Here is a 225,396-nt window from a genome sequence, read left to right on the forward strand (position 1 = left end):
ACACGTTCAACGAGGCGGTGGACTTCTACTTCACGAACGTGGACTTCGAGGGCGAGGACGCCGCCGACCAGAGCGTCGGCGACCAGCGACCCGACTTCGAGGCCGAAATCGAGAAACACCAGCGCATCATCGAACAGCAGGAGCAGGCCATCGAGGGGTTCGAGGAGCAGGCCGAGGCCGAGCGAGAGAAGGCCGAGCGCCTCTATGGCCACTACGGACTCGCCGACGAGATTCTCACCACCGTCCAGAACGCGCTGGACGAGGACACCTCGTGGGAGGAGATTGAGACCCGATTCGAGGAGGGGGCCGAACAGGGCATCGAGGCCGCCGAGGCCGTCCAGAGCGTGAACTCCGAGGAGGGGATGGTCACGGTCGAAATCGACGGGACGCCGGTCCCGCTCGACGCCTCGATGGGCGTCGAGAAGAACGCCGACCGGCTCTACACCGAGGCCAAGCGCATCGAGGAGAAGAAGGAGGGCGCGATGGCCGCCATCGAGAACACCCGCGAGGACCTCGAAGCGGCCAAACGCCGCAAGGAGGAGTGGGAGGCCGACACCGCCGAGTCAGACGACGACGAGGACGGCGAGGAGGACGCCGAGGACGTGGACTGGCTCTCCCGACCCTCGATTCCGATTCGCAAGCAGGAGCAGTGGTACGAGCGATTCCGGTGGTTCCGGACGAGCGACGACTTCCTCGTCATCGGCGGCCGCAACGCCGACCAGAACGAGGAGTTGGTCCAGAAGTACCTCGACGGCAACGACCTGTTCTTCCACGCGCAGGCCCACGGCGGTCCGGTGACGATTCTGAAGACCTCCGACCCCAGCGAACCCTCCCGCGACGTGGACGTTCCCGACCGGAGCAAGCAGGAGGCCGCCCAGTTCGCGGTGTCGTACTCGTCGGTCTGGAAGGACAGTCGGTTCACGGGAGACGCCTATGTGGTGACCCCCGACCAAGTGAGCAAGACGCCCGAGAGCGGCGAGTACCTCGAAAAAGGCGGGTTCGCAATCCGGGGCGACCGCACCTACTTCCGCGACGTGGCGGTGGGGGTCGCGGTCGGTATCGCCTGCGAACCCCACACCCGCGTCCTCGGCGGTCCGCCCTCCGCCATCGTCCCGCAGGTCGAGACCCACGTCGAGGTCGAACCCGGCCGGTACGCCCAGAACGACATCGCCAAGCGCATCTACCGGGAGTTCCGCGAGCGGTTCGCCGACACCTCGTTCGTCCGGAAGGTGGCGAGTCCCGACCTCATTCAGGAGTTCCTACCGCCGGGCGGAAGTCGGATGCAAGAGGAGTAGACGCGGCCGGAGACCGATTTCGGCGTCTACGTCCCGTCGTCGCCACCGAACGTGAATCGACCGGCGTTCTGCGTGCTACTGACTCCCCACGAGAACTCGCCGGAGTCGTACACGGTTCCGGATAAGAAGAATCCGTGTTCACGGTCGGGCGGCGCGGGATGGAACACGGTCTCGCCCGCGTGGTCCGACGGTTCGCGTCCGTCAACCGTGAACTCGACACCGTACCACACGGACTCCGTGAAGACGCTCTCGTAGGTCCGGCGCGAGTCGGGTTCCGCGGTCGCCGACGCGCTCAAGTTCCGTTGTTCAGGAGTAACGGCAACGTCTCCTTCGGGTGAATTACGTCCTCCGGGTCGCGCTCCCACGCCGGTCACCCGGACCGAAATCGAATGCGGGAGCGTATCGTCGTTTCGGAACCGGAGACTCCCCGCTGGCGGTTCGTCCGACCCGAGGACCGAACACCCCGCGAGTCCGCCCAATGCAACCGTCCCGAGAGAACCGAGAAAGATACGTCGCTCCGTGGAGGGCATAGCGATTGCTCGCACTTCGAACGAATAAGAGTTAATATATTGAGTGGTTCGGTCGAACTCCTCTCTGGTCCGGAATATCCGCCGCTGCGCTATGTCTCGTCACGCAACAATTAAGCCAGTAGCGCACCTCTCTGAGGTAAGCAAGTCGGCTTCTTCGTCGAAGCGCCTGCCCCGGAGACGACCGTGTTCGAAACAGCACTCAGATACCCCGTAGACGGCGACGATAGAATCGAGACGATAGTAATCGGTGGGCTACTCACCCTGTTCTCGTGGCTCCTGATTCCGGCGGTGTTCGTCGCTGGCTACCTCCAGCGCGTCCTCGCCCGGACGACAGCGGACGACCGCGCGCCGTCGTTCGACGACTGGGGTGACCTGTTCGGGGAGGGCCTGAAGGCCGTCGCCGTCACGCTGGCGTACTTCGCGGTTCCGGTGGTGTTGCTGACCGCGGTCCTCGGCAGCGTCATCTTCGCCTTCGAGACGACGACGGTCGTCGAGACGGGGACGACCGTGGCCGAACCGGCCGCGCCCGGCGGAGCGAACAACCTCGGCGTGGTGGTGGTTCTCGTCGGGTTCGCGCTCGCCGTCGTCGCGTCGCTGGCCGCTTCCTACGCCCTGCCCGCCGCACTCGCTCGACTCGCCGTCGAGGGCCGCCTCGGCGCGGCGTTCGAGTTCCGCAGACTCGCGGGCGTCCTCACCGACCGGTCGTACGCCATCGGCTGGCTGGTCGCGTTCGTCGTCCTCGCGGTCGGCGGTGCGCTCGTCGGCGGACTCGCGTCGATACCACTCGTCGGGTGGGCGCTGGTCCCGTTCGCGAGCTTCTACCTGAACGTCGTCGCGTTCGCGCTCTACGGGCAGGGCTACCGCGACGCGACCCGGACTGACCGCCGCGAAACCGCGGACGGCGACCGGCGCACGTCGGCGTGAACTCGGTCGCGACGCCGAGTAGCCAGACCTAACTTTTCGCGTCGACATTCTCCGCCATGTTCCGCGAGGCACTGACCTACCCGGTCCGCGGCGAGGACGTCGAGCGCCGACTCCTCGTCGGCGCGATTCTGGCCGTCGCCGCCGGACTGCTCGCTCGACTCGGCGTCCTCGCGGTGTTCGCGCTCCTCCCCGCCGTCGTGCTGGCCGGATACGCCCTGTCCGTCGTCCGGACCACCGCCGAGTCGCCCGGCGGGACGGCCGCCGCCGAGGACGCGCCGCCCGAATTTGGGGACTTCCGGGCGCTCGCGGCCGACGGCGCGCGGGCGCTCGCCGTCGGATTCGCCTATCTGCTCGTCCCCGCGGCCGCGCTCGCGGTCACGGTCGGGGGCGCTATCGGGGGTGCGAGCGCGGCCGGGCGACCCGAGTCGCTCGGACCGACGGTCTTCGTCTTCGGTGCCGGGACGGTCGTCCTCTTCTTGTCGCTCGCGTTCGCGTACCTCCTGCCCGCGGCGCTGACGGGCGTCGCTCGGACTCGGCGACTCTCGGGGGCGCTCGACCGCGGTCGCCTGCGCGCGAGCGCCGGGGACGCCGGGTACTTCGTCGTCTGGGTCGCGGCGCTGCTGGTCGGCGGTGCGGCGGTCGTCGTGCTCGCGTCGGTCGCGGCGCTCGGCCGTCTCGGCGAGGTGGTGGCGCTCGCGGGGAGTTTCTACGCGCTGGTCGCGGTCGCGCGCCTGTTCGGTCGGGCCATCTCGGGATAGCCCGACCGCAGGTCACTTATCGAACGGCCGACCACGTTGGAGTATGAGAGTGACGAACCGCCAGCGGGTCGAAGGAGGCCGTGAGCGCATCACGCTCGTCCCCGAGAGCCTCGACGACCTCTGGCACCTCACCTACGTCCTCGAACCCGGCGACTTCGTGGCCGCCGACACGACCCGGCGCATCCAGCGCAACGACGACCAGATGCGCGACACGGGCGGCGAGCGCGAACACATGCACGTCACGCTCGAAGTCGAGGACTCGGAGTTCCACAAGTTCGCCAACCGCCTGCGAGTCAGCGGCGTCATCGAGAGCGCCTCCCGCGAGGACCAACTCGGCCAGCACCACACCGTCAACGTCGAGGAGAACAAGGAGATAACCGTCGAGAAGGTCTGGAAGGCCGACCAACTCGAACGACTCGAAGAGGCCGAGGAGGCCACCGACAACCCCGACGTGGCCATCGTCACCGTCGAGGAGGGGAAGGCTCACATCCACACCGTCGCCCAGTACGGCACCGAGGAGCGCGCCGAGTTCACCGGCACCACGGGCAAGGGCGAGTACGCCCGCGGCCGGGACGAACTGTTCGCGGAACTGACGAGCGCGCTCTCCCGTCTCGACGTGGACGCCATCATCCTCGCCGGGCCGGGGTTCACCAAGCAGGACGCGCTCGACTACGTCGAGGAGGAGGCCCCCGACCTGACCGAGAAGATAACCACCGTGGACACCAGCGCGGTCGGCGACCGAGGCGTCCACGAGGTGCTGAAGCGCGGCGCGGTCGAGGAGGTCCAGAAGAACACCCGCATCGCCGAGGAGGCCGAACTCATCGACGAACTCACCAAGCGCATCGGCGAGGGCGCGAAGGTCGCCTACGGGGCCGAGCAGGTCCAGAAGGCCGCGGACTTCGGAGCCATCGAACACCTCCTGTTGCTGGACGAACGCCTGCGCGAAGAGCGGGGGCAGGAGGGCGAGTGGCCCTTCGACGTGAACGAACTCATCACGACCGTCGAGCGGAAGGGAGGCGACGTGACGGTGTTCTCCAACGAGTTCGCGCCCGGCGACCAACTCTCGGGATTCGGCGGCATCGCCGCGCTCCTGCGCTACCGACTGGAATAATTTCGTGGAACGGGAGTCGGGGGTCGGTTCGCTTCTCGGAGTTCGACGTAGCTCGGCGCGCTGGCGAGGTCGTCGTGAGGCCTGCGATTACCGTCCTCACAGGTATCGGCAGTAGCTAGCTACTACTTCACTTGAACAGAGCTAGCTATTACCGATACCGAGGAGAAACGCACAGCACCGCCTCGAACCTCCCCAACCTCCTCGCTCACTTCGTTCGCTCGTCCACCGTCAGAGCAAGCTCTGACGAGCCTTCGGTCGCTACGCTCCCGAAGACCTCGCGCGCGCTGCTCGCACGCGCCGGACAGCAAAAAGGAATATATCGACAGTTCTGAAACTCGTCTGACTCAGTCCTCGACCAAGTTCGAAACCATCCCGCGCACGTACTCCATCTCGTCCTCGTTGATGCCGTGGCCCATCCCTTCGTAGATGCGCTCCTCCACGTCACCGCCCAACTCCTCCAGCACGTCGCGGGTCTCGTGGACTCGTTCGAGCGGGATGTGAGGGTCGCTGTCGCTGCACCCGAGGAACGCCGGCGTCCCGTCCAGACTCCCGTCGTAGTCACGCGGGGTACCGTCCGGACCGATGACGCCGCCGCTGAGCGCGGCGAGTCCGCCGTACTCGCGGGCGTTGCGCGCGAGGAACTCGCTGGAGAGGCAAGCCCCCTGCGAGAAGCCGACGAACATCGTCTGGTCGGCCGCAATTCCGGCGTCGGCGACGCGCTCTCGCAGGTCGCCGAGCAGGTCGAGCGCCGACGAGAGGCTCGGTTCGTTTTGGTCGATGGGCGCGAGGAAGGAGTTGGGGTACCACGTCCGGCCCTTGGCCTGCGGCGCGAGGTACGCGACGCCCTCGGCGTCGAACTCCGAAGCCATCTCTATCATCCCCTGCGCGGTCGCGCCCCGTCCGTGGACGAACAGGACCGCGGCGTCGGCCGATTCGAGGGCCGCGCCGGCGGTCGCGACCGACTGTCCGGCGTGGGGGTCGGCGTCGCCCGCGTGGGGGTTTCGAGCCGCCATTATCTGCCCTCCGGCGGTTCGACGAACTCGCTTTCCGGAGTCTCCCCGTAGAACTCCCGGTTGCGGTCCGTGTCGGTGCAGACGTTCGTGGCGTGGTCGGCGTTCACCAGCGGTGGTGTGTCGGCGTCGGTCATGCTGTGTACTGGTAGCCGAGGCTCGGCCTTGAGCCTTGCCGGACGGAGAGGTAAGCAGGTGACACGGCTGTCACCGAGGGGTCGGGGACCGAGACTCCGGCGTCGCGGTCTGGCGGCGGAAGCGCCGACGTGCGGACTACAGCCCCAGAATGTCCCGGGCCTCGTCGGGCGTGGCCGGTTCGCGGCCGAGCGTCTCGGCGAGTCCGGCGGTCCGGGCGACCAACTGGGCGTTGCTCTCGGCGAGTTGGTCCGGCCCGTAGTAGACGTTGTCCTCGAGTCCGACCCGGACGTGGCCGCCGAGCAGGATTCCCATCGTCGTGAGCGGGAGCTGGTGGCGACCGAACCCGAGCGTGTTGAACAGCGCGCCCTCTGGCAGGTTTTCGGTCGCGTTCAGCAGGTTCCGGGGCGACGGCGGCGAGGTGGTACCGCCGCCGAAGATGAGCGTCGTATAGACGGGGTCCGCGAGGTCGCGCCGGTCCAGCAGGGCCGCGACCTCGTTGAGGTGGCCGTCGTTGAACACCTCCAGTTCGGGCTTGATGCCGCGTTCGACCATCTCGTCGTAGAGCGAGTCCACCATCCCGCGGGTGTTCTCGCTGGTGAGGTGGCGGTACCGATTCAGCGGTCCCATGTCGAGGCTGGCCATCTCCGGGGCGGGGTCGGTCCGGAGCGACTGGCGGCGCGCTTCGAGGGTCGCGCCCGTCCCGCCCGTCGAGTGCTGGATGACGAGGTTCGTGCGCGAGCGGACCGCCTCGGTGATGGCCTGAAACCGGTCGCGGTCGAACGAGCGCTCGCCGCTGTCTCGGCGGGCGTGGAGGTGGACCACGGCCGCGCCCGCCGCCTCGCACTCGGCGGCGGCCTCCCCTATCTCCTCGGGCGTCTCGGGCAGGTTCGGGTTGGCCTCCTTGCCGTGGACGCCGCCGGTGAGCGCGGCGGTGACGATGACCTTCTCGCCGTCGAGGTAGTCGTCGTACGCCATCCTCAGTCGCCTCCCCCGCCCTCGCTCTCGACTCCCTCGGGCAGGCCCTCGGCCTCGCGGTAGATTTCGCAGTCGGTCTCGTGGTCGAGACCGTACCGGCCGTTACAGATGTCGGCGCGCATCGCCTGCACGAACTCCTCGGCCGCGTTGCAGTAGGCTCTGGGCTGGGCGTCGGCCGCGTCCCCGCTTTCGGTCTCGGCTTCCAACTGCCGGTACTCCAGATACGGACAGACGTCGGGCATGCCCCAGCAGATGGGACGCCGTGGTAAAACAGTTCGGCGAGGGGTCGAACTCGCCGCGAGTCGGTCCGCCGAATCACCTACGTGCCCGTCTCGCGTAGGCGGTCCCGTGTCGCTGGGAATCGGGCACTTCGCGGCCGGGGCGGCGGGCGCGCTGGTACTCCTGCTGGTCACGGGACTCCACGAGAAGACCGCTCAGGACGGTGCTATCGCCATCGCGAGCGGGATATGGGCCATGATACCGGACATGGGACTGGTGCTGCCCGGTGTCGGCCGCACCGACGGGACGCCGCTGGCCAACCTGTTCTGGTTCCACTACTGGCTGGACACCCACCGGTTCACCGACAGCACGACCGGCAGCGCCGCGCTCGTCGGAGTGCTGATTCTCTCGGTGGTGTGGCTGGTCCTGAGCGAGGGCAACGAGGAGTAGAGTCGGGGAGAGTTCGGCCGCGGTTATTCGGCGAGTTTGCCGGGTTCGTAGACCAGCGGACTGCCCGTAATCTCGACCACCTCGCCGTCGACGAACGACGCGGCCGGACTCGCGAGGAAGCGCACGAGGTCGGCGACTTCGTCGGGCGTGCCCATGTGACGCGCCACGTTCGAACGGTCGATGTCGCGCTCGACGCCGAACATCTCTCGGACCTTGTCGGTGCCGATGAACCCGGGAGCGACCGCGTTGAGGCGGACGTCTTCGTCGGCCCACTCGGCGGCCAGCGCGCGCGTGAACGCCGAGACGCCCGACTTCGCCGCGCTGTACGGGGTCATGCCAGCCACGCCGTACTCACCCGCCATACTGCCGATGTTGACGACGGAACCGCTCGACTCCTTCAGGGCGTCGCCGAACACCTGCGTGCAGTTGTACGTGCCGGTGAGATTCACCTCGACGACCTGTCGCCACGCCTCGGGCGTCACCTCGTCGAGGGGTTCGCCGCCCGCGCCGCCCGCGTTGTTCACGAGCACGTCCACGCCGCCGAACGCGTCGTTCGTCGCCTCGGCGAGCGCTTCCACGTCCTCGCGGTCGGTCACGTCGCACTCGACCGGGTGGACCTCGCCGGAGCGGTCGCTCTCGGCGATTTCGTCGGCGACGGTCTCGACGTCTGTCAGCGTCCGGGAGCACGCCACCACGTCCGCCCCGTCGGCCGCGAACAGTTCGGTGATAGTTCGGCCGATTCCGCTGGACCCGCCGGTCACGACGGCGGTCTTTCCTTCGAGTGAAAATCGGTTCAACGCCTGCGGCGTCGTCGAGTTGTCGGTCACGTCCACTCGGTAACGCCCGTCCTCGTATCAGACCTGCGGCCCCCCGCGGACTTACCGCGAGTCGCTGAGTGCGTGAACGACTTCCCGATGGGAAGACGAGAGGTTTCGCGAGTCTCGGTCGGATGGTCCGACTGGAAACTCTGCAAACGTCGGTCCGAAGAGACGCCGAGAACCGAAAGAACGGAGTTTACGCGGTCTGCCGGACGTCGAGTTCTTCGAGCAGTGCCGCGGCCGCGGCGCGCGACGACGCCGGACCGCGGGCCGTGACGAGGTCGCCGTCCACGGTGACGCTGGCGTCGGCGTCGAGTTCCGCGTCCCAGTTGCCGCCCGCGGCCTTCACTTCGTCCTCGACCCAGTAGGGGAGTTTCCGACCGTCGGCCATCACGTCGTTGTCGTCCACGATGTCCTCCTCGAACGCATTGGGGAACCCGGTCACGTCGCGACCGTCCACGATGAACTCGCCGTCCGCGTTCCGAGCGAACCCGAGGATTCCGACCGCGTGACAGACGACCAGCGCCTTGCCGTCGTCTCCTTCGACCGCGTCGGACAGCAGTTCTCGCGCGTGGACGTCCTGATTCACGTCCCACATCGTTCCGTGTCCGCCGGGGAACACGACGACGTCGTGGTCGTCGGCGCTCGCCGCCGCCAGCGGAATCGGGTCGTTCAGTCGCTCGTCGTTCTCGTGGGCCTCTCGGACCCGCTCGGCCGTCTCCTCGGAGACGAGCGGGTTGTCGGTATCGACAGACGTCTCGTCGAGGACCGGCTTCGAACCGCTGGGCGTCGCGACGGTAACGTCGAAGCCCTCCTCGTCGAGCGTCCGAAGCGGTTCGACGCACTCTTCGCCCCAGTATCCTTCCTCAGTAACGACAAACAGTGCTGATGTCACGGTCGTTCGTTGGGTCGCCGCATCATTAAGTGGAGAGAAAGGCCGCGGTTTTGCCTATTCTAAGCAACATTCGCAGTGCGCTTCTAGCCAAGTACGGGACGTGAATCACCATAGCGGTGCTTTGTTAGTCAGAGTCAATCGGGCTGGTCGAATAGTGTTGCAAATAGGGCACAAAAGTGTTAACCGTGACCCGCCGCTACGGACGTATCCATGGAAAACGAATACGACGTTCTGTTCGACGCGTTCGACCTCGACGGTATCCACCTCGACAACCGGGTCGGGTTAGCGCCGATGACGCGAACGAGCGCGACCGCCGACGGCCGCGCCACCGAGCAGATGAAACGGTACTACGCGAAGTTCGCGCGCGGCGGTTTCTCGTTCCTCGTCACCGAGGGAACGTACCCCGACGAGACCTACAGCCAAGGGTACGACGACCAACCCGGACTCGCCAACGAGTCCCACGTCGAAGCGTGGCGGGAAGTCACCGACGCGGTTCACGACGAGGGCGCGCCCATCTTCGCGCAACTCATGCACGCCGGGGCGCTCTCGCAGGGCAACCGGTACGTCGAAGAGACGGTCGGTCCGTCCGCGGTCGAACCGAAGGGCGAACAGTTGGAACTCTACGGCGGGAGCGGCGAGTTCGCCACTCCGAAGGAGATGACGAAGGCCGAGATGGACGAGGCCCGAGAGGGGTTCGTCGAGGCCGCCCGGCGGGCCGACGAGGCCGGGTTCGACGGCGTCGAAATCCACGGCGCGAACGGTTATCTCCTCGACCAGTTCCTAACCGAGTACACGAACGAACGCGACGACGAGTACGGCGGTTCCGTCGAGAACCGAATCCGGTATCACACCGAGGTCGTCGAGGCGGTGCAGGACGCGGTCCCCGAGGAGTTCGTCGTCGGCGTCCGCATCTCCCAGAGCAAGGTCAACGACCCCGACTACCGGTGGTCCGGCGGCGAGGACGACGCCGAGGTCGTCTTCGGCGCGCTCGACGAGGCGGGCGCGGACTTCCTCCACGTCACCGAGGAGGACATCACCACGCCGGCGTTCGATTCGGGACCGACGCTCGCGGAGTTGGCCGACGAGTACGCGACCGTCCCCGTCATCGCCAACGGCGGTCTCGGCGACCCCGAGGCGGCGACGCGGGCCGTCGAGTCCCACGGGGCCGACCTCGTGGCGCAGGCGACGAGCGCACTGGCGAACCCGGACTGGCCCAACCGCGTCGCCGAGGGACGCGCGCCCGACGAGTTCGACTTCGGCGAGATACTCCAACCGGACGCGACCATCGGCGACGCCGAGGTACCGGCCGAGTCGGAGTGAGGAACTGAGTTTACAACTCGACAGTCCGCAAGTCGTCCGTCGCTGATGATTTGCGGATGCGTCTCGTTCTACAACTCGACAGTCCGCAAATCATCTGGACGCTAACTCCTCCGAACGATGTCGAGCATCAAAGCTCGACGGTTCGGAGGTCGTCAGCAATGTAGCTGATTTGCGGATGCGTCTCGTTCTACAACTCGACAGTCCGCAAATCATCTGGACGCTAACTCCTCCGAACGATGTCGAGCATCAAAGCTCGACGGTTCGGAGGTCGTCAGCGAACCGCACGTCGCCGTCGTACACCGCCTCGATGGACTTCAGCATCTCCTCGTGACGGCCCTCCGTGTGCGGGTAGAGGTGAGTCAGGAACACGCGGCCGATGTCGGTCTCCGAGGCCGCCAGCGCCTCGCCCAACTGGGTCGGCGTCGGGTGGTTGTCAACGTCCACGTCGTCCGGGAACGAGCAGTCGTGGGCCAGCACGTCGCAGCCGTCGGCGAAGTTGGCGAGACCGGTGAACGCCTCGCTGTCGCCGCTGTAGGTGAACGAATCGCCGAACCGGTACGCCAGACAGGGCAGCGAGTGGCGGGTCTCGTACCCCTCCACGTCGAACCCGGCCACCTCGAACTCGTGGGCACCGACCTCGCGCACCTGCAGGTCCACGCGACCCTTCAGGTAGTCGTGGACGTCGAGCAGGTCGTCCACCAGCGACTTCGTGCCCGAGGGACCGACGACTTCGAGGTGTTCCTCGCCCGCGAGCCACCGCGCTTTGAGCAGGGGGAGGAGGTCGGCGACGTGGTCGAGGTGGTGATGGGTGAGGAGGACCGTCGAGACGTTCTCGTAGCCCGCGCCCGACTGCTGGAGGCGGTGGAGGATGCCGCTCCCGCAGTCCACGAGGACGCGTCGGTCCGCCTCCTCGTCTTCCACGACGAGGCCGGTCTGATACCGCTCGCCGGTCGGCATCGCGCTTCCGGTGCCCAGAAACGTGACCTGCATGTTCGATTCGCGGGGCCGAACGCTGTTAATGGCTTTGGGTACTGGCTCCGCTCCGGGATTTCACCGGCCGGGACGCACCGAACCGATAGGTGCTGGTCGAACCGACGAGGACTGCACACCGACAGCTATACTATTTAAACACAACTCTTCTCGAAAGCAGAGCTAAACGTGCAGTAACAGTCGATTGACGGCCACTTATACTTTCATCGTGTGGAAAAGACTTAAATATAGATGTTGTCGAAATCTGTCCGGTAATTGTCCGCGAGGTGCCTCGGAGACGGCAGGCCGACCGATTCGACGAGTCTCGGAATATCTCGAGTCTCCTCGGACGCGCCGAAGGCGGTCGAATCGTGGAAGACCGCTCGTGGCGTCCAGTTTCACTTTCGCTCCGGCGGCCAAACCGTCTTAAGCACACGGTCCCAACGAACCGCCAAGATGGGAGCGCGCGACCTGTTGGCGCGCGGGGATTTCGACTTCGACGCCGATTCTGTCGAGGTGGACGACGCCGCCGTCCTCGAATCGCTGGAACCAGAGGTCAGGGAGTGGTGGGTCGAACAGTTCGGCGAGTACGTGCCCGACAACGGCGGCCTGTTCACGCCACCGCAGAAGGAGGCGATTCCGCTCATCAACGAGGGGACCAACGCGCTCGTCGCGTCGCCGACGGGGTCGGGCAAGACCCTCTCGGCGTTCACCGCGATTCTCAACGAGTTGTTCCGGAGAGAACGCGAGTGGGACGAGGGCTTGGACAACTCGGTTTACTGCCTCTACGTCTCGCCGCTCAAGTCGCTGGCCAACGACATCCACCGGAATCTGGAGGTGCCGCTGTCGGGCATCGCCGATAAGATGGACGGCGACCCCTCGGTCCGCCACGCTATCCGACACGGGGACACCGACGACGCGGCCCGCCGGAAGATGCTGGAGGAGACGCCTCACATCCTCAACACGACGCCCGAGACGCTGGCCATCCTGCTCAACTCCCCGAAGTTCAAGCAGAAGTTGGAGACCGTCGAGTACGTCGTCGTGGACGAGATTCACAGTCTCGCGGACGGCAAGCGGGGCACCCACCTCGCGCTGAGTCTGGAGCGACTGGAGAACATGGTCGAGTCCTCGCCGACGCGAATCGGATGCTCGGCGACGGTCGAACCGCTCTCGGACATCGCGGACTTCCTCGTCGGATGCGAGCGGTCGGCCGATGGAGCGGACGGAGACGCGCGGGAGGCGACCGTCCGAGACCGCGAAATCGTGGACACGCGGTTCGTCCGGGAGTTCGACATCGAGTTGCAGTGTCCGACCGACGACCTCATCGACACGCCCCGGGACGTGGTCAACGAACGGTTCTACGACCAACTCCACGACCTCATCTCGGACCACACCAACACCCTCGTCTTCACGAACACCCGGTCGGGGGCCGAGCGCGTCCTCCACAACCTCCGCGAGCGGTTCGCCGAGTACGACGAGGACAACTCCGGGTGCCACCACGGCAGTCTCTCGAAGGAGGCCCGCCAGTCCATCGAGGCGGACCTGAAGGACGGGAGCCTCGACGTGGTGACGACCTCCACGAGTCTGGAACTCGGCATCGACATGCCCCACATCGACCTCGTGGTGCAGGTCGGGTCCCCCAAATCGGTGGCCTCCCTGCTCCAGCGCGTCGGACGGGCGGGCCACCAGCTCGGCCAGACCGTCGCGGGCCGCGTCGTCGCGCTCGACCGCGACGAACTCGTGGAGTGCGCCGTGATGCTCAAGAAGGCCGAGGAGGGGTTCGTGGACCGGGTGTTCGTCCCCGAGGAGGCCTACGACGTGGCCGCACAGCACGTCTACGGGATGGCCATCAACGACGTGCGCCCGGAGCGGGAGGTCCGCGAGACGCTCCGGCGGGCCTACCCCTACCGGAACTTCTCGGACGACCAGTTCGAGACGCTGTTCCGCTACCTGACCTCGGACTACGAGGGACTGGAGGACAAGAACGTCTACGCCAAAATCTGGCGCGACGAGAACGACCCGCCCGACGGCGAGTACCACTACCCGGAGTTCGACGTGGGCGAACCCCTGATAGGCAAGCGCGGCAAGTTGGCGCGGGTCATCTACATGACCAACATCGGCACGATTCCGGACTCGTTCACCTGCGACGTGTTCACCCGCGGCGACAACGAGTGGGTCGGCGACCTCGACGAGTCGTATCTGGACACCCTCGAGAAGGGCGACGTGTTCGTCCTCGGGGGCCAGAACTTCGAGTTCCAGTACCGCCGGGGGTCGAAGGTGTACGCCGACCGGACGAGCGCCCGGCCGACCGTCCCCTCGTGGTTCTCCGAGCGCCTGCCGCTGTCGTACGACCTCGGCCGGTCGATTCTGGAGTTCCAAGGCGACCTGCTCGAACGCTTCGCGAAGCGCGGCAAGCCCGCGGTCCGGGTGTGGCTCAGGGAGTTCCCGCTGGACGAGAACAGCGTCCGGGCCATCGCCCGGATGTTCGACGAGCAGATTCGCTACGCCGGTCCCGAGAGCGTCAGCACCGACCGGCGACTCGCGGTCGAGGTCGAACTCGACCGCGACGAGTACGAGCGCCACTACTACGTCCACTCGAACTACGGCCGGAAGTTCAACGACGGTCTCTCGCGGGTCGTCGCCTACCGGTGCGCCAACGCCGCCAACACCAACGTCTCGGTCGCGGTCGCCGACCACGGGTTCACGATTTCGATGCCGCTGAACCGGAAGGTGGACGTGGCCGAGATTCTGCGCGACGTCGACCCCGGGGAGGTCCGCAGCGACCTCCGGGCCGCGCTCGAGGGGACCGAACTCCTCCAGCGGTACTTCCGCATCAACGCCACGCGGTCGCTGATGATTCTGAAGCGGTACAAGGGCTACGAGAAGTCCGCCAGCGAACAGCAGGTCTCCAGCGAGATGCTGCTGGGGTTCGCCGAGGGGCTGGAGGACTTCGCTGTCATCGAGGAGACCTACCGCGAGATAATCGAGGACAAACTCGCGGTCTCGGCCATCGAGGACGTGCTCGCCGACGTGCAGGCCGGAGACGTTGCCGTGGTCCAGAACCGCGTGGACACCCCGACGCCGAAGGCGTTCGGTCTCGCCACCCTGATGGCCAGCGACGTGGTGCTGGCCGAAGACGAGAGCGCGGTTCTGCAGGAGTTCCACGACCGCGTGCTGGAGGAAATCGGCGACGAGTACGGGAACGCGGGCGGGGCGTCGGCCGCGAAGTAGCCGCTCACTCTCGGAATCGGCGGACGGTCTCGATGCTGGTCGGGACGAGCAGCGACCCGCCGAGCAGACCGAACCCGCCGACGACCAGCAGACCGCCCGCTTCTCGAACCGGCAGAACCGTCGCGAGGACGACCAGCGCCTCCACCAGTCGTCCGGCGTCTACGAGACCGGACAGCAGTTCGAGCGTCCCGACCGCGACCAGCGCGATGCCGACACCGGACACGAACAGCGAGACCGCGACGCCGTCACGGACCGCCAGCGACGCGAGGTCGTCGTCGCACGGCACCGCCACGAACCGCGGGGAGACGTATCGCCACAGGACGCCCGCTGCGACGAACGCGACGCCCATCGCGGCCACGAACGCGACGATACGTAATAGCATGCTTCGCACGTCGAACGACGGCGATAAAAATCCTCTGTCACTCGACTTGTCACTTCGAGACGAGCAGCGTGTCCAGCGCGTCCGGGACCACCAGCACGTCGCTGCCCGGTTCTATCGCGTCTTCGACCGACTCGCGGGCGTGCATCAGGCAGTCCTCCACGACCGCGGGCGACTCGCTGTTCGTGACGAACACGTCGTACTCCCGGAGGACCCGCGCCACGACGAACGCGCGCTGTGCGCCGGGTTCGTAGCCCCGCCGCATCTCCTCGTACAGTTGCTCGGCGCTCTCCGCCCCGCTCAGTCGGTCGTAGAACCGACGCTCGCCCGTGCCCTCGCCCGCGCCCTCCTGCAGGCGCGCGGGCACGACGATGCGGCCGCTCGCGTTCGAGGCGCGGCGCGCCTCGCTACGCAACGGGTCGAAGTCGCCGAGCGCGATATACGTCGCGGCCCGCGTCGTCTGGTAGAGGTTGGCGTCTTTGGGCGCACCGACGCCCGCGACGACGGCGTCGTATCGCTCGGACAGCGGAACGGAGATGTTTCGCCGACAGAGTTCTGCGAGGTCGCGAACCACGGCGCGGTGGTCGCCAGCGCTCGCGCCCAGAATCCCCGCCGGGCCGTGCGTGACGTTCAGACAGAAGTCGAGACCGATGCGGTCGCCCGCCCGGTTCAGCGTCTCGCGGAAGGGGTTGCCCTCGGTGCGGCCCAACCGGACGCCCGACTCGGCGAGCATCGCCGGACCGTGGGTGTATCGGATGAGGGACTCGCCGCCAGCGCCGATTACCGGCGTCTTCGCGCCGCCGGAGAATCCGGCGTACTGGTGGGGTTCGACCATCCCGGTCGAGACCACCGCGTCGGCGTCGGCGACGGTCGGATTGAGTTCGACGGGGACGCGCTCGCCGTCCGGTCCCTCGACCTCGGCGACGACTTCGGCCGCCTCGGCGTCGTGATTCTCCGCGAGGTCGGCGTACTCCCCGAGCGCCGTCCGCAACTCGTCGTCGGTCATCGGCCGGTGGAGTCCGAGACCCACGACGACGGCGATTCGGTCACGCTCGACGCCCGCCTCCCGGAGGTCCGCGACCAGCAGGTCGAGGAGCACGTCGTCGGGCGTCGCGCGGGTCACGTCGGTCACGACGATGGCCACCTCATCGTCGGCGTCCACGCGTTCGCGGAGCGGCGGCCCGTGGGGGTCGGCCATCGCCGATTCGGCGGCGTCTCGGGGGTCCACCGGGTCGCCGCCCGGCGGTTCGGCGACCGTCACGTCGCAGTCTGGCAGCGACACCTCGACGGCGGTGTCGCCGTAGGGAACTCTCATACGGAGGGGTACGCGGGGTCGGAACGTAAATCGTCGCTCCGCGGTACCGCCTCTCGTCGGTCCGCCTCGTTCGGTTATCTGTCCGCTTCGGTCGGTCGTCGGTCCACTACACTGGGTCCTCGAATTACTGCATCGCGTCCCGAACTACTCCACCACGTCCTCGATGGACGCTTCGAGCGACTCGATGCTCTCGGCGATGTCCCGGACCATCGCGGTCTGCTCCTCGTTGGCGGCCGCGATGCCCTCGACGGCGTCGGACACGTCCCCGGCCTGCCCAACCACCGTGTCGGTCATGCTCGCTATCTCTTCGGCGCTCGCGGCCTGCTCCTCCGTGGTCTCGGCGATTTCGCTGACGCCGGTGTCGGTCTGCTGGACGGCCGCCACGATGTCCTGCTGGTTCTCGACCACCGACCTGATGTCGGCGGCGGCCTCGTCGAGTTGCTCGTCGTTCTCCGATATCTTCTCGACCGTGTCGTGGGTCGTCTCGCGCACGTCTTCGACCATCGACTCGATTTCGTCCACCCGGTCTTTCGACTGCTCGGCGAGTTCCTTTATCTCGTTCGCCACGACGGCGAACCCGTCGCCGCTCCCGTCCGACCGCGCCGCTTCGATGTTCGCGTTCAGCGCGAGGAGGTTGGTCTGCTCGGCGATGTCGTCGATGACCTCGACGACTTCGTCGATTTCGTCCACGCGGTCTTCGAGGCTCTCGGCGTCGGCGACGACCTCCTCGGACTTCTCGGCGACTGCGTCGACGGTTTCGAGCGTCCGCTCCGCGCTCTCGGCCGACTCCTCGGCGGACGCCTTCGCCTCGGCGCTCTGCCTGCTCACCTCGTCGGCGCTCGACGCTATCTCTTCGACCGTCGCGCTCAGCGAGGACACCTCCGACTGCACCTGCTGGAGGTTGGTCTCCTGCTCGCGCGCGAGGTCGCTGACCTCCCGTGAGTCCTCGGAGACGTCGGCGGTCGAGTCGCGGAGTTCGTCCACCGCGGTCTCGACCTCGTCGGTCATCCGCTCTTGGAGGTCCCGAATCGTCTCGCGCTGTTCGACGAGTTCGGTGACGCGGGTGAGCACCTCCACCGCGCCCACGACGTCGCCCGCGGAATCCGTAACTGGCACGCCGAGCGCCCGGGCGTGCGCCCGGTCGCCGTCGGCGGTCGCCGCCGAGCGAATCGTCTCCTCGCGGACGACCTCCCCGGTCCGAACCACCGTCTCGGCCAGCGTCTCGTCCTCCCCCTCGGTCCCGAAGACGTCGTAGGCGTGCTTCCCGACGACCTCCTCTGCCGGGTACCCCGTCATCTCCACGACGGCGGCGTTCCACCGCGTGATGTGTCCGGTCTCGTCCACGACGAACGCGGGTTCGGGCAACTGTTCCACGAGTTGCTCGAACGCGCCTCGCCAGAAGTCGCCCGCGTCGGTGTCGGTACTCGGTCCGAATCGTTCGGGGGTGTCGTTGACAGCCATCTGTGAGATTCCTCGTGAGACCAACGTTTCGAGAGGGGGTATATATCGTATTCGAAGCCAGAAACCCCAGATGCATCTGACAGATGTTAATTAAAATGATAAAATGCTAAAACGCTGGACCTATCGGAAGACGTCGGAGAACTGGTCAGATATCGACCGCGAAGGACTCGCGACCCGACGACTCCGCCGCGAACGCCGCCAGTAGGTCGGCCGCGGCGTCGAGGTCGTCGGTGTCGATGACTTCGACCGGCGTGTGCATGTAGCGGTTCGGGAGGCCGAGATTCAGCGACGGGATGCCGCCCTGCGAGGTGTAGAAGGCGTCGGCGTCGGTGCCGGTGGAGCGTCCCGACGCCTGCAACTGGACCGGGAGGTCGGCGTCCGCGGCCGCGTCGCGGACCGCTCGAACGACTTCCGGGTGGTTCGAGGACCCGCGGGCGACGACCGGTCCCTCGCCGAGTTCGACCTCGCCGTGCTGGTCCGACTCGTCGCTCACGTCCGGACTGTCCACCGCGTGAGTCACGTCCACCGCGACCGCGGCGTCCACCGGGAGGTCGAACCCGACCATCTTCGCGCCCTGCTTGCCGAGTTCCTCCTGTACGGTGCTGACCGCGTACACCGTCGCGTCCGTGTCGGACTCCGCGGCGCGGCGCGCCGCCTCCGCGGCGACCCAGATGCCGACGCGGTTGTCCATCCCGCGGGCCGCCATCCGAGTCCCCTGCAACTCCCGAACCGGGGTATCGAAGGTGATTGGGTCGCCAACGTCCACGAGTTCGCGGGCCTCGGTCTCGGTCTCCGCTCCGATATCCACGTGCTGTTCGGCGACGTCTTCGATTTCGTCGTCCTCGGCGTCGCGGAGGTGAATGGCGGTCTGGCCGACCACGCCCCGCACCACGCCGTCGTCGGTGTGAATCTCGACGTGCTGGCCCTTCGTGACGGTGCGGTCGGTGCCGCCGATTCGCGAGAGGTGGACGTACCCGTCCTCGTCCACGCTGTTGACCATCATGCCGATTTCGTCGGCGTGTCCGGTGAACGCGACCGCGGGGTCGTCCCCGTCTACGACGGCCACGGCGTTGCCGTACTCGTCGGTTCGTACCTCGTCGGCGAACGACGAGACGTACTCGACCCAGACTCGTTGCACGTCGGTCTCGAATCCGGCCGGACTCGGTGTCGTGAGCAAATCGTCAAGGAACTCGCGGTGTGATTGGTCCATACGCAGAAAAAACGACCGCGTCTAATGAAACTTCTACTTCCGGCAGGTCGGCGTGGGTCGCTCGTCGGTGAGACGACGTGCGAACCTCGCGTCTGCCGTCGGCGTCAGGGAACCGACAGAAACCGAGTGCGCGGAGTCGTCTCTTCTAATCGCCCCAACCGCTAAGTCCGTTCTCGGCGACTGTCCGGACATGGGTGTTCTCGAAATCCACTTCCACGACTCGGAGTTCCGCCTGTCGCTGAACCCCGGTACCGACCGCGAGCGGACGCTCTCGCTCGGGTCGCGCGGTGACTCCGGGTCGAGTACCCGCGGCGGTACGAGCGGGCGACCAGCCATCGCGTCGAAACTCCGGTCGTTCGGGGTCCTCGCGCTCGTCGTCGGCGCGGGCGTCGCGTACAACCGAATCCAGTCGCGGCGGGCGAGGGAGGCCGCCGCGGAACGCGACTCGGGTCGGCGCTTCCCGCGGATTCGGTCGCGGTGACGTTCTCCCGTTCGGCCGCGGAGTCCGAGCGCGGGGGCCGGTCGGCGTCGGCAATCGTCTCGGAGAGACCTGCCACCGGCGTCGGACGAGACCAGCCCACACACTTTTCGCCGGAAACGTCGAACTCCGTCCGTGATGTCCGAGCGCACGTACTCCGTCTACCTCATCGAACGCCACGGCGAACAGGGCGGCAAGCGAGAAGTCACGTCTCCGGTTCAGGGTCACGAACTGGAGTTCTACGACAGCGGCGTGTGGTTGAACCGCGAGACCGGACGGAACTTCTTCCCCTACCGGCAGATTCGGACCATCCGGGAGCATCCCGAGGGGACCCCGACCGAGAGCCAGAGTGAGACCTCCCAAGAGGGCGAGAGCGGTAGCGGTAACCGGACCGCCGAGGGAGGCGACGGCGGTGCGGAGGAAGAGATGCTGGAGTGAAATCGGCGACGACCCGCCGAGCGGTCAGGGCGTCAGGCCGACGACCCGCCGGTTCAGGATGTCGGCGTAGCCCGAGAACGACAGTTTCAGCGACGGCACGCCCGCGAACGCCAGCGTCTGGAGCGTGAGCATGGGCCGGTCGCCGTCCGCGCCGAGTCGCCTGAGCGCCGAGTCCACCGCGTCGTAGAGTTTCGCGGTCTCCTCGACTTCGAGGTCCGCGCAGACCCCCGCGACTCTGGTGGGAAGTTCCGCGACGACGTCGCCGTCCTCGACCACGGCCCACCCGCCGCCCGTCTCCGCGACGTGGCCGACCGCGGTCCGCATGTCGGCGTCGTTCGCCCCGACCGCGAGGACACCGGGGGTCTCCCAGACGACGCTGGTGGCGACCGCGCCGGCATCGAGACCGAACCCCGTCAGGAAGCCGGTGAACCCGCCCGCTCCTCCGGAGTCGGCCGACTCCGACGACCCGTCAGAGCGTCGCTCCGCCACGTCGCCCCTCGGATGCCTGTCGAGCAGGGTCGCCTTGAGGACGTCGGCGTCGGGGTCCGCGACCAGTTCGTCGCCCTCGACCGGCGGGGAGACCGTCGTCTCGCCGGAGAGCAGGCCGCGCTGGCACTCGATGGCCCGGACCTCGCCGCTCGCCCCCTCGTCTCCGCCGCTGGCCGCGTCGGCGGGCACACGGAACTGCTCGGGGTCGGGCGAGACGTTCACCGAGTCGTAGAACCGGTCGGGGTACTCGTGGTTCCGTGGGGCGACCGTGGACTCGCCCTTGTTGTAGACGACCTCCCCGCCGCTGACGACCGTGGTGACGTTCACCTCGTCGAGGTCGTCGATGAGGACGATGTCGGCGACGCTGCCGGGCGAGAGCGACCCGACGCCCTCGTCGTCGAGACCGAAGTGGCGGGCGGGGTTGAGCGTCGCCATCCGGATGGCGTCGGCGGGGTCGACGCCCTCCTCGATGGCCCGCCGGACCACGGCGTCCATGTACCCCTCGTCGATGAGTTCCCGGGGCCACATCCCGTCCGAGGAGAGCGAGAGTTCCGCGGTCGGCACCTCGGCGTAGGCGTCGCCTATCGCCGCCATGTCGTCGCGAATCGACCCGTAACGCCCGATGGCGTGGACGCCGTTCTCGACGCGCGTCACGACGTCCTCGCCCGAGATGGCCTCGTGGTCGTCGTCGATTATCGTTGCGAAGGCGGCGAACTTCTCGCCCGAGCAGCCGGCGGCGTGGCCCGAGACGGTCTTGCCCTCGGCGTCGGCGCGCTGGTAGAGCAGTTCCGCCGGCGTGTCCCGGCCCACGGCGTGAATCCAGTCGGTCTCGCCGACGCCCACGACGCGGTCGTCTGCCAGCAGGTCCGCGAGCGCCTCGGCGTCCTCGTCGTCGGCCCGCCGCGGTTCGAAGGTGTCGAGCAGGGGTTGAGGCGGCACGACCGCTCGCACGCGGACCGGGAGGTAAGACGTGGCGGCGAGGAACTGTTCGACGCCCTCCGCGCCGAACGCAGGACCGTACCCCGTGACCTCCGAGACGACCGTGGTCGTGCCGCCCTCGATGGCGTAGTGATACGCGTTCTCGAACGTCTGGTGGAGGTCGAGGTGGGTGTGGGCGTCCACGAACCCCGGCGCGACGACCCGATTCCCGGCGGTGACGACCCGCGTGTCCTCGCCGACGACAGGAGATGCGTCCTCGGGGAGCGCGGCGACTCTGTCGTCCACCACGACCACGTCTCGGGACTGGAACTCGCCCATCTCCGGCAGGCAGACTCGGCCGCCCGTGACGACGAGGTCGGCGTCCGCCTCGCCGAGCGCGACCGACTGGAGGTCGTTCACTCGGCCACCTCCCAGACGACGACGCCGCCCTGCTCGCGGGCGTCCACTTCGCCGCGCTCGTCCAGCACGTCGAGGTGGCCCACCGCCTCGCTCATCCCGGAGAAGTACTCGGTGGCGGGCAGGTCGGCGAACAGTTCGTTCATCACCTCGACCGCGGTGGTCGGGCCGCCCGCGACGATTTCCTTCACGTTCCGGGTGCGCTCCTCGTGGGACTCCAGCACCTCGCCGATGCGCTCGCTCGGACGGTCTATCTCCTCGCGGTGGCCCGGGAGGAAGCGGTCGAAGTCGCGCTCCCGGAGGTCGGCCAGCGAGCGGTTGAACGCCGGGAGGACGCGCGGACGCTCGCCGCCCTCTTCCAAGGGGGGTTGCAGGAGCGGGTTCGGCGTGATTTCGCTCAGTACGTGGTCGCCGACGACGGCGTGGTCCTCGCCGTCGTCGGTCTGGTAGGTGAAGATGGTCTCGCCGGGCGCGTGGCCCTGTACCGCCTCGGCAGTGACGTCGGTCCCGGCGACTTCCACGGTCTCGCCGTCACCGAGCGTCCGGTCGGTCTCGACGCCGGGCGCGACTCTGAGGAACGACTCGGGGAGGTCGGTCACGGTCTCGGCGGTCGAGCGGGCCATCCCGTGACGCTCGAAGAACGAAACGAAGTACGACTGCTCGTAGTCGAGTCTGGTCTCGAAGTCGGCGACGATTTCGGCGGTCGTGGGGCTGGCGACGACTCGCGCGCCCGCCTCGCGGAGGCGACTCGCCAGTCCGAAGTGGTCGGGGTGGGGGTGGGTAATCAACACTCGCTCGATGTCGGTCGGTCCCAACCCGCGCGCTTCGAGACCGTCGAGCAACGCGGCCCACGCCTCCTCGCTGCCCGGTCCGGGGTCGACGAGCGTCCGGCCGGCGAGGTAGGCGTTGACGGGGCCGACCTGAAACGGCGTCGGTATCGAAAGCCGCCTGAACATACGCCCACTGTTGCCCCCTGCCGATAAACAGTTTGTGACACGGCGAGCCAGTCGTTCGGAGTTGGGACCCGAGACGGAACCGACGAACCGCCCGCCTGTACCGGCACGACCGCTCGGTTCGACCCCGACGAGAGTAAGAGCTATATCTGTCCTCGTACTAGGAACAGAATGGTGTGCGAAAGATGAACAAGCACTTCGAAGACGCGTGGTACTACGCCCGACGCACCGGTAAGCACCTCGCACGCGGCGTACGCGAGGAACTCGACCCGGTCGAACGACGGTTGCGAGAGGCGACCGGCCGCGAGCGCGAAGAACTGACTCGCCTCGAACGGTGGCGCAGGGAACTGCGAAACACCGAAACCGAGACCGCTGACAGAGCGCGACACGTCGTGCGGAAAGCCCGTCGGCGGGTCTGAACCTGTCGGGGATTCGGCGAAGCCACAGTCGGCAGTCGATTTTCCGACCGTAAAGTAAGTCTTAAGTCCCGGAAGAGGAAAGCATGGAACGCGAGGGTCGGTAGTCTAGTCCGGTTATGACAGCTCCTTCACACGGAGCAGGCCGGCGGTTCGAATCCGCCCCGACCCACTAATCGAGTTCCGCTTTCTGAAGGACGAATAATCGCAAGACGGCTGCAAGGTGATAGTCCCGCGAGTCCTGTTTCTGGGTTTGAAGTCATCAGGTTGGCTGACGCGGGTCCAGTACGTCACGGGGTTATTCTGAAGGAGTGCGCGTTACCTTATGTATCTCAGTATCCGTTAGCGTTCGCAGCATCGAAAGCCAACGGTGTTAGTTTGTCAATGCTGTAGTAGATGTATCACTTCTATTGGTTCCATTTAACTCCATTTCGGTCTCTTCACTGGAGTTTCAACTATACTACACCAACGCACGAGCATATATGAAGGCGGTTGTGAGAGTGACCAATTGCGACCGAGTAGACAATTCCGTTTCAAACGGGTTGAGTCCGTATCTTGAATAGAAGAAATTGACTGGAACTCGGAGGATGATAGCTCCAAGTAGCACCACCGCAGTTGCTACACTCCCACTCACAACAACGGTGACTACCGCCCACAGTCCTACAAAAAATCCGGCCAACAGACCAAATGAGAGATAAAAAACCCAAGTAGAGGAGGTAGGTACTTCACCTGTAATCTCACCGTATCGAAGCCAGTTCAAGCTAGCTGGTAGGTTATCAGCTTGGGACATACTTATCGCTCGTTTTCCAAACTGAGCGAACCGTTTCCGGAAACTTGCAATATCGCTATCTTGGAAGCCATTATAACCAAGCACAGCCGCGTAAATAAGGAGGTCTTTGAACACCAGTTCTTGTACCGCAACAAAGGCAAATATAAACACGAAAAGTATCAGGCCGAGATAGAACGCAGATGGTAGTTGAAGAGGGAGTCGCAGAGTTAACCAGTCTGCAAGCAAATCAAAGAGATAGAGAAGAGAGACATAGGTGACGAACACGATATAGTGTGTTGTTTGGTTCAGTACCAGCGAAGAGTTTGCGTAACGGCCAAAAACAGCCATCCACCGGAAGAGGGTTACAGCGAGAAATCCGATGGCAAACACTTTCAAACCAGTATATGCGAGTCCTTGACTCGGGAAACTGAGAACTGCGGTTGCTAAGAGCGCACTAAATGCGATCTCGAAGGCGACCGAGGATTCCTCATCAAGGTGGAAGACTTCCGAGGGAGGAATCTTTTCCATGTGCTTACAGACAAATAGAGAGTTTGTATAAATCCACGCTATTTGGCCGTCTTATCAATAGTTTATCTCTGATATAGAGTAAGAAGGGGACACCGGTTCGCAAGTGTATCGCTTGATTTTCGCGGGTCTCACTGTTTGTATACGGGGAGATTCACTTGCGAGACGGTGTGTTACGGGAGGCAGTTTACACTTGCGACGTGGTGTGTGTCGGGGGTGGTTTACACTTGCAATCGAGGTTCGTAAGTCAGCGAAATGATAAGCGTGTTCTCGAAGGGTTCGAGGATTGAATTGCTGGTTTTCACTTGTAATCTGGAGGGTCTTTGTCTAGACCGTGTGGGAAGTGTTTGCACGATGAAACCCTTTTAAGCGTTGAACCATCCACCGGACTGTGAGTTCTGGATTGGTCTCCAGACCCGCGTACACGATTTATACCGCGTAAAGCGGCGTGTTCGTGTTTGAATCGACCAGCAACAGTTAATTCGGTGATTCAATAGAATGTCAAGCTACGATTTTGATGGAATCGACATCCCGCTTCTGGCGATTTTCGCCCTTCTGGGCGTCGTCACAACCGGGATCGGCAGTATCAGTCTGTTCGGTATCGACTTCTCAACCACTCTGTTCAGCGCGGTCGGGTTCGACATCTCGTATGCGTTCGCAGGTAGCGTTCTGAGCCTTGTCGGAATCGGCGCAACGAACGAAATCGACCCGACTGACCTTGAAGCCGAACAGCGAGCATTGCTCGGTGCTGCGCTGTTCGTGCTTATCATCCAGAGCGGTGTTCCGGAAGTCAACTCCGCGATTACTGGTAACGACTTCGTTGGTCTCGCAGTCTTCCTCCTTGAGGCGGCTGCGGCGGCCAGCATCTCCTACCTCGGATAACAATCCATGAGTGACGATGCACAGTCTGACAAACAATCTCCCCTCCGGTCGGTAGCGACGGTTGTCGCTGTCGTCCTCCTCATCTCCACCGCAACTCTCACACCCATTCTTGGGCCTGCCAGTCCTGTTATGCGGGCGTCAGCGACCCACGAATGCGACGGAGTGGATATGGTTGTCGCCGTGTTCTCCGCTGGACTCGTGAACGGGGATAAGTGCGGAGATAACCATACGAGTCACGTCATTGAGGAGATGCAGGAAACCGAGGCGAACGAGACAGAAGTTGATATTTACGAGGGTGGTCTGTCCCTGAAGTCTCAGAACCGTCCTGTCCTCACGTTCGCCGAGAACTACATTACGGACTCGGAGACGGTGGCATGGAGTAAAGCCCGTGCGACCGTCCTGAACGAGTACAAAGCCGGTGTCTCAGAATCGGTGGCGAAAAGCCGCGCTCGGGGCGCTGTTTCTGACTACTACGCGCAGAAACAGTTGAACCTGATTCGGGCGTGGAACTCGACCGTTCAGCAGTCTACGTATCTGCATAATCAGTCCGTGATGGAGGAGAAGGTTAACGACAACTTCATGTATGCTTCCGAAGGCGAAATCGGGTCTGAGTACACGAACGGGACTGTCAACGGTCTCGATACTCGGCAGGTTACGCTCGTGAACGGGTCCACCGTTACCGTCCAAACTATTGAGGTGACGACGGATTACTACGCGAACGGGTATCATCCGACGAATTACTCAGTAGGCCCCATTGAGGGAGCTATCGAGACTGGTGGTGACGGTGCGGCTAGTCCTCCTAAAGGAGTGTACGTCCATGCCCCGAACGATAACTACCAGACGAAGAACGTCGTCAACTTCACCCGGTGGATTCAGGCGAACAACCAGATTGAGTCCACACAAACCCGGTTGAACGACAACGTGGACAAGTTCGTGAACGGGACTTACGAGGAGTACCAAAGTGGGGAACTCAATGCGTCCGAGTACACGTCCTCGCTGACGCTCGCGCAGGAATACTCCACGAAGTACAACGAAACCGGGTACTGGGTGTACGCAGTCGCGTCACTGTCTCAGACCGGTCTTGAAACGCCTGATCTCGGGAATACGTCTGTGATGACTGTTGAGACGAACGGGCAGACGTACACCGGGATGGTGATGAGTCAGTCTGCGCCGAACGGTTCTACTTGGGAGGTGAACGAGACGTACAACCCGTCGAATATCGACGGTGTGCAGCTCCTCATCACAACTGATGGTGGGAAGCAAGAGTTGACGAGCAACTTCACGATCACGGAGATGCGGAACCCGGACGGTGAGAAGATTCAGCAGACTCACCTGAAGGAGTACAATTACAAGACGGCGAATGTCTCCGAGTTGAATCGGTTGCGTGAGGATTTGCAGGAGTTGAAGCAGGAGATTGAGGAGCGTGAGCCGACTGCCGGTGGGGGTGCGAGTGGTACAGGTCTGGGCAACGTGTCCATGGAACAAATCGCGGCGATTCTCGCTGTCTTGGCGGGTCTCGCCCTCATCTCAAGTCGAGATAAACAGTAATGAGTAACAACACAGATACAACGAAACGGTTTGCGGCACTCGTTGCCGCACTTGCGGTAGTAGCATCGGCATTCACAGGGGCAACTATTGCTGCCTCTGTGACTGGAAACGAAGGCGTCGTCTTCCCCGACCCTGCCGACAACAGTACAGACGACCGTACTGGGATTGCAGTAGGGGTTGACGCGATGAACGCCACAACTAACGTCACAATCGACTCTGTGACGCTGAACGGAACTACGGTCTCAACCAGTTACACGGTTGAGCAAGGAACTGTGGCGACGATTTCGACGTTCTCCGGGAATAACACGGAGGATATGCTGTATGTCGATATTGCTGATGTCCCACTTCAGGGGAGTGTTGACGTGACGTACACCGTCAACTCGACGCAGTACACGGACACCATCAATTACGACATCGACTCTGACGACGACGGTGTCTCCGACAGTCAGGACGAGTACCCTGACAACGCTCCGCAGACAGTGACTCATAACCGTAGTGCGGGCGAGTCTGTTGAGAGTGCTTACGTCGAAGCCACTAGTGATGGTAACGTGACTGTGAAGGTGTACGACGCGCAGAACGGTACTCTGCTGAACTCGTACACTACGTCCGTCAACATCTCGTCCAGTGAGAGTAGCGAACTTGTCACGGTAGATGTTGGCGACGGTAATCGGACGCTTGACCAGTACGAGATCACGTATGAAGCCAGTTCAAACGTGTCTGGGACTGGCCTCATCTACCAAGCGAACTCAGGTTCCGGTTCCTCATCCGGTTCGTCTAGTGGTCTCAGCGGGTTGAGTGACGCGCAACTCGGCGGTATCGTCGTGGTTGTCGCTGGTGCCGGTCTCGTGCTTCTGAAACGGGACTAACCACTGTCTAGACGCTTCTCTTTGGAGGTGACAACATATGTTCAACAACAATAACAATACGAATGGAGGTGAGACACGGAAGGGAGCGTTGAGCGTCCTGCTTGCTGTGTTTGTCGTCGCAAACGTAGTTACGGGGGTAACTCTCGCGGCGACAGGAACCACGTTCATCAGCGTCTACAGTTCCGAGTTCCAGTCAGAACCGACCCAGATGACTTCTAGTGGCGCTGCAACCTATGACGCCACAAACAACCGGATTGTCGTGTCCGCGTCCGGAAGTTCGAGTAATGGCCGGTGGGCGTATACTGAAGGTTTGAGCGGGGAGTTCCGGGCGGAATACAACATGACGATGAACGGTGGGAACATCAATATGCTGTACGGGGCGGACGATGCTGCTTCCCCGTCTACAGGGTACTATGTGACGATGAAATCTGGGGATAGCATCGTGTTGAACGATGCGTCCGGAACCTCTCTGAAATCGTCTTCGTTCACGTTCAACAACGGAGAATCGTATCACGTTGAAACGGTTCTTGAGAATAATACGTTGACTGTGATGATTGACGGTGCGACGGTGTTGACGCATGAGTTCTCGAATCCTGATGCGTCGGGGTCTGTTTGGGCTGTTCGAGGGTTCACATCATCGTCCGGGGATAACTACGTGAGTAGTTTGACGCTGTACGATACTGATAGCGACGGCGACGGTATTAGTGACGATGATGATGAGTACCCATTCAACGCCCCGAAGACGTTCACTCACTCATCCGTGGACAACGAGACGGTTGATAAGGCGTATCTGGAAGCCAGTAACGGCAGTCTCGACGTTTCGTTGTATGGTGTGAACTCGACTAGTGGGGAGCGTATCAAACTCTCCGAAACCCATGCGGACGTTGGTAGCGAGACGACGCTGGTGACACTAGATGCTGTCTCAGGATATGATGAGTACGATCTGGAAGTCCACGGCAATGCCTCGGTCGAGAGTCACGGCTTGCTGTACGAGTCGAACGCTTTCGGGGGCGGTGTTTCCTCGGAGACGTTCAACGATGGTATCTCGTCGGTTCTCGGCGGTATTTCGTCAGCATTTACTGGGCTTCGGACGGGACAGATGGCACTCGGCGGGTTGATACTCGTCGTTGGCGCGATCCTGTTCATCAGGGAGGGAGGTGACTAGACGTGTTCTTCCTCCTGTCGTTCGTGTTCAGCATCCTTGACGACTTCCTCAAACCAATCATCGCTATCGTCGCATTGGTGCTGATAGCGCAAATCCTCGGTATCGACGTAATCCACATGGCGGAACAGTTCATTCAAACACAGATTCAGAACGCGATCTCGCCGTTCTGACGCGGTTCTTTCAGTTATAACTATGAAGGCAAGCAAAATGAGTATAGCGGCGCTGCTGGTCATTCTCGTAGCCTCTAGTGCCGGTGCTGGTGTCGTGGGTGCGGACACGGGCAGTACCACGAGTACGCCCACGCACAACACTACGACTACGCAGACGCCCACAACAACGACCACAGACGTATCGACTACCAACCAGCAATCCTCGACGACAACCCAGACTACGACGACTACGACGACGGAGAGTATCGAAGAACAGGTTCGAGAAGGCGTTGAAGACGCCACAGGTGACAACTCACCGGAGACGAGTCAGTCAAAGACCGGGAACCGGGACTGTGTTGAAGTCGTCACTAAGAGTGGGAATACGACGACCAAGCAGTGCGTCTCGTCGTGGCACTACCAAATCGACAACTCAACCACCATCGTCGCAGCCGACTGGGAAGGCCCAGTCGTCACGCTCGTCATTGAGAGTGACCGTCCGCAACGAGTGAGCGTGGTGGACACTCATTCAATCAAAAGCACTGGTGCTGGCGACGTTCGATACGTCGAGAGGACGCTTCGGAGCGGGAAGAATGTCGTCAAAATCCGCGCTAACGAGAAGAGCGGGGATAAGACGTTGACGATTGGAACTAGTAACGATCTGGACTACATCAGCGACCCTGAAGCACCCTTCCTGAGTAACGGTATCAGAACAGAACTGCTCTACGTCACGGGTGCTGGTGGTGCGACGAGCGTGCTTCTAGTCGCATTCCTGTTCTGGAAGTACAAACGCCGGAAACTGAGCAAGGGCTGGACGAACGTGTTTGAGGATTACAGCCCATAACAAGGAGGTTTAGTTATGAGTATCAAAGAAACTGAGAACGATTCGACGGTAGCTGAACAGACTGTTGAACGACTCAAACTCGACAAGGCGAAGAAACGCCTGACGGCGGTGAAAATCCTGTCTGGAACAGGTCTCGCCGGTCTTGGACTAGTCGGTGTCGGTGCATGGATTCTGACGGGACACGACATCGGAACCCTGCTTACAGACGAGATAAAGACGTTCGCTGTATCCCTTGTCGGGTTCGGGATTGTATTCGCCCCGGCAACTATCTGGGGTGTCAAGAAGCTCTGGAACCCTGATTTAGTGTTTGTTGTGCGTGTGAACGGGACTTTGACTGATGTAGTGGACATTTACGTTGCCTCTCCTGAACGGTGGCAGGACGTGGACATCGTTTCCGGGGAGCCGTACTCGTTCACGGTCGGTGGCGCGGTTGTGTATCTCGTCACGGACTTTACCCACGTCTCCAAGGTTGCTGAGGACGACGAACTCGCTGACCACATCCCGGACGACACCTCTGGGTATGTGGCCGCAGGGAGTTGGTTGGGCGAAGCCTCGGATGCAGACATCGTGTCCGCTCGTCACGAAATCGAAGGCAACCGGCGAAGAAACAACGCATGGGCGCGTATTGGTGAGAAGCTATACAGTAAGTTCGAGACCGTCGCTCAATCCGTCGAGAGTCGGCATCACAAGATGATGACCGACAAGAGCATGGATATGAGCCTGTACGACAGCGAGACCGTCAAGCAGGAAGCGGCGGCAGCTGTCCCCGAGTTGGAGGAGTACGATGAGTCGAAGTCTATGCCTGAAATCATTGAGGATGAGGTTGAACAGCAACTCCGAGAAATCAATACCTCGGACAATGGGGGTGAGCGACGGTGACGAGTAGTGATGATCGTTGGGTTGCCGCCGAACTACGCGAATCCCTCTCGGCAGGGGATCTCCCTGCCCTAGCCGAAGCCGGGTTGCTGTCGGGTGACGACCTGCAATACTTGTTGTCGTACAAGCGGTCTGTTCCGGACGCTGAAGATACTGACAGGTATCAAGAACTGTTGATGCAGGCCGTGTCTGAGAAGATGAACGGTGCTATCGAAGCCGGGAATCTGTCTGTGATGAGTCACGCAACGGGTGTGAAGTCCAAGAGAGTCGACACATCGTCGTGGCAGGCAGTTACAGAACTTGTGGACCTATGGAACTCTGACGACCGTGACGACATGCTGAACATGATGGTGTACGCCCCACTCCCTCCGGAAGGGCCTACAGGCGTCGGTAAAACCGATTTTGCGTACACGGTGATTGAGGCGGGTATGCGGGCGTATCCGGGGTTGTCGGTGGCGTCGAACAATACGAGTGACGAGTTCGCTGATGTGCAGGCATGGAGTGAGTTGGAGGAGTGGTTAGAAGAGCAGGACGGGACCAAAGCCTTCCTGCTCGATGAAGCCGCGCAAGTGCTTCAATTCGCGGATATGCGGGCAGGGAAGGCGCTCAGTAAACTCATCAAGCTCCTCCGAAAATATCAGTGCCACCTCATCGTCATTTCGCATACCGGGAAGGACATCCCGAAAGACATCCGCAGAATGGTGTTGCTATGCCGGAAGGAGTCGAAGAAGAAGGCCACCATCGGGGTTGGTCTAGACGAGGTGAACGGTGATATGCAGATTGACCGGGAACTGCTGAAACTCGGCAATATCCCTCCGGCACGGTTGGAGTACGAGTCGATCGACGACAAGGGAGAGTTCGTGTTCGACATGAACGACGAAGACGAGGCCGGGGCGTCGGAAGACGACGGTGACGAGTCGCCTGACCGGGTGAAATGCCGGGGTGTGAACAAGGAAGGCGAGTCGTGTGGGACTCTTACTGACCACGAATCAGGGTTCTGTGAGTGGCATCGTGACCAGTGGGATGGTGACAACGATCCACGGTTCGAATAGCGTGAGCCGGTATTACGTGCGTGTGTGCGCGTGCGGCATTGGACAGGGGGTATCGGGGGAGGGGGCATCGGGACAGACCGCTCTCAGAATTGCGTTGGGATACTCTTAATTCAGTTTCCTGTTACCATGTCCGTATGGACATCGCCGGGGAAGCACAGACGTATGAACGCGAGTTACTACAACAGCGAGAAGAATACACGCCTGAACATCCGAATAGTGAACTCGCTCACCACTTGCTGACCGGAATCTCGCGTCTAGACGCTGTTGTCTCGGAAATGAATCAGCGGTACTCCTCGTATATTGATTCCCGTCACGAGTTTCAGGACATTTTCGTGATTAAGGGCGTGAATGCGTTAGAGTCGCTGTACCTGTCCGTCAAGCATCGGCGCTATGATTCGGCGTATCGGGATGTTCGGTACTTGATTGAGACGTATCTGTTGGTGAAGCACTTGAACGAACACAAAATCAAGGCGTCACGCATTCACTTTCGGCAAATGGCGGAAGTACAGGAAGAAGTTGAGAATTTATCGTTGTTGAGTCGGCATCGGGTCGCGTCTGTGGACGAGTTCTATGATATGATTAGGGAGGAGAAGCAGAATTATAAGGAGTTTGACGACGGGTTACAGACGTTCAACTTTCTCAGTAATCGGAGCGCACATCCGCACCGTATCGCAGGAGCGAGACTAGACGGTGATCATGTCGTGGACGAGGAGCAGCAGGCGTTTGAGTGGGCGTTAGATATGGTGATTGGATTGTGTATGGAGTATGCGAAACTGTACGCTGATACGCCTGCGTTCGAGGTTATACGTGAGTCGTTCAAGCCGTTGTTTGAGGCTATTGACGAGGTTCATGAGCCGCAGAGTTTTCTGGAGTTGTCGCTGTCTGACCCGATTTTCGCTGGTGAGTAGGTCGGTGTAACCCTTATCCCTTGAGAGTCCTCGACGGGGCTGTGTATGTCAACAGACATTGAGAAGATAGGTGAATCAAGTAGAGAACAAGAATCGGTGTCCGGAGACGACCTTACAGAAGCAACGTTAGAGCGCCTGCACGAACTAGAACAGGAGAACGAGCGTCTCAGGAAGGAGAAAGAGATTGCACGTCAAAATCTGCATACGGTCGAAGCTGAACGTCGAGACCTTGCCTGCGACGTTGAACTGCTTGAAGCAGAGAATCAAGCGTTGCGACGTGAGCAAGCTGAACTCGTTCGCCGGATAATTCTTGATGAGGGGTCTGTGATGGACTTCGTTAACCAGATTGTCGAAGGCAAGGTATGACAGGGCCAGATATTGCGTTTATCGTGTTCTCGTTTCTGTTGATGGTGTTGTCGATGTGGACGTTTAGCCGCCTTTTCTCAGCTTAATCCACGATTCTGGATTCTCGCACTCCCGTCAGCAAGTATACAGAGCTAAATGGGTGGCGAGGGGTTCCCTCGGGTAATGGACGACTATCCACAACCGAACAAAGACGAACTTCCAGACCTCTACGAGGACTTGGACGAACTCCTTGAAGACGCAGAAAACGCTATTAAGAAGCATTTCCGCGTAGCCGAGAACGACGAAGGCGACGAAATCGTGTACCTCGGAGACGCAGATTTACAGGCATATCTAGACACAATGTGGGAGGCGCCGAACCCAATGGTAGAACTCTTCCAAGACGTGACCGGACTTTCCGACCGCGAGTTTGAACGCCTCAACGGAATCTCAAACATCGGCGGGTTGAAAGGCCGGAAAACAGACTTCCGTGATGAAGAGAAGACGGAGGAGTTTGCGGAAGAGGTGGCGAAACTACTCCCGGACGAACTGAAACTCGAAACTCTGCTATACTCGTATCAGATTGTGTGGCAAGCCGATCATCGACGCCATTACCGGTCTGATTACGAGGAGACGATTCGGGAGCATCTTGATGAGGCCGGTTTCCCGGTTAAGAAAGATGAATCGTTACCCGGTCAACCAGACTTCGTGATTCCGGAGCAACGTCCATTCGACGTTGTCGGAGAGGTTCGGGTTATCCAGCCGCGTGACTACGACAAGCGTTTCAAAGAGTTCGGGTCGGAAGCGCGGAAGGCAGCGAAGGAGTTCCCGGACGCGAAGTTTGTTGCAGTGGCGAACTTGCCGCCATTCGATATTGAGGAGCGTCGGGAGGAGTTACGGGACATGATACACGATTTGAGCGAAGCTGAACTTCATCAAGTGGTGTTTCCGGACGAACTCGACGGGTTGGTTGAGCAGTTGAATGACTGGGGTGTCGAACGTCAATCGACGTTCTGACGAAGTGCTGCAATTCTCGAGTAGTATATAGTTTTAAGTACCCGGCGTTGGGTAGTAGACGGTATCCATGAAAGGCCATGTCCCAACGCCGGACGAGGTCGCTGACCATATCGTTGCAAAGTTGTTCGACGGACAGAAGCCAGAGCAAGGAGATCGAATCCTCTATCCCGGGTTGGGGACAGGCCCATTCGTTGCGGCAGTTGAACGGTACTGCGAAGCGAACGACTACCCGATTCCGGACGGGGTCGGTATCGACTCTGACCCGGAACTTATCGCGCAAGCACGGGACAACCATACTGACCGTAACGTCGAGGTTGTCGAACGGGACTTCCTCGACGATGTGTCCGATTTGGGTGAGTTCCAATTCATCGTCTCCAATCCGCCGTATGTCCCTATCGAAGGACTAGACGAGGACGAGAAACAACGGTACAAGGAGACATTCGATACGGCAGTTGGCCGGTTCGACCTTTACATCCTGTTCTTCGAGCAGTCGCTTGACCTACTGGACGATAACGGACGGCTTTCGTTCATCACGCCGGAGAAGTTCGAGTACGTTGATACCGGCGCTCCGCTTCGCCGTATCCTGACGAACCACCATATCGAGGAGATTGAACACGTTGCAGAGGACACGTTCAGTGGTCTCGTCACCTATCCTACGATTACTACTCTCAGTAACTCGGAGGCCGAGGAGACTCGTGTGGTTCATCGTGACGGGTCGACGGAGACTGTAACGCTTCCCGGCGACGGTGAGAGTTGGGCGAGTACCGTTCGCGCTGGTGAGATTGAACTAGACGAGACGGGTGTGACGCTTGGTGATGTGACCGTGCGTGTTTCCTGTGGATTGGCGACAGGGGCGGACTCGTTGTTCGTAATGGAGGAGGACGAAGTTCCGCCGCAGTTGGAGGAGTGGGCGTGGAAGACGACGTCGGGGCGGCAGCTCTCTACGAATGATGGTCCTGAGTCGGGGACACGAGTTATCTGTCCGTACAGGAAGAACGGGAATCTGATTCCGGAAGACGAACTTGGCGATCTTGGTGATTGGTTGGAGTTGAATGAGGAGCGGCTACGGGATCGGTCGTGTGTTGAGAAGGGGAAGGTGTGGTACAGTTGGCATGAGAATCCGCCGATGCAGGACGTTCTTCAGCCGAAAATCGTGTGTCCGGACATCATTGAGGAGCCGAAGTTCTGGTTGGAGACGGAGGGTGACGTAATTCCGCGTCACTCAGTGTACTATATCATTCCGGAGGATAGCGTTGACCTGCATGAACTGCATGACTATCTGAATACGCCGGAGGTGCAGGAGTGGATTGAGCAGCACGCTCAGAAGGCGCACAATGATTACTACCGGATGCAGAGCCGGGTGTTGAAGAAGCTCCCTGTTCCGAAGGACTGGGGAGAGACCGTCCAACAAACACTCGTCTAGACGGGGTTCTTTCCAGTGTTTTCACTTGGACCACTCAGAATTGGAGTCGGTGATTCTGTGTTGTAACGGTCAGTAGCTCGGTGAGTGTATTAGATCGTATTTGGTTACGGGAGTGGCAATTACTAACACAAGTCTTATATCCTGATTGTCTGACTTTGAGGATAAGATGTCGGACAATATCAGTCTCTCCGCACGCGAAAACACCGTTCGAGACATTCTAGAAAGCAGTTCCCAACTTCAAGTTCCAGACTACCAACGAGAATACGCATGGGATGAACGTCAATGGGATGACTTCTGGAATGACCTTACCTCCCTACTTAACGGACGCGACACCCACTTCTTCGGGTCTACTGTCGTTATTGAACACGCAGACACCGACCCCGCAATCCTTGAACTAGTCGACGGCCAACAACGCTTCACCACAATCTCAATTCTTCTCTGCGTCATCCGTGACCAATACAAGACCGACCGCGATTGGGAAGACCGGGCAGGACACGTTCAAGACAATCTCATCGTAAAGGATTCCGACTACAACGAACACCCAAAACTCCAACTTACACTTTATAACAACGACGAATATCAAGCTGTTCTAGAGGGATATGCGTCTGAGTTGGACGATTGCCAACTGAAAGCTGCTTACGATTACTTTACCGAACAGGTAGAAGACCGGGAGTTGGAGTGGGTTGACGATCTCCGGAAGGAACTCCTGAACTCAATGTCGTTAGTCACCATCGAATGTGACAGCGAGGTGTCCGCATTCCGGCTGTTTGAAAGTCTGAACAACAAAGGGTTGGACCTTTCGTCCGTGGACTTGATGAAGAATCACTTGTTCAAGATTGCGACAGAGGACCCTGAGATTAACGAGGGCGAGATTAAGGCGCTCTGGGAGGAAGGCATCCGGAATCTTCGGGAAGTTCTGCAGAAGCCTGAACGATTCTTCCGGCACTACCTCATGGCCACCGAATTGTTAAATGTGAGTAACTCTATTTCATCAACCCGTCTCTACGATGTATTCCAGCGAGTTGTCGATCAGGATATTTACGAGGCCGGATTGACGCTGGAAGATTTCGTAGAGGACATGCGTGAGAAGTCGGAGTTGTATATTGACATTGTGAACTGTGAAGTCGATTTTGAGTGGATGGATAGACGTGAGCGTCAACGTGTTAACGCGAAGCTGGATGACATCAAAGCGATTCGGAATACACAGATTCGGACGCTACTCCTTCGCCTGTTTGAAGAGTTCAATGAGTTTAGCGACGTGATGCAAGCCCTTCGGCTGATAGAGGTGTATCTAATCCGGATTGGAGTTGCGAACTACGGGACTGGGTCGTATCGTGACCGTGTGTTCGCAACCATCTGTACTGAGCTTTCTAATGAGTCGAATCCGCACCGCTTCATAGAGCGACGGTTCCGTGAACACAGTCCGTCTGATGCTCAGTTCAAGGCTGAGTTGAAGGATTACGACTTCAAGCAGAATGACCGAACGAAGTACATGCTGGACCAGTTCGAACAAGAGCATTTTGCTCACTCTGGCGTTGGGAAGCAGGTTGCAGACCGGGACTTAGTTGACATTGAGCATATCGCGCCTCGGAACAGTTTCTCTGCGAAAAAGTACAGTACATGGCAACAGTATCTAGACGTGAGTGAGGACGAGTTCGAACAGCATTATAACCGGCTTGGGAATTTGACGCTCTTGGAGAGTAGTATGAATGCGACTGCGTCTGACCATCCGTTTGAGCAGAAGAAACGTGAGTACGAGACCTCGGATTTCGAGATGACTCGCAAGCTCTGTTCATATGAAGATTGGTCTGTTGACTTGATAGAGGAGCGGTCGGAGAAACTGGCAGAGGTTGCTGCCGAGATCTGGAATTTCAACAACGTCTAACTTTCATCGGCACTAGTGGAGAACTGAAAATAAGGTTGACCCATTACGAGGGGATTAGGTAGAGTCGGTACTCTCTTGAGCTGCTTCCAGCATCTCCTCTTTCGACACAGTTTTCCCTTCAGCAATCTGTTTCGCGCCCTCTATCACTTCTTTAGGGATGTCAGGGGTTTCGTCTTCGTCGTCTCGGCAGGTCATGGGTTAATTGGGTTCATATCATCGTCAACCTCTCCAACATCTTCTTTCGACGCCAGATACTCTGTCAACTCCCATTCTGCGTCTGCGAACGCCTCCACAGCGTCACTGTCCTTGTTCGTCCGGATGTCGTCGTCCGAGCGATTGACGACGCCCCACGATTCCAATTCCGAGACGTGGACGTTCACTGTGTCAGCGTTGACGCCCGCATAGTCTGCGAGCCGTTCAGCGTCGAACTCGGTGTCTGGGTGGTCGATTAAGACTGTCAATATGCGTGTTCGGGGGGAGTCTCCAAGGACATCAAGGAGTACGTGGTCTGTGATTGGTTTAGTTGCGTCAGTCATATTAGGTGGTCGTGGTTCACAAGGAATAAACCCTGTCCCCAGACTGAAATTAAGGGTTAAGTGAGTGGCGCAACCCACCGGTTTCGTCGATAACCAACGGTGTAACCCTTTTCAACCGTGAACCCTCGACGTGGTTGTGTATGTCACGAGAGATAGAATTTGACAGCATCAAGTTCGGAGTTTTAGAGATAAAGCCAGAGAACCTCACAGGACTCGTTATGTTGGCTATGTTAGTCGGAACAGGACAAGGACTACTCGTAGGTACACTCCTTCCCTACGAAGAAATGTTCGGTGTGAACCCAGTCGTCCAAATTGGACTCCTCCTGATCGTAGGGTCTATACTCGCACCTCCTATCCTGATAGGTTCCAACTACCTTGTTACCTCAGTTACTAAGGACGTGATTGAGAAGTCATGATGAAAGGATTCCTCAAAATGGCTTGATGGGGAATGTTGGCCGGAGCAGTAATTGAGCCACTTGATATGGCAACTCGGGGCGTTATCATCGGGATGCTGGTTGGAGTTTATGTCCTTGCCGCATTAGTGTTGTAAGACAGAGACACCGGAAATTCCAATCTCGTGACGGTCGGCAAGCTCTGCTACGTCTAGAATGAACTCTTCAGTAATCTCGCTCCGCGAGATTCCTTCAAGAACAATGCTCGTACTCTCAGTCTGGGAACTATCGGTCACAATCTATCTCGTTGACTTTGTAGGGTTGAACCCTCGGAGAAGGTAGGAGTTGCAGCAGATCAGAAGCAGTAGTGCAACAGTCTATAATCGACTGTATCGTTCTGGCCGTCTAGACGCTTCGCTCTTTATCAAGAGAACAGAACGAGTGTTACAGTCCGCAACAGTAATTAGAACCGTGTTTCAGGACTAATCCGTCATCGCTTGGCACCGAAGCTGGTATTTGGTTTGTCAACCGTCTCAAACAGACCTGTAGGGGTGTTCTCAGCAACCCGTCTGTACTCCTCGGTGATTCTGGCGACTCTGATAGAGTAGAGAATCACCCATATCGCCCACCCAACGAGTACGCGCCAGAGTACGTCTCCAGCAAGTGCCTCGAGAAAGCTCAAAATCGTCAAGATGAGAATGAGGAATGCTCGTGGTTCCAACCAGACATCGAATCCGAGTACCTCGACGCCCATCAGTTCACGTTCATTAGTATCTGTTGTCATGTAATGTCCGGTGATGTCTCTCCCGGGATAAGGGTTTCATCAGTAGGAATGCTATGCAGTCATTCGGGTCACAGCTCGAAGACTGGAATTAACGGTTAAGTGAGTGGCGAAGAGATGCCAACCAATAGAATATATCTGCTAATGGTTATATTTAAACGGCTTCTGGACAATAACGAAGGTAATGGCTGAACTATTAGTTTTCACTCTTCTTGCAGCCGTTGCAGCGGCTTATCCTGTACTCCCGGAATATCGCCAATTGCGCGTTCGATTCAATCTCTGGACCATACCGCGTTTCGGATTCCTTGTGATCATGATTGGCCTGATTCTCGCAACATACTGGGGTTCAGTCTACCTTCAAAGCACTAACCATGATGTAATCAGGGTCGGGACATCGTATGGAACTGTAGAAATCACATCACTTCAGATTGAGTCGGCACAACTACTCGCAGTGCTTGGAATCGTGTCGCTGTTCGCTATTGTTTTTCTCAAACCAACTGTTCGAATCCGAAACGAGGAGAATCTACTGGAGATTCTCCGTGATTTGTATAACCGGGAAGAGTACAGCACGTTAGTCAATCTTCTTCAGGACAATTACCAACCCTTGGTGAATCATCCGACGAAACCGAAACATCCCGAGTCTGCGGCTGTTGCATTTCAACTCGCTTATGAAGACGAATATGACTCAGGAAATGGTTTGAGAGCAGAGATTCGACAAAAGAAGCGGTTGTTCAGGTACTACGTGAATCGACTCCGATACTGGACGAGTAATACGGCACCAGACGCAGCAGACTATACGGAAACGCTATTTCTTGATCCGGCCTTTGTAAAGTTGTATCCTAGTCTTGCTTCCGAGCTGGGTCTCAGAATAATACGTGACGACTCACTTGAACAGTTCCCTAAACAGAAAATCGTCCATCGGTATCTGCGGACACAACTGAAGACCGAAAACAGCCTCCTGCACCGCAACCTCGAACACAACACAGCAGGAGACGGCCTATACAGATACAAACTTGAAGAAGAGAATCGGCTTGTATATGCTCTATTTTCGGATTTCGATAAAGCGGAGAATCTGAATGTTTATAAACCGGTTGGCGATAAAACCCGAGAACTTATTCGCGAACAGCGGAGAGAGGAATTTGACAGGTATAACGACCAACGGCTCACAGATACTCGTATTTCGGATGACTTCATCTTCCGGGACTCCATATTCGTCGGAATCCAATTTTTCGACTTATTGGTAAAAGAAGCATTTCACCAGCAGGTTGAGTGGCATGTCTGGCTATCGTATTACGAATCGTTCACTCGTGAAATATGCCGTAACTACGAGATAACAGAGTATAGCGACCCGAGTGCAGAGTGGCCGAACGACTACTCCCGCCTCCTCTATGAAATGGTCAGCAATATGCGGGACTGGGTTGAAATGATGGAAGAAGAACTCAAATCTGACGTTGACCGTAGTGTGAGTGAACCACCTTACGTCACGGATCTTAGTCCGGGGAGTAATGAAAATGCAGATCTACCATCTGATGACGAGTCTGATGTCGAAGACGAGTCTAGTGGAGAAGACGAACAGGTCGATAGCTCAGGACATAGTGACCACGTTCAACTAGGTAGAATCAGCACAGGAAGGGACCAGAGAAATATCCCCGAGATGACTGTGATTATCCTGTTCTCGTGTCATAAGGAGATTCTTTCAACAAGTGAAATTCCGTTGCAATTCCAAGCATATATCACCGAGATGATTTTCTTGTGCTTGCTGGATCTTCGGAACTACGAAGAAGGTTCGCTTCAGTGGAGGTACAGCGATTTTATGTTACATTGCCTCGAAGAGAATCTTACTGGTAGAAGAGCAAGTGCTTCGTATCGGAAACATCTGAAGCAAGTGTATCATGGGAACTTCGGAGACCGTTATGATTACGGCGTCCGCCACGAGGTTTCTGCCAAAGACACTCAGATGACCGGTCTTGTTGACGACTTAGACGAGTTGATTGAGTCTTGACTGACATCCTATAGCTGTTACATCCGTGGATGTGCTACTGTTTCAGTCGAGTTTGGGATTCTCTTTACAGAATCCAAAACTGGAGAAGTCTTAAGGTCGGCCAACCTCCAGATTTCGACAGATACGACCTCCAAGGTGGAACAAATATGAGTACCTCAACAAATACCCAAACTCAGACAGAAGAGAAAGCAAAGGCATGGCTCAAACCAGAACAGGTAGACGAACTACGCACGGCCACAGTCGCAGAATCAGCCGACTACCTGTCGCTCCGGAATGACACCATCATTGCGGTGCTGTACGATACTGGTCTCCGGGTCGGTGAACTAGTCCAACTTGACGTTGATATGCTTGATCTCGATGAAGGTATCATCATGTTGCCTGCACACGTCCAGAAGGATTACCCGAACGCCAATTCCCCTACCTACACCGAGATTGAATTGGCCACGGATACCGTCCGAACGCTACGCAACTATATCAACAGCCGATGGAAAGACCCGGACGCACTCTTCCCGAGTCGGCAATCTGAACGAATGACGGAAGAGTCCGTCCGAAACGTCGTTGAAGACGCAGCAGAGGACGGTGATGTACGTCCGTTCACAGTAGGTGGTCGTGGCGAACCATCCGAGATCACGCCTCACACACTCCGCCATAGCGTCGCTTACCGGATGCTCAACCGCGAACAAGGAAACACGTTGTATGATGTGACGAAGAGGTTGCGACATGCAACCATCCAGACGACTGAGCGCGTGTACTCACACTTTGACCGCGTGTAGCTTCCAACCCTTCTTCTTGATATACCTCCGTAGGTCGCTTACACCGTGTATCTGAACAGACACCTGCTTACAACCCAACCGGTGAAACCCTTATCCCGAGTGAGCCGCCGCAGGACAGTACATGAAACAGAACTGCCCAAATTGTGAGGAAGACGCGGAAGTCGTGACACCAAGTCACGCACTCGATCTCGAAACCACCTTCGAAGAAGTATCAGTAACGGGTTCCGAACGTATCTGTATTCGATACGAAGGAACCCCATATTACGGGAAACCTATGAAAACAACCCTTTACATCCACAGCGAATAGTCTGTTATACCAGCTGCCCTACTCGGTGCTATACTCTTTTAAGCAGATGTCGTGGTTGGACAGTGGAGGCTTCCCTACCACCCAACCACCGATGAAACCCTTTTCCCTTGACAGACCGCGCTGCCGAATATGAGTGAAACAAACTCGAAACAAGAGATTGTAATTAACAAGAAACACGGCGGATTCGGCGTCAGCGAAGACGCAATTCTGTGGATGAGAGACAACGGATGTGACGAAGCCGAAGCCGTCGCCCTACCCGGAGAGCGATATGATGACGGGGAAGGACCTATCGCCGGAACCCGGTCGTCGTTTGGCCGAAACCTCAGCCGCGACAATCCGATTCTCGTTGAATGCGTCCGCAGGCTCGGATGTAGAGCGTTCGGAGACCATGCAGAACTGAAGGTTGTCGAGATCCCGGCAGACGTTAAGTGGGAGATTGAAGAATACGACGGGAAGGAGTGGGTTGCTGAGAAGCACCGAACGTGGGACTAACGTCTTTTTCTGATAACCCCGGTCACTGGGACACCAGCCGTCTAGACAAGCAGAAGCCGTTCGCAACTCCAAACTAAATGACACCGTTTGACTCAGAGAGTCTCCTCACCCTCCTCGATAGCATCAATAAGATCCCGGTCGGTGAAGGCCTTCTCAAATGAATCCAGAACCTCAAACGCAATATCCATCTTTTCAGGTATTTCATCCCGATACCAGTCCAATTGCTGGAAAGTACCGTGTGCCACCTTGTTCCGCAACCCTTTGAATCTGCTAATCTTACCACGGGTTTCGTTCGACAAGATATTACATTTCACAAGGAGTTCTTCCCTATGAGACTGGCTCATGCCGGAATAGATGTATTCAAATGCCCCCTCAGCAACTTCGTCTTTCACTACATATGCGAGAATCAAGTGCGTTGTAATGTCCTCAATAGCCGCGTGAGTAGAGATGATAAGCGGAAACAGGTCATCTTCGACTGATTGGATGTTCCCCCAGTCATCCCACTCTTCATTCATTTCCTGCCACTTTTCTTCTAAATCCCCTATCTTGAGTCGTAGTCTTGAGAGCTTCCGAGGCGACTCACTATAATGGTCCATACATCTTGTCAAAGCTCGACTGCAATAAAAATCACTCTCGGGTGTCTAGACGGATGAAACCCTTATCCCGGGACAGACCACGCTGCCGATATGAACTTTGAGACACACTGGAAGTTCATAGAAGCAATAACGATAATCTCCGTCCTCATTCTGTTTGCCTCAATGTTCGGTCTTGTACCTGTGACCGCTGTAACTGTTTATGCCCTCGTCATGATGCTGATTTACGGCTTACTCAACGTGGTTTCCATCTCGCATTAGCGTCCGGCTTCCGGTCACTCGGACACCGACTCAGAACTCATTCCTCACACCCGCCACGACAGATATGGAGCATGTCAAAAGCCTTGAGGTTGACTGTAGATCGGGTTTCGCCGCAATTGTCGCAAACCGCTTCCTCGATATACTCCCAGTTCTCGACACGGAGGTCTACATCCACCGACGAATAATCTGGATCTGGGCATTCGTCGGAATCGACTTGTGGTAGGTCAGGCCCATCTCGATCCGCTCGCGGTGCTTCTCTCCGGAGCGAACTATAAGCATACTTCCAGCCGCATTCCGGACACCTCAAAATCCGAGTAAGGTTCTCGAATCTTTCAACGACGGTTTCTGAACCACAGTCACGACATCCCCAACTACACTCGACCCATTCAGTCATACTCCCTCTTCTGTAAGCGAGATATATGGTTAGTTCGCTAAAGGATATAATCAGGACGGGAGAATTATCGGCAACGCCCCGGGGGAGCGTCTAGACGAAGATGAACAGGAAATGTTCATGACCCTCCAATAACGTCATGGATATATGTCCGACCTACTATCCTCGCTCCCAGACCAACCGCTTACACGAGATGCCGTCAAAGCAATTGACGGCGCAGAGGGAGTCCGTAGAGCAATCTCGGTGACGATGAAAAGCCCAGTCGGTGACATCGACGCCCCCGACGAAATGCACACCGACGATATAATCATCATTACCGAAGACCGCGTCCGATACCTCTCCCGAACCTCCGGGGAAGGCTGGACTATCGAACGCTCTGAGAAGTACGCTGACGATGAGGAGTTCGAGGATGTGATGGACGACGTGTACGATTATGCTGAAGAGTATTCTGAGGAGAAGATTCAGGGTCAAGTGGAAGGACTCACGGACTCATGACTGTCGAAGCCCCCGACTTCGATCCAGACCTTACCGGTCACTCAGCGGTTGACCTCAAACGGGAAGCTGGTCATGTCTGCCATGCGGTTGTCTCGACGTTTGACGATGATGGGGAACCGGTTCAGGAGACGGAGTGTGGCCAACGGTTACAGAATGAGATTCCGGAACCGCGAGAAGGGTTCGATTCATCCGAGTACGAGATGTGTTCAGAGTGCTGGCCGGAGTCAATTGTTGAAACCGGAGATTAGTCCCCTTTCCGAGGGTCGTCCGAAATCAGTTCACCCATGTAGTGACCAACGAACCGCGCAAACAACACTGCTGCGATAAGTTACTCAACTAAGCGTACTTACGTTACTAACCTCCACGTTGACCCACGATGGGAAGAATCAACATCGAAATCCCGGACGACCTTCACCAACAGCTACGACAGGAAAGCGCAGTCAAGTCAGTTCCGATAAAAATGATCGTCATCCAGTCAATACGAGACCACTGTAAGAACGAGGACTTAGGAGTGGAATTAGATGCATTGCAAGATTAAGTCCCGCACCGGAACTCTTCTGCGTCTAGACAGACTCTCGTTTTGAGCAGAACCCACTTCCAGACCGAACCTCATTCAGAAGTGTTCGAAAAGTGTTGATTTTCGCGTTGAATACCAAATATGGATTTCACGAAGTGAAATCCATCTCTTCCATTTCAACTTGCATATCAAATATGCATATCCACGAAAACCAACCAAAAACTCCGTCAAGTATACATACGCATTCCCCCCGGGTCCCCGCTCCCAGTAGAGGGTGGACACCGCGAGGTGTACCGTCTCTTCGAGATATGATGAACGAGTTAGGAATGCAGACTAGTCCTCTTTTTCAGCAGCAACCACCTCATCCACATCACGACGATTTTCAGCAAGCCTCTCATGCATCTCACGGTCACGAACAGAGATGTCACTCCGGTCAATGAGTTCGATCCGGAAAGGATACTCAACGTCCTCGTCTAAGGCCTTCCAGCCAGAATCAGGAAACCGATTCCTTACTGTACCTTTATACTTGTACTCCTCTTCTTCCCCGGAAGACACTTGATTAGTATCGCCCATACCTGTTCCCGGACACTCATACATCAAGAAACCCTGTATTAGGTGCTAAGTCCACCGAACTGGAATACAACGAACAACCTCAAAACCTGACTCAACCTATCTAGAATAGGAGAAACCCTTATAAACGGACAGCCACCACCCTCAACCGGTTAGGGCCTGTGCCTACTCCCTGACCATTCACGTTCACAACGGAAGTCGATTGTCGGAACCACGTTTCCCCTCTCTGTGGTCCCCGATCACTCTTTCAGAGGGAGAACGTCTCGTCTTGGACTTTCAACTCCCTGTTCTTCTCAAAACACTCTCCCCGTCTAGACACATCTCCCGGCCACGCATAATACACGCCCCGAAGAACAAGAATCGTCGAACCGGGGAATCCTTTACATCCACAGCACGCCCCCTACCCCCTCGTTGTAACTGTAAGTACCCGGTCTAGACCAATCTGGTACAACCCCGAACTCGTGAGCCGCCTGTTTTCGGACAATAGAAGCGAAATCGGTGTTCGGTGTGGTACTTCTCGAAAACATGTTTCCCCCTCCCCTCGGTCTCTGAAAGAGTAGGCGGGGAACCGAACCGGATGAGCGAGATGATTACTTGTCGCGTTGGGGAAGACCACCGTGTCCTAAGAGTCATGAGAGTCATAAGACGAATCTGGTACAACCCCGAACTCGTGAGCCGCCGTTTTTTCGACAGTAGCGCGGTTTCGAAGGTTCGGTCTGGTACTAATCGAAAACATGTCTTCCCCCTCCCCCTCGGTCTCTGAAAGAGTAGGCGGGGGTAGCTCGCTCAGTCAATCAACTGGGTCGCTGGTTTGATTGACGCTGAGTGTTGTTTGGACGATGGTCTTTCCACTGATACACTATTAACAAAGATTAATGTTAGTTTTGAATAGGAACAGGTTTATAAGGGTATAGTACAAACAATACCCGTAGAGGGTCCTAAACGAACGGTAGTAGTAGGAATACTACTACCGTGAGGTAGTAGCCGTCCTAACTCGACCGATTACGAGGGAAGCGGAGAACGAGAGATGCGGTGCGGGCGAGGACTCGTCACTCTGCTGTTTACTGCGACTCACTCCCCCTCCTACTCTTTCAGAGATCGAGGGGGAGGGGGAAACATACTTTCGATTTGTACCATTCCACGACCTGATTTTGCTTCTACTGCGTGATTCTCGGTGTTTCGCGGGTTGGGTGTTGTACCAGATCGGTCTACTTCGGGGTGATACAGTTACATCGAGGGTGGAGGGGGCGTGTTGTGAATGACTGGACGAGGGTTCGATTGACGTGACTCCCCCTGCCCCTTCTGTGAACGACCGGACAGGGGGGAGAAACATGTTTTCGATTAGTACCAGACGACAACCCGATTTCTGTTCTACCGCGTGATTTCTCGGGTTTGACGGGTTGGGTGTTGGACCAGATTCGTCTTATGACACTTAGGACACTTATGACATGGTGGTGTGTTCTTACGACACTCATGACTCTCGTGACAGGGTGGTGGGGCGTGCAATATCCCGAAAACATGGTTCTGATTTAGTACCACTTTCCCAACCGTGTTTCTTGTTTTCCGTGGTTAGAGGTGTTTTACTCTGTGTTTCCTGTTTCTCTGGTTGGTGTGTTATGGTCTACCACAATCTGGGGTTTATATACCTATGTTCTATACGGGAAAGTGTATGGCAACACTCAAGACAACGAGTGCAGATGAATCGGTTAAGAACCAAGTTGACGTTCAAGCAGATGAACTCGGCATTTCAATGGCCGAGTTCCTGAACCGTGCAGCAAAGCTGGCGGTCATGGCGGATAACGACATGCTTCGCATGGTCGCTGGCGAGAACGTCTCGATTGAAGGCGTTCAGCAACCAGACGACGATTCTTCTGACGAGTCGGACGAGTCGGAATACAACGAACTCTCATTGGGTCACGACCGACTCATCGACCCGGACGAGGCTGACTTCAGTGATAACGATGTTCTCAAGCAGTCGAATCGGCAGCGAGTCGTCGTGCTGGAGGGGATTCTCGCGTGGAAGCGCGAACACGAGGACGACTTCTCCCATCGAGTCACCCAGAGTCAGCTTGAGTCCATTATCCGAACTGCGTTCGGTGTGAGTCGGAGTGCGACTGTGGACAAGATCATCACGCTTGCAGAGGATCTCGACGTACTGTACGCACACGTCACGAACGACCGGCGGTTGCGTAACGCGGATGATGAGATGGTTGAAGACGTGGTTCGTGCTATGGAGTTGAAGGGGAGTGACGAGGATGCAAAGGGGTATCGTAACAACGTGAACAAGATTCGTGACTTGTCTGGGGAGTGGTCGACAGACGATGGACGGTTGGTTGAGAAGTGGTTCAAGCCTTCACAGACGTACTTCACGAAGGAGATTGTTGCTCGTCAGGCCAGTCTCACAAAGTTGAACACGATGCTTGAGGAGGCTCCTGACCGTTATTCAGCAAATCGTGTATTGACTCGGATGATGGGGATTGCTGTTGAGGAAGGTTGGTTGTCTGAAGATGAGGCGGCTGATTTGCATGAGTCGAAGTCTGTGTTCACGTCGTTTGCGGTGCAGACGGGGAGTGTTGAGTCGTTGTTGAGTGGTGATGGTGTGATTGAAGTGTTGGAGGAGAAGGCTGCTGAGAAGCGTCGTGAGGAGCGTTTGAGTGAGGATGAGGCGCGGGAAAAGTATGAGGAGTTGGTTGCGAAGGCTGAACGGAAGTTAGAGGCTATGGAGCCGGGTTCGTCTATTAATAGTTTTTATGACGGGCTTTTCTCGGAGGCGTATAATGAGGCGCGTGACCTTGCTGAGACGTATGACTTGGATATGAGTCGGCTTGTTGAGTTGGGTGAGGAGTATGAGGAATTGACTGGGGAGTGACCATGCGTTTCGGGGCGTGCTGACGGACGGGTTGGTTCTGTTTCTACGTGGTTGTTGGTGGCCAGCGTCTAGACGCTGGTATCGTTGGCCACCGGAAGTGGTGGTGTCACCGGAACCGCCGGTAGGGTTGGATTCCTAACTATACCTGATAGAACACTTAAGGGTGGTCTCTTGTGACCGGGCTTTGATGTCAGTTCAAGACGGGACATCGACCAAGGAAGTACAGCTTGCAAACAACCAGTGCCGGAACTGCGGAACTCACGTTTCAGACGATTTCCGTAGGGTTTACGGGGATAACGATGACCGTGTTTTCGCGTGTCGAACGTGCGTCAGTAAGACGATTCTTAATTCAGGGGGTTCGGCGTGTCCTGACCGCCGCGAAGCGTTGCTGGAAACGAGTGAGCGGGGGGATCGCCTATGAGTGTCTCCGAAACCCCCTCTGCCACGAACACGAAGCCGACCCTTCCGAACGAGGAGCATGATTACAAAGTCGTCTACCTCGACCGTGACGGGATTGAGAAGGCGCATACGTTGAGGCAGACGCGGAATGGATGCAAAACGGGAGATGGCCGGATTGATGATGACCAAGACTCGGACGTAACCCACTTGAAAGGCGCGTTGGGAGAAGTGGCGGCGTCGGACTACTATGACACGGAACTAGATGAGGAAGCGCATGTGTCCGGTGATAACGGGGTGGATTTCACGTTCAAGGGGAAGACGGTGGACGTGAAAACGACGAAGTATTACAAGACAGGGAAGCTGTTGATTGATGCTGAGGCGGTGGAGAAGGCGCGTAATCCGGATTCTGAGAAGGAGTTGCCGGACGTGTATTTGTTGGCGGTTCGTGTTGAGTCGGGTGATGGGTGGGAGAAGATGGGGTTAGTAGGGTGGATTGACCGTGAACGGGCATTGAATCGTGAGCCGCGTATTTATCCGGAGAATAGGGATAATCTGAATTACGTGGTTCGTCGTGGGGAGTTGCTGAGTGTTCCTTCAATTCCGTTCGGGGATGCGTTGCTTCAGGAGCCGGACGGCGGGATGGATGTTGAGGGGGCGTTTGAGTCGGCGGCGGGGTTGGCGGACTAGACAGTTATCAGTCTTCAACAAGGATATTGTATCAATGAGTGACGAATGCGACCTTCCAAAATACATTGACGGGGATGAGGATGATCCTGTCCGGTTGGCGTTCAGAGATGAAAGGGTCAGTTCCGAAGATGGGTTTGTGATGCCTAACTCCGGGAAGGACGTGGACGACGAAACGGGTTCCAGTTGAACAGCAGGGGTTTGTTCTCAAGTCGCTGTATTTGCTCGTGAGTCGATTCTTCACCGAGTCAGTTTCATTCCTTTTCCAACAGCGGTGGGCGTGCTGGTGGCTGGTTCTTCGCGTATATAATGCCCGCGTGTGAACACTCAATCCATACCGAATGCATCCCTCCGAAGCTCACGTTTCTCTGTCTTCGTCCTAACATCGTAGTGCTTGTCGAGAACCTTCGGTGAAACGTCACATCTGTCGCTAACAATCTCCTTTCTGTGTCCCCGCTTCAGCCACTCTGTGATTGAAGACCGACGTATATCGTGCGGGCTGATGGAGGATGGGCATCGGGCGGCGTACTCTCGGTCAGTCCACGCTTCGCATTCCATCTGGTCACGGTCATGAGGACATTCCCCTGTGTGGTGACAGGGGCGACTCAATGCTGTAATGTGCATTCTCAGCCCTGAGCGAGCCGGACGGCCATGTTTAGTGGTGAACAATGGTTTCCGTCCATAATCGTCGGTCACGTTGTGGCGGTTCATCTGGAGGTAGTCGTCCAGTACCTCACAAACCCATGCATGGAGGTTGACTTCACGTTCTCCTCCCTCCGCGTTTTTCAGAGGAGTGTCGGATTCGGGGCGGTGGTGGAGTTCAATGTATTTCTCCTCGGGATGGTAGTCGCCATGGTCTAGTGAACGGACAGACCCTAACCGCATTCCTGTATCCCACAGAATCGCAAATAGCGCGTGTCTCTTTGTTCCGTACTCGTATTTGTCGAGGTACTCCAGCATCTCGTGCGCTTGTTCTGCGCTGATTTTCCTGTCACGGGTTTCAGAGTCGATCTCGGGGAGAATCATGTTGTCCGCGAGTCCATCGTCTACGACATCCCACGACTCCATGTGCCGGATGAACGTCCGGAGCGTACACATATTTTTGTGAAGGGTGAGGTTGGAAATGTCGTCTGTGTCGCGTCTGAGGAGTTTGAAGTCGTGGATGGTGAATCCATCAATCTCGTTGATGTAGTCGATTCCTTGGGTGTTGCACCAGTCTGCGAACCGTTCGAGGAGGTAGGTGTAGTTGTAGAGGGTTGATTCGCTGACTTCGGGTTTGCGTTCGTTGAGGTATCGTTCGACTGCATCGTCTGGGGTAAGTTTTCGAGTCATGGTGTCGTGCTTACCCCGTGACGCCGATCTGGTGTCGCGCCCGGTCAAGTCCCGAACCCTACACACATTTTTGCGGGTCGTTCTGTCTAGACTCCCTTGACAGCTCGGTTGCAGGTCGGCGGTGAACGCCCGCGCAACGAAGTGAGCAGGCGTGAACGACGGAGAGGTTCTGAAATCTTTGATTTCAGGTTCTCTCCACGCGGTTCGAATCCGCCCCGACCCATAAATTTTGCGACGAGCAAGACTGCGAGCGACTGCCAAATCGCTCGCACATCCGCGAGTCGCAAATTCTGTTCGGCGGAAGGATTCGAACCAGACGAGTCGCATGCCCGGACCGTCTCGGCGAGGTTCGAATCCGCCCCGACCCATGTTTTCCTGCGAACTACACCGCGCGCGACTGCTCGAGTGCTAGCCCCACGAGTCGTATCTCCTCCACAGAACTACTCAGAGGTGAGGAAAACGAGCGATTTCGACAGAGAGACGGCAACTCACGGAACGACACCGGTCGCGGACTCGCGTGAGAACGTCGCCGCGCGATAGGGACGATACCGTTCGACGTGTCACTCCGCAGTCGTCTCCTCCTCGGTAGTCGTTTCTGTCGTCGTCGTGTCCGTCGGCGTTTCAGTGGTCGTCGTCTCGGTAGTAGTGGTCTCAGTTGTTGTCTCGGTAGTAGTGGTCTCAGTTGTTGTCTCGGTAGTAGTGGTCTCAGTTGTTGTCTCCGTAGTAGTGGTGTCGGTTGTCGTTTCGGTAGTCGTCTCCGTTTCAGTCGTCGTTGTGTCGGTCTCGGTAGTCGTCTCCGTCTCGGTGGTCGTCGGCGTCGAATCCTCACACGAATCGGTCTCGCGGAGACTGACCTGAAAGTTACCACAGAGACTTCTCTCCCCGGTCGAGCGAAACCGATAGGTGTCACCGACGGTCGGTCTGCCCGACCTACTGGGCACGAGAAGATAGAATACGGCGTCGTCACACGTGCGGCACGTGAAGGCGTCACCGTCGTTGCACAGACTCGAACCGTAGTGCCGGAAGGTCTCGACGGTGCCGTCCGCCCCGTCTATCTCGTCTTCGTTTCCTTTGGTGACCCATCCCGTGATACTCGAATCAGTCCCGGTCGAGAACCAATCCGTTACGAACAGTCCACCGACTAGGGTGCTACTTGCTTCGAGTACCCGTCGCCGCGATACGTCCTCCGTCATTACTAGTCCCTGCCTCTACGTATAGGTGTAATATGTTAATTATTATCTAACAAAATCTGGTAGTTCGTCTCACTCCGGTCGGTGGCTTCGCCGTCGGTTTTCCGAGAGCAGTAACGCACTGCGACTGCATTCGCACCCGACCGAGGACAGTAACCGCGCGTATCGGGCGTGGAATCCCACGCTTCTCTCGGTCGTTTAGCGAGTCCAATCGGCGGCGGTAGTGTCAATGGTCCAAAGTTACTTTAACGAGTACGTCATTATTCATCCCGGTTTGAGGACCTCCGACGACCCCGATGAAATGAGTAGACGAACAGAAAGGCAGAACGGGAGGGCGGCGGCCAGACGCTATCGAAATCTCGTCGAGGTGTTCGGACCACACCTTCGGGATGCGGCGTCGAGCGTGTGGCGTCGGACGGCCGAGCGATTACCTCCGGTCGTCCTCCGTTACCTGTTCGAGGTTCGTTCGGCCCTGTTCTCGGGCGTGAGCGACGCGAACCCCCTTCGTCTGATGTGGGTAGCCCCCGACAGAATCGAGTACTACGACCGCACGCACGTCGGCGGATTCGGACAGGTGGTGGAGGGGTCGTGGGACGAGCGCACCGACCGCTTCGAGGACGAACTGGTCTACCGGTCCATCGAACGGCGATACGCGGACGGCGTGCCGTGGGAGGAGACGGAACTGTACCGAGAGTACCGCGAACGACTGCGGAACGAGGGGAGTCCGCTGTACGCCCGGCGGTTCGACAGCGTCGCCGAACTGGACGCTTACGTCGAGGGGATAGACCGACTCTACGAGCGAATCACGACCGAGGGCTACTGGTCACAGCGCGACTTGCTCCGCGCGCGACCGGACCGAGCACGCGACCGGCCCGGGACAGCGACAACATCCACCTCAACGAGGTCGTCGTGAACGTGCATCGCAACGGACAACTGGCGAAATGCGGCAGCGGGAACCACCGACTCTCTATCGCCAAACTCACCGACGTGGACGAGATTCCGGTCCTCGTCCGGGTGCGACACGCCGATTGGCAGGCGATTCGGGACGAGATTCGGGAGACCGACTCTCCCGACGAGTTGAGCGACAGAGCGCGGAGAAACCTCTCTCACCCTGACCTCGCGGACGTCGTTCCGGACGATTGGCGTGCGACCGAGGAGCGTCGCGTCGACGCGGAACTGACACAGTCGAATCAGTGAGTAACGGGAGGCGGTCTGAGAAAATTGTGAACACGCTCGCTGTCACCGGTACCGACCAGACGACCGACTCGCCGTGACGAGTCGCAGAAAAACGGTCGGTAAACAACGGAGCGTCGGTTCTCCCGGATTAGCTTCGCCGCAGGCCGAGGAACGCGGCCCCGAGAAGCGCGACGACACCGGTAATCGGCGTGAAGCCGGGGATGCTACCGCTAGAGGCGTCTGTCGTCGTCTCCTCCGACGTCGATTCGGTCGTCGTCTCCGCAGTGGTGGTCTCCTGTCCGCGCGTCTGGAAGTAGACGTAGCTCACGTCAGCGACTTCCTTGCCGCGGTCGTTCTCGTAGGCGACTTTGTCAGCAGAAGCGTTGTAACTCTCGCTCCCGTTGTTGTGGACCAGCGCCACGACCAACACCTGCGGGTCTTCGACCGTCTCGTTGAGCGAGACGGTGACGTTCTGGTAGTCGCCCGCACTGAGGTACTCGGTGTGGCCGATGCGCGCCTTACTCTGGTTGTAGACGACTGCGAATCCGCCGTCGGGCAGGGTCGCGGATTCGATAGTCAGGTTCTCCCCGTCGAACTGCTGGTCGGGAGCAGAAACCGACGCCGTCTCGTTCGTCTGTGCGTCTGTCGTCGTAGTCGTAGTTGCGGGACTCGCGAGGGCGACTCCGGTGGACACCGCGAGCGCCAGCACTGCCGCAACGAGGACCGTTCGTGTCGTACCTGTCATCGTATCTCTCTGTTCCGGGAGGTATCGCTCGGCGACAGTTCTCGTCGGGCGAGCGCGCCGCGGCGCTCACGGCCGAGACGTCTCCGGAACGCGACCTGTCGGTTGACGCGGTACAAAAAACTACCTTACGGAAGCGGATGAGATGAGATACCGAAACAGGTGTGGGAAGAGAACGTATCACGTACAAACCGACGGAAACCAGCGAGACGGTCGTCGGACGGCTACCGACCGCTCTGTTCGCTCCCGACGAATATATACGTCTCATAGAAAACACTTAACCGCTCCTCGGTGTGGCCACACTTGCGGTCGGAGTAACATGAGTACGGACCCCGACACCCTCGACACACGGACCGACACGGACCGCCCCGACGATTTACAGACCGAACCGCGCGTGACCACTCCGTCGTCGAACTCTCCTCGGTCGTCGTCGATTACGAAGACCGGCCGGACCGTCGGACGGTGTACCCGGACGGACTCGATAGCATCGAGCGAATGTCGACGTGGTTGACGGCGGACGACACCGCTTTCGTGGACCTCGAATCCGCCCGCTGACAGTATCCGCCCACTCCTCGTTCTTTCGGGCCGCCGCTCGGTGTCTCTGTCCCTCGACGAGTTCAATCAATCGGTAGAACTAATAAGGAGTGTTCGGTGCCAGTCGCACATGAACCTCGCCCTCCGACTGCTGGTCGCCTGTTTGGTCATCACCGCGCCCACGGTCCTCTACCTCGGACTACTGCGCGGACTGGAGAAGATGCGCGACGACGCCCTGCTGCTGGCGCTGGCCGAACGCGACGACGCCCCCCGAGACGTGTCGAGCGCGGCCGCCGAGGCGCTCGACAAGCCGCCGATTCGGGCCGACGGACGCGGACCGAACGCGACCGACGACCCCGTGCCGACCGTCGACGCGTTCGTCTGCTCGGCCTGCGGCGAGTCGAACATGTCTGGCGCGAAGTACTGTCGAGAGTGTCTCGGCGAACTGAATCGGTAGCGCACCCGAGCGTTCTTGTCTTCCCGCCGAATAGTCGCGCTCGTGAAACTCACACAGGACGGACGGTTCGCCGGAATGGCTACAGAGGCGCTCGCGGAACTCCGTGCCGGGTTCGTGGACGCGGTTCCGAAGGTCGTCACGGCCCTGTTGTTCTTCGTCGTCGCCTACGCCGCTATCAGACTCGCGCTGTCGTTCGTCAGGTCGGCGTTCGGGCGCATCTACGCCGACGACCTCATCGCCGACCTCTTCACCGCCGTCGTCGGCATCTTTCTCTGGTTCGGCGCGGCGCTCGCGCTCCTGAAGATTCTCGGCATGGGCGAGGTGGCGGCGAGTCTCGGGACCGCCACGGGGTTCGTCGCGCTCGGCGTGAGTTACGCGCTCTCGGACATGATAGCCGACACCGTGTCGGGCGTCTACCTGCTGCGCGACGCCGACTTCAACCCCGGCGACAGGGTAGAGACCGCCGGCGTGACGGGCGTAGTTCGGGAGATAGACCTCCGGAAGTCCCGGATGGAGGTCGAGGGCGACGTGGTCGTTCTCGGCAACCGTTCGGTCGAGAAGCAGTGGCGGAAGAAGGCCGACCCGGCGTCGGGTCCGGCCGACGAGTCGGCGACTGACGTGGTGCACGAATCAGCAGCGAACGAGTCAGTAAAATAGCTCGCGCGAACCGTCGGCGACGACCGAACTACTCGGCGCTACTCCGTGATGACGAGCATGCCGTCGTTGGTGGTCACGTCGGTCGCCTCGTCCGGAATCTCGAACTCGAACTGGCGGTCTCCGGCGACGACGATGGCCGTGTTACCGACGATGTCGAGGTGTGCCTCCACGTCGCGGCCGAAATCGACCGTGATTACGTTCTCGTCCTCGTACTCGCGGCGAGCAATCGTGATGTCGTCCTGCTCGTCGGCGGCGGACTGAAGCGGGGCTGGTGCATCCATACGTCTGGTTGGGGCGTGACGTATCTAAGTGCTATGCCCGCGGCGGGTTCGAGGCAGAACGCAAGCCGCGAACGTGACGAGCGGCAGGACAGTGATGACGAGGGAGAGAGGCGAGGGCCGGGAAAGAGAGGAGAGAGAAACGAGAGACCGCAACTCAGCGTGGGAGACGGAAGACGGCGTTACAGGAAGTCTTCGATGTGGTCGGCGACTTCGTTCGGCGTGTCGCCGACGGGGACGCCCGCGTCGTTCAGCGCATTTATCTTGCTCTCGGCGGTGCCGGTGCCGCTACCGGAGACGATAGCGCCCGCGTGACCCATGCGCTTGCCCGGCGGGGCGGTCCGACCGGCGATGAAGCCGGCGACCGGCGTGTCCATGTTTTCGGCGATGTACTGGGCGGCCTCTTCCTCGTCTTCGCCGCCGATTTCGCCGCACATGACGACCGCCTTCGTGTCGGGGTCGTTCTCGAACAGTTCGAGCGCGTCGATGAAGTCGGTGCCGATGATGGGGTCGCCGCCGATGCCGATGGCGGTGGTCTGGCCGATACCCCGGGAGGTCAGGTTGTCCACGACTTGGTACGTGAGCGTCCCCGAGCGCGAGACGAGACCGACCTCGCCCGACTCGAAGATGTTGCCCGGCAGGATGCCGAGTTTCGACTCGCCGGGGGTGATGATGCCCGGACAGTTCGGACCGATGAGTCGGGTGTCAACTTCCGAGAGACGCTTGTTGACCTTCGCCATGTCCTGTGTGGGGATGCCCTCGGTGATGGCGACCACGAGGTCGAGGGGCGCGTCCAGCGCTTCGAAGACGGCGTCCGCGGCGAACGCGGGCGGGACGAAGACGACGGAGGCGTCGGCGTCCTCCTCGCGCGCGGCCTTGTGGACCGTGTCGTAGACCGGCACGCCGCTGACTTCCTGTCCGCCCTTGCCCGGCACGGCGCCCGCGACGACGTTGGTGCCGTACTCCATCATCTGTTCGGCGTGGAACTTGCCTTCCCCGCCGTGATTCCCTGCACGATAACTCGGGTGTCTTCGTCGACTAGAACACTCATGCTTCCACCTCCTCGGCGTACTCGACCGCACGCTGTACCGCGTCTTCGAGGGTCTCCTCGACCGTGACGAGTTCGTCGTTCAGAATCTCGCGGCCCTCCTCGGCGTTGGTGCCCGCGAGGCGGACGACGACCTTCTTCGGAATCTCGTCGAACTGTTCGAGCGCGTCGTTGATGCCCTTGGCCACCTCGTCGCCGCGGGTGATGCCGCCGAAGATGTTGAACACGACGGCATCGACGTTCTCGTCGGAGAACACCATGTCCAGCGCGTTGGCCACTCGCTCGGCCTTCGCGCCGCCCCCGATGTCGAGGAAGTTGGCGGGTTCGCCGCCGTAGTAGTCCACGAGGTCGAGCGTCGTCATCACGAGACCCGCGCCGTTGCCGATGATGCCCGTGTTGCCCGAGAGGCGGACGTAGTCGAAGCCGTACTCCCCGGCCTTGCGTTCGAGGTCGTCCTCGAAGGTCTCCTCCTCCATCTCGGCGAGGTCGGGCTGGCGGAACAGCGCGTCGTCGTCGATGTTCATCACCGCGTCGGCGGCGACGACCTCGTCGTCCTCGGTAATCATCACGGGGTTGATTTCGATGTCGCTGGCGTCGCTGTCGTCCCACAACTGGAACAGCGTGGTCAGAATCGACGCGACGTCGGAGGCGACCTCCTTCGGGACGCCCGCGTCGTAGACGACCTTCCGGGCCTGATAGGGGTGCATCCCGAATGCCGGGTCCACGTGTTCCCGAGCGATGGCTTCGGGGTCCTCCTCGGCGACTTCCTCGATGTTGACGCCGCCCTTGGTCGAGACCATGGCGACCGGTTTGCCCTCGCCGCGGTCCATCGTGACGCCCACGTAGAGTTCGTTCTTGAAGTTCACGGCCTCCTCGACGAGGACCCGCTCGACGGTGTACCCCTTGAGGTCCATCCCGAGGATGTCCTCGGCGGCCTGCTCGGCTTCCTCGCGGTCCTCCGCGAGTTTGATGCCGCCGGCCTTCCCGCGGCCCCCGACGTGTACCTGTGCCTTCACGGCGACCGGGTACCCGATGTCCTCGGCCGCTTCGACTACCTCGTCCACGGACGACGCCAGCGTCGCGTCCGGCGTCGGAATCCCTGCGTCGGCGAAGACGCTCTTCGCCTGATACTCGTGTAGTTTCATTTTGGGCTTACACGGTACTTTTCGCGTCCAAGAGTTAGTAGTATCGGAACGGGCTAACGCCGCCCCGTAACTGCCCGACCGTCCGTCGAGACGGGGACCCGACTCACCGCGACCGCTCGGCGACGCCGACAGCGGGTATCGGAGACCGATTAGTAGTCGGCGAACGAGACGAGGTCGGATTTCAGTTGGTCGTAGCTGTCGCGCTCCACGTGGTCCCGAACCACGCGGTCGGCGTCGAAGAACAGCAGCGAGAGCAGTCGCTCGAACCGCTCCTCCATCTCCGGCGACGAGAGGACAGTCTCGGAGAGTTCCCTGCACCGTCGCTCGTAGTACGGCGGGAACTCCCCCTCGTACGAGAAGACACCTCGGCAGAGCAAGTGGGCCAGTTCGTCGGGTTCCGACGGAACCGGAATCCCGTCGACGAAGCGACGGTACCGGAAGAGAGACTCCTCGACCGCCGGGTCCACGCGAATCATCTGCCGGACGCCGCTTTTCATCGGCGACTCGTAGACGACGTGGTTCGTCAGGTGCAACGCGACGTTCCCGTTCGACCCTTTCCACTCCTCGTACTCGGTCTGGACCGTCTCCGTGTCGGTGAGCGTCTCGAACGCGAACCGCAGCGCCTTCGCCCGGTCGGACGACAGCAACGCCATCGCTCGACCGGGATTCGACGCGACCTTCTCGACTAACCCCCGCACGCCCGTCGAGGAGTCGCTCGACCCGAACCCCAGACGCTCCGCGAGGCGGACGGTCTCCTCGAAGTCGTCGTCGGCCACGTAGACGTCGACGTCGCTTCCCGGGACCGAGTGGGGGAGGTCCCGATACCCGCGCGGAACGACGAACGTGACGTCCGAGTCCACGAGGTCGGCGAACAGGCGGTCGAGGAGTTCGGTCTCCGCTCGACTAAACTCCATCCTTGGTTTCGAGCAGGTCCGCTTTCCCCTCCGCGACCGCAGCGGCGAACCTGCCGAACTCCTCCGGAGAAAACGAGAGGCGGAACCGGCCGACGTGGAGGTGGATGCGGTCGCCTTCGTTGTACTCGACGGTCACGTCCGTCCCGTCGGAGAGCGTCGTCGTTCCGAGTTCCTCCTCAATGATTCCCACGTTCGACCCCCCGTTCGGCCGCCTCGATGCAATCGGCGAACGTCAGATAATCGTCGATGGAGAACTCGATGCGCGTGTTACCGACGTGGACGTGTATGGACTCTCCGACGTTGTCCTCGACGACGATTCTGTCCCCCGACAGGCGTAGCTCTCGGGGGGGTCTCGGCCCGACCGATTTCTCTCACGAACACGTTCATGGTCGTTTCCCCCCGGTCTCGGATGCTCCCGTGACCACCATGGTACGCGTTCAGAGTAAACGCAGAGAGACAAAAACGTTCTTGCGGTCCGCGGCCACACTGCCGCCGCCGTCCGACGGTTTAGGGCCACCGCCGGTGTTCGACCCGGGTAGACACGGAACGCGGCACCGCGAACGCACGGCCCGTCGCCGACGTTACTTCTCGGCGTAGAACCGGACCAGTCCGCACTCCGGACACCGCCGCGGCGTCACCTCCAGCGCCTTGGCGACCCCGACCGCGGCCAACACGTCGTCGGCCTCGGTCTCGGTCCGGACTCTGAACTCCCCTTGACCGGTGAAGAGGTCGGCTTCCTCTAGCGCAACGTCACAGTCCGGACAGCGCGCGTCGACAGCCATACGACGGGTTTCTCACGGTCTCAGGAAAAGCATGTCGAATTCAATTCAACGCGGCGACATCTACCGCGGTGTGTGGATAGCACAGACCCGCGGTCGTGGGACCGAACGCGGCGCTCGGTGGTCGAGTGTCGAAGGCTCGTGGACCGCTCAGAGCAGGACTTCCTCGTCGGGGAGCAACTCAGCCTCCGTGCGTCTCGCGGCCTCGCCCTCCCCGACGAGGGTCGATTCCTCGACCGGTTCCGAGAACCGGTCGGGGTCGGGTTCGACCGACTTCAGCATCGACGAGAAGACGGACCCTCGGCGTCCGCCCGCCGAGACGATTCCGCCGTACTTGCGCTCCTCGAACGACGACTCGTCGGGGTGGGGAAACTCCTCGCGGATTATCTGGGCGGTCTCCGCTATGTACTCCGCCGCGCACTTCTGCGTGTAGCGACTCTCCTCGTAGTAGGTCTGAGCGTGGTCGTCGTCCAGTTCCTCCGAGAGGTGTTGGGGCGACTCGTACACCACCGACTCGCTGGTGGCGTACCCGCTCGCGAACCGGACGTTCACGGTGAAACTGTCGGGGTACCGCAGGATTATCGGGAAGAACAGCATGTCCGTGATAGTGGTCCGCTGCTGCATCCGCCAGAGCGCCTCGAAGTAGTACGACGCGAGCGCCCCGACCCGGTCGTCTCGCTCGTCGCGGTTGTACGCTACCGCGACTTCTTCGTAGTCGTCGCCCGCGACGCGCCGGAGTCGCCGTTCGAAACTCTCGGTGAGGTGTTCGAACTCCGTCTCGTAGGCGTCCAGCAGCGACGCGTCGGGGTCGGCGAGCAGTTCTGCTTTCCGCTCGCAGGCGTCCGCCACGTTCATCATGTTCTCGTGGAACACTCGCTCGGCCTCCTCGTCGGGAAGCGGCGTCCTGACCGCGCGGCGATGCAGGACCTGGGCATCGCCGTTGAACCGATGCTGCTGCTCTCCCATGCGAACCTCTTCCGCGACGAGGAGACATTAATCGGTCGGGTCGCGGAACGATTTCGGCCGGACGAGTCAGTTCGTGGAGACGATGTCGATGACGTCGCGACCGTCGAGTCGCGTGTCCGCGCCGACCTGCCGGTTGCTCCGGCAGTCGATGCCGTGGAGGAACCCCTCGCCGAGGTCCGAGTGGATGTGGTGGGCGAAGTCCTCTGCGGTCGCGCCCTCGGGCAGGAGGAAGCAGTCGGGCAGGACCTCGCCGTTCTCGTTGCCAAGACCGTTCGCGCCGCCGGGGAACACCGGAATGACGCCCAGTTCCTCGAACAGCGCGTCTTCGAGCGCGCGCTGGACGCCGGTCCCGTCGAACTCGTGGACGAACGACTCGATGGCCTCCAGTCCCTCGCGCTGGTCGTTAGAGACGTCGCCGATAATCTCGAAGTCGCCGTCGCCGGGTCGGTACTCGACGACGCCCTGTTCGTCGGCCTGCTTGAGCGCCTTCTCGGCGTGGGCGCTGACCGGCACGAACGTCAGGTGGTCGTACTCGGGGTCGTCGGTAATCTCCTCGAAGTTGGCCTGGGCCTCGGGGGTGTCCATCTTGTTCGCGGCGACGACCATCGGTTTGGTCGTCTTGCGAATCTCGCGGGCGAGTTGCTCGCGGTCGTCCTCGTCCCACGTCGCGGGGTCGAGGTCGAGACCGAGCGAGAGGATTTCGCGCTTTATCTCGTCCTTGTTGGTCCGGAACGCGCTCATCTGCTCGGCCAGTTCCACTTCGATGTCGTCCTCGTTGCCGTCGTACCCGCTCTGGTAGCGCTCGATGCCCTTCTCCAGAATGCCGAGGTACCACATGTCGAGTTCGTCTTCGAGGAAGTCCACGTCGTCACGCGGGTCGTGGTCCTCTGTGGGTTCGCCCTCGATGTCGGTCCTGCCCGAGAAGTCCACGACGTGGACCAGCACGTCGGCCTCGTTGAGGTCGGTCAGGAACTGGTTGCCCAGTCCCGCGCCCTCGTGGGCACCGGGAATTAGTCCAGCCACGTCCACGAGTTTGGTCGGGACGAACCGGGTGCCGTCCTCGCAGAATCCGACGTTCGGCGTACAGCGCTCGTCGAACTCCGGGGCCGCGCAGTCCACCCGGACGTAGGCCTCGCCCACCGCCGGGTCGATGGTGGTGAATGGGTAGGCTCCTTCGGGCACGTCGTTCATCGTGGCGGCGTTGAAGAACGTGGACTTCCCGACGGAGGGCTTGCCCACGAGTCCGATTTTGTAAGTCATTGAGTCCGATTGGCGGGTCTGTAGATATAAGGCCTGCTACTGGCGGTATCGGCCGTTAGGGAGTCTCGCGGTGGTTGGTAACGAATCACTCGTGGCATCCCCTGACCCTCGAACGCCGACCTCCGCCGGACGGCTTTTTGTCGGCGGCGTCGTGCGTCGGACCGATGGTTCTCCGACCGCCGCCGAGTTCCCAGTCGCACCGATGGACCTGAACGCGTCAGTCTCCCGCGCGCTCGCGTCGCTCTCGGACTCCACGGGCACGCTCACGTCGCTCGCGGACGACGTTTCGTTTCTCGCGCAGTGGCGACTGTTCCGGGGCGTGAAGGCCCTCGACTCGCGCTGGGACCGGACGCCGGGTCTCGCCCGCGACGAGTCGCTGTGGGCGTTCGGCGCGCGCGGCGGGACGGCGTTCGCGGACAACGCCAAGTACCTCTACCTCCACGTCGCGGCCCGACATCCGGAGATACGTGCGGTCTGGCTCTCGAAGGACCCCGAGGTCGTGCGCGAACTGCAGGCCGAGGGCTTCGAGGCGTACCACTGCTACTCGCCCCGGGGCCTCCTGCTGACGCTCCGGGCGGGCGCCGTCTTCCTGACGCAGGGCCACCGCGACCTCGCCATGCCCTTCGTCGCGGGCGCGCTCACGGTCCTGCTCTGGCACGGTCTCCCCCTCAAGCGCATCTCGTGGGACGCGGAGTTCCGGCATCGTCCGGCACCCGTCCGTCGGACGCAGGCCCGACTCTCCGGGGAGTTCGACCTGCTCACGATTCCCGGCGAGGGGGCGGCCGACGTCTTCGCGTCCGGTCTCCGCATCGACCGCGAGCGGATGGTCGCCACGGGCTACCCCCGAAACGACGCGCTCTTCGCCGAGATTCCGGGCGAGCGCGTCGGGACCGACGCCGCGGCGCTCGACCGAGTCCGCGACCTCGCGGAGGGACGCGACGCCGAGAGTGCGGACTCCCCGTCGCTCGTTTGCTACCTGCCGACGTTCCGCGAGTGGACCGACGAGTCGGTCGCCGACCGCCTCGACTTCACGGCGCTCGACGCGTTCCTCGCCGAGCGAGACGCCACGCTCGTCGTCAAGACCCACCCGCGCGACTCGCTCGACCTCCCCGAGGGTCTCTCGCGGGTCGTCCAACTCCCCGAAGCGACCGACGTCTACCCGCTCCTCCGATACGCCGACGCGCTGGTCACCGACTACTCGTCGCTATACTTCGACTACCTCCTGCTCGACCGACCCGTGGTCTTCTACCCCTACGACCTCGACGAGTACCGCGCCCGCCGCGGGTTCTACTTCGACTACGAGTCGGTCACCCCCGGCACGGTCGCCCGGACGTTCGACGGCCTGCTCGCGGGTCTCGACCGCGCGCTCGACCCGGCCGACGACCGCGACGCGCCCCGCCGCGAGGCGGTCCGGACCCGACTCCTCGGCGCGACCCCGCCACGGAGGCGTCCGGCGACTCGACCAGTGGCGGAGCCGCCGCGACCGACGAGAGAGTCGGCGGGGACGACGGGGGTCCCGGACGCTCCCCCGACTGCGCGCCCCCGGCCCCCCGGTCGGCGGTGGTCGCCGACCTCGTCCGGCGTCGCCTCTCCCGGAATCGGCGCAAAACACGGTGGCGGCGGCCGAATACGTAGTTTCGAGTGCGCTCAATCGACTCGGTTCCGTTACGGAGCGATATTTATATTCAGAGAGAAAGTTTGAAGGCTACTACCCAGAAACCCCCGACCAAGGGTGCAGAGGCGCTTGCGCCGGTCCCCGAAGCGCCGCGACTCACTATGGTAGGAACGAGCGGAACGACCCGACAGGCGACGACCAGTCGAACCGACGTATCGCTCATCGCTCACCGCGGATTCGCGGGCGTCTACCCCGAGAACACCGTGGCGGCGATAGAACGGGCAACGACCGCAGCCTCCCCCGGCGGTCTTCCCGAGATGGTGGAAGTGGACGTGATGCCGACCGCCGACGGCGAAATCGTCACCTTCCACGACTACGACCTCGGTCGCTTGACGGACGCCCCCTCCGAACTCGCCGACCGGAAGGTGTGGGAGACGACCGCCGAGACCCTCGCGGACCTCGACGTCCTCGGCACGGGCGAGCGAATCCCCACGCTCTCGGCGGTCCTCGACGCCCTCCCGTCGTCGGTCGGCGTCAACGTGGAGTTCAAGAACCCCGGGTCGGCCGAGATTCGCCCCGGCGAGAACCTCCCCCCGGAGGCCCGCGCCGAGCAGACGGCCCTCTGGAAACCGTTCGCGGAGGACGTCCTCTCGACGCTCTCGGCGACCGACCACGACGTGTTGGTCTCGTCGTTCTCGGAGGGTGCGCTGGCGGCGGTCCGCGAGGTGGACTCCTCGGTCCCCCTCGCGGTCGTGTTCGCCGACTCCATCGCGGACGGGATGGAGGTCGCGCGCCGGTACGACTGCGAGGCGGTCCACCCGCCGTGGAACGCGATTGCGGGCACGCCGCTGTTCAACGCCGAGTACGGGTCGCTCGGCCCCTTCGAGGACATCGACCTCCTCGAACTCGCTCACGAGGAGGGCCGAGCGGTCAACGCATGGACCGTCGAGCGCTGGTACGAGGCCGACCAACTCCGGCAGGCGGGCGTGGACGGCGTCATCGCCGACTACCCCGGTGTCCTCCAGTTCGGCGACGCCGGGACGTGACGCCCTCGCTCGCGACTGTTTCTGCTACGGCGCGGAACTGCGGTTCCTGTGATGTATCGTATTTCAGTTAAAACTCGGATGAAAAGAGGCCGACAGGACTAAGGTCGCTTGCGTTGGGTTCTGGTGCGGTGACTTATTCGTGAAGGGAGTAATCTTAGCGGCTGGTATCGGGTCTCGACTCCGGCCGCTCACGCTGGAGAAGCCGAAATCGTGCGTCACAGTCGATGGAACCCCTATCCTCGCCCACCAACTCCGGGCCTACGCCGACGCGGGCGTGACCGACGTCGTGGTGGTCGCGGGGTATCTGGCCGACGACGTGCGAGCGCTCTGCGAGGAAGTCGCGGATTCGCGGCCGGACCTCGACGTCACCGTCCGCGAGAGCGAGGTGTTCGCCAACACCGACAACATGTACTCGCTCTATCTGGCCCGCGAGGCGGTGGCGGGCGAACCGTTCGTCCTGACCAACGGCGACGTGGTGTTCGAACCGGAACTGCTCGCCGACTTGCTCGCCGCCGACGCCGACAGCGCCATCGCGACCGATACTGCGACCTTCTCGGAGGAGGCGATGAAAGTGACCGTCGGCGACCGTGGACGCGCGACTCATATCGCCAAGAGCGTTCCGGCGGACGTGGCTCACGGCGTCTCGACCGACGCGTATCGATTCTCGGCGGCGTTCTCCGAGGCGCTGTTCGACGAGATAACACGGACCATCGAACGCGAGGGCGACTACGGCGACTGGACCGAGGCCGCCGTCGACCGACTCCTCAGGGGCGGGACCCACGACGTCGAACCTGTAGACGTCTCCCAACACCGGTGGGTCGAAATCGACGACTTCGACGACCTCCGGACCGCCGACCGCCGGTTCTCGTCGCTGTCGGACCTCGGCGAGAAGGAGGCGGTGTTCTTCGACCTCGACGGGACGATGTATCTGGACGACGACCTCGTGACCGGGGCGGACGGGGTCGTCGAGGCGCTCCGGAACCGCGGCGTGGAGGTCTACTTCCTGACGAACAACTCCTCGAAGTGGAAGGACGACTACGCCGAGCGGCTGACTGACCTCGGCGTTTCGGCCGCCGAGGAGGACGTCCTGCTCTCGACCGACGGGGTCCTCCAGCACCTCCGGCGCACCGACCCGGACGGGACGTTCGTCCTCGGAACCACCGAGATGCGCGACGCCCTCGCCGACCGCGGCGTCGAAGTCGTGGACGAACCGGACTCGGGCGAGGACGCGCCCGACGCGGTGGTCGTCGGGTTCGACACCGAACTCACGTACGAGAAGGCCCGGAAGGCGACCCTCGCCGTCCGAGACGGGGCGACGTTCCTGCTGGCCCATGCCGACGCAGTCTGCCCGACCGCGGAGGGGTTCGTCCCCGACTGCGGGGCCATCGGCGCGATGATAGAGCGCGCGACCGACCGGTCGCCCGACCGCGTCTTCGGCAAGCCGAACGTCGAGATGGTCGCCCCCGTCCTCGACGCCGAGGGGTACGCGCCCGAGGACGTGGCGGTGGTCGGCGACCGACTGGCGACCGACGTGCGACTCGCCGAGAACGTCGGGTGCGAGTCTGTCTGCGTGCTGACGGGCGACGCGACGCGCGCCGAGGTGGAGTCGAGCGACCGCTCGCCGACGCTGGTCGCGCCGACCGTGGCCGCCCTGACCGAGTTCGTCCGGGGCGACGCGACGCCCGACGAGACGACGCCCGACGAGGCGACGACCGACGGAGGGAGGACTGACGGGGCGACGGCCGAGGAGCGGACGGCCGACGACGGGACGACCGACACGAAGAACTCGGCGGCGTCCGCGGACGGAGGGTCCGAGCGGTGAGCGACGACGGCGTCCGACGGGGGTACGTCACTCAGACCCACACCGGCGCGGTGTCGTGGGAGACCGCGCTCCGGCAGGCGGCCGAGGTCGGGTTCGACTTCGCGGAACTCTACATGGACGGCGCGACCGAGCGCACTCGACTCGACCCGAACGCGGTCGGGTCGCTGGCCGCCGAGGAGGGTCTCGACCTGCTCGTCCACCTGCCGTTCGTGGACATCGAAATCGGGTCGCCGCGCGACCGGTCCGAGAGGGGTCGCTGTCCGAACAGCGCGCCGCCGTCGAAGCGGCCGCCGAGATGGGCGCGGAGAAGGCGGTCCTCCACGCCGGGACCAGCGCCCGGCCGCCCGAGTGGCAACTGGACGAAGTCGCGCCCCACCTGCTCGACTCCGTCCGGATACTCGACCGATTCGCCGCCGACCGGGACGTCGAAATCTGCGTCGAGAACCTGCCGGGCATCCCGCTCACGGTCCACGACTTCGACAGGGTGTTCGACGAGACGGAGGCGTCGATGACCTTCGACACCGGCCACGCCCGGGTGGACGGGATGGACGCCGACGAGATGGCCGACTTTCTGGCGGACCGCGGCGACCGGGTCTCGCACGTCCACGTCAACGACGCCCGCGAGGCCGCCGACGAACACGTCCCCACGGGGTCGGGGACGCTGGACTTCGAGACGGCGCTGGCACCGCTCCGCGGTGACTGGACGGGGACGGTCTCCGCGGAGGTGTACACCTTCGACTTCGACTATCTGGAACTCAGCGCCGAGAAACTGGACGGCTACCTCTGAGTCGGGCACCGGATAGTTCTCCGAGTCCGGACCGGGACGTTGCCGGAGCGTCCGAGTTTATCAGGGGCGGCCCTGTACCCGATACCATGCGCGCAGTTCGCTATCACGAATACGGCGGCCCGGACGTACTCAGAGTCGAAGACGCGGAGCGACCCGACCCCGGTCGCAGGGAGGTACGCGTCGAAGTTCGCGCCGCGGGCGTCAACCCGGTGGACACCTACTTCCGTGAAGGGAGCTACGAACCGCCCGAACTCCCGATGATACCGGGGTCGGACCTCGCCGGTGTCGTGGACGCCGTGGGCGAGGACGTGGACGAGTTCGCCGAGGGCGACCGAGTGTTCGGCACGGGACTGGGCAACGACCGACAGGGGACCTACGCCGAGTACGCGGTCGCGCCGACCGACCGCCTCGCGCACCTGCCCGAGAGCGTCGATTTCGAGGAGGGCGCGGCCGCCGCGCTCGTGGGCGTGACCGCGTGGCGCGCGCTGGTGGACCACGCGGGTCTCGAACCCGCCGAGACGTGCCTCGTCCACGGCGGGTCGGGCGGCGTCGGTCACGTCGCGGTCCAACTCGCCGACGCCGCGGGAGCGCACACTGTCACCACTGCGTCCGCGGAGTACCACGACCGACTCGAAGAACTGGGCGCGAACTCGCCCGTGGACTACGGCCGCGAGGACCTCGCCGACGCCGTGGTCGAGGCGGCAGGCCGTCCCGACGTGATTCTGGACCACCGACTCGACGACTACCTCGACTTCGACGCCGAAGTCGGGACGCAGGGCGTCCGCGTCGTCGGCATCGGGAACACCCGACCCGCGGCCGGGTTCGAGAACATCGCGGCCGCTCGCGCACAGGAGATGACCCTCCAGTTGATGAGCATGTACAACACGCCGGACATGTCGGCGGTCCTCCTGAAACTGGCGCGATTGCTGGAGTCGGGTGACCTCCGCCCGCACGTCTCGAAGCGCTACGACTTGGACGAGGCCGCCGCGGCCCAGAAGGCGGTCCTGCAGAACAGTTTCTTCGGGAAGTTGGTCGTCACGCCGTGACGGACGTCGCTGCCGCGACTGTCTCGGCAGAGAACGCCTGATTTCGTCCGTTCAACGTCCCATCCCGTTCTTAATGCTCGCGTTTCCGGCGCGAAATTCGCGTTCCGGCGGACGGATTCGCGTCCTCACCTTCTCCGCCGGTGTAAACTCGACTTAACCGCGGAACTGTTTCACGCCGATTGCAACGGACTCGACCCCTTTCCACTGGATAGCCCGTCGTCCGAGTCGCGGAACGACAACCATGACAGAGAACAATCGAGACGACGAGCGGCCGGAGGAGAGCATCGAAGCACTGACCGAGAATCTGGGCGGCGGGTCCGACTCGCGGCGCGGATTCCTGAAGAAGGGAGCCACGGCGTCGGCGGCGGGTCTCGGACTGTCCGCAGGCGCAGGGAACGTCGCGGCATCGGGAGACGGAGACGAGACGACGACGCAGGCCGAGGGGCAGGACGAGGTCAACCCGGTCGCGGTGCTGAACTACGCGCTGGTCCTCGAACGCCTCGAAGCGACGTTCTACACTCGCGGACTAGAGGAGTTCAGCGAGGACGAAATCGAGAGTTCCGACATCGCGGGCAACTTCGGCGAGACGGTCCAGTCGTCGCTCTACGACCAACTCACGACGATTCGCGACCACGAACAGTCTCACGTCGATTACCTCGTGAAGACCATCGAGAAGTTGGGCGGCGACCCGGTCTCGGCCGACCAAGTCAGCTTCGCGTTCCCGCTCGAAAGCCCGTCCGGGTTCATCAAGACGGGACAGACGCTCGAAACGACCGGCGTCTCGGCCTACGACGGCGCGATAAACCTGCTGAAGCAGGACAACCTGTTGACCGCCGCGGCCACGGTTGCCACGGTCGAGGGCCGCCACTCCGCGTATCTCAACGGTCTTACGGGGAAGTCGCCGTTCCCCCGAGCGTTCGACAACGCCAAACCGCCCGCGGAGATACTGCCGCTGGTCGCTCCGTTCGTGGAGGGCGACGTGAAGGAACTCCTCGAAATCGTGTAGGACGCGCTCGACGGTATCGGCGAGGTCGGCGATACTGGCCGTCGCTCAGATTTTCACCATGACCTTGACGGCGTCGCGCTGGTCCATCGCGCGGTACCCCTCGGGAACGCCGTCGAGTCCGACGGTCCTCGTGAAGACGGGCGAGGGGTCGAGGGTGCCCTGAAGCACGTCCGCCATCAAGTCGTCCACGTACGCGCGAACGGGGGGCGACCCCGCCTTCGAGTCCGACGTTCTTCCCGAACGCGGTGTCGAGGAAGGCGGCCTCGTCCACGCCCGCCGGGACGCCGACGTAGCCGACGGTGCCGCCGGGCCGCGCGACCTGAAAGGCGGTGTCCATCGAGGACTCCGCGCCGACGCATTCGAGGACGTGGTTCGCGCCGCCGTAGGTGAGTTCGGTGACCTCCTCTACGGCCTCCTCGCCCCGCGCGCTCACGACCTCGGTCGCGCCGAACTCCTCGGCTATCTCCAACCGGTCCTCGTGGTGGCCCATGGCGATGATGCGCTCGGCACCGAGTCGCTTGGCGGCGAGCACGCCGCAGAGGCCGACCGCTCCGTCGCCGACCACGACCGCAGTGTCACCGGCTTCGACGCCCGCGCTCACCGCGGCGTGGTGACCCGTACACATGACGTCCGTGAGCGGGAGGAGGGATTCGAGGACCGACTCGTCGTCCGCGTAGCGCTCGGGGACGCGGACGAGCGTGCCGTCGGCGTGGGGCGCGCGAATCTTCTCGCCCTGCGCGCCGGTGTTCTCGCCGCCCCAGCCAGCGCCGTTCTCGCAGGAGGTGTGGAGTCCCTTTCGACAGAACTCGCACTTCCCGCAGCTAATCGAGAACGGCGAGAACACGCGGTCGCCCGGCCGGACGTGGGTGACGTCCTCGCCGACCTCCTCAACGATGCCCATCGGTTCGTGACCGACCCGGCTCGGCGTCGGGTAGTCGCGCTCCCCGCGGTAGAACCAGAGGTCGGAACCGCAGATGGCGGTGTGGGTGACCCGGACGACGGCGTCCGTCGGCTCCTGAATCTCCGGGTCGGAAACTTCCTCTATCTCGATATCGCCTTCGCCGTGGAACACTGCGGCATCCATACCTGCGCTTCCCGTGGAACGCTGAAAAAGCCGGGGTTCACGGTGGTCGTTGCTGGAGAACGACGCCGTCTCGACCCCGAACGACGACTGCGGTCGCGGGGAGACCCCGACGAAATCGCCGAGACGACGGTGGTTCTCTGCCGGGGTCTCCTCCAGGACTGCCGATTGGACGCTGCCCGGCTACACGAAGTCTTGAACGTTCGTCAAATTCCGCACTGTATCACGGTCGTTAAGAACAATTATACCGGCAAAAATCGTCTCACAGGTTACGAACCGTTTCACTTTTAGCCGTGGGTTCGATAGCGAGACTCACACATGTCGGAACGAGAAACATGGACGAGTAGAATTGGATTTATCTTCGCCGCCGTCGGGAGCGCGGTGGGACTCGGGAACATCTGGTCGTTCCCGTTCCAGACCGCGGCGAACGGCGGTGCCGCGTTCCTCGTGGTCTACCTGTTGGCCGTGTTCCTCATCGGCTTCCCGACCATGATGGTCGAGTTCGTCATCGGTCGGCGCGGCGAGCGCAACCCCGTCGCCGCGTTCGAGAAAATCGGCTACGGGAACTGGTCGTTCGCCGGCGGACTCGGCGTGTTCTCCTCGCTGGTGACGCTGTCGTTCTACAGCGTCGTCGGCGGGTGGGTCCTCAGTTACATCGTCGGTAGCGCCACCGGCGCGTACTTCGGCGACGCGGGAGCGTACTTCGGGTCCATCGCCTCCGGTCCCACCGCCATCGCCGCGCACGCGGTGTTCATGCTCATCACCATCGGCATCGTCGCGTCGGGCGTCACCGACGGTATCGAGCGCGCCACGACGTTCATGATTCCCGCGATTCTGGTCCTCCTCGTCGGACTCGCCGCTTGGGCGACGACGCTCGAAGGGGCCACGGCGGGGTACGCGTTCTACCTCTCGCCGGACTTCGGCGTCATCGCGGACAACTTCTGGTCCATCGTCCCGCCCGCCATGGGGCAGGCGTTCTTCACGCTCTCGCTCGGATTCAGCGTGATGATAGCCTACTCCTCGTACCTCGGCCGCGACGATAGCCTCCCGGCCGACGGCGGTGCCATCGTCGTCGTCAACACGTTCGTGGCGCTCCTCGCCGGGTTCGTCGTCTTCCCCATCCTGTTCGCCACGGGCGGCGCGGGCGGTGCGGGCGGCGGTGCCGGGACGGCGTTCGTCGCCCTCGCGGGTGCGTTCGGTAACCTCCCCGCGGGCGGTATCATCGGCTTCGTCTTCTTCGCCGTGCTGCTGTTCGCGGCGCTCTCCAGTTCCATCAGCCTGCTGGAAGTGCCGGTGTCGTACATCTCCGAGAACTACGGGTACAGTCGGGCCACCACCGCGGTGGCGATGGGCGCGACCATCGCTCTCGTCGGCGTCCCCGCGACGTTCGGCACGTCGTGGCTCGGATTCTACAACGACGTGGTGTTCAAGTTCCTCCTCCCCGTCGCCGTCCTCCTGCTCGCCGTCTTCGTCGGTTGGGTCGCCGACACGGAAGCGGTGGACGAACTGGGTCGAGGCTCCACGTTCGGCGAGTCGTTCACCACGGCGTGGCTCTGGTGGGTCCGCGTCGTCGTCCCATTCGCCGTCATCGTGACCCTCTACCTCGGCATCACGGCCCTCTACGAGGGTATCACCACGGGAGCCTACTTCTAGGGCCGACGCGCCTCGGCTCTCGAACGCGGCGTCATTCCCCGAACTCGACTATTTTCGCGGCGCTCGCCGATTCGACTCGACTACCGATGGCTCTCCGCGAGTTCTGGTTACGAATCGTAGATTAAAAGCCGAGTATCGGCGTCGGAATCTATACTTCTTCAGATGGACTCCAGTTTGTCGCCCACTCGATTACAGAGAACTACCGAATTACGCCGGAAAGAGCATCATATTTCCGAATTAACGGTTCGTAACTCGAAACCCTCTTATGGCCGTGTGGGCGAGTGTGTCGCAATGACACGCGAATCGTGGCGCACGCGACTCGGCTTCATCCTCGCCGCAGTCGGCAGCGCCGTCGGCTTAGGTAACGTCTGGCGGTTTCCGTGGATGACCGCAGAGAACGGCGGAAGCGCGTTTCTGGTGGTGTACCTCGCGATTATCCTGCTGGTCGGCGTCCCCGGCCTGCTCGCGGAGTTCGTCATCGGGCGGCGCTCCCAGCGCAACCCAGCGGGCGCGCTCTACAGGCTCTCTTCGGGGTCGAAGTCGTGGGGCGCGGTCGGTCTCTTCGGCGTCGTGACCGCGGTCGTCCTGCTGTCGTTCTACAGCGTCGTCGGCGGGTGGATTCTCCGATACTTCCTCGCCAGTTTCACCGGCGCGTACTTCGGGTCGCCCGGCCAGTACTTCGGGGCCATCGACTTCGGTCTCCCGGCGGTCGGCTTCCACGTCGGCTTTCTCGCGCTCACGGCGTTAGTCGTGGTCGGGGGTATCCGGGACGGCATCGAGCGAGCGACGAAAGTCATGATGCCCGCGATAATCGTCCTGCTCGTCGCACTGGCAGGGTGGGCGGTCACTCGACCCGGCGCGGGCGCGGGCCTGTCGTTCTACCTCGACTTCGACGGGGCCTACCTCCGAGCCAACTTCTTCGACGTGCTGGGCGCGGCGGCGGGACAGGCGCTGTTCACGCTCTCGCTCGGCGTCGGCACGATGATAACCTACGCCTCGTATCTGGGCGACGACCACAACCTCGCGTCCGACGGGAGCCTCATCGCGGTGCTGAACACCGGCGTCGGGGTTCTCGCGGGGTTCGTCGTCTTCCCGCTCCTGTTCGCGACGGTGGGCGAACTGACTGGTCCGGCCGCGGCGGGCGGCGGTCCCGGCGCGCTGTTCGTGAGTCTCGCCGGTGCGTTCTCCCAACTCCCCTTCGGCCAACCGCTCGCGGTCGTCTTCTTCGGCGTCATCGTCCTCGCGGCGCTGTCGTCGTCCATCAGCATGCTCGAAATCCCGGTGGCCTACCTCGTGGACGAGTTCGGACTGGAGCGCCGGACCGCGACCGCCACGCTGACGTGTCTCGTTCTGGTGACCGGGTCGGCCAACGCGCTGAACCCCGGTCTGTTCGGCTTCGTGGCGGGGACGCTCGTGGACCTGATGCTGACCACGGGTCTCGCGGGGTTCCTCGTGTTCGTCGGGTGGGTCCTCGGCAAGGACGCCGTGACCGAGTTCTCGTCGGGCGCGGGGTCGCGCGTCCGGTCGCTCGGCCCGGCGTGGCTCTGGTCGGTCAGGACGATTCTGCCGCTGTTCCTGCTCGGCACGCTCGCGGTGAACCTGCTGGCGCTCGCGGGCGTCTCGCTGTTCTGAGAACCCGAACCTCTTTCCTGCTTAGTACTGATTCCGCGCTTTGTTCCTCTACCGTCCTCGACAGCGCCGAGCGTGACGAACCACTAAGTCCGTCCGTGGGCAACGCTAGCAGGCGATGGATACCACCAAACAGCTCTACGAACAGGAGGCGACCGGGTGGAAGCGCGGCCTGTACGACGACATCCAGCGGACGTTCCGCGCGCCGGTGGTCAACTGGATATTCCGGACGCTGATGGCGAATCGCCCGGAGTTCCTCCGATATCTCTGGGGGCAGGTGAAACCCGTATTCCAGACGCGGGCCTTCGGTCGATACACGGTTCAGTATCGAGACGCGGTCCTCTCGGCGGTGGAAAGCGAGGGGGCGATTCCGCGGTTCCGCCGCGAGGAGGTGGACGTCCGACCGGCCGAGTATCGCGAGCTACGCGGCCAAATCGCCACTTTCGACGTCGTCGCCCCGCGGCTCGCGCTGCTCTTCGAACTCGCCGACCGCCTGCTGCACGACGACCCCGTCGGCGAGGAGTGGGGCGGCGAGGCGTCAGCGGGCGACGACGCCGAGGACGAAGACCGACGCCGAGACGCCGGGCGAGCGGCCACCGCCCCGCTTCCGGCGTGGCTCGACGCCGACCGCGGACTGTCACCCACGCTCGGTACCGCGGACGAACTCGACGGGGACGCCGCCACCGCCGTCTCGGAAATCGAGGCGTTCCACGGTCTCGGCGACACGCTCCCGAGCGTCTATCGGTGTCTAGTCCAGTGGCCGGGGTATCTCACCGCGGCGTGGCCCGAGTCGAAACCCCTGCTGGAGTCCGACGGGTTCGAGGAGGGGCACGAGCGCGCCGACGAACTCACCGCCGAGTTCGTCTCCCGGCTTCCCTACGCCCCGCGACTCCGCCCTGAGGACCTGCGTCGCCGGGGGATGGACGACGAGGCCGTCGAAGACGTACAGCGACTGTTCCGCCGCTTCGACACGGGACCCGTCGAGACGGTCCTGCCCGCCATCGCGCTCCACGCGGAGACTGTCGGGGCCGCCGGGCGGCGCGAGTGGGACTGACGGCGACGACCGCGGAGTCGGTTCCACAGCGGCCGAACCTGATTTTAGCAACGCTTTTCCCGCCCGTAGTACTCAAATCGCCTAATGAGTAGCCATCGGAGGGTTCGACGAGCATGACGATGGAAGACAAGATAGACGAACTCCGCGAACTACGCGAAGAGGCCCTGCAGGGCGGCGGCGAGGAGCGAATCGAGGCCCAACACGACAAGGGGAAGATGACCGCGCGCGAGCGCATCGACTACTTCCTCGACGACGGCACGTTCAACGAGTTCGACCAGCTTCGAACCCACCGGAGCCACAACTTCGGCATGGAGGAGAAACAGGTCAAGGGCGACGGCGTGGTGACGGGGTACGGCGAGGTCAACGGTCGGAAGACGTTCGTCTTCGCCCACGACTTCACCGTCTTCGGCGGGTCGCTCGGCGAGGTGTTCGCCGAGAAGGTCTGCAAGGTGATGGACAAGGCGATGGAGGTCGGCGCGCCGGTTATCGGTCTCAACGACTCGGCCGGGGCGCGGATTCAGGAGGGCGTCTCGTCGCTCGCCGGGTACGCTGAAATCTTCCGGCGCAACACCGAGGCCTCCGGCGTCATCCCCCAGATTTCGGCCATCATGGGACCGTGTGCCGGGGGCGCGGTCTACTCGCCCGCCATCACGGACTTCATCTTCATGGTGGAGGACACCAGCCACATGTTCATCACCGGCCCGGACGTCATCGAGACGGTCACGGGCGAGCAGGTGACATTCGAGGAACTGGGCGGCGCGAAGACCCACGAATCGACCTCCGGCGTCTCGCACTTCTCGGAACCCTCCGAGAAGGATGCCCTCGACGACATCCGACGCCTGCTGTCGTACGTCCCCCAGAACAACGTCGAGGACCCGCCGCGGGTCGAACCGTGGGACGACCCCGAGCGACGCGACGAGGAACTGACGAACGTCGTCCCCGACGAACCGAAGAAGCCCTACGACATGACCCGCGTCATCGACGGCGTGGTGGACGAAGACTCCTTCTTCGAGGTGCAGGAGGGGTACGCCAAGAACATGGTCATCGGCTTCGCGCGACTCGACGGGCGGTCGGTCGGGGTCGTCGCCAACCAACCGCGAGTCAACGCCGGGACGCTGGACATCGAGGCCTCCGAGAAGGCCGCCCGGTTCGTCCGGTTCTGCGACTCGTTCAACATCCCCATCACGACGTTCGTGGACGTGCCCGGGTTCATGCCCGGTACCGACCAAGAGCACGGCGGCATCATCCGTCACGGCGCGAAACTGCTGTACGCCTACTCCGAGGCCACCGTGCCGCTGATGACGGTCATCACCCGGAAGGCCTACGGCGGGGCCTACGACGTGATGGCCTCCAAGCACATCGGCGCGGACGTCAACTACGCGTGGCCGACCGCCGAAATCGCGGTGATGGGTCCGAAGGGCGCGGTCAACATCCTCTACGACGACGAACTCGCCGAGGCCGAGGACCCCGAGGCCCGCCGCGAGGAACTCATCGACGAGTACCGCGACCAGTTCGCCAACCCCTACACGGTCGCGGACCTCGGCTACGTGGACGACGTGCTCGAACCGCAGGACACTCGCCCGCGCCTCATCGACGACTTAGAGATGCTGTCGAGCAAGCGCGACGAGCAACCCGACAAGAAACACGGGAACATCCCGCTCTGAGACCCATGGCGACATCTCACTCCGAGGAGCGCGAGGAGTCGGACGCCGCGGACGCGCCGACCGACGTGACCCTCGACGGGGCGGACCTCGTCGTTCCCGACGACGCCACCGACGAGGAGGCCGCCGCCATCGCCGCGGCAATCGGCGCACACCTCCGGGCGCAGGCGGCCGCGGCCGCCGCCGCGGAGAGCGACGACGAGGAGACGTGGCGCGACCGGCGCTGGTCGTTCGCGGGTCGCCTGCGCGGGTTGCAGGGCCGCGCGGGCCGCGTCCCCGAGAGCGCGCCCACGGACGCGTGGACCGCTTCGGGGCGTACCGACCGGTTCTGACGCCGCTCTTCTCCGGCAGTCGATAGTTCATCTCGCCGCTCTTTGTTCCGCACGTATCGTAACCTCTCGTTTTCACCCACGTATCGTGCTCCCCGCTCCTTCCGCCCGCCACCGCGTGTCGGAAATCTGGGGGTTACGTCTAAGTAACAGTGGATACTACGCTTGGTAGCGACTGGCTCCGTCAAATCACCGTCTCGGTGCCCGAGGCGGCAGATTCTCGCGCCGGGGGCCGGGAGGGGACTACTATGGTCGAAGTACTCTACGCTATCCAGCACGCGTTCATGCGCAAGACGTTCGAGGCGATAGACAAACACGTGACCGCGGAGTCCGCGTACGTCCCGATGAACGTCGGGGCGCGGGGTGCCTCCGAGTCGATTCCCGAGGTCAGCGTGGACGAGGTGGGGGCGATAGACCGGCAGGTGCGGCGAATCGACCCGGACGTGGTGGTGTACAACCACCGACACAAGGCCAACGACGCGACGTTTCACGAGGAGTACCCGCTCGTCCACGTCCGCCACGGCGCGTCCATCGGTCGCGGGGAAATCGAGGAGACCGCCGAGATGACCGGCGAGGCGGTGGACCTCGCGCTCGCGCCCGGCGAGCGCTGGGCCAGCAGATACGAGGAGGTCTACCCCGACGACGTGGACGTGTCGGTCGTCGGCGTCCCGGAGGCCGACCAACTCGTGACCGCCGAGCGCCCGGGCGAGCGGCGCGTGCTCTACGCGCCGACCAACCACAACTACGGCGGCGGGTCGTACCTGAACACGGCCCGCGAGATAATCGACCTGTTCGAGGGCAGCGACTACGAACTCCTGTTCCGGCCCCATCCGGCGGACCGCGACGAGGAACCCGGCGCGTCGCTGACCGCCGAGTGCCGTGACCGCATCGCCGAGATACCCAACGTGGTCTTCGACGAGAACGAAACGCCGATAGCGAGCATGCGGGCGTCGGACGTCCTGTTGTCGGACTACTCGGGCATCGTCACGGAGTGGCTCCACACCGGTCGCCCGCTGGTCCAACTCACCGACGTCGCGTCCGACGAGAACGAGGTCCCGAACATCGGTCACACCGTGAGCGTCGAGAACCTCGACCTCGGGACCATCGAGCGCCTCTACGAGGAGGGGTATCCGAACCGCATCGCCGAGCGCGCGGCCGCCTTCCGGTCGGAACTCGGGATTCCGATAGACGGCAGGGCCAGCGAGCGCGCCGCCGCCGAGGTGATGTCGTGCGTGGAGTGATTCTCGCGGCGGGTCGCGGGAGCCGGATGGGCGAGACCACCGACGACGTGCCCAAGGCGTTCCTCGAAGTCGAAGGCCGGACGCTGTACGAGCGCCAGCGCGCGGCGCTGGCGGGAGTCGCGGACGCCGTCACCGTCGTCCTCGGCTACGAGGCCGAGACCGCCCGCGAGCGCCTCTCGTCGGTGGAGAACCGCGACGAGCGCTCGCCGACGACCGACACCGTGGTGCTGGACGACTGGGACGAGTACGACAACGCCGAGTCGCTGCGGCGGGCGCTGGTCGGTATCGACGAGGACGCCCTCGTGCTGAACGGCGACGTGGTTCTGGCCCCGCGGACGCTCGGTCGGATGGTCCGGCGCTTCGAGGAGGTCGGTCCGGCGTACAACGTCGTCGGTTGCCTGCCCGGCGTCCAGAACGACCACACCGCGATACGCTGCGACGACGCCGACGAGGTGACCGACTACGGCGAGATTCCCGGCCACCGACACGCTGGCGTCGGCGTTGTCGCGCGACGGAATCTGGACGACGCGACAGACGTGCTGGCTTGCAACGCCGACGACTGGTACCCGCACCTCTACCCCGAGACGCCGACCAAGCGAGTGGTCGTCTCGCCCGACGCACACCTCGAAATCAACCGGCCCGCGGACCTCGAACGGGCGCGTGAGCGCCTCCCGCTCGCCCGGTCGTCGCCCGTATTCTCCCGCCCCGACGCCGTCAGGTGACGAGTACGGAAAGTTTACAAAGCAGGGGTCCCGCTCCCTCGGCAAGCAATGGAACTCATCGCCCACCGCGGGTGCGCGGACGAGTACCCCGAGAACACCCTCCACGCGCTCGAACGCGCGTCTCGACGCCTCCCCGCCGTCGAGTTGGACGTGCGCCGGTGTGGCTCCGGCGAACTGGTCGTCTTCCACGACGAGACGGTCGATAGAGTGACCGACCGGACCGAGGCGGTCGCCGACCTCGACTGGACCGACCTGCGGGAACTGGCCGTCCTCGACTCCGACGAGGGCGTTCCGCTCCTCTCGGAGGCGCTGGCCGCGGTCCCCCCGAGCGTGAGCGTGCAAGTCGAACTGAAGGAGACCGGCGTCGGTGCCGACGCGGCGACCGTCGTCGCCCAGTCCGGCCGCGAGGCTCGGTTCACCTCGTTCGTGCCGGAGGCGCTGGCCGAGGTCCGCGAGGCCGACCCCGACGCCTCGCTGGGCTACCTGTTCGGCGGCGGCCCGGGCGTCGAGGGCGGTCTCGACACCGCCCGCGAACTCGACTGCGACTCCCTCCACCCCCACGCCGACCTCTGCATCGGAACCGACGTGGTCGAGCGCGCCCACGCCGACGGCATGGACGTAATCGCGTGGGGTGCCGACTCGCAGTCGGTCTTCGAGGCGCTCCGCGCTGCGGGTGCGGACGGCGCGACCGCGGACAGTTGGACGGTGGCGGGAGTCGAAGCGGACGCCGAGGACGGGGCCGCGGTCGCGGACTGACCCGTCGTATTCGACTGCCTCGCCGAATCCCCACTGCTCCGGCGCATCCGGGGGGACACCGACGGATTACTTCGTTTTCGACGCGCGTACTTCGACAGTCCCGGGGTCGAGCGTCAGCCCCATCGAGAGGTCCAGTTCGCGGGTGACGCGCTCGAACTCGACCCGGCGCGCGAGCGTCGCCAACACGAGTTGGAGTTCGGTCATGGCGAACCGCATCCCGATGCAGTGGCGGGGACCCCCGCCGAACGGGAAGTACGCGTACTCTGGGCGTTCGGACTCGGGGTCACCGCGCCACCGCTCGGGCCGGAACTCGTCGGGCGCGTCCCACCAGCGTTCGTCTCGCTGGACGTTGTAGGTCGCGAGTTGGAGCGTCGTGTCGGCCGGGATTCGATAGCCGCCGAGGACCGTCTCCGTTCTGGGCTGACGGTAGAGCGAGTACACCGGCGGGTAGAGTCTCAGGGCCTCGCGGACGACCTGTTCGGTGTAGTCGAGTTCCGGGAGGTCGCCGAACGCGGGGTCGCGCCCGCCCAGCACCGCGTCGAGTTCGGCGTCGAGTCGCTCTCGGGCGTCGGGATTCCCCGCGAGGAGCCAGCAGGCGTACGTCAGCGCGGTCGAAGTCGTCTCGTGGCCCGCGAACAGGAAGGTCACGAGTTGGTCGCGGACCGCCTCGGGTTCCATCCCCGTCTCGTCGGCGTCCGCGGCCGCGACCAGCAGCGAGAGCAGGTCGTCCCGGTCGGCGGTGTCGCCCCTGCGCTCGGCTATCAGATTCTCCACGAGACCGTCGAGGTCGGCCATCGCCCGCTCGTACCGGCGTTCGGTCCGGGTCGGGACCCACTCCGGGAGGAACGAGAGCAGGCCGAACCGGTCCATAATCGCGCCGATGGCCCGGGTCGCCTCTCGGACGACCGCCCCGCGCTGGGCGTCGAAGTCGAGGTCGAACAGCGCCCGCGTCAGCACCCGGAGCGTCAGCGACGCGAAGGCGTCGCCGAGTTCGACCACCTCGCCGTCGGCCCAGTCGTCGGCCGTCGCGGCGGTCCCGGCGACCATCTCGTCGGCGTACGACCGGATTCGCTCGGGGGTGAACGCCGACTGGAGCGCGGTGCGCTGGCGACGCCAGCGTTCGCCCTCGGCGAAGGCGAGACCCCGCGGCGCGACGAGGTCGCCGAACGCCATCTCGAAGTCGCCCTTCTCGAAAGCGTCGTTGCGCGAGACCAGCACCGTCTCGACCACCTCTGGGTCGAAGACGGCCACGAACTCCTCGCCGAAGGCGCTGTAGGAGACGAGGTCGCCGTAGGAGGTGAGCGACTCGGCGAAACCGAGTGCGTCGCGGGACGCCGCGACGGTCGACCCGACGACGGGGAGTTCGGCGGGACCGGGCGGGAGGCGGTGGCAGTCCGGCGACTCCTCGCTCGCCCGATGCTCTCGTTGCGCGCGGTCGAGTTCCGTCATGTCCACTCCTTCGCGGCGGAGTCGCCTCCCGGTTGCCGCGAAGCACTTAGTCTTTTTATACGTCGCGTCTGTTCGTCCGCGTGTGAAATCTCTGGACGTGACGCTCCGACTCCCGGAGGAACTGCAACTCTCGGTGCCCGAACGCGTCGCGCCCGGCGACGACTTCGAGCGCGAGGAGTTGCTGTCGTGGCAGGTCCACGAGACCGAGAGCGTCGTGGACTTCCTCTCGCTGGTGGTCGGCGACGTCGAATCCATCCGAGCGGCGCTGGCCGCCGTCGAGTCGGTTCGGTCGTTCGACCTCGCGCCGGTGACCGACGACACCTTCTACGCCTACGTCACGATGGACCTGCGCCACGAGGACGAGGTGTGGCTCTCGGCCGTGGACGGTCGCCGCGTCGTTCTCGTCCCGCCCGTCGTGTTCGGGCCGGACGGCGCGATAGCGCTCACGGTCCTCGGCGACCCCGAGGAACTCCGGCGGGTCGTCGCCGACTTCCCCGACGGGGTATCGGTCGAAATCGACCGGCTGGGCGAACACCGCCACCTCGCGGGGTCGCTGGCCGGTCGCCTCACGATGCGCCAGTTCGAGGCCGTCGAGGCGGCCCGCGACCTCGGCTACTACGAGGTGCCCCGCGAGACCGAACTGGCCGACGTGGCCGACGCGCTCGACTGCACCGAGAGCACGGCGTCGGCGCTCCTCCGGAAGGCGGAGGGTGCGCTCGTGGACGCGGCGCTCGTGCGGTGACCGTCCGTCGACGGAACGTATTGCTACGCACCGTCCGCTCGGTATCGCCCGGTCAGATACCCCGGCAGGAAGACTCCCACGGCGGTGACGACGAGGTAGCCTGCCCAGTCGGGTACTCCCTCGACGGAGGCGACGGCGAATCCGAAGGGGACCGCGACGGCGATGCAGGCGAGGATTATCTTGTTCTCGCGGGAGACCATGCTCTCTTTCCGCGCTCCTGACAGATACCTGTTTCTCACGCGCTGACCGCCCGTTCGCGGAACCAGCGACCGCGAGCGGGAGACGTTCGACTCTAAAGTCACTACGCCCGACAGACGGCGAGCATGTGTTCGGACGTGTCCACGACGCTCCGGTCTTCCCGCAACTGCGCGACGATTTCGCGCACCTCGTCCATCCCCTCCTCGCCGACGTCAGACAACTCCTCCTGTAACTGCGAGGCGGGACCTTCCAACCCCACCAGTCTCTCGACCGTCAAGCCGCCGTCTTCCAGTTCGCACTCGAACTCGTCGGCCCGGAAGAAGTGACACTCGGCCCACCCCTCGCCGTCGGCCAGTTCCTCGACGGCCGCCTCCGTGTAGTCACCCGTTTCGGCGATGTGCTTCAGCAGACCGAACCGCTCGCCGTGTTTCATGCCGTACCGCACCGACGAGAGACGACCGATGACCGAGACGAAGACCGGCGCGCCCGGACGAGCCACGCGTCGGAGTTCTCGAATCGCGCGTTCGCGCTCCTCGGCGTCCACGACGTGACTGAGGGGTCCGCCCAGACAGCACACCGCGTCGAACTGCTCGGACTCGAACGGCAGGTCCCGGAGGTCCGCCTGCTCGGTCGCGACGCGCTGGCCGACGCCCCGTTCGGCGGCCTTCTCGCGGGCGATAGCGACCTGTTCGGCGCTGATGTCCGCGAGCGTCACCTCGTGACCGCGCTCGGCCAACCAGAGTGCGTATCTGCCCGCCCCACCGCCCGCGTCGAGAACGCGCACGGGTTCGGTCGTCTGGTCCGAGTCGGAACGCTCCTCAGGGTCGGGCAAGTGTTCGGCGAGGTAGTCGGTCGTGGTCTCGAATTCGAGGCGCGTGACGGGGTTGGCGTCGAGGCGTTCCCACTCGCCCTCGCCGAACTCGTCGTAGTAGCGCCGGGGGTCCATGTCGGTCATCGCGTTCGTACGTGTTAGCGACCGGACAATAAGAATTAGTGTGGCGTGATACCTCGTATCACGACCGGAGTTACCGACGCTCGACTCGCATCTCCAGCGGGTCCTCGGGTCGGAGCGTCGCCGCCATGGTGAGGTCGGGGTCACCGTCGTAGGTGGGTTCGAAGGCGAGTTCGCGGGCCATCGTCGCCAGCACGAGTTTCAACTCGGTCGTCGCGAACCGCATCCCGATGCAGTGTCGCGGACCCCCGCCGAACGGGAAGTAGGCGTACTCGGGCAGTTCCGACTCGAAGTCGTCGCGCCACCGCTCGGGTCGGAACTCGTCGGGGTCGTCGTAGAATCGCTCGTCCCGGTGAATCTCGAACACGGGGAGCGTGAGGTTGGTACCTTCCCGAACGCGGTAGGGTCCGACCCGAACGTCCTCGGTCGGTTCCCGGAAGATAACGTAGGCTGGCGGGTAGAGACGCAGCGTCTCCTTCAGCACCCGGTCGATGTACGGCAGGTCCGAGAGGTCGGCCATCGTGGCGCGTCTGTCGCCGAGTTCGGCGTCGAGTTCCCCGCGGAGGCGTTCGAGTTCGGCGGGGTTGCGCCCGAGCATGGTGCCACGCGTACGTGAGCGCGAGCGAGGTGGTCTCGTGGCCCGCGAACAGGAACGTGACCATCTGGTCGCGGACCTCGGTCTCCGACATCGTGGTGCCGTCCGGTCCCTCGGCGTCGAGCAGGATGGAGAGCAGGTCGTCGTACTCGTTCTCGCCGTCGGTCCGGCGTTCGGCTATCAGGTCGTCCACCATCGACTCGAAGTCGCTCATGGCGCGGTCGAACCGCCGGTTCTTCGGCGTCGGCACCCAGTCGGGGAGGAACGCCGACGCGCCGCTGGCGTCGCCGCGGTCGTTCAGCGCCGCCGTCGCCTCCCGGACGACCGCCCGTCGCCCTTCCACGTCCACGTCGAACAGCGACTTGGCCAGAATCTTGAGCGTCAGTTCCGACATCGCGTCGCCCACGTCCACGACCGCGCCGTCCGCGAGGTCGTCGCAGAGTCGGTCGGCGTAGGTCACCATCGCGTCGGCGTAGCCCCGAATCTTCTCGGGCGTGAACGCCGGTTGGATGCGGACGCGCTGGTCGCGCCAGACCTCGCCTTCGGTGAGCAGCAGGCCCTGCTCGGCGAACCCGGCGGCTGAGTCCCGGAGAATCTGGGCCTTCCGAAATCGCTCGTTCTCCGCGACCAGAATCTGCTCCACGTAGTCGGGGTCGAAGACGGTGCAGAACTCGTCCCCGGCGACGCTGTAACGAACCGCGTCGCCCCGCGATTCGAGTCGGTCGTAGAATCCGAACGGGTCGCGGACGAACTCGACGGTGTTGCCGACCAGCGGCCACCCGTCGAGTCGCGGCGGTTCGCGGACGTCTGCGCCCGTTCCCTCCGCCCCGCCGGTGCGCTCGGCACCGCTCTCTGGGGCGTCGGTGCGTCCGGAAGCGCCTTCCGAGACGCCGCTACCTTCCGCGTCGCCCTCCCTCGCCGTGTCGCTCATGCGAGGAGATACCGACGCCGCGTCGATAGGAGTTCCGTCGAACTCACTAGCTTCTTTAAGTGTACTCGCCGATAGCTCGCGCGTGAAGTACCTCACGCTCACCCTCCGCCAGCCCCGGCGGACCCGCCACCCGATGCAGAACTTCATCGCCGACTCGGAGTCGGTCGAGCGCGAGGAGTTGCTGGCGTGGAACCTCCTCCACGGCGAGGACGTGGAGTACGTGCTATTCTACGTCGAGGGCGACGTCGAACCATACCGCGAGGTCATCTCCGGCGTCGAGTCGGTCGAATCCTTCACTCTCGCTCCCATCGACGAGGAGTCGTTCTACGCCTACGTCCGGCAGGTCACGCGCGACGCCGACCGCCGGTTTCGAGCGGCGTTCGCCCACCGCCACCTGCTCGTCATCCCGCCGATAGAATACACCGGTGAGGGCCACATGCGGTTCACCGTCGTCGGTGAGTCGGACGACCTACAGACGCTACTGGACGGCTTCCCAGAAGGCATCACAGCCACGGTCGAGGAGGTCGGCGACTACGACCGCCGCCACGGCACCGTCGCGGGCGCGCTGACCGACCGCCAGTTCGAGGCCGCCTCGGTCGCGGCCGAACTGGGCTACTACGAGGTGCCCAAGGAGGCGACGCTGGCGGACGTTGCCGCCCGACTCGACTGCGCGGAGAGCACGGCGTCGAACCTCCTTCGGAAGGCCGAGGCGAAGGTGATGGGACGCGTCGTGGACGAGTAGCCCGATTTCCGACCTCGCGTCAACCGGTCGGGGCTTCGAAGTGGACGAAGCGCCAGTTCGGTCGGGATGAACCGACAGAATGAGGTATCCATCCCGAGTATCCCCGTGCAAGAATGTTCGACAAGGTACTCGTCGCCAATCGCGGAGAAATCGCGGTCCGCGTGATGCGGGCCTGCGAGGAGTTGGGTATCGACACCGTCGCCGTCTACAGCGAGGCCGACAAGGACTCCGGTCACGTCCGGTACGCCGACGAGGCGTACAACGTCGGTCCGGCGCGGGCGGCCGACTCCTACCTCGACCACGAGGCGGTCATCGACGCCGCGAAGAAGGCCGACGCCGACGCCATCCACCCCGGCTACGGCTTCCTCGCGGAGAACGCCGAGTTCGCCGGGAAGGTCGAGGAGACCGACGGCGTGACGTGGGTCGGCCCGTCGGCCGACGCGATGGAGCAACTCGGCGAGAAGACCCACGCCCGCAAGACGATGCGGGACGCCGACGTCCCTATCGTCCCCGGCACGACCGACCCCGTCGAGGACCCCGAGGAGGTCGCGGCATTCGGCGACGAACACGGCTACCCGGTCGCCATCAAGGCCGAGGGCGGCGGCGGCGGACGCGGCATGAAGGTCGTCCGCGGCCCCGACGAGACCGACGACCAACTCGAATCCGCCAAACGCGAGGGCGAGGCCTACTTCGACAACGACAACGTCTACCTCGAACGCTACCTCGAGAACCCGCGCCACATCGAGGTCCAGATTATCGCCGACCACCACGGCAACGTCCGACACCTCGGCGAGCGCGACTGCTCGCTCCAGCGCCGCCACCAGAAGGTCATCGAGGAGGGTCCCTCGCCCGCCCTGACCGACGAACTCCGCGAGGAAATCGCAGAGGCCGCGCGCCGGGGTGCCGACGCCGCCGGTTACTACAACGCGGGCACCTTCGAGTTCCTCGTCGAGGAGGACGAGGACCGCGAGGACGGCGAACTCCTCGGTCCCGACACCAACTTCTACTTCCTCGAAGTCAACACCCGGATTCAGGTCGAACACACCGTCACCGAGGAACTCACCGACATCGACATCGTGAAGTCCCAGCTTCGCGTCGCCGCGGGCGAGGAACTCGACTTCTCGCAGGACGAGGTGGAACTCGAAGGCCACGCGATGGAGTTCCGCATCAACGCCGAGAACGCGGCCGACGACTTCGCGCCCGCGACCGGCGGAAAACTCGCGACCTACGACCCGCCGGGCGGTATCGGCGTCCGCCTCGACGACGCGCTCCGGCAGGGCGACGACCTCGTGACCGACTACGACTCGATGATAGCGAAACTCATCGTCCACGGGGCCGACCGCGAGGAGTGCATCGCTCGCTCGCAGCGCGCGCTGGCCGAGTACGACATCGAGGGCATCCCGACCATCATCCCGTTCCACCGCCTGATGCTGCAGGACGACGCGTTCGTCTCTGGCACCCACACCACGAAGTACCTCGACCACACCCTCGACCCCGAGCGCATCGCCGAGGCACAGGAGAAGTGGGGCACCGAGACCGACTCGGCGGCGGGCGACGACGAGGAGGTCGTCGAGCGCGAGTTCACCGTCGAGGTCAACGGCAAGCGCTTCGAGGTGGACCTCGAAGAGCGCGGCGCGGCCGCGATTCCCGCCGGGAACGCCGGCGGGGCCAGCGGCGGCCAGAAGCCCCAGCCCGCGGGCGGCGAGGGCGGCGACGACTCGGCGAGCGCGGCCGACGCCGAGGGCCAGACCGTCACCGCCGAGATGCAGGGCACCATCCTCGACGTGAAAGTCGCGGAGGGCGACGAGGTCGCGGCCGGTGACGTGGTCTGCGTGCTGGAGGCGATGAAGATGGAGAACGACGTGGTCGCCGACCGCGGCGGCACCGTCACGCAGGTCGCCGTCGGCGAGGGCGACAGCGTCGATATGGGCGACGTTCTAATCGTCATCGAGTGACGGAGCGACGACCGTGAATACGTAGCCACAATCCACTTGCGGTGCGCGGGCAAACGCCTACTCGTGCCGCAACTCTACCCCTATCGGCTAACCGAGTTTCTGCACGCGCAGGTCGGTGACGGTCTGCGGAGCGTCATCTACCACGACCGAGAGGGGTACGAGGTCGTGTTCGTCCGCGAGGACGTGGACGACTTCTCGGAGACGGAGATAGACAACATCGTCGCCGACCTCTGGGCGAACTCCTACGAACAGGCCATCCGCGAGGACCTCCGCGGTCAAGGCCCGCTGAACTGCTCGGTCTGGGTGTTCGGCGAGGCCATCGAGATGCACTTCGTGGCCGACGAACGACAGGGCGTCGCGGTCTCGCTCGACACCGAGACGTTCCTCGCCCAGAACAGTTTCATCCGGCAGTGCCTCGGCGTCGCCGGTGTCGAGTGACTCTTAAATGCCTCTCACGTAAGGCCCAATCGTTACACCGGACGCGACCGTCTGTTACGTCGAGTCAACGATGTCCCGAGACCCTCCGCACGACGCCGACGGCGACGCCCCGTCGGTCGAACGGACGTTGCGCGTCCTCGCCGCCGACCGTCGCCGCGAGACCCTCTCGTTCCTCTTCGACTACGACGGCGACGCGGTGGCGGTCGAAGAACTCGCCGAAGAAGTCGCCGACGGCGACGCCACCGAACGAACCTATCAGTCGCTCCACCACGCTCACCTCCCGAAACTCGACGACGCGGGAATCGTCTCCTACGAGCGCCGCGACGAGCGCGTCAGCCTCGCGGGCGACCAGTCGCGAGTCGAGGAACTGCTCGCCGCCGCCGACACCGTCTCGAACTGACGGCGGTTCCGCGAAGCGCGTCTTTCTTGACCCGTTCGTTCGTACCTCCCACCATGAACGACACGCGCCGCGCCGTCCTCGACGCCCTCGCGGACGGACCCGTCCCCGGCCCGGAACTCGCCGACAGCCTCGGCGTCTCGCGCAATGCAGTCTGGAAACACGTGGAGGCGCTCCGCGACGCGGGTTTCGAGATTACCAGCGACGACGACGGCTACGTCCTCGACGCGCCGCCGGAGTACGGCGGTCCCGCGGTCGAGTTCGGTCTCGACGCGCCCTTCGAAGTCGAGTACTACGACGCCATCGGAAGCACGAACGACCGCGCCCGGGAGTTAGCGACCGAGGGGACCGCGGACGTCGCGGTGCTGGCCGACGAGCAGACCGGCAGTCGGGGGCGACTCGACCGGGAGTGGTCGGCCCCCTCGGGTGGGGTCTGGGCGAGCGTCGTCCTCCGGCCCGACCTGCCGCCCGCCCACGCCCCCGCGCTCACCTTGGCGGCCGCGGTGGCGACGACCGACGCTGCCCGCGAGGCGGGTGTCCCCGCCGAAATCAAGTGGCCGAACGACGTGCTCGTCGGCAACGAAGGGGAGAGAGGAGGCCGAAAGCTCGCCGGTATCCTGACCGAGATGGAGGGGGAGGCCGACCGCGTCTCGTGGGTCGTGGTCGGCGTCGGCGTGAACGCGAACGTCTCGACCGACGACCTCCCCGAGGGCGCGACCAGCATCGAGGCGGAGGTCGGCGACATCGACCGCCGGGCGTTCGTCCAGCGCCTCTTGGAGCGATTCGACGAACTCCGGGCCGACCCCGAGAAGGCGGTCGAAGCGTGGCGCGAGCGGTCGGCCACGCTCGGCCAACGCGTGCGGGTCGAGACCGGCGTGGCGCAGAGCGCCACGGACGACGAGCGGGGCGACCGCGAGTCGACCGGGGAACTCGTCGGCGAGGCCGTGGACGTGGCGTTCCCGGGCGCGCTCGTGGTGGAGACCGACGACGGCGAGCGCGTCCGGGTCCACGCGGGCGACTGCGAACACCTGCGCCCGGTGTGAGGTGAATCTCTGACTTGCGCTTTCGACGCGGTACCGTTCAAATACGCCACAGAAACGGCGACGAGAGTTACGACACGCCACGGAACCAGCGACGGGACCTCGAAAGCCCTCGCGCGGTTCGCGGTCAGCGACATATCCTCGACTCGCTTCGCTCGTCTTCGGATAGGGGTCGCTGAGACGACCACGATGAACGCGAGCCGCACTCGCCCTTTCAGTCTACCAAGAGGTCGGCTGATTCACCGAGCGACGTGGATAGTTGGTGGACCGTATCTAAACACTCTCGGCGCGTGCAGGCGGGTGCGGTGACTCCTCGTTGTCGGCCTCAGGACGGTTTACGGTACTGGTGCAGGCAGTGGTCGCGGTGCCGTTCGGTGACTCTGCGGTGCAGGCAGTAGTCGTAAAGTCGCTAGGAATGCTCTTCGAGTCGCCAGTAGCTGATACGAACTCTCGTTTACGGCACCGACCGCCCGACGTTCGCGCTCTCGGTCTCCGATTCGACAGACTCCTCGCCGTCGCCGCCCACCTGCACCGTCAGCACCGGGACCGAACAGGCGCGGACGACGCCCTCGGCGACGCTCCCGAGCAACAGGCGGTCGATGCCGCCCCGGCCGTGGGTGCCCATCACCACGAGGTCGCAGTCCTCGGTCTCGGCGTACTCCACGATGCGCCTGCTCGGCGACCCGTCGAGGATGCTGGACGTGACCTCGACGCCCCGTCTCGACGCGATTTCCTCGACCCGCTCCAGCGCGTTCTGGCCTTCCTCGCGCAGCACGTCGTCCACGCCCTCCCACGAGGTCTCCATGTGGAGACCGCGAACGTCGCCGAGTTGACGACGTAGACGGCGTGAAGCTCCGCCCCGTGTGCGGCCGCCAGTTCGGCGGCGTGTTCGACCGCGCGCTCGGTGTCGGACGAGCCGTCGGTCGGCACGAGTATCCGGTCGTACATCTATCTGGTGGTTGGTAACATCCCACACATATTAAGCCTTTGCAGTCCGGTGCGACTGTGTTCTCTGTAGATAGAATTGGCGGTGCCCGCCTCTCCCCCGACTACCGTCGGAACTACAGTATCACGTCGGCCACGTCGCCCGTTCCCGCGCGCCGCACGACCGCCCGAACCACGTCCTGCGCCCCGGCGAGGTTGTCGGTGTCGCCGTCGAGGACGAGCAGTTTCCCGGCCCGGCCCTCCTCGATGACGCCGCAGTCGAGGCCTGCGATTTGCGCGCCGTTGAGCGTCGCCATCCGGAGGACTTCGCGGGCCGACACGTCCGCGAGTTTGGCGGCGAACTCCATCTCGCGGAACATCGAGGGGGAGTTGAGCATCACGTTGTCGGTGCCGAGTGCGACGGTGGTTCGCTCGACGAGGTCGGCGATGGGCGGGACGCCGACACCGGTCACGAGGTTCGAGCGCGGACAGACCACCACCGGCGTCTCGTTGTCCGCCAGTCTATCGAGGTGGAGTGGTTCGGGGTGGACCATGTGGACGAGGAAGTCGGGGTCGAGGTCGAGCGCGGGGTTGATGTCCGAGGCGTCGCGCTCGCCCGCGTGGATGCCGAACAATTTCTCCTCGCGGGCGGTCGCGTTGCGCTCCTTTGAGAAGTCGGCGTCGCGCGCACCGCTCGCGCCGAACCCGTCTGCGGCCTCCATCGCCTCGACGGTCTCTCTGCCCAGTATCACGGGGTCCACGTCGAGTCCTTCGACCGCCTCCCGGAGGGCGTAGACGCCTTCGACGCCGCCCTCGCGGAACTCGAGGAACGAGGCCGTGCCGGTCTCCTCCATCATCGTCGCGGACCGTCGCATGGCCTCGACCTTCTCCTCGCGGGAGGCCGCCCGCAGGAGTCGGTGCTTCAGACCGTCGGGCGGCGCGACGAGTTCGTCCAGACTCAGGCCGCCACCGGCCTCCTTGGCGATTGAGTCGCCGATGTGCGTGTGGGCGTTGACGAACGCGGGAAGCACGATGTTCGAGGACTCGGTCGATACCTCCTCGATTGCGGTTATCTCGCCGTCCTCGACCACGACCCGGCCCTCTACGGGTTCGAACTCCGGGCCGCGGAGGACGGTCCCCTCGACTATCATGTGTGTGTAACTCTCGGGGGAGTCCTTCAAATCCTCCCTTTTCGGTCGTCCCGAACGCACGGAAACCTGTAACCAGCGTGTCCAGTCTATTGACCACATCTATGTGCGTCGGTGGCATTACGGTATTCAATGACTGACGACGCCCGGTCGAACCCGCCCCCGGACGATGTCTCTGCGGCGGACGTGTACGAGCGCATCACCGACGCCGTCTTCGCGCTCGACGAGGAGTGGCGGTTCACGTACCTCGACGAGCAGGCCGAGCGCCTCCTCCAGCGGAGCGAGGACGAACTGCTCGGGTCGGTTATCTGGGACGAGTTCACCGAAGCGCCCGATTCGAAGTTCCGGCAGGAGTACGAACGCGCGATGGCGTCTCAGACCCCCGTGACGTTCGAGGCGCAGTACCCGCCGCTAGATACGTGGTTCGAGGTGCGCGCGTACCCCTCCGAGACGGGACTCTCGGTCTACTTCCGCGACGTGACGGAACGCGTCCGCCGGGAGAACGTCCTTCAGGAACGCGAACAGGCTCTCCGTCGCGCCTACGAGGTAATCGCGGACAGCGACCGGACGTTCTCCGAACAGATAGAGGCGCTCCTGAACGTCGTCAAGGACGCGGTCGGGACCGACTACGCGACGCTCTCGCGCGTCCACGGTGACCGGTACGTCTTCGAGGTGGTGGCCACTCCGGACGACGCCGACCTCGAAGCGGGCGACACGGTCCCGCTGAAGTCGACGAACTGTGACCGCGTCGTCGCGACCGAGCAGACGCTCGTTCTCAACGACGTCGAGCGAGACGCGCCGGAGATGGCCGACCGGTCGGGGAACGCCGAGTGGGGAATCTCCTGTTACCTCGGCGCGCCGGTGTCCGTGGGCGGCGACGTCTACGGTTCGTTCTGTTTCTACGACATGGAGTCGCGGAGTCGGGCGTTCTCCGACTGGCAGGTGACGTTCGTCAATCTCCTTAGCAACTGGGTGAGCTACGAACTCGAACGCCAGCGCCAGAACGAGCGACTCGAATCGTTCGCCGGCATGGTCGCCCACGAACTCCGCAACCCGCTCCACATCGCCCAACTCTACCACGAACGAGCGAGCGACGGCGACGAGGCGGCGGCCGAGGAGGTGGCCACCGCACTCGAACGCATCGAGGAGATAATCGACGTCGTTCTGGTCACCGCCCGAAGCGAGGACTCGGTCATCGACTGGGAGGCGGTGGAGTTAGCCGACGCCGCCACAGAAGCGTGGGCGAACGTGACGGCGGGCGAGTCGAAACTCGCGGTCGAAACAGACCTGACCGTGGAGTCCGACCCGATTCACCTCCAGCACCTCCTCCAGAACCTCTTCAAGAACGCCGTCGAACACGGTTCGACGAGTCCTCGTTCGCAGGTTCACGAGGACGCCGTGGAACACACCGACTCGGGCGTGACCGTCACGGTCGGGCGTCTCCCGTCGGGCTTCTACGTCGCGGACGACGGGCCGGGGATTCCCCCCGAGGAGCGCGCGACCGTGTTCGACGCGGGGTACACTACCGACGAGGGCGGCATCGGTCTCGGGTTGACCTTCGTCAAGCAACTCGCCGACACCTACGACTGGGAGTGTCGGGTGACCGAGAGCGACGCGGGCGGCACGCGCTTCGAGTTCACCGGCGTCGATATCATCGGCGAGTAGCGAACGCCGAAACGACAGCCACAGAGCGGAGGATGCGGGAAGGCGGGTTCCCCGACCGGAGTCCGTCAGAACTCGTCCAGCGTCGTCCGCGTGCCGGTCGTTCGGACCTCGTTGACGAGCGCGCCGTCGGTCTCCAGTCCCAGCACGCGCTCGGCGGCGTGTCCGACCGCCTCGGTCGCCTCGGCGGGCGCGTAGACGCCGAGTCGCCACTGTTCGCGCTGGACGTGCTGGAGCGCCGCCACCAGCGCCGACTGCTCGTCGAGGCGTCGAATCTCGCCGTTGACGATGACTCGACTCTCGGACTCGGTCATGCTGGGCCGGTCCAGCACCTCCACGATGACCTCGCCCGGTTCGACCTGCGCCGCCGCGGCGATGTCGGCCTCGTACTCCCGCAGCGTCTCGTAGTCGGCGTCGATGACCGACTCGGGAACGTCGGCCATCTCGGCCCAGACCGCGCGCTTGTAGAGGTCCCGGTCGCTGAGTCGCCGGGCGTAGGCTTCGGTCTCGGGCGTCTCTCGCAGCGCCACGAGGAGGTCGTAATCGTCCATCCGGCGGAGTCGCTCGGCCGTCACGTCCGAGACCTCCAGCAGGCGTTCGCTGGCCTGCTGGAGCAGTCCGCGGGCGATGCGCGTGACGTGGTGGTTGTAGACCGTAGGGTTCATCAGCGCCCGCGCCAGCAGCAGACTCTCGGCGGTCGGGACGTTGCCCTCGCCCAGCACGAGTTCGCCGTCGATGAGCGTGAGTTCGCGCACGAGTCGCGAGTGGTCGATGGTGCCGTAGGGGACGCCGGTGTGGTGGGCGTCCCGGACGAGATAGTCCATCCGGTCCACGTCGAGTTCGCCCGAGACGAGTTGGCCCAGTTTCCCGTCGCCGGCGATGAGGTCCGCGACGGTGTCGGGACTGTGGCCGTGGTCTCGAAGCACGTCGCCGACCTCGCTGTCGGCGAGGAGTTCGTGAACGTCGTCGTGGTACTTGCCGGTGTGTCGGTGGACGACCCCCTCGATGGAGTGGCTGTACGGGCAGTGACCCACGTCGTGGAGGATGGCGGCGGCCCGGACGCGCTCGGCCTGCTTGCCCCGAATCCCGAGGTGGTCGAGCGCTTCGCAGGCGAGGTGGTAGACGCCGAGACTGTGCTCGAAGCGAGTGTGGTTCGCGGAGGGGTAGACGAGATGGGCCGGACCGAGCTGTTTGATGCGCCGGAGTCGCTGGACCGCGGGCGTGTCGAACAAGGCTCGCGCGACGCCCTCGACCTCGATGTGGTCGTGGACGCTGTCCTTGATGGTCTTCATGTTACACGATTCGACGGCTTGGTATAAAAACCGCCGGGAGCGGAGCGCCGATGGACCGGACTCTGCAAGCCTACAGAACCGTTCCCCTGCTCCTCGTTCCTCCGTCTGTTCGTCGGGGTGGACATTACTGTCCTCCCGAAAGAAACAGCGGGACTGGGAGGCCGCTACGCGCCGGAGTCGGTCGTCGGCTCCCGGATGATGCGACCGATTATCTCGCCGATGTCTGGCGCGCTACGGTCGCCGTCCCGGTCGCTCTCTGGAAACGGCGGCTTGTCTGGCATCTGGGTCTCCACCCCACGTCACTGTCTGTCACGCTGGGGGAAAGTCTCTGGGTTGCCTTTCCTGACACGCACTCCATTCTACAAGGCTGTACACCCGGAGAAACTCCGCGTCGTGCCCGAGCGTCGAGCGATTTTCGGAGCCTACGGCTCCGCCGGTGCGGTCCGACCGCCGTAAAATGCCGCGACAGCACAAGCGTTTACCCGTTCGAAGACGCAACTCGGCATATGACGACGTTTCTCTCCGGGGGTACCGGCACCCCCAAGCTACTGTCGGGCGCGGAGTCGGTCTTCGACCCGGCCGACGCCACAGTCGTCGCCAACACCGGCGACGACGTGGAGTTGGGCGGCCTGTTGGTCTGTCCGGACGTGGACACCGTCCTGTTCGAGCAGGGCGGTCTGCTGGACCGCGAACGCTGGTGGGGCATCGCCGACGACACGACCGAGACCCACGACAACTCCGCGACATCGCCGACGCCGCGGGTCTCGACCCCGGTCCGCGCTACCTGTCCGACGACGCCCAGACCGCGGGCCGGGACCTCTCCAGGTGGCGGCGGTTCTCCGGCGTCGCGGAGTTCATGGAACTCGGCGACCGCGACCGGGCGGTCCACGTCACCCGCACCGGCCTACTCGACGAGGGCCGCAGTCTCACCGAAGTCACGCGACTCCTCGCGGACGCCTTCGACGTGCCCGTGGACGTTGTGCCGATGAGTGACGACCCGGTGGCCTCCATCGTCCACACGCCAGCGGACGACGACGAGTACGCCGACGAGATGCACTTTCAGGAGTTCTGGGTGGCCCACCGGGCCGACCCCGAGGTCGAGCGCGTCGAGTTCCGCGGCGCCGAGGACGCCGACCCCGCCCCGGCCGCCCTCGGCGCGATAGCGGAAGGGCCGGTCGTCGTCGGCCCCTCGAACCCCGTCACCAGCATCGGGCCGATGCTGGCCATCGACCGACTCCGCGAGGCGCTCGAAGACGCGACGGTCGTCGCCGTCTCGCCGTTCGTCGAGGACGAGGTGTTCTCCGGCCCGGCCGCGAAACTGATGGCGGCCGCGGGCTTCGAACCCTCGACGAAGGGCGTGGCGCAGGCCTACCCCTTCGCCGACGCGTTCGTGCTGGACGACGACGACGGCACCGACCTCGACCGGCCGGTCGTCCGGACCGACACCGAGATGCAACACGAGGCGGACGCCGAGCGCGTGGCCCGCGCCGTCGCCGACGCGCTGGAGGTGGTCTGAGTGTTCGAACCGCGACTCGCGCTCGCCAGCCTCAGCGGCCGGTCGGACGCTGCGTGGGCCGAGTCCGCCGCGGAGTTCGCGGGCGCGGCGTTCCTCGGCGGCATCGCGCTCGACGGCCCGACCCGCGAGGCGGCCCGCGAGATGGTCGGACGCGACCGCGAGGAGTTCCTGCCCGACGACCCCGCGGCCTTCGTGGACCGGCAACTCGCCGCGCTGGAAGACGCCGACCTCCGTCCGGGGTTCAACGTCCGGACCACCACGCTCGAACCGCTTCGAGAGGTCGCGGAAATCTGCGCCGACCGCGACGCGATTCTCGAACTCAACGCCCACTGCCGACAGGACGAGATGTGCGAGGCCGGGGCTGGCGAAACTCTCCTACGCGATACCGACCGCCTCCGCGAGCAGGTGGCCGCCGCCAAAGGGACGCATCCACAAGGACCCGCAGTGAGCGTCAAAGTCCGCGCGGAGTTGCCCGACGTGGACCTCCGCGAGGTGGCCGCAGCGATAGCCGACGCCGGGGGCGACGCGGTCCACGTCGATGCCATGGACTCCGAGAGCGTTGTCGCCGAGATAGCCGACGTCGCGGACGAGCGGGACCTGTTCGTGATAGCGAACAACGGCGTCCGCGACGAGGCCACGGTCCGGGAGTATCTGGCCTACGGCGCGGACGCCGTGAGCGTCGGCCGACCGAGCGACGACTCCGAGGTCCTCCGGCGCGTCCGGGCCGCGGCGGACGACTGGTTCGAGGCGGAGAAACGGGAGGTGTCGGCATGACGCCCGCAGAGAACGCCCAGCTCGCGCTCCTGCTGGAGGTGGCGGGCACGCCCAAGCCGGGGAACGTGGACCGCGAGCGCGACTTCCCGGACCTCCGATTCGAACACTTCCTCGCTGGCACGGTCGGGGCGGGACCGGGCCTGCGCGCGGCCGAGGAGGGCGCGCCGGTCGGCGAGGCGTTCGAACGTGCTATCGCGGGGATGAGCCAGCAGGAGGGCGGTAACACCCAGTTCGGCGCGCTCCTCCTGCTCGTTCCGCTGGTGAAGGCGGCGTCCGCGAACGAGGGCGGCGACGACCGCGAGGCCGACGAAGACGACGAGGACGCGCCGGACCGACTCTCGCCAGAGGACGTCACCCGGGTCGTGGAGGCGACGACCACCGAGGACGCCGCCGACTTCTTCCGGGCGTTCGACCACGCCGACGTGTACGTGGACGACCCGCCGGAGGACGCCGCCGAGTTGGACGTTCGCCGCGGGAGCGACGCGATTACGGCGGTCGAGGAGCGCGGGGTCACGCTGTACGACGTGCTAGCACTCGGCGACGACGCCGACGACGTGGCCGCCGAGTGGACCGGCGGGTTCGAGCGCACCTTCTGGGCGGCCGACCGCCTCGCCGAACTGGCCGGGTCGGCCCCTGTCTCGGCGATGGCCGCGCAGGTCTACCTCGAACTGCTCGCGCGCGAACCCGACACGCTGGTGGCGAAACAGCACGGCGCGAAGACGGCCGAGAGCGTCCGTGTCCGAGCGCAGGAGGCCCTCGAAGGCGGTCCCGAGGTGGTCGAGGCCTTCGCCGAATCGCTGGTCGCCGACGGCGTTAACCCCGGCACCACGGCCGACCTCACCGCGGCGGGACTGTTCGTCGCGCTGACCCGCGGGGAGGTGTCGGTGTGAGCGACGGCGGCGAGTCGCCGACCGCTCCGACAGGTGACCGAACGACCGCCGAGGACCGTCCGTCGCCGGCGGACCGACGCTCGCCCGAGGGCTGGCCGGTCGAACTCTGCGGGGTCACCGAGTCGGTCGTGACCACGCTCGGCCCCAACGACCTGTGGAACGTCGCGGCGCTCGGTCTCCACCCGCCCGAAACGCCGTCGGACGCGGACTCGGCCGACGGGACGACCCCGTCCGACCCGACCGACTCGGCGGCCGAACCACCCGTGACAGCCCGGACGTGGGGGAACACCCGAACCCGGCGCAACTTCCACCGGCAGGGCGGCGGATACGTCCAGTTCGTGCGCGACCCGGTGGACTTCGTGGACGCCACGCTCTCGATTTTCGAGGTCGAGCAACCGGTGCTGGACAGCGCCGACGCGTGGGTCGCAGTGGAGGCCGAGCAGGTCGATTCCGGCGTCTCGGGAGCGACTCGGTGGGAGGAGTGGGAACTCACTCCTCGCGACGGCGCGGTCGAACGCGAGACCGTGCCGACCGTCAATCGGGGATTCAACTCGGTCGTGGAGGCCACCGTCGCGGCCTCGCGACTCGGCGTCGACGCGTACGACCAGACCGAACTGCAGAATCGGCTGGCGTACTTCGAGGACGTCGGCAGAACGTGCGGTGACGACCGCGTGCGCGCGGCGTTCGACCGACTCCGCGACCACCTCGCGGAGTAGTCGCCCGAGGCGGTCCTTCGGGTCGAACAGTTTCCATCTTTTCGTTCGACACGACTCGTGGTCGCCGGTCCGACCGAACTCAGATGCCGTCTTTGCGGTCGATGGTGACCGTCCAGTCGGGCAGTTCTTCGGGTTCGTATTCGAGGTCCCAGACGCCTTCGACGTCCTCGCCCTCGCCGAACGCGCGAAGCACGAGCGCTTCGAGTTCGCTTTCGAACGAGGGGTCGGACGACCCGCGTTCGACGGTACCCCGGTCGGTGTCTCGGTCAGTCCCGCGCACAGTTACTGCTACGGTCTGGAAGTTCCACTATAATTATCCTTCCGAATCGAAACGTCAGTCTCGGTCGTCGGTGCGAACGGATGCTTTTATGGTCGCCAACGGGGAACTGTCGGGCATGGCAATCAAACCCGACTACGTGAAGAAGACGGGGAAAATCCTGCTGGAGCGGTACCCCGACGCCTTCACGACCGACTTCGAACAGAACAAGGAGAGCGTCCAGAAACTCACCAACATCGAGTCCAAGGGCGTCCGCAACCGCATCGCGGGCTACGTGACGACCAAGAAGTAACGCCGGTGAGCCGTCTGCTTACTGCGACAATCTCTCCGTTAGTGGCTACGCTGCGATTCGCTTCTCTCCAATTTGGTTCTCTGCGGTTCGCAACTCGGCGGTCCGCTCGTCCACGGTCCACTGCTTCGCAGTTCACTGCTCCCAAATCCGATTTTTCGGCCCCGCAAAATGGTGGCGCTTCCCAAATCGTTTTATCGCCGTAACGCCGAACCATCCTGTACAATGACCGTAAGAGTCGGCGTTCTCGGTGCGACGGGCGCGGTCGGCCAGCGATGCATCCAACTGCTGGACGGCCACCCCGAATTCGAACTGGCGGCGGTAACGGCGAGCGAAGACAGCGCGGGCCGCCCGTACAGCGAGGCGGCGAAGTGGCGGGTGGACTCCCCGATTCCCTCAGCGGCGGCGGACCTGACCGTGCGCGCGACCGACCCGGACGAGATGCCCGACGACGTGGACCTCGTCTTCTCGTCGCTCCCGTCGGGCGTGGCGGCCGACGTCGAACCCGACTTCGCGGAGGCGGGCTACGTCCTCTCGTCGAACTCCTCGAACGACCGCCTCGCCGACGACGTGCCCCTCGTCATCCCCGAAATCAACCCCGGCCACCTCGACCTGCTGGAGGTCCAGCGCGACGAGCGCGGGTGGGACGGCGCGGTCGTCAAGAACCCCAACTGCTCGACCATCACGATGGTGCCGACCCTCGCGGCGCTCGACCAGTTCGGACTGGAGCGCGTGCAGGTCTCGACCCTGCAGGCCGTCTCGGGCGCGGGCTACTCCGGCGTCAGTTCGATGGAGATAATCGACAACGTCATCCCCCACATCGGCGGCGAGGAGGAGAAGATGGAGACCGAATCCCGCAAGCTCTTGGGCACCTTCGACGGCGCGGAACTCGCGCACCACGACGCGGACGTCTCCGCGTCGTGCAACCGCGTGCCGACCATCGACGGCCACCTCGAGAACGTCTGGGCCGAGACCCGCGACGACGTGACCGAGACCGAGGTCGAGGACGCCTTCCGCGGCGTGGAGAGTCTGGACCTGCCGAGTTCCCCGGACCCGCTCGTCGAGGTGTTCGAGGACCCCAGTCGCCCGCAACCCCGCCTCGACCGGACGCTGGGCGGCGGGATGACCATCGCCGCGGGCGGCGTCCAGACGACGTCCGCCGGGGTCCAGTACAACACGCTGGCCCACAACACGATTCGCGGCGCGGCGGGCGCGGCGGTGCTGAACGGCGAGTTGTTGCAGAGCGAAGGCTGGATTTGAGGTTCTGGACGGTTCGGAACTCGCGTTTTCACGCGAAAACGGCGCTTCCGGAAGTTCTCCCGTCGGAGAAGGCCGGACCCCGCCCGCTCAGAAGGGGTACTCGCGCGGTTCGTGTTGCAGCGATATCCACTTCTTCTCGGTGACCTCGTCCAAGATTTCGGTGGTGTTGTACCCGCCCACGCCCGAGGCGTTGGTCCCGCCGAACGGGACGTGCGCCTCGTCGTTGACGGGTTGGTCGTCGACGTGGACCATGCCGGTGTCGAGTCGCTCGGCTATCTCCATCCCCGTGCCGACGTCACCGGCGTGGACCGACCCCGAGAGACCGTACTCGGTGTCGTCGTGAATCTCGACGGCCTCGTCGACGTCCGAGAACGGGATGACCGGCGCGATGGGACCGAAGTGCTCGAAGCAGGCCGCGGACATGTCGTTGGTCACGTCCGAGAGGACGGTCGGCGCGACCACCAGCGAGTCCTCGACGCCCTCCGTCCCGACGGTCTCGCCGCCGGTTTCGAGGGTCGCCCCGGCCTCGACGGTCTCCTCGACGTACCCGAGCATCTCGTCGCGCTGGGACTCGTCGATGATGGGTCCGACGACCGTCTCCGGGTCGTGGGCGCTCCCGACCGGGAGCGACTCGGCGCGTTCGGTGAGTCGCTCCACGTACTCGTCGTAGACGTCCTCGTGGACGATGTGGCGGTTGATGGAGATGCAGACCTGTCCCTGATGGACGAACGACCCGAACACCGCCGAATCGACCGCCTCCTCCACGTCGGCGTCCGCGGTGACGATGTGGCCGTTGTTGCCGCCGAGTTCCATCGCCGCCACCGAGAGGTTCTCGCCCGCGGAGGCGGCGACGCCCCGGCCGACCGGGGTAGACCCGGTGAACGCCACCACGTCGCTCTCGGGGTGTTCGACCACCCGGTCGCCGATGTCGGACCCGCGGCCGGTCACGACGTTGAGCAGGCCGTCCGGGAGGCCCGCCTCCTCGTACAGTCTCGCGATGAGGAGACCCCCGGTGATGGGCGTGTTCGTCGCTGGCTTGAGCACGACAGCGTTCCCGGCGGCGATGGCGGGCGCGACCGCCCGTCCGGAGAGGTTGAGCGGGAAGTTCCACGGCGAGATGACAGTGACGACGCCCTCGGGTTCGACTCGGACGAGGTTCTCCTTGCCGGGGACGTTCGAGTCGGCCTGCTCGCCCTTCATCCGTCGCGGGAACGTCGAGGCTTCGACGGCTTGGTCGGTCGCGAGCTGGACCGACGTTTCGCCCATGATTCGGGACCCGCCCGCCTCGCGGGCCAGCATCTCGACTATCTCCTCCTCGTACTCCTGAAGCACCTGCGCGTACTCCTGCGCGACGCGCTCGCGCTCGGCGGGCGGGGCCTCGGCCCACTCCTCTTGGGCCTCGGCCGCGGCCTCGTAGGCGGCGTCCACGTCGGTCTCGACCCCCGCGGGTACTCGCGCGACTTCCTCGCGCGTCGAGGGGTCCTCGACGGCCAGTTCCTCCTCGCCCTCGGAGGGGACCCACTCGCCGTCGAGGAAGATGCTGTTCCAGTCGGCGTCTATCGAAATGTCCGGGGCCATCGTCAGCGATACGTGGCGATTGTGGAAAAGCCGAGGGGCCGCGGCCGTTCGGGCCTGTCGGTCACACCACTCGATTCTCTACCTCCTCGCCCTCGTCCAACCGCCGCACGTTCTCCGCGACGATGTCGGCCAACCGCGAGTAGTACTCGGGCGTGTGGCCCGAGCAGTGGGGCGTAATCAGGCAGTTCTCCAGATTCCAGAGCGGGTGGTCCTCCGGGAGCGGTTCGGGGTCGGTCACGTCGAGCGCCGCGCCCCGAAGGTGGTTGCCCCGGAGCGCCCACAACAGGTCGTCGGTGTCCACGACCTGTCCGCGCGCGACGTTGACGAGGACGGCGTCCGGCGGCGTCGTCTTGAGTTCCGCCTCGCCGATTAGCCCGCGGGTCGTCTCGGTCAGCGGGCAGGCCAGCACGAGGTAGTCGGTCCGGGCCAGCGCGTCCTCGAACTCCGGTCCCTCGAACCCGACCACCTCGTCGGTCGGGCCGCCCTTCTCGGGCGTGTAGCGCACGCCGATAGTCTCCACGCCGAACCCCTGCAGGCGTTCGACCACCGACCGGCCGATGGCTCCCAGTCCGACGACGGTGACGGTGCTGTCCTGCAACTCGCGGGCGCGGAAGTGCCGCCACTCGCGCCGCTGTTGGCGTCGCCACCCCTCGTGGAGGCGGCGCGCGAACACGAGCAGGTTCCCGACGACGTGTTCGCCGATGTTCGGACCGTGGACGCCCGAGGCGTTCGTAACCGCGACGCCGCGGTCTTCGAGCGCCGAGAGCGGTAGGTGGCCCGTTCCGGCGTAAGCGCACGCGAATAGTTCTAGTTCCTTGGCCTCGGTCAGCAGGGCCTCGTCTATCTCCATCCCGGCGACGACGGGCGCGTCGGCGACGAGTTCCCGTTCCTCGGTCGGGGTTCGGGCGTGGCGAACGTCGCGGTCTGGGAGTCGCTCGCGGAGTTCGTCGGCGTACTCCGAGACCGGGACGCCGTGAGTGCTCTTCCGCAGGACCACTACGTCGGGACTGTCGTCGGTCATTCGTGGCGTCGTTTCGGTACGGGGGATTAAAGTGGCACCTGAAACGGCGAACGCGGAGCGCCGAGGTGGCGACGAATCGCGTCTGAGCGACCGGTCGAACCGGCCTTCGCGAGCGTTCAGGAGGCGGTCGGCGGTTACAGAGACCGTCTAGACGCGGTCACGGATTCCGCGGCCACCGGTGCAACTACGTACGTCGGCGTCCGAACGGACGACGTGTTCAGCGTCGAAACGGACGAGCGAACCGAGGTCGTGGACGTGACCGACCGGGTGGCCGAGGCGGTGCCCGACGACGTCGGGTCCGGACTCTGCACCGTCTTCGTCCGCCACACAACCGCGGGAGTCGTCGTACAGGAGGCCGAGTCGGGGCTGCTCGACGACATCGCGGCGTTCGCGACGGAACTCGCGCCGAGCGACGGCGACTACCGTCACGACAGAATCGACGACAACGCCGACGCCCACCTCCGGGCGACGGTGCTCGGCGAATCGGTTTCGGTCCCCATCGAGGACGGCGAACTTGCGCTCGGGACGTGGCAGTCCGTGCTGTTCGTGGAGTGCGACGGGCCGCGAACTCGGCGGGTCGAAGTTGTCGTGACAGAGTGAGCGCGGCGAATCAGGTGAGCGTGGTGGGGCGAGGTGTGTCGGGGTCCGCCCCTATCGCCTCGTGTCGCCAATTCGGGGGTCCATCACGGCGTACAGCACGTCCTGTAGGAAGTTGGCCGCGACGCCCACGAACGCGATGACCATCGTGGTCCCGATGACGACCGGCATGTCTCGCTTCTCGATGGCGTAGAGGCTCAGGGCGCTCAACCCCTGAATGCCGAATATCTCCTCGATGACGTAGATGTTGACGACGAGGACCGCCACCATGTCGGTGAAGAACAGCGACGTGATGGGGACCGCGGCGTTCCGGAGGACGTGGCGAGCGACCGAGAGGCGCGAGACTCCTTTGGCCTTGAGCGCGTCCACGAACTCGGCGTTCACGTACTCCATCGACTCCGCCCGCGCGTACCGGAGTTGCCCGGCGAACAGTCCCGTGGCCAGCACCAGCGACGGGAGGACGAACGCTCGGAGGTGGGCGACCGACCAGAACGCCTCACTCGCGAACTCGGGTCGTCCGATGCGCGACGACCCGACCTCGACGGCGAAAGCCACCGCGACCATCTCCGCGAGCCAGAAGTTCGGTATCCCGAGACCGAGGTACGCGACCAGACTCGACGCCCGGTCGAAGAGTCCCTTCCGGTTGAACGCGGCGTAGAGACCTATCAACACCCCGTTGACCAGCGACAGCAACAGCGCCGGGACGACGTACATCGCCGTGTAGGGCAGTCGCTCCAGTATCAGCGAGGTCACCGGTCGCTCGAAGCTGTACGATATCCCCCAGTCGAGCGTCGAGACGTCTACCATCCACCGGGCGTATCGCTGGAGGAGCGGGTCGTCGAGATTTCGCGCTTCTCGATACGCCCGAATCGCCTCACGGACCTCCTCGGCGCTGCCGCCCTTCTTGGCCACCGAGTAGGCGACCAGTGCCTGATTCGGGTCCGGCGTAGCGGCGACGAAGACGAACGCCACGCTCACGACCAAATAGACGGCGACGAGCGCGATTATCGCCCGTCGGGTGACGTGGCCGAGCAGTCTCATCGGTCCACCATCCTGAAGACAAATAATTAATATTTGCGGTAGTCCGATAGTTCGGCGTCTCTGGGCTACCGTCGCGGAGACTGACGGACCAGTCCTCCCTCGTCGAGTTGTGGACAGAGTATCAACATTTATTGGACGAGGTTCGAAACTGTCCGCGTATCGATACGATGGACGATGGCGACGGAGCGGACGACGGGGTCGCATCCGAAGGGGCGTCGGTCGGCGACCGCTTCACGGCGTTCGGTGTCGGTGCTGGCTGTCTCGGACTCGGGTTCGCGGTCGATTTGTTCGTCCGCGGCGAGGGCGAGCCGTTGGCGCTGGGATTCGACCCGTCCGGTCTGGACTGGCTGTTCGCCCTGTCGTGGCTCGCGTTGGCCACGTTCGTCGTCTGGCCGTTGGCCGCCCGCCCGCGGATGACCCGGACCTACTGGAACCGCCTCCGGACGAACCGGTTGGCGGTCGCCAGCCTCGCGTACCTCGTCGTCTTCCTCGTGGTCGGCACCGTGGGACCGTGGTTCCTCCGACCCGAGTTGAACTTGGACCACGCCCACCAACCTCCGATGTTCTTCGGCGTCGCCGAAGGGCGGGTGTACGAGTGTCTCGGACCGGTCGTAGACGGATGGTGTCGCGGGACGCTGCGTTACCCGCTAGGCACGAACAGCACCGGAAAGAGCGTCGTCGCGCTGCTCGTGTCGGGAATGCGGGTGAGCCTCTTGGTCGCGCTGGTCTCGGCGACGATTCTGGTCCCCGTCGGCGTCGCCATCGGCGTCGTCGCCGGGTACGCGGGCGGGTGGACCGACACGCTGTTGATGGGCTACGTTGACGTCCAACAGACGCTCCCGGCGTTCGTCCTCTATCTCATCCTCGTCTTCCTCTTCGAGAAGGGACTCCTGCTGGTCGTGCTGGTGTTCGGGTTGACGAGTTGGGGCGGGACCGCCCGGATGGTCCGGAGCGAGGTGCTTCAGCGCCGGAAAGAGGGCTACGTTACGGCCGCCCGGAACGCGGGGGCGAGCCACTGGCACGTCCTCCGGAAGCACCTGCTTCCGAACGTCTCCTCGACCGTGGTGACCGCGACGAGCAGACAGATACCCCTCTTCCTGCTGACCGAGGCGGCCATCGCCTACCTCGAACTCAACGACTTCTTGTTGATGTCGTGGGGCGAAATCATCGCGCTCGAACTCCGAAAGGAGTTCCCGGCGACGTGGTGGACCTCGACGTTCGCGGTCTCGCTACTGGCGGTAACGATACTCTCGTTCAGCGTGCTGGGCGACGCCCTCCGCGACGTGCTGGACCCGAAAGAGAGCGCCTGAGTCCGGGACGGTCGGCGGCGGCCGTCGCGGGACTACGCGTTCTGCACCTCCTCGACGAACCCGCGCATGTGTGTCGCGGTCTTGTTGTAGCAGTTGCGCGTAATCGTGAGGACGTCGCTGTTGGACTTCCACGAGTCGGGGTTGTCGTAGATGGCGTAGAACAGCGTCGAGAGGTAGTCGTTGCTGTACTTCGCGACGGTCTTGGTCGCCTCGGCGGCGTCGTCCACGGGCGCGGCGTACTGCGTCCGCTGGAACGCGTCCTTGAACTTCTCGCCGGAGTCCCAGTTGCTGTGCACGAACGACTCGTAGTCGTAGTGCACCCACTGGTTGTTGAACTGCTTGAGTTCGAGACCAGTGTGGAGGGGTTGCCCGGCGTCGCTGAGAAAGTGGGTCGCGTACCCGAGGTTGACGAAGGCGCTGTACTTGCTCGTTCCCATCTCGTCTCTCGCCTTCTGGAGGTACTGTTTCGCGTACTTTGGGGCGTCGCCCGTCTGCCCGTCGTAGTAGCGCGTCCCGTTCCACCACAACTCGAAGTCGGGGTTCCAGTAGTGGCGATACGAGTGGAACACCTGATCGACGGCATCTTGGATTTCGCTGACGAGTTCGTCGGGCCACCCGTCCGGGAGATACTGTGAGACGTCGCACTGACAGCCCCAGTCGTCGGGGTCGCCGCCGTTGTCACGCGCGAGGCCGGCGTAGTATGAACTCACGTCCATCTGCTCGCAGGCCAGTCCCGCCATCCGGTTGTGGTCGTTCGGTGCCCACTCCGGCGAGACGGCGGCGTCGCCGGAGCGGAGACGTCTCCCGCCGTCGCCGACCGCGCTCGCCACTTCCCCGAACTGCCGCCGCTCGGCCGCGGTCGATAGTGCGCCCGAGCCATCGACCGCCACGTCGTTCCGCTTGGGGTCGAGTTCGTATCGAATCGTGTTCTCCGTCTCGACACGCCGTACGGGGTACTTCTGCCACATCTTGTGGAGGAAGTTGCGCGCTCGCTTGCGCTCGGGCGTCGAGAGGTCCGCCTCTTCGAGGTACGCCAGCGTCTGGTCTTTGTCACCCACGAGCAGGTTGTCATAAGGTGTGACTCGCTTGACGGTGTCGTCGATGACCGTCCGCTGGACCTCGCCGAACACGTCGGCGTCGTCCGCGCCGGTACGCTCAGTCGCAACCGACACCCCGGACACTCCGGCCACGGCCGCGGAGACGGACGCGAGGGATTTCAGGACGGTGCGTCTACTCGACCGAATCGATATGTCTCCCGACATACAAATTTGTTTCTAAGTATATAAAATAAAGGTATTCCCGAATATATTCTATTGTAAAATTATAAGAATAGAATTGTCGGACAGCGACCTCGCTGGGCGACGTGAAAACCGACCCGACGATGTTCGGGGCGCTCCCAGTTTCCGAAAACGACGACTCGGTAGTAACTCCGAAAGAGCGTATCGGACCGTATGACAACGGGAGGCGCGTTCGCCGACTCGACGATGGCCGTGGCGCTCAAGACCGTCACGCTGGCGCTCGGCGGCACGATACCATACTTCGCTCTCAGGGCGTACCGTCGGACGAATGTGCCCGCGCTCCGCGTTCTGGTCGTCGGATTTGGTCTCGTGACCCTCGGGACTGTCCTCGGCGGACTCGGGCGAGCGGTCATGAGGCTCTCGGTGGAGGCGCGCCCCCAGCGGGGACCCCGCCCGCGGATGTAGTTTCCCGCGGAGACGACTCGTGTCACCGCAGGCTACCGTATCGATTACCAATGAAAAGGTATTTACACTACCCGCGAACAGAACCACCAAACCGCCCGTTAGTCCTCCGACAGTTCCCGAACGCGGGCGGCTTCCCGAACGATGGCCCGAACTCGTAGCTCCGCCGGCGGTGTTCGCCCGCCCGGGTTCGTTGTCTCGCCCGTCCCGGAGGTGCCCGTCGAGCCGTGACCCTCGTCGAGACCCTGTCGTCGGTGTTCCTCCGACCGCTCGGACTCGCGGCGCTGGCGGCCGCGATACCCGTGATACTGCTCTACTTGCTCAAACCGGACCCGGAGACCGTCTCGTTTCCGGCGGTCGAGTTCCTCGTCGGCGACCGCGAGGAGAGTCGGCGACACCCCGCGCTCCGACGACTCCGGCGCAACGCGCTCCTGCTCGTCCAATTGCTCGCAATCGCTGTCGTCGCGGTGTCGCTGGCCGCGCCCTACGTCCCGGTCTCTGAGCGACGCACTGTCTCGGAGACGGTGGTCGTGGTGGACGCCACCGCGAGCATGGCGACCGAGGCGGACGGCGCGACCCGCTTCGACCGGGCGGTCCGCGCGGCGAAGGACGCCGCGACCGGAGAGACCTCCGTCGTCGTCGCTCGGGACGAGACCGCAGTCCTCACCCGGCGCGCCCCGGCCGCGGAGGCGAAGGCCGCGCTCGACGGTCTCCGAGTCACTGACGCGCCGGGGGACCTCCGGGACGCAATCAGCCGCGCGGCGGCGGTCGCTGGCGACGACGCACGCATCGTAGTTGTGAGCGACTTCGCCTCGGGCGACTGGCGGACCGCGGTCGCCTCGGCCCGCGCACGGGGGTACGCGGTGGACCTCCGACAGTTCGACCGCGGCGGGTCGGCCAACGTCGGCGTCGTCGGCTACTCGTTCGCTAACGGCACCGTCACGGTCAGGGCGAAGAACTTCGGCAACGCGGAGACCACGCGCCGATTCTCGTTCGGCGAGGTTACCCGGTCGGTGACGCTCGGACCGGGCGAAGTCGCCACCGCGACGCTCCCGGTCCCCGCTGGCGGCGGGACCGTTCGCCTCTCGCCGGGCGACTCGTTCCCGACCGACGACCGACTCGCGGTCGCGGCACCCGAGGACCCGACGACCGACGTACTGGTGGTGACTAACGACGAGAACCGGCCCCTGATTACGGCGTTGCGGGTCGTCCGCGGGACGAGCGTGACGGTCAAGAACCCGCCCGCGTCGATTTCGAAGTCCTACGACCTCGTCGTGTTCAGCGAGGTCCGGCCCGACAGACTGCTCGACGGGACGCTGCAGTTCGCCCGCGAGACGCTGTCCTCTGGCGGGGGCGTCGTGATTCAGGCCCAGTCGAACCTCTCGGCGGTCGGCTACGGCGACCTGCTCCCGGTCGCGCCCAACGGGACCGCCACCGACCCGGCGGTCCGCCAACCCGACCCGACCCCCATCACCGAGGACGTGACGTTCCCCGCACCTCAGACGTACGTGCGCGCCGACCTCCGGGCCGGGAACGCCCTGCTCAGCACGGTAAACGGCACGCCGTTACTGGCGACCGCACGGCTCGACGGCGGCCGCGTGTTCTACTACGGCTACCCGGCGTCGGGGTCGTCGTTCGAACACAACTACCGCTACCCGGTGTTCTGGAAGCGCGTCGTCTACGAACTGACCGGCCGACGGTCGCTGTCGGCGACGAACTACCGGACCGGCACCACCCTCCCGCTCGGCGAGAACGTGACCGTCCGGACGCCCGACGGAAGCCGACGAACCAGCGCCCTCGCCTTCCGGCGCGTCGGCTTCCACGAGGTCGGGGAGCGGCGATACGCCGCGTCGCTGGCCAGCGTCGCCGAGTCGAACGTCACCGCCCCGTCCGTGACCGATGACGGGACCAGCGCGGTCGGAACCGACGCCGAGACCACGACCGTCCCGAAGAAGCTGACCCCGCTCGTCGCGGGTCTCGCGGCGCTGCTCGTCCTGTTGGAACTGGGTCTCCTGCGTTACCGAGGTGACCTCTGATGAACCTACCATTCGACGCGCCGGTGGAGTTCGCCCGACCGGTCGTCCTCGCGGCCGTCCCTGTCGCCGCGGTCGCCCTCTGGCTACTCGTCCGAGAGTCGAGTACCGCGACCGAACTGACCGGCGACTCGGACGACCGGGACGGCGGACGGACCGACGACGTAGTGGGCCGCCGCACCCACGTCGCGCTCTGGTCGACGCGCTTCGTCGTCGTCACCTGCCTCGTCGTCGCGGCCGCGGGTCCGACGACCGTCTCCACCGCGACCACGGCGGGCGACCCGCAGGTCACGATGCTGGTGGACGACTCGGCGAGCATGGGCGTCCACTCGCCGGTCGCAGACGACCTCGAAGCCGGAATCGAGGACGAGGGCGTCGCGGTGAACCGCGTCACGGTCGCCACCGGCAATCGGTCGCGCGTCGGGTCCGGAATCGTGGCCAACGTCCGCCCGAACGGGAGTCTGCTGGTGGTCTCGGACGGGCAGGTCACCGGCGGCGCGTCGCTGTCGCGGGCGACCGACCTCGCTCGCTCGGTGAACGCCACTATCAACCGGGTCCGACTGACTCAGAACCAGTCGGACGCCCGCGTATCCGTCTCCGGGCCGCGGAAGGCCAGCGTCGGCGTCGAGAACCGATTCGGTGTGACGGCCGCCGGACTCGACGGTGCGCCGACGGACGCGACCGTCACCGTCTCCGCCGACGGGTCGCAGGTCGCCTCCCGGCAGGTTCCCGAGGACGGGTCGTTCACCGTCACGCACACCTTCAACGATACCGGACCCCACCGAATCACGGCCCGTCTCGACAGCGACGACGCCTACGAGGTCAACGACGTGTATCGCAAGACGGTGCAGGTCGTGGAACAACCGCGGGTCCTCTACGTGAGTCGCGGCGACTACGCCTTCGAGGGGTACCTCCGGGAACTCTACAACGTCACCCGCGCGGAGTCGGTGCCCGCAGACCTCGACGACTACTACGCGGTCGTCGTCCACGACGTGGCCGCGCCCGACCTCGGCAACGTCGGCGCGCTTCAGGAACACGTCATCGACGGCGGGGGCCTGCTCGTGGTCGGGGGCGAACACGCTTACGAGAAGGGCCGATACGGCAACTCCCGGATTTCGTCGCTGCTCCCGGTCGAGGTCGGCGGTTCGACCGGCCCCAAGTCCCGCGTCGTGCTGGCGGTGGACGTGTCGGGGAGCGCGAAGTCGGGCATGCGAGTCCAGAAGGCGCTCGCGCTCGACGTTCTCTCGCAGTTGGGGAACCGAAACGAGGCGGGCATCGTCGCGTTCGAGCGGAACGCCTACCGGGTCGCCGACCTCGCGTCGCTGAAGACCGACCGCGAGACGTTGCAGCGGAAGATTCGAAGCCTCGAAAGCGGCGGCGGGACCCGAATCAGCGCGGGGTTGCTCGGCGCGTCGAAGATGCTCGGGGAGAACGGCGGCACCGTCATCCTCCTGAGCGACGGCCGCGACTCCGCGAAGCCGACGTTCGCGGCGGCCGAGAAACTCGCCGACCGGGACGTCCGGGTCGTCAGCGTGGGCGTCGGCAGCGTGAACGAACGCGTCCTCCGCGGGGTCGCCGAGCGCACCGGCGGGTCGTTCCTGCTGGCCGACGAGACCGACCGACTCCGAGTCCGGTTCGGCGGCCAGAACCGTCGGTACAGCGGCGACCACGCGGTCGTGGTGGACGACGGCCACTTCGTCACTCGCGGGGTCTCACCGACCGCTTCGCTTCCCGGAGCCAATCAGGTGAGCGTGAAGGAGGGCGCTGACCTGCTGGTCGCGACCGGCTACGGCGCGCCCGCCGTCTCGGCGTGGCGCTTCGGTCTCGGCCGGGTGGCCGCCGTCACGGCCTACGGCGCGGACGGGAGTCTCGGCGACCTGCGGTCGAAGCCGAACTCGCTGCTGCTCTCGCGGTCGGTGAACTGGGCCATCGGTGACCCCCAGCGGAAGGCGACCGGCGTCGTGGCCGCGCCGGACACCCGCGTCGGCGAGTCGACGACGCTCGTCTACGCGGGCGAGAATCCGCCCGAGAGCGCCGACCTGTCGTTCTCGGAGGTCGCGCCCGGCCGGTACGAAGCCCGGAGCGCGCCGACCCGACCGGGATACCGCGAGGTTCTCGGGAGCGCGTACGCGGTCAACTACCCCGCCGAGTACGCCGCGCTCGGCGCGTCGCCCGAACTGAAGCGGGCGGTCGAGCGAACCGGCGGTCGGACGTTCTCGGCGGACAGTCCCGCGGCCATCGCCTCGGCGGTCGAGCGACAGTCGACTCGAAAGCGTCGAGTCGAGCGGTCGTGGGACTGGGCGTTTCTCCTCGCGGGCCTGCTGGTCTTCGTCGGCGAGGTCTGCGCTCGGCGGCTCCGCCGTCGCCGCGGTCAGGAAGTGATACCATGAGCTACATCGGCGACACAATCAACGTCGTGCTGGCGCTGTTCGTCGGCCTGTCGGCACTCGGTCTGGTCGGAACGACCGTCTACTATCAGGAGTCGGTGGACCAACTCCGGACCGAGAACGAGCAGTTGACCGACCGAAACGCCGAACTGGAGAGCGAGGTCCAGCGCAAACAACAGCGCATCGACCGACTGAACCGGTCGCTCCGGGACGTCAACCAGACGCTCCAGACGCGGCTCTCGGACATCGAGGAGGTCTCCAAGCGGTTGCGGGCGACCGAGAAGTCGCTCAACGCCACGCGGTCGGAACTCAACTCGACCGAGCGCCGACTGGAGCGGGCGCGGAATCGACTCGCCTCGCTCAAAGACGAGCGCGACAGGCTGAAACGCCAGTTCGAGGCGGCCAAGGCCCGCACCGACGAACTCAACGCGACCATCGACCGACTCGAATCCCGGGCCGACGCCCGCAACGAGACGCTGAAGCGGGTCAACCGGACCGTCCAGCGCCAGCAACGGATGCTCGTCGAGAAGAACCAGACGATAGAAGAACTCCGGAACGAAATCGAGCAGCTCCGCGAGCGAATCGAGGAGCTAGAAAACTCGTCGTCGAACGACTACGCTCGGCCGGACCGACTCCGCCGGAGTCGGTCGGAAGCTCCGGTGGCGCGCCGACCTGACGTGGAACGACCGGTAGTTGGGCGACCCGACCTCGGAGGACCGGCGGTCCGGCAACCTACGGTCGGGCGACCGCCCGGCAACGCGGGGGTGGCACGATGAGCGACGACGACGAACCGCAGGCGAGTCCCGACGAGAGCGCCCCCGACGAAATCCGCGCCGCGCTCGCCCAGATTCGTCGGGAGTGTCGCAAGGTGGCGTTCGTCTACGCGAGTCTAGACGCGGTCTGCGTCCTGCTGGCTGTCGGGTTCGCCGCCGGAGCGGTCGGTCTCCCCGTGCTGGACGCCGAGTTAGCTGCGGCGTCGTTCAGTTCGCTGGGCCTGCCCGCGCCGGACGTCGCCACGCTACTCGGCGTGGTCGCCGGAGTCGCGACGTTCGTCGCGGAGTTCGTCCTCCGGACGCGCCGCCCCGCCGCCGAGCAGTTCGAGGCGGCCAACCCCGAGGTACGCGAGGCGCTCCGGACCGCCCGCGACGCCGCCGGGGCCGACCGGACGAATCCGATGACGCGGGCGCTATACGCCGACGTTCTCGACCGACTCCGGGAGACCTCAAGCGTCGGTCTCGTGAACACGACCCGGTTGGCGGCGACGGTCGTCCTCGCGTTCGCGCTGAGTCTGGCGATGGTCCAGACGGCCGCCATGGGTCTCGACCTCGGCGTCGCCCTCTCCGGACCGGGACCGGGGTCGGGCGGTCCGGCCGACGGTTCCGCCGACCGGGGCGCGCTCTCGAACCAGACCGCGGAACTCCGCAGCGGCGACGAGGTGCTGGGCGAACCGACCGACGTGACCGCGGGGTCCGAGAACCTCTCGGCCGCGGTCAGCGCGAGTCCGGGCGGGGAGGGCCAGCGCGACTGGAACTACGACAGCGACGCGGGCGACGGGTCGGGTGACGGTGATGGCGTTGACGCCCAGCGCGCCGGGTTCGCCTCGCCCGACCGGGTCGAAGACGCGGCGCTCGTACAGCGATACGCACACCAACTCCAAGGGAACACTACGGATGACTGACCGAAAATCGGCTATCGACGACGTGACGAACCGCATTCGAGCGATACGGTCCGAGGTGCGCGAGCGCATCGTCGGACAGGAGCAGGTGGTAGACCACGTGTTGGCCTGCCTGCTCTGCGACGGCAACGCCCTGTTGGAGAGCACGCCGGGTCTCGGCAAGACGCTGCTCGTCAGGACGCTGGCGGAGGTGACCGGACTCTCGTTCTCGCGCATCCAGAACACGCCGGACCTGATGCCCTCGGACGTCATCGGCACCGAGATGGTCCGCGAGACCGAGACCGGCCGGACGTTCACCTTCGAGAAGGGACCGGTGTTCGCCAACCTCGTCCTCTCCGACGAGATAAACCGGGCGACGCCCAAGACCCAGTCGGCCCTGCTCGAAGCCATGGAGGAGGGGCAAGTGACCGCCGGGAACGAGACCTACGACCTGCCCGAACCGTTCTTCGTGCTGGCGACCCAGAACCCCATCGACCAAGAGGGGACTTACCCCCTGCCGGAGGCCCAGTCCGACCGCTTCCTGATGAAGATACTCGTGGACTACCCCGACGCGGAGGCCGAGCGCGAAATCGTGGACCGGTACACTCGCGACGTGGATGCCTCGGTCTCGGTCGAACCGCAGGTCTCGACCGGCGAACTCCGGAAGATGCAGCAGTTGACCCATCAGGTCCCCATCGCCGACGACCTCCGGGACCTCGCGGTGGACGTCGTGCGCGAGACGCGGAGCGCCGACGACCTCGAATACGGCGCGAGTCCGCGCGCCAGCATGTCGCTGGTCCGGGCGGCGAAGGCCCGCGCGCTCGTGGCGGGCCGGTCTCACGTCGGGAGCGAGGACGTGACCGAGATGGCCGTCCCCGTCCTCCGCCACCGCGTCGTCGTGGACTTCCGGGCCGAGCGCGAGGGGATGACCCCGGACGACGTGATAACCGCGCTGGTCGAGGACCGATGATAACCGCCGAGTTCCTCGACGAACTCGACCGGTTCGACGCCGCCAACGACCGGAACGCTCGGTCCCAACAGCAGGGCGAGCGCACCACCGAGGCGGTGGGCGAGGGCCTCACGTTCGCCGACTACCGGCGGTACGCGCCGGGTGACGAACCCCGATTCATCGACTGGAACCTCTACGCCCGGACCGACGAACTCTACGTCAAGCAGTTCGAGGCCGAGCGCAACTTCACGGTCCACGTCCTCGTGGACGCCAGCGCGTCGATGGACTTCGGCGAGGGCGACGCCCACAAATTCGAGTACGCCGCCAAACTCGGTCTGGGGTTCGCCTACCTGACCGCCCGGGACCACAACGAGTTCCGGTTCGCGACGTTCGGCGACGCCGCGGAGCGACTCGACCGCGGCCGGTCGAACCGCGGCGAGGTCCTCGGACTGGTCGAGCAGTGCAACGCGGTCGAACCCGACGGCGAGGCCGCCTTCGAGGACGCGCTGGCCGACTACGCCGCCACCATCGACTCGAAGGCACTGGTCGTGGTCTGCAGCGACTTCCTCGGCGACGTCGAGGCAATCGACGCCGGACTGGAGGCGCTGGCTTCGAATCAGGTCGTCCTCGCCCACGTCGTCGCGCCCGAGGAACGTAACCTGCCGACCGGCCGCGACGCCGTCTTCGAGGCGCTCGAAAGCGACGAGTCGCTCCGGGCCTACGTCAGCAATCGGTTAGAACGGTCCTACCGCGAGGAGTTCGACGCCCACGCCGACAGCGTGGAAGGCGTCGCCCGCGACCTGCGGGCGCGCTACGAGCGTATCGACACCGGGCGGTCGTTCTTCGAGTCGTTCGGCGAGTTGTGGTTCGAGTGAGTCAGTGAGAAATCAGAATTGAAGAACCGCCGCTGTTCAAGAGTCATTTTCTACAGGAATATGATTATAATTTGATAGGGTGGTTCCAGACAGACTAAAGATAGTTGGAGTTGAAGAATAAAAATAAAGAAATGAAATATAATATAATGGTGTTTATATAATGGTATTTGGAGTAGAAAAGAAGAAAATATTTAAACAGTTGGATTTTATTAATGAGTGCAATGAGAGGAAATCTCAACAGGCGGAATTTCATCCGTGCGACTGGAACTGGATTAGCATTCGGCGCAACTTCGGGCGTGGTGAGTGCACAGAAATCAAACGGTAACAGTGAATCAAGCAAGACGTCCCCGCTCGTTATTCGAAATGGGAAGCTTGACCTCTTAGTCAAGGGTCGTAGCGGGAAAACATTGAATCACGAAGACGTTCTTGAACGAGTCAATACAGTGGAATCTGGATTGACTCAGAGTGCAGTCCAATCACTTAAAAAAGGGGAATCAGTTACTGGCTGGGATGCAGCGGCAATGCTCGCAAGCTCTGTCAAAAAAATAAACAAATTCAAGCAGAAGGGATTAGTTAAATTTGGCGGATCAAAAGACAACCCCTCTGTTCTTCCTACTAAAAAATCCCTTGAGGCCTATCGGGAACTGACAACCTCTAATGTCACTACACAGGGTTGCGGCGTAACTAAATACAATGTTCGGCAACCTAAGGCGACAGATCCGTACATTAAGGTGTCGCTGTTTACAGACGATCAAGACTCGGAACTCCTGAAAACACGCCTCAATCAGGGCGCTATCACCGCCGGATTTATCGGTACTCTTGTCGGTACCGGTACCATCGGCGGTGGAGCACCAGTCACGATTTTCTGCGCTGTTTTAAGTGCTAGTGCAGCAATTTACGCGGCGGAGATTGGTCTTCAGAACAACGGTTGCGGCGTGGAAACAGTTGTAAAGTACCTCCCTGTCCCGGGAACTCCCCCAGTCCCCAAACTCACATTTGACGTCTATGTGAATTCCCAGTAGAGAGCCATCAATAGAACTATATTTTTGGAAGACACTACGCAAAATATGGCCTCAACAGAAAAAACCCTATTTGCAATAGGAGCTCTAATCTGCTTCGGTGGGGTCTTTTACGGCCTCTGGCTATACTACACTATCCCGAGTGTAGGTTTTAACGATATCGTTGCTTTTCTTTTCCTTGGGTTACTTGGGGCAGTGTGCCTTAAAAGATTTCTTCCTCTCTAAGAGGCGTTAATAAAAATATTTGCGTCAACACTGGGCATGATGGAGTTCTAATTTCGTTTCAAGCGTAATTTACCGTAATTTGTAATGACAGCGATGGCAGTTCGTGTATAATCAACCTACTACGCAACTCAAAACCGAAAGAATCGGAAGAAAGTATGCTCCGTCAGGGATTTGAACCCTGGTCATCGGCTCGAAAGGCCGAAATGATTGGCCGGACTACACCAACGGAGCGTACGTCCACACTCACTGCGAGTGCATTTCTTCGTTCCGGCCGGATTAGTTTAAACGTTCCGTTATCGCCCGAAGGCGGCCGTGTCGGGCGTTCACAACCGGCCGCGGCTCACTTCCCTTCGAATTCTGGCTCGCCGTCGCCCATGAACGCCGTGACGCCCTCCATCAGGTCGTCGGTGTTCATGAGGTGGCCGAACGCTTGGGACTCGACTTCGAGTCCGGCGTCGGTGTCGTCGCGGCCCGCGAGCATCGCGCGCTTGGTGTACTTCTGGGCGATGGGCGGTCCGGCCGCGAGGTCGGCCGCCAGTTCGAAGGCCCGCTCCTCGAACTCCGACGCCTCGACGACCTCGTTGACGAAGCCGAAGTCGGCCATCGTCTCGGGGTCGAAGCGGTCGGCGGTGAAGATTATCTCCTTGGCGCGGCCCTCGCCGACGATGTGCTTGAGGCGCTGGGTGCCGCCCCATCCGGGCAGGAGACCCAGATTGTGCTCGGGTTGGCCCATCTCGGAGCGCTCGGTGGCGAGACGCAGGTCGGCGCAGGTCGCCATCTCCATGCCGCCGCCGAGGCAGTAGCCGTCGATGCCCGCGACGACCGGCATCGGACAGGATTCGAGTTTGCCGAAGGTCTCTTGGCCCTTCTTCGAGAGTTCGACCGCCTGCAGCGGGTCGCCGCCGCCCGCGGCCATGCTCTGGACGTCCGCGCCCGCGGAGAAGGCCTTGTCGCCCTCGCCGACGAGCAGGAGCGCGCGCACCTCGTCGTCCTCCTCCAGCGCGTCGATGGCGTCGCCGAGTTCGTCCAGCAGGTCCTCGCTGACCGTGTTCATCCGGTGGGGTCGGTCGAGGACGACCTTGCCGACCATCTCGCCGGGTTTCTCGACGCGGATGGTGTCGTAGTCGTACGCGCCCTCGTCGGCGTCGTCCGAACCGCCGTAGAAACCGCCCTCGGCGGCGGCCTCGCGGAGGTAGTCGCTGGCCTCGTATCGCTCGGCACCGGTCTCCTCGTGGAGGTCGTCGAGGGTGTCCGCGAGCGCTTCGAGACCGGCCTCGTCGGCGATTCGCGCCGGACCGTCGGGGAAGCCAGCGCCGAGCATCACGGCCTCGTCGATGGCGTCGGGGTCGGCCACGTCGTTCGCGACCAGTTTGGCGACCTCGTTGGCCATCACCGCCTGGAGGCGGCGAACCGCGTCCTCCCTCCCGGCGTCGGTCGGAATCTGGGCACCGCCGTCCTCGTAGTCGTAGAACCCCTCGCCGGTTTTCTTGCCGAGTTTCTCCTCCTCGACCTTCTGGGCGAGGAGCGGGCAGGGTTCGTAGGCGTCGCCCAGCACCTCGTGCATGTAGTCGAGGACGTGGTAGCCCACGTCGATGCCGACTTGGTCGGCGAGTTCGAAGCTCCCCATCGGCAGGCCCATGTCGAACTTGGTCGCGCTGTCTACCTCCTCGATGGTGTAGTCGCCGGACTCGACCATCCACGCCGCCTCGTTCATCAGGGGAACGAGGATGCGGTTCACGATGAACCCGGGACTGTCCTTGCGGACGCGGACCGGCGTCTTGCCCATCTCCTCGGCGAGGTCCTCGGTGAGGTCCAGCACCTCGTCGTCGGTGTGTGCGCCCGAGATGACCTCCACGAGTTGCATCCGGACCGGCGGGTTGAAGAAGTGCATCCCGCAGAACCGCTCGGGTCGCTCGGTGACCTCCGAGAGTTCGGTAATCGAGAGGCTGGAGGTGTTGGTGGCGAACACCGCCTCGTCGGGCGCGTACTCCTCCAACTCCCCGTACACGTCCTTCTTGATGTCCATCTTCTCGGGAACCGCCTCGACCACGAAGTCAGCGTCTGAGACGGCCTCCTCGAAGTCCACGAGCGGCGTCACGCGGTCGAGGGAGGCGTCGGCCTCTTCTTCGGAAATCTGGTCTTTCTCCGCCAGTTTGTCGAGGCTCCACTCTATCTGTTCGTAGCCGTTCTGGACGAACTCCTCCTTGATGTCGCGCAGGTTGACCTCGTACCCGGCGAGGGCCGCGACTTCCGCGATGCCGTGGCCCATGTTGCCCGCTCCGAGAACCGCGATGGTGTTGATATCTTCTACGTCCATACGTGTAGGGTCACTTGCCGGCCGTTTCAACGTTTCCCTATCGGAGATTAGAAACTCGGCACAAGTTTACTCACGGTTACGAAACGATTTACGGGAGGGTGTGCAAACTCCGCGCATGGACTTCGGACTCTCCGACGAACAGAAGCAGATTCGCGAGGAAGTGCGGCGGTTCGCCGAGAACGAAATCGAACCGGTCGCCCAAGAGTACGACGTCGAAGAGAAGTACCCCCACGAGGTCATGGACAAGGCCGCCGAGATGGGGATGCTCGGTTCCATCATCCCGATGGAGTACGGCGGCGCGGGCTACAACAACCTCGAGTCAGCCATCATCACTGAGGAACTGTTCGCGGTGGACCCCGGCATCGGTCTCTGCGTCACCTCGGCCTCGTTCGGCGCTCACGCCATCATGGAGTTCGGCACCGACGACCAGAAAGAGCGGTTCCTCTCCCCGGTCGCGGCGGGCGACGCCATCATGGGCGCGGCCATCTCCGAACCCGACACCGGGTCGGACGTCTCGTCGGTCTCCACCAGCGCAGAGAAGGACGGCGACGAGTGGGTCGTCAACGGCAACAAGATGTGGATAACGAACGGGTCGGTCGGCGACTACTACGTCGTCCTCTGTCAGACCGACCCCGACGCCGACGGTCGGTACAACGGGTTCAGTCAGATTGTGGTCGAGTCCGACCGCGACGGGTTCAAGTCCGAGAAGATAACGGGGAAACTGGGCATCCGAGCCTCCGACACTGCGGAACTCATCCTCGACGACGTGCGCGTGCCCGAGGAAAACCTCATCGGGACGCGCGGGATGGGCTTCCTCCAGCAGATGCAGTTCTTCGACGAAACCCGGACCGCGGTCGCGGCGCAGGGCGTCGGCATCGCCAAGGGGGCCTGCGAGGCCGCGCTCGACTACGCCCAAGAGCGCGAGCAGTTCGACCGCCCCATCTCGGAGTTTCAGGCCATCCAGCACAAACTCTCGGAGATGCACACTCAGACCGAGGCCGCGCGTAACCTGACCTACAAAGCCGCGTGGAACGTCGACCAAGGCGAAGACGTCACGAAACTCGCCAGCATGGCCAAGGAGTTCGCCTCCCGCGTGGCCGTGGACGTGGCCGACGAGGCCGTCCAGATTCACGGTGGCGCTGGCTACGTCAACGACTTCCCGGTCGAGCGGTTCTACCGCGACGCGAAGATTACCCAGATTTACGAGGGCACCACCGAGATTCAGAAGAACATCATCGCCCGCGAACTGCTCGGAAAGGGCTTCTAACGCCCCTCCGTAGCGTCCCCGGTCGTTTTCTCGCGGTATTACCGGTTCGCACGTCGTCGCCGCTCTTTGTTCCTCTCTGAGAAGAACTTAATTACTGTCTTGGAGGAAGTATATAGATTCAAGTAGAACGAACGTTCATTCTCGACCATGGTAAACAAAACCAATCGACGCTCGTTCCTAAAAGGTGCAGGCGCGGCGCTCGGCGGACTCGCACTGACGCCGACGGTCTCGGCGTCGTCGGCCGAGAAACGATACCTCGTGGACCTCAAGTCGGCGTCCGACGGCGTCCTCGACGGACTCGACGTCGTCCACGACCTGAGCCAGATAGACCTCGCAGTCGTCGAGGCCCAGAAGGCCGACGCCGAGGGTGCGGCCTTCTCGAAGGACGTGGAACTGGAGTTCGACTTCGCACAGGCGGAGGACAACGGGAACGGTGACGAACCCGGCCCGCACAAGCTCTCGCAACTCCAGTGGGACAAGCAGTCCCAAGGCGTCTCGGGCGTTCACGGCCGGACCCGCGGCGAGGGGACCCGCGTGGCGGTCATCGACTCGGGCGCGATACCGCATCACCCGGACCTCGAAGGGTCGCTCAACACCGACCTCTCGCGCAACTTTACCGGTGACGGCGGTGACTTCACGCCGTGGTACAACGACCACGGTACTCACGTCGCTGGCATCATCGCGGGCGACGACACGAACGACGAGGGCATCGTCGGCACCGCGCCCGCGACCGAACTGGTGGCGCTCCGCGTGTTCACCGGGCCGTTCGCATTCTTCGGCGACATCATCGCGGCGATGACCTATGCCGGCGACATCGAGGCCGACGCGGCCAACATGAGCCTCGGCGTGTATCCGCTGCCGGACAACAAGGAGAACCAACTCCTGAAGGACTCAATCGAGCGAGCGACCGACTACGCGGCGTCGCAGGGCACCCTCATGGTGGCGGCCGCGGGCAACGACGGCGTCAACCTCGACACCGACGGTGACGTCATCAGTCTCCCGAACGAGGCCGACAACGTGATGAGCGTCAGCGCGACCGGTCCCGTCGGCTACCGCTGGGACGACAAGGGCAACGGGAAGTTCATTCGCAATTACCGCGCGGCGTTCAACAAACTCGACGAGTCGCCGACCGACCCCGCGCCGTACACCAACTACGGGAGCGACGCCATCGACATCAGCGCCCACGGCGGGAACTACGACACCGAGGCCAAGGGTACCGACGCCAACTGGCAGTACGACATGGTGCTGAGCACCGTCTTCGAGTGGGGCGACGACGACAGTATGGTTCCGTCGTACGGGTGGAAGGCCGGAACCAGCATGGCGGCACCGCAGGTCACTGCGACCGCCGCGCTCCTCAAGAGCGCCAACCCCGACGCGACGCCCGCCGAAATCCGCGACCACCTCGAATCGACTGCGCGCGACGTCGGTTCGGCGAAGTACCACGGCAACGGCCATCTCGATATCGAGGCCGCGCTCGACGAGTCGATTTAGGCCGCTCGGCGGACCGAACCGCCGTCGCTCGTTTCTCTCTCTCCGATGCGGCGGGCTTCCGGACTGGCGCGCTGGACCCGGCGCGAGGACTGCCGACGAGTCCGAGCGCCGCCACGCTCCGCCGGTCGGCAGTTCCATTTCGACCGTCCTCGACGTTCGAGTCACCGCTAACGGACTCTTCGGTCGTGTCGGTGTCTCTCGGAGACCACGTCGCCGGAACAATCGCGTCTGCTTCTCGAAGAAACGAAAACTGGGTTTACCGATACGTACGTTTCAGTGATATTCTAACAGAATTATTAATAGTATGCCGTAAATACCTCCTGTATGGGAAATAAAACCAATCGACGAACGTTCCTGAAAGGTGCTGGCGCGGCGCTCGGTGGACTCGCGTTCACCGCGACGGTCTCGGCGAAATCGGTCGAAGACCGGTACATCGTCGATTTGCGCGACACCGCCGAGGGCGACTTGGAGGGACTCACGGTTGTCCACGATTTGAGTCAAATCGACATCGCGGTCGTCGAAGGCGACGAGAAGGCTCTCCGCGGGATGCGTCACTCCAAGGACGTGGAGATGCGGTACGAGGTGGACGAGGAGTACGACGAGGAGGACGACGAAGGCGACGGGGACGAGGACGAAGACGGAACCACATCCCGTCGCGAACTCCAGTGGGACAAACATTCCCAAAACACTGGTGAGGTCCTCGAGGAGACTGCGGGTCAGGGGACCCGCGTGGCGGTCATCGACTCGGGTGCGATTCCCAACCACCCGGACCTGAGCAGTCCGCTCAACACCGACCTCTCGAAGAACTTCACGGGCGACGGGGGTGACTTCACGCCGTGGTACAACGACCACGGCACTCACGTCGCTGGCATCATCGCCGCCGACGGGTCGAACACCGACGGCGTGGTCGGCACCGCACCGGGGACCGAACTGGTGGCGCTCCGCGTGTTCACCGGCCCGTTCGCGTTCTTCGGCGACATCATCGCGGCGATGACCTACGCCGGCGACATCGAGGCGGACGTGGCTAACCTGAGCCTCGGCGTGTACCCGCTCCCCGACAACGAGGAGAACCAGACGCTGCGAGACTCCATCGAGCGCGCGACCGACTACGCGGCGTCGCAGGGCACGCTGATGGTCGCGGCCGCGGGCAACGACGGGGCCAACCTCGACAATGACGGCGACGTACTCAGCCTCCCGAACGAGGCCGACAACGTGATGAGCGTCAGCGCGACCGGACCTATCGGTTTCCGCTGGGACGACGGTGCGTCGAGCGAGGAGGACGGAGACGGCGAGGTGGAAGAGCCACTCGAAGACCTGCGGAAACCGACGACGACGCCCGCGTCGTACACGAACTTCGGGCGCGAGGCTATCGACATCAGCGCGCCCGGTGGAAACTCCGTCCAGAACCCGCCGTCGGACGCAAACTGGCAGTACGACATGGTGTTGAGTACCACGGTCACGTGGGACGACGACGACAACATGGTCGCCGACTACGGGTGGAAGGCCGGAACCAGCATGGCGGCACCGCAGGTCTCAGCGGCCGCCGCGCTCGTCAAGAGCGCCAATCCCGACGCCAAGCCCGGTCAAGTCCGCCGTCACCTCGAAGCGACCGCGGAGGACGTGGACCAACCGAAGTACAGCGGCGAAGGGCACCTCGACCTCGAAGAGGCGGTCGAGGAGGAGATTGAACACGAAGACGAGGAGGACGAAGACGACTGACCTCCCGAGACCGCCGACGTTCCGAGGGCGCTCCGCTCGTAGGTTCCGAGGCGCTCTTCACGCGATTTGCCACGTCCAGCGCGAGTCGAGATAGTACCGGTACAGTCCGCTGATGAAGATGGCGAACCCGTTGGCGACGAGGTAGACGAACCCGCCCCAGTTGACGAACGCCCAGAGCAGTGCCAACTGGAGCGGAATCGCGGTCCCGCGGACGACGTTCGTCCGGAGCAGGCCGACGAGGTAGTCGTATCTGGCGGTGTACTGCGCGTGCTGGAACGTCCACGCGTTGTTCACGAAGAACTGGAGGATAATCGTCATCTCGATGGCCAGCGTGGCCGCGACCAGATAGTTGAGACTGGCGTACTCGACGAGTAGCCACAGCACTACCGTCTGTACGAGGGCCGCGCTCGCCCCGACGACGACGAACCGATACAGTCGGACGACAGTCGGGTGCTTCGCCACGCTACGGTATCCGGAATCACCCACGACAGTTACAGGAAGAGTTCGAGGGAGTAGTGCGTTCTGGTTTCGGCGGTCTGCCTCCCGTGCTCTCTTCGACGCGGCCAGCATCGGTCCATCGACGTTACGTCCACGTCTCCCGAATCACGCGGAGCCAGTTGCCCTGCGCGATGGACCGAACCTCGTCCTCGCCGAACCCGCGACGCCGAAGCTCCGCAATTACGTCCGGAAGCCCGGTCACGTCGCCGACCGAGTCGATGACGGTCGCGCCGTCGAAGTCCGACCCGAGCGCCACGTGTTCGACGCCCGCCCTGTCGGCGACGTACTCGACGTGGTCGACGAGCGTCGAAATCGGCGCGTCGGGGTCGCCCGCTCCGTCGGGCCGGATTTGGCTCGCCGCGAAGGTGATGCCGACGACGCCGCCGGAGTCGGCCACGGCGTCGAGTTGCTCGTCGGTCAGGTTGCGACTCAGCGGGCAGACGCCGCGGGCCGCGCCGTGGCTCACGACGAGCGGGTCGGTCGTGCGTTCGGCGGCGTCTCGGAAGGTGGCCGCCGTGGTGTGCGCGAGGTCCACGAGGACGCCGCGGTCGTTGCAGGCCGCCACGAGGTCCCTACCCGCGTCGGTCAGTCCCGGGCCGGTGTCGGGCGTGCCGGGGTACTCGAACCGGACGCCGTGTCCGAACTCGTTGGGGCGACTCCACACTAATCCGATGGAGCGAACTCCCGCGGCGTAGAGGAAATCGAGGTTCGACAGGTCCGGCGCGACCGCCGCCGCGCCTTCGAGGTGGGGAATCGCCGCGAGGGCGTCGGCGTCGGCCATGGTGGCTTCGAGGTCGTCGTACTCGCCGACGACTCGCACCGCGCCGTCCGACTCGGCCGCGATGCGGTGGAGGCGCGCCAGCGCGTCGTAGGTGAACGACTTGGCGCGCTCGTGGCCCACGGCGGGCGGCAGGTCCGTCTCGTACCCCTCGTCGGTCTCGGTGCGCTCGTACTCGTAGCCGTCGTTCGGGACGAACACGGCGAAGAAGCCGCCGCCGAGGTTCCCCTCCCGCGCTCGCGGCAGGTCCACGTGGCCCGACTCGCTCCGCTCGAAGAACGAGCGGCCGCCGCCGCGTTCCTCCACGTGGAGGTCCAGCAGGGTGTCGTTGTGGCCGTCGAAGACGCGAATACCGGAGTCGCTCATTGGTGAACGGGAGGTGTGCGGAGGACTGTCAAACTATCGGAGGGAGGGCGACCGCCGTATCGACCGACATCACCCGACCCCGAGAAGTTATCAGGCACCCGCCAGAAGTTCCCTCTCGTGCAGACGTTCCTCACTCTCGAACACGACCGGGAGAGCGATATCCCGGCCGAGTACGACGACGTGCGGACGCCGGAGGCGTACGTCCGACACTTCCTCCGGGAGTTCTCTGAGCCGGGCGACACCGTCTTCGACCCCTTCGCCGGATTCGGGACCACCCTGACGGTCGCCGAGGAACTGGGCCGAGTGCCGTACGGCGTCGAGTACGAGGAGGACCGGGTCGAACTCGTCCGCGACCGAATCGACCGCCCCGAGAACGTCCGACGGGCCAGCGCGCTCGAACTCGACTTCGACCGGTTCCCGGCGTTCGACTGCTGTCTCACCTCGCCGCCGTACATGGAGCGGACGATGACGGTGAACCCCTTCCGGAACTACGCGACCGACAGCGAGAGCGACTACGAGGCGTACCTCGCCGACCTGACCGACCTGTTCGCCAGACTGGCCGACCACGCGGCCGCCGACGCTACTGTCCTCGTGGACGTCTCGAACATGAAGCACGAGGACAGGGTGACGACGCTGGCGTGGGACGTGGCCGATGCCGTGTCCGAGTCGTTGGACTTCGGTGGCGAGGTGGTCGTCGGGTGGGAGGGCGAGGAGCAGACCGAGCGGGACGGCGGAACCTACGGTTACGGCTATGACCACAGTTACTGTCTGGTGTTCCGGGCGGACGGGACCGAGTGAGCCGTTCGGACAATTCCGTCCGAGGAAACCGCCGACTCAGAATTCGTACTCGTCTTCGCGGAACTGCACGTACTTGCCCTTCCTGTACTTGCGCTTGACCGTCTTGTACTTCGTGACGAGTTTCGCGCCCGTCAGGCCCGACGAGAGCTTGTACTTCAGGAGTCCGCCCTCGCCCTCGTCGGCGAGGAGGTCGCTCGCCATCGAGAACGTCCGGTCCCAGTCGTCGGGGCCGTAGTCGGCCACGATGTCGGCGAAGGTGACGTTCCGGGTTATCTCGTCGCCGATGGCCTCCTTCCAGCGGTCGTTGTAGCCGTCGAGGCGGCCCTTCCCGGCGAGTTCGCCCGCTATCGCCCCGGTCCGGACCGCGACGTGGTAGCCGCCCTCGTGGAACGCCGAGGTGGTCCCCATCGCGCCGCCGACGACGGCGACGTTGGCCGCCGTGGGCGAGTCGATGGGCCGCGTGGAGGAGATGGGGTAGGTCTCGGTCCCGCCGCTCTTGCCGCGGTCCTCGACCAGCGGGAAGTCGCTCGGGTCGTACTCGTCGCCGTACTCGCGTTCGAGCAGTCGCTCGATGTACTCGGCGGGACGGGGCAGGGTCTCGTCCTCGGGTCGGAGGAGGTCGTAGGACTCGGGGTCGTCCACGTCGTCGAGGGTCATCCCGATGGGCATCGTGAGACCGACGCGAGCGACCGTCCCGTCGTTGGGGAACACCCACGGGTAGGCCGTCTCGCCGGGCATCACGCCCCACCAGAACTTGAGCGAACTGTCGTCGAACAGTTCCTCGGGGAACTCCCGGTACTCCTGATACGCGATGTGGTTGGCGGTGTTCGGGGCCATCACGTCCGAGACCTTGCGGTCGTCGGGCGAGAGTCGGTCCAGCACGCGCATCGTGACCTGTCGCTGGGGACCGTCGGCCAGCACGAGGTAGTCGGCCTCGATTTCCTCGCCGTCAGAGAGCCTGAGAGTGTGGGTCGGCGACCCCGTGAGGTCGGTCTCCACGTCGGTGACGCCGACGCCCACGCGGTACTCCGCGCCCGCTCGTTCGGCCCGGTCGCGGAGCCAGTCGTCCATCCGCGGCCGGTCGAAGGTGAACCCGAACCCGTCGTAGGAGGACTCGATGCCCGTGTCTTCCATGACGCAGTCCTCGTTCGGACCGAGGAACTCGGTCCGGTCCAACTCCCGGAGGACGACGTGGTCGGGAATCTCCTCGAACGGGATGTCCATGATGTCCACCCAGTAGTCGAGCATCCCGGCGGCGTCCGTCGAGTCCGGTCCCAACTCCTCGCGGTCGGCGCGCGGAACGCCCTTCTCGACGAGGAGCGCGTCGGCCCCCTCTTCGGTGGCCGCCCGCGCGGCGGACGTCCCGGCCGGACCGCCACCGACGATTGCAACGTCGACTCGCTTCATACCCCTACGGTTCCGCGCCGGGTATTAAAGAATTGACCTTCCGAGTTCGTGGCAGTACGGCGCGGGATTTTCGCCGAATCCTGTCGGACGAATATCCGGTTCGGTCCGACGGCCGCCGTCGGCCGCGCTCTCCCGATTCGAACTCGGTGTCGGCGTCCCCTACCGACACGCGGCGATTTATCCGTTCCGACGACAAATACAGACACATGAGCGACACTGAACACGTCACCGTCGAGCGAACCGACGGCGTCGCCCGAATCACGCTGGACCGCCCCGAGACTCACAACGCTCTCGACGCCGAGGCCGCCGCGGAGTTACAGGCCGCGGTCGAGTCGGTCGCGGACGACCCCGCGGTCCGGTGCATCGTCCTCGCCGGAATCGAGGGCGCGTTCTGCACCGGCGCGGACCTCTCGGGGATGGACGGGACCCGCGAGGACGCCCGCAGACTCCGGCGCATCGCCACGAGACTCCACGCCGCGGTCGGCCACCTCGCCGGGGTCCGAAAACCCGTCGTCGCCGGAGTGAACGGCGTGGCCGCGGGCGGCGGGTTGGGTCTCGCGCTCTGCGCCGACATCGTGGTGGCCAGCGACGACGCCCGGTTCGAGTTCGCCTACCCCCGAATCGGTCTCTCGGGCGACGGGGGTTCGACCTACTTCCTACCCCGACTCGTGGGACTGCGGAAGGCCAAGGAGATAGCCCTGCTCGACGAACCCATCGCCGCCGACGAGGCGGTCGGGATGGGTCTCGCGACCGAAGCGGTCGCGTCCGACTCCTTCGAGGACCGACTCGCGGCGCTCGCGACCGACCTCGCCGACGGCCCGACGAAGGCCTACGGCGCGACCAAGCGCCTGCTGGCCGAGAGCTACGGGCGGCGCTTGCCCGCCCAGATGGCCGCAGAGAGCGACGCTATCACTCGACTCGCGGCGACGGAGGACTACGCGGCCGGACTCGCGGCGTTCGGTGAGGACGAGGAGGCGACCTTCGAGGGTCGCTGACCGAGGTCTCGCGGAGACTACTTTTCGGCCCGACCGGACGAGCTACGCCGCGTCGCCCGGCCGGGCGACTTACTCCGTATCGCCCGACTCGTGGGGCCGACTGCTCCCGTCGTCGGGGTCGATTTCGAGGTACTTGGCGAACAGGTCCGCCACCCGCGAGTAGGCGTCGAGGACGTTCTCCCGCTTGAGGAAGCCGTGTGGTTCGTCCTCGTAGGTCTGGAACTCGTAGCGCTTGCCGTGCTTCTCCAACTCCTCGACCAGTTGCTCGGACTGGCTAACGGGGACGCGAGCGTCCTGCTCGCCGTGGAGAACGAGCAGCGGCGCGTCGATGTCGGGGACCGACCGGACGGGACTCGCCTCGCGGTAGTTGTCGATGTCGGTCGCGGGGAAGCCCAGTTCGCGCTTCATCAGCCGCCAGCCCACGTCGTCGGTGTCGTCCGAGAACGTCTCGTAGTCGTAGACGCCGTAGAAGGCCGCTCCGGCGTCGAAGCGGTCGGTCTTCCCCAGCGCGTTGACCGTCATCAGGCCGCCGCCGCTCCCGCCGAAGATGCCCGCGCGGTCGGGGTCCACGGCGTCGTAGGCGTCCGCGAGCGCGTCCGCCGCGTTCACCACGTCGTCGAGGTCGCCCTCGCCCCACGCGAAGTCGTTGCGGTTCCGGAACTCCCGGCCGAACCCGCTGGACCCGCGGTAGTTCGGTTCTATCACGGCGAACCCCTGCGCGGCGAAGTACTGGGCGCGGTGGTTGAACTCGTAGCCGTCGAACGCGGTGGGACCGCCGTGGGGGTGGACGAGCAGGGGAACCGAGTCGGAGTCGGCCCGTTCGTGGCCTTCCGGGAGGTAGACCATCGCGTGAATCTCGACCCCGTCTGTCGAATCGTAGGTAATCGACCCCGGTTCGACGAACCGGTCGTCGAGACCCGCGGGCGGTCGTCCTGTGACGCGCTCGCCGGTCGAGAGGTTGCGGACTTCGGGCGGCGTGGTCGGGTCCGCGGCGACAGCGAAAACGTCGCCCTCTCGCCACTCGGGGAAGTAGCGGTCGCCGGGAGCGTCGGTCAGGGTCTCGGTCTCGCCCGAGTCGCACGAGACGGTCCGGACGCTCACGTCGCCCTGCCGCGTCGCCGTGACCGCGAGGGTCTCGCCCGTGGCGTCCCACGAGGGCGCGCCGAAGTCGGTTCCGCGCTCGGCCAGCAGTCGCTCGGGTTCGGCGCGGTCCGGACCGGTGACGTAGACCGCGTCGAACCCGCTCTCGTCGTGGACGAACGCGACTTCGTCCGAGTCGGGTCGCGGCCGGGGCGCGTAGGCGTTCACCGAGTCGGCGGCGAAAATCGGTTCGACCGCTCCGTCGCGGGTCACGCGGACGACCTGACTCGCGCGGTCCGACAGGTCGCGGTGGCGCGTCCGGACGGCGTAGAGCGCGCCGTCGTCGTCCCACCGGGGGTCGGCGTAGAGGAACTCGTCGTCGCGCAGGACCTCGACGCGGCGGCCGTCCGCGGCGGCGACGGCGAGTGACCCCGGCGACCAGTTGTCGGTCACGAACGCGATTTCGTCGCCGTCGGGCGAGAATCGGGGCTGGGAGTCGAGCGCCTCGTGGTTCGTGACGCGACGCTTCTCTCCGGTTTCGGGGTCCACGGTCCAGACGGAGAGACCGTCGCCGTCCTCGCCGGCGTAGGCGATAGCGTCGCCCTCGGGGTGCCAGTCGAACCACCGCGGGTCGAGGTGGGTGTAGCGCTGGGCGAGGACCCCTCTGCTGGTGAGTGTTCTGGTATCGTCGCCGTCTTTCAACAGGAGGTTCGTCCGATGCTCGCGGCTCTCGGCGTAGACGAGGCGGTCACCGTCGGGTTCCGCGACAACCTGCTCGGCCGTCTCGGCGGTCGCGGCGTCGGCAAGCAGGTTGTCGGTCGCGGTGTCACGCAGGTCGCGTCGATACATGGCTGTGGTATGCCGTGACCCGGGTTTATGTTTCAGGGTAGCGGAGAATCGCCCATTTTGTTCCCTAGGTTTATTGTAGGTAAGTTATATTGTATGGTTGGGTGTTACCTATGAACAAGAAACTGCTCGTCGCGGTTGTCGCACTCGGACTGCTAGTCGGACTGACCGGGCAAGTCGGAGCAACGGTATCGACGGACGGCTGTCTCTCCACGGTGGAGGACACCGAACACTGTGGCCACTCGATAGAGTTGGTCTCGAACGACCTCGTGAACGAAGAGGGCGACCTGTCGGTCGTCGTGACGGGGGAAGACCAATTCTGCGATGCTGAGAAGATAGGAGGCAACAAGTGTTAGAACAGAGGCCGGGAACACCCATCCCTGACGTAGCGGGTGGACTGTTCGGTCGTCGGTAGAGGGTGGCGATACCGACGAAACGTCGTCCCCTCCTCCGGTTACCGGATGGAGTTTCGAACCGAAACTCTATTACTCACACTTGCTGACCTACGAGTCGTGCGAGCAATCGTCAATGGGACGGTCCACACGGTTTCGGAGCGCGGCACGATAGACGGCGGAACGGTGCTGGTCGAGGACGGCGAGATTTCGGCGGTCGGCCCGGACGAGGAGGTGGAGATTCCGGACGACGCCGACGTGCTCGATGTCGAGGGTCACCACGTCACTCCCGGACTCGTCGACGCCCACAGTCACGCCGGGATGGCCGAGTGGGGCGAACCCGAGGACGGCGACTTCAACGAGGTGTCGGACCCCGTGACGCCCCACGTCAACGCGCTCGACGGGTTCCACCCTCGCGACGAGGAACTCCAGCACGCGTTTCAGGGCGGCGTCACGACCGTCTCGGCCCGGATGGGGAGCGCGAACGTAATCGGGGGCGTCATCTGCTCGATGAAGACCTACGGCGACGTCGCAGACCGGATGCTCGTCCGCGAGGACGGCATGAAGGCCGCGTTCGGCGAGAACCCCAAGCGGTTCCACGGCGACCAGAAGGACCGCCAGCCCTCGACTCGGCCGGGAGTGGCCGCGACCCTCCGGCAGGCGCTGATGGAGGCCGAGGACTACGTCGAGCGACGCGAGAAGGCGCGCGAGGAGGGCGACCCCTTCGAGCGCGACTTGGGCATGGAGAACCTCGCCCGCGTCGTGGAGGGCGACCTGCCGCTCCGGGTCCACGCCCACCGCGCCGACGACATCGCCACGGTGTTCCGTATCGCCGACGAGTTCGGCATCGAGAACCTCTCCATCGAACACGCGACGGAGGGCCACGTCCTCGCCGAGGAGTTCGTCGAGCGTGACGTGCCCGCCGTGGTCGGCCCGACCATCTCGTCGGCGAGCAAGTACGAACTCCGCAACATCACCTTCGAGACGCCGGGCATCCTCCACGACGCGGGCGTGAAGGTCGCCATCCAGACCGACGCGCCGGTGCTCCCGCAGGAGCATCTGGACGTCTGTGTCGGTCTCGCGGTCCGCGAGGGGCTTCCGGAGGACGTGGCGCTCCGCACCGTCACGCGGAACCCGGCCGAGATTCTGGGTATCGAGGACCGCGTGGGAACGCTCGAACCGGGCACCGACGCCGACCTCGTGGTCTGGGACGGCCCGATGTTCGAATTGGACTCCGACGCCCGGCAGGTGTTCGTGGAGGGCGAGCGAATCTACGACAGCGAGCGCGACGACGTGGACCCCCGCGAGGAGTACGCGTGGTAACGTAGCGGCCGTATTCGGCCTCTCCCGACGGAATCCGGCACAGCAAACGGAACACTCATATGCTGACAGACAGGTACATCGTGACGGATGTCGCCGTCCCCTCCGTTCCTCGACCGGAAAACGGGCACGATAGACTGGAAGCAGGTGTTTCGTGAGGCGGTTCCGCTCGCTCGCCTCGTCGGAGTGTTCGTCGCTGTCGCGCTCGTCCCGTTCGCGTTCGTCTTTCTCTTCGAGGACAACGCGGCCCTCCGAGCGATGTTCACGGTGGCGACGCAGTTCGTCCTCGCAGTCGGGTCCGGCATCGTTCTGATGTACGTCGTCTCGCGCGGGATTCGACTCGCCGACGAGCAGTAGATTCCGACGACGACGCTCGGAGACCGGCGGCGACGAACGCCGTCGCCTGGACCAACCTATTTGTCGGTTCACCGATTACTACCGGCCGACACGCATGCGTGGGACCACGCGGACCGCGGTGGCGCGCACGCTCGAACGGGCAGTCCGGTGGGGAATCGCCGCCGTGTTCGGAGAGGGGTTTCGGCGACGAAATCCCGGTGCGGTCGCGAACGCCGTCGGCGCGCTCGCGGCCACCTTCCTGCCGGACGTAATCGAACGCCGGTACGACGTGGCGTTCCGGCCGTGGCAGCGCGTCTACACCGCCGTGGCGATGCTGGCCCACGCCGTCGGGATGCTCGGACCGTACGACGACACGTGGTGGTGGGACCACGTCACCCACACGCTCTCGGCGACGCTCCTCGGCGGTGTCGTCCACGCCGCCGCCCGCCGCCGCGGCCGTGACCCTCGTCCGCGGGTTCTCGCCGTCATCGTCTGCGCCGGGGTCGTCTGGGAACTACTGGAGTACGTCGTCCACGCGGTCAGTCGTCGTCTCGGCATCGAACCCCTGCTCGTCCAGTACAGCACCACGGACACCTTTCTGGACGTGGTGTTCGACCTGCTGGGCGCGCTCCTCGTCCTCGCGTTCGGCGACCGCCTGCTCCGGAACTTCGCGCCCGACGCGGAGTAGACCGAGGCCAGCGCGTCCCGAGGTACCGACGGCGACCGACCTGCGTTACCGACTGACGGGGAGCAGGTGTCGTTCGACGCCCCTCCGACCCGTCGCACCGAGCGCGAACGTCTCGGTGACCGCCTGTATGACGTCTAATTCGGGTTTTTAACGTTCCTTAGTAAGTGGTTCAACAATCGAATATCAATTCTGATTCTGGTCGAAGTTATTAAGAGCTGAGTGGGGCTCCTCACGAGTATGGCAACTGAACCGGACGATTCGTCGGGAGACCCGTCCAGGGGACTCCTGTCACGGTTGGGAGACCGACTCCCGACCGGAGCGATACCGAACGTCTTCAGACGGACGTTCGCCGCGAAGTTCTTCGGCGTCGTCCTCGTCGTGGTCCTCGTCACGAGCAGCGTCGGGGCGTACAACTACGCCTCCACGCAGGACGCGCTGGAGAAGGACGTGAAGAACCGCATCAGTTCGACCGCCGACCTGCAGGCGAGCAGACTCGGCGAGTGGGTCCGGAGCAAGCGGACGCTCACCCGGACGCTCTCGCAGGCGCAGGCGTTCCGGACCTACAACCAGCGCGGCGTGAACTACTACCTCGAAGCCCAAGAGCCGACCCTCCCCGACGACGTTCGGGCGGTCCACTTCGTCAACACCACATCGTGGAACGTCGTCGTCAGTTCGAACGACGACGCCGCGGGCACGAACCTTCGGGAGAGCGGCGTGCCGTGGGCGACCGACGACCGGGCCGCGGACCTTCAGCGGCCCAGCGACGTCTTCGTCTCGAGTCGGCCGTACGACGCGCCCGGTAGCGAGGGACGCGTCGTCGCGTTCGTCAGTCGCGTCCCCGACAAGTCCGACCGTGCCGTGGTCCTGACAGCCAACATCTCCGCGCAGATGAACGGTCTCCACCAACCGGTCAAGGACGGCGAGACGGTGGTGTACAACCTCGACGGCGACGAGGTGTTCGACACCGGCGACTCCAAACTGGACGGCAAACTCGCCGGAGAGGCCATCGTCGGGTCGGCGGGTTCGAGCGACGGTCTCGTGACCACCGACAACTTCGTGGCCAACCACAGGCCGGTCGCCGGGGCCAACTGGGTCGTGGTCTCGTACGCGCCGAAGGCCAGCGCCTTCTCGATGCGCGACCGGGTCGGCACCAGCCTACTGACCACGATTCTGGCCGCGGTCCTCGCGCTCGGCGTGGTCTCGCTGGTCTTCGAGCGCCGGACGACCGCGACGCTGAACGAACTCACCTCGAAGGCCGAGGAGATAGAGCGCGGCGACCTCGACACCGACCTCCGGAGCGACCGCATCGACGAACTCGGCCAGCTCTACGACGCGTTCGCCAGCATGCGCGACGCCATCGGCGAGAAGATTCGGGCCGCCGAGTCGGCGCGCGAAGAGGCCCGAGAGGCCCAGCAGGTCGCCGAGCGGGAACGCAAGGACGCCCAAGAGGCCAAGGAACGAGCCGAGACTCTCAACGGCCACCTCGAACGGAAGGCCGACAGTTACAGCGAGGTCATGCAGGACGCCGCCGACGGCGACCTCTCTCGCCGGATGGACACCGACGCCGAGAGCGAGGCGATGGCGCGAATCGCCTCGGCGTACAACCGGATGATGGACGAACTGACCGACGCGATGCTGGAGGTCAGGTCCTTCAGCCGGAAGGTCGCGGGCGAGAGCGAGCAGGCGACCACCAGCCTCACCGAGGTCCAGCGCGCCAGCGAGGAGGTCAGCGAGTCCGTCCAAGAGATTTCGGACGGCGCGGTCGAACAGAACCACGACCTCCAGCGCGCCAGCGACGAGATGAGCGACCTCTCGGCGACCGTCGAGGAGGTCGCGTCCTCGACCGACAACGTGGCCCAGCGCGTCGAGGAGGCCGCCGCCGAGGGCGAGGAGGGTCAACAGGCCGCCCAAGCGGCTATCGAGGAACTCGACAGCATCGAGGACCGCACCGAGCGAACGGCGGAGTCGGTCGAGCGCCTCCGCGACGAGGTCGGCGACATCGAGGAGGTCGTCGGGTTCGTGACCGACATCGCCGAGCAGACGCACGTCCTCGCGCTCAACGCCTCCATCGAGGCGGCCCGCGCGGGCGAGGCCGGAGAGGGCTTCGCGGTCGTCGCCGAGGAGGTCAAGAACCTCGCCGAGCAGACCCAGTCGGCCACCGACGAGATTCGAGGCTCCATCGACCGGGTCCGCGACCAGACCGAGACGACCGTCGAGGAGATGCACGAGACCCGGACCAGCGTCTCGGACGGCACCGAGACCGTCGAGGAGGCCCTCGAAGCGCTCGAACGCCTCGTGGACGACGTCTCCGAGACCAACGACAGCATCCACGAGATAAGCCGCGCGGCCGAGCGACAGGCCGAGTCGGTGCAGGAGGTCGTCGCCACGGTCGAGGACGTCTCCAGCGTGAGCGAGGAGACGACCACGCAGGCCGAGACGGTCTCGGCGGCCGCGGAGGAACAGACCGCCTCGCTGAGCGAGGTGTCGAGCAGCGTCGAGGACCTCGCGGAGCGGTCCGAGCGTCTGAGCGAACTGCTGGAACAGTTCGACTTCGAGACCGAGGAGCAACCGCCCGCTCGGACGGTGAGTCCGGAATGACCGACGACGGGATGCAAACGCCGTCTCCGGTCTCGCGGCGGCGACTGCTCGGCGGGATGGCCAGCGCACTGGGCATCGCGGGTCTGGCGGGGTGTTCCGGCGGTGGTTCGGACGAGCGGACGACCGCGTCCGACGCGGCGTCGAGTACGACGCGACAGACGACTCGGCCGACGACGACCGAGCGACCCGAGAACACTGACGCCCGCGTCGGCATGGTGTACGCGCTTGGCGGACTCGGCGACAACTCGTTCAACGACATGGCCCACTCGGGCGCCCAGAAGGCCCGCGAGGAGTTCGGCATCAGCTTCGAGAACGCCGAACCGTCCTCAGCGGCGGACATCGAGCGCCTGCAACGCGAGTTCGCGGCGGCGACGGACCCGCCGAAGGACCTCGTCTGCTGCGTCGGCTTCGCCCAGACCAGCGGTCTGGTCGCGAACGCGACCGAGTACCCCGACCAGCAGTTTCTCCTCGTGGACGGCGTGGCAACCGCGGACGACGGGAGCCTCCTGCCGAACGTGGCCAACTACACGTTCGCGGAGCATCAGGGGTCGTTTCAGGTCGGGTATCTGGCCGGACTGGTCACCCAGCGCGATTTCAGCGCTGGCTCGGGCCGGACGACCGACGACCTCGCGGTCGGCTTCGTCGGCGGCGTGGACGTGCCGCTCATCCACAAGTTCGAGGCCGGATTCCGGGCGGGCGTGGCCCGCGCCAGCGAGGACATCGAGGTCACGTCGGCGTACGTCGGGTCGTTCGCCGACCCGGACGCCGGGCAGAAAATCGCCGGGGAGATGTACGCGGACGGCGCGGACGTGGTTTACCACGCCGCGGGCGGGTCCGGTGTCGGCGTCTTCCGCGCGGCTCAGGAGGCCGGACGGTTCGCCATCGGCGTGGACAACGACCAGTCGCGCAGTGTTCCGGAGTACAGCGACGTCATCCTCGCCAGCATGGTCAAGCACGTGGACAAGGCGGTGTTCCGGTCGATAGCCAGCCTCGTGGACCGGAAGTTCCGGTTCCGGGTCGGGACCGTCAACACGCTCGGACTGCTCGAAGGCGGCGTCCGCGCGGTCTACGGGACCGACCTCGGTTCCGCGATTCCGAGCGAGGTGTCGGAGCGACTCGACGCCTCGCGAAGAGCCATCATCAAGAACGAAATCGACGTGCCATCGACGCTCTCCTGACGACCCTCCGGAGTCGAGGCCGGGAGACCGGACACCGTCGGCGCGCGCTTAAGCGGTCCTCGTGACCGCGCCGAGCGTGCGAGGGACGGCGGCCGCGGATGCGGCCGTCGAGGCTGAGGAGGTGTGAGGCCTGCGGTTGCAGTGCGGAAGACTCCTACGAGTCGGTCGTAGCTAGCTACTCGATGTGTTCGACCAAACGACTAGCCAACCTCACTCGATGCGTTCGACTGAATCACCAAGCCGGTCCACCTGAAAACAGACTCCTTCTCGACACCGCTGACGAAACGAACCCCGCTCCGGACGAGGTGATTCTCAGGCCAACCAGTCTTCGGGCTTGGTGTCGTAGTCCACCTCGTCGGCCGCGATATCCTCGACTTCGCTCCACTCTAAGTCCTCCATCGTGAACTGCTCGCCGTCGTAGCGCAGGAGCTTCCCGACTTCCTCGGGTTCCGGTTCGCGGTCCCGACGCCGGGCGATTTCGGCGTCGCGGTCGTCCACCTCCTTCACGATGGTCTTGAGGTTCACCGGGCGACCCCACAGGTCGAACACTCGCTCCAGCGTGCGCTTGGCCTGCTCGACGTCGAGCATCACGCCGTTGTAGTGGTGGCCCAGTAGCAACTCGTTCCGGTTGTTGTAGTTGCCGTCGTACACCGCGACGGTGGGCTTGCCGAAGTTGGTGAACTGGAGCATCAGCTTCTTCTTCACGTCCTCGTAGTCGGTGCTGGCGACGCGGTAGTCGCCCGTGGTCTGGCTGAACTCGTAGGTGAAGTACTGGTTGTCCGTGACGAACTCCTGCGTGAGGTAGCTGTCGAGGAACGTCACGTCGTTGTTGCTCGCCCGGACCTCGCGCATCTTGTCCCAGCCCACGGTGTAGTCAACGTCGGCGATGGCCTCCTCGACCGAGTCGTACCGGGCGTCGTCCACGATGTAGCGCGCGAACTGTTCGAGGTCCTGCTGGGAGACCGACCGGAGGAACCCGCGGTTCTGGCGCTTGCACAGCGAGAAGTGGCGCTCGGCCAGTCCCTCGTAGGTCAGCACCTTCCACGGGTAGCGCCGGAGGTCTATCTCCCCCTCTTTCGCGGCCGCCAGCATCTCCTCGTCCACCTTCTCGGGAGCGAGGTCGTCCAACTCGTCCAGATTCTCGGGGTCGATGGCGTCGATTCTGGGGTCGGGCGCGAGCAGTTCCTGCACCCGGTCGAAGTCCACCGTGTCGTGGAAGTTGCGCCACGTGACGCCCTCGGTCCGCAGGAGCTTCCGCGCGACCTCCCGGCGGTTCTCGGTGTTCTCGATATACTCCCAGAGCTCCTTGCCGAGCTGGTAGGGGTTGAGCCCCGGCGAGTTGAGGACTCGCGCCTGATGGTCGGCGTACTGGAGGAACTCGTCGTCGTCCGCGAACGCCTCCTCGCCCATCATCATCGACTCCCAGTAGGCGGCCCACCCCTCGTTCATCACCTTCGTCAGCTTCTGGGCCGCGAAGTAGTACGACTCGGCCCGGAGCATCTCCAGAATCTCGCGCTGCCACTCGGTCATCTCCTCGGCCTTGCCGGTCTCCTCGTCGTAGGCCTTGCCGTGGTCACGGAGGAACGCCAGCACGTCCATCTCGGGGTCGTCGAGTTCCGGGTCCTCGGCCTGCTCGTCCAGCCACTCCTCGTCGAAGACCTGCTGTTTCACCTCGTCCGAGAGGTCCATCTCGTCGAGTTTCTGGTCGAGTTCGTCCTCGATGCCCTCCTCGTCGTCGCCCCGCCGCTCGAACTGGCGCTTGAACGGTTCGTGCTGGTCGATGTTGTCCTCCAGACACAGCACGCTGTCTATCCACTGCTCGACCGCCTCGCGGTCGATTTCGGGGTCGGACATGTACTCCTCGATGCGCCGGGCGTGGCGCTCCAGCATCGCCGCGGCGTCCAACTCGTCGGCGAACATCCGGTACCACCGGTTCTTGGCGAAGAAGTCGGCGTGGGCCTCGACGTGGGTGATGACCGCCTTCTGGTCGGCCACGTCGTTGGACTCCTGCAGGAAGGCGTGAGAGGGGTCGTCGTTGATGACTATCTCGAAGGCCTTCCCGCCGGTGTACTGGCCCTGCTTCTGCTGGCGGTCGTACTGCATGCCCCACCGCCAGTGGGGGTAGCGCTCTTGGAAGCCGTTGTACGCGATGAGTTCGTTCATCTCGTCGTAATCGACCACCCAGTAGTTCACGTCGTAGGGGTCCAGCCCCAGCTTGTGGGCCAGATTCCGAGCCTCCTCGGCCGGTTCGCGGAGCGGTTCGGCTGCCTTGGCTGTTCTGGGTCGCTGTCTCATGGGTCTGGCTCCGTGGTGAACGTCGTAGTCTCGGTGGCTCGTCTCACGATTCGGCCTCCGTGCTGAGAATCTCGTAGATGGCGTCGGTCACGTCCTCGGGACTGTTGACGTAGCTGACCGCCACCTCCGACGACTCGCCGAAGTGGTCCTCGACCTCCTCGGCGTGGGTCGCGTTGATGGCCTTCCCGTCGGGTTGGGTCTCGACGTAGGCGTGGAGGTTCGCGGGAATCTCCTCCATCAGCGGCACGACGTTCTCGCTGGTGTCGTTCCGGGAGTTCTCGCTGTCGCCCGCCGCGAACACGTAGCGGTTCCAGTCCGACCACGGGTAGCGCTCGTCGAGAATCTCCGCGGTGAGTTCGTAGGCCGACGAAATCTTGGTCCCGCCGCCCGACCGGATGCCGAAGAACTCCTCGCGGTCGACCTCCCACGCCTCGGCGTCGTGGGCGATGTAGACGAACTCGGCGTTGTCGTACTTCCCGGTCAGGTACCAGTCCAGCGGCGTGAAGGTGCGCTCGACCAGTTCGCGCTTCTTCTCGCGCATCGACCCCGACACGTCCCGGATGTTGACGACGACCACGTTCTTCTCGCGCTCCTCGATGATTTCGGGGTAGCGGTAGCGCTCGTCCTCCCGTCGGAAGGGGACGTGGCGGATGCCCTCCTCCTTTATCTTCTGGGCCGTGCTGCGGTTGGTGACGTTCTCCTCGACCTCCTCGATGGAGTCCCACTTCGTCTTCTCGTCGGCGGGAATCTGGCCGTAGGCCTCTTCGAGCCAGTGCTTCGAGACGTTGATGGAGTTGTCCCGCGCCCATTCGAACGTCCTGTCCGGACCCCAGCCGTCGATTCGCAGCACCTCTTCGAGGAAGTCGGGGTCGAAGTCCATCGCCAACTTGCGCTTCAGCCCCTCCTTGAACATCTGCTCGAAGTCCAGCGTGGAGTCGGGACCGGTCCGGGTCATGTCGGTGAAGTCGCCTTCCTTCTCCTCGATGACCTCCTTCCCCTTCGGTTCGAGGTCCAGTCCCAGTTCGTCGTCTAGTTCCTCGGCGAACTCCTCGGGGTCCATCTCGTAGTAGTCGTGTTCCCCGCCTTCCTCGCCGGGTTCGTCGCCCTCGTCGCCCTCCTCGCCGGGTTGTGGCTGGGGTTCGCCGACCGGGTCGCCCACGTCGGGGTCGCCCTGCCCGACTCCGCCCTTGTCCCGCCGGTCGTACGCGAACTCCGGCAGGTCCACGATTTTGATGGGGATGTTTATCTCGTCGGGCAGGCTCTGGCCGAGGTCGCCGTACTGGATGAAGTCCGCGAGGTCCTCGCGCTTCTCCTCGCCGACCTCCCTGTAGCGCTCCAAGTCCTCTCTCAGTCCCATTTGTAGCTCACCTGACTCATGACGTGTTGGCTGGTCAGTTCCGCCGACGCCTCGCTGTAGCCGAACATCTCGACCAGATTCGTCACCGTCTTCTCCTTCACCGCGGCCGTCTCGGTGTCGCTGGGCGGGTCGGCCCACTGGTTGGGGTCGAAGTCCTCGTACACCCGGCGCACGTCGTCCCAGTCGTAGTTCGCCAGCACCGTCTTGATGATGGGAATCTCCTTGGGGTCGATGTCCGACACCGAGAAGTCCTCGTCGCGGTTCTCCCACGCGTGGCGGTTCAGCGCGGTGATGACCTTGTTGCGCCGGAACTCCTCGACCGCCGGCGAGGGACCGTGGTCGGCCCCGTAGCTCTCGGGCGAGAACCGGCCGAGGTGGTCGTCTCGAACACCTTCATCTTGAGCGCGTCGGGTTCGACGCGCTCGCCACGGTCGTTCTCGACCTGCTCGTCGGTCGCCCACGCGTAGACGTGTTCGATGTACTCCTCGACGGTCTCCTCGTCCACCCGCTTGTCGCGCATCATCGCGTCGAGGACGTCCTCCTCCTGTCGCTGGAAGATGTGGTTCTTCACCGGCACGAGTCGGTTCTCGTACTCGGTGCGCTCGGCCGTCGAGAAGACGGGCGCGCCCGTCAGTCCCTCGGCCATCGCGTTGAGGATGTCGCGGGGCATGATGACCTCCTCGACGGAGTACTCGGCGTGAGCGCGCTCGCTCTCCTCGTTGAGCAGGTCCGCGATGACGTCCCGCGTGTAGGTCACGGGAATCCCCTGCTCGCCGTCGTCGGCGTCGTCGCCGAACTCGAAGTCGTCCTTGTCGAGTCGGTCGTCGCCGTCGAGGAGGTACCCCCGGTCGAACAGTTTGGCCTTGTCCACGAGGTCGAGTCCCGCGGGCACGTCCTCGCCGTCGAGTCGAGTCACGACGCTGTAGAGCGCCGCGGCCTCGACGGCGTGGGGCGCGAGTTCGCGCTGGCCCACTCCGGTCCCGTGGTCGTTGTTCCGGACCGGGACCGAGAGGGGTTCGCGAATCAGCGTCTCAAGTTCGTCGTAGCTGTCGGCCCGCCAGACGTCGGTCTCGTTGGTCAGTTCGCGCCGGATGAGTTCGGCCTCCAGACTCAGGTTGGTGAGGTACTTGAACCGACGCCGGTCGAGTCGGCGCTTCAGCGCCTTGAGCGGGTCCGCACCGCCCGCCTCGGCGTGCTGGTTGAGTTGGGCCTCCAAGTCGGGATTCGAGATGATGAGCAACTGGGTGTCGATGTCCATCTGGATGCCCTTGTCCAGTTTCACCGTCTTCTCGTCGGGCACGTTGAGCAACTTCTGGAGCAGGTCGGCGTGCTGGGCGGCGTCCTCAACGATGGTGAGCAGGCCGTTCCCCTGCGAGAGGACGCCGTCGTAACTGAACGCCTGCGGGTTCTTGCGCCCTCGCGAGTCGAGTTCCTGCAACATCCCGCGCATCCACGACCCCACGAGGCGCTCCTTGGGCGGCCCGGAGTCCTCCGAGTGGAGGACGCCGATGCCGTGACCGATGTCCACCACGTAGTTCTTCACGCGGAGGTGGTTGGGGTCGGTGATGGCGCTGAACAGGTCCGCTTCGCCGGTCCGACGGTACTGCTCTTCGAGGTAGTCGTAGGCCTCCCGACTGAAGGGGTCGAGTTTGCTGTCCACCTTCAGGTCGATGTGGTCCTCGACCTCGGCGTTGATTCGCGCGAGGATGTCCTCGCGGACCTCCTCGGGGAACACCGTCAGCGGGTTGGCCTGCACCGGACTCGGGAACCAGTTCTCCTCGTCGGCGGCCGCCCGCTCCTCGCCGTAACTCAGGCCGCGGGCCTCGGTGGCGCTGGCGATGTTCCACTCGACGGTGTAGCGACGGCCCGCCTCGGTCTTCGAGAACTCGCGGAGACCGTTGACGAGACACCGCTTCAGTTCGGACTTGCCGGTCGCCGTCGGCCCGTCGAACCAGATTATCTTCTCGGCCTTGCCGCGTTCGGCCGCGATGGACCGGAGGTCGTCCACGAACGCGTTGAGGACCTCCGTGTTGCCGAGGATGGCGTGTTCGCCGTCGTTAGCGGGGTCGTCGAAGAAGCGGTAGCGCTCCTTCTCCTCGCCAACCTCGACGACGGTCCGGGTGCCCATCGACTCGATGGCTTCGAGGAGGTACCTGCTGGCGTGGGCCGCAACGGTGGGGTTCCGGAACGCCTCGTCCACGAACTCGGTGAGGCTCTTGGGTTCCTCGTAGGTCTCCCTGAGTTCGCGGTCGGCCGCCTCGACGAACTCGCCGGCGTCGCGGTCCGGCGTCTCCTCGCGGCCGCTGGCGTCGTCGCGGCCGGTCCGCCCGTCGTCGTGGCCGGTCGCCACGGTTAGTCCTCCATCTCTGCGCGAGCGACCTCGGCACCGGCGAACTCCAGCACCTCCTTGGCGCCGTCACGCGAGTAGCCTTGGTCCACGAGCGCGTCTATCCACGCGTTCTGCTCGTCGTCGTCCATCTCGTTGGCCGACACCAGCGCCGAGAAGTTGATGTTGTGCTTCTTGTCCTCCCAGAGTTTGCGTTCGAGCGCGCGGCGCAGGCGGTCGTTGTCCTGCGGGTCGAACGGCGACCCCTCGCGGGCGCGCCGGGAGACCCAGTTGCTCACTTCCTGCCGGAAGTCGTTCTTGCGGTCGCGCGGGATGTCGAGTTTCTCCTCGACCGCCCGGAGGAAACTCTCGTCGGGTTCCTGCTCGCGGCCGGTGAGTTCGTCCTCGACGGTGTCGTCGTCGATGTACGCCATCACGTGGTCCATGTACTTCTCGCCCTGCCGCTGAATCTCCTCGATGTCGTAGGCCAGCGCGTGGCGCACGTCCTCGATGGCGCGGTCCTTGTACTCCTCGCGGACCATCTCGAGGTAGCGGTAGTACGTCTCGAAGTTCTCCTCCGGGATGGAGCCGTGGTTCTCGAGGTTCTCCTCGAAGTGGTTGAACACCGAGAGCGGACTTAGGAACCCCTTGTCGCGGTGGGTGGAGTTCATGATGGCCTCGGCTATCTCGTCGCCGATGAACCGGGCGGAGACGCCCTCCATCCCCTCGCCGATGTCGGCCGACTCCTCGCCCTCCTCGCGGAGTTTCTTCACGTCCACGTCCTCGCCGTCCTTTATCTCCCCGTTGTAGGCCTTGACCTTCTGCATCAGGTCCACCATCTCGCTGTCGGGTTCCTCGATGCGGGTCAGGACGCCGAACAGTCCGGCCATTTCGAGGGTGTGGGGTTCGATGTGGACGTCGGGCACGTCGGCGTTGCCCAACATCTTCCGGTAAATCTTGGCCTCCTCCTCGTACTCGAGGACGTACGGGAAGTCGATGCGCTTGGTCCGGTCGTTGAACGCCTCCATCTTCTCGTCGCCCTTCTTGTCGCGGTACTCGGGCATGTTCGTCCGGCCGACGATGACTTGGTCGATGTCGATTCGGGGGTTGTTCTTGGGCTTGATGGTCTGTTCCTGCGTCGCGTGGAGGAAGTCGTACAGAAACTCGCGCTGGAGTTTCAGCAGTTCCTCGCCCGAGAAGATGCCCCGGTTGGCGTTACAGAACGCCCCCGAGTAGTCGAACGCGCGCGGGTCGGACTCGCCGTAGATGGCGATTTTGCTGTAGTTGACGTCGCCGGTCAACTCGGTCTCGTCTTGGTTCTTCTTGTCCTTCGGTTCGAACGTCTCGACCGCTTGGCGCTTGTTCTCGTCGGCGGTGAGTCGGATGACCTCCACGTGGTTCTCGAGGACCTGCTGGATGTCGTCGTCGTAGTACGCCAGCAGTTCGTCCATGTAGAACGCCGACGCGGGGTCGAGCGACTGCTCGTTCTGGATGGTGTAGGGCGCGTCGAGGTTCTCGTTCAGGTCGTCGATGACTCGCTGGCGCTGTTCGAGCGGCAGCAGGACGAGGGGGTCCTGATTCATCGGCGACCGGACCGTGTCGTCGGCCGGGTCCTGGTCGTGGATGACGTCACAGAGGTTGGTCCACTTGTACGTGTACATCCGGCCCTCTTCGCGGAGGGTGTAGTCCTCGAAGTACTTCCGGGCCTGCCGGTCGAAGTCGGACTTCCCCGACCCCACCGGACCGAGCAGGAGTTTGATGCGCTTCTGCGGCCCGAGACCCCGCGCGCCGGACTTGACCTTGTTCACGAACTCGTGGATGGCGCGGTGGATTTCGTGGCCGTAGAACGTGTTCTCGCCGTCGTGCAGCGGGTCCTCCGAGGCGAGCAGGTACTCGACCACACCGGCTTCCTCGTCGTACTCGGTCCCGTAGTAGTCGAACATGTCGGCCACCCGCTGGTGGGCGTTCCGAGCGATTTTGGGGTCTTCGTACACCTCGTCGAGGTACCAGTCGAACGACTTGGTCTCGCGGAGGTCTTCGGGCATCGATTCTTGGTATCGCTGGCTGAGTTCTTCCAGTGTTGCTGTCATCGTATCACGCGTTCCGTTGGGAGAGTCGAGAGAGAGCAAACGGTTGACCGGTGGTTCTGTAGTTCGCGGCCGGAATATGTGGTAGACGGACACGCACAAAGAGGTGACGGCCACTCTGATATCTGATAACTTTTCACAAACGTGGCGCTGCCCGTGCCACACACCCCTTCCGACTCCTCGGACCCGCTCGTGCGCGGGACGCTACCGTTTTGGCCGTTCATGTACGTGCTATCCCACCCCGTATTCACGGCGACGTGCACGTCGGAGGGCGACGAACTCGGGCGGTCGTGAATCGGTAGGTTCGTGTTACCGCGTACCGCGTGGGTCGGTACCACCGATACTATTTAATGGATGGGATGTAGCGATATATAACTGTTGGCTCGACTCGATTTTGATTTTATATAAATTAACTCCATTGAACACCGACGACTGACGCGGGTGAAGGGCATCACCTCTTCGGTGGGAGTTGGTAACGGACCCGGCCTTTAAGACCGGGCGAGCGAGCGGACCGCTGTCGCCCGCGTGCGACCGGCAAGGCCTTACCCGGCAGGGCCGAACCGGCGACCATGAGCGACGGCGACCCGACCGAGCGCAGTTCGACCGACCCCGACCTACCCGCTGGCTGGACGGTCTGGAACGACGAACCCGAGGGACGCCGAATCCTCGCGTACCGGCCGGACGTGTTCGACGGCGACGAGTTCCCACCGGCGTGCATGCCGACGCTGTACGTCGCGGCTGGCGCGCCCAACCGCCCGGCCTCCGAGGCCGAGTACGGGACGACGCGGGTCTGGCGCGTCGAGTTCTTCCTCGAACCCGAAGTCGAGTTAGTCCCCGCGCGAACGTACGACACGCGCGAGGAGGCGGTCGCAGGCGCGCGAGAACTCGCGGCCGAGTTCGCTCGCGGCGAACTCGACTACCGAGGCGCGTATCAGGTCCCGCGGGAGGAGTACTTCGATGAACTCGACGAACTGACCGGGGAGTAGCGACAACTCGGCCGACCGGCCGACAGGACGAGAGTCTTAACCGGACGGCCCGCGTACCCGTGTCCATGTCGTCCATCACCCTCATCGGAACCCGTCTCGCCGACCCCGGTCAGGAGTTCGTCTATCGGGGCGAGTCCTCGGCCTGCGAGGGGTGTCCGTACCGCGACCAGTGTCTGAACCTCTCGGAGGGCGTGCGCTACCGCGTCAGCGACGTGCGAGACGGTGCCCAGACCCTCGACTGCGCCGTCCACGACAGCGGCGTGACCGCGGTGGAGGTCGAACCCGTCGGCGCGAAGGCCAACGTCCCCGCCAAGAACGCCTACGCCGGGAGCAAGGCCAGTCTCGAAGGACCCTGCCCGCACACGGAGTGCCCGAGCCACGAATTCTGCGAACCGGCGGGTGTGAACTTCGACGAGGACTACCAGATTACGGAGGTCGTGGGCGACCCGCCCCACGACTACTGCATGCTCGACCGGGACCTGACGCTGGTCGAGTTCGCGCCGAACGAGGAGTAGCAAACTGCGACCGGACCGACGTTCCGGGCTTCCGACTCGCCATGATGCGACGCGAGAACGAACTTGTCCGAACCGGACGAACGGACGACGAACGAACCAAAAAATCGGATGCCGTCACGCTATCGGTGCTGTCGAAAGCGAGCGCCGACTGTTAGAACCACCCGTCTTCGTCTTCTTCACCGATGAAGCCTTCGCCCTCTTCTTCTTCCTCTCCACCGTCGAAGAGATTCTCATCTTCCTCTCCTTCGACGCCGGTGAAGGGACCGAAGTCGTCGGCGGTGTCGAACTCGTCGTCTGCGGCGAACACCTGTTCGCCGAATCCGGTGAGCGTGGGAGCCACGAACTCGCTCGCGTCGCCGAACTCGTGACTGAGTTCGTCGTCACCGACGCAGCAGCCTTCGGTCTCACCGTCGTCCTGCATCGCACCCATCGCGCTGCTGTCCACCATGGCCGCTTCCGTCGTCTCGTTCGCCTGCTCGGTCGCCGTCATCTGGGCCTCCGCACCTCGCTTCGGGGTGACGTCGCTCACTTGGACGACCGAACCGTTGGTCAGGTCCACGACGACCGACTGGGTCGCGTTCGGCGAGACGAACGTGACCTGCTGGCCGGTGAAGTTGGGTTCGGCCTCGATGGCGACCTCTATCGGCACGAACTCGTCGCCGACCTCCTGCTGGGCCGCCTCCACCGCCGAGACGGCTCCGCCGATGTCACTCACGCTGATTCCCTGCTGTTGGAGCACGGTCTGGTTCACCTGTGCGATATTCCTGCTGACTTGGATGATTCCGGCGTCGGTCCCGTTGACGACGACGCCCGTGACGTTCCCCGTCTCGTTGGCGACGAGGACCTCGTATCCCGGCGTACCGTTCGCCCGTTTGAGTCGAACGCCGAGTACCGTCCCGCCGGTCTCGTTCTGCGCGAGGACGGCGGCTTCGTACGCCGTCACGTTGAGTTCCGAAAGGTTGAGACCGCCGGTGGTCTGGTTCTGCGCGCCGTCGTCCTGTAGATACTGTCCCCCTTCGACCGCGCTACGGTCGGCCGAACTGGCGGCGACTGCCGAGCCAGCACCCACTGCGACGACGCTGGCTACCAGTAACGCGCTCAGTCCGACCGATAGAAGTGTCCGTCCGTTCATTATGTTCACCTCGCTCGCACCGCAGTAGCGTGGGACGACAGCGACGCTAATAATTACTTTCGCCAATCCGTTACCTGTATAGATAGCCACCAATCGCAGTTCACCTAGCTATTCCGGCATGTCCGTGCCGCGAACTATCGGGCGACGTGACCCGAATGGTCGATTCGAAGACAGTTTCCTCTCAATCGCATTGGTGGTCCAACTCGCCTAATGTTCGACTTATCCCCAACGGTAATCGAACGAACCGGCCGTTCGGGGTCGGTTCGACGACGCTCGTCTCAGAGCTGTGACAGTGGGCGTGACTGCTGTCGGACAGGTCGGAACTGCGGCGGAGCCGTCGCCGGTGTCGTTTCGTCCGTCGGAACGAGTCGGACGAGCGAGGGTCAGAACTCGTCCAGATACCCCGCGAACGTCTCGGCGGCGCGCTCGTACGTGGCCGGACTGGTGACGTCGACGCCGAGGGCTTCGAACTGCGCGAGCAGGTCCTTCCGGCCGGTGTTCCGGAGGAAGTCGCGGAACCGGGAGGGACTGAAACTCCCCTCGCGGAGTCGGTCGCGGACCACCAGCGCGCCCGTCGCGCCGAGGACGTACTGGAAACTGCTGTATGGTTCGCGGGTCCCCTCACCGAGCCAGTTCCGTCCGGCACGGTCGTCGTACGCGACCTCGGGCCGGAACTCCGCGAGGAGGTCCGCGTGCGTCTCGCGAACGCGTTCGGCAGAGAGATTCTCCCCGTTCTCGACCGCTGTCGCGAGGCGGTGAGCGAACGCCGAATTCATCGTCTGGACGTAGAAGTTACCGCCGACGCACTCCAACAGGCGGTTCTTCGCGTGGGCCGCGAGCGGTCCGCCCTGTTCGATGCAGTGTTCGAGGACGAGAATCTCGTGGAGAACCGACGGAATCTCGCAGATAGCGCTCGGACAGGTCGCGTACCGGGTCGGTCCCTCGCGGTGGTACGAGACGTTGAGCGCGTGGCCGAGTTCGTGCCCGAGTACCGAGAGCGACCACAGGTCCTCGCGGTAGTTCGCCAGTACGAACGCCCCGTCGGCCGCCGAGGCCGGGCAGTACGCCGGGATGTCGGTCCGCTTGTTCTGGGTCGGATACGCGTCGATGCGGCGCTCCGCGAAGAACGACCGCGTTCGGTCCACGTAGTCCTCCCCCAGCGGCGCGAGCGCGTCGAGGATGTGTTCTTTCGCCTCCTCGTACGGAACCTCGGGTTCCGGGGCGTCCGCGATGGACACTTGGAGGTCCCACGGTCGGAGCGTCTCGACGCCGAGGCGCTCCCGACGGACCGCCTGCGCCCGGTGGTACGGTCCCAGATTCGCCCTGACCGCGTCGAGCATCACGTCGTGGACCGCTCCGGGCAGGTACGGTTCCGCCCCCGACTCTGGGTAGGTTCCCCGGAAGTCGCGGTCCCGAATCGAGTCGTAGCCCCGGACCTCGACCTCGGCGTCGGCGGCCGCGAGTTTCTCGGCGTAGGCCCGCGAGAGCGTGTGTTCGAACCGGTCCATCTCGCTCCAGAACGCCTCGTAGACCCGTTTGCGGTACGCCCGATTCGGATGCGATAGCTCCTCGCCGTAGTTGTCGTGTCGGAGTTCGACCGTTTCGCCGTCGGGTCGCTCCACGCTCGGTGCGTCGAAGTCCTCGGTCGTGACCGCCCGGATGACTCTGGTCGGCGCGGACCGCGTCTCGCCGTGGGTCGCGATGGCGTCCTCGGCGTCCGACGACCGGACTCGCTCGGCCTGCTCGCGCAGGCTCTCGGCGTATCGGCGATACTCGTCGAGTTCGGCGACGAACGCGTCGAGGCGCTCGTCGTCGGTCTCGCGGAGGCGACGGCGGACGGCCGCCGCGACGGGTTCGAACTCGGCCTCGATGTCGCGGAACCGCCTCCGAACGTCGTCGGCCGCGTCGGACTCGGTGTTGACGTTCCCGTAGAGCGTGGCGTACAGGTCGAGTCGCTGTTTCCGGCGGTAGCACTCCCCGGTTCGTTCGAGGAGCGCCCGGAGGTCCGCCGTCGTTTCGAGCGACGCCGCGGCCGCCGACTCCAGCGCCGAAATCCGGTCGCGGAGCGCCGCCGCGGCGTCGTCCCAGTCGTCCGGCGTCTCGAAGATGCGGGTCAGGTCGAATCGGTACTCGGATGCGATGTCGTCTCTCTCTGGTAAACTCATAGCCGTCTCGGGTGTTGTGCGGAGTCACTGCTGCGGTAGTCGCGGTGACGATACGGGTTGGCGACCGGGGCGAACGCCGGTCGGAGAAGTTAGCGGGTCATCGGTCGTTCCGTTGCCCGAACGTGTCACCCCGGCGTAATAACTGTACCGCTCGCCGGGACCGACGGCCGGGTTGCGTGCGAGCGGTGCCCGACGAACCGGGGTCGGGCGGTCGAACCGACGCGGCGACGCAAGCTTATTTGAGACGGGGGACACTACCGTACGGTATGATATCACTCGAAGAGGCGGTGACTGCCCGCCTCGAATCCCACGGCGAGCGGTTCGAGGTGCTGGTAGACCCCGACGCAGCGCTCGAAATCAAGCGCGGCGAGTTCGACGGCGAACTGGAGGACGTCATCGCGGCCGAAGACGTGTTCGAGGACGCGAGTCGCGGCGACCGACCCGCCGAGAGCGCACTCGAGGAGGTGTTCGGCACGACCGACCCGCTGGAGATAATCCCGCAGGTCATCCGCGACGGCGAGATTCAGATAACGGCCGAGCAGCGCCGTGAGATGCAGGAACAGAAGTACAAGCAACTGGTCAATCGCATCACGCGCAACGCGGTCAACCCCCAGATGGACGACGCGCCCCACCCGCCCGAGCGCATCGAGTCCGCGCTGGAGGAGACCGACTTCCGCGTGGACCCGATGGAACCCGTCGGGACGCAGGTGGACGACGCGCTCGACGCGCTCAAGCCGGTCATCCCCATCCGGTTCGACGAGGTGACCGTCGCGGTGCAGGTGCCCGCCGACTACGCCGGGAGCGCGCAGGCCAAGATTCGGCAGTTCGGCGAACTCGAACGCGAGGAGTGGCAGAACGACGGCGGTTGGGTCGGCGTCCTCACCTTCCCCGCCGGGATGCAGAACGAGTTCTACGACCTCGTGAACGAACACACGAGCGGCGAGGCCGAGACCCGAATCATCAAGGACGAGGACGAGATTCAGACGCGCTGACTGCGACTTGCTCTATCTGCCGGTAGAACGTTTCCGAGAAGAAGACCGATTCGCCGACTATCCCTTTCTGAAGCCGACCAAGAAGCCGCCGGTGAATCCGGCACCGACCGACAGCGTCGAGAGGATGGTCGTCACCCACGACGGGGGAACGCCTGTCTCGGCGGTTTCGCCAGCCTGAAGCACGCCTGCGGTGAGTCGATTCCAATCGACGGTCAGGATTCCTCTCGATTCGAGGAACTTGAAGAGGGCCAGTTCGATACCGACGAGGATGGCGATGAGCTTTGCCACCTTCTTGGCGGCGAAACCGATGACGCCGCCGACGACGGCTCCGGACCCGAATTCGAGTCCGAGTTGTTGGGGGTCTATTTCGAGGGGCATACGACCTATCCCTCATCGATGGAATAAGGTTCTTGTGGTAAGTGGGCCGGGTCGTTGAACCGAACCGTGTCCGCCGTTCATTACACGTCCCGCAGCGTCGTCCGCCGCGGTCGCCCCCGTCGTATCATTGAAAAGGGACGGGACCGTAGACCGACCTATGGGCACCGTGGGTGCGGAAACCGAGGTGAAGGCCCGGCGAGGCTAGCGTCGTCGGGGTGGACATCAGCGGCCGCCACGAGGAGTCCGGCGAGTACCTCATGGTGGCGGCGGCGGTCCACGCCAGCGTCGGCACGACACGCCTCCGCAACGTCGAGGGGATGGGGTTCGCCACGAGTCGGAATCCGCCGACGTTCGAGGACGCCGCCACCGTCGTCGCCGACGCGGTGGCCGAACTGCCCGAACCGCCGGACGGTCCGGTGGTGGCCGAGCGAGGCGAGTTCTACGAGGAACCCGACGTGAAAGTCGAGCAGTACCTCGGCCCGAGTTTCAAGTACGTCGAGAGTATAGCCGAACGAAAGACCGTGCAGACCGCACACCACGCCGCGTACGCCGCCCGAAAACTGTTCCTATGAAAGCGATAATCGCAAAGCGAGTCGATTCAGGCACACCAGACACCGAAGAGATACGCGACCTCGCCCGCGCGCGAGCTACGAGGTCGCGGCCGAGTTCACCCAGTCGCGCAAGGAGGACCCGGCGCTACAGGTCGGCGAGGGGAAGGCCGACGAAATCGGTCGCGCGGTCGCCGAGACCGGAGCCGGAATCGTCATCTTCGACAACGAACTCGGCCCGTACCAGACGTACAACCTCGGCCAGCGCGTCCCCGAGGACACCAGAGTCATCGACCGGTTCCGACTCATCCTCGAAATCTTCGGTCAGCGCGCGCAGACCCGGAAGGCCCAGCTACAGGTCGAGTTGGCGGAGTTACGCTACGAACTCCCGCGCGCGGAGGCCAAGACTAGCCTCGCCAAGCGCGACGAGCGGCCGGGGTTCATGGGGCTTGGCGAGTACGACGAGAGCCGCGAGCAGGACATCAAGGACCAGATTTCCCGCATCAAAGACGAGTTGGACTCTATCGCCCGGACCGAGGCCGACCGCCGGGACCGCCGCCGGGAGTCCGGGTTCGACCTCGTGGCGATGGCCGGCTACACCAACGCCGGGAAGTCCACGCTGATGCAGAGCCTCGCGGCCGACCTCGAACTCGGCGAGAACGAGGAGTTACACCCCGACCTCGACACCACCGCGGAGGCCCAAGACCGCCTGTTCACCACGCTGGGCACGACGACCCGGAAGATGGACATGGACCGCCGGGACGTGCTGTTGACCGACACGGTCGGGTTCATCAGCGACCTGCCACACTGGCTGGTCGAGTCGTTCAAGTCCACCCTCGACGCGGTGTACTACGCCGACCTCGTGTTGCTCGTGGTGGACGTGAGCGAACCCATCGAGGAGATACGCGAGAAACTCGTCACCTGCCACGACACGCTCTACGAGCGCAACGAGGCACCCATCGTGACGGTGTTGAACAAGATAGACGCGGTGAGCGAGGACGAACTCGCCGAGAAGACCGAGGCGCTCTCTGCGCTCGCGCCCGACCCCATCGCCGTCTCGGGCAAGGAGCAGACCAATCTAGTGGGTCTGCGCGAACGCATCGACGCCGAACTCCCCGATTGGGAGCGCGAGAAACTGGTCCTCCCGATGACCGACGACACCATGAGCGTCGTCTCGTGGGTCCACGACCACGCGCGGGTCAACGACGTGACCTACGCCAACGACGAGGTGGTCGTGGACTTCGAGGCCCGGCCCGCCATCGTCGAGCAGTCCCGCGCCAAGGCGGGCGACCTGACCAGCGCACCGTCGGCGTAATTCGTTTCAACTCTCGTTACTGCTCGGTCTACTTCCGGTGTGGTCGATTATCCCGACGGCCGAATCCGAAGTCCCGCGAATAACAAAGTAGCCCCGACCGTCAGACCAGTACGACAGGTGGCCAGCGCGACCGACCGGCGGGAGCGCCGACGCCCAACGTTCCCGGTCTCACAGACGATGGCCCGCAAACGAACCCACACGCGTGTGGCGTGGTACAAGGTGTACCTCGCACTGACCGCGTTCTCCACCGGCCTGCTCGGACTGGTTCTATACGACGTGCCGCCGTTCGGGGGCCTGACGCCCGTCGCCGTCAGCGCGCTCATCGTCGCCCTATTCGCGGTGGCGAGCGTCGGTTACTGGTACGACGTGTCGCGCGGACGTCGGTCCGAGGAGACGCCGCCGAACTTCCTGCGGACGCTCGACGAGGAGGTGGACTACCGCGAGGAGGAGGACCGCGGTGAGGAGAGCGAGGAGGGGAACGGCGACGGACGCGGACCGAACGACGCTGACGGGTCGAACCCCGACGGCGGCGAAACTGACGGCGACGCTGACGAGTCGAACCCGGACGCCAACCAGACCGACGGTGACTGAAGCGGAACGACCGGCCGCGACGACCCGGCCGCCGGGCGACTACAGTTCGCGTTTCGTCTTCTCGACCACTCGCACGCGGTCGATGGACGTGTCGGGGTACTGGCCGTCGTCGTCCTTCTCGGCGGCCTTCACCATGTCCCAGACCACGTTCAGGCCGGTCGTCACCCCCTCCAGCGCCTCCATCTCGCACCCGGTCTTGCCGGTGGTCTCGACAGCGACTTCGAGGGTCACGCGGTCGGCGAACAGTTCGAAGTCGGTCTCGACGTTCGTGATGGGAATCTGGTGGCACATCGGGATGGTCTCCCACGTGTGCTTGACCGCCTGCACCGCGCCGACGCGGGCGGTGGCCAGCACGTCGCCCTTGCTCACGTCGTTGTCGCTGATGGCCTCGACCGTCTCGGGTTGGAGGTTGATTTCGCCCGCGGCGACCGCCCGGCGCGCCGTGTCGGGCTTGTCGCCCACGTCCACCATCTGGACCTCGCCCTCGTCGTCGGTGTGGGTCAACTCCGCATCGCGGGCCTCTCCGGTCTCCTCCTCGCCGTTCTCACTCATCGTCGTCACCCCACAGGGCGCGAGGGAGCGCGTCGAGCAGGTCCGACGCGAGCAGGCCGTCGTGGCGCTCGTGGTCCAACAGTTCGGCCGCCCGCCCGTTGGCGTACGCGGCCATGCAGGCCGACTGGAAGGGGTCGTGGGTCGCGAGCAGGCCCGCAGTCGTGCCCGCGAGCGTGTCGCCCGTGCCGCCGACGGTCATGCCGGGCGTCCCCGCCGTCGAGACACGAGTGCGCTCGCCGTCGGTGACGATGTCGTCGCTCGCCTTCGCCAGCACGACGTGACCTAACTCCTCGGCGAACGCCTCGATTTCGTCGGCGTGGTCGCGCAGAGCGTCGGCGCTCTCGACCTCCGGACCGCCCATCTTCGCCAGTTCCTTGCGGTTCGGCGTGCAGACGAGCGTCGCGTCGGTCTCGACCTCCGGTACCACGGGGAGCGCGTCGGCGTCCACGACCGCCCGGCCCGAGAACTCGGCGAGGAACCGGTTCGCCGCCTCCAGCGTCTCGTCGGCGTTCCCGAGACCGGGACCGAGAACGACCACGTCGTCGTAGCTCTCGGCGGTGTCCACGAGGTCGGGCACCTGCTCGGGAGAGAGGTGGTCGCCGTCGTACGACTGGACGATGAGGTCCTCGGCGTACCCCTGAATCTGGGGCGCGACCGGGTCGGGCGCGGCCACGAACGAGAGGTCCGCGCCGGTCCGGAGCGCGGCCTGGGCCGCGAGCGCCGGAGCACCGGTGTACGGGCCGCCGCCCACGACGTAGGTCCGGGCGTCTTCGGCCTTCGTCCCACTGCGGACCGGAAGCAGGTCGCCCGGTCCGACGAGTCGCTCGGCGGCCGCCGGGATGCCGATGTCGGCGACCGTCACCTCGGCGTCGAGCGAGTCGAGACCGGGTTTCGCGTCGTGGAACGTGACCACGCGGTCGGCCTCGACCGCGGTGGCTTCGGCGTCGGGTACCTCGCCGGTGTCGGCGTTCACGCCCGAGGGCACGTCAACCGAGACCACGGTCGCGTCCGCCTCGTTGATTCGCTCGGCGACGGTGGCCTCGGGTTCGCGGAGCGCGCCCGTGACGCCGGTGCCGAGCATGGCGTCCACCACCACGTCGCAGTCGGGCAGGTCGAAGTCGCGCGAGTCGCCGACCGCCTCCACGTCGTACTCGCCGCGTCGGAGGGCGTCCCAGTTCTCGCGGGCGATGTCGGTCGCTATCGTCTCCGCCCGACCGAGCAGGTGGACCGAGGTGTCGTACTCGCCCAGAAACCGGACTGCAACGAACGCGTCGCCGCCGTTGTTCCCGCGCCCGGCGACGACCGCCACGCGCGCTCCGGGGTCGGCGACCGCTCGCACCTCTCGGGCGACCGCGTTGCCGCTGGATTCCATCAACTGCTTTCGCGGCACGCCGAGGGCGGCCGCGTTCGCGTCCACCTGCGCCATCCGGTCTGCCGAAATCATATCGGGGCGTTGGTCGGCGAGCGCGTTAAGTCCTATCGTCGGCGCGCGCCGCCGGTCGCTCGGAGGCGAACGCCCACCGTACTCGACGCAGGCCGGGCGAAGTTCGAGGGCGTCGGCGAACGCAACACTACCGAGATACCAATCTACAGATTTTTATGAGGGATACAGAGATTTCTATAAGAATTGAACACCTGTCCGAACTCCCGTCTTCGAAGCACCCTAGCCAGCACCAATAAGGCACTCGCGGGCCGTGGTTCTCACGGGGAGAGTACTGATGTCCAATAACCGATACCGACAGGGAGGTCGAGAGGAGCGTCGCGACGAATCCACCCGACGAAGCGGCGACCAACGGGGCGAGGAGCGTCGAAGTCCCGAACGGGTCGAGTCCGACGTGAAACAGAAGCTTCAGGGGCAGGAGACCATCATCCCGGCCAGCGCCGAATCCGGGAGTAGCCAGTCTCAGCCCGGACAGGCGAGTCTCCGCTACGGCGGTGACTCGCGACGCGAGGGGGGACAGACCCAACAGACGGAGATACGTAGACAGGACGTGGCCCCCGGAGGAGACCAGCAGTCCCAGCAGCGTCAGCAGTCCCAGTCTGGACGACAGCCCCAGCAGAATCGGCAGCGTCGATACGGACAACAGACCGGCCGGGGCGACAGACAGACGGGTGGCGGCGGCCAGCAGACGCGGGGAAGCGACCAGCAGACGCAGGGGAGACGCCACAGCCTCCAGTTCGGCGGCGAGGCCCGCCACGAACAGAGTCACGCGAACAACCCGCACGGCGGGGAGCAGTTCTCCGGACAGGAGCGACACTCCGGACAGGCTGGCGGGTCCCACCGCCGCGACATGCCCGCAAAGATGCCCCAGCAGCGCCCCTCGCCCCAGCAGTCTCACCAGCAGACGCCGCCCAAGCAGCCCCACCAGCAACCGAGCGAACAGCCCGAACAATCGAGCGAACAGCCCGAACTACGGACCGCCCACCCCAGAGAGACCTACTCCCGTCGGTTAGAGGAGTCCCAGCAGCGCACCGAGCGAGGCCCCGGCGGCGAGCAGTGGGGGACCCAGTCGTCGTGGCAGGAGCGAAGCCAACTGGGGACCGAACGTCACGGGTCGCAGGGTCGGCAGTCCCGGAGCAGGGGTCAGCAGTCCCGGGGAAGCGGTCAGCAATCTCGATACGGAAAAGGGTACCAGCGGGGTCGCGGCCGACAGCAACGGGGCCGCGGCCAGCAACAGGGCCGCGACCAGCAGCAGGAACACGGCCACCAGCAGGGCGGCGAACGAACGTCGCGTCACCAGAACTGAGACGACGCCGCTCGCTGACTGATTCCAGCGTTTTACTACGCGGGGGGCCGTGAGTGGTAACGTGTCCGAAGAATACGCACTCGAACGGACGGCCGCCCGGGAAGACGTTGCGACGCTCCTCCGCGGAATCGCCGACGGCGTCGCCGCTGGCTCGATTCGCCTCGGCGACGAGGACGCCATCTCCGTCGCGGTTCCCGACGCGGTCGAACTGGAGGTAGAGTTCGAGACCGACGACGGCCGGAGTCTGGAGGTCGAACTGGAGTGGGACGAGGAGACCGCGGTCGAAGCGTTCACCGACGAGACTCCGGCGGCGCGCCGACGAAGGTGACCATTCTATCGCGGACGCTGCCGACACCGGCGACGGAGACGACTCGTCTCCTGACACCGATGCCGCTACCGCCGACGCCGATACCGCCATCGACGACGGAGACGAGACCGTCGAACTCCCGGTCGGGTCGGCCGAACCTCGGGAGAGTCTCGCCCGGTTCGAGGTGTTCGCCGACCGGGCGGACGAGTGGCGCTGGCGGTTGGTCCACCGGAACGGCAACGTCATCGCCACGAGCGGCGAAGGGTACACCCGCAAGCACAACGCTCTGAAGGGTCTGCGGAGCGTGATGACCAACGCCGCCGACGCGGAGACGGTCGAGGAGGACTAAACCGACCCGTCGGGTTCCCAGAGGATAGCCTCGTCGTCGTCCCTGCGCCCGGATTCGACCTCGAACTCGCCGTCGAGTTCCCACTCCTCGCACCGCCAGTCGTCGGTCGCGGCCTCCCAGACGAGTGCGACGACCTCGTCCTCGCTCTCGCGGGGGTAGTAGGCCGTCACGCGCTCTTCGAGGACCGTGACCACCGCCGCGTCGAGCAGGTCGTCCGCGCAGGGGGTGTCGGCGTTCGCCACCGGAATCCGGCCGACGAGGGCGTCGTCGTCCACCATCGAGTCGCGGGTGTTCGACTGCGGATTCACGACGGGGACGGCGACATGGAGGACGAGTTGCTCGCCGGGGTCGGTTCCCTCCCCTTCGGCCCCCTGCGGTAGCGATTCGGTCTCGGTACCTCGCACTTCGACGCCGACTTCTGGCGTGTTCTCGCGCATAGCTGACCGGGAGCAGTACGCGACTGACGCGGAAAGTCGTGCTGGCCCCGCCGGGTCCGGGTTCTGACTCGGTGTCGAGGGTGCTCTCAGCGCCGGATGCGGAACCCCTCTTCGCCCTCGGGGGCTTCGTACTCGACTTCCACGTCGTCCACGTCGGCGGCGGGACTCCCGGTGTGACACCACACGACCATCGACTCCACCGCGTCCTCCGGCCCCTCGAAGACGGCCTCCACACGGCCGTCGCTGAGGTTCTGAACCCACCCGTCCACGCCGCGCTCTCGGGCGGCGTCGCGGGTGTTCGCCCGGTAGTAGACGCCCTGTACCTTGCCGGAGACGAAGACGTGCGCTCGGGTTCGGTCGGCGCTCTCGGAGTCGCTCGACATGGTTCTACGTCCCGGTTCGACGTTCTGTCTTAAGGCGATTTGGATGGCCGACACTCGCGGCGGTACGGTGGTCGAGAGTCCGGGCACAAGATACAATGTTCAATCCCCCAAGCACTCTGTGGGGGAACTACTGCGTGACACAGAACGCGACCGGGGGACGTAACGCGAGTCGAGTCCGGCGGATGGCCGTCACGGCGCTCGGCGGAACGCTCGTGACCGTCGGACTTCGGAGACGCTCTCTCGGCGGGACGGCGCTCGCGCTCACCGGCGGGTGGCTGCTGTACCGAGGGGTCGGCGGACGCACCCGCCCGTCGGAGTCCGGCGGTGCGACTCCGGGGTCCGAAGACAGCGGGGTCGAGGCGGAGACCGATTCGGGCGCGACGGCGGTCGAACGGTCCGCTACCGTCCGGGAGTCGCCCGACGAACTCTACCGCTTCTGGCGGGACTCGGACCTGCTGACTCGCATCGTGGGCGGTTTCGCCGAGGTCACGCTGGCGGGCGAGGACCGTCACCGCTGGGTGGTCTCCGCACCGTTCGGCCGGAGCATCGAGTGGGAGACCGAGATGGTCGAGGACCGTCCCGGCGAGTTCCTGCGCTGGGAGTCCACCGAGGGCGCGCCGATACCCAACGAGGGGTCGGTGCGGTTCCGACCCGCTCCGGCCGACCGCGGGACCGAGGTGACGCTCACGCTGCGGTTCGACCCGCCGGGTGGCCGAGCCGGGCGCTCGGCGATGAACCTGCTGGGCGTCGTCCCCGAGACGCTGGCGAGCAAGATGCTCTATCGCTTCAAGAGCCTCGCCGAGACGGGCGAGATTCCCACGCTCGACCGCAATCCGTCGGGCCGGGGTAGCGGCGATTGGGTCTGAGGGTCTATTTCGGGACGACCACCTACGGGTGGGACGCCACCTCATCGACGGGGACGTTCGGTCGTGTACCACCCCTGAGGTCGGGACGCGGTCCCGGGGACCGGAGGGAGATTACCTCCGGGTCCGGTGGAAGTGGTTACCCACGGGTCCGGAGGTAGTGAAAGACGTAGGTCTGGGCGTAGCCCGCGAACTCGCCGCCGAACTCCTCGCGGAGCGCCCGGGAGGTCTCTGCGTACGACCCCTTCTCGCAGTGCGGATAGTGTTCGGCTATCGCGGTCTGAATCCACGTGTCGAGCGGAACCGCCTCCAGATAGCCCAGCGAGAACAACAGCACGCAGTCGGCCACCTTGTCGCCGACGCCGACGAACGCCTGCATCGCGTCACGGGCGTCCTCGTAGTCGAGACCCCGGACGTCGTCGGCCGTGGCCTCGCCGGAGGCGACCAGTTCCGCCGAGCGCCGGACGTAGGGCGCGCGGTAGCCGAGTCCCAACTCCCGGAGTTCGTCCTCGGTCGCTCGCGCGAGTCGCTCGGGCGTCGGGAACGCGTGGTAGGTCTCGCCGTCGAACTCGACGGTCTCGCCGAACTCCCGGGCGAGGGCGGTCTGCATCCCGTGGATGCGCCCGACTCGCATCTGGGCCGAGCAGATGAACGACACCAGACAGGGGAAGAAGGGGTCGTTCACGATTCGGAGTCCGGGGTACGTCTCCCGGGCGTCCGCGAGCAGGGGGTGGTCCGGGATTCGCTCGAAGATGGCGGGGAGGTCGTCGTCGAGTCGGAGTCGCTCCGCCACCAGCGACTCGGCGTCGAACGACGCCTCCCACTCCAGTCGGTCGTCGCGCTGGCGCACCCTCAGGACTTCCGACTCCCCGTCGGTGTGCCCGCCGACGACGGTGTGGTACCACGCCGACCCGCCGCTCGCGCCGCCGGTCTCGTAGGCGCGCCCGTCGTCGCGCCGCCAGAGGAAGGTCTGCCCGCTCTCCAACGTCGTCTGTACGTCGAGACCCCCCTCGAACTCGCCGATAGCTATCGAACCCGAGTTCATCGCCAGACCGAACGAGACCGGCCGGTGGAAGTCTTTCGTTTCGGGGCTAAACTTGATACTGTTGGCGCCACAACTTCTATGCGCCTATGAACTGCAGAGTTGTCGTGGAAGCCGCAGTCCCGGTCTACGACGTGGAGACTCCCGACGAGGCGGTTCGCATCGCCATCTCCAAGACCGGCGAGTTGCTCAACCCCGACCTCAACTACGTCGAAATCAACATGGGGAAACGGTCCTGTCCGCACTGCGGGGAGGAACTCGAACCGGCGTTCATCGCGGCCGACGAGAGCCTCGTCGCGCTCGAACTGGAGATGACGGTGTTCAACGTCGAGCGCGAGGAACACGCCTCGCGAATCGCTCGCAAGGAAATCGGCCAGCGCCTCGAGAACATTCCCCTGACCGTCCTCGAAGTCGAAGTCGTCGAGGAGAACGACGAAGACGGCGAGGACGTCGAGTCCGAGGAGGTCGAATCGGAGAGCCAGAGCGACCGCGACGAAGACGACGAAGTCCTCCCCGAGTTCGAGGACCTCATCGAGTGACCAACAACTCTGCCAGCCCTCCGCCCGCGGGCGGCGTGACGGGCACGTCTATCCTCCACGCGTAGCCGACACTCGTTCTGCCGTCTCTGCGTTCCGTTCCGAAACGTTCCCGTAGCGGTGCTCTTCAAGTACTATCCAGAGAACCGTTGCAGAACACAGCAACCGCTATCGGGTCGTATCGACGATTCGAGGAAGCGTCGTCCGCAGTTCAGTCGGCCTTGGCGGCGACCTTCTCGTCCGCCTCGGCTTCGTTCATTTCGGAAGTTATCGCGTTTGCCATGGCGAAGACCGCTGCTTTGTGGTCCGTTTTGGACTTGTGAATGGATGTTGGTCGTACACCAAGGGAGTCGTACTCTGAAAGGTCTACTTCGGTGCTGTTCTCCTCCTCGAAATAGTTTCCAACCTCCGCAAGCAGCCCGTGAAGGTGGATGAGTTCCTGCTTCTTCATAACCAAACGAGGCTAACAGTTGCAGGGTTATAGTATTATCTTGAGTCCCGTTAACACGGAGTACGGATTTCCCCTCCCAAGGAGGCCATAATCCGACCTGAGAGCGCGTAATACGGTATTTCGAAACTGTTTCGAACTGTTGCATCCGTCACGCTGTGAACCGACCCGGATTCGGGACCGCCTCCCGAGCAGTGGCGTTTCTGTGAGTCTGAAAGATTTTTATCCGAACGCGCACCTTTAGATAGCTATGGAGAGTTACGACGAACACCTCGACCGGGCGATAGACGAGACGCCCGAAATCGACGATAACGAGGCCCGATTCGACGTTCCAGACGCCGACGTGCGCCAGGAGGGGAACGTAACCGTCTACGAGAACTTCCAGAACACCCTCGACGCGCTCGGTCGGGACGAGGACCACGTCCTGAAGTTCTTGCAGGACGAACTCGGCACGAGCGCACACATCGACGAGAGCGGCCGTGCGCGCCTGACCGGCGAGTTCAGTTCCGGCCGCATCGAGGACGCCATCGAGGAGTACACCGAGACGTACGTCCTCTGTTCGGAGTGTGGACTTCCCGATACGCGTCTCGAACGAGAACAGGGTGCGCTGTTGTTGCGGTGCGAAGCGTGCGGCGCGCGCTCCGCGACCAGCAGCTAACTACTGAAACTGTTTTAGCGTCTCGAGGTCCTGCTCGGTCCGCGTGAACTCCGCGGTCCGGCGACTGGCGTGGCAGTTCGGACAGTTGAACACCTCGTCGTGGGGCGGCAAGTCGTCGGGCGATTCTTCCCAGTCCTTGCCACACTCGGGGCAGACCAGTCGCACGTACGTTTCGTTCATACAAAGAACCATGCGCGTGGCTGATAGAAAAAAGTTGCCGCAACTTCTCAGTCGTGACGAACGAGCAGAGCCGTAAACACTATGTTTACAGGTGCTAATCTAGAATTTAGATATGTCTAAACTACTGTCGGCGAGACGACTCCCGGTACCGGAGGACGGCTGAGATGGCCGAAATCGCGGAGATATTCGTGGCGTCGGTCCGTGACGGATACGTGCAGGTCAGCGCGTTCGTCGCGTTGACGGTCCTGCTGTTCGGTCTCGTCCAGTACAGGACCGTGGTGCGTTGGTCGAACGACTCGGCGAGAGCGAGCGCGCTCAACCCCTCGTGGGCGCGGCGATGGGTCTGACACCCGGTTGCGGCGGAGCCATCGTGATGATGCCACTCTACGTCCGCGGGACGGTCAGTTTCGGTACCGTCGTCGCCACGCTCGTCGCCACCGCGGGCGACTCGGCGTTCGTGATTCTGGCGCTCGCGCCCAAGGCGGCGGTCTACGCCTACGGTCTCGCGTTCGGCGTCGCCGTCGTCACAGGCTACGTCGTCGACCGATTCGGCGTCGGCGTCGGCCGTGTGGACGCCGCAGTCCGCAGAATCGACCGGACCGCGACCGACGGCGGGGCGGTGGCTCCCGCGACGGTCGCGACTGGACCCCACGACTACGCCGAGGGGGACTGTGCGGCTCCTGAGGCCGATGGTTGCCCGGCCCGTGACCACTCGCCTGCGCGCGAATCGCCGGTCCTAATACCCCTCTCGCACGCCGCCCACGCGGTCTGGTGGCTGGCCGCCGTCGCGGCGTTCGGTCTCGGCGTCACGTACCTCTTCGCCGGCGCTCCCGAGGTACCGCTCGAAGTCGGTGCCTCGTTCGCTGGTCTGTTCACGGTCGTCGGCGTCACCGGGACCGCACTCTCGTTCTACCTCTACTTCGTCGGTCGCAGGTACCTCGGTGACGGGCAGGTCGGTCGCGCCCGCGAATCGTTCGAGGGAATCTACGACGCGCTGGTCCACGCCGCGATGGAGACGAGTTTCGTCACCGTCTGGGTGTTAGCGGCGTACCTGCTCTACGAGTACGGCGTCCTCGCGCTCGGCGTGGACGTGGGTGCGCTCGCCGCGGCCGCGGGGCTACTCGCCCCCGTCGCGGGCGCACTCGTGGGACTGATTCCGGGGTGCGGTCCCCAAATCGTCCTCGCTGGCGTGTACGCCGAGGGGGCGATTCCCTTCTCGGCGCTGACCGCCAACGCCATCAGTCAGGACGGCGACGCGCTGTTCCCGCTACTCGCGGTCGATAGAACTGCGGCCGTGGTCGCCTCCATCTACACCACGATTCCCGCCCTCGTCGTCGGCGTCGCGCTCCACCTGCTGTTCGGGCCGATGTTCGGCTTCGGGACGCTTGGATAGTCAGCCAGCACCTCTAAGGCGACTCTCGGTCAACCTGTCGTCGGGGGTTTCGAACATGGCTAATCCGCACGAGATACAGGGACGACGCGAGGAGGCGAATCAGGACGGTCTCCACGAGAGCAGAGAGAGTAGTCATCAGGACTGGACCGACCTCGACCGCGAGGAGGGCGGTGAGCAACATCACCACCACCATCACCACCACCACGGCGGTGAGAGCCAGCAGTCCGACCCCGACTACGAGCAGAAAGCCGAGGAGGCGCTCTCGCGAATCCGAGGTAACGAGGGCCGCGGGAGCGGCCGGAGCGACCGCCAGCGCGGCGGCACGGCCAGCCAGCAGGGTCACGACTTCGGCGAGAACGAGAGCGGACACACCGACCGACACGGGAGTCGAGGCGCGAACGACCTCGGGACGTCACGAAGCCCGCGAATCGAAAGCGTGGGGTCGAGCGGCCACGGCGAGCAGAGCGGGACGGAGCAACACCGCGGCAGTCACCGCGAACAGGGCCGACAGCAGAGCGACGACCGACGATACGGCCAGCGGCGCCAGCAGCGGGGACGCGAAGGTGCCGAACACGGGACCGCGCACGAGGGAAGCCAGCGCGGGAGCCACCGCGAAGAGGGACTCGCCGGGCGAATGATGGGTCAGCGCGGCGAACAGACCCACCACTCAGACCCGAGCGACTCGACGTTCCGCGACCAGACGTCCGGCGAACGAGAACACCGTCACGGCGGCGAGCGCGGAACGAGCGAGCGCGACCGCCGGTTCGGAAGCCGTCGCGGTCACGGAAGCGAGCGCCACACCGGCGACCGCCACTCCTCGCACTGAGCGAGTCGAAACGGTCGGACGGGATTCGAAGCGGACCGTCCGCCGATAGTGAGCATCCCTTTTCTTTCGAGCGACGATTCCGACGAGCGTCGCGTCAGTAGGGACCCCCACCGCCACCGCCGCCGTCCTCGGTCGTGGTCGTGCCCGTAGTCGTCGTTCCGGCCAGTGAGACCTGCCCCTGCATGCGCTGGGGGTGGTACTCGCAGTCGTAGCGAGCGAGTCGGTCGGTGGCTTCGAGGACCAGCGACCGACGCGCGCCGACTTCGGCGGCCGATTCGGTCGCCGCGACCACCTGCCCGTCGGCGTCGAAGACGCGGAGTTCGTGTTCCACACCGTCGAGGTTGACCCAGACGACTTCGTAGACGGTTCCCGGGTGCACGGTCAGCGTCGGGTTCTCCCGCCCCTGAATCCTAGACGGCGCGAGTCCGTACCAGTACTCGACCTGTCCGCCGAGGACGATGGTCTCGTCCGGTTCCTGCGCAGTCGTCGTCTCGCGCGCCGTCTCGGTCTCCTGTCGGTTGTCGCTCGCACCCGCACACCCCGCAATCGAACCCGCGACGCCGATTGCCGAGGCCCGCAGGAACGCTCTCCGCTCGAGTTCCATGGTACCATATACCACGAAACGTGACTAATCGATTTTCCAAACTTTGCGTCACGTTTCGGCCAAATTCACACCGTTCCGTCTCGGAGAGTTACGTTTCGACGCTCGTCCGGGTATCTCTCGGAAGAGCGGCGACAGTCCGCTCCGGTGGAATCAGACGGTGAACAGGTGGCCCTCGCGGGGGACGTCGAACAGACCGACTCGCGCCCCGGCGTCGAGCCACGCGTGTCCGTAGGAGAACGACGCCAGCGCGTTCACGAGGTCGCCGTCTTCCCTAAAGTGGCGGCCGTCTTCGAGGTAGGACGTCGCCATCTCCAGACACTCCGCCGCGGCCTCACCCATCGGTGTCTCCTCTGGCGGGGCGATTTCGGCGGCGTCGAGGGCCTCGGCGAGCAGCCCCTCGTAGCGGTCGGTCTTCTCTTCGAGGTCGGCGGGCATACTCGCTGTAGGCCGAAACGCGAGGTAAAGACTTCGACCTCCGTCGAAACTGTCCGTTGCCGCCACCGGCACCCGTGTTTGTTGTTCGTGGAGCGCAAACTCGGAGGAGTGAGATATTTGTGTCATCCGAGAGAAACGATTCCGTGGCCCGAACCGAACGACTCGGCGAGTTCGCCCGCCGGATTCAGACGCACGTGCTGGTTCTGCTGGTCGTCCTCGTACCGTTCGCTCCCTTCTGGTATCTCGTCTCGACGACCGACGGGTCGCTCACGGTTTCGGGTATCGCAGTAGCCGTGAGTTCCGGGACGGTGCTTCTCTCCGCCGGGGCGCATCTCGTCGCCAAGTACACGAGTAAGTCGGCCACGGCCATCCTCGTGTTCGACGGAGTTCCGCTCGGGTTCAACGCGGGTTCCTCGCTGAGTGATTGGGCAGGTTTCTCGGAGGACATCTCGGTAGTCGTCGGACTCGCGAGCGCACTCGTCCTGACTCTCGGTCTTCTCGACTACCACGACGGGACCGCGTGACTGTCCGACCGCTATCGGTCTCGATACCGGAAAGCCGACGGGACAACACAAGCTAAATACGCCCCCCATAACAATATTGTACCATGAGCGAACACCCGCGAGTCGAAATTTACACGAAAGAGGATTGTTCCTACTGTGAGAAGGTGAAAGACCTCTTCGACTCCAAGGACGTCGAGTACGAGACCTACAACGTGACCGGCGACGAAGACCTGTTCGAGGAGATGGTCGAACGGGCCGACGGCCGGAAGACCGCCCCCGAAGTGTTCATCGACGACGAACTCATCGGCGGGTTCGACGACACGCAGGCGCTCGACGAGACGGGCGAACTGGACGAGAAGTTAGGTATCGCGAACGCCGACACCGGGACCGAACACCGCAAACTTATCATCTCCGGTAGCGGTATCGCGGGCCTGACCGCGGCCATCTACGCCGCGCGGTCGAACAACGACCCCCTCGTGCTGGAAGGCGACGAACCCGGCGGCCAGTTGACCCTCACCACCGACGTGGAGAACTACCCCGGGTTCCCCGAGGGAATCAGCGGCCCGGACCTCATCAACAACATGAAAGAACAGGCCGAGCGCTTCGGGGCCGAAATCAGGAACGGCGTCATCGAGGACGTGGACGACTCCTCGCGGCCCTACCGCGTCGAACTCTCGAACGGTGACGTCTACACTACCGAGGCGTTCATCGCCGCCTCAGGCGCGAGCGCCCGGACGCTCGGCGTCCCCGGCGAGGACGACCTGATGGGCTACGGCGTCTCGACCTGCGCGACGTGCGACGGGGCGTTCTTCCGCGACGAGGAGATGCTGGTCGTCGGCGGGGGCGACGCCGCGATGGAGGAGGCCAACTTCCTCACCAAGTTCGCCTCGAAGGTGTATCTGGTCCACCGGCGTGAGAAGTTCCGCGCCGAGGACTACTGGATAGACCGCGTGCAGGAGAAGGTCGAAGAGGGCGACATCGAAATCGTCCGGAACGCCGAACTGACGGAGGTTCACGGGTCGGTCGAAGACGGCGTCGATTACGCCGAACTCGTCCGCCATCCCGAGGGCTACCCGACGGACAAACTCGACGACCCCGAGACCGAGACGTTCGAGATGGACGTCGGCGCGGTGTTCCTCGCCATCGGTCACACGCCGAACACCGACTACCTCGAAGGGACCGACGTCGAGATGGACGAGGCGGGCTACATCCAGACCGAGGGCGGCACGGGCGGCGGCCAGACCGAAACCGGCGTGCCGGGCATCTTCGGCGCTGGCGACGTGGTGGACTACCACTACCAGCAGGCCGTGACCGCCGCGGGGATGGGTTGTAAAGCCGCGCTGGACGCCGACGATTACCTCGAAACCCTCGAAATCGAGGCCGAATCGGGTGCGACCGAGGCGGCCGCGAGCGACGACTGAACCGTCACCTCACCCCTCGGTGGTCGTCGCGTTCGTCGCCGTCTCGTTGACGTCGATGACGGCGATGGCGTTGACCGCCTCCTTCGAATCCACTTTCGTGTACGGCCCGTCGGCGGTCCGGTTCGAGGTCACGAAGTCGAACTCCTGATTATCGTTCGAGTCGCGGTACGCGATACTGACGAGTCGCTGGGACTGGTTCAGCGGTTGGGCGAGTTCCACCGTGACGTTCCGGTGGGTCCCCGGTTCCAGATAGTCCGAGACTCCGACGATACTCTCGACGACCTCTCCTTCGATGACGCCGGTATCGTGAACGACGACGAACCCGCCGTCGGGAACGGTCACGGACTGCACGGTGACCGTACTACCGTTCGAGTTCTGTCGCTCGAACGTGAGGTGCGCCGTCCTGGCCTCTGCCTGCGTTGTCGTTGCGGTGGGCGTCGCGTTCTCTGTCACCGTGGCGGTGGCAGTCTCGGTTGCGGTGGGCGTGGCAGTCTCGGTTGTAGTGGGCGTAGCGGTTTCGGTTTGGGTTACCGTGGTCTCCGTCGTGGTGACCTCCGCTCGTGCAGTGGCCGTCGCGTTCTCAGTCGTGGTGGTCGTGGTGGTCTCCGTCTCGGTGACCGTCGTGGTCTCCTCCGCGGTGGTTACCGTCTCGGTCGCCGTGACTTCCGCCTGAACCGTCTCCTCCGTCGTCGTGGCCTGTGTCGTCGCGGCCGTCGTCGTGTTCTCGACCGTCGTCGCGGTCGGCGTAACGTTCTGGACTGTCGTAGTGGTCTCGGTCGTCGTTGTATCGGCCGTCGCTTCGACCAGCGTCAGGTTCGCAGTCGCCGCCGCGCTCTCGGTGAACACGCCGTGGACGAACGTCCCTGTGGGGAACCCTTCGGTATCCTCCTCCGTGACGTTGAAGACCACGGTCTGGGTACCGTTCGTCGGAATCTGGACCAGTTGCGCCGCGATGACGTTCCCGGCTATCTGGTAGCTGACCCGGTTCGTGACCGTCTCACCGGCTCGATTCTCGACGGTCGCGGAGACGGTGTAGTTCGTCCCCACACGCACTCGTTCGGGTGCAGTGAGATTCTGAATCGTGACGTTGGCCTGCTGGTTCACCGTCGCCGTCGTCGTTTCCTGCAACGCGGTCGCGTCGTCCGAGGTCGTCGCCTGCGTCGTGACCGCTCCTGCTCCGACGACGAGCAGCGCAGCGACGAGTAGCGTCACCGTCGTGTGTCGCCGCTCGCTTTTCGATGACATTACGACACCACCTCAAAACGCGGTGTTTCTTTGAGAGACATCGGGCGAAGTGTGCGATTCCACTCCGTATCGAGAGATATAGACGCACGACCGTTCACGCCGTTATTACCGCACTAGCGCGTTGCTGACGCGGTACAACGCCCAGTAATCGCCTCGCTCTGTCGGAAACCCTCCAGTGAAACGCCGCCGTCGATGCTAGACCTTGCCTATCCCTCTCGGCCCCCTGCCCGGTGTGGCGACGCACCACCGTATCGTAGGTTGCGTATCGTCAACGGTGGGATAGAGATAAGTAACGAATAATACAGAATGAGTGGAGATTGTACTATAGATTAGATTCGGTACAATAATCCGTTGCGAACAGAACGGTCTTCCTTTTTTTATGGAGCTGTCACTCCCATTGACGGATGCCCCGATTCGGTGGGGCAGAGGGAGAGAACTATGACACGAGAAAACGACGTAGAAGAAACCGACGATTCGCGGCGTTCGTTCATGAAGAAGGGGGCGCTCGCGTCGAGTGCGTCGCGCTCGGACTGGCGAGCAGTGGGAGCGTCGCCGGGGACACCACCGAAGCACAACTGCAACAGACCCAGCCACAGGACGGTCTGCAGGCGCTGGTGTTCGTGGACGACTACAAGCCGACCGTCCCGTTCCAAGTAGTGAGCCGGATTCAACAACCGACCGTTGGCCAGATACTCGGCTACGTGAATCCGGCGAATCCGCAGCAAGGTGGTGGTGCGGTCGTCGACCCCGACGACTGGAACGGCTACCTCATCAACTACCAAGGGTGCGGTCCCGGTAACTACGAACTCATCTTCGTGCGTGAGGGGTCGCTCCAGCAGGGGACGACCTACTCGTTCTCCACCAACGCCGTCTACTTCAGCAACCAGCTTCAACTCCTCGAATCGACGATACAGCAGGGCGGCGGCGGTGGCGGCGGTGGCGGCGGCGGTGGTGGTACAAACGCTACCGACCCGTCATGAACGACACTAGCGGCAAGAAGAAGGCGCTCGCTGCCGCCGGTCTCGCGTTGGGACTGGCGGGCACCGGGAGCGTCGCGGGGGACACGATGAAACAACAACAACAGACGCAGCCACAAGACGGACTCCAAGCACTGGTGTTCGTGTCCGATTACCAGCCGAGCGTCGGGTTCCAAGCGGTGAGCCGAATCCAGCAACCGACGGTCAATCAGATTCTCGGCTACGTGAATCCGGCCAACCCGAACCAGGGAGACGGTGCGGTCGTGGACCCCACGGACTGGAACGGCTACATCATGAACTATCAGGGGTGCGGACCGGGTAACTACAATCTCGTCTTCCTGCGTGAGGGGACGCTTCAGCAGGGCCAGACCTACTCGTTCACCACCGACGCCATCTTCTTCAGCAACCGACTCCAACTCCTCGAATCGGAGATACAGCGAGGTGCTGGAGCGCGGCCGGACAAGGAACGGAGGGTGCAGGCCAGACCCAAACCGAGACGACGACCACGACTGAAGAGACGACGACCACGACAGAGGGAACGACTACGACGACGGAGACGACGACCACGACGACGGAAGGAACAACAACGACGACCGAAGGAACGACAACGACGACCACGACCGAAGGGACGACTACGACGACGACAGAAGGAACGACAACGACCCCGCCGGACACGACTACCGAGACCCCGACGACGACCGAACAGGTCATCGTCAACGCGACCGAGACGGAAGACGGCGGGTAGGACCCTGTGCCGACTCAGAGTCGGCACAGGACCACCGAGGCACGAGTGGGATAGTAGACGCTTTTAGCCAACCAGTACTCCGAACTCTTTCTGAGTTCGATATCCGCAAATTCCAACAGGAACGCTCGCGAGCGCGACCGATACCGGGTCAGTCGTCCGAAATCGCCGTCTCACTGTCCTCCATATCGACGGGACCCGGGCCGGGCGTCCCGCGAACGTCACCCTCGCGCCACGTGTCCCGGGAGAACCACGCCCACGCGATGAGCGCGCCGGCCACGTTCGAGACGAAGAACGCCACCCAGATGCCGCGAACGCCGAAGATGGCCCCTTCCGGGACGAACGGAATCGAGAGGCGGAACTGGGAGGCGACGTACGCGACCGGCAGGCGAATCCCGGCGAGCGTGGTGATGGAGATGGCGGCCGCTACCAGCGTCTTGCCCGCGCCGCGGAACCCGCCGGTGAACGCCCGCATGACTCCGATGAAACCGAACGAGAGCGCGACGTATCGAAGGAACGTCGCGCCCTCTTCGAGGACGGCGGGGTCGTCGGTGAACACCGCCACGATAGGCGTCGGAACGAGGAAGATGAGGACGCCCAGCACCGCGAGAACGACGAACAGGCCCTTGGCGGCGACGTAGTTCGCCTTCGCCGCGCGGTCGGGTTTCCCCGCGCCGATGTTCTGTCCGGTCATCGTCTCGACGCCTCGCGCGACCGCAATCGCCGGGAGGAAGATGACCGAGAACACTCGCGTCCCGATGCCGTAGGCCGCGACGACGGTCGTCGGGAACAGGCCGACGATGAGCAACAGCGCGTTGATGGAGAGCGCGCGCCCGGTCCCTTCGACGCTCGCGGGGATTCCGATTTGGAGAATCTTCCGCAGATACTGGAAGTCCGGGCGCATGTCATCTAGATTGATTTCGATTCCGCGGGACCCCGAGAGCATGATGCCGAGTCCGACGAGCATCGCCACGCTCCGGGAGAACACCGTCGCGATGGCCGCCCCTTGGATGCCGAGTTCGGGAAAGCCGACGGTCCCGACGAGCGGCGCGTTCCGGACCACCGTCCACCCGTTGATGAGGAACGGGTCGAGGACGACGTTCAGGACGACCGTTCCGGCCATCACGAACATCGGCGTGAGCGTGTCACCGGCACCGCGCATCAGCGAGATGAACACGAAGAAGCCGAACATGAACGGGAGTCCGAGCGCGATGACCTGCATGTAGGCCGTCGCGCCGGGAAGCACCGCCGGGGAAGCCCCGAGGAAGTCGAGGAACGGCCGGACGAAGGGATAGCCGACCGCCCCGAGTATCACCGACGCGATGAACGCGAAGGAGACGGTCTGGGAGGCGGCGTACTCGGCTTCCTCGGTCTCGTCGGCCCCGGTGTGCTGGGCCACGAGGACGCTCCCTGCGACGGACAGGCCCATCCCCAGCGAGATGAGCAGGAACACCATCGGGAAGCCGAAACTAATCGCGGCCAGCGCCTCGGTGGAGTACTGGCCGAGCCAGAAGGTGTCCGCGAGGTTGTAGGCCGTCTGCATCAAGTTCGTGATGACGATGGGCAGCGAGAGGAAGACGAGCGGCTTGACGATGCCGCCCTCGGTGAGGTCGAGTTCCTCTTGCCCCTCGAAGAAACTCACGCGACCACCTCCGGATTTCCGTCGAAACGGTCGCGGGTGGTCGCCTTCGAGAGCGGCGATTCGTTCGCTACTCGTTGCATCGTCGGGTCGGCGTGGCCGTACTCGCAGAGGGCGGGGTACGTCGCCTCCGTCGTCCGTTCGGAAATCTCTGCGTCCATTCTCTACCGAAACTTACTGAACAGTCAGTCAAAAGCGTTACGAACCGAAACATATCCCGTCCTCGCGACGGGGCGTTCCGGGTCGTTCTCCGTGTTCGGTCCAACATCCGCACTTCTTTACGTCCGCCCGGGGAACGTGAGGGTATGACGGACACCGACGTCGAGACCGTGACGTACACCATCGAATCACCGGACGGCGACGCCGAAGAACTGACGCTCCCGACCGGAATCGTGGACGCGCTCCGCGAGGACGACTCCGAAACCGCGCCGGAAGTGCTCGGCGACCTGACGATGCTCTCGTTCGCACAGCAGGCCCACGCACTCGTCCACCACGCGCACGAGGACCCCGACGAGGAGGTACTGGCCAACGAGGAGAAGACGATGGAACTGTTCGAAGAGCGATTCGGCCAGACGTTCGGCGAGATGACCGGCCACTCCCACTGAGTGGCTCCTCTCGCCGACCGACTCCTTCCATCTTTTTCGCCGACCGTACCGCCCGCAGTCAAAAATGCACCGTTATAGCAGGGGATAGTAACTCACCGGACGCCTTCGAAACGACCGCCCGAGTGACAGCTATGGGCGAAGAAGAAACTCGGATGCGCGTGTCCTGTCGGGACTGTCCCTTCGAGAAGGTCGTCAGCGTCGGCGACGAGCGACCCGCGGACGTTCTCATCGACCACGGTCAGCGAACCGGCCACACGCTGTCTATCGAACGAATCGAGAAGTGACCTCCGTCAGTCACCCAGTTTTCAGACCACGGCGTACCGCAGCAACACGCCGTCGTCGATTCGCGACACGTCGTCCAGTTCCAACTCCGGGAACTCGGCGACGAACCCCTCGCCGTCGGCCAGCGTGGGGGCGTCCCTGCCGCCGACGAGTTGGGACCCCACGTACACTCGGAGTTCGTCCACGAGGCCGTCCTCGAACAGCGAGAAGATGAGTTCGCCCCCGCCCTCAACCATCAACTGCTCGACGCCCTCGCGTTCGAGCGACGAGAGCGCGCTGGAGAGGTCCACGCGTTCGTCGCCCGCGGTGACGAGTCGGGCGCCCGCGGTCTCCAGCGCCTCGATTCGGTCTGCGGGCGCGGACTCCGCGACGAGGACGTAGGTCGTGGCGGCGTCGTCCAGAATCCGAGCGTCGGTCGGGGTCCGCGCCCGCGAGTCGGCGACTACCCGCAGGGGATGGGCCGACTCGCTCCGCTCTCGACGGGCGGTCTGTCGCTCGGGGTCGTCGAGCGTGAGGTGCGGGTCGTCGGCCAGCACCGTGCCCACGCCGACCATCACTGCGTCGCTCCCCGCCCGGAGCGCGTCCACCCGGTCGAAGTCGTCCGGGCCGCTGATGGCTATCTGTTCCCGACGCTTCGAGGAGAGTTTCCCGTCGGCGCTCATCGCGGCGTTGACGACCACGCGCATACCCGGAGTTGTCGTCCGGACGGAAAACCGCTTTCGGTGGCCCGCGAGACGTGGCGGGTGTACCGGCTGTCGCGGCTACGTCTCGTAGCCGGTGCCGTCCGTCTCGGCTACGAGAGGTGGGCGGTGACGTCGGTCGATGAGACCATCCCGACGTAGTCGTCGTCCACGACCGGGAGGTGTTTGATGCCGTAGGTGGTCATCATCGCGGCCACCTCCTCCATGTAGAGGTCGGGCGTGGCGGTCTCGACGTCGGTGGTCATCACGTCGGAGACCTGCAACTCCGAGGTGTCGCGTCCGTCGGCGACGGCGTCGAGTACGTCGGTACTGCTGATTATCGCCCGCGGCGTGGTCGTGACGACCAGCGCGCTGATGTCCTTCTCTCGCATCCGCTCGGCCGCCTCCATCACGGTCGCGTCCTTCGAAATCGTCTCCAACGGCGCGGACATCACGTCCTCGACGGTCGGTCTGTCAGTAGTGGTCATACGTCTAGGAACAGAGCCACCGGTTTGATATTTTCCCTCGAACCCTCGAGTTCCCTCGCTCCCATCGCCTCCACTTCGGCACCACCGATACCCCGTCGCGCTCCCGGTCGATTTATGTCTAAGAGCGTGTAGTTCAGGACGTGCGCCGCTACCGCGTCGCTTTCGCTCTGGTGGTCGTTCTCTGTGCCAGCACGCTCGGCTATAGCTACGTTTCCTCGCCGGCCAACGCCGCAGTGACGACCTACGAGCGACAGGCCGAACTCCCGGCGGAGGAACGCGCGTCGGTCGTCGCGCCCACCGGGAACGTCACGGTCGTCGCCGGTCACGGGATGAAGGGCGAATTGGCCGCACTGGTCGCGTTCGGTCCCGGTGGGAAAGTCCTCTACCACAACGACTCGTACCACGGCTACTTCGACGTGGACCCCGTCGAGGGAACCCGGAGGACCGTCGAGTACGTCGCCGAACACGACTACGACGGCGGCGACTGCGAGGGGAAGTGTACCGTCTCCGTGGTCGAGCGCGTCAACCTCACGACCGGCGAAATCGAGCGCGTCTACTCCCGAATCATCCCGCAGGACCGCGGGGCCAACTGGCACGACGTGGACCGCCTCGACGAGAGCCACCTGCTGGTCGGGGCCATCAACACCGACGAGATGTACGTCGTCAACACCACGACCGGAACGACGACGTGGGAGTGGTCCACCAAGCAGTCCTACCCCATCGCGGGCGGCGGTCCCTACCCGGCCGACTGGGCACACCTCAACGACGTGGAGAGACTCCGGGACGGCCGTCTCATGACCAGCCTCCGGAATCAGGACTCGGTGGTCTTCGTGGACCCCGAGACGGGCGTGCAGGAGAACTGGACGCTCGGCGCTGACGGTGCCCACGGCGTCCTCTACGAGCAGCACAACCCCGATTACATCCCCGAGTCCGAGGGCGGGCCGGCGGTCGTGGTCGCCGACTCGCTCAACGACCGCGTCGTCGAGTACCAGCGAGCGGGAGGCGAGTGGAAGCGAACGTGGGTCTGGTCCGACGAGCGGATGAAGTGGCCTCGCGACGCCGACCGCCTCCCTGACGGGAACACGCTAATCGCCGACACGAACGCTCACCGCGTGCTGGAGGTTAATCCGCGGGGCGACGTGGTCTGGAGCGCCCCCTTCTACGCGCCCTACGAACTCGAACGCCTCGGCACGGGCGACGAGAGCGCGGGCGGCCCCGCGGCCGCGCGGGCCGACCTCCAATCGCAGGGAGTGAACGGGACCGACCGGTCTCCGACGACCTCCGTCGCCGGATTCTCGCCCCGGAAAGTCACGAACAGCATCTCGTTCGTCCTCCCCATTTGGATGGGGTTCGCCGACGCCGCGGCCGCACTGATTCTGGTCCTGACCGTGCTGGTGTGGGCGGTCGTGGAGTACCGTAACTCCGCGCTGTCGGTGTCGTTCCGGTGGCCGATTCGACTCCGGTGACTCGCTCGATTTTCTCCGCGACCGTCCGGCCGGATTCGCTCGCTCGACCAACCGCCGAAAGCGACCGGGAGACCAACCGGGAGGCGGTGCGTTCGGCTCCCACAACGAACACTTTTAATCCGCCCGGGCAAAGTTCGAGTGATGAGTTTGGACGACCATGCCGAGGACCTCGCCTCCGACCTCGGCGTCGACAAGGAGGAGGTCAAGGCGGACCTCGAGAATCTGGTGGAGTACAGCGTCCCGGTGGACGAGGCCAAGCAGAGCCTCAGACGGAAGTACGGCGACGGCGGCGGCGGTTCGAGCGAACCTTCCCAGACCGATATCGCCGACGTGTCCACCGAGGACAGCAACGTCACCGTCACCGCGAAGGTGCTGACGGTCGGCAAGCGCTCGATTCGGTATCAGGGCAACGAGCAGGTCATCCACGAGGGCGAACTCGCCGACGAGACCGGGAAGATTTCGTACACCGCGTGGGAGGACTTCGGTCTCTCGGCGGGCGACACCATCACCGCGGGCAACGCCGGCGTCCGCGAGTGGGACGGGAAACCCGAACTGAACCTCGGCGAGAGCACCAACGTCGCCTTCGAGGACGACATCGACGTCCCGTACCCCGTGGGCGGCGACGCCGACCTCGCGGACCTCGAACCCGGCGACCGCGGCATCGACCTCGACGTCGAGGTCGTCGAAGTCGAGCGCAAGACCATCGACGGCCGCGACGGCGAGACCGAAATCAAGAGCGGCGTCCTCGCCGACGAGTCGGCCCGGCTCCCGTTCACCGACTGGGAGGCCCGGCCCGAAGTCGCCGAAGGCGCGACGATGCGACTCGAAGACGTGTACGTCCGGGAGTTCCGGGGCGTCCCCTCGGTCAACCTCTCGGAGTTCACCGAGGTCGCCCCGCTCGACCGCGAACTGGCGATTAGCGACACCGGCACGCGGATGACGGTCCGCGACGCGGTCGAGACCGGCGGCGCGTACGACGTGGAGGTCGTCGGCAACGTCGTCGCGGTCCGCGACGGGTCGGGCCTCATCGAGCGCTGTCCCGAGTGCGGTCGCGTCGTCCAGAACGGACAGTGCCGGAGTCACGGCGACGTGGACGGGCAGGACGACCTGCGCGTGAAGGCGATTATCGACGACGGGACCGGCACCGTGACCGCGGTCCTCGACGACGAACGCACCGAGGAAGTCTACGGCGGCGACGTCGAGGACGCGAAGGCTCAGGCCCGCGAGGCGATGGACAAGGAGGTCGTCGCCGACGAGATTCGTGACCGCGTCGTCGGCCACGAGTACCGCGTCCGGGGGAACCTCTCGGTGGACGACTACGGCGCGAACCTCGAAGTCTCGGAGTTCGAGCGGTCCGCTGACGCGCCCGCCGACCGTGCGAAGTCCCTGCTCGCGGAGGTGGCAGAATGAGTTCCAACGGCGACGGGAACGGGTCCGACTCCGACAGTCAGGGCGGCGCGGGCCGCCGCGAAGTCGCGTGGCGCGTGTTCGCCGCGGAGTACGACGACGCCGACTTCGACTACTCCGAGAGCGACGAGGAGCGCGCCCCCAACTACGTGGTCACGCCGACGGGCGCGCGAATCAACCGCCTGTTCGTGGTCGGCGTCCTGACCGAAATCGAGCAGGTCGGCGACGACGTACTCCGGGCGCGGGTCGTGGACCCGACCGGCGCGTTCGTCCTCTACGCCGGGCAGTACCAACCCGACGAGATGGCCTTCTTGGAGAACGCGTCTCCGCCCGCGTTCGTCGCGGTGACGGGCAAGGCCCGGACCTTCCAACCGGAGGACTCCGACCGGGTGTTCACGTCGATTCGCCCCGAGTCCATCAACCGCGTGGACGCCGAGACGCGTGACCGCTGGGTGGTCCAGACCGCCGAGCAGACCCTCTCGCGGGTCTCGACGGTCGCCGACGCCATCGACTCGGGCGAGCGCGGCGACGCGCTCCGAGCGGCCCTCGAAGCCAGCGGCGTGGACTCGGGACTCGCCTCGGGCGTTCCGCTGGCGCTCGACCACTACGGCACGACGAAGGCCTACCTCGCGGAGGTCTGGGACCTCGCGGTCGATTCGACCAGAGTGGTCGCAGGCGAACTCTCGGCCGACGACGTGGGACCGCTCGAACTCGCTCCCGGCGAGGGCGGCGACGAGGTGGCGATGAGCCTCGACTACTCGCTGACCGACGACGAGGCGGGCGACCTCGCGGAACTGGAGACCGCGAGCGCTTCGGCGGAGTCGGCGGCGGAACCGCGAGACGAGACCGCCACGGAGTCGGGCGAGGAGACCACCGAACCGAGCGACGAGATGGACCCCGAGACCGAGACGCCGCCCGCCGAGGCCCGGACCGAAGCGGACGAAACCGAAGCGGTCCCCGAGGGGAGTTCCGACCCCGAACCGACCGCGGACGCCGAGACGGACATCGGCGACTTCGACGAACCCGAGACGGCCACAAGCGACGACCTCGGCGAGGCCCCAACTACCACCGTGGACGAATCCGAGACAGACCCCGAGACCGAATCGGAGGCGGCCCCGGAAACGGAGACGGAGGAGGCCCCCGAAGCGGCGGCGGACGCCGAACCCGAGGACGCCCCCGAGGTCGAGGACGCGGAGGAGGCGGCCGAACTGCAGGACGAAATCGGGACGGACGAACCGCCGACCGTCGAGTCCGAACAGGGCACCTCGACCGAGGAGTCGTTCGCGCCCGAGACCGACGACGACGGGCAACCCGAGGACGACGGACCGGACCTCGGCACGGCCGGGGCGGGCGACGAGATGTACGAGTTCGACGAGGAGGAGCGCGAACAGGTCGAAGAGGAGTACGGACTGGAGTTCTCCTCGGGGAGCGAAGTCGAGAGTCCCGAGGAGTCGGAGATGGAGGCCCCCAGCCCCGACCCCGAACAGGGTCCGGACGAGCCGACGCCCGAGCGCGAGTCCGAACTGGCCGACGAGGACCCCAACGCGGGCGAACCCGCCGACCCGACCGCCGAGGAAGTGGACACCGACGAGCTACAGGGCGTGGAGTCGGCGTCGGGCGGCACCGAGGAGGTCGTCAACGACGCCGACGCGGCCCCCGCAGGCGGGGAGACGGCCGCCGCGGAAGCGCCCGGCGCGTCCATCGGCGAGAACGAGGTGGCCGAGTCGGACGCCGACGAGGCTGACGAGGAGTCCGACGCCGACTCCGGCGAGCAGGGGACGCCCGAGAACCTCGAAGACACCGTGATGGACCAGATGCGCGAGTTGAACGACGGCGACGGCGTCGCCCGCGAGACGCTGCTGGCCGCGGTGGTGCAGGCCTACGACGTGACGCCCGCCGACGTGGAGGACGCGCTCGAAGCCGCGCTGATGGCCGGGCGATGCTACGAGTCGGGCGAGGACACGCTCAAGCCCATCTGATGAGCCTCGTGGAGCCGGTTCCCGGCGAGCCAGCGGCGGTCGCCGAGGTGGGACCCGACGGCGAGCGCGCGCTGGTCGTCGCCGACTTCCACGCGGGCATCGAGCAGGCCCTCCGCGCGGAGGGCGTCTCGCTCGACAGTCGCGCACAGCAGCGACGCGAGCGACTGCTCGCGCTGGTCACGCGCACCGACCCCGACCGAGTCCTCTTTCTGGGCGACCTGATGCACGCCATCGGCGACCCCGGCGGGGCCGAGCGCGGCGAAATCGAGGTCCTGCTGGAGCGCCTCGACGAACGGGGCGTGGCGGCCACGCTGGTCAAGGGCAACCACGACGGCGCTATCGAGTCGTGGGCGGACCTCGACGTGACGGCGGGCGCGGGCGTCCGTCTGGGTTCGGTCGGGTTCGCCCACGGCCACACGTGGCCCGCGCCGGAGGTCCTCGACAGCGACGTCGTCTGCGTCGGCCACGAACACCCCGCGGTCCGACTGGAGGACGAGGTGGGCGGGAGCCGAGTCGAGCGCGTCTGGCTCAGGGGACCGCTGGCCGGGGCGGCGTTCGCCGAACGCGAGGGCGGCGTCCGGGCGGGCGCGGAACTGGTGGTCTTCCCGGCGTTCAACGAACTCGTCGGCGCGACGTGGGTCAACGTCGAGGGACAGGAGTTTCTGGCCCCGTTCCTGCCGGAGGGACTGGCGGACGGAGAGGCCTATCTGCTGGACGGGACGCGACTCGGCGAGTATCAGACGGTCTGACTCGACGCTTCCTGCACCGCCGCGACGAGTTCGTCCGGCCGGTCGGACCCGACGAACGTCGATTTGCCGTCGGTCCGCTCGAAGCGGACGCCGCTCCGACCGCTCGCGGTGTAAGCGACACCGCTGGGACTCCAGCGGATGCCCCACCCGCCGTAGCGGAGCGGACCGTAGCCCGTCTCCTGCACGTCGGCGAGGTCCGAGAACGGGATGCGCCTGAACGACCGGTGGAACGGCGCGAACTCGACGTAGATTCCGTCCTCGCGGACTCCGTCCGGAGGGTGGCGACCCGGAGCAGGAGCGCGACGCCACCGAGCGCGAGGAGTCGGCCGACCGTCTCGCGGGCCGACTGCTTCCCGCGGGCGAGATTCACGATGTCGGCGGTCGCACGCAGGCCGAGCAGTCCCCAGACCCACGAGTGGCCGAGGTTCTGGTTCTCCCGGAAGTGGACTTTCGTCTCCATGGAGTCACCTTCGGGACCGCTGAGAAAAGTCTTCGTGGCCGTCGCGGTGCCGTGCGGTGACTCCTCAGTTCAAGCAGTAGCTAGCTTCACTCCGTCTTCTCTGTTCGAGTCCCCACTCAGTGAGCGAGACCCCGTTCTGAGGCGGTTGCGGTTGCGATTGGCTTCGGAGGAACTGACTCCCGCGGTCCTCAGTTACAGGGAGAACGAGGTCTCTCAGTTACCGATTCGACAACCCGTGCGCGAGACCCAGAACGGAGACCGACGGACGCTCCGTTCGTGACCAAAAACGCCGTCCGAGACCCACCTATCAGGTTCTAGAGGCGACGTGCTTATCACCCTCTAACCGCTAAAAACGTCCAATGAGCGACGGAGCGGCCGCGAGTTCTGCGGCCTTCGCACAGTTCGGCGAGCAGGTGCGGGCGGCGCTCTCCGAGCGCGGATTCTCGACGCCCACCGAGCCACAGCGCCGGGCGATTCCGCCGCTGGCACGCGGCGACGACGCGCTGGTCATCGCGCCCACCGGGACCGGGAAGACCGAGACGGCGATGTTGCCGGTGTTCGACGCCATTGCGGAGAATCAGGCCGAGAACGGTCCCCGGTTCGGCATCTCCGCGCTGTACGTCACGCCGCTGCGCGCCCTCAACCGCGACATGCGCCAGCGACTGGAGTGGTGGGGCGAGGAGTTGGACCTCCGGGTGGACGTGCGCCACGGCGACACCACCGACTACCAGCGCCAGAAGCAGGCCAACGACCCGCCGGACGTGCTGGTGACGACGCCCGAGACCCTGCAGGCGATGCTGACCGGGTCGAAGCTACGCACGGCCCTCGAAGACGTCCACCACGTCGTGATAGACGAGGTCCACGAACTCGCCAGCGCCAAGCGCGGCGCGCAGTTGACTATCGGACTCGAACGACTCCGCGAGTTGGCCGACGACTTCCAGCGCATCGGCCTGTCGGCGACCGTCGGCGACCCGGAGGAGGTCGGCCGGTTCCTGACCGGCGACCCCGCCGAGCGCGACGCCCCCGAAATCGTGGAAGTGGACGTGGGGAGCAAGGTCGAGTTCGAGGTCCGGGAGCCCGAAATCACCGAGGAGGACGAGCGACTCGCCGGCAGACTCGCCACCGAAGAGTCGATGGCGAGTCACGTCCGGGCGATTCTGGAAATCGTCGAGGACCACGACTCGACGCTGATATTCGTCAACACCCGACAGACCGCCGAGGCGCTCGGGTCGCGGTTCAAGGAGTTGGACGCGAACGTCGGCGTCCACCACGGGTCGCTGTCGAAGGAGGCCCGAATCGACGTGGAGGACCGATTCAAAGCCGGGAAGCTCGACGCCCTGCTCTGCACCTCCTCGATGGAACTCGGCATCGACGTGGGTCGCATCGACCACGTGGTCCAGTACTCCAGTCCCCGAGAGGTCGCACGCCTGCTCCAGCGCGTCGGGCGCGCGGGCCACCGGAGCGAGGAGGTCTCTCACGGCACGATAATCACCAAGCACCCCGACGACACCCTCGAAGCCCTCGCCATCGCCCGGCGCGCGAAGGCGGGCGACGTGGAGGACGCCGAGATTCACGACGGGAGCCTCGACACCGTGGCCAACCAGATAGTCGGGTTGGTGATGGACTTCGGCGACCTCTCGGCGATGCGGGCCTACGACATCGTCACGCGGGCCTACCCCTTCCGGGACCTCTCCGAGGAGGAGTTCAAGGCGGTCTGTCGCGAGTTGAAGAGCAACCGACTCGTCTGGCTCGACGAGGCCGAGGACCGACTGGAGAAGTCGAGCCAGACGTGGCAGTACTTCTACGCCAACCTCTCGATGATTCCCGACGAGCAGAAGTACACCGTCGAGGACATCGCGTCGGGGTCGCAGGTCGGCACGCTCGACGAGCGGTTCGTCGTCAACTTCGCCCAACCCGGCGAGATATTCGTCCAGCGCGGCGAGATGTGGCGCATCACCGAGGTGGACGACGACGAGGAGACCGTCAAGGTCTCGCCCATCGAGGACCCCGGCGGTGAGATTCCGTCGTGGGTCGGCGAGGAGATTCCGGTGCCCTACGACGTCGCGCAGGAGGTCGGCGAGATGCGCGCCGTGGCGGGTCCCCAGTTCGAGCGCGGCGCGCCCCGCGAGGGCGTCGCCAAGGAGTTCACGAACCGCTATCCCACGGACGAGTACACCGCGAGCGAGGCGCTCTCGCAACTGGACCGCCACGCCGAGGCCGACGCCCCGCTCCCGACCGCGGACCGAATCGTGGTCGAACACGCCGCTCGGACGGTCGTTCTCAACGCCTGTTTCGGCCACAAGGTCAACGAGACGCTCGGCCGGGTCCTCTCGTCGCTGGTCGGCCAGCGAACTGGGTCGTCGGTCGGACTGGAGGTGGACCCCTACCGCATCGAGTTGGACGTGCCCGCGAAGGTAAACGGACAGGAGGTCGCGGCGGTCCTCGAAGAGACCGACCCCGACCACGTCGAAGCCATCATCGAGTTGAGCCTCAAGCACTCGGACTCGCTCAAGTTCAAACTCTCGCAGGTCGCCGCCAAGTTCGGCGCGCTCCGGCGCTGGGAGGGCGGTGGCAGCGCGGGCGGCCCGCAGATGGACAGGCTGATGGCCGCCCTCGAAGAGACGCCGATGTACGACGAGGCGGTCCGGGAGGTGTTTCACGACGACCTCGCGGTCGAGCGGGCCAGCGAGGTCCTCCGCCGAATCCGGTCGGGCGACGTCGACGTCGTGACGACTGGCGGCCGCACCCCGGTCGGGTCGGGCGGCATCTCGTCAGGCCGGGAACTGCTCGCGCCCGAGAACGCCGACGCCAGCGTCATCCAGACGGTCAAGGACCGGATTCAGGACGACGAGGTCATCCTGCTCTGCCTCCACTGCGCGGACTGGAAGCGCAAGAAGCCGGTCCGGCGCGTCCGCGACCAGCCGAAGTGTCCCGAGTGCGGTTCGACCCGCGTCGCGGCGCTCAACCCGTGGGCCGACGAGGTGGTCAAGGCCGTGCGCTCGAACGACAAGGACGACGAGCAGGAGAAGATGACCCGGCGCGCCTACAAGGCCGCCAATCTGGTCCAGAGCCACGGCAAGCGGGCGGTCGTCGCGCTGGCGGCCCGCGGGGTCGGCCCGCAGAACGCGGCCCGCATCATCGCCAAACTCCGCGAGGACGAGGACGACTTCTACCGGGACATCCTCGCACAGGAGCGCCAGTACGCCCGCACCCAGTCGTTCTGGGACTGACCGGAAAGCCCCCGTTTCCCGCTCTTAACCCCCATTCTACGGTCGTAACCGGCGAGTGTCCGCTCGTTACGTGCTCCCAACTACGTGAACGGCCGATTCGCTATAAGACGCGACGTGATGCAGGTGCGGGCATGGCCGAGGACGGGAACTCACTACGACGACGCGACGTTCTCAGGGCCGGCGCGGCCGCGGGGGTCGTCGGACTCGGATGGGTCGCGAGCGGCGTCTCCGCGCAGGACCAGCGCACCCGGAACGCCTACAGTTACAGCCTCCAGAGCGGTGACCTGTTCCGGGTGTGGCTCCGACCGCAGGACTCGGGGGGGAAACGCCCGGACCGAGCCTATCCCGGCGGACTGCACTGGCGGTCAGTCCAGAGAGTACCAGATATTCATCGTCCGGGCGTACAGGGACGGAATCGACCTCGGATACGAGGGGCTGTTCGTGCCTTCGCAGGCAGTATCGAACCGGACGACCGAAACGACGACCACGACGACAGAGACGACTACGACGGAGACCACTGAGGAGACCGAGACCACCACGACGACCGAGGCCGCGCTTCAAGAGGAGACGACGACGGCGAACGAAACGGGGACACCTGCAAACGAGACGACGACGCCCGACGACGAAACGACGGCGAACGAGACGACCGTCCAAACGGAGACGACTGCTGCTGAAACGACTACGCAGGGTGAGTCCGGACTCCCCAGTATACAGGTCGGAAAGTGGTACCGCGTCACCTCCTCGATACGCTGCGATTCCCTGTTCCAACTGTCGCTCGAACCCGCCGAACCGCGCGACGGCGGTACTGGTGGCTGAGTACGGCTTCGAGGATTCACGCCGCACTCTGCTGTCGCTGTGGGCTACGCGTCCGTCCGACCGTCTCTCGTCCAGTACTCTCGGACCGGCCGGTTCGGGTACTTCCGGACCGGTGTTCTCTGCCGCCGAAATCAGGACTTTCCGCGAGGTAATCCCGACTGGTCTGCGGTAACGCGGGTTCCGCGTGTTCAAGCCGCGATGATTCGGGTAAACGGACGACCCGTACAAGACGCGACCTGCGCACAGAACCGTCGAAATCCACACCTCGCGAGTTCGGGACGACAATCACCGAGTGGACGGCGGTGCCGTCGAGAAAGAAGCGTTCAGAAGGCGGCGCTCCGTTCTCGGGTCGGCTACCGCGACTGGACGCTCGCGGGCAGCCACGCCCCGAGCAGTCCGGCGGTTCCGGTCGCCAGCGCGAACACCCAGACGGCCGTCAGTGCGAGCGAGGCGGCGACGACCGCCGTCTGTACCCACGTCGGCGGTTCCGAGAGTAATGCGTCGGTGACGACGACCATCCCGGCGTAACTCGCGGCGAACGGGAGCGCGAGGACGAGACCGAACGGCGCGAGGACGAGGTCGAGCCACCCCGGAACCGTCGTGACGAGCGTCGCGAGCAGGTAGGTCCCGGTCGCGGCCCCGAAGACGCCGAGGACCGCGAGCGTTCGGTCGGTCGGCCGGAACGCGAGTCTCGCGTACGGGTGGTGGCTCGCAAGCGCCGACGCGTCCGCGAACGCCAGAACGACGACTGCGGCGAGGTAGGCTCCGGCGAGTCCGACGAGAGCGTAGCCAGCGTGGGCCGCGTCGAGACACGGACGGGCCGACGGACACCCCATCGCGGCGTCCCGATAGACGAAGTACAGCGTCGGGACGGCGACCGCGAGGAGCGGGAGGACGAGACTCCGACGCGGGCGGAGGGCGGCGTACCAGTTCATAGCGTATCGTTGTGGGTGTGGAGAAATAAATCTGGGTCGCGGTCAGTACTCGACGAGTTTCGTCGCTGAGCCGTCGTGGTCGAGTTGGGAGCCGTTGTTCATGTCGTAGTAGTCGTCGTAGCCGTACCAGTTCGACGCGCCGTCGAAGACGTCCTCGATGGCTGCTTCGGCGTCGTCGAACGACGTGGCCTCGTGGGGGACCGAACTGTCGACGTGGGCCGACCCGGAGACGTAGCCCTCGAACTCCCACATCTTGAGATGGTTTCGGCCGAGGAAGCCGAAGGTACTCGTCGCGACGGACTTGTCCTGCTGCTCGAACTGGTTCGTCGCGCTGTTGTACGCGTAACGGTTGTACTGGACCACGTTGTCGGTCCACCCGTTGCTCGTCAGCACTCCGGCGACGTCGGCCGCGGACTGTTCGGAGATGACGTTCATCGGGGCCGCCGTCTCGTATCCACCGTCGACCGCCTCGTACTCCCAGACGCCGTAGGGATGGTCCTCCTCGTCGGGGTCGCGGGCCTGAACGCTGACTCCGCCGGTCTTCCGGTAGTGGGCCTTCCACTCGTCCTCCTTCGCGTAGTAGGTGTCCCACGGTCGCTTCTCGGTCCGCGTGTCTCGGAGCGGCAGGTCGTCCTGTTTGGCCTTCGGCCGGTCGAACGTCTCGGTCTTAGTCAGCACCGGCGGGGTGATGCCGTAGCGCCGCCGGAGGTCGTCGCTTATCTTCCGTTTCGTGACGGTCACGCTGTCGGGTCGAATCTTGGTCTTGACGATTTCACGACCGGTCACGCGGAATTTTTCGGGGACCGCCGGACCGGACGCCGCCGTGCCGGACTCCGACAGCAGGGGGAGACCGAGAGCGCCGAGACCCAGCGAGACGATGCCGTTCATGAACTGTCGTCGAGTACCGTCGTTCGAGGGACGGTCGGGGGAGTCGTCTGTCATACCTCGGATAGTTCGGTTAAGCTGGCATACAATAAATTATTCTATTAGGGATATTTAATTGAACTACTCCTACTGGAGTCTGTGTGGACTCTATCCGGCTACGTATCCGCCGGTAGCAACCGCTCCCGAACGCAGTCGGACGCCTCCTCAGTAGGCACTACACCCCCGAGCAGATGCGAGTGACGAGGCTACAGGAGAGAGTAGGAGGAAGAGAGAATCGGAATACTACCGCACGTCACCGGCGAGTCGTCTCGAAAAACAGTTCGCCGTAACCGTCGACGCGAACGGGCCGGGTGGTCGCCGACTCTCAACTACTCGTCTCGGTCGTCGTCCACCACTCGACGAGTTCGGCGGTTCGCTCGCGCTCCTGTTCCATCTGGTGGCGCGGCGACTCGCGCTCCTTGTCGTCGAGGGCGTTGCGCTCGACGATGTCGGCGGCGTTCTTGAAGGCGGCCTGCGCACCGTACTCCTCGCCGGTCCCGGAGAACAACCCTTCGTCGGTGAACAGTCGTATCGTGCATCGGACGAACGGCGTCCCCCGATGCTGCTCCTTGTGCTTGTGGAAGCGGACGTTCGCTTCGAGGATGTCCATGTCCTTGTACTTCCCGTCGATTTCGTCGATTCGCTCGACTATCTCCTCGCGCGAGAGGACGTCCAGCAGGTCCACGCCGAACACCTGCACGTCGGAGCGCTGCTCTTGGTCGCCGGTCCACGTCAGCGCCCGGAGCAGGTCGGTAATCGTCACGATGCCCGCGGGCGATTCGAACTCCTCCGGGACGACGATGAGCGACGAGTAGCCGTGGTCCTGCATCTTCGCGAACGCCTCGTCGAGTCCGGCGTCGAGCGGAATCGTGGCCGCGGGCGAGTTCATCACGTCGCGGGCGGGCAGGTTGGTCATCGTCGCCTCCAACCCCGACCGCTCGCCCCAACCGCCGTGGGTGCGACCCTGACTCTTCGAGACGCCGCCGCCGAACGAGTCGGTGGCGTTGTTGTTGCCGCCCTGTTCCTGTGTCATCTTCCGAGTCGTGAAGTCCACGAGGTCGTAGAGGCTTATCATCCCGACCGCGTCGGTGCCGTCGATGACCGGGACGCGGGTGAACTTGTGTGTCCGAATCGTGTGGATGACCTTCCCGAGGACGGTGTCGGGTTCGACCGACACCACGTCCTCGGTGTACACGTCCGACACGTCGAGGGCACCGAGGTTGTCCTGCACCATCTCCAGCAGGTCCTTCGCGTTGACGACGCCCCGCAGGACGCCGTCGTCGTCGAGAACCGGGAGCATCTTGACCTGCCCCTCGACCATCAACCGCGCGGTCTCGCGCACGTCCTCGTCTCTGGCCACCGTCGGCGGGTGGCGCACCACCGACCGGACCTTCGCCTCGGGGTCGTGGTGCGAACTCACGAGGTCCTTGCGGGTGACGATGCCCTCGAACTTGTCGCTCTCGCCCCGGACGACGATGGCCTCCAACGTCTGGTCACCGTCGAAGATGCCCCGAATCTTCCCCAGTCGGGTGCCCGGGTTCACGTCCACGTACTCGGTCGTAACGGCGTCGGCGATATCCATGGATTCCCCACCTACCCGTGGTAGTGTCCAGTCGGGTTTGAACTTTCTTGCCGACGTGGCGACCTATCCCGTGGCTGACCGGCGTCACTCCAGCGTCGGGCGAATCTTTTCGACCGCGGCGTCGAAGTGCTTCCGCTGAATCCGAATCTCGTCGGCGTTCTGGTCGGCCTGCTCGACGCCCCACGCCTCGGCCGCCTCTCGAATCGCTCGCATCGAGGCGTCCCTGACGACCGACTCCAAGTCCGCGCCCGTGTACCCCTCCAACTCCGCGGCCAACTCGTCCAGACTCACGTCGTCACCGAGGGGTTTGTCGTCGGCGTGGACCGACAGAATCGCCCGGCGGCCCTCCTCGTCGGGCGCGGGCACCTCGATGTGCTCTTCGAGTCGCCCGGGTCGCAGGAGCGCGCGGTCGAGTGCGTCCCGTCGGTTAGTCGCGGCCAGCACTATCAGGTTCGGATTCTCGGCGAGACCGTCCATCTCGGTCAGGAGTTGGGAGACCACGCGCTCGGACACCTCCGCGCCGCCGCCCATCCCGGAGCCGCGTTCGCCCGCGATGGAGTCTATCTCGTCGAAGAACACGATGGCCGGGGCGGCCTGCCGAGCGCGGTCGAATATCTCCCGGACCGTCTTCTCGGACTCGCCGACGTAGCGGTCGAGCAGTTCCGGCCCGTCCACGTGGATGAAGTTCACGTCGCTCTCGCCCGCCAGCGCCCGCGCGAGCAGGGTCTTGCCGGTCCCCGGCGGGCCGTAGAGCAGGATGCCCGAGGGCGGTTCGGTGTTGGTCTTGTCGAAGAGGTTGCGGTACGCCAGCGGCCACTCGACCGCCTCGGTCAGCGTCTGTTTCGCCTCCTCCAGATTCCCGACCGCGTCGAACCCGATTTCGGGCGACTCGGCGACGAACTCGCGCATCGCCGAGGGGTCCACCGAGGCCATCGCGGTCTCGAAGTCCTCGCGGGTGACCTCCACCTCCATCAGCGCCGCGTCGTCGGCCCCGGCGTCGCGTGCCCGCCGGAGCGCGGCCATCGCCGCCTCGGTCGAGAGCGCGTGGAGGTCCGCGCCGACGAACCCGTGCGTGGAGGCCGCGAGTCGGTCCACGTCCACGTCGTCGGCCAGCGGCATCCCGCGGGTGTGGACGTCCAGAATCTCGCGGCGTCCGGCCTCGCCGGGCACGCCGATTTCGATTTCGCGGTCGAACCGACCGCCCCGCCGGAGCGCGGGGTCGATGGAGTCCACCCGGTTGGTCGCGCCGATGACCACGACCTGTCCGCGAGATTCGAGACCGTCCATCAGCGAGAGCAACTGGGCGACCACGCGGTTCTCCACGTCGCTCTCCTCGTCGCGTTCGCCCGCGATGGCGTCTATCTCGTCGAAGAACACGATGGTCGGGGCCTCGTCGCGGGCGGTCTCGAACACCTCGCGCAGACGCTCTTCGCTCTCGCCCTTGTACTTCGACATAATCTCCGGTCCCGACACCGTGACGAAGTGGGCGTCCACCTCGTTGGCGACCGCCTTGGCTATCATCGTCTTGCCGGTTCCCGGCGGGCCGTAGAGCAGGACGCCCTTCGGCGGGTCGATGCCGAGTCGCCGGAAGAGTTGGGGGTTCGACAGCGGGAGTTCGACCATCTCCCGGACGCGCTCCAGTTCGTCTTCGAGACCGCCGATGTCCTCGTAGGTCGCGCCCGTGGGTTCCGCGGGGGTGCCGTCTCCCTCGCCGCCGACGGGAATCGAGACGCCGGACTCCGACCCAGCGCGACTCCCTCCGGTCGCACCCGACTCGGCCCCGCCCGACCCGGACGCCATCGCCACCGTCACGTCGGTGTCGTCGGTCACGCGGACCACCCCGTCGGGGTCGGTCGCGCCGACGCGGAACGTTCCGGCGTCGCCGAGGCGTTCGAGGCGAACCCGCTCGCCCTCCTTGAGCGGCCGGTCCTGCAGGGTGCGCTTGAGCGCCGATTCGAGCGTGTCGCGGTCGTCCTCGTCGAACTGAGCGGTCGGCGCGAACGTCACCGACTCGGCGTCGGCGACCGAAATCTGGCGCACCGTCACCGCGTCGCCGATGCTCACTCCGGCGTTGGCCCGCGTCTCGCCGTCTATCCGGACGGTCCCGGCCTGCGCGTCGCTCCCGGCGGGCCACACCTTGACGACGGTATCGCGCTCGCCCTCCACGACCACTGTGTCGCCGCTCAGGACGCCCAACGCCGACCGGGCCGACTCGGGGACGCGAGCGATACCCCGGCCGGCGTCGCGCTTCTCCGCGCCCTGTACGGTTAGCTCGACTGCGGCGGAACCCTTCGCGTTCATGTCAGTCTCTCGTAGCTCGTGCGTATTGAGGGTTCCCCTGTCGGGTGCCGGCCGACGCGTCCCGCGACCAGCGAACCGCTACCGAGCGACGACTCGGGACAACTGATTTGGTCGCCGACACTGTATCACCCTAACATGGTCGTCAAAACCGAGCGCGACGAGATGACGTGGTACAAGTGCGAGGGGTGTGGGATGATGTTCGACGACGCCGAGGACGCCAAGCAACACGAGGCGAACTGCGACCACGAGGACCCCTCCTACATCCAGTGACCCGGAGTTCACGGCGGCCGACGCGGACGAGATGTCCCTCTCGCTAACGGGGCAGTTGGTCTGTTTTCGACGGACCGTCTGTTCGGACGTCACGAAGTGCGTCGCCTCGCCCGTCGAGTGCCGTTCGCTCGGCGACCGGTATCCCGAACTACAACCCCGCGCGCTCGCGGTGGTCGGCCGCGAGTTCCCTCGCTTCGGCCTCCGTCTGGCAGGTCTCCCACCGGACCTGGTCGCCGGACCCGTACGCCAGCGCGTCCTTGAGTTCGTCGCGCAGGACGCCCGCGCCGACTTCGAGCACGTCGCCGTCCTCGCCGAGTTCGTAGACGCCGTACTGCTCGGGCGCGGACCCGACCGTCCCGCGACTCAGCGACTGCCAGCGTCTCTGGAGTGGCATGGTGAGTCGGTCCCGTCAATCCTCGTTGACTATCTCGTAGGAGTTCTCGCCGAGTTCGTCCTCCTCGAAGACGAACACCCGGCCGCGCGCGGTCTCGGGGTCGGCCTCCACCTCGATGGCGTAGCCGTCCACGCGCACCGTGACGCCGGGGAACAGTTCCTCCTCCTCGCCCGATTCGAGCATCACTCGACCGACGCCGGTCGATTCGAGGATGTCGTCGTGGGTGTTGCGGTCGTTGACGTACATCATCACGCCCTCGGTTTCGGTCGGGTCCGTCACGAGAATCTGGACCAGTTTACCGGGCTGGGTCCGGAGCGTCCCGGACTCCTTGGTCGGAACGCCGCGGTAGTAGGTCTCCCGGCCGTCGGTGTACTCCACGACGATGCCGTCCTCGGCCAACTCGACGCCGAGGGTGTCGGGGGCCACGTCGTTGCGTGCGCTCATGGTCGGATTTTCGTTCGGGTCGGGGAAAAGGGGTGTGTTTCGGGGAGCCCACTGGGTTGACTGGGCGGTAGGGGCACAAAGATTGAACTCCGTACGTGGCTAGTCAACTTGAGGGGCTATGGGGTCGAAGATTACGCTGACGAACCTGAAGAGGATTCTCCGGAATCCTCGCGTGCTACTTGGGGAACTCGGGTGGCAAGTGACCAAGGTCAATCGGAAACTATCCGAAAAGAACGGTGTCCGCGTCATGGACCAGGACTGGGACACGCTGGTTCTCCTTGACGGGTGCCGGTTCGATACGTTCCGGGCGTGCAGTTGGTTGAACGGTCATCTATCCGCAGCGTCGTCGCTAGGGAGCCACAGCACCGAGTTCATCGAACGCAACTTCTCGGACGGTCAGTACCACGACACGGTGTACGTCTCGGCGAACCCGCACGTGGAGTCGCTCAAGGGGAGCGGGATATTCCACGACATCGTCGACGTGTTCGACTGGGGGTGGGACGAGGAGTTACGGACCGTGCCGCCCGAGACGATGGCCGAGGCGACCGTAGACGCCGCGGAGCGGTACCCGCACAAGCGTATCATCAGCCACTTCATGCAACCCCACACGCCGTTCATCGGCGAGACCGGACGGCGAATCACTCACGCCGGTCTCACCGGCGGGAACAGGGAGTCACCGATGGACGACGGGTCCGACCTCTCGCTCTGGATGCGACTGCGCTATCGGCTCTCGTCCGAAGATTTCGAGACGATTCGCGAGGCCTACGAGGAGAACCTCGAACTCGCACTCCCCCACGTCCAGCGCATTCAGGACACCGTCGCGGGGAAAGTCGTCGTCTCGGCCGACCACGGCAACATGTTCGGCGAGCGCATGCGCCCCATTCCGGCGAAGATGTGGGGACACCCGCCGGGTCTCACCCATCCGTCGCTCGTCCGAGTTCCGTGGTTGACCATGCCCCACGAGTCCCGCAGAGAGACGAGAGCGGACCCGCCGAGAGAAGCGGTAGCGATGATGGAGAACTCCGAAATGGACGACCGCCTCCGGGCGCTAGGGTACAAATAGGCTGACGAACGGAGAGGGACGAGCGGCGGACCCGAGTTCTCCGATACCACTCCCCTCGTCCGGTGAGGCGATTGCACGAACCACCAGCGTCAATACGCACCGCGAGAGAGTCCCGAGCATGGACGGCCGCGCGTCTGCGTTCGCGGCGGGGACGGTACTGAACGCCCTCGCCTGCGGCAAGGGGTCGGCGTTCGCCATCGACGCCGAGACGACCGCCGAGGTCGAACTCGACGACTCGGGCGTCGTGACCGGCGAGGTCGCGGAAGACCCCGACGCCGACACGGCTCTGATAGAGCGGTGCATCGAACTCGTCGTCGCGGAGTACGCGGCGGACGCGCCCGACGCCGACGGAATTTCGGGCGGCCACGTTCGGACCGAGAGCGAAGTGCCGATGGCGGCCGGACTCAAGAGTTCCAGCGCGGCCGCGAACGCGACGGTACTGGCCGCGCTCGACGCGCTCGGAGTCGCCGAGGAGGTGTCCCGCGAGGACGCCTGTCGACTTGGCGTGCGGGCGGCCCGCGACGCCGGTGTGACCGTCACGGGCGCGTTCGACGACGCCAGCGCGAGCATGCTCGGGGGCGTCACCGTCACCGACAACCGGACCGACGAACTGCTCGCGCGCGACCCCGTCGAGTGGGACGTGTTGGTCTGGACGCCGCCCGAGCAGGCCTTCAGCGCCGATGCCGACGTCGCGCGGTGCGAGCGACTCGCGCCCGTCGCCGAACTGGTCGCCGACCTCGCGCTCGACGGTCGCTACGCCGACGCGATGACGGTCAACGGGTTCGCCTTCACGGCGGCGCTCGGGTTCTCCGCCGACCCGATGGTGGAGGCGCTCCCCGACGTGCGCGGCGTCTCGCTGTCGGGGACCGGCCCGAGTTTCGTCGCGGTCGGCGAGCGCGCGGTGCTAGAACAGGTTCGAGACAGATGGAGTCAACGAGAGGGTACCACATGGCTGACGACGACACAGAACGACCCCGCCCGGACGAGATGAACCTCGCGGAACTCCGCGAGGAGATAGAGAGCATCGACCGCGAGATAGTCGAACTCATCGCCCGCCGGACCTACGTGGCCGAGACGGTCGCGCAGGTCAAAGACGAGCGAGACATGCCGACGACCGACGAGGACCAAGAGCAGCGCGTGATGGACCGCGCGGGCGAGAACGCCGAGCAGTTCGACGTGGACGCGAACTTGGTGAAAGCGATTTTCAGACTGTTGATAGAACTGAACAAGGTGGAACAACGAGAGAGTAGGTAGCCTGAGTCGGGCGTTTCAAGGCCTTCTACCGCCGGTAGATTCGTCGATTCTTCTTTCGGCAGTCGCTCTGTAAACGATGTATAATGCAAGACTACTCTCGGTGGCTGGCGATGTCCACCAATACGACGACCGACATGAATTGTGAAGCGCACGCTCATGTACTTCCATCTCAACCAAACCACAGTATCAGGAAAGGGATGGAAATTATCCTTTATACGGCCGACAACCACCCAACCCCGCCTGGGCGCCAAATCACGTTCGAGATTCCGGAACGTCAGCAGTCAACGAGTACTACGTTCGAGGACGCAACGAACGTCACCCACACCGTTTCAATCCTCGTGTTTGGTCCGTACTGTCTCAACCCATTCTGACTTCTGAGCGACTGTTGTCCCATACCCTGATGCCGTGATACGGATTGTGTGCGTGGCCACGTACTGGGGTTGGTCAAGGGTGCGATTATGACGATAGATGTCCGCTTTGAGCGTGAACTCGCGGAGTCGGCCCTGTTCATCGACAACGAGTGACGCTGTGATGTTCGTGTAGTCCTCAGACGGGATTTCACGCAGTCGCAGGTTGCTCTTCGCTGGGACTGTGATGTTGGTAGCGGTATACCTTACGTACCCTGTTTGCAAGCCTGCATAGGTGAAGTTCATCACCTCGATGAACGAAAAGGCGGTGTCGTCCTCTCCAATCCGTGGATTCGCGTATGCCGACACGTTCCGCCGTGGCGCCTCTATCCCAAACTTATGGTCTTCATCATCATGGGATTGATAAATCATATCGTCGATTGAGGCATTGTAGTAGCCCTCGTATTCTTCCTCTCCAGTAACTACTTTCCGCAGCGTCTGGTTGCCAAACTCAAGCCAATACGTCTCCGTTGTGCTTCTGTTCTCTTCGTACGCACCATCCCGTCCTTGGGTTTCAGTGACGGCAGTATGCACCGTGACTGTCATCGACCCACTGTTTTCCGCGTGTTGACTATGCTGAGTTTCTGCAATCGATGCATTCACGTTTGTTTTCGTATACCCCTCCGGGAATATTGGGGTGGCGGTGGTACTAGGGTGGGACGTACTGTTGGGTCTAGTGGAGAGAGTCCCTTGACAACCAGCAAGGAGAAGCATACCTGCCAGAAGAATTGGAAGCTTTTCACTCATTTATATGTTATAATCGTGTATGTTCCACTTATGTAGAACCTATGGGTCTGAACGGGGTTCGCATTGTTAGCAGGGTGAGCGACTCCATCCTCACCGATTTCACGGAAGACGAAGAAGTGACCGAAGGAAAATCAAATCACATAAACTAATTTAGTTTTTGCTAGGGTTTGAATCAGTCGTTGGTATACCCCCACGCTTCGTTTATAATTGAGCGCGATACAGCCATTGCCCGGTTGATTCTAAAGAGATTCCTGAAAATTCGAGGGAGAATCCATACGGGACTTCAGCTACTTGAACGAGGTGGAGCGACGAGAGAGTCGATAGCAGGTAACTATCCAAGTTCTCCGAACTCTCCTCTCTACCGATTGGTCGAAGGTTGGGGCAGTTCACGCAGTAGGCAGAACTGTGAGACGTTCCACTGGACTCATTGCCGTTCTTGGAGGGGCGATTATTAGTAACCTTAGCAACAACTATACCGTATGGCATTCCAGTCCGACCGACTTCACGACCTGATTCTCGGTGTGGAGCGGTCAAGGTCACGACGGGCACTCGCTCTAGGAGGCGTGTTTCTCATCGCCGGTCTGACGTTGGAGTACCTTCTCTTCGTCACGAAGTTCGAGAACGGGGTCGTCGAGGTGCTACACGAGGTGTTCCTCCTCAATGAATACGTACCTAATTGGCACGCGACCGGTGCGTTCTTCGTTATCGGCCTCGCCGCACTTCACGCCTATCTGAACGAAGGGTACCTCCCGAGCGTACTCCTTGGATGGAGCCTCGTCTACGGAAACGTCATCTGGACGATTGGGTCTCTCCAGAGAATTGAGAACTACTACCTCGACCCCGTTGCGGCGTTCGGACGCACGTTCCCCGAAGCCGTCGTCCTCGCCACGCTCGGGTTCGTTATCGGTATCGGTCTCCGTCAAGCGCGGAAGCGTCGGCGAGACCACGCTATACCGCAGTCAGACCAAGCAGAGGCTCACTCTACCGGTTGAATTTTCGGAGGGAAACGATACCATCACAGCGGCCGGACTCGGCCAGCAATAAGTACGTGTCTACTATTCGTTCGTAGGAGTCGTCACGAGCGGGTCGTAAGCGGTAACGTAGACGAAATCTGTAACGTCGGTCCGGAGCCTGAACGAGGCGAACAACGAAAGAGCGAGTAACGATTAAAGTTCACGGACCTGTTCTAATTGTACTCCCCGGTTCGGTGGCTGTGACTCTCTCTACCTCCTGAAAGGTGACCCTCTCTCCTCCAATCCAGTCGAGCGGGACGGAGTCAGTTCCGGTTGCTCCCAACGTGGACTCGTCTCCGTACAACGGGCCGACACCTTCGCTTCGAGAAGGGGCCGATACCTCGCCGGTCCAGTCCCAAAGTCGTCGAGGGAGCGGACCATCGAGAGCGGTTCGGCGCACGTCGTAGTCAGAGACGCTGGGCGATTCGTGCGCCAACACGCATCAATCGGTCGCGCTCCGTCGGCGTGAACTCGTACGGCTCAAGTTTGGCGATTCCGAGGGTTCCTTCGAGCGTGCCGCTCAACCCGATAATCGGAGCGGCGATGGACCCTTCCAACATCGTCTCGCGCGCACCGGGTTCGACGACGCCGGAGTCGTCGGTCTGTAGGTTGCATACCTGCACCGGTTCCCGACGCTCGGCCGCCAGCCCCGCCATGCCTTTGCCGAACGGAATCGTCTCGATTTCGGCGACGACGGTATCCGGGATTCCCTCCTGAGCCACGAGCGTCAGTTCGTCGCCCTCCGCCCGATGGAGGGTCCCCGAGGTGCAGTCGAACTCCTCCAAAACGTCGCGCAGAAGCGCCGTCGGGGTCTCGTCGTTCCGCCGCGTCATAGCACGTCGTTCTCCGGTTTCGTGGACGGTCGGTACTGCACGAGTCTCCTCTCACCGTTCAGTAGGCTGTCGGGGTGACTCTCCAAACCACTCCGGTTTCCCGGTCCCATTCGACCGGGAGGTGTCCTTGCGCGATTCGGGCGCGGTTGATTCGTTGGACGCCGAAGTCCACGATGTACATAGCGCCGTCGGGTCCGAACTTCACGTCGTACGGTCGCTCGAGTCCCTCGCCGACTCGGCCTTGCTTCGATGCTGGCCCCGGCTTTGCATTCTGGACGAACGCCCGCACGTCCTGTCTCCCCTCGCCGTCAGTGTCGATGACGGCGATTCGACACCCCGCCGGCTTGTCTCGGAGTGGGTTCGTGGTCCACGAGAGGTCGCCGTACTCGGGGACGAACAGTTGACCGGCGTACTCGTCCCAAGACGAGGGCGCGACGTCCGGTTTCGACGGTGACGCGTTCACCTCGTGCAGGCCGGCAACGAGCGACTCGTCCGGCTGTTCCAGACCACTTGCCTCGTGGTCGATGAGAAAAGACAGCTCTTGGGGCTGTCGTTCGCCGTCGATGTACGGTTGGGCAATCGTGGAGTTGGTGGGTTGGTATTTCGGACTCGTGACGGGGTCCATGTTGGCCGTGAAATCCGGCCAGCCGTACCACGCGCCCTCTCGGACCCGGTAGGTGGCGTCGTAATTGTCCACGATAGGCCGCCCGGGAGCGTTGTCGTACCCGTTTTCGGCGACGAACATCTCGCCTCGCTCGTTCCACGCGATGCCGACTGCATTACGTAGGCCCCACACGAGGGGTTCGACGGTAGCTTCCGCGTCTTGGGGGTCGAACGCGAGGATGGAGCCGCCGCACTTATCGCGGCCTTCGATTACCTGACCGGGTTCCGTTTCGGTCCCGAACGGGACGAACGCTCCCGTCAGCGCGGTTCCCGATTCCCCGTCTCGGAAGTCGGGAAGTTCGATGTTCACGCCTCTGAGGACGATGTCCTCCGCTACGGTCGGGTGGCCGTCCGGGGCTTTCTGCACGAACGGAATCATGACTTGGTCCATGAACCCGGAGTTGCCCGCGATGCCGGAGCAGACGTACATCTGTCCGCCGCTGTCCACTCGAATGTCGTTGAGCTGATGGTCCGACTTGGCGTCGACGATGCCGCCGAGAATCGGCGTGCGCTCCCCGTCCAGCGTCACCTTGGACACCGCTCCGGACAGGTCCTCCTCGCGGTGCGTGATGTAGAAGGCGTCGTCGTGCCAAGTCATCCCCGAGATGGCGGGATAAATCTCGTCGTCCAGGTTGACCACCTCCGTCACCTCCCCGTCTTCTAGAAGGAGTATTCGCGCCGACGCGTCGTCCTCGTCGAGAAATGCTCCGCCTGCTTCAGCCACGTACATGCTCCCCTCGTCGTCCCAAGCGACGGAGGTGGGGTACGTGAGACCGTCCGCTACTTTTTCGATTTCGTACCCGCCCGGAAGCCGAATCATGGGGAAGCGTGAGGAGGAGTCGAGACGCCAACTGTCCCTCCGGTGGCGTATCGCCTCACGTTGCTCCGAGAGCATCGTCGAACCGACACTGAGACCGCCAGCCATTGCTTTCCGGGCCAGACCGCGAGATGGTTGTTCTTTCATTCTGGTTCTCCCTTGCTGGGAGACGATTGTCGTTATCTACGCGATTAACCCTTGTTGCCAATTATCATCACCCGAAAGACGACAGTCAGCGCCCGTGGTAGGGCCGCGATTCCCTGCGCTGCTCACAGAGTACCACGCTGGCGACAGTAGAGCGGCGTCCAGAGAACCGATTGACTCCACGCGAGTATGATGCTGCGGCGGTGGACGGGAAGCGGAAAACCGTCCTAACCGCGAACCACGAGCGGAGACGAACGAGGTTGAGCAACGAGGGACAGGATAGCGTTGTCCGAGAATCTATCCGAAACGGTTCCTCAGCAGTCGAATACGAGCGGGGGGAACTGAAGTCCCTGTGTAAATACAGACCAGATACCTTCGTACTCAGACAGTAGCTTATACAGTTTTGTCTCCACGTGATTGCGTATGGCCGCTGACCTCACGCTTCGCGCTGCGACGGTCGCCGAGACGGAGGCAATCTTCGTCGTTCACGTCGCGGCTATCGTCGCTCACGGACCGTCTGCCTACACCGACAAACAGGTTGCGGCGTGGGCAGCAAAGGCAGAGGGGACCGAGAGATATGTAGACGCCATCGAGGACCCTTCGACCGAACTCGTCGTCGCGGAGTCCGGTGATTGCGTCGTCGGATTCGGTGAACTCGACGTGGAAAACGGTGGCGTCGAGGCTGTCTTCGTCGACCCGGAGCGTAACGGAGAAGGCATCGGTTCGTCAATACTGAACCACTTCGAGCAGCGACTGCGGAACGAGGGGTTCGACGTCGTTCGTCTGCGGGCCGTTCTCAACGCCGTCGGCTTCTACGAACGGCAGGGGTACGAGCGAGTGGAGCGCGTGACGACTACGACTACCAACGACGTCGATGTAGATTCGGTGCGGATGGAGAAACCGCTCTAATATCGACACTCTCGCCGCCGGACCCGCGGCCCGCTACCGCTGTTCGGGTTGCACGGAGCGCCGGGGAGTCGCGGCCGAGTCGGGCGCGGAGTCGTGGTAGAACGAGAGGAGTTCTTCGAGGAGTACCGCGTCCCGGTCGTGGGGGTCGTAGTGGTGGTCGATGAAGTCCTCGGCGTCTTGGACGTTGCCCCGGAGCGCGTGCTTCCGGATGAACAGGACGGATTCGAGGAACGAGATACCGTCGCCCTCCGAGGGACCCGCCGAGTCGCGGATGAGTTGGGCTTCGAGTTCCTCGAAGTCCAGCGTCTCGGGTTCGAATTCGGGGTCGAGTTGCGCGAGGACGTACTCCGAGCAGAAGCGGTGGAACTCGGATTTGCTCTCCACGACGCCGTCATCGACGAGTGCTTCGATTTCCTCGACCACGGGTTCGGGAAATCGAACGGTACTCTTGACCATGTGACTTTGTTCACAGTACCGTCAAATAAACCTTGCTCACAACTGTCTCGTTCGCTCGAAATCGGTACGAGACCGTCGCAGGACTCGGTAGCGCGACTATCGAGTTCCGTCCCGTCGTCACGACTGCGCGAACCGACCCATACTTCCTTGGTAATCGATAATGTAGTTTCTGCATGGCCACTTGTGAGGAGTGCGGCGAGAAACTGGTCGGGGAACGGGGGTGTTCGTACTGTCAGGGCACCTTCTGCCAGCACCACCAACTCCCGGAGAAACACGACTGTCCCGGCGTCAAGAATCTGGACCAGACCGGCCACCGGTTCGACAGCGGGTTCGACGCGTCGGAGTAGACCGGGTCGGGGACCGGGGGCCTGCGGCGTCTGGTGACGACCCGTCGGGGTCCCCGGCGCTCAGAACTGCTCGGCGAGTTCGTCCAGCGCGTCGTGATGCTCGGTCGTGTGGGGAGCGGTCAGCGGTGAGACGCTAATTTTGCCCTCGTAGACCGCCCGGCGGTCGGTGCCCTCCGGGTCGGGCAGGTTGTCGTCCTCCATCTGGCCCCACGTGTTGTCGTGGAGCGTGACCACGCCGTCCTCCTCTGTGGCGTCCATGTCGTAGACGTGCGAGGGTCGCGTGACGACCATCGGGGTTCGCTGGTCGGTGTCCACCACGCCGCCCCCACTGTCTTCGACCGCGCTCGCCTCCGAGGGGAGCGGCGCGTTGACGTTGAGGTACTCGGCGTTCTCGAAGACGCCCGCGTCGGGGGCGCGCTCGACGAGGTAGCGGACCGCCTCGGCGACCTCGGCGTACTCTTCGGGTTCGGTGTCGCGAGGCCACTCGCTCTGGGGGACGTGAAGCGACGCCGCGATGGCCGGCACACCGAAGAAGGCGGCCTCGACCGCGGCGCTGACGGTCCCCGAGCGACCGAGGACGTACGCGCCGATGTTCGCGCCCTCGTTGCATCCCGAGACCACGATGTCGGGGTAGGGACCGAGTTCGGCGAGTCCGGCGACCACGCAGTCGGAGGGCGTCCCCTCCACGGCGTAGCCGAGTTCGTGTTCGCGGACGGGGACCTCGTAGGTCATCGCCCGGCCGACCGCGCTCTGGTCGTCGGCGGGCGCGACGGTAGTGACGTTGCCGACCGCCGAGAGGGCGTCGTAGAGGGCGCGGATACCGGGGCTGTCTATCCCGTCGTCGTTCGTCAACAGGATTTCGCGGTCGTCGCTCATGGTCGCAACGTTACGGTGGATGGTCAAAAGTCCTACCGCTCCGGGCGGCCGACCGCGCGGCGCTGCACGTCGTCAGTCGGCCGTCGGGTCCGCGACCCGGCCGAGGAACAGCGGTGCGTTCGTGGGCCGGTGGCGAATCACGAACAGGAACGGCCGGTCGGCCGCGAACGTCGCCGGGTTCAGGGCCGCCGACGTGAACTCGGCTTCGACACCGGTAGCCGCGGCCGCCTCGGTCCCCTGCTCGTCCACACCGACGTAGGCCTCGTGGACGACCGACCCCAACTTCAGGTTCGCGTCGGCGTCGCCCTCGGCCATTCCGTCGAGGTTCGCCTCGCGGGTGAACGCGGTCGTCATCCCCATCGCCTCCAGTCGCTTGCTCAGTTCGAGACTCGACCGGAACTCGAATCTGGGGAGTCGGACCTCCACCTCTCGGCTCTCTGTCGCGTCGAGCAGTTCCCCGAGGCGGTCGGCGTCGAGGCCGCGCTCGAACTCGCGGAACCCGTCGCGGGGCGGTAGGAGGAGGGTCATGTCCGCGTCTTCGCCCGCGTAGGGGAGTTCCAGAACCTTCACCCCGTCCACCTCGGCGAACGGGAACCGCTCGCTCTGGTGCATCGTCGGCACTTCGACGTTCGTTCCGTCGAGCGTCGTGAACTCCTTGGGTTCGGTGCTCCCTTCGTCGAACGTCTCGGCCCAGTTCGCCCGGAAGTAGACCGCGTTGGCGAGGACGAGTCGGGTCCTGTGGTCGATAGTCCCCTCCGGAAACAGTTCGGGTATCTTCTCGCGGGTGCGCTCGGCGACCCACCCGTTGATGGCCCGCCGCGCTTCGTCCGGGTGCTCGGCGAAGTCCACCCGACCGAGACCCGCGCCGTAGTGACGCTCCAGCGTCCCGAGGAACGCCTCGCGGAAGGGGAACGCCGCCTGCCCCCAGAGCGCGTTCGCACCGACGAACCAGAAGGGAGCGCCGTCCTCGCCTTCGGTCTCGGTCGCGTCGTCCGTCGTCTCCGTCTCGGCAGTGGTCGTCTGGGGTGCCGATTCGTCGGCGTCGCCGAGCGGGAGGTCCGCGCGCAGGGCGGCGACCGACCGGTGGAGGTCCTCGCCGGTCGGGGCGAATCGCAGCGTCTCGGCCACGTTCGTCCGGGTCTCGCCGCGCGCCCCGGCGTAGGTCATGGCGAGCGCGACGCCGAGGCTGTAGGGCGAGACGAACCGATTCTCGGTCGGCGCGTCGTCGGCGAGGCGGTCGAGCAGCGCGAGACCGAAGTCGATATTTCCGGCGACGTAGCTCTCGGTCGGTGCGTCCACGCCTTCGGGAACGCTCGTCTCGGGGACGCTCACGGGGTCCGGGGCGGTCCCCGCCGTCGGGGCGGAGTCCGCCGAGACACACCCGGCGAGACCGGCGGCCCCGATACCAGCGAGCGATGCGAGGAGGTTGCGGCGGTCCATGTACGCCGAGAGGACCGACGGGGTTGAGTATCTTGTCGAGAGTGAAACCGGCGTTTCACCTATCACTCGGAACCGGCACACCATCACGAAGGTGATTCTCGACTGGTGCGCGCTCTGTACGGCCGCCGACTTGGCGCTCCGTGCAGTTCGTCAGTTCCGCGCGGGGTGGTCGTCGGCCAGTCGCGTCCGGCCTTCCTCCTCGAAGAGGTTCTCCCGGAGTGTCTCGCCCTCGTAGCCCTCGCGGACGAGATCGCGCTCGCGGAGTTCCGGCACCACCATGTCCACGAAGTCCCGGAGCGTTCCGGGCCGGACGATTTCCTTGATATTGAACCCGTCCACCCCGACGTCCTCGTACCAGTGCTGGAGTTCGTCGGCCACCTGCTCGGGACTGCCCACGATGACGGGCGAGGTGGACCCGAGTCCCGCGAACTCCGCGACCTCCTCGACGGTCCAGTCGCGGTCGGGGTCGTTTTTGGTGAACGCGTTGATGGCTCCCTGAATCGCGTCGGTCTCGATGTGTTCGACTTTCTGGTCGGGGTCCAGTTCCGAGAAGTCGAGGTCGATGAACCCCGCGAGCAGCGCGAGGGTGGCCTCGGTGTCCACGTTCTCGGCGTACGTCTCGTACTTCTGGCGGGCTATCTCCTCGGTCTCGCCCACCACGGGCGCGATACCCGGGAAGAACAGCAGGTCGTCGGGGTCCCGGCCCTTCGCCGCGGCCCGGTCGCGCATGTCCTCGACGTAGTCCCGGACGCCCTCCTCGGTGAGTTGGCTGACGAAGACCGCTTCGGCGTTGTCGGCGGCGAACTCCCGGCCGCGGTCCGACGACCCCGCCTGATACAGCACGGGCGTCCGCTGGGGCGAGGGTTCCGCGCCGTGGGGACCGGGCACGTCGAAGAACTCGCCCTCGAAGTCGATGGCCCGGACCTTCTCGGGGTCGGTGTACACCCCGCTGTCGCGGTCCCGGACCACCGCGTCGTCGTCCCAACTGTCCTCCCAGAGCGCGTAGCAGACGTCCATGAACTCGTCAGCGCGGTCGTACCGGTCGTCGTGGTCCATCCGCTCGTCGAGTCCGAGGTTCCGGGCGGCGCTCTCCAGATACGAGGTGACGATGTTGAACGCCACGCGGCCGTCGGTGAGGTGGTCGAGCGTCGAGAGTTCGCGCGCCAACTGGTAGGGGTGGTTGTACGAGGTGGACTTGGTGACCGCGAACCCGAGGTTGTCGGTGACCGACGCCATCGCGGGGACGAGGTACGCGGGGTCGTTCGACGGCGTCTGTATCGCGTTCTCGATGGCGGTCTCCCGGTCGCCGCCGTACACGTCGTAGATGCCCCGCACGTCGGCGAAGAACACGCCGTCGAACCCGCCGCGTTCGGCGGTCCGGGCGACCTCCTGCCAGTAGCCGGCGTCGGTGTAGCGGTCCGACTGGTCGCCCGGCGTCCGCCAGTTGCCGGTCGTGACGTGTTCGACCGAGTTCATCGTGAAGAGGTTGAGGTGGATGTAGTCGCTGCTCATTGGTGAGAACCTGTGTTCCGGCGGGTGAAAAGGCGGGGGTACCGGCGAGACGTGCGGCCGACCTCGGACGACGACGGCGTGTCGTTGCTTCGGCGGCGTCGGTCAGTCGTCGGCCCGCACGACGAACCGCCGCGTGTCGCCCGCGAGGTCGGCGATGGCGCGTCGCTTGAGGACGACGAACCCGGCGAACACGAGGAGGAATCCGAGGACGGTGAGCGCGGTTATCGACTCCCCGAGGACCGCGACGCCGACGACAGTCGCGACGACCGGCACGAGGTAGGCCACCAGCGACGTCTCCAGCGCGCCCCGGACTTCGAGGAGCGTGAAGTAGATGACGAAGGCTATCGCGGTGGCGAAGACGCCGAGGTACGCGACCGCTCCGGCGGCCGCCGCGGTCCGCGGGAGCGCGAACGGTTCGCCGAGACCCGCGCTGACGGCGTGCAGGACCAGCGCGCCCACGAACATCGACCAGCCAGTGAGCGCGGTCCGTTCGAGCGTCGGCCGGGCGCGCTGTATCAGGACGCCCCCGAGCGCGACGCCCGCGACCTGAAGCAGGATGAGGAGTCTTCCGACGACGTCGTCGCCGAGCAGGTTCGCGGGGTCTGGCCGGACGATGAGTCCGACGCCGACGAGTCCCAGTACGATGCCCACCGCGCCGCGGGCCGAGACGCGTTCCTCCGGCAGCAACGCGAGCGCCCACAGCGAGGTCGCAATCGGAACGAGGCTCTGCATGATGGCCGCCACCCCGCTGGGGACGGTCTGCTGACCGACGAAGAGGAAGGCGTTCGCGGCCACCAGAAACAGTCCGCCGGCGAGGACGGCGCTCGCGCTGGCGCGGTCGGTCGGCCACGGCGCGGTGTCGCGGACGAACGCGTAGCCCAGCAGGAGCACGGCGGCCACGTCGTACCGGAAGGCGGCGAACAGCACGGGTTCCAGCGATTCGAGACCGACGGAAATCGCCATGAACGAGAACCCCCACAGCACGGCGAGCGCGGCGAACAGTCCGACGGTAGCGGTGCGGTCGTTCACGTCGGTCTCAGCAGGAGCAGTAGTACTCTTGGGTGCCGAACTCCGTCGTGAGAAGCTGGTACGCCGGGGCCGGGTCGGAGGGCCGGTAGACGCCGGTCGTCAGGTCGTCGCTCGCCTCGAAGTCGCCCGACATGAGCGAGAGCCACTCCCCGCGTCCCAGCACGTCCGCGAAGCCGTCGGTGCCCAGCGCCTTGAGGTAGTCGGCGAGGTAGACCCAGCGCGCGTCCCGGACCTCGTCGGCGTCGTACTCCTCGCCGACCGTCTCGGCGTAGGCCGCCAGCGGGAGGTTCGCACCCGCCTGCACCGGCAGGGAAATCCACTTCCACGGACGGGTGTTCACGTCGATGAGGACGTACTCCTCGCGGTCGCCGTCGTAGAGGAACTCGGCCTCGCTGATGCCGTAGTAGCCCGTCTCGTCGAGGACCGCCAGCGCGTTCTCCTCGACCTGCGGCGCGTCTGCCCGCTGGACCACGCAGGAGGTGCCGTAGCCCAGCGGGTAGCGGACGCGAGCGTTGCCGACGAAGGTGACGGCCTCGCCCTCGCGGGGGACGTAGGAGGCCAGCGAGCAGTCCTCGCCCTGCACGGCCGGGACCTTCTCTTGGGCCATCACGCGGATGCCCTCCGCGGCGGCGTTCGCCACCACGTCCTCCAGTTCCGCCTCGTCGGCGACCTCGATGACGTTCGTGCCGACCGCCTCGGAGAACTTGCGCTTGAGCGCGGGCTTGACGACGAGCGGGAAGCCCAGTCGCTCGGCGGTCTCGGCGGCGGGGACGCTCTCGCGGTCGTTCCCGGCCGGGCCGGTCTCGCCGCCGGTCTCCGCGGGGTCGGTCTCGGCGATGCGGTAGGTCTCGGGGTAGGGAACGTCGAGTCGCTCGGCCACGTCGTACAGCGACTCCTTGTCCAGCACGCGGTCGATGGTCGCGCGCTCGGCGAAGGGCAGTCGGACGCCCTCGGGTTCGGTCCGGGAGAAGGCGTGGACCCACTCGTCCATGCATCCGAACGCGACCGGTTCGTGGTCGAGTTCGGCCGCGAGCGCTTCCACGTCCTCGCGGAAGCCCTCCTCGTCGTCGAGGGGGTACGTGACCCGTCCCGCGAAGTCCACGGCGTCGGAGTAGGGCGCGACCCCCTTCTCGTTGCGGTCGATGGCGACGACGGGCACGTCGCGGGCCTTCAGCGCGCGGGCGACGCTCAGGCCGGTGACGTGGGCGTTGCAGACGATAGCTGGCGGGCGGTCGAAGTCGGCGTCCGCGAGCGCGTCGCGGAGGCCCTCGAACGAGCGAAAGGTAGCCATACCGGAGGTTCTCGCCGCGGGCGTTAAAAGCCGTCCGAGTCGGCAAAGTCGTCCGGGGTCTGGGATGGTACGACGGTTCGGCGTCGCGTCGATGTGCGGAGAGACTACCGACTCCGACGGCCGACATTTATGTCGGTATAGCGAGACGTACCGGTCAGATGGTACCCGATACGCCCGGTTCGGGCGTCGCTGGACTCCTCTCAGCTCCCCGCGACCGACTCGAACGAACGGCGGCCGCGTTTTCGGCACTCGAATCCCGGTGGCTGCTCGCGGCGATAGCGCCGGTGGTCCTGACGGCGGTGGTAATCACTGCCGGGTACGTCGCGTCCGGCGGCGAGGACCCCGGGTTTCCGCCGCAGTTCGCCACCTTCGTCTACGGTGTGAGCAACGTCGTCGTAATCGGTCTCCTCTACGCTCGGTTCCCGGAGGGGGTGTGGCGTGCGAGCGCGCTCTTTCGGAGACCCTCGAAGCGCGAACTCGCCGCCGGCGTCCTCGCCACGGCGGCGGGTGTCGCGGTCGGGTGGCCGCTCACGACGCTCCTCGCGGACGCCGCCGGAATCGCCCGATACACCGTGCCGTCGGTCGTCGTGCCGTTCGGGTTCTCGCCGGTCGGCATCCTCGCGCTGTTCTTCGGGTCGGTCGTCGTCGCGCCGGTGGCAGAGGAGATTCTGTTCCGCGGACTGTTCGTCGGCGTCGTCCTCGACAGGGGATACAGCCCGTACGCGGCCGCGGCGAGTTCGCTCTTGGTATTCGCCGCGCTCCACTCGTTCACCGCCGGGGCCGCCGGCGTCGTGAACGCGCTCCTGCTCGGAGCGCTGCTCACGTGGCTCAGATTCCGATTCGACAACCTCGTGGGCGCGTGGCTGGTACACGCGCTCAACAATTTACTGGAGTTCCTCGTGGCGATATCCGTGGTTCCGTCGCTGTACGCGCTCTAAATCACGGCCCGTGGTTCGGGGTAGAACCGCTCTCACACCGGAATTCGGTCCACGACGGTTTCCTCGTCCACGACCAGATTGTACGCGTCCTCGTCGTCGTTCCACAGCACCAGCACCTGCTCGAACGCGAGCAGGTCGCCGTAGTCCGCGGACGCGAGGTCGGCGTTCAGCGAGGTCTCGCGCGTCAACACCGCGAAGTGGTCCTCGGACTCGCTCCCGTCGCTGACCTTGAACAGTGGGTTCCGGTCGCCCTCCGCCAGCGAGTGGCTGAGTTTCACCGCCACGAGGTCGATGCGCTCGGTGACGTGGCGCTCCATCTGGGCCATCTTCGCCACGTCGTCGGTGGAGGCCGTGAACTCCGCCTTCCGCCGACCGTCGGGACGCAGAATCGAGTAGGAGAACTGCACGTCCGCGTTGACGAACTCGCCGGATGCGCCCCCGTCCTCGTCGAGTTTGCGCTGGAACGCCGGCACGTCGAGGTCGGGTTTCACGTCGAACGACCACCCGCGGTCGGTCGGTCGCTCGTCCGGCCAGAGGCGGAGCGTCGGCGAGAAGATGGCGGCCGCTCCGGCGTCGTCGGCCACGGCGCGTTCGACTTGCCGGAGTCCGATGCTGGTCTCGCGGTCGGCGGGTTCGATTGCGAGGACCGCGCCGTCGTCGGCGAGAGAGTCGAGATAGCGCCGGACGACCGCTTGGGGGTCGTCGAGTTCGTTCAGGACGTTGGCGAACAGTATCAGGTCGTACTCCGGGTCGTCTCCGGCGTCGGTCCGGCCTTCGGGGTCGAACTCCTCGGCGGTCTCCCGGTGGAGTTGCGGGTGGAAGTTCCGCCCCGTCTCGGCGACGAGTCGGTCGAACACGTCCGCGGCGGCGTCGCTCGGTTCGACCGCGTCGTACTCCACCAGCGCGTCCTCGGGCAGGTAGTCGGCGACGCCGAGCGCCGGGCCGCCGACGCCCGCGCCCACGTCGAGAATCCGGAGGTGGCGACCGACCAGTCCCGCTTCGGCGAGTTCGTGGAGAACGTACTGGACCACCGCGTAGTTGTCCGGCAGGTGGTATATCGCGTAGCCGAGCGCGGCCGTCTCGTCGTACTCCACCGGGTTGTTCCGGAAGTAGTCTTCCTTGAGTCGCCGAATCGCGTCGCGGAGTCGGTCGCCCGACTCGCCGGTCTGCCAGTCGGGACCGAACCGCTCGACCAGCAGGTTCTCCAGCGCTCGCCCGTACTCCGGCGGGAACGCTTCGACGCCCCGGAACGTCGGGGCGACCGACCCCGCTTCCACCGGGACGAACGTGGCGTCGTCGCGCTCCACGAGACCGAGCGACGGGGCCTCCTCCCGGAGGGTCTGGCGGACGACGCCGGGATGCGGTTGACTGTCGATGTACTCGGCGATTTCGTCGGGGTCTATCGGTCGAACGTTCCGCAGGTACTTCGCGTTCTCTCGGACCTTCTGGCGTAACTCGTCGTTCATGATTCGTCTTCGGTCTCCGGGTTCGCGGTCGTTGCGCTCGCCTCCCGGTACAGGCGGGCGAACTCCTCGGCGTCGGCGTCGGCGAGGCGGGAAGCGGCGTCCGCGACGCGGTCGGCCCCGTCGAACGTCGCCTGAATCTCGGCGTACACCGACGGCGCGTTGCCCGTAACTTGGTCGGCGACGGCCGAGAGGTCCTCGAAAATCGGCGTCGTGAGTCCCTCGGGCACGTCGTCGGCCGCGAGCGCGAACGCGAGGACCGCGGCGTGCGCGCCCGCCTGTACGGTCTCCATCGCCTCGTCGTGGTCCGCGGGGGTGGTCTCGACCAGTCGGTTCCCCGCCGCTTCGAGCGCGTCGAGCAGTCGGTCGGTGACCGGACCGGACTCGTCGGCGACCACCGCGACGTTCCCCGGCGCGTTGGCGGCCGCGAACAGGGGGTGGAGACTCGCGCGTTCGCGGTCGGGTGCGGCCGCGGCCATCGCGGCCACGGGGTCGGCCATCTGGCCCGTCACGTCCACGAGCGCACGCTCGGCGTTCGACGCGTGGGTCTCGATGGCCTCGCTCGCGGCGGAGATGGGCACCGCGACGCAGACCGCGTCGAACCGCTCGTCGGTCGAGGTCGGGACGGCGCGGCCGCCGACCGCCTCTGCGCCCGCCTCGGCGACGTCGGGGTCGGCGTCGGCGAACGCCACGTCGGCGTCGCCGAGTTGGCTCGCCGCTACCTCGCCGAACCATCGACCCATCTCGCCCGCACCCACGACGAGTAGCTTCATCGAGAGGGAATAGCCGGTCGGGTCTCAAAAGGGGTTCGCTCCGGTCGGCGTCCCGGCTACCCCGTCTCCTCGGCTTCCTCGGCCTCCTCGTCGAGCGAGACGAACCGACCTTGGTAGACGTTGTACGCCCCGAGGACGAGCACGAGTCCGCCGGTAATCGCGTCGCTCCAGAACAGGAGGTCGGCGGTGGCTCCGAGGCTGGCGAAGTTCACCGCCGCGACGACCTGCCACGCGCCGACGAGCGCGGTGACGAACGACGCCACGACGCTCACCGACGCGTACTCGCCCGACGCCGCGAAGTTGTAGGTCGCCAGCACTATCACCGCACCGCCGACGAGAACGTCGTTCCAGAAGTGCGCCGGTTCGGTCTCGAACGCGACCAGCACCGAGACGACGAGCCACGCGCCGAGGAGCGCGTTCGCTCCCGCGACGTACTTGCCGGTCTTGCTCACGCCGGACGTAGGCCGACCCCGCGGAAAAACGAGTTGGCCGAAAGCGCATCGGTCGATACGAACCGTCGGACGGACACCGACCACCGATACGGACGAACGGAGGAGTCCCGAACTCGCGGGGTCCGGCGCGTTAGCCGGACGCTGGCATCCCCCGTTGGTACGGGTTCGACTCCACCAGCGTTCGGGCACGACTCGGAAGTACCGGTGCCGAGGACGGCGGAAACATTCGCCATCGTTACTTACGTGGAGCATAAATACGCTACCGTGTCCCCAGATACCAACATAAATATCGGAGGAAAGGAACTCGACCCGGTCCGGGGCGGACTGCTGATGATAGTGGTCGGGATAGCCGTCGCTGGCTTCGGCGTCTACGACTACACCCAGCAGTCCGACGCGATATCGAACGCTGTCACCGTGAACGCGACGATTACCGGCACGTCCGTCGAATCGGTTCCCCAGCGCCGCGGCGGTCCCGATTACCGGCCGGAGGTCACGTTCGACTACCGCTACGAGGGAGAGTCCTACACGTCGAGCAATCTCTATCCGACTTCGTTCGCCTCGAACTACGATACGAAGTCGGCGGCCCAGTCGGCGATAGAGGGGTACGAAGCCGGCGACACGGTCACTGCGTACGTGAATCCCGGCTCCCCGGGTAGCGCGTTCCTCAAGCAGAAGAAGTCGAACGGCCCGCTGAAAATCGCGGCGATAGGCGGGCTGTTGGTGCTCATCGGCGGCGCGTCCGTCCTCCGCGGCTCCTGACGAACGCGGCCCGACTGGTATCGCCCCCGGCCGACAGCGTGTCCGACCGACAGTGTACTCGACCGGGTTCGCGGGAACGTGAACGCGCCTGTGTCGGCAGTCCTCGTCTCCCCGTTCCGGAGCGGACTGCGTCGGTCCGTCCGACCTACTGGTTCCACGGCGCTTGGTCCGGGTCCACGAGACGCCGCCGCTCCTCGATGGCGTCGATTCGCTCCACGTCCTCGTCGTCCAGTTCCACGCCGAGACTGAGCCAGTTCTCACGGAGGTGGTCCTCGCTAGTGGCCTTCGGGATGGCGGTCACGTCTTTCTCGCGAAGCCACGCGAGGCTGACCTGCTGGGGCGTCGCGTCGTGTTTGTCGGCGACCACCTGCAACGCCTCGACGTCGGCCACCTCGCCGCGGGCGATGGGGGAGTAGGCCACCAGTTCCACGTCCACGTCGTCCTGCGCGCAGAACTGCCGGAGTTCGGTCTGGGGAAGCAGCGGGTGCATCTCGACCTGATTGGCGAAGATGGGTTCCTCGGACACCTCGATGGCCTCCTCCAGCAGTTCGACCGTGAAGTTACTCACGCCGATTCGCTCGATGAGACCCTCTTGGCGGAGTTCCGCGAACGCTTCGAGAGTGTCGGTGGCCTCGTACTCCCCGGTCGGCCAGTGGACGTACAGCAGGTCCACGTACTCCACGCCGAGTCGGTCGAGGCTCTCCTCGGCGTTCGTCAGGACGTGGTCGTAGTCGAGGTTCTGGGGACCTATCTTCGTCGCCAGAAAGAGGTCCTCGCGTTCGATTCCGTACTCGTCCACGGCGTCGCCCACCGCGTCCTCGTTGTCGTAGCCCTCCGCGGTGTCGAGGTGGCGGTACCCCATCCGGAGCGCGGTCCGGACGCTCTCGACGCACTCGTCGTAGTCGTCCATCTGGTAGGTGCCGAGACCGAACGTCGGCATCCCGTGGGTGGTCGGCGGCGAGAGCGCGGCGACCGCCTCGTCGATTCCGTCACCCTCGCGCTCCTCCTCGCGAACCTGCTCGCCGGAGACGCTCCCCATGGAACTGGGCTGGTCGGTAGCGCCCCCTGCGTCGGCGCTCTCGGTTCCTCCGGTGGCCGACTGGTCCGGCCCGCCGGGCATCGCTCGCTCGCGGATTTCGGCCGCCGCCTCGGTCAGCGTCCCCGCTCCCGCGCCGGTCTCCGCGTCGGCCGGTCCGTCCTCGCGCCGCTTGCCGAGCAGGAACCCCGCGGCGAAGGCGACGGCGAAGGGAAGCCCCTTCCGCAGGCGTCCACCGCGCCCGTTTCCTGCGCGCTCTCGGTCCCGTCTGTCGTCGCTCTCGGTCTGCCGTCTGAGCATGGAATCCGAGTTCGACGGACGCACACTTGCCGGTTGTGGCAGTCGGGAGGAACACGGTTCGACGACGCCGATTTCCGGACCGGTGCGCTCCGGACGTCTCTTGCAGGGGTCGTGAGACCTAACCGGCGGGAGACGCAAGCCTACGGCGTTCGTTATGATAATCCGCATCTGGCACGGGTGGACGACGCCCGAGAACGCCGAGGAGTACGAGCAACTCGTCGTCGAAGAGAACTACGACACCATCGCCGAGAGAACCGGCGACGGCTACCGGGGATTCGAAATCGCACGCCGTGAGCAGGACGGCGACGAAATCAAGTACGTCACTATCACGCGGTTCGACTCGTGGGACGCCGTCGAGGAGTTCGCGGGAGAGGACTACGAGGAGGCCTACGTCCCGCCGAAGGCACAGGAACTGCTCACCGATTACGACGAGCGCGTGGAACACTACGAAGTCCGAGACGGCGAGGAGGTCTGAGCGAGCGACCGCGGCCGTGCGAGCGTCAGCGGAACCCCGACTCACACCTCGTCCAAGGCCGCGGCCAAGTCCGGAATCAGGTCGTCCGGACTCTCCAGTCCGACCGAGAGGCGGACGAGCGAATCGGAGATGCCCGCGGTCTCGCGCTCCGCCGGTGAGAGCGACGCCGCCGACATGCTCGCGGTGTGTTCGACCAGCGACTCCACGCCGCCGAGACTCATCGCGAGTTCGAACACGTCGAGTTCCTCGACGAACGCCCGGGTCTCGGCACCGTCGCCGTCGAGTTCGAACGTGACGACCCCGCCGTAGTTGTCCATCTGTCGGGCGGCGAGGTCGTGGTCGGGATGGCTCTGCAGTCCGGGGTAGTTGACGGCGGCGACCGACTCGTGGTCGGCGAGGAACGCCGCGACCTCCGTCGCGTTTCGCTGGTGGGACTCCATCCGCGCGGGGAGCGTCTTGAGGCCCCGGGCGACGAGGTAGCTATCGAACGGCGAGAGCGGTGCCCCGAGTACGTCACGGAGTACGAACCCGAACTGCTCGGCCAAGTCGGCGTCCCCGACCGCTATCGCACCGCCGACCGAATCGGTGTGGCCGTTCACGAACTTCGTGGTGCTGAGGACCGACACGTCGGCACCGAGGTCCAACGGGCGCTGCGCGTACGGCGTGGCGAACGTGTTGTCCACGACGAGGGTCGCGCCGTGTTCCTCGGTCAGTTCTCCGACGGCTTCGATATCACAGAGTTTCAGCAGCGGGTTCGTCGGCGATTCCATCCAGACGAGTTCCGCGGACGGTCCGAGCGCGTCGGCGACGTTCTCGGGGTCGGTCGCATCGACGTAGCTCACCTCGACGCCGAACCCGGTCAGGAACTCGTCGAACAGTTGCTTCGTGCCGCCGAACAGCGAGTCGGCGGCGACGACGCGGTCGCCCGGACTCAGTAGCGACAGACACACAGTGGAGACCGTCGCCATCCCCGACGACGCGGCGAACACGCGGGCCGCGTTCGACAGGTCCGCGAGTCGGTCTTCGAGGCGGTCCCGTGTCGGGTTGCTGTGCCGGGTGTAGGTGTACCCCTCCTCTGGATACCCCGCGGAGTCCAGTCCGAACGTCGCCGAGAGGTGAATCGGCGTGACCACGTCCTTCGTGTCGGCCTGCGGTCTCTCTTCCCCCGCGCCGACTGCGATACTCTCGAAATCGTATTGGTCGTCAGTCATTCGTACACTCGTCAAACTCCTCTCTTCATTGTCATAAATGCCGGTCGTTCGACCGCCGGGCGCCGTCGCCGGACGGTGCGCTTCCGGACTACCGATTCACGGTCGCGCCGAGTTCGTACAGCATCTCGAAGAAGTTGGGGAACGACACGTCCACGTGTTCGCCCCCGGCTATCGTCGTGGGACCGTCGGCCGCGAGCGCCGCCACCGACAGCGCCATCACGATTCGGTGGTCGCCGCGGCGTCCACCTCGCCGCCGGTCAGGTCGCTCTCGTCGCCGGCCACGGTCAGGGTATCCTCGGTCTCCTCGGTCTCCGCGCCGAGTTTCGCCAGTTCCTCGGCCATCGCGGACACCCGGTCGGTCTCCTTGTACCGGACGTGCTCGCAGTTGACGATGCGGGTCTCGCCGTCCGCGACCGCGCCGAGCGCCGCGATGGTCGGCAGGAGGTCGGGGGTGTCGCCCACGTCCACTTCGACGCCAGAGAGCGACGAGCGCTCGACGGTTATCACGCCGTCGTCGCGGTTCCAGTCCACGTCCGCGCCCATCCGCCCGAGGACGCCGACTATCTTCGAGTCGCCCTGCGCGCTCGGGTACGCGCCGCCCACGCGGACCGCCGCGTCCTCGTCGGCCGCGACCGCGCCGGCCCCGAGCAGGTACGAAATCGAGGAGAAGTCGCCGGGAACGTGGTACTCGCCGTCCTCGGGTTCGTAGAACTGACCGCCCTCGACGTAGTAGGTGCCGCCGCCCGCACCCTCGTCACCGTCTGCGTCCCCACTGTCGCCCGGGTTCTCACCGTCTCCCCGGCCGCCGAGGTTCCGCTTCCCGGCTTCGACGCCGAACTCGTCCAGCAGTTCGAGGGTGATATCGACGTAGGGCGCGGACTTGAGTTCGGTTTCGAGTTCGACTTCGACTCCCTCGTCGGTGACCGCTCCGGCCATCAGCAGGGCCGTGACGAACTGCGAGGAGACGTCGCCGGGCATCGACACCGACCCGCCGGAGACAGGGCCGCCGACGACCAAGGGGGCCTGCCCGTTCGCGCGAGTGCTCTCGGCCCGACCGCCCAACTCCTCGACTGCTTCGAGTAACGGTCCGTGGGGCCGCGAGCGCAGCGACCCGTCGCCCGTCAGGACCGTGAGACCGTCGGCCAGCGCCGCGGCCGCCGTGACGAGTCGCATGGTCGTCCCGCTGTTCGCGCAGTCGAGCACGTCGCCGGGCACCTCGGGTCGCCCGTCGAACCCGTCCACGTCGAGGTGGTCTGATTCGCGGGTCACGCTCCCGCCGAAGGCCTCCACCGCGCGCATCGTCGCCTTCGTGTCGGCGCTCAGGAGGGGGTCGTAGACGAGCGCACCGCCGGAGTAGCCCGCGGCCAGAATCGCCCGGTGTGTGTAACTCTTCGAGGAGGGCGCGCGTGCTCTCCCCGAGAGCGTCGATGGTTCGATTTCTACGTCCATGTCCGGCCCGACGGGTCGGGGGCGTATCAGAATACCGGAGGTGGCAGATTCCCGGACCCGCGGGGGTCACCGGCAAGCGGTGACCTCCCCGTTACCGGACCACCGTCACGGGCACCGTCGCCCGCCCGACGATGTCCTTGGCGGTGCTGCCGACCAGTCCCTCGTACTCCTCGGAGAGTCCCCGGTGGCCGACGAAGATGGCGTCGAACTCCTCGTCGTCGGCGTACTCGGTGATGGCATCGACCGGTTCGCCGTAGAGCATCCCCGTCTCGACCTCGACGCCGGTCTCGTCGCCGATTTCGGCCGCCTCGTCGAGCGTCCGCTGGGCCTCCGCCTCGGCGTCCTCGATGTCTTCGGAGACGAGTTCGTCGGCGGTCTCCTGATAGCTCATCGGCGGGTCGTCCCCGCCGTGAAGAACTGCTCGGGGACGACCACGCTGATGGCGATTACCGTCGCGCCGGTCGCGGCCGCCTGCTCGACCGCGTACCGGAGCGCGTCCATGCTGGGTTCGGAGCCATCGACCGCGACGAGGTACTTCATGGTGAATCGTTCGGCGCGAGCGATGATTTGGATTGTGGCCCGCCGAGCGAGTCGGGACCGAGCGAACTGCCTCACGACTCGCGCTATCGTTCGTGGCGTTCGCGACTCCGCTCTTCCGGGGCGGTTCGGCGCTCCCCCGATTCGGTCCGGCCCTCCATCGCGTCGGCGATCGCTCGACAGCGCCGACGAACCGGGCCGCGAGGTGGAAGAACCGCCAGAGCAGGTAGGCCCCGAACAGCCAGACCACGAAGGCCACGCCGAGGAGCGGGCGCGTCGCGATTAGGAGGCTGTACAGGACGACGAGGAGCGCGACGACCCCGAGCGCGATTCGGAGTGCGGTCGAGGGTTCGCGCGCTCGCTTCGAAGGTTGGTCGGGCGACATATCTGCGGCGTCGAACGCCCGGACCGAATAGCTTGGGATGCGCCGGAGAAAGTATTTACAGCGTCGCCGAGAGTCGCCGGACGTGCCACCGTCGAGACGCCGACCTGACGGGTCGCCCAACTCCGCCGCGCGTCGGTCGCCGAGACGCCGCGTCCTCCGCCTCGGCGCGGTCGCCCTCGCGGGGTCGCTCGCCGGATGTGCGTCCGGACTGCTCCGCGAGGAGGCCGACGAGACGCCCGTCGAATCGACCGAGAGCACCGCGGAACCGCGCGAGACGACCGGCGAACCCCACGAGACGGGGACCGACGCCCCCGAATCGAGGACCTCCGACGAACCCACGACCCACCCGGTCGGCGTCGATACGTCGCTCCCGGAGGGGTCAGTCGAGTTCCCCGACGGGCCGAAGTCCCGGCCCGAGCGCCCGGCGGTCCCGACCGCCGAGTCGGTCGATGCCTACGTCGAGACGTTCGAGCGCCGGTACGTCTACAACCAACTCTCCCGCGACGAATCGACCGCGGTCAGTGTCGAGTGCGGCGTCGATTCGGTCGCGGCGTACGGCGACGGCTTCCGAGTCGTCGCGTGGTGTTCGGCGTCGGCCAGCACCGGCGAGGGCGCGACGACACTCCACGCCGACTACTTCACGCAGTACGCCACCTACTTCGTCGGCCCGAACTCGACGGTCAGACGTGACGGACGGTCCGAGGCGCGGGAGTGAGGTCGGAACGCGAGGTCTGGACACGAGCGCCGCCGAGTCACATCTCCGCACCTCGTTCCGGAACCCGTATCGTTTTGCCGTTCGCGCGGCTTTCGGTTGGTATGAACCCCGACCTGTCACCGCTCACGGACTCGCTGGCCGAGACCGGCGTGGACGGCTACTTGCTCGACGCCGACTCGGGCGACTCCGACCAGTTGTACCTCTCGGGCTTCGACGCGCCCGACGCGTTCGTCACGCTCTACACACCGGAGGAGACCGCTCTCCTCGTCTCGGGACTGGAGTACGGCCGCGCGAAGTCCGAGAGTCGGGCGGACGAGGTGGCCCGCCTCGCCGACTACGACTTTCCCGAACTTGTGAGCGAACACGGCCGGAGCGAAGCGAAACAGCGCGCGGTCGCCGCGTTCCTCGCCGACCGCGGCGTCGAGTCGGTCGCCGCGCCCGAGCGCTTCCCGCTGGGGACCGCCGACGGACTGCGCGAGCAGGGCGTCTCGGTCGAGGTACTGGACGAGGACGTGGTGACCCAGATTCGCGCGACGAAGAGCGACGAGGAGGTCGAACACGTCCACGAGGCCCAGCGCGCCAACGAGGCCGCGATGCGGGCCGCCGAGGAGATGCTGGCCGACGCCAGCGTCGAGGGCGGCACGCTCTACTACGACGGCGAGGTCCTGACTAGCGAGCGCGTCAAGGAGGAGATAGAGGTCACGCTCCTGCGCCACGGGTGCGGACTGGACGAGACCATCGTCGCCTGCGGCGCGGACGCCGCCGGGCCGCACAACCGCGGGAGCGGTCCGCTCGAAGCGGGCGAGACCATCGTCATCGACATCTTCCCCCGGAACAAGGCGACCAAGTACCACGGCGACATGACCCGGACGTTCGTCGTGGGCGAACCGAGCGAGGAGGTCCGGCGGCGCTACGACGACACCCGCGAGGCGTTCGAGGCCGCGCTCGACGCGCTGGAACCCGGCGTCACCGGGAAGGCGGTCCACGACGCGGTCTGCGACGTGTACGAGGAGAAGGGGTACGACACCCTCCGGAGCGACTCCGCGGCCGAGACGGGGTTCATCCACAGCACGGGCCACGGCATCGGTCTCGACGTTCACGAACTCCCCCGCGTCAGTCCCGACGGCGGCGAACTGCGACCGGGTCACGTCGTCACCATCGAACCCGGTCTCTACGACCCCGAGGTCGGCGGCATCCGCATCGAGGACCTCGTCGTCGTCACCGAGGACGGCTACGAGAACCTGACGGACTACCCGATTCAGTTGCAGGTCGAGTAGGCGCGTCTTCTTTCGGTCAAATCGGACGCTCGCGGTGGGGCGAGCGGAGACACCGCTCGCGGACAGGTCGTCGGAAAAGCGGTGGGATTGGGATTTGAACTACGCCGAGACGGTCCGGGCGTGCGGCGCTCCGCGCCGGTCCGGGCGTGCGACTCGTCTCCTTCAAATCCGATTCGAATCAGGCGCTCACTAGTGGCGAACACACGAGGTGTTCGCCGGGTCGTGAGCACCAGAAGTACGGTGGGATTGGGATTTGAACCCAAGAGGCATGACGCCACCTGCTTTCAAGGCAGGCGCAATAGGCCGCTCTGCCATCCCACCGCGCGGTGAGACGTTTTCCCTCGGTCGTCTAAGAACTGTCGGTCTACTCTCGGACTAACTCCGGACCGTCCTCGCCCTCGGCGACGCGGAGGCCCCACTCGCGGAGCAGCGTCGTGGTGTGTTCGGGGACCGTACGACCGGCGGACATCCGGGCGTTCAGGACGGCGACGAGCGAGGCGAGGTCCGCGCCGGTCTCGACGGTGGTGTTCGCGGGCAGGAACCCGACTTCGTGGCCCGCGTCGGTGGCGCGAGTCGCCAGCGTCTCGACTGCGGGCGTGGCGTAGGCGTCCTCGAAGTCGATGGTCTCGGTGAACCCCGTGAAGTGGACCCGGCCGCTCTCGCTCGGGCCGAGGACCACTTCGTTGCGTCGGAGTTTCATCGCGGCGCTGTCTATCTCCTTGCGCGTGAGCATCGGTGCGGTGCCGGGCGCGACCGCGGCCGACTGCACTTCCTCCTGTTCGAGCAGGTGAGAAATCGTATTGCCGGCGCGTGCGGAGACGGTGGACCCGACCTGCACCTCGAAGCGGGCCTCGCCGGGGTCCGCGAGGGCGTCGGTCACGAGCGCGCGGACCTCGGCCTCGGCCTTCCGGTCGCCGTCGTGGCCCTCGGGAATCATCTCCTCGTCGCGGTAGTTGACCAGCAGTTCGCCACCGCTCCGCTCGACGGCGCGGACGGTGTCCTTCAGCGACGCGGCGTAGAGGTCGGCCGCCTCCGCCGGGGAGAGCGGCGACGACTCGGCGAGTCTGGGCAGCACTAACCCCGGCCGTGGCGGGTCCGCGAAGACGGCGATAACGGTCATATCCTACCTTCCCGTCGCGCGGCCTTGAAAGTCGCCATTCTGTCCGTCCACGGCCGCGCGGTCTTGACCCGACCGCGAAAAGACTCGTTTTTTGTCACTGGCGGCCGACCGTCCCAGCATGGACTGGTGGAGACCTCTCGCCGCGCTCTCGGTCGCACTGCTCGCGTTCCTCGCGCTCGGCGGACTGGCCGGTCTCGTCGGCGCAGTGCTCGGGAATCTCGCCGCGCTCGCGGTCGTCGCTCTGGTACTCGCGGCGGTCCTCGCGTGGAGCAAGTGGGGAAGTGGCCCGAACCGTTGGCTGTCGAACCCCTACTGGGAGTAACGACGCGCGGACTCAGCGACCGCGCCGTCCCTTCGTCTGGCGGTAGTCGCGGTCCATCAGCGACGAGAAGTGGTCGAGGAACGCCTCTCGCTCGGCGTCGGTCTGGTCGAGCGGGTCGGCCATCGGCACGATTTCGAAGCCCCTGCCGCGGATAGTCGTGGCATGGTCATCAGCCGCGTCGAACTCCTCGGCGGGCGCGGTGGTGTATTCGGTCGCGATTTCCGCGAGGGCGCGCTGGCCGACCGGCACAAGTATCTCCGGGTTTATCATCCGAATCTCGGCGTTGAGGTAGGGTTCGCACGTCCGAATCTCCTCGTCGGTCGGCGCGCGCTCCGGGGTGTGACACCGCGCGAGGTAGGTCACGAAGGCGTTGTCGAGTTCCGGTTCGTCGTCGCTCGGCAGGGAGTTGTTGAGACCGAGCAGTCCCAGCACGTGCTGGAGGGCCTCGCCGCGCTCGTCGCCCGTGAAGGGGACGCCGGTCCGGTCGGCCCCCTCGTCGGGCACCTCGCCGACGAACAGGAAGTCCGCACCCACGTCGCCGTACCCGTGGACGACCTGCTCGCGAGTCGCACAGAGTTCCGGGCAGTTCTCGCAGTCGGCGTCCATCCCGAAGGGGTTCGAGCGAGTCTGCTGGTTCGCGTCCATCGTCGGAATCGTGGGGACGCCGCGGTAAAAACTGGTCGGAGCGCCCCGTGCGTTCGGCCGAGTGCGTCCGCGCGTTCGGCCCACCTACTCGGTCTGCGGTGTCGCATCGCCGCCGACGGCCTTCCGGAAGTAGGGTTCGACGCGCTCGAAGTACTCGCCCGGTGCGATTCGCTCGCGCTCGCGGTCGTACGCCACCATCCCGAAGTCGGCCAGTTTCGGCAGGTGGACGTGTTTCAGCGACGCCGTCACCTGCTGACGGTCGAGGGAGGTCCGTGCGGCCACGCTGTCGGCGATTTCGGCGATACCGGTCGATTCGTGTCCGGTCAGTTCGGCGAGGACGTAGCGTCGCCGCGGGTCCGAGACGGCCTCGAAGCAGTCGCTGACCGACGGTTCCGACACCGCCTCGGTCGTGCTCTCCACGCACTCGACGACCGTGTCGAACAGCGACGCGACCTCTCGAACGGTCGCCCGGTCGTGGACCGCGGGCGTCAGACAGAAGTAGCCGACGGTGTCGCGGGCGTCGAGCGACCGGAGCAGGCGTCGGAGGAACTCGACCCCGGTCCCGGCATCCCAGTGGTCGAGGAACTCGGTCACCGAGTCGAAGTACGCGACGGTATGGCCGTCGGCGGGCCACGCGTCGAGGTAGCCGGTGACGGCGCTCCGTATCGCCTCGGCGTCTTCGGGGTCAGGGACGCCCCGAACGACGTTGCGGTCGGTGGGAGTCGTGGCGGTCGCCGACCGCATCTGCTCGCCCACGCTGACGACGCCGACGTTCCGCGGTCGTCGGTCGATTCGCTCGCGCCACGTTTCGAGCAGTTCCTCCGGCCCCTCGTAGGTGACCGCCAGCGCGTCGGTGGGGTCGTCCACCGAGAGTGCGTCGAACAGGAGGTCGAGCGATGACGCGTCACACTGCCGTCGCATGACGAGCGTGTGGGGGTCGGCATCGATGCAAGTCCGCACTAACTTCGTATCTTGCACACCACTCACCTCCTCATTCGGCGTCGGAGACGGACTCGTCTACGATTCGGACCCGGCCGTCGCTCCGGACGAGGACTTCGAGACCACAGACGCGGAACGTGACCTGCGCGTCCCCTTCGCAGTCGGCGAAGAGGGCGTCCAGCGCGTCCGGGTCGATGGTCTCCGAGAGCGGGATGACGGTCTGGGTCGGATCGACGCCGGCGACCTCCGCTATCGCTGCGATGACAGTGTCGCTGACCGTCGTCTGCCCCTTCGGGTCGTACGTCGCGCGGTAGACCCCGGAGCGGTCCGGTGCTTCCGTCAGCCCCGAGCTATCACTGATATCGTTTTCCATGTTACTCTTGGACACGGTTCTCGACCTTGTCTATTGTTACTGTGGTATACGTAATAAATTTACGGCAAATTGGGGGAGATGTCGCGAAGGACTTCCGGACATCGTAAGTAACCGTTGTCGGGAAATCGGGCCGGTGATAGCGCTACAACGGTTCACGACGATTCGTAACCTCCCATTACGAGAGTCCCATTCACCGAAAGCGTACCAACGGTTGCCTCCCTTTAATCCCTTCGCCGATGAGCTACCCGTGGGGGTTTCATGACACAACAGACGTCCCGTCGCCGCTTCCTGAAAGCGGCGGCAGCGACAGGTGCATTGGCCGGTGTGAACGCAACAGTTCTCGCGCAGGGACAGGGCGAGGCCGACCAAGTAATCCTACTCGGCGGGTACACGCGGGCGTGGCAGGGCTACCGCCTGCCGGGCGAGGCGACCGCCGAGGGGTCGTCGAACCCGACGCTGAACCTGCAGGAGGGCACGACCTACACGCTGATGTGGGAGAACGGCGACGGCGTGGGCCACAACTTCGCCATTCAGGACGACCAAGGGAACAACCTCGAAGTCCTCGAACCGATTTCGGTCCAGTCCGACACGTTCCAGCAGATAAACCGGACTCAGGAGGACCAGACCGTCTCGCTCAACATCACGCAGGGGAACATCACCGGGTTCACTAACGTGACGGGAGGTCCGCAGAACATGACGGAGGGTCAGCAGAACATGACCGGGGAGGCACAGGGCCAACAGACGACGCTCGAATCGCTCATCGCCAAGACGGAGGTCCTCTCCGAGGAGGGCGCGGTGCAGGGCGTCCGATTCACCGCCTCGCCGGAGATGGCCCAGTACATCTGTCTGGTCCACCCGAACACGATGGTGGGCGACATCAACGTCGTGAGCGGTGGCGGCGGCGGTGGCGCAAACAACAGTTCGGCGTAACTGACGACTCCGAGACCGGTAGTCGGACCGACCGACTTTTTCTGCGCCTCCGGAAGTGGCGCTCGTTCGACCGCAGTCGCGCGCTCGGCTACGTCACTCGTTCCGGGGACTGTTCGGGTGGTAGTCGGTGTCGTACTCGCCGGGTCGGTCGTCCACGCGGTCGGGATTGATGCGACCGCCCAACAGCATGAAGTCCACGAGCGTCACCGCCAGCATCGCCTCCACGACCGGGACGCCCCGGGGCGGAAGCACGGGGTCGTGGCGACCGATGACCTGCTCCTCGCGCTCCTCGCCGGTCTCCCAGTCCACCGTGGTCTGGGACTTGGGAATCGAGGTGGGCGCGTGGAGCGTGACCTCGCCGTAGATGGGTTCGCCGGTGGTGATGCCGCCCTGGAGACCGCCGTGGTCGTTCTCGACCGGGACGGGGTCGCTCTCCTCCGGGTTCTCCGGGTCCTCGAACTCCCACTCGTCGTTGCGCTCGCTCCCGGTGTACTCGCGGGCCTCGCGGCCGAGTCCGAACTCGAAGGCCGTGGAGGCCGGGACGCTCATCATGGCCTGCCCGAGTCGGGCCTCGACCGAGTCGAACCGCGGCGCGCCGAGTCCGCGCGGGACGCCGCGGGCCTCGAAGTAGATGGACCCGCCGATGGAGTCGCCCTCCTGTTGGTACTCGTCGATTCGCTCGCGCATCCGCTCGGCCGTCTCGGGGTGGGCGCACCGGACCTCGTTCTCCTCGCTGTGTTCGAGAATCTGCTCGAAGGAGACCTCGGGAGCCTCGATGTCGCCTATCTGGTTGACGTGGGCCTTGAGTTCGATTCCCTCGCGCGCGAGCAACTTCTTTGCTATCGCGCCCGCCGCGACCCAGTTGACCGTCTCGCGCGCGGACGACCGGCCGCCGCCGCCCCAGTTGCGGGTGCCGAACTTCGCCGAGTAGGTGAAGTCGCCGTGACTGGGCCGGGGCGCGGTAACGAACGGTTCGTACTTCTCGGACCGCGCGTCTTTGTTCTCGATGACCATTCCGATGGGCGTGCCGGTGGTGTACCCGTCCTGTAAGCCCGACTTAATCGACACGTGGTCGGGTTCGCCGCGACTCGTGGTTATCATCGACTGGCCGGGCTTGCGCCGGTCGAGGTCGGCCTGTACGTCCTCTTCTGAGAGTTCGAGACCCGCCGGGCATCCCGAGACGGTGACCCCCATCGCCTCGCCGTGACTCTCGCCGAACGTCGTGAACTGGAAGAGGCGACCGAAGCTGTTTCCGTTCATTAGGGGAACGTTGGAGGGGACCGGTATTTATGGTTTGGAGTAGGCGCAAATGGGTCCTGCTCCCCGAGTCGGGTCGGGCACCGACGCGCGAACTGTCACCGACGGAAGAAATAAGGAACGGCGCGCCGGTCTTCCGCCCATGCTCTTCGCGGGAAGCGACGACGGCGTCTACCGAATCGCCGACGTCCGAGAACCCGGAGAATCGTCCGCCGAGAAGGTCCTCGACGCCGAGCGAGTGTATCGCCTCTACCAGTCCGACACGGTGGACGGACTGTTCGCAACTGCGGAGTCGGGGCTGTACTACTCGCCGGACGGGAGCGAGTGGACGCCCCTCGCGCTCCCGGAGGCGAAGGTGTACGCGGTCACCGCCGCACCGTCGGGCGATAGGTTCTACGCCGGGACCCGGCCCGCTCGCGTGTTCGCCGCCGAGTTTGACGACGGCGTCCCGACCGACGAACGCGACTGGTCGGAGGTCCCCGGATTCAGCGAGTTGCGCGAGCGGGCCGATTGGGGCATCCCCCGTCACGACGGCGTCTCGCAGGTCCGGAGCCTCCGGACCCACTCGGACGCGCCCGACCGAATCGTCGCCGGCGTCGAGGTCGGCGGCGTCCACGTCAGCGACGACCGGGGCGAGACGTGGACGGACAGACGCATCGACGGGTTCGACGCACCCCACACCGACGACATCCACCACGTCGCGCTGGCCGACGCCGAGACGCTGGTCGCCTCGACGGGCAGCGGACTCTACCGCTCCACCGACGTCGGCCGCACGTGGGAACGACTGGACGACGACCACCGACAGCGGTACTTCCGCGAGGCCTTCGTCCGCGACGGCGTCGTCTACGCCGGCGGCGCACCGGCGTCCTCGGCGTCTTGGGAAGACGACGCCGACCACGCACTGTTCGAGTCCCGCGACGGTGAGAAACTCGACCGTGTGTCGTCGCCGACGCCGGAGGCGGTCGCACTCGGGTGGTGCGAGACCGACGGCGACGTGTTGACAGCGACCCACCGAGGCCGACTGCTCCGGCGCGGGGCCGACGGCTGGCGGGCGGTCGGAACGGTGCCGACGCCCGGCAGCGTGCGCGGTCGGTACCTCCCGTTGTCGTGGGCCGAACCCTGACCGTCGCCGACGGCGTGAGACCGAGCGTCCCCATCCCCTCGCCGTGTTCGCGTCTCGTTATCCTACCGAGAGCGCGCGCTCCAACAGGTCGGCGTCGTAGAACTCTCGCGTCTGGGATTCGCGGGCGTCGTGGACCGCGCGGACCGTCTCGACCGTGTTCTCGAATCCCTTGAACGTCGCCTCGTCCACCATCTGGCCGTCGATGGACACCGCGCCGGTCCCGTCGTCCTTCGCCTTGGTGAAGGCCGCTATCTTCCGGACCGCTTCGCGGAGTTCGTCGTCGGTCGGGAGGTGGATGCGATTGGCCTGCTCGGTCTGGTTAGGATGGAGCGACCAACTCCCGTCGAGACCGACCCGCGCCTCGCGCTCGACGTACTCGGCGTACTCGTCTCCACTATAGAATGTTACGCCTGCGCGTTCGCGATAGAGGCGGTCGAAGGGACCGCCGATTGCCAGCAGGTCGTTCGCGCTGGCCTCGTTCGACATCGCCTCGTAGAGTCCGGGCCACGTCGGTCTCCCGCCGACCTCCCGGCCGCCGAGTTCCGCGGCGTAGTCCACCGGGCCGAAGACGAGCGCCGCGAGGCGCGCGTCGGTGCCGAGGCGGGCTATCTCCCGGAGGTCGGAGCGAGCGCGCGCGGTCTCTACGATGACGGCCAGTTCGATGTCGTGGCCCGTCTCCTGCGATGCGGCCTCGACCGCGGCCTCGGCCGCCTCCACGTCGGCGCGTCGGCCGACCTTGGGGACGACCACGCCGTCGAGGTGTTCGCCGACCGACTCCGCGAGGGTCGCTATCTGGTCGCGGCCGCGCTCGCTGGCCGACTCGTCGTCGTAGCCCCACTCGACGCGGGGCCAGATTTCCCCGGCGAACTCCGGCGCGTACTCCGGCAGGAGGTCCCGGACGTTCCGCAGGGCCTCGTCTTTCCGGTCGGGCGCGGTGCCGTCTTCGAGGTCGGGCACCAGCCAGTCGGGTGCCTGCCACCCCTCGGCGGCGAGACCCGAGCGGAGGTACTTCGCGCTGTCGTCGCGGGCGACGCCAGCGGGCGCGGTCTGGAACGTTCGGCAGAGTCGTGTGGTAGTCATGGTTGGGTTCTGGTTTCTAATCGTCAGTCTCGTCTCCGGACGAGCGCGGTTCGCGTCCCGGAGTAGACCGGTTCGTCGCGCTGGTTGAACGCGACGTGTTCGAAGGTGACTTCGCCCGCGTCCGGGCCGCCCTCGGGACCGTCCGCGAGGGCCGCGCCGCGGTCGGTCTCCGTCGCGTCGAGGACGCGCGTGAAGCCGTAGACGGTGTCGCCGACCGTCACGAAGTCGTGGAATCGCTCGTCGTCGCAGGACACCTCGCGGAGGGTCCGCTCGTCCGAGCGAGCGTGCCCGAGCGCGATGGACCGGGTCACGTCGCCGTAGGCGACGATTTCGCCCGACGGCGAGTCGGCCATCGCGTCGGCGTTGTGGTGTTGCTTGGCGGTGTTGAGCGTCGCCAGTGGAAGTTGGGCGACGGTCGTGTCGTCGATGGTGCGCCCGCGCTCGTGGCGGTAGGCGACCGCGGCGTCCCGACCGTCGGCCCGGTCGAGCGCGTCCCGGAAGTCCTCGAAGTAACCGCCTTCGGGCGCGAGCAGTTCCGCCGGGAGGTCAGCGTCGTTACGCTGGGCCTCCGCTGACTCTCCCGCGCCCTGCCCCTCGCCGTCGGTGGCGAGCGGTTCGCGGCGCGGAATCATGTTCGTCCGCGAGTACGAGAGCAGGCGGTCGCCCGTCGCGGCATCGTAGCCCGTCGTCTCCCACGTCACGATGCCGTAGGCCGGGTGCGAACTCGACTCGGCCTTCTCCTCGACGACCGACTCCACGCGGAGTTCGGTCCCCGGCGGGACGCCGGGTCGGTGATACCGGAGGTCTTCGCGCCCGAGGAAGTAGCCGCCCTTCTCGCTCAGGTCCTCGACGCTCGCGCCCATCACGCAGGCCAGCAGGTAGTCGGGGTGGACTGGCACCTCGTCGTAGCCCCGGGTCCGGGCGACCGAGGGCCGCCAGTACGTCGGGTCGTAGTTGAGCGTCTGCCCGGCCCAGAGTTCCGACCCGTGCCGAGAGAGTCGGAGTCCCGGGTCGTGTTCGACGGTCTCGCCCTCGGCGAAGTCCTCG

At 64.6% G+C, this 225,396-nt stretch carries 222 protein-coding genes, 3 tRNA genes and 8 pseudogenes (2 of these 233 cut by a window edge); 126 read left to right on the forward strand and 107 right to left on the reverse strand.

All coding sequences use genetic code 11. The features are described from left to right. Nucleotides 1–1,295, forward strand: the 3' portion of a protein-coding gene (rqcH, locus tag FXF75_RS05510) for a ribosome rescue protein RqcH (protein ID WP_163520506.1). The gene continues 817 nt to the left of window position 1, outside the view; only the last 1,295 of its 2,112 coding nucleotides appear in the window; the start codon falls outside the window, past its left edge; its stop codon occupies nt 1,293–1,295. Between the two features lie 26 nt (nt 1,296–1,321). Here rqcH and FXF75_RS05515 read toward each other — a convergent pair whose 3' ends face one another. Continuing rightward, complete coding sequence (locus FXF75_RS05515) at nt 1,322–1,825, reverse strand: hypothetical protein (protein ID WP_163520508.1); 504 nt, start codon at nt 1,823–1,825, stop codon at nt 1,322–1,324. A 183-nt stretch (nt 1,826–2,008) separates the two neighbouring features. Between FXF75_RS05515 and FXF75_RS05520 the strand changes: the two genes are divergently transcribed. Genes FXF75_RS05520 through FXF75_RS05530 form a run of 3 tightly spaced genes read left to right on the forward strand, consistent with a single transcriptional unit; the run spans nt 2,009 to nt 4,618 of the window. Further along, the gene (locus tag FXF75_RS05520) at nt 2,009–2,749 is read left to right on the forward strand and encodes a DUF4013 domain-containing protein (protein WP_163520510.1); all 741 of its coding nucleotides are present in this window, start codon (nt 2,009–2,011) and stop codon (nt 2,747–2,749) included. Between the two features lie 56 nt (nt 2,750–2,805). Beyond that, nucleotides 2,806–3,507 (forward strand): DUF4013 domain-containing protein, encoded by a 702-nt coding sequence (locus FXF75_RS05525; RefSeq protein WP_163520512.1) that lies wholly within the window; start codon nt 2,806–2,808, stop codon nt 3,505–3,507. A gap of 43 nt (nt 3,508–3,550) precedes the next feature. Beyond that, nucleotides 3,551–4,618, forward strand: a complete 1,068-nt coding sequence (locus FXF75_RS05530; protein ID WP_163520514.1) for an mRNA surveillance protein pelota — start codon at nt 3,551–3,553, stop codon at nt 4,616–4,618. Nucleotides 4,619–4,962: 344 nt separating this feature from the next. On the opposite strand, the gene FXF75_RS05535 is transcribed toward FXF75_RS05530, so the two are convergent. The 4 genes from FXF75_RS05535 to FXF75_RS05545 form a co-directional block, all read right to left on the reverse strand. Continuing rightward, a complete protein-coding gene (locus tag FXF75_RS05535) occupies nt 4,963–5,631 on the reverse strand; it encodes an alpha/beta hydrolase (protein WP_163520516.1) in 669 nt (222 codons plus the stop codon). Next, nucleotides 5,631–5,765, reverse strand: a complete 135-nt coding sequence (locus tag FXF75_RS23025; RefSeq protein ID WP_275897378.1) for a hypothetical protein — start codon at nt 5,763–5,765, stop codon at nt 5,631–5,633. Before FXF75_RS23025 ends, FXF75_RS05535 begins: the two co-directional genes overlap by 1 nt. Before the next feature lie 136 nt (nt 5,766–5,901). Further along, a complete protein-coding gene (locus tag FXF75_RS05540) occupies nt 5,902–6,741 on the reverse strand; it encodes a 3-keto-5-aminohexanoate cleavage protein (RefSeq protein ID WP_163520518.1) in 840 nt (279 codons plus the stop codon). Nucleotides 6,742–6,743: 2 nt separating this feature from the next. Then, nucleotides 6,744–6,983, reverse strand: a complete 240-nt coding sequence (locus FXF75_RS05545) for a hypothetical protein (RefSeq protein ID WP_163520520.1) — start codon at nt 6,981–6,983, stop codon at nt 6,744–6,746. A gap of 106 nt (nt 6,984–7,089) precedes the next feature. Here FXF75_RS05545 and FXF75_RS05550 point away from each other — a divergent pair, with 106 nt between their 5' ends. Beyond that, entirely contained in the window at nt 7,090–7,410 is a 321-nt protein-coding gene (locus tag FXF75_RS05550) for a hypothetical protein (protein ID WP_163520522.1), read from the forward strand. 23 nt (nt 7,411–7,433) lie between these two features. Here FXF75_RS05550 and FXF75_RS05555 read toward each other — a convergent pair whose 3' ends face one another. Further along, entirely contained in the window at nt 7,434–8,243 is an 810-nt protein-coding gene (locus tag FXF75_RS05555; protein WP_163520524.1) for an SDR family NAD(P)-dependent oxidoreductase, read from the reverse strand. Between the two features lie 181 nt (nt 8,244–8,424). Then, complete coding sequence (locus FXF75_RS05560) at nt 8,425–9,123, reverse strand: type 1 glutamine amidotransferase domain-containing protein (RefSeq protein WP_163520526.1); 699 nt, start codon at nt 9,121–9,123, stop codon at nt 8,425–8,427. A gap of 210 nt (nt 9,124–9,333) precedes the next feature. On the opposite strand from FXF75_RS05560, the gene FXF75_RS05565 reads away from it, so the two are divergent. Beyond that, nucleotides 9,334–10,443, forward strand: coding sequence for an NADH:flavin oxidoreductase (locus FXF75_RS05565; RefSeq protein WP_163520528.1), 1,110 nt, complete (start codon nt 9,334–9,336; stop codon nt 10,441–10,443). 246 nt (nt 10,444–10,689) lie between these two features. Here the strand turns inward: FXF75_RS05565 and FXF75_RS05570 are convergent, their stop codons facing one another. Next, complete coding sequence (locus FXF75_RS05570) at nt 10,690–11,433, reverse strand: MBL fold metallo-hydrolase (RefSeq protein WP_163520530.1); 744 nt, start codon at nt 11,431–11,433, stop codon at nt 10,690–10,692. 435 nt (nt 11,434–11,868) lie between these two features. On the opposite strand from FXF75_RS05570, the gene FXF75_RS05575 reads away from it, so the two are divergent. After that, the gene (locus tag FXF75_RS05575) at nt 11,869–14,643 is read left to right on the forward strand and encodes an ATP-dependent helicase (RefSeq protein WP_163520532.1); all 2,775 of its coding nucleotides are present in this window, start codon (nt 11,869–11,871) and stop codon (nt 14,641–14,643) included. 4 nt (nt 14,644–14,647) lie between these two features. Here the strand turns inward: FXF75_RS05575 and FXF75_RS05580 are convergent, their stop codons facing one another. The 4 genes from FXF75_RS05580 to FXF75_RS05595 form a co-directional block, all read right to left on the reverse strand. After that, the gene (locus FXF75_RS05580; protein WP_163520534.1) at nt 14,648–15,025 is read right to left on the reverse strand and encodes a hypothetical protein; all 378 of its coding nucleotides are present in this window, start codon (nt 15,023–15,025) and stop codon (nt 14,648–14,650) included. 49 nt (nt 15,026–15,074) lie between these two features. After that, complete coding sequence (locus tag FXF75_RS05585; protein ID WP_163520536.1) at nt 15,075–16,337, reverse strand: lactate racemase domain-containing protein; 1,263 nt, start codon at nt 16,335–16,337, stop codon at nt 15,075–15,077. A 144-nt stretch (nt 16,338–16,481) separates the two neighbouring features. Next, on the reverse strand, nt 16,482–17,798 hold the full coding sequence (locus tag FXF75_RS05590; RefSeq protein WP_163520537.1) for a methyl-accepting chemotaxis protein: 1,317 nt from the start codon (nt 17,796–17,798) through the stop codon (nt 16,482–16,484). 145 nt (nt 17,799–17,943) lie between these two features. Continuing rightward, nucleotides 17,944–19,008 carry a M20/M25/M40 family metallo-hydrolase gene (locus tag FXF75_RS05595; RefSeq protein WP_163520539.1) on the reverse strand — a complete coding sequence of 355 codons (1,065 nt, stop codon included), beginning with the start codon at nt 19,006–19,008 and terminating at the stop codon, nt 17,944–17,946. A 190-nt stretch (nt 19,009–19,198) separates the two neighbouring features. On the opposite strand from FXF75_RS05595, the gene FXF75_RS05600 reads away from it, so the two are divergent. Both FXF75_RS05600 and FXF75_RS22010 read left to right on the forward strand, forming a co-directional pair. Further along, complete coding sequence (locus FXF75_RS05600; protein ID WP_163520541.1) at nt 19,199–19,489, forward strand: hypothetical protein; 291 nt, start codon at nt 19,199–19,201, stop codon at nt 19,487–19,489. 135 nt (nt 19,490–19,624) lie between these two features. Further along, nucleotides 19,625–19,924, forward strand: coding sequence for a hypothetical protein (locus FXF75_RS22010; protein ID WP_205427201.1), 300 nt, complete (start codon nt 19,625–19,627; stop codon nt 19,922–19,924). 24 nt (nt 19,925–19,948) lie between these two features. Here the strand turns inward: FXF75_RS22010 and FXF75_RS05610 are convergent, their stop codons facing one another. Together FXF75_RS05610 and FXF75_RS05615 are read right to left on the reverse strand one after the other, a co-directional pair. Continuing rightward, a complete protein-coding gene (locus FXF75_RS05610; RefSeq protein ID WP_163520543.1) occupies nt 19,949–21,751 on the reverse strand; it encodes an adenine deaminase C-terminal domain-containing protein in 1,803 nt (600 codons plus the stop codon). After that, nucleotides 21,748–22,704 (reverse strand): MBL fold metallo-hydrolase, encoded by a 957-nt coding sequence (locus tag FXF75_RS05615; RefSeq protein WP_163520545.1) that lies wholly within the window; start codon nt 22,702–22,704, stop codon nt 21,748–21,750. The genes FXF75_RS05610 and FXF75_RS05615 overlap by 4 nt, the downstream gene beginning before the upstream one ends. 182 nt (nt 22,705–22,886) lie before the next feature. Between FXF75_RS05615 and FXF75_RS05620 the strand changes: the two genes are divergently transcribed. Both FXF75_RS05620 and FXF75_RS05625 read left to right on the forward strand, forming a co-directional pair. Beyond that, nucleotides 22,887–23,120, forward strand: a complete 234-nt coding sequence (locus tag FXF75_RS05620; protein ID WP_163520547.1) for a hypothetical protein — start codon at nt 22,887–22,889, stop codon at nt 23,118–23,120. A 94-nt stretch (nt 23,121–23,214) separates the two neighbouring features. After that, a tRNA-Val gene (locus FXF75_RS05625) sits at nt 23,215–23,289 on the forward strand. 288 nt (nt 23,290–23,577) lie between these two features. Here the strand turns inward: FXF75_RS05625 and FXF75_RS05630 are convergent. Continuing rightward, nucleotides 23,578–24,414, reverse strand: coding sequence for a hypothetical protein (locus FXF75_RS05630; RefSeq protein WP_163520549.1), 837 nt, complete (start codon nt 24,412–24,414; stop codon nt 23,578–23,580). Nucleotides 24,415–24,909: 495 nt separating this feature from the next. On the opposite strand from FXF75_RS05630, the gene FXF75_RS05635 reads away from it, so the two are divergent. From FXF75_RS05635 to FXF75_RS05695, 13 genes are all read left to right on the forward strand, one after another. Further along, nucleotides 24,910–25,293, forward strand: a complete 384-nt coding sequence (locus tag FXF75_RS05635; protein ID WP_163520551.1) for a hypothetical protein — start codon at nt 24,910–24,912, stop codon at nt 25,291–25,293. A gap of 6 nt (nt 25,294–25,299) precedes the next feature. Further along, nucleotides 25,300–26,841 carry a hypothetical protein gene (locus FXF75_RS05640; RefSeq protein ID WP_163520553.1) on the forward strand — a complete coding sequence of 514 codons (1,542 nt, stop codon included), beginning with the start codon at nt 25,300–25,302 and terminating at the stop codon, nt 26,839–26,841. Further along, nucleotides 26,841–27,707, forward strand: a complete 867-nt coding sequence (locus FXF75_RS05645; protein ID WP_163520555.1) for a hypothetical protein — start codon at nt 26,841–26,843, stop codon at nt 27,705–27,707. The genes FXF75_RS05640 and FXF75_RS05645 overlap by 1 nt, the downstream gene beginning before the upstream one ends. A gap of 37 nt (nt 27,708–27,744) precedes the next feature. Continuing rightward, nucleotides 27,745–28,872: a hypothetical protein gene (locus FXF75_RS05650; protein ID WP_163520557.1), complete on the forward strand. Its 1,128-nt coding sequence runs from the start codon at nt 27,745–27,747 to the stop codon at nt 28,870–28,872. Between the two features lie 2 nt (nt 28,873–28,874). Further along, nucleotides 28,875–29,042, forward strand: coding sequence for a hypothetical protein (locus FXF75_RS05655; protein WP_163520558.1), 168 nt, complete (start codon nt 28,875–28,877; stop codon nt 29,040–29,042). A gap of 22 nt (nt 29,043–29,064) precedes the next feature. Beyond that, nucleotides 29,065–29,862, forward strand: a complete 798-nt coding sequence (locus FXF75_RS05660; RefSeq protein WP_163520561.1) for a hypothetical protein — start codon at nt 29,065–29,067, stop codon at nt 29,860–29,862. Nucleotides 29,863–29,877: 15 nt separating this feature from the next. Continuing rightward, entirely contained in the window at nt 29,878–30,741 is an 864-nt protein-coding gene (locus FXF75_RS05665) for a hypothetical protein (protein WP_163520563.1), read from the forward strand. Further along, nucleotides 30,738–31,790 carry an ATP-binding protein gene (locus tag FXF75_RS05670; protein WP_163520565.1) on the forward strand — a complete coding sequence of 351 codons (1,053 nt, stop codon included), beginning with the start codon at nt 30,738–30,740 and terminating at the stop codon, nt 31,788–31,790. The genes FXF75_RS05665 and FXF75_RS05670 overlap by 4 nt, the downstream gene beginning before the upstream one ends. A gap of 134 nt (nt 31,791–31,924) precedes the next feature. After that, nucleotides 31,925–32,698, forward strand: a complete 774-nt coding sequence (locus tag FXF75_RS05675) for a hypothetical protein (RefSeq protein ID WP_163520567.1) — start codon at nt 31,925–31,927, stop codon at nt 32,696–32,698. 45 nt (nt 32,699–32,743) lie between these two features. Further along, entirely contained in the window at nt 32,744–33,064 is a 321-nt protein-coding gene (locus FXF75_RS05680; RefSeq protein WP_163520569.1) for a hypothetical protein, read from the forward strand. 162 nt (nt 33,065–33,226) lie between these two features. Continuing rightward, nucleotides 33,227–34,057, forward strand: a complete 831-nt coding sequence (locus FXF75_RS05685) for a hypothetical protein (protein ID WP_163520571.1) — start codon at nt 33,227–33,229, stop codon at nt 34,055–34,057. Nucleotides 34,058–34,124: 67 nt separating this feature from the next. Further along, a complete protein-coding gene (locus FXF75_RS05690) occupies nt 34,125–35,480 on the forward strand; it encodes an Eco57I restriction-modification methylase domain-containing protein (protein WP_163520573.1) in 1,356 nt (451 codons plus the stop codon). Nucleotides 35,481–35,646: 166 nt separating this feature from the next. Next, entirely contained in the window at nt 35,647–37,365 is a 1,719-nt protein-coding gene (locus FXF75_RS05695) for a DUF262 domain-containing protein (RefSeq protein ID WP_163520575.1), read from the forward strand. Nucleotides 37,366–37,556: 191 nt separating this feature from the next. Here the strand turns inward: FXF75_RS05695 and FXF75_RS05700 are convergent, their stop codons facing one another. After that, on the reverse strand, nt 37,557–37,901 hold the full coding sequence (locus FXF75_RS05700) for a hypothetical protein (RefSeq protein WP_163520577.1): 345 nt from the start codon (nt 37,899–37,901) through the stop codon (nt 37,557–37,559). A gap of 140 nt (nt 37,902–38,041) precedes the next feature. Between FXF75_RS05700 and FXF75_RS05705 the strand changes: the two genes are divergently transcribed. Then, nucleotides 38,042–38,317 carry a hypothetical protein gene (locus FXF75_RS05705; RefSeq protein ID WP_163520579.1) on the forward strand — a complete coding sequence of 92 codons (276 nt, stop codon included), beginning with the start codon at nt 38,042–38,044 and terminating at the stop codon, nt 38,315–38,317. 466 nt (nt 38,318–38,783) lie between these two features. Here the strand turns inward: FXF75_RS05705 and FXF75_RS05710 are convergent, their stop codons facing one another. Next, entirely contained in the window at nt 38,784–39,077 is a 294-nt protein-coding gene (locus FXF75_RS05710) for a hypothetical protein (RefSeq protein ID WP_163520581.1), read from the reverse strand. Between the two features lie 181 nt (nt 39,078–39,258). On the opposite strand from FXF75_RS05710, the gene FXF75_RS05715 reads away from it, so the two are divergent. The 3 genes from FXF75_RS05715 to FXF75_RS05725 all read left to right on the forward strand — a co-directional run bounded on the left by FXF75_RS05715 (nt 39,259) and on the right by FXF75_RS05725 (nt 42,648). Beyond that, nucleotides 39,259–41,076: a hypothetical protein gene (locus FXF75_RS05715; RefSeq protein WP_163520583.1), complete on the forward strand. Its 1,818-nt coding sequence runs from the start codon at nt 39,259–39,261 to the stop codon at nt 41,074–41,076. Between the two features lie 146 nt (nt 41,077–41,222). Further along, complete coding sequence (locus FXF75_RS05720; protein WP_163520585.1) at nt 41,223–41,849, forward strand: site-specific integrase; 627 nt, start codon at nt 41,223–41,225, stop codon at nt 41,847–41,849. Nucleotides 41,850–42,285: 436 nt separating this feature from the next. Next, nucleotides 42,286–42,648 (forward strand): hypothetical protein, encoded by a 363-nt coding sequence (locus FXF75_RS05725; protein WP_163520587.1) that lies wholly within the window; start codon nt 42,286–42,288, stop codon nt 42,646–42,648. 92 nt (nt 42,649–42,740) lie between these two features. Here the strand turns inward: FXF75_RS05725 and FXF75_RS05730 are convergent, their stop codons facing one another. Then, nucleotides 42,741–43,244 (reverse strand): hypothetical protein, encoded by a 504-nt coding sequence (locus FXF75_RS05730; RefSeq protein ID WP_163520589.1) that lies wholly within the window; start codon nt 43,242–43,244, stop codon nt 42,741–42,743. 90 nt (nt 43,245–43,334) lie between these two features. On the opposite strand from FXF75_RS05730, the gene FXF75_RS05735 reads away from it, so the two are divergent. Further along, the gene (locus tag FXF75_RS05735; protein WP_163520591.1) at nt 43,335–43,502 is read left to right on the forward strand and encodes a hypothetical protein; all 168 of its coding nucleotides are present in this window, start codon (nt 43,335–43,337) and stop codon (nt 43,500–43,502) included. 538 nt (nt 43,503–44,040) lie between these two features. After that, nucleotides 44,041–44,388: a hypothetical protein gene (locus tag FXF75_RS05740; protein WP_163520593.1), complete on the forward strand. Its 348-nt coding sequence runs from the start codon at nt 44,041–44,043 to the stop codon at nt 44,386–44,388. An 850-nt stretch (nt 44,389–45,238) separates the two neighbouring features. Here FXF75_RS05740 and FXF75_RS05745 read toward each other — a convergent pair. After that, a complete protein-coding gene (locus tag FXF75_RS05745; RefSeq protein WP_163520595.1) occupies nt 45,239–45,478 on the reverse strand; it encodes a hypothetical protein in 240 nt (79 codons plus the stop codon). 1,666 nt (nt 45,479–47,144) lie between these two features. Here FXF75_RS05745 and FXF75_RS05750 point away from each other — a divergent pair. The 3 genes from FXF75_RS05750 (at nt 47,145) to FXF75_RS05760 (ending at nt 49,617) form a co-directional block, all read left to right on the forward strand. Further along, nucleotides 47,145–48,344 carry a hypothetical protein gene (locus FXF75_RS05750; protein ID WP_163520597.1) on the forward strand — a complete coding sequence of 400 codons (1,200 nt, stop codon included), beginning with the start codon at nt 47,145–47,147 and terminating at the stop codon, nt 48,342–48,344. A 417-nt stretch (nt 48,345–48,761) separates the two neighbouring features. Further along, nucleotides 48,762–49,430 carry a hypothetical protein gene (locus FXF75_RS05755; protein WP_163520599.1) on the forward strand — a complete coding sequence of 223 codons (669 nt, stop codon included), beginning with the start codon at nt 48,762–48,764 and terminating at the stop codon, nt 49,428–49,430. Nucleotides 49,431–49,464: 34 nt separating this feature from the next. Beyond that, complete coding sequence (locus FXF75_RS05760; RefSeq protein ID WP_163520601.1) at nt 49,465–49,617, forward strand: hypothetical protein; 153 nt, start codon at nt 49,465–49,467, stop codon at nt 49,615–49,617. Nucleotides 49,618–49,754: 137 nt separating this feature from the next. Here the strand turns inward: FXF75_RS05760 and FXF75_RS05765 are convergent, their stop codons facing one another. Both FXF75_RS05765 and FXF75_RS05770 read right to left on the reverse strand, forming a co-directional pair. Beyond that, nucleotides 49,755–50,759, reverse strand: a complete 1,005-nt coding sequence (locus FXF75_RS05765; protein WP_163520603.1) for a site-specific integrase — start codon at nt 50,757–50,759, stop codon at nt 49,755–49,757. 560 nt (nt 50,760–51,319) lie between these two features. Then, on the reverse strand, nt 51,320–51,952 hold the full coding sequence (locus FXF75_RS05770; protein WP_163520605.1) for a hypothetical protein: 633 nt from the start codon (nt 51,950–51,952) through the stop codon (nt 51,320–51,322). Between the two features lie 298 nt (nt 51,953–52,250). On the opposite strand from FXF75_RS05770, the gene FXF75_RS05775 reads away from it, so the two are divergent. Together FXF75_RS05775 and FXF75_RS05780 are read left to right on the forward strand one after the other, a co-directional pair. Then, nucleotides 52,251–52,862: a hypothetical protein gene (locus tag FXF75_RS05775; protein WP_163520607.1), complete on the forward strand. Its 612-nt coding sequence runs from the start codon at nt 52,251–52,253 to the stop codon at nt 52,860–52,862. 2 nt (nt 52,863–52,864) lie between these two features. Then, the gene (locus tag FXF75_RS05780) at nt 52,865–53,146 is read left to right on the forward strand and encodes a hypothetical protein (RefSeq protein WP_163520609.1); all 282 of its coding nucleotides are present in this window, start codon (nt 52,865–52,867) and stop codon (nt 53,144–53,146) included. A gap of 127 nt (nt 53,147–53,273) precedes the next feature. On the opposite strand, the gene FXF75_RS05785 is transcribed toward FXF75_RS05780, so the two are convergent. Beyond that, nucleotides 53,274–53,870: a PGF-CTERM sorting domain-containing protein gene (locus FXF75_RS05785; RefSeq protein WP_163520611.1), complete on the reverse strand. Its 597-nt coding sequence runs from the start codon at nt 53,868–53,870 to the stop codon at nt 53,274–53,276. Nucleotides 53,871–54,531: 661 nt separating this feature from the next. Here FXF75_RS05785 and FXF75_RS05790 point away from each other — a divergent pair. Further along, a complete protein-coding gene (locus FXF75_RS05790; protein WP_163520613.1) occupies nt 54,532–54,858 on the forward strand; it encodes a zinc ribbon domain-containing protein in 327 nt (108 codons plus the stop codon). Between the two features lie 75 nt (nt 54,859–54,933). Further along, a complete protein-coding gene (locus tag FXF75_RS05795) occupies nt 54,934–55,515 on the forward strand; it encodes a mechanosensitive ion channel domain-containing protein (RefSeq protein ID WP_163521123.1) in 582 nt (193 codons plus the stop codon). A 38-nt stretch (nt 55,516–55,553) separates the two neighbouring features. On the opposite strand, the gene FXF75_RS05800 is transcribed toward FXF75_RS05795, so the two are convergent. From FXF75_RS05800 to FXF75_RS05820, 5 genes and pseudogenes are all read right to left on the reverse strand, one after another. Beyond that, nucleotides 55,554–55,796, reverse strand: a complete 243-nt coding sequence (locus FXF75_RS05800; RefSeq protein WP_163520615.1) for a hypothetical protein — start codon at nt 55,794–55,796, stop codon at nt 55,554–55,556. Nucleotides 55,797–55,975: 179 nt separating this feature from the next. After that, nucleotides 55,976–56,844, reverse strand: a pseudogene (gene sucD, locus FXF75_RS05805) (succinate--CoA ligase subunit alpha). Further along, on the reverse strand, nt 56,841–57,986 hold the full coding sequence (gene sucC / locus FXF75_RS05810; protein ID WP_163520617.1) for an ADP-forming succinate--CoA ligase subunit beta: 1,146 nt from the start codon (nt 57,984–57,986) through the stop codon (nt 56,841–56,843). Before sucC ends, sucD begins: the two are co-directional and overlap by 4 nt. 149 nt (nt 57,987–58,135) lie before the next feature. Continuing rightward, entirely contained in the window at nt 58,136–58,900 is a 765-nt protein-coding gene (locus FXF75_RS05815; protein WP_163520619.1) for a hypothetical protein, read from the reverse strand. Beyond that, on the reverse strand, nt 58,890–59,090 hold the full coding sequence (locus tag FXF75_RS05820; protein ID WP_163520621.1) for a hypothetical protein: 201 nt from the start codon (nt 59,088–59,090) through the stop codon (nt 58,890–58,892). The genes FXF75_RS05815 and FXF75_RS05820 overlap by 11 nt, the downstream gene beginning before the upstream one ends. Here FXF75_RS05820 and FXF75_RS05825 point away from each other — a divergent pair. Further along, the gene (locus FXF75_RS05825; protein ID WP_163520622.1) at nt 59,080–59,238 is read left to right on the forward strand and encodes a hypothetical protein; all 159 of its coding nucleotides are present in this window, start codon (nt 59,080–59,082) and stop codon (nt 59,236–59,238) included. The two genes, FXF75_RS05820 and FXF75_RS05825, sit on opposite strands and share 11 nt — an antisense overlap. Nucleotides 59,239–59,481: 243 nt before the next feature. Here the strand turns inward: FXF75_RS05825 and FXF75_RS05830 are convergent, their stop codons facing one another. The 3 genes from FXF75_RS05830 to FXF75_RS05840 all read right to left on the reverse strand — a co-directional run bounded on the left by FXF75_RS05830 (nt 59,482) and on the right by FXF75_RS05840 (nt 61,905). Next, on the reverse strand, nt 59,482–59,682 hold the full coding sequence (locus FXF75_RS05830; protein ID WP_163520624.1) for a hypothetical protein: 201 nt from the start codon (nt 59,680–59,682) through the stop codon (nt 59,482–59,484). 147 nt (nt 59,683–59,829) lie between these two features. After that, on the reverse strand, nt 59,830–60,645 hold the full coding sequence (locus FXF75_RS05835; protein WP_163520626.1) for a hypothetical protein: 816 nt from the start codon (nt 60,643–60,645) through the stop codon (nt 59,830–59,832). A 66-nt stretch (nt 60,646–60,711) separates the two neighbouring features. Next, nucleotides 60,712–61,905, reverse strand: a complete 1,194-nt coding sequence (locus FXF75_RS05840) for a redox-regulated ATPase YchF (RefSeq protein WP_163520628.1) — start codon at nt 61,903–61,905, stop codon at nt 60,712–60,714. A gap of 202 nt (nt 61,906–62,107) precedes the next feature. On the opposite strand from FXF75_RS05840, the gene FXF75_RS05845 reads away from it, so the two are divergent. From FXF75_RS05845 to FXF75_RS05855, 3 genes are all read left to right on the forward strand, one after another. Next, nucleotides 62,108–63,607: a CDP-glycerol glycerophosphotransferase family protein gene (locus tag FXF75_RS05845; RefSeq protein ID WP_163520629.1), complete on the forward strand. Its 1,500-nt coding sequence runs from the start codon at nt 62,108–62,110 to the stop codon at nt 63,605–63,607. 74 nt (nt 63,608–63,681) lie between these two features. After that, nucleotides 63,682–64,566: a glycerophosphodiester phosphodiesterase family protein gene (locus tag FXF75_RS05850; RefSeq protein WP_163520631.1), complete on the forward strand. Its 885-nt coding sequence runs from the start codon at nt 63,682–63,684 to the stop codon at nt 64,564–64,566. 139 nt (nt 64,567–64,705) lie between these two features. Next, nucleotides 64,706–66,388 (forward strand): HAD-IIA family hydrolase, encoded by a 1,683-nt coding sequence (locus FXF75_RS05855; protein WP_163520633.1) that lies wholly within the window; start codon nt 64,706–64,708, stop codon nt 66,386–66,388. Nucleotides 66,389–66,497: 109 nt separating this feature from the next. On the opposite strand, the gene FXF75_RS22430 is transcribed toward FXF75_RS05855, so the two are convergent. Further along, complete coding sequence (locus tag FXF75_RS22430) at nt 66,498–66,710, reverse strand: hypothetical protein (protein WP_240334498.1); 213 nt, start codon at nt 66,708–66,710, stop codon at nt 66,498–66,500. Between FXF75_RS22430 and FXF75_RS22435 the strand changes: the two genes are divergently transcribed. The 3 genes from FXF75_RS22435 to FXF75_RS05870 all read left to right on the forward strand — a co-directional run bounded on the left by FXF75_RS22435 (nt 66,684) and on the right by FXF75_RS05870 (nt 69,227). Continuing rightward, nucleotides 66,684–67,175, forward strand: a complete 492-nt coding sequence (locus FXF75_RS22435; protein WP_240334499.1) for a sugar phosphate isomerase/epimerase — start codon at nt 66,684–66,686, stop codon at nt 67,173–67,175. The genes FXF75_RS22430 and FXF75_RS22435 overlap by 27 nt on opposite strands. Before the next feature lie 86 nt (nt 67,176–67,261). After that, nucleotides 67,262–68,221 carry an NADPH:quinone reductase gene (locus tag FXF75_RS05865; protein ID WP_163520635.1) on the forward strand — a complete coding sequence of 320 codons (960 nt, stop codon included), beginning with the start codon at nt 67,262–67,264 and terminating at the stop codon, nt 68,219–68,221. A gap of 241 nt (nt 68,222–68,462) precedes the next feature. Beyond that, nucleotides 68,463–69,227 carry a ferritin-like domain-containing protein gene (locus FXF75_RS05870; protein ID WP_163520638.1) on the forward strand — a complete coding sequence of 255 codons (765 nt, stop codon included), beginning with the start codon at nt 68,463–68,465 and terminating at the stop codon, nt 69,225–69,227. A 45-nt stretch (nt 69,228–69,272) separates the two neighbouring features. Here the strand turns inward: FXF75_RS05870 and FXF75_RS05875 are convergent. Beyond that, nucleotides 69,273–70,311: pseudogene (locus FXF75_RS05875) on the reverse strand (zinc-dependent alcohol dehydrogenase family protein). Nucleotides 70,312–70,626: 315 nt separating this feature from the next. Here FXF75_RS05875 and FXF75_RS05880 point away from each other — a divergent pair. The 8 genes from FXF75_RS05880 (at nt 70,627) to FXF75_RS05915 (ending at nt 79,353) form a co-directional block, all read left to right on the forward strand. Beyond that, the gene (locus FXF75_RS05880; protein WP_163520640.1) at nt 70,627–71,961 is read left to right on the forward strand and encodes a sodium-dependent transporter; all 1,335 of its coding nucleotides are present in this window, start codon (nt 70,627–70,629) and stop codon (nt 71,959–71,961) included. A gap of 291 nt (nt 71,962–72,252) precedes the next feature. Next, nucleotides 72,253–73,593 carry a sodium-dependent transporter gene (locus tag FXF75_RS05885; protein ID WP_163520641.1) on the forward strand — a complete coding sequence of 447 codons (1,341 nt, stop codon included), beginning with the start codon at nt 72,253–72,255 and terminating at the stop codon, nt 73,591–73,593. A gap of 115 nt (nt 73,594–73,708) precedes the next feature. Next, on the forward strand, nt 73,709–74,644 hold the full coding sequence (locus FXF75_RS05890; protein ID WP_163520643.1) for a halocarboxylic acid dehydrogenase DehI family protein: 936 nt from the start codon (nt 73,709–73,711) through the stop codon (nt 74,642–74,644). A gap of 119 nt (nt 74,645–74,763) precedes the next feature. After that, complete coding sequence (locus FXF75_RS05895; RefSeq protein ID WP_163521125.1) at nt 74,764–76,308, forward strand: acyl-CoA carboxylase subunit beta; 1,545 nt, start codon at nt 74,764–74,766, stop codon at nt 76,306–76,308. Nucleotides 76,309–76,313: 5 nt separating this feature from the next. Beyond that, entirely contained in the window at nt 76,314–76,637 is a 324-nt protein-coding gene (locus FXF75_RS05900) for an acc operon protein (protein WP_205427206.1), read from the forward strand. 245 nt (nt 76,638–76,882) lie between these two features. After that, entirely contained in the window at nt 76,883–77,875 is a 993-nt protein-coding gene (locus tag FXF75_RS05905; protein WP_163520644.1) for a CDP-glycerol glycerophosphotransferase family protein, read from the forward strand. Continuing rightward, the gene (locus FXF75_RS05910; protein ID WP_163520646.1) at nt 77,863–78,597 is read left to right on the forward strand and encodes an NTP transferase domain-containing protein; all 735 of its coding nucleotides are present in this window, start codon (nt 77,863–77,865) and stop codon (nt 78,595–78,597) included. Before FXF75_RS05905 ends, FXF75_RS05910 begins: the two co-directional genes overlap by 13 nt. Before the next feature lie 48 nt (nt 78,598–78,645). Beyond that, nucleotides 78,646–79,353: a glycerophosphodiester phosphodiesterase gene (locus FXF75_RS05915; protein ID WP_163520648.1), complete on the forward strand. Its 708-nt coding sequence runs from the start codon at nt 78,646–78,648 to the stop codon at nt 79,351–79,353. Between the two features lie 66 nt (nt 79,354–79,419). Here the strand turns inward: FXF75_RS05915 and FXF75_RS05920 are convergent, their stop codons facing one another. Next, nucleotides 79,420–80,802, reverse strand: coding sequence for a cytochrome P450 (locus FXF75_RS05920; protein ID WP_163520650.1), 1,383 nt, complete (start codon nt 80,800–80,802; stop codon nt 79,420–79,422). 82 nt (nt 80,803–80,884) lie between these two features. Here FXF75_RS05920 and FXF75_RS05925 point away from each other — a divergent pair, with 82 nt between their 5' ends. Continuing rightward, nucleotides 80,885–81,544 carry a helix-turn-helix domain-containing protein gene (locus tag FXF75_RS05925; RefSeq protein WP_163520652.1) on the forward strand — a complete coding sequence of 220 codons (660 nt, stop codon included), beginning with the start codon at nt 80,885–80,887 and terminating at the stop codon, nt 81,542–81,544. Nucleotides 81,545–81,567: 23 nt separating this feature from the next. Here FXF75_RS05925 and FXF75_RS05930 read toward each other — a convergent pair whose 3' ends face one another. The 4 genes and pseudogenes from FXF75_RS05930 to FXF75_RS23445 all read right to left on the reverse strand — a co-directional run. Next, entirely contained in the window at nt 81,568–81,744 is a 177-nt protein-coding gene (locus FXF75_RS05930; protein ID WP_163520654.1) for a hypothetical protein, read from the reverse strand. A 101-nt stretch (nt 81,745–81,845) separates the two neighbouring features. Further along, the gene (locus FXF75_RS05935; protein ID WP_163520655.1) at nt 81,846–82,697 is read right to left on the reverse strand and encodes a class I SAM-dependent methyltransferase; all 852 of its coding nucleotides are present in this window, start codon (nt 82,695–82,697) and stop codon (nt 81,846–81,848) included. 70 nt (nt 82,698–82,767) lie between these two features. Beyond that, nucleotides 82,768–83,292, reverse strand: a complete 525-nt coding sequence (locus FXF75_RS23035) for a cytochrome P450 (RefSeq protein ID WP_163520657.1) — start codon at nt 83,290–83,292, stop codon at nt 82,768–82,770. 67 nt (nt 83,293–83,359) lie between these two features. Beyond that, a pseudogene (locus FXF75_RS23445) lies at nt 83,360–84,367 on the reverse strand (cytochrome P450); the annotation flags it as partial. Between FXF75_RS23445 and FXF75_RS05950 the strand changes: the two are divergent. The 5 genes from FXF75_RS05950 (at nt 84,303) to FXF75_RS05970 (ending at nt 88,795) form a co-directional block, all read left to right on the forward strand. Beyond that, complete coding sequence (locus FXF75_RS05950; RefSeq protein ID WP_163520659.1) at nt 84,303–84,962, forward strand: helix-turn-helix domain-containing protein; 660 nt, start codon at nt 84,303–84,305, stop codon at nt 84,960–84,962. The pseudogene FXF75_RS23445 and the gene FXF75_RS05950 sit on opposite strands and share 65 nt — an antisense overlap. A gap of 113 nt (nt 84,963–85,075) precedes the next feature. Further along, complete coding sequence (locus FXF75_RS05955) at nt 85,076–86,917, forward strand: acetyl-CoA carboxylase biotin carboxylase subunit (RefSeq protein ID WP_163520661.1); 1,842 nt, start codon at nt 85,076–85,078, stop codon at nt 86,915–86,917. 63 nt (nt 86,918–86,980) lie between these two features. Next, nucleotides 86,981–87,355, forward strand: coding sequence for a hypothetical protein (locus FXF75_RS05960; RefSeq protein ID WP_163520663.1), 375 nt, complete (start codon nt 86,981–86,983; stop codon nt 87,353–87,355). Nucleotides 87,356–87,425: 70 nt separating this feature from the next. After that, nucleotides 87,426–87,755 carry an ArsR family transcriptional regulator gene (locus FXF75_RS05965; protein WP_163520665.1) on the forward strand — a complete coding sequence of 110 codons (330 nt, stop codon included), beginning with the start codon at nt 87,426–87,428 and terminating at the stop codon, nt 87,753–87,755. Between the two features lie 53 nt (nt 87,756–87,808). After that, entirely contained in the window at nt 87,809–88,795 is a 987-nt protein-coding gene (locus FXF75_RS05970; RefSeq protein WP_163520667.1) for a biotin--[acetyl-CoA-carboxylase] ligase, read from the forward strand. Between the two features lie 451 nt (nt 88,796–89,246). On the opposite strand, the pseudogene FXF75_RS05975 reads toward FXF75_RS05970, so the two are convergent. Together FXF75_RS05975 and FXF75_RS05980 are read right to left on the reverse strand one after the other, a co-directional pair. Then, nucleotides 89,247–89,740, reverse strand: a pseudogene (locus tag FXF75_RS05975) (universal stress protein). A gap of 113 nt (nt 89,741–89,853) precedes the next feature. Then, complete coding sequence (locus FXF75_RS05980; protein ID WP_163521129.1) at nt 89,854–90,867, reverse strand: amidohydrolase family protein; 1,014 nt, start codon at nt 90,865–90,867, stop codon at nt 89,854–89,856. A gap of 129 nt (nt 90,868–90,996) precedes the next feature. Between FXF75_RS05980 and FXF75_RS05985 the strand changes: the two genes are divergently transcribed. Continuing rightward, on the forward strand, nt 90,997–92,529 hold the full coding sequence (locus FXF75_RS05985) for an ATP-binding protein (RefSeq protein WP_163520668.1): 1,533 nt from the start codon (nt 90,997–90,999) through the stop codon (nt 92,527–92,529). 65 nt (nt 92,530–92,594) lie between these two features. On the opposite strand, the gene FXF75_RS05990 is transcribed toward FXF75_RS05985, so the two are convergent. Next, nucleotides 92,595–93,818, reverse strand: a complete 1,224-nt coding sequence (locus FXF75_RS05990) for an HD domain-containing protein (protein ID WP_163520670.1) — start codon at nt 93,816–93,818, stop codon at nt 92,595–92,597. 506 nt (nt 93,819–94,324) lie between these two features. Here FXF75_RS05990 and cofD point away from each other — a divergent pair. From cofD to FXF75_RS06010, 4 genes and pseudogenes are all read left to right on the forward strand, one after another. Continuing rightward, nucleotides 94,325–95,334, forward strand: a pseudogene (gene cofD, locus FXF75_RS05995) (2-phospho-L-lactate transferase). Further along, entirely contained in the window at nt 95,335–96,108 is a 774-nt protein-coding gene (locus FXF75_RS06000; protein WP_163520672.1) for a tRNA-dihydrouridine synthase, read from the forward strand. Beyond that, the gene (locus tag FXF75_RS06005; RefSeq protein ID WP_163520674.1) at nt 96,105–96,998 is read left to right on the forward strand and encodes a triphosphoribosyl-dephospho-CoA synthase; all 894 of its coding nucleotides are present in this window, start codon (nt 96,105–96,107) and stop codon (nt 96,996–96,998) included. Before FXF75_RS06000 ends, FXF75_RS06005 begins: the two co-directional genes overlap by 4 nt. Beyond that, the gene (locus FXF75_RS06010) at nt 96,995–97,714 is read left to right on the forward strand and encodes a DUF447 domain-containing protein (RefSeq protein ID WP_163520676.1); all 720 of its coding nucleotides are present in this window, start codon (nt 96,995–96,997) and stop codon (nt 97,712–97,714) included. Before FXF75_RS06005 ends, FXF75_RS06010 begins: the two co-directional genes overlap by 4 nt. Before the next feature lie 79 nt (nt 97,715–97,793). Here the strand turns inward: FXF75_RS06010 and FXF75_RS06015 are convergent, their stop codons facing one another. Next, nucleotides 97,794–97,994 carry a hypothetical protein gene (locus tag FXF75_RS06015; RefSeq protein WP_163520678.1) on the reverse strand — a complete coding sequence of 67 codons (201 nt, stop codon included), beginning with the start codon at nt 97,992–97,994 and terminating at the stop codon, nt 97,794–97,796. A gap of 115 nt (nt 97,995–98,109) precedes the next feature. On the opposite strand from FXF75_RS06015, the gene FXF75_RS06020 reads away from it, so the two are divergent. After that, a complete protein-coding gene (locus FXF75_RS06020; protein WP_163520680.1) occupies nt 98,110–98,283 on the forward strand; it encodes a 30S ribosomal protein S17e in 174 nt (57 codons plus the stop codon). Between the two features lie 222 nt (nt 98,284–98,505). Then, the gene (asd, locus tag FXF75_RS06025) at nt 98,506–99,540 is read left to right on the forward strand and encodes an aspartate-semialdehyde dehydrogenase (RefSeq protein ID WP_163520682.1); all 1,035 of its coding nucleotides are present in this window, start codon (nt 98,506–98,508) and stop codon (nt 99,538–99,540) included. Between the two features lie 87 nt (nt 99,541–99,627). On the opposite strand, the gene FXF75_RS06030 is transcribed toward asd, so the two are convergent. Both FXF75_RS06030 and FXF75_RS06035 read right to left on the reverse strand, forming a co-directional pair. Further along, entirely contained in the window at nt 99,628–101,118 is a 1,491-nt protein-coding gene (locus FXF75_RS06030) for an aldehyde dehydrogenase family protein (protein ID WP_163520684.1), read from the reverse strand. A 61-nt stretch (nt 101,119–101,179) separates the two neighbouring features. Then, nucleotides 101,180–102,139, reverse strand: a complete 960-nt coding sequence (locus tag FXF75_RS06035; protein WP_163520686.1) for a D-2-hydroxyacid dehydrogenase — start codon at nt 102,137–102,139, stop codon at nt 101,180–101,182. Nucleotides 102,140–102,352: 213 nt separating this feature from the next. Here FXF75_RS06035 and FXF75_RS06040 point away from each other — a divergent pair, with 213 nt between their 5' ends. Next, nucleotides 102,353–102,739, forward strand: a complete 387-nt coding sequence (locus FXF75_RS06040) for a secondary thiamine-phosphate synthase enzyme YjbQ (protein ID WP_163520688.1) — start codon at nt 102,353–102,355, stop codon at nt 102,737–102,739. Between the two features lie 51 nt (nt 102,740–102,790). Here the strand turns inward: FXF75_RS06040 and FXF75_RS06045 are convergent, their stop codons facing one another. Next, entirely contained in the window at nt 102,791–103,777 is a 987-nt protein-coding gene (locus FXF75_RS06045) for an ABC transporter permease (RefSeq protein ID WP_163520690.1), read from the reverse strand. 167 nt (nt 103,778–103,944) lie between these two features. Between FXF75_RS06045 and FXF75_RS06050 the strand changes: the two genes are divergently transcribed. Further along, the gene (locus FXF75_RS06050) at nt 103,945–105,087 is read left to right on the forward strand and encodes an ABC transporter permease (protein WP_163520692.1); all 1,143 of its coding nucleotides are present in this window, start codon (nt 103,945–103,947) and stop codon (nt 105,085–105,087) included. A gap of 32 nt (nt 105,088–105,119) precedes the next feature. Here the strand turns inward: FXF75_RS06050 and FXF75_RS06055 are convergent, their stop codons facing one another. Then, the gene (locus tag FXF75_RS06055) at nt 105,120–106,349 is read right to left on the reverse strand and encodes a hypothetical protein (protein ID WP_163520694.1); all 1,230 of its coding nucleotides are present in this window, start codon (nt 106,347–106,349) and stop codon (nt 105,120–105,122) included. Nucleotides 106,350–106,538: 189 nt separating this feature from the next. On the opposite strand from FXF75_RS06055, the gene FXF75_RS06060 reads away from it, so the two are divergent. From FXF75_RS06060 to FXF75_RS06095, 8 genes are all read left to right on the forward strand, one after another. Further along, on the forward strand, nt 106,539–106,790 hold the full coding sequence (locus tag FXF75_RS06060) for a hypothetical protein (protein WP_163520696.1): 252 nt from the start codon (nt 106,539–106,541) through the stop codon (nt 106,788–106,790). Nucleotides 106,791–107,014: 224 nt separating this feature from the next. Then, complete coding sequence (locus tag FXF75_RS06065) at nt 107,015–108,823, forward strand: BatA and WFA domain-containing protein (RefSeq protein ID WP_205427212.1); 1,809 nt, start codon at nt 107,015–107,017, stop codon at nt 108,821–108,823. Continuing rightward, nucleotides 108,823–111,210, forward strand: a complete 2,388-nt coding sequence (locus FXF75_RS06070) for a VWA domain-containing protein (RefSeq protein ID WP_163520697.1) — start codon at nt 108,823–108,825, stop codon at nt 111,208–111,210. Before FXF75_RS06065 ends, FXF75_RS06070 begins: the two co-directional genes overlap by 1 nt. Continuing rightward, entirely contained in the window at nt 111,207–111,983 is a 777-nt protein-coding gene (locus FXF75_RS06075; RefSeq protein ID WP_163520699.1) for a hypothetical protein, read from the forward strand. The genes FXF75_RS06070 and FXF75_RS06075 overlap by 4 nt, the downstream gene beginning before the upstream one ends. Then, the gene (locus tag FXF75_RS06080; protein ID WP_163520701.1) at nt 111,980–112,885 is read left to right on the forward strand and encodes a hypothetical protein; all 906 of its coding nucleotides are present in this window, start codon (nt 111,980–111,982) and stop codon (nt 112,883–112,885) included. Before FXF75_RS06075 ends, FXF75_RS06080 begins: the two co-directional genes overlap by 4 nt. Further along, nucleotides 112,878–113,831 carry a MoxR family ATPase gene (locus FXF75_RS06085; protein WP_163520703.1) on the forward strand — a complete coding sequence of 318 codons (954 nt, stop codon included), beginning with the start codon at nt 112,878–112,880 and terminating at the stop codon, nt 113,829–113,831. The genes FXF75_RS06080 and FXF75_RS06085 overlap by 8 nt, the downstream gene beginning before the upstream one ends. Beyond that, nucleotides 113,828–114,685, forward strand: a complete 858-nt coding sequence (locus tag FXF75_RS06090) for a DUF58 domain-containing protein (protein WP_163520705.1) — start codon at nt 113,828–113,830, stop codon at nt 114,683–114,685. The genes FXF75_RS06085 and FXF75_RS06090 overlap by 4 nt, the downstream gene beginning before the upstream one ends. A gap of 221 nt (nt 114,686–114,906) precedes the next feature. Beyond that, the gene (locus FXF75_RS06095; RefSeq protein WP_163520706.1) at nt 114,907–115,707 is read left to right on the forward strand and encodes a hypothetical protein; all 801 of its coding nucleotides are present in this window, start codon (nt 114,907–114,909) and stop codon (nt 115,705–115,707) included. 378 nt (nt 115,708–116,085) lie between these two features. Here FXF75_RS06095 and FXF75_RS06100 read toward each other — a convergent pair. After that, nucleotides 116,086–116,160 (reverse strand) — tRNA-Glu (locus FXF75_RS06100). Between the two features lie 109 nt (nt 116,161–116,269). Continuing rightward, entirely contained in the window at nt 116,270–118,246 is a 1,977-nt protein-coding gene (locus FXF75_RS06105; protein WP_163520708.1) for a 3-hydroxyacyl-CoA dehydrogenase/enoyl-CoA hydratase family protein, read from the reverse strand. A 115-nt stretch (nt 118,247–118,361) separates the two neighbouring features. Here FXF75_RS06105 and FXF75_RS06110 point away from each other — a divergent pair, with 115 nt between their 5' ends. The 3 genes from FXF75_RS06110 (at nt 118,362) to FXF75_RS06120 (ending at nt 122,723) form a co-directional block, all read left to right on the forward strand. Next, complete coding sequence (locus tag FXF75_RS06110) at nt 118,362–119,513, forward strand: acyl-CoA dehydrogenase family protein (RefSeq protein ID WP_163520710.1); 1,152 nt, start codon at nt 118,362–118,364, stop codon at nt 119,511–119,513. A gap of 147 nt (nt 119,514–119,660) precedes the next feature. Continuing rightward, on the forward strand, nt 119,661–121,004 hold the full coding sequence (locus tag FXF75_RS06115; RefSeq protein WP_163520712.1) for a S8 family serine peptidase: 1,344 nt from the start codon (nt 119,661–119,663) through the stop codon (nt 121,002–121,004). A gap of 324 nt (nt 121,005–121,328) precedes the next feature. Further along, entirely contained in the window at nt 121,329–122,723 is a 1,395-nt protein-coding gene (locus tag FXF75_RS06120; RefSeq protein ID WP_163520714.1) for a S8 family serine peptidase, read from the forward strand. Between the two features lie 57 nt (nt 122,724–122,780). Here FXF75_RS06120 and FXF75_RS06125 read toward each other — a convergent pair whose 3' ends face one another. Next, nucleotides 122,781–123,209 (reverse strand): GtrA family protein, encoded by a 429-nt coding sequence (locus FXF75_RS06125; protein ID WP_309221758.1) that lies wholly within the window; start codon nt 123,207–123,209, stop codon nt 122,781–122,783. Between the two features lie 97 nt (nt 123,210–123,306). Beyond that, the gene (locus tag FXF75_RS06130) at nt 123,307–124,365 is read right to left on the reverse strand and encodes a dipeptidase (RefSeq protein WP_163520717.1); all 1,059 of its coding nucleotides are present in this window, start codon (nt 124,363–124,365) and stop codon (nt 123,307–123,309) included. A gap of 117 nt (nt 124,366–124,482) precedes the next feature. Here FXF75_RS06130 and FXF75_RS06135 point away from each other — a divergent pair, with 117 nt between their 5' ends. Further along, nucleotides 124,483–125,163, forward strand: a complete 681-nt coding sequence (locus FXF75_RS06135; RefSeq protein ID WP_163520719.1) for a DNA methyltransferase — start codon at nt 124,483–124,485, stop codon at nt 125,161–125,163. 36 nt (nt 125,164–125,199) lie between these two features. Here the strand turns inward: FXF75_RS06135 and FXF75_RS06140 are convergent, their stop codons facing one another. After that, a complete protein-coding gene (locus FXF75_RS06140) occupies nt 125,200–126,570 on the reverse strand; it encodes an NAD(P)/FAD-dependent oxidoreductase (RefSeq protein ID WP_163520720.1) in 1,371 nt (456 codons plus the stop codon). Nucleotides 126,571–126,776: 206 nt separating this feature from the next. Between FXF75_RS06140 and FXF75_RS06145 the strand changes: the two genes are divergently transcribed. Beyond that, nucleotides 126,777–127,565, forward strand: a complete 789-nt coding sequence (locus FXF75_RS06145; protein WP_163520722.1) for an enoyl-CoA hydratase/isomerase family protein — start codon at nt 126,777–126,779, stop codon at nt 127,563–127,565. A gap of 69 nt (nt 127,566–127,634) precedes the next feature. Here FXF75_RS06145 and FXF75_RS06150 read toward each other — a convergent pair whose 3' ends face one another. Continuing rightward, entirely contained in the window at nt 127,635–129,494 is a 1,860-nt protein-coding gene (locus FXF75_RS06150) for a S9 family peptidase (RefSeq protein ID WP_163520724.1), read from the reverse strand. A 110-nt stretch (nt 129,495–129,604) separates the two neighbouring features. Between FXF75_RS06150 and FXF75_RS06155 the strand changes: the two genes are divergently transcribed. The 6 genes from FXF75_RS06155 to FXF75_RS06180 all read left to right on the forward strand — a co-directional run bounded on the left by FXF75_RS06155 (nt 129,605) and on the right by FXF75_RS06180 (nt 136,003). Continuing rightward, nucleotides 129,605–129,847, forward strand: coding sequence for a hypothetical protein (locus FXF75_RS06155; RefSeq protein ID WP_163520725.1), 243 nt, complete (start codon nt 129,605–129,607; stop codon nt 129,845–129,847). Nucleotides 129,848–130,003: 156 nt separating this feature from the next. Continuing rightward, nucleotides 130,004–131,206: an amidohydrolase gene (locus tag FXF75_RS06160; RefSeq protein WP_163520727.1), complete on the forward strand. Its 1,203-nt coding sequence runs from the start codon at nt 130,004–130,006 to the stop codon at nt 131,204–131,206. Between the two features lie 87 nt (nt 131,207–131,293). Then, complete coding sequence (locus FXF75_RS06165) at nt 131,294–131,560, forward strand: hypothetical protein (protein WP_163520729.1); 267 nt, start codon at nt 131,294–131,296, stop codon at nt 131,558–131,560. Between the two features lie 94 nt (nt 131,561–131,654). Continuing rightward, complete coding sequence (locus tag FXF75_RS06170) at nt 131,655–132,227, forward strand: hypothetical protein (protein WP_163520731.1); 573 nt, start codon at nt 131,655–131,657, stop codon at nt 132,225–132,227. 237 nt (nt 132,228–132,464) lie between these two features. Next, entirely contained in the window at nt 132,465–134,825 is a 2,361-nt protein-coding gene (locus tag FXF75_RS06175) for a methyl-accepting chemotaxis protein (protein WP_163520732.1), read from the forward strand. Then, complete coding sequence (locus FXF75_RS06180) at nt 134,822–136,003, forward strand: BMP family protein (protein WP_240334500.1); 1,182 nt, start codon at nt 134,822–134,824, stop codon at nt 136,001–136,003. The genes FXF75_RS06175 and FXF75_RS06180 overlap by 4 nt, the downstream gene beginning before the upstream one ends. Before the next feature lie 312 nt (nt 136,004–136,315). Here the strand turns inward: FXF75_RS06180 and FXF75_RS06185 are convergent, their stop codons facing one another. From FXF75_RS06185 to FXF75_RS06200, 4 genes and pseudogenes are all read right to left on the reverse strand, one after another. Continuing rightward, nucleotides 136,316–138,298, reverse strand: a complete 1,983-nt coding sequence (locus FXF75_RS06185) for a SpoVR family protein (RefSeq protein WP_163520733.1) — start codon at nt 138,296–138,298, stop codon at nt 136,316–136,318. 43 nt (nt 138,299–138,341) lie between these two features. Further along, nucleotides 138,342–139,655, reverse strand: coding sequence for a YeaH/YhbH family protein (locus FXF75_RS06190; protein ID WP_163520735.1), 1,314 nt, complete (start codon nt 139,653–139,655; stop codon nt 138,342–138,344). After that, nucleotides 139,646–142,005: pseudogene (locus FXF75_RS06195) on the reverse strand (PrkA family serine protein kinase). Before FXF75_RS06195 ends, FXF75_RS06190 begins: the two are co-directional and overlap by 10 nt. 2 nt (nt 142,006–142,007) lie before the next feature. Further along, nucleotides 142,008–144,071 (reverse strand): PrkA family serine protein kinase, encoded by a 2,064-nt coding sequence (locus FXF75_RS06200; protein ID WP_163520737.1) that lies wholly within the window; start codon nt 144,069–144,071, stop codon nt 142,008–142,010. A gap of 566 nt (nt 144,072–144,637) precedes the next feature. Between FXF75_RS06200 and FXF75_RS06205 the strand changes: the two genes are divergently transcribed. Further along, nucleotides 144,638–145,054 (forward strand): DUF5820 family protein, encoded by a 417-nt coding sequence (locus FXF75_RS06205; RefSeq protein ID WP_163520739.1) that lies wholly within the window; start codon nt 144,638–144,640, stop codon nt 145,052–145,054. A gap of 65 nt (nt 145,055–145,119) precedes the next feature. Next, on the forward strand, nt 145,120–145,569 hold the full coding sequence (locus tag FXF75_RS06210) for a UPF0179 family protein (protein WP_163520741.1): 450 nt from the start codon (nt 145,120–145,122) through the stop codon (nt 145,567–145,569). Nucleotides 145,570–145,720: 151 nt separating this feature from the next. Here the strand turns inward: FXF75_RS06210 and FXF75_RS06215 are convergent, their stop codons facing one another. Both FXF75_RS06215 and FXF75_RS06220 read right to left on the reverse strand, forming a co-directional pair. Next, nucleotides 145,721–146,701, reverse strand: coding sequence for a PepSY domain-containing protein (locus FXF75_RS06215; protein ID WP_163520743.1), 981 nt, complete (start codon nt 146,699–146,701; stop codon nt 145,721–145,723). A gap of 383 nt (nt 146,702–147,084) precedes the next feature. Next, nucleotides 147,085–148,866: a M3 family oligoendopeptidase gene (locus FXF75_RS06220; RefSeq protein WP_163520744.1), complete on the reverse strand. Its 1,782-nt coding sequence runs from the start codon at nt 148,864–148,866 to the stop codon at nt 147,085–147,087. Nucleotides 148,867–149,132: 266 nt separating this feature from the next. Here FXF75_RS06220 and FXF75_RS06225 point away from each other — a divergent pair, with 266 nt between their 5' ends. Beyond that, the gene (locus tag FXF75_RS06225) at nt 149,133–149,858 is read left to right on the forward strand and encodes a ribosome assembly factor SBDS (protein ID WP_163520746.1); all 726 of its coding nucleotides are present in this window, start codon (nt 149,133–149,135) and stop codon (nt 149,856–149,858) included. 57 nt (nt 149,859–149,915) lie between these two features. On the opposite strand, the gene FXF75_RS06230 is transcribed toward FXF75_RS06225, so the two are convergent. Next, nucleotides 149,916–150,236 (reverse strand): FUN14 domain-containing protein, encoded by a 321-nt coding sequence (locus FXF75_RS06230; protein ID WP_163520747.1) that lies wholly within the window; start codon nt 150,234–150,236, stop codon nt 149,916–149,918. 215 nt (nt 150,237–150,451) lie between these two features. On the opposite strand from FXF75_RS06230, the gene FXF75_RS06235 reads away from it, so the two are divergent. From FXF75_RS06235 to FXF75_RS06245, 3 genes and pseudogenes are all read left to right on the forward strand, one after another. Beyond that, nucleotides 150,452–150,808 (forward strand): DUF2209 family protein, encoded by a 357-nt coding sequence (locus FXF75_RS06235; protein ID WP_163520749.1) that lies wholly within the window; start codon nt 150,452–150,454, stop codon nt 150,806–150,808. Then, nucleotides 150,805–152,099 (forward strand): annotated as a pseudogene (hflX, locus tag FXF75_RS06240) (GTPase HflX). The gene FXF75_RS06235 and the pseudogene hflX overlap by 4 nt, the downstream one beginning before the upstream one ends. A gap of 177 nt (nt 152,100–152,276) precedes the next feature. Further along, nucleotides 152,277–152,690, forward strand: coding sequence for a hypothetical protein (locus FXF75_RS06245; protein WP_163520751.1), 414 nt, complete (start codon nt 152,277–152,279; stop codon nt 152,688–152,690). A 39-nt stretch (nt 152,691–152,729) separates the two neighbouring features. Here FXF75_RS06245 and moaC read toward each other — a convergent pair whose 3' ends face one another. Beyond that, on the reverse strand, nt 152,730–153,242 hold the full coding sequence (gene moaC, locus FXF75_RS06250; protein ID WP_163520753.1) for a cyclic pyranopterin monophosphate synthase MoaC: 513 nt from the start codon (nt 153,240–153,242) through the stop codon (nt 152,730–152,732). Then, nucleotides 153,235–154,686: an NAD(P)H-hydrate dehydratase gene (locus tag FXF75_RS06255; protein WP_163520755.1), complete on the reverse strand. Its 1,452-nt coding sequence runs from the start codon at nt 154,684–154,686 to the stop codon at nt 153,235–153,237. The genes moaC and FXF75_RS06255 overlap by 8 nt, the downstream gene beginning before the upstream one ends. Before the next feature lie 274 nt (nt 154,687–154,960). On the opposite strand from FXF75_RS06255, the gene FXF75_RS06260 reads away from it, so the two are divergent. After that, complete coding sequence (locus FXF75_RS06260) at nt 154,961–155,989, forward strand: hypothetical protein (protein WP_163520756.1); 1,029 nt, start codon at nt 154,961–154,963, stop codon at nt 155,987–155,989. A gap of 61 nt (nt 155,990–156,050) precedes the next feature. Continuing rightward, on the forward strand, nt 156,051–156,317 hold the full coding sequence (locus FXF75_RS23265) for an amphi-Trp domain-containing protein (RefSeq protein ID WP_163520757.1): 267 nt from the start codon (nt 156,051–156,053) through the stop codon (nt 156,315–156,317). Here FXF75_RS23265 and FXF75_RS23270 read toward each other — a convergent pair. After that, nucleotides 156,280–156,525 carry a hypothetical protein gene (locus FXF75_RS23270; protein WP_205427216.1) on the reverse strand — a complete coding sequence of 82 codons (246 nt, stop codon included), beginning with the start codon at nt 156,523–156,525 and terminating at the stop codon, nt 156,280–156,282. The genes FXF75_RS23265 and FXF75_RS23270 overlap by 38 nt on opposite strands. Here FXF75_RS23270 and FXF75_RS23275 point away from each other — a divergent pair. Then, nucleotides 156,517–156,645, forward strand: a complete 129-nt coding sequence (locus FXF75_RS23275; protein WP_205427218.1) for a YegP family protein — start codon at nt 156,517–156,519, stop codon at nt 156,643–156,645. The genes FXF75_RS23270 and FXF75_RS23275 overlap by 9 nt on opposite strands. Here FXF75_RS23275 and FXF75_RS06275 read toward each other — a convergent pair. Further along, a complete protein-coding gene (locus tag FXF75_RS06275) occupies nt 156,642–157,082 on the reverse strand; it encodes a hypothetical protein (RefSeq protein ID WP_163520759.1) in 441 nt (146 codons plus the stop codon). The two genes, FXF75_RS23275 and FXF75_RS06275, sit on opposite strands and share 4 nt — an antisense overlap. An 86-nt stretch (nt 157,083–157,168) precedes the next feature. Continuing rightward, nucleotides 157,169–157,465 carry an acylphosphatase gene (locus tag FXF75_RS06280; protein WP_163520761.1) on the reverse strand — a complete coding sequence of 99 codons (297 nt, stop codon included), beginning with the start codon at nt 157,463–157,465 and terminating at the stop codon, nt 157,169–157,171. 134 nt (nt 157,466–157,599) lie between these two features. On the opposite strand from FXF75_RS06280, the gene FXF75_RS06285 reads away from it, so the two are divergent. Beyond that, the gene (locus FXF75_RS06285) at nt 157,600–158,331 is read left to right on the forward strand and encodes an SRPBCC family protein (protein WP_163520763.1); all 732 of its coding nucleotides are present in this window, start codon (nt 157,600–157,602) and stop codon (nt 158,329–158,331) included. 136 nt (nt 158,332–158,467) lie between these two features. Here the strand turns inward: FXF75_RS06285 and FXF75_RS06290 are convergent, their stop codons facing one another. Next, on the reverse strand, nt 158,468–159,373 hold the full coding sequence (locus FXF75_RS06290) for a DNA-3-methyladenine glycosylase (RefSeq protein ID WP_163520764.1): 906 nt from the start codon (nt 159,371–159,373) through the stop codon (nt 158,468–158,470). Nucleotides 159,374–159,459: 86 nt separating this feature from the next. Between FXF75_RS06290 and FXF75_RS06295 the strand changes: the two genes are divergently transcribed. Then, on the forward strand, nt 159,460–159,909 hold the full coding sequence (locus tag FXF75_RS06295; protein ID WP_163520766.1) for a DUF555 domain-containing protein: 450 nt from the start codon (nt 159,460–159,462) through the stop codon (nt 159,907–159,909). 208 nt (nt 159,910–160,117) lie between these two features. Here FXF75_RS06295 and FXF75_RS06300 read toward each other — a convergent pair whose 3' ends face one another. Further along, nucleotides 160,118–160,357: a UPF0058 family protein gene (locus tag FXF75_RS06300; protein ID WP_163520768.1), complete on the reverse strand. Its 240-nt coding sequence runs from the start codon at nt 160,355–160,357 to the stop codon at nt 160,118–160,120. A gap of 247 nt (nt 160,358–160,604) precedes the next feature. Here FXF75_RS06300 and FXF75_RS06305 point away from each other — a divergent pair, with 247 nt between their 5' ends. Continuing rightward, entirely contained in the window at nt 160,605–161,012 is a 408-nt protein-coding gene (locus tag FXF75_RS06305) for a translation initiation factor IF-2 subunit beta (RefSeq protein ID WP_163520770.1), read from the forward strand. On the opposite strand, the gene FXF75_RS06310 is transcribed toward FXF75_RS06305, so the two are convergent. Next, nucleotides 161,013–161,192, reverse strand: a complete 180-nt coding sequence (locus FXF75_RS06310) for a hypothetical protein (RefSeq protein WP_163520772.1) — start codon at nt 161,190–161,192, stop codon at nt 161,013–161,015. It abuts the gene before it with no gap. A 164-nt stretch (nt 161,193–161,356) separates the two neighbouring features. On the opposite strand from FXF75_RS06310, the pseudogene FXF75_RS06315 reads away from it, so the two are divergent. Beyond that, nucleotides 161,357–162,585 (forward strand): annotated as a pseudogene (locus FXF75_RS06315) (putative manganese transporter). A 55-nt stretch (nt 162,586–162,640) separates the two neighbouring features. Continuing rightward, the gene (locus FXF75_RS06320; protein ID WP_163520773.1) at nt 162,641–163,411 is read left to right on the forward strand and encodes a hypothetical protein; all 771 of its coding nucleotides are present in this window, start codon (nt 162,641–162,643) and stop codon (nt 163,409–163,411) included. 94 nt (nt 163,412–163,505) lie between these two features. Here FXF75_RS06320 and FXF75_RS06325 read toward each other — a convergent pair whose 3' ends face one another. Continuing rightward, nucleotides 163,506–164,015 (reverse strand): hypothetical protein, encoded by a 510-nt coding sequence (locus tag FXF75_RS06325; protein ID WP_163520774.1) that lies wholly within the window; start codon nt 164,013–164,015, stop codon nt 163,506–163,508. Between the two features lie 150 nt (nt 164,016–164,165). Beyond that, nucleotides 164,166–164,450 (reverse strand): DUF357 domain-containing protein, encoded by a 285-nt coding sequence (locus FXF75_RS06330; RefSeq protein ID WP_163520776.1) that lies wholly within the window; start codon nt 164,448–164,450, stop codon nt 164,166–164,168. Nucleotides 164,451–164,593: 143 nt separating this feature from the next. Between FXF75_RS06330 and FXF75_RS06335 the strand changes: the two genes are divergently transcribed. Next, nucleotides 164,594–164,974 (forward strand): hypothetical protein, encoded by a 381-nt coding sequence (locus FXF75_RS06335; RefSeq protein ID WP_163520778.1) that lies wholly within the window; start codon nt 164,594–164,596, stop codon nt 164,972–164,974. Nucleotides 164,975–165,057: 83 nt separating this feature from the next. Then, nucleotides 165,058–166,374, forward strand: coding sequence for an FAD-dependent oxidoreductase (locus tag FXF75_RS06340; RefSeq protein WP_163520780.1), 1,317 nt, complete (start codon nt 165,058–165,060; stop codon nt 166,372–166,374). Between the two features lie 9 nt (nt 166,375–166,383). Here the strand turns inward: FXF75_RS06340 and FXF75_RS06345 are convergent, their stop codons facing one another. Next, nucleotides 166,384–167,619: a hypothetical protein gene (locus FXF75_RS06345; protein ID WP_163520782.1), complete on the reverse strand. Its 1,236-nt coding sequence runs from the start codon at nt 167,617–167,619 to the stop codon at nt 166,384–166,386. 404 nt (nt 167,620–168,023) lie between these two features. Between FXF75_RS06345 and FXF75_RS06350 the strand changes: the two genes are divergently transcribed. After that, nucleotides 168,024–168,599 carry a hypothetical protein gene (locus FXF75_RS06350; RefSeq protein WP_163520784.1) on the forward strand — a complete coding sequence of 192 codons (576 nt, stop codon included), beginning with the start codon at nt 168,024–168,026 and terminating at the stop codon, nt 168,597–168,599. A 396-nt stretch (nt 168,600–168,995) separates the two neighbouring features. Here FXF75_RS06350 and FXF75_RS06355 read toward each other — a convergent pair whose 3' ends face one another. From FXF75_RS06355 to FXF75_RS22450, 3 genes are all read right to left on the reverse strand, one after another. Further along, nucleotides 168,996–169,271: a hypothetical protein gene (locus tag FXF75_RS06355; protein ID WP_205427220.1), complete on the reverse strand. Its 276-nt coding sequence runs from the start codon at nt 169,269–169,271 to the stop codon at nt 168,996–168,998. 218 nt (nt 169,272–169,489) lie between these two features. Next, nucleotides 169,490–170,980 carry an MATE family efflux transporter gene (locus tag FXF75_RS06360; RefSeq protein ID WP_163520786.1) on the reverse strand — a complete coding sequence of 497 codons (1,491 nt, stop codon included), beginning with the start codon at nt 170,978–170,980 and terminating at the stop codon, nt 169,490–169,492. Then, nucleotides 170,977–171,138, reverse strand: a complete 162-nt coding sequence (locus FXF75_RS22450; protein WP_240334501.1) for a hypothetical protein — start codon at nt 171,136–171,138, stop codon at nt 170,977–170,979. The genes FXF75_RS06360 and FXF75_RS22450 overlap by 4 nt, the downstream gene beginning before the upstream one ends. 144 nt (nt 171,139–171,282) lie before the next feature. On the opposite strand from FXF75_RS22450, the gene FXF75_RS06370 reads away from it, so the two are divergent. Further along, a complete protein-coding gene (locus FXF75_RS06370; protein WP_163520788.1) occupies nt 171,283–171,582 on the forward strand; it encodes a hypothetical protein in 300 nt (99 codons plus the stop codon). A 131-nt stretch (nt 171,583–171,713) separates the two neighbouring features. Next, nucleotides 171,714–171,866: a hypothetical protein gene (locus FXF75_RS06375; RefSeq protein WP_163520789.1), complete on the forward strand. Its 153-nt coding sequence runs from the start codon at nt 171,714–171,716 to the stop codon at nt 171,864–171,866. Between the two features lie 21 nt (nt 171,867–171,887). Here the strand turns inward: FXF75_RS06375 and FXF75_RS06380 are convergent, their stop codons facing one another. Then, nucleotides 171,888–172,550, reverse strand: coding sequence for a 2,5-diamino-6-(ribosylamino)-4(3H)-pyrimidinone 5'-phosphate reductase (locus FXF75_RS06380; protein ID WP_163520790.1), 663 nt, complete (start codon nt 172,548–172,550; stop codon nt 171,888–171,890). Between the two features lie 107 nt (nt 172,551–172,657). Next, nucleotides 172,658–173,032 (reverse strand): cyclic nucleotide-binding/CBS domain-containing protein, encoded by a 375-nt coding sequence (locus FXF75_RS06385; protein ID WP_163520792.1) that lies wholly within the window; start codon nt 173,030–173,032, stop codon nt 172,658–172,660. 170 nt (nt 173,033–173,202) lie between these two features. Here FXF75_RS06385 and FXF75_RS23280 point away from each other — a divergent pair, with 170 nt between their 5' ends. From FXF75_RS23280 to FXF75_RS06405, 4 genes are all read left to right on the forward strand, one after another. After that, complete coding sequence (locus FXF75_RS23280) at nt 173,203–174,498, forward strand: arylsulfotransferase family protein (protein ID WP_205427222.1); 1,296 nt, start codon at nt 173,203–173,205, stop codon at nt 174,496–174,498. A 141-nt stretch (nt 174,499–174,639) separates the two neighbouring features. Continuing rightward, the gene (locus tag FXF75_RS06395) at nt 174,640–175,908 is read left to right on the forward strand and encodes a Single-stranded DNA binding protein (RefSeq protein ID WP_163520795.1); all 1,269 of its coding nucleotides are present in this window, start codon (nt 174,640–174,642) and stop codon (nt 175,906–175,908) included. After that, nucleotides 175,905–177,884, forward strand: a complete 1,980-nt coding sequence (locus FXF75_RS06400) for a hypothetical protein (protein WP_163520797.1) — start codon at nt 175,905–175,907, stop codon at nt 177,882–177,884. Before FXF75_RS06395 ends, FXF75_RS06400 begins: the two co-directional genes overlap by 4 nt. Beyond that, on the forward strand, nt 177,884–178,633 hold the full coding sequence (locus FXF75_RS06405) for a metallophosphoesterase (protein ID WP_163520799.1): 750 nt from the start codon (nt 177,884–177,886) through the stop codon (nt 178,631–178,633). The genes FXF75_RS06400 and FXF75_RS06405 overlap by 1 nt, the downstream gene beginning before the upstream one ends. Here the strand turns inward: FXF75_RS06405 and FXF75_RS06410 are convergent. Beyond that, on the reverse strand, nt 178,621–179,046 hold the full coding sequence (locus tag FXF75_RS06410; protein WP_163520801.1) for a hypothetical protein: 426 nt from the start codon (nt 179,044–179,046) through the stop codon (nt 178,621–178,623). The genes FXF75_RS06405 and FXF75_RS06410 overlap by 13 nt on opposite strands. A gap of 406 nt (nt 179,047–179,452) precedes the next feature. On the opposite strand from FXF75_RS06410, the gene FXF75_RS06415 reads away from it, so the two are divergent. Together FXF75_RS06415 and FXF75_RS06420 are read left to right on the forward strand one after the other, a co-directional pair. After that, the gene (locus tag FXF75_RS06415) at nt 179,453–182,323 is read left to right on the forward strand and encodes a DEAD/DEAH box helicase (RefSeq protein ID WP_163520802.1); all 2,871 of its coding nucleotides are present in this window, start codon (nt 179,453–179,455) and stop codon (nt 182,321–182,323) included. 441 nt (nt 182,324–182,764) lie between these two features. After that, nucleotides 182,765–183,139 carry a hypothetical protein gene (locus tag FXF75_RS06420; protein WP_163519532.1) on the forward strand — a complete coding sequence of 125 codons (375 nt, stop codon included), beginning with the start codon at nt 182,765–182,767 and terminating at the stop codon, nt 183,137–183,139. A 353-nt stretch (nt 183,140–183,492) separates the two neighbouring features. Here the strand turns inward: FXF75_RS06420 and FXF75_RS06425 are convergent, their stop codons facing one another. From FXF75_RS06425 to FXF75_RS06440, 4 genes are all read right to left on the reverse strand, one after another. Next, entirely contained in the window at nt 183,493–184,074 is a 582-nt protein-coding gene (locus tag FXF75_RS06425) for a hypothetical protein (RefSeq protein ID WP_163520804.1), read from the reverse strand. A gap of 42 nt (nt 184,075–184,116) precedes the next feature. After that, nucleotides 184,117–185,016: a hypothetical protein gene (locus FXF75_RS06430; protein WP_163520805.1), complete on the reverse strand. Its 900-nt coding sequence runs from the start codon at nt 185,014–185,016 to the stop codon at nt 184,117–184,119. Between the two features lie 307 nt (nt 185,017–185,323). Further along, nucleotides 185,324–186,580: a CBS domain-containing protein gene (locus tag FXF75_RS06435; RefSeq protein ID WP_163520811.1), complete on the reverse strand. Its 1,257-nt coding sequence runs from the start codon at nt 186,578–186,580 to the stop codon at nt 185,324–185,326. Between the two features lie 84 nt (nt 186,581–186,664). Then, nucleotides 186,665–188,881 (reverse strand): AAA family ATPase, encoded by a 2,217-nt coding sequence (locus FXF75_RS06440; RefSeq protein ID WP_163520813.1) that lies wholly within the window; start codon nt 188,879–188,881, stop codon nt 186,665–186,667. 135 nt (nt 188,882–189,016) lie between these two features. On the opposite strand from FXF75_RS06440, the gene FXF75_RS23045 reads away from it, so the two are divergent. Then, nucleotides 189,017–189,151: a hypothetical protein gene (locus tag FXF75_RS23045; protein ID WP_256567997.1), complete on the forward strand. Its 135-nt coding sequence runs from the start codon at nt 189,017–189,019 to the stop codon at nt 189,149–189,151. Between the two features lie 148 nt (nt 189,152–189,299). On the opposite strand, the gene FXF75_RS06445 is transcribed toward FXF75_RS23045, so the two are convergent. Continuing rightward, entirely contained in the window at nt 189,300–189,545 is a 246-nt protein-coding gene (locus FXF75_RS06445; protein WP_163520815.1) for a hypothetical protein, read from the reverse strand. Nucleotides 189,546–189,560: 15 nt separating this feature from the next. Then, nucleotides 189,561–189,989 carry a DUF5796 family protein gene (locus tag FXF75_RS06450; protein WP_163520817.1) on the reverse strand — a complete coding sequence of 143 codons (429 nt, stop codon included), beginning with the start codon at nt 189,987–189,989 and terminating at the stop codon, nt 189,561–189,563. Between the two features lie 247 nt (nt 189,990–190,236). Here FXF75_RS06450 and FXF75_RS06455 point away from each other — a divergent pair, with 247 nt between their 5' ends. The 3 genes from FXF75_RS06455 (at nt 190,237) to FXF75_RS06465 (ending at nt 192,306) form a co-directional block, all read left to right on the forward strand. Next, a complete protein-coding gene (locus FXF75_RS06455; RefSeq protein ID WP_163520819.1) occupies nt 190,237–191,052 on the forward strand; it encodes a hypothetical protein in 816 nt (271 codons plus the stop codon). 118 nt (nt 191,053–191,170) lie between these two features. Further along, on the forward strand, nt 191,171–192,043 hold the full coding sequence (locus FXF75_RS06460; RefSeq protein ID WP_163520821.1) for a shikimate kinase: 873 nt from the start codon (nt 191,171–191,173) through the stop codon (nt 192,041–192,043). Beyond that, nucleotides 192,001–192,306, forward strand: coding sequence for a chorismate mutase (locus FXF75_RS06465; RefSeq protein ID WP_163520822.1), 306 nt, complete (start codon nt 192,001–192,003; stop codon nt 192,304–192,306). Before FXF75_RS06460 ends, FXF75_RS06465 begins: the two co-directional genes overlap by 43 nt. A 329-nt stretch (nt 192,307–192,635) precedes the next feature. Here FXF75_RS06465 and FXF75_RS06470 read toward each other — a convergent pair whose 3' ends face one another. Then, entirely contained in the window at nt 192,636–193,259 is a 624-nt protein-coding gene (locus tag FXF75_RS06470) for a hypothetical protein (protein WP_163520824.1), read from the reverse strand. Nucleotides 193,260–193,939: 680 nt separating this feature from the next. Between FXF75_RS06470 and FXF75_RS06475 the strand changes: the two genes are divergently transcribed. After that, nucleotides 193,940–194,452 carry a hypothetical protein gene (locus FXF75_RS06475; protein WP_163520825.1) on the forward strand — a complete coding sequence of 171 codons (513 nt, stop codon included), beginning with the start codon at nt 193,940–193,942 and terminating at the stop codon, nt 194,450–194,452. A 428-nt stretch (nt 194,453–194,880) separates the two neighbouring features. On the opposite strand, the gene FXF75_RS06480 is transcribed toward FXF75_RS06475, so the two are convergent. Next, on the reverse strand, nt 194,881–195,306 hold the full coding sequence (locus tag FXF75_RS06480; RefSeq protein WP_163520826.1) for a GAF domain-containing protein: 426 nt from the start codon (nt 195,304–195,306) through the stop codon (nt 194,881–194,883). 58 nt (nt 195,307–195,364) lie between these two features. Further along, entirely contained in the window at nt 195,365–196,933 is a 1,569-nt protein-coding gene (locus tag FXF75_RS06485) for a sorbosone dehydrogenase family protein (protein ID WP_163520827.1), read from the reverse strand. A 420-nt stretch (nt 196,934–197,353) separates the two neighbouring features. On the opposite strand from FXF75_RS06485, the gene FXF75_RS06490 reads away from it, so the two are divergent. Continuing rightward, a complete protein-coding gene (locus tag FXF75_RS06490; RefSeq protein WP_163520828.1) occupies nt 197,354–197,839 on the forward strand; it encodes a GNAT family N-acetyltransferase in 486 nt (161 codons plus the stop codon). Nucleotides 197,840–197,872: 33 nt separating this feature from the next. On the opposite strand, the gene FXF75_RS06495 is transcribed toward FXF75_RS06490, so the two are convergent. After that, nucleotides 197,873–198,295, reverse strand: coding sequence for a hypothetical protein (locus tag FXF75_RS06495; protein ID WP_163520829.1), 423 nt, complete (start codon nt 198,293–198,295; stop codon nt 197,873–197,875). 173 nt (nt 198,296–198,468) lie between these two features. On the opposite strand from FXF75_RS06495, the gene FXF75_RS06500 reads away from it, so the two are divergent. Next, on the forward strand, nt 198,469–198,642 hold the full coding sequence (locus tag FXF75_RS06500) for an AN1-type zinc finger domain-containing protein (RefSeq protein WP_163520830.1): 174 nt from the start codon (nt 198,469–198,471) through the stop codon (nt 198,640–198,642). Between the two features lie 60 nt (nt 198,643–198,702). On the opposite strand, the gene surE is transcribed toward FXF75_RS06500, so the two are convergent. The 5 genes from surE to FXF75_RS06525 form a co-directional block, all read right to left on the reverse strand. Continuing rightward, nucleotides 198,703–199,518, reverse strand: coding sequence for a 5'/3'-nucleotidase SurE (surE, locus tag FXF75_RS06505; RefSeq protein ID WP_163520834.1), 816 nt, complete (start codon nt 199,516–199,518; stop codon nt 198,703–198,705). A gap of 72 nt (nt 199,519–199,590) precedes the next feature. Next, complete coding sequence (locus FXF75_RS06510; protein ID WP_163520836.1) at nt 199,591–200,958, reverse strand: serpin family protein; 1,368 nt, start codon at nt 200,956–200,958, stop codon at nt 199,591–199,593. Between the two features lie 150 nt (nt 200,959–201,108). After that, a complete protein-coding gene (locus tag FXF75_RS06515) occupies nt 201,109–202,470 on the reverse strand; it encodes an LLM class flavin-dependent oxidoreductase (protein ID WP_163520838.1) in 1,362 nt (453 codons plus the stop codon). 102 nt (nt 202,471–202,572) lie between these two features. Then, nucleotides 202,573–203,499 (reverse strand): DMT family transporter, encoded by a 927-nt coding sequence (locus tag FXF75_RS06520; protein ID WP_163520839.1) that lies wholly within the window; start codon nt 203,497–203,499, stop codon nt 202,573–202,575. Nucleotides 203,500–203,506: 7 nt separating this feature from the next. Further along, nucleotides 203,507–204,790 carry a carboxylate--amine ligase gene (locus tag FXF75_RS06525; protein WP_163520841.1) on the reverse strand — a complete coding sequence of 428 codons (1,284 nt, stop codon included), beginning with the start codon at nt 204,788–204,790 and terminating at the stop codon, nt 203,507–203,509. Between the two features lie 158 nt (nt 204,791–204,948). On the opposite strand from FXF75_RS06525, the gene FXF75_RS06530 reads away from it, so the two are divergent. Next, nucleotides 204,949–205,728: a CPBP family intramembrane glutamic endopeptidase gene (locus FXF75_RS06530; protein WP_163520842.1), complete on the forward strand. Its 780-nt coding sequence runs from the start codon at nt 204,949–204,951 to the stop codon at nt 205,726–205,728. 32 nt (nt 205,729–205,760) lie between these two features. On the opposite strand, the gene FXF75_RS06535 is transcribed toward FXF75_RS06530, so the two are convergent. From FXF75_RS06535 to FXF75_RS23285, 3 genes are read right to left on the reverse strand one after another with little or no spacing between them, the layout of a single operon-like run. After that, nucleotides 205,761–207,194, reverse strand: coding sequence for a small ribosomal subunit Rsm22 family protein (locus tag FXF75_RS06535; RefSeq protein WP_163520844.1), 1,434 nt, complete (start codon nt 207,192–207,194; stop codon nt 205,761–205,763). Then, nucleotides 207,191–207,964 carry a prephenate dehydrogenase/arogenate dehydrogenase family protein gene (locus FXF75_RS06540; protein WP_163520846.1) on the reverse strand — a complete coding sequence of 258 codons (774 nt, stop codon included), beginning with the start codon at nt 207,962–207,964 and terminating at the stop codon, nt 207,191–207,193. Before FXF75_RS06540 ends, FXF75_RS06535 begins: the two co-directional genes overlap by 4 nt. 56 nt (nt 207,965–208,020) lie before the next feature. After that, nucleotides 208,021–208,416, reverse strand: a complete 396-nt coding sequence (locus tag FXF75_RS23285; protein WP_163520848.1) for an SPW repeat protein — start codon at nt 208,414–208,416, stop codon at nt 208,021–208,023. A gap of 264 nt (nt 208,417–208,680) precedes the next feature. On the opposite strand from FXF75_RS23285, the gene FXF75_RS06550 reads away from it, so the two are divergent. Next, the gene (locus FXF75_RS06550; RefSeq protein WP_309221759.1) at nt 208,681–209,175 is read left to right on the forward strand and encodes a DUF3592 domain-containing protein; all 495 of its coding nucleotides are present in this window, start codon (nt 208,681–208,683) and stop codon (nt 209,173–209,175) included. Between the two features lie 145 nt (nt 209,176–209,320). Here the strand turns inward: FXF75_RS06550 and FXF75_RS06555 are convergent, their stop codons facing one another. Beyond that, complete coding sequence (locus tag FXF75_RS06555; RefSeq protein WP_163521139.1) at nt 209,321–210,214, reverse strand: aldo/keto reductase; 894 nt, start codon at nt 210,212–210,214, stop codon at nt 209,321–209,323. Nucleotides 210,215–210,665: 451 nt separating this feature from the next. On the opposite strand from FXF75_RS06555, the gene FXF75_RS06560 reads away from it, so the two are divergent. Next, the gene (locus FXF75_RS06560) at nt 210,666–210,986 is read left to right on the forward strand and encodes an antibiotic biosynthesis monooxygenase (RefSeq protein ID WP_163520849.1); all 321 of its coding nucleotides are present in this window, start codon (nt 210,666–210,668) and stop codon (nt 210,984–210,986) included. Nucleotides 210,987–211,027: 41 nt separating this feature from the next. On the opposite strand, the gene FXF75_RS06565 is transcribed toward FXF75_RS06560, so the two are convergent. The 5 genes from FXF75_RS06565 to FXF75_RS22465 all read right to left on the reverse strand — a co-directional run bounded on the left by FXF75_RS06565 (nt 211,028) and on the right by FXF75_RS22465 (nt 214,186). Next, nucleotides 211,028–212,197: a PLP-dependent aspartate aminotransferase family protein gene (locus FXF75_RS06565; protein WP_163520851.1), complete on the reverse strand. Its 1,170-nt coding sequence runs from the start codon at nt 212,195–212,197 to the stop codon at nt 211,028–211,030. An 88-nt stretch (nt 212,198–212,285) separates the two neighbouring features. Continuing rightward, entirely contained in the window at nt 212,286–212,414 is a 129-nt protein-coding gene (locus tag FXF75_RS23450; protein WP_375335519.1) for a hypothetical protein, read from the reverse strand. Next, a complete protein-coding gene (locus FXF75_RS06570; RefSeq protein WP_375335520.1) occupies nt 212,414–213,646 on the reverse strand; it encodes a 3-phosphoshikimate 1-carboxyvinyltransferase in 1,233 nt (410 codons plus the stop codon). The genes FXF75_RS23450 and FXF75_RS06570 overlap by 1 nt, the downstream gene beginning before the upstream one ends. Before the next feature lie 91 nt (nt 213,647–213,737). Further along, entirely contained in the window at nt 213,738–214,037 is a 300-nt protein-coding gene (locus tag FXF75_RS06575) for a universal stress protein (protein WP_240334503.1), read from the reverse strand. Next, on the reverse strand, nt 214,034–214,186 hold the full coding sequence (locus FXF75_RS22465) for a universal stress protein (protein WP_240334504.1): 153 nt from the start codon (nt 214,184–214,186) through the stop codon (nt 214,034–214,036). Before FXF75_RS22465 ends, FXF75_RS06575 begins: the two co-directional genes overlap by 4 nt. Nucleotides 214,187–214,650: 464 nt before the next feature. Between FXF75_RS22465 and FXF75_RS06580 the strand changes: the two genes are divergently transcribed. Together FXF75_RS06580 and FXF75_RS06585 are read left to right on the forward strand one after the other, a co-directional pair. Beyond that, a complete protein-coding gene (locus FXF75_RS06580) occupies nt 214,651–215,283 on the forward strand; it encodes a hypothetical protein (protein ID WP_163520853.1) in 633 nt (210 codons plus the stop codon). A gap of 101 nt (nt 215,284–215,384) precedes the next feature. Continuing rightward, the gene (locus FXF75_RS06585) at nt 215,385–216,560 is read left to right on the forward strand and encodes a Xaa-Pro peptidase family protein (protein WP_163520855.1); all 1,176 of its coding nucleotides are present in this window, start codon (nt 215,385–215,387) and stop codon (nt 216,558–216,560) included. 238 nt (nt 216,561–216,798) lie between these two features. Here the strand turns inward: FXF75_RS06585 and FXF75_RS06590 are convergent. After that, nucleotides 216,799–216,881: transfer RNA gene (locus FXF75_RS06590), tRNA-Ser, on the reverse strand. A gap of 43 nt (nt 216,882–216,924) precedes the next feature. Next, entirely contained in the window at nt 216,925–217,680 is a 756-nt protein-coding gene (locus FXF75_RS06595) for a hypothetical protein (protein WP_163520857.1), read from the reverse strand. Nucleotides 217,681–217,798: 118 nt separating this feature from the next. Between FXF75_RS06595 and FXF75_RS06600 the strand changes: the two genes are divergently transcribed. Beyond that, nucleotides 217,799–218,002 (forward strand): hypothetical protein, encoded by a 204-nt coding sequence (locus FXF75_RS06600; protein ID WP_163520859.1) that lies wholly within the window; start codon nt 217,799–217,801, stop codon nt 218,000–218,002. A 12-nt stretch (nt 218,003–218,014) separates the two neighbouring features. Here FXF75_RS06600 and FXF75_RS06605 read toward each other — a convergent pair whose 3' ends face one another. The 3 genes from FXF75_RS06605 to FXF75_RS06615 form a co-directional block, all read right to left on the reverse strand. Next, entirely contained in the window at nt 218,015–218,647 is a 633-nt protein-coding gene (locus FXF75_RS06605) for a uracil-DNA glycosylase family protein (RefSeq protein ID WP_163520861.1), read from the reverse strand. Between the two features lie 84 nt (nt 218,648–218,731). Further along, nucleotides 218,732–219,625 carry a helix-turn-helix transcriptional regulator gene (locus FXF75_RS06610; RefSeq protein WP_163520862.1) on the reverse strand — a complete coding sequence of 298 codons (894 nt, stop codon included), beginning with the start codon at nt 219,623–219,625 and terminating at the stop codon, nt 218,732–218,734. A 13-nt stretch (nt 219,626–219,638) separates the two neighbouring features. Then, nucleotides 219,639–219,959 (reverse strand): HalOD1 output domain-containing protein, encoded by a 321-nt coding sequence (locus FXF75_RS06615; RefSeq protein WP_163520864.1) that lies wholly within the window; start codon nt 219,957–219,959, stop codon nt 219,639–219,641. Between the two features lie 258 nt (nt 219,960–220,217). On the opposite strand from FXF75_RS06615, the gene FXF75_RS06620 reads away from it, so the two are divergent. Continuing rightward, a complete protein-coding gene (locus FXF75_RS06620; protein WP_163520866.1) occupies nt 220,218–220,889 on the forward strand; it encodes a twin-arginine translocation signal domain-containing protein in 672 nt (223 codons plus the stop codon). 93 nt (nt 220,890–220,982) lie between these two features. On the opposite strand, the gene aroC is transcribed toward FXF75_RS06620, so the two are convergent. Further along, complete coding sequence (gene aroC / locus FXF75_RS06625; protein WP_163520868.1) at nt 220,983–222,149, reverse strand: chorismate synthase; 1,167 nt, start codon at nt 222,147–222,149, stop codon at nt 220,983–220,985. Between the two features lie 139 nt (nt 222,150–222,288). Here aroC and FXF75_RS06630 point away from each other — a divergent pair, with 139 nt between their 5' ends. Further along, the gene (locus FXF75_RS06630) at nt 222,289–223,269 is read left to right on the forward strand and encodes a WD40 repeat domain-containing protein (protein ID WP_163520870.1); all 981 of its coding nucleotides are present in this window, start codon (nt 222,289–222,291) and stop codon (nt 223,267–223,269) included. 57 nt (nt 223,270–223,326) lie between these two features. Here the strand turns inward: FXF75_RS06630 and citE are convergent, their stop codons facing one another. Further along, nucleotides 223,327–224,349 (reverse strand): L-malyl-CoA/beta-methylmalyl-CoA lyase, encoded by a 1,023-nt coding sequence (gene citE / locus FXF75_RS06635; RefSeq protein ID WP_163520872.1) that lies wholly within the window; start codon nt 224,347–224,349, stop codon nt 223,327–223,329. Between the two features lie 23 nt (nt 224,350–224,372). After that, nucleotides 224,373–225,396, reverse strand: the 3' portion of a protein-coding gene (gene mch / locus FXF75_RS06640) for a 2-methylfumaryl-CoA hydratase (protein WP_163520873.1). Its footprint extends 77 nt past the window's final position; the window shows 1,024 of its 1,101 coding nt (coding positions 78–1,101); its start codon lies off the right edge, out of view; the stop codon is at nt 224,373–224,375.

The sequence above is a fragment of the Halorussus sp. MSC15.2 genome, assembly GCF_010747475.1.
Lineage (GTDB): Archaea > Halobacteriota > Halobacteria > Halobacteriales > Haladaptataceae > Halorussus.

Coding starts and splice junctions, on each gene's coding strand:
- FXF75_RS05515 (WP_163520508.1), bottom strand. CDS start 1,825: ATGCCCTCCACGGAGCGACGTATCTTTCTCGGTTCTCTCGGGACGGTT.
- FXF75_RS05525 (WP_163520512.1), top strand. CDS start 2,806: ATGTTCCGCGAGGCACTGACCTACCCGGTCCGCGGCGAGGACGTCGAG.
- FXF75_RS05530 (WP_163520514.1), top strand. CDS start 3,551: ATGAGAGTGACGAACCGCCAGCGGGTCGAAGGAGGCCGTGAGCGCATC.
- FXF75_RS05535 (WP_163520516.1), bottom strand. CDS start 5,631: ATGGCGGCTCGAAACCCCCACGCGGGCGACGCCGACCCCCACGCCGGA.
- FXF75_RS23025 (WP_275897378.1), bottom strand. CDS start 5,765: ATGACCGACGCCGACACACCACCGCTGGTGAACGCCGACCACGCCACG.
- FXF75_RS05540 (WP_163520518.1), bottom strand. CDS start 6,741: ATGGCGTACGACGACTACCTCGACGGCGAGAAGGTCATCGTCACCGCC.
- FXF75_RS05545 (WP_163520520.1), bottom strand. CDS start 6,983: ATGCCCGACGTCTGTCCGTATCTGGAGTACCGGCAGTTGGAAGCCGAG.
- FXF75_RS05565 (WP_163520528.1), top strand. CDS start 9,334: ATGGAAAACGAATACGACGTTCTGTTCGACGCGTTCGACCTCGACGGT.
- FXF75_RS05570 (WP_163520530.1), bottom strand. CDS start 11,433: ATGCAGGTCACGTTTCTGGGCACCGGAAGCGCGATGCCGACCGGCGAG.
- FXF75_RS05575 (WP_163520532.1), top strand. CDS start 11,869: ATGGGAGCGCGCGACCTGTTGGCGCGCGGGGATTTCGACTTCGACGCC.
- FXF75_RS05580 (WP_163520534.1), bottom strand. CDS start 15,025: ATGCTATTACGTATCGTCGCGTTCGTGGCCGCGATGGGCGTCGCGTTC.
- FXF75_RS05585 (WP_163520536.1), bottom strand. CDS start 16,337: ATGAGAGTTCCCTACGGCGACACCGCCGTCGAGGTGTCGCTGCCAGAC.
- FXF75_RS05590 (WP_163520537.1), bottom strand. CDS start 17,798: ATGGCTGTCAACGACACCCCCGAACGATTCGGACCGAGTACCGACACC.
- FXF75_RS05595 (WP_163520539.1), bottom strand. CDS start 19,008: ATGGACCAATCACACCGCGAGTTCCTTGACGATTTGCTCACGACACCG.
- FXF75_RS05600 (WP_163520541.1), top strand. CDS start 19,199: ATGGGTGTTCTCGAAATCCACTTCCACGACTCGGAGTTCCGCCTGTCG.
- FXF75_RS22010 (WP_205427201.1), top strand. CDS start 19,625: ATGTCCGAGCGCACGTACTCCGTCTACCTCATCGAACGCCACGGCGAA.
- FXF75_RS05615 (WP_163520545.1), bottom strand. CDS start 22,704: ATGTTCAGGCGGCTTTCGATACCGACGCCGTTTCAGGTCGGCCCCGTC.
- FXF75_RS05620 (WP_163520547.1), top strand. CDS start 22,887: ATGAACAAGCACTTCGAAGACGCGTGGTACTACGCCCGACGCACCGGT.
- FXF75_RS05630 (WP_163520549.1), bottom strand. CDS start 24,414: ATGGAAAAGATTCCTCCCTCGGAAGTCTTCCACCTTGATGAGGAATCC.
- FXF75_RS05635 (WP_163520551.1), top strand. CDS start 24,910: ATGTCAAGCTACGATTTTGATGGAATCGACATCCCGCTTCTGGCGATT.
- FXF75_RS05640 (WP_163520553.1), top strand. CDS start 25,300: ATGAGTGACGATGCACAGTCTGACAAACAATCTCCCCTCCGGTCGGTA.
- FXF75_RS05645 (WP_163520555.1), top strand. CDS start 26,841: ATGAGTAACAACACAGATACAACGAAACGGTTTGCGGCACTCGTTGCC.
- FXF75_RS05650 (WP_163520557.1), top strand. CDS start 27,745: ATGTTCAACAACAATAACAATACGAATGGAGGTGAGACACGGAAGGGA.
- FXF75_RS05660 (WP_163520561.1), top strand. CDS start 29,065: ATGAAGGCAAGCAAAATGAGTATAGCGGCGCTGCTGGTCATTCTCGTA.
- FXF75_RS05665 (WP_163520563.1), top strand. CDS start 29,878: ATGAGTATCAAAGAAACTGAGAACGATTCGACGGTAGCTGAACAGACT.
- FXF75_RS05675 (WP_163520567.1), top strand. CDS start 31,925: ATGGACATCGCCGGGGAAGCACAGACGTATGAACGCGAGTTACTACAA.
- FXF75_RS05680 (WP_163520569.1), top strand. CDS start 32,744: ATGTCAACAGACATTGAGAAGATAGGTGAATCAAGTAGAGAACAAGAA.
- FXF75_RS05685 (WP_163520571.1), top strand. CDS start 33,227: ATGGACGACTATCCACAACCGAACAAAGACGAACTTCCAGACCTCTAC.
- FXF75_RS05690 (WP_163520573.1), top strand. CDS start 34,125: ATGAAAGGCCATGTCCCAACGCCGGACGAGGTCGCTGACCATATCGTT.
- FXF75_RS05695 (WP_163520575.1), top strand. CDS start 35,647: ATGTCGGACAATATCAGTCTCTCCGCACGCGAAAACACCGTTCGAGAC.
- FXF75_RS05700 (WP_163520577.1), bottom strand. CDS start 37,901: ATGACTGACGCAACTAAACCAATCACAGACCACGTACTCCTTGATGTC.
- FXF75_RS05705 (WP_163520579.1), top strand. CDS start 38,042: ATGTCACGAGAGATAGAATTTGACAGCATCAAGTTCGGAGTTTTAGAG.
- FXF75_RS05710 (WP_163520581.1), bottom strand. CDS start 39,077: ATGACAACAGATACTAATGAACGTGAACTGATGGGCGTCGAGGTACTC.
- FXF75_RS05715 (WP_163520583.1), top strand. CDS start 39,259: ATGGCTGAACTATTAGTTTTCACTCTTCTTGCAGCCGTTGCAGCGGCT.
- FXF75_RS05720 (WP_163520585.1), top strand. CDS start 41,223: ATGAGTACCTCAACAAATACCCAAACTCAGACAGAAGAGAAAGCAAAG.
- FXF75_RS05725 (WP_163520587.1), top strand. CDS start 42,286: ATGAGTGAAACAAACTCGAAACAAGAGATTGTAATTAACAAGAAACAC.
- FXF75_RS05730 (WP_163520589.1), bottom strand. CDS start 43,244: ATGGACCATTATAGTGAGTCGCCTCGGAAGCTCTCAAGACTACGACTC.
- FXF75_RS05735 (WP_163520591.1), top strand. CDS start 43,335: ATGAACTTTGAGACACACTGGAAGTTCATAGAAGCAATAACGATAATC.
- FXF75_RS05740 (WP_163520593.1), top strand. CDS start 44,041: ATGTCCGACCTACTATCCTCGCTCCCAGACCAACCGCTTACACGAGAT.
- FXF75_RS05745 (WP_163520595.1), bottom strand. CDS start 45,478: ATGGGCGATACTAATCAAGTGTCTTCCGGGGAAGAAGAGGAGTACAAG.
- FXF75_RS05750 (WP_163520597.1), top strand. CDS start 47,145: ATGGCAACACTCAAGACAACGAGTGCAGATGAATCGGTTAAGAACCAA.
- FXF75_RS05755 (WP_163520599.1), top strand. CDS start 48,762: ATGAGTGTCTCCGAAACCCCCTCTGCCACGAACACGAAGCCGACCCTT.
- FXF75_RS05760 (WP_163520601.1), top strand. CDS start 49,465: ATGAGTGACGAATGCGACCTTCCAAAATACATTGACGGGGATGAGGAT.
- FXF75_RS05765 (WP_163520603.1), bottom strand. CDS start 50,759: ATGACTCGAAAACTTACCCCAGACGATGCAGTCGAACGATACCTCAAC.
- FXF75_RS05770 (WP_163520605.1), bottom strand. CDS start 51,952: ATGACGGAGGACGTATCGCGGCGACGGGTACTCGAAGCAAGTAGCACC.
- FXF75_RS05775 (WP_163520607.1), top strand. CDS start 52,251: ATGAGTAGACGAACAGAAAGGCAGAACGGGAGGGCGGCGGCCAGACGC.
- FXF75_RS05785 (WP_163520611.1), bottom strand. CDS start 53,870: ATGACAGGTACGACACGAACGGTCCTCGTTGCGGCAGTGCTGGCGCTC.
- FXF75_RS05790 (WP_163520613.1), top strand. CDS start 54,532: ATGAACCTCGCCCTCCGACTGCTGGTCGCCTGTTTGGTCATCACCGCG.
- FXF75_RS05795 (WP_163521123.1), top strand. CDS start 54,934: ATGGCTACAGAGGCGCTCGCGGAACTCCGTGCCGGGTTCGTGGACGCG.
- FXF75_RS05800 (WP_163520615.1), bottom strand. CDS start 55,796: ATGGATGCACCAGCCCCGCTTCAGTCCGCCGCCGACGAGCAGGACGAC.
- sucC (WP_163520617.1), bottom strand. CDS start 57,986: ATGAAACTACACGAGTATCAGGCGAAGAGCGTCTTCGCCGACGCAGGG.
- FXF75_RS05815 (WP_163520619.1), bottom strand. CDS start 58,900: ATGGAGTTTAGTCGAGCGGAGACCGAACTCCTCGACCGCCTGTTCGCC.
- FXF75_RS05825 (WP_163520622.1), top strand. CDS start 59,080: ATGATTCCCACGTTCGACCCCCCGTTCGGCCGCCTCGATGCAATCGGC.
- FXF75_RS05830 (WP_163520624.1), bottom strand. CDS start 59,682: ATGGCTGTCGACGCGCGCTGTCCGGACTGTGACGTTGCGCTAGAGGAA.
- FXF75_RS05835 (WP_163520626.1), bottom strand. CDS start 60,645: ATGGGAGAGCAGCAGCATCGGTTCAACGGCGATGCCCAGGTCCTGCAT.
- FXF75_RS05840 (WP_163520628.1), bottom strand. CDS start 61,905: ATGACTTACAAAATCGGACTCGTGGGCAAGCCCTCCGTCGGGAAGTCC.
- FXF75_RS05845 (WP_163520629.1), top strand. CDS start 62,108: ATGGACCTGAACGCGTCAGTCTCCCGCGCGCTCGCGTCGCTCTCGGAC.
- FXF75_RS05850 (WP_163520631.1), top strand. CDS start 63,682: ATGGTAGGAACGAGCGGAACGACCCGACAGGCGACGACCAGTCGAACC.
- FXF75_RS22435 (WP_240334499.1), top strand. CDS start 66,684: ATGGGCGCGGAGAAGGCGGTCCTCCACGCCGGGACCAGCGCCCGGCCG.
- FXF75_RS05865 (WP_163520635.1), top strand. CDS start 67,262: ATGCGCGCAGTTCGCTATCACGAATACGGCGGCCCGGACGTACTCAGA.
- FXF75_RS05870 (WP_163520638.1), top strand. CDS start 68,463: ATGACAGAGAACAATCGAGACGACGAGCGGCCGGAGGAGAGCATCGAA.
- FXF75_RS05880 (WP_163520640.1), top strand. CDS start 70,627: ATGTCGGAACGAGAAACATGGACGAGTAGAATTGGATTTATCTTCGCC.
- FXF75_RS05885 (WP_163520641.1), top strand. CDS start 72,253: ATGACACGCGAATCGTGGCGCACGCGACTCGGCTTCATCCTCGCCGCA.
- FXF75_RS05890 (WP_163520643.1), top strand. CDS start 73,709: ATGGATACCACCAAACAGCTCTACGAACAGGAGGCGACCGGGTGGAAG.
- FXF75_RS05895 (WP_163521125.1), top strand. CDS start 74,764: ATGGAAGACAAGATAGACGAACTCCGCGAACTACGCGAAGAGGCCCTG.
- FXF75_RS05900 (WP_205427206.1), top strand. CDS start 76,314: ATGGCGACATCTCACTCCGAGGAGCGCGAGGAGTCGGACGCCGCGGAC.
- FXF75_RS05905 (WP_163520644.1), top strand. CDS start 76,883: ATGGTCGAAGTACTCTACGCTATCCAGCACGCGTTCATGCGCAAGACG.
- FXF75_RS05915 (WP_163520648.1), top strand. CDS start 78,646: ATGGAACTCATCGCCCACCGCGGGTGCGCGGACGAGTACCCCGAGAAC.
- FXF75_RS05920 (WP_163520650.1), bottom strand. CDS start 80,802: ATGACGGAACTCGACCGCGCGCAACGAGAGCATCGGGCGAGCGAGGAG.
- FXF75_RS05930 (WP_163520654.1), bottom strand. CDS start 81,744: ATGGTCTCCCGCGAGAACAAGATAATCCTCGCCTGCATCGCCGTCGCG.
- FXF75_RS05935 (WP_163520655.1), bottom strand. CDS start 82,697: ATGACCGACATGGACCCCCGGCGCTACTACGACGAGTTCGGCGAGGGC.
- FXF75_RS23035 (WP_163520657.1), bottom strand. CDS start 83,292: ATGCTCGGGCGCAACCCCGCCGAACTCGAACGCCTCCGCGGGGAACTC.
- FXF75_RS05955 (WP_163520661.1), top strand. CDS start 85,076: ATGTTCGACAAGGTACTCGTCGCCAATCGCGGAGAAATCGCGGTCCGC.
- FXF75_RS05965 (WP_163520665.1), top strand. CDS start 87,426: ATGTCCCGAGACCCTCCGCACGACGCCGACGGCGACGCCCCGTCGGTC.
- FXF75_RS05970 (WP_163520667.1), top strand. CDS start 87,809: ATGAACGACACGCGCCGCGCCGTCCTCGACGCCCTCGCGGACGGACCC.
- FXF75_RS05980 (WP_163521129.1), bottom strand. CDS start 90,867: ATGATAGTCGAGGGGACCGTCCTCCGCGGCCCGGAGTTCGAACCCGTA.
- FXF75_RS05985 (WP_163520668.1), top strand. CDS start 90,997: ATGACTGACGACGCCCGGTCGAACCCGCCCCCGGACGATGTCTCTGCG.
- FXF75_RS05990 (WP_163520670.1), bottom strand. CDS start 93,818: ATGAAGACCATCAAGGACAGCGTCCACGACCACATCGAGGTCGAGGGC.
- FXF75_RS06005 (WP_163520674.1), top strand. CDS start 96,105: ATGACGCCCGCAGAGAACGCCCAGCTCGCGCTCCTGCTGGAGGTGGCG.
- FXF75_RS06020 (WP_163520680.1), top strand. CDS start 98,110: ATGGCAATCAAACCCGACTACGTGAAGAAGACGGGGAAAATCCTGCTG.
- asd (WP_163520682.1), top strand. CDS start 98,506: ATGACCGTAAGAGTCGGCGTTCTCGGTGCGACGGGCGCGGTCGGCCAG.
- FXF75_RS06030 (WP_163520684.1), bottom strand. CDS start 101,118: ATGGCCCCGGACATTTCGATAGACGCCGACTGGAACAGCATCTTCCTC.
- FXF75_RS06035 (WP_163520686.1), bottom strand. CDS start 102,139: ATGACCGACGACAGTCCCGACGTAGTGGTCCTGCGGAAGAGCACTCAC.
- FXF75_RS06045 (WP_163520690.1), bottom strand. CDS start 103,777: ATGAGACTGCTCGGCCACGTCACCCGACGGGCGATAATCGCGCTCGTC.
- FXF75_RS06050 (WP_163520692.1), top strand. CDS start 103,945: ATGGACGATGGCGACGGAGCGGACGACGGGGTCGCATCCGAAGGGGCG.
- FXF75_RS06055 (WP_163520694.1), bottom strand. CDS start 106,349: ATGTCGGGAGACATATCGATTCGGTCGAGTAGACGCACCGTCCTGAAA.
- FXF75_RS06060 (WP_163520696.1), top strand. CDS start 106,539: ATGACAACGGGAGGCGCGTTCGCCGACTCGACGATGGCCGTGGCGCTC.
- FXF75_RS06070 (WP_163520697.1), top strand. CDS start 108,823: ATGAACCTACCATTCGACGCGCCGGTGGAGTTCGCCCGACCGGTCGTC.
- FXF75_RS06075 (WP_163520699.1), top strand. CDS start 111,207: ATGAGCTACATCGGCGACACAATCAACGTCGTGCTGGCGCTGTTCGTC.
- FXF75_RS06080 (WP_163520701.1), top strand. CDS start 111,980: ATGAGCGACGACGACGAACCGCAGGCGAGTCCCGACGAGAGCGCCCCC.
- FXF75_RS06085 (WP_163520703.1), top strand. CDS start 112,878: ATGACTGACCGAAAATCGGCTATCGACGACGTGACGAACCGCATTCGA.
- FXF75_RS06090 (WP_163520705.1), top strand. CDS start 113,828: ATGATAACCGCCGAGTTCCTCGACGAACTCGACCGGTTCGACGCCGCC.
- FXF75_RS06095 (WP_163520706.1), top strand. CDS start 114,907: ATGAGAGGAAATCTCAACAGGCGGAATTTCATCCGTGCGACTGGAACT.
- FXF75_RS06105 (WP_163520708.1), bottom strand. CDS start 118,246: ATGGACGTAGAAGATATCAACACCATCGCGGTTCTCGGAGCGGGCAAC.
- FXF75_RS06110 (WP_163520710.1), top strand. CDS start 118,362: ATGGACTTCGGACTCTCCGACGAACAGAAGCAGATTCGCGAGGAAGTG.
- FXF75_RS06115 (WP_163520712.1), top strand. CDS start 119,661: ATGGTAAACAAAACCAATCGACGCTCGTTCCTAAAAGGTGCAGGCGCG.
- FXF75_RS06120 (WP_163520714.1), top strand. CDS start 121,329: ATGGGAAATAAAACCAATCGACGAACGTTCCTGAAAGGTGCTGGCGCG.
- FXF75_RS06130 (WP_163520717.1), bottom strand. CDS start 124,365: ATGAGCGACTCCGGTATTCGCGTCTTCGACGGCCACAACGACACCCTG.
- FXF75_RS06140 (WP_163520720.1), bottom strand. CDS start 126,570: ATGAAGCGAGTCGACGTTGCAATCGTCGGTGGCGGTCCGGCCGGGACG.
- FXF75_RS06145 (WP_163520722.1), top strand. CDS start 126,777: ATGAGCGACACTGAACACGTCACCGTCGAGCGAACCGACGGCGTCGCC.
- FXF75_RS06150 (WP_163520724.1), bottom strand. CDS start 129,494: ATGTATCGACGCGACCTGCGTGACACCGCGACCGACAACCTGCTTGCC.
- FXF75_RS06155 (WP_163520725.1), top strand. CDS start 129,605: ATGAACAAGAAACTGCTCGTCGCGGTTGTCGCACTCGGACTGCTAGTC.
- FXF75_RS06165 (WP_163520729.1), top strand. CDS start 131,294: ATGTCGCCGTCCCCTCCGTTCCTCGACCGGAAAACGGGCACGATAGAC.
- FXF75_RS06170 (WP_163520731.1), top strand. CDS start 131,655: ATGCGTGGGACCACGCGGACCGCGGTGGCGCGCACGCTCGAACGGGCA.
- FXF75_RS06175 (WP_163520732.1), top strand. CDS start 132,465: ATGGCAACTGAACCGGACGATTCGTCGGGAGACCCGTCCAGGGGACTC.
- FXF75_RS06180 (WP_240334500.1), top strand. CDS start 134,822: ATGACCGACGACGGGATGCAAACGCCGTCTCCGGTCTCGCGGCGGCGA.
- FXF75_RS06185 (WP_163520733.1), bottom strand. CDS start 138,298: ATGAGACAGCGACCCAGAACAGCCAAGGCAGCCGAACCGCTCCGCGAA.
- FXF75_RS06190 (WP_163520735.1), bottom strand. CDS start 139,655: ATGGGACTGAGAGAGGACTTGGAGCGCTACAGGGAGGTCGGCGAGGAG.
- FXF75_RS06200 (WP_163520737.1), bottom strand. CDS start 144,071: ATGACAGCAACACTGGAAGAACTCAGCCAGCGATACCAAGAATCGATG.
- FXF75_RS06205 (WP_163520739.1), top strand. CDS start 144,638: ATGAGCGACGGCGACCCGACCGAGCGCAGTTCGACCGACCCCGACCTA.
- FXF75_RS06210 (WP_163520741.1), top strand. CDS start 145,120: ATGTCGTCCATCACCCTCATCGGAACCCGTCTCGCCGACCCCGGTCAG.
- FXF75_RS06215 (WP_163520743.1), bottom strand. CDS start 146,701: ATGAACGGACGGACACTTCTATCGGTCGGACTGAGCGCGTTACTGGTA.
- FXF75_RS06220 (WP_163520744.1), bottom strand. CDS start 148,866: ATGAGTTTACCAGAGAGAGACGACATCGCATCCGAGTACCGATTCGAC.
- FXF75_RS06225 (WP_163520746.1), top strand. CDS start 149,133: ATGATATCACTCGAAGAGGCGGTGACTGCCCGCCTCGAATCCCACGGC.
- FXF75_RS06230 (WP_163520747.1), bottom strand. CDS start 150,236: ATGCCCCTCGAAATAGACCCCCAACAACTCGGACTCGAATTCGGGTCC.
- FXF75_RS06245 (WP_163520751.1), top strand. CDS start 152,277: ATGGCCCGCAAACGAACCCACACGCGTGTGGCGTGGTACAAGGTGTAC.
- moaC (WP_163520753.1), bottom strand. CDS start 153,242: ATGAGTGAGAACGGCGAGGAGGAGACCGGAGAGGCCCGCGATGCGGAG.
- FXF75_RS06255 (WP_163520755.1), bottom strand. CDS start 154,686: ATGATTTCGGCAGACCGGATGGCGCAGGTGGACGCGAACGCGGCCGCC.
- FXF75_RS06260 (WP_163520756.1), top strand. CDS start 154,961: ATGTCCAATAACCGATACCGACAGGGAGGTCGAGAGGAGCGTCGCGAC.
- FXF75_RS06275 (WP_163520759.1), bottom strand. CDS start 157,082: ATGCGCGAGAACACGCCAGAAGTCGGCGTCGAAGTGCGAGGTACCGAG.
- FXF75_RS06280 (WP_163520761.1), bottom strand. CDS start 157,465: ATGTCGAGCGACTCCGAGAGCGCCGACCGAACCCGAGCGCACGTCTTC.
- FXF75_RS06290 (WP_163520764.1), bottom strand. CDS start 159,373: ATGAACTCGGGTTCGATAGCTATCGGCGAGTTCGAGGGGGGTCTCGAC.
- FXF75_RS06295 (WP_163520766.1), top strand. CDS start 159,460: ATGAACTGCAGAGTTGTCGTGGAAGCCGCAGTCCCGGTCTACGACGTG.
- FXF75_RS06300 (WP_163520768.1), bottom strand. CDS start 160,357: ATGAAGAAGCAGGAACTCATCCACCTTCACGGGCTGCTTGCGGAGGTT.
- FXF75_RS06305 (WP_163520770.1), top strand. CDS start 160,605: ATGGAGAGTTACGACGAACACCTCGACCGGGCGATAGACGAGACGCCC.
- FXF75_RS06310 (WP_163520772.1), bottom strand. CDS start 161,192: ATGAACGAAACGTACGTGCGACTGGTCTGCCCCGAGTGTGGCAAGGAC.
- FXF75_RS06320 (WP_163520773.1), top strand. CDS start 162,641: ATGGCTAATCCGCACGAGATACAGGGACGACGCGAGGAGGCGAATCAG.
- FXF75_RS06325 (WP_163520774.1), bottom strand. CDS start 164,015: ATGGAACTCGAGCGGAGAGCGTTCCTGCGGGCCTCGGCAATCGGCGTC.
- FXF75_RS06330 (WP_163520776.1), bottom strand. CDS start 164,450: ATGCCCGCCGACCTCGAAGAGAAGACCGACCGCTACGAGGGGCTGCTC.
- FXF75_RS06340 (WP_163520780.1), top strand. CDS start 165,058: ATGAGCGAACACCCGCGAGTCGAAATTTACACGAAAGAGGATTGTTCC.
- FXF75_RS06345 (WP_163520782.1), bottom strand. CDS start 167,619: ATGTCATCGAAAAGCGAGCGGCGACACACGACGGTGACGCTACTCGTC.
- FXF75_RS06350 (WP_163520784.1), top strand. CDS start 168,024: ATGCCCCGATTCGGTGGGGCAGAGGGAGAGAACTATGACACGAGAAAA.
- FXF75_RS22450 (WP_240334501.1), bottom strand. CDS start 171,138: ATGGACGCAGAGATTTCCGAACGGACGACGGAGGCGACGTACCCCGCC.
- FXF75_RS06370 (WP_163520788.1), top strand. CDS start 171,283: ATGACGGACACCGACGTCGAGACCGTGACGTACACCATCGAATCACCG.
- FXF75_RS06375 (WP_163520789.1), top strand. CDS start 171,714: ATGGGCGAAGAAGAAACTCGGATGCGCGTGTCCTGTCGGGACTGTCCC.
- FXF75_RS06380 (WP_163520790.1), bottom strand. CDS start 172,550: ATGCGCGTGGTCGTCAACGCCGCGATGAGCGCCGACGGGAAACTCTCC.
- FXF75_RS06385 (WP_163520792.1), bottom strand. CDS start 173,032: ATGACCACTACTGACAGACCGACCGTCGAGGACGTGATGTCCGCGCCG.
- FXF75_RS06395 (WP_163520795.1), top strand. CDS start 174,640: ATGAGTTTGGACGACCATGCCGAGGACCTCGCCTCCGACCTCGGCGTC.
- FXF75_RS06400 (WP_163520797.1), top strand. CDS start 175,905: ATGAGTTCCAACGGCGACGGGAACGGGTCCGACTCCGACAGTCAGGGC.
- FXF75_RS06405 (WP_163520799.1), top strand. CDS start 177,884: ATGAGCCTCGTGGAGCCGGTTCCCGGCGAGCCAGCGGCGGTCGCCGAG.
- FXF75_RS06415 (WP_163520802.1), top strand. CDS start 179,453: ATGAGCGACGGAGCGGCCGCGAGTTCTGCGGCCTTCGCACAGTTCGGC.
- FXF75_RS06425 (WP_163520804.1), bottom strand. CDS start 184,074: ATGAACTGGTACGCCGCCCTCCGCCCGCGTCGGAGTCTCGTCCTCCCG.
- FXF75_RS06430 (WP_163520805.1), bottom strand. CDS start 185,016: ATGACAGACGACTCCCCCGACCGTCCCTCGAACGACGGTACTCGACGA.
- FXF75_RS06435 (WP_163520811.1), bottom strand. CDS start 186,580: ATGGATATCGCCGACGCCGTTACGACCGAGTACGTGGACGTGAACCCG.
- FXF75_RS06440 (WP_163520813.1), bottom strand. CDS start 188,881: ATGAACGCGAAGGGTTCCGCCGCAGTCGAGCTAACCGTACAGGGCGCG.
- FXF75_RS23045 (WP_256567997.1), top strand. CDS start 189,017: ATGGTCGTCAAAACCGAGCGCGACGAGATGACGTGGTACAAGTGCGAG.
- FXF75_RS06445 (WP_163520815.1), bottom strand. CDS start 189,545: ATGCCACTCCAGAGACGCTGGCAGTCGCTGAGTCGCGGGACGGTCGGG.
- FXF75_RS06450 (WP_163520817.1), bottom strand. CDS start 189,989: ATGAGCGCACGCAACGACGTGGCCCCCGACACCCTCGGCGTCGAGTTG.
- FXF75_RS06455 (WP_163520819.1), top strand. CDS start 190,237: ATGGACCAGGACTGGGACACGCTGGTTCTCCTTGACGGGTGCCGGTTC.
- FXF75_RS06460 (WP_163520821.1), top strand. CDS start 191,171: ATGGACGGCCGCGCGTCTGCGTTCGCGGCGGGGACGGTACTGAACGCC.
- FXF75_RS06465 (WP_163520822.1), top strand. CDS start 192,001: ATGGCTGACGACGACACAGAACGACCCCGCCCGGACGAGATGAACCTC.
- FXF75_RS06470 (WP_163520824.1), bottom strand. CDS start 193,259: ATGACAGTCACGGTGCATACTGCCGTCACTGAAACCCAAGGACGGGAT.
- FXF75_RS06475 (WP_163520825.1), top strand. CDS start 193,940: ATGGCATTCCAGTCCGACCGACTTCACGACCTGATTCTCGGTGTGGAG.
- FXF75_RS06480 (WP_163520826.1), bottom strand. CDS start 195,306: ATGACGCGGCGGAACGACGAGACCCCGACGGCGCTTCTGCGCGACGTT.
- FXF75_RS06485 (WP_163520827.1), bottom strand. CDS start 196,933: ATGAAAGAACAACCATCTCGCGGTCTGGCCCGGAAAGCAATGGCTGGC.
- FXF75_RS06490 (WP_163520828.1), top strand. CDS start 197,354: ATGGCCGCTGACCTCACGCTTCGCGCTGCGACGGTCGCCGAGACGGAG.
- FXF75_RS06495 (WP_163520829.1), bottom strand. CDS start 198,295: ATGGTCAAGAGTACCGTTCGATTTCCCGAACCCGTGGTCGAGGAAATC.
- FXF75_RS06500 (WP_163520830.1), top strand. CDS start 198,469: ATGGCCACTTGTGAGGAGTGCGGCGAGAAACTGGTCGGGGAACGGGGG.
- surE (WP_163520834.1), bottom strand. CDS start 199,518: ATGAGCGACGACCGCGAAATCCTGTTGACGAACGACGACGGGATAGAC.
- FXF75_RS06510 (WP_163520836.1), bottom strand. CDS start 200,958: ATGGACCGCCGCAACCTCCTCGCATCGCTCGCTGGTATCGGGGCCGCC.
- FXF75_RS06515 (WP_163520838.1), bottom strand. CDS start 202,470: ATGAGCAGCGACTACATCCACCTCAACCTCTTCACGATGAACTCGGTC.
- FXF75_RS06525 (WP_163520841.1), bottom strand. CDS start 204,790: ATGGCTACCTTTCGCTCGTTCGAGGGCCTCCGCGACGCGCTCGCGGAC.
- FXF75_RS06530 (WP_163520842.1), top strand. CDS start 204,949: ATGGTACCCGATACGCCCGGTTCGGGCGTCGCTGGACTCCTCTCAGCT.
- FXF75_RS06535 (WP_163520844.1), bottom strand. CDS start 207,194: ATGAACGACGAGTTACGCCAGAAGGTCCGAGAGAACGCGAAGTACCTG.
- FXF75_RS06540 (WP_163520846.1), bottom strand. CDS start 207,964: ATGAAGCTACTCGTCGTGGGTGCGGGCGAGATGGGTCGATGGTTCGGC.
- FXF75_RS06555 (WP_163521139.1), bottom strand. CDS start 210,214: ATGGGGAGCGTCTCCGGCGAGCAGGTTCGCGAGGAGGAGCGCGAGGGT.
- FXF75_RS06560 (WP_163520849.1), top strand. CDS start 210,666: ATGATAATCCGCATCTGGCACGGGTGGACGACGCCCGAGAACGCCGAG.
- FXF75_RS06565 (WP_163520851.1), bottom strand. CDS start 212,197: ATGACTGACGACCAATACGATTTCGAGAGTATCGCAGTCGGCGCGGGG.
- FXF75_RS23450 (WP_375335519.1), bottom strand. CDS start 212,414: ATGGCGCTGTCGGTGGCGGCGCTCGCGGCCGACGGTCCCACGACGATA.
- FXF75_RS06570 (WP_375335520.1), bottom strand. CDS start 213,646: ATGGACGTAGAAATCGAACCATCGACGCTCTCGGGGAGAGCACGCGCG.
- FXF75_RS06575 (WP_240334503.1), bottom strand. CDS start 214,037: ATGAGCTATCAGGAGACCGCCGACGAACTCGTCTCCGAAGACATCGAG.
- FXF75_RS22465 (WP_240334504.1), bottom strand. CDS start 214,186: ATGAAGTACCTCGTCGCGGTCGATGGCTCCGAACCCAGCATGGACGCG.
- FXF75_RS06585 (WP_163520855.1), top strand. CDS start 215,385: ATGAACCCCGACCTGTCACCGCTCACGGACTCGCTGGCCGAGACCGGC.
- FXF75_RS06595 (WP_163520857.1), bottom strand. CDS start 217,680: ATGACCGTTATCGCCGTCTTCGCGGACCCGCCACGGCCGGGGTTAGTG.
- FXF75_RS06600 (WP_163520859.1), top strand. CDS start 217,799: ATGGACTGGTGGAGACCTCTCGCCGCGCTCTCGGTCGCACTGCTCGCG.
- FXF75_RS06605 (WP_163520861.1), bottom strand. CDS start 218,647: ATGGACGCGAACCAGCAGACTCGCTCGAACCCCTTCGGGATGGACGCC.
- FXF75_RS06615 (WP_163520864.1), bottom strand. CDS start 219,959: ATGGAAAACGATATCAGTGATAGCTCGGGGCTGACGGAAGCACCGGAC.
- FXF75_RS06620 (WP_163520866.1), top strand. CDS start 220,218: ATGACACAACAGACGTCCCGTCGCCGCTTCCTGAAAGCGGCGGCAGCG.
- aroC (WP_163520868.1), bottom strand. CDS start 222,149: ATGAACGGAAACAGCTTCGGTCGCCTCTTCCAGTTCACGACGTTCGGC.
- FXF75_RS06630 (WP_163520870.1), top strand. CDS start 222,289: ATGCTCTTCGCGGGAAGCGACGACGGCGTCTACCGAATCGCCGACGTC.
- citE (WP_163520872.1), bottom strand. CDS start 224,349: ATGACTACCACACGACTCTGCCGAACGTTCCAGACCGCGCCCGCTGGC.